Origin of the sequence: Sphingomonas sp. SORGH_AS_0438, from assembly GCF_031453475.1 — a bacterium.
In the GTDB taxonomy this organism is placed as follows: Bacteria; Pseudomonadota; Alphaproteobacteria; order Sphingomonadales; family Sphingomonadaceae; genus Sphingomonas.
Map to the genome: position 1 here is coordinate 2,110,764 of NZ_JAVIZS010000001.1, position 224,538 is coordinate 2,335,301.

The window sequence follows — 224,538 nt, forward strand, 5'->3', positions numbered from 1 at the left end:
TGAAGGCGCGGTAATCGCCGATCACGCGCAACCGGACATTCTCGCGCGCCAGCTCGGCCAGGTCGGAGCGGATGAAGAGGCGCAACAGCCCCATCAGGTCGCCCACTTCCTGTGCCGGCCGCCGCCAATTCTCCGAGGAGAAGGCATAGAGCGTCAGCGCCTCGATCCCCATGGCGCGGGCGGCGCGGGTGACGCGGCGCACCGCCTCCACCCCCGCCTTGTGTCCGGCCAGGCGCGGCAGGTGGCGCTGCTTGGCCCAGCGGCCATTGCCGTCCATGATGATGGCGACATGGCGCGGCACCGCCCCGCCCTGCGGCACGACGGCGAGCGCGGGCGCGGTGCTCATGCCCCCGCCCCCGCCGCCATCGGGCCGCGACCGGAAAGACGCCCGGAGAGACGCGTCGCCGCGATCACTTGCCCAGGATTTCCTTCTCCTTCGACGACGACACCGAATCGATGTCGGCGATCGTCGCGTCGGTGATCTTCTGCAGCTCGGTCTCGTGGCGCTTGCGCTCGTCCTCGCCGAACACGTTCTTCTTCTCGTCGGCCTTCAGGCTGTCCATGCCGTCGCGGCGCACGTTGCGCGCGGCGATCCGGGCCTTTTCCGCATATTGGCTGGCCAGCTTGGCCAGTTCCTTGCGGCGCTCCTCGGTCAGGTCGGGGATGGGCAGGCGCAGCGTCTGGCCGTCGTTGATCGGATTGAGGCCCAGGCCGGCCGAGCGGATCGCCTTTTCGACGGGGCTGACGTTCGACTTGTCCCAGACCTGCACCGACAGCATCCGCGGCTCGGGCGCGGACACCGTCGCGACCTGGCTCAGCGGCATGTGGCTGCCATAAACCTCAACCGTCACCGGATCGAGCAGGGTGGTCGAGGCGCGGCCGGTGCGCAGGCCGCCCAGATCGTGGCGCAGCGATTCTACGGCGCCGGTCATGCGGCGCTGGATATCGGCCTTGTCATAGGCAGCCATCACTTGTTCTCCTGGGTCTGTACGGTCGTCGAAATGCCATTCCCCGACAGCACGGCAGCGAAATTGCCATGTTCGCGGATGTTGAAGACGACGATGGGGATGTTGTTGTCGCGGCACAATGCCACGGCGGACGCGTCCATGACCTTCAGGTCGTCGGACAGCACCCGGTTGAAGCTGACGGTGTCGTAGCGGGTCGCGGTCGGCACCTTCTTCGGATCGGCGTCATAGACGCCGTCGACGCTGGTGCCCTTGAACAGCGCGTCGCACTTCATCTCGGCGGCGCGCAGCGCGGCGCCCGAGTCGGTGGTGAAGAAGGGCGAGCCGACGCCGGCGGCGAAGATCACCACGCGGCCCTTTTCCAGATGGCGCTCGGCGCGGCGGCGGATGAACGGCTCGCAGACGCTGGCCATCGGGATCGCCGACTGGACGCGGGTGTCGACGCCGATCTGCTCCAGCGCGTTCTGCACGGCCAGTGCGTTCATCACAGTCGCCAGCATGCCCATATAGTCGGCGGTCGCCCGCTCGATGCCCTTGGCGGCGGCGGACAGGCCACGGAAGATGTTGCCGCCGCCGACGACGATGCAGAGTTCATAGCCCTGGGCGCGGACGTCGGCGATCTCCTGCGCGACGCGGGCGGTGACGACGGGATCGATGGCCAGGCCACCTTCGCCCATCAGGACCTCGCCCGAGAGTTTCAGCAGGATACGGTTGTAGCGCGGTGCGGTCATGCGTCTCGATTTGTCGGGGGTGGAAGCGGCGCGGACCTTAGGCGCGCACCGCTGGCGGGGCAACCGCTTCGCGATGCTCGCGTGCGGGAGGTAATGGGGAGAATCGGTGCAGGAGGAAGCGCGCCTCTTCTTCCCACCTGTTCCCCGGCGAAGGCCGGGGCCCAGTTGGGAAGGTTCTGCAATTTAGCGCTGCCCGTCTTCACCATCGTCCCCCAACTGGGCCCCGGCCTTCGCCGGGGAACAGGAGGTAGGAGGGGGAACACCAAGAATCTCCCTTAGCAGCCCCCCGCGACCATCTTTCGTCGCGCCACCGCCCGAACCGCGATCGCCGCGCCCCACAAGCAAAGGGCGGAGGTGGCTCGAAAGCCACCCCCGCCCCTGGGTTCAGCCGTTCCGCCCGGACAGGCGGACGCGAGCCGTTACGCCGCCGGCTTGGCCTGCGGCACACCCGAAGCTGCCGCAACTTCGGCGGCGAAGTCGGACGCTTCCTTCTCGATGCCCTCGCCCAGCTGGAAGCGGACATAGTCCTTCAGCACGATGGTCGCGCCGGCATCCTTGCCCGCCTTGGCCACCACGTCGCTGATCTTGGTCTTGCCGTCCATCACGAACAGCTGGCTGACCAGCGCATGCTCCTTGCGGTACTTGGCGATGCCACCCTCGACCATCTTCGCGATGATGTCGGCGGGCTTGCCCGACTCGGCGGCCTTCTCGGTCGCGATCGCGCGCTCGCGCTCGATCTCAGCCTCGTCCAGGTCCGCTTCGTTCAGCGCCTTGGGGAAAGCGGCCGCGATGTGCATCGCCAGCTGCTTGCCGAGCGACTGCAGCACCTCGTCCGACGCCTCGGACTCGAGCGCGACGAGCACGCCGATCTTGCCCATGCCCGGCGCCTGCGCATTGTGCACATAGGACACGACCGCGCCCTTGCTCACTTCCAGGCGCTTCGAGCGACGCAGCGACTGGTTCTCGCCGATCGTCGCGACGTTGTTGGTCAGCGTCTCCTCGACGGTCTTGCCCGACGGCATCGCCTGGCCCTTCAGCGCCTCGATGTCGTCGCCGCTGTTGAGCGCGATCTCGGTCACTTCACGGACGAACTGCTGGAACTGGTCGTTCTTGGCGACGAAATCCGTCTCCGAGTTGACCTCGACCGCCGCGCCGCGCGTGCCCGACGTCGCGACGCCGACCAGGCCCTCGGCTGCAGTGCGGCTCGACTTCTTGGCGGCGGCCGCCAGGCCCTTGGTGCGCAGCCAGTCCATCGCCGCGTCCATGTCGCCGCCGGTCTCGTTCAGCGCCTTCTTGCAGTCCATCATGCCCGCGCCGCTCTTCTCGCGCAGATCCTTGACCATCGCTGCCGTGATATCGGCCATGTTATCGATCCTCTTGTCCGAATGTGAGTGCGGGCGGGGCGGAGCGTTCCGCCCTGCCCCGCCCGCTAGAAGCCGTACGTGACGATTATGCGTCGATCTGGCGCTCGGCCTCGACCGCCTGATCGGCATTCGCGTCGCCGACGATCGGGTCGGTGCTCAGCGCCGCTTCCGACGGCGGCTCGGCCATCGCGCCCATGTCGACGCCGCGGCGCTGCTGCTGCTCCTGGCCGCCACGGGTCGCGGCGATCGCGATCGCCTCGCAATACAGGCGGATGGCGCGGCTGGCGTCGTCGTTCGCCGGCACCGGGAAAGCGATGCCGTCCGGCGACACGTTCGAGTCGAGGATGGCCACGACCGGGATGCCGAGCGTGTTGGCTTCCTTGATCGCCAGCTCTTCCTTGTTGGCGTCGATCACGAACATCACGTCCGGGATGCCGCCCATGTCGCGGATGCCGCCGAGCGACAGCTCCAGCTTGTCGCGCTCACGGGTGAGCTGCAGCACTTCCTTCTTGGTGAGGCCGGCGGTGTTGCCCGACAGCTGCTCTTCCAGCGCCTTCATGCGCTTGATCGAGTTGGAGATCGTCTTCCAGTTGGTGAGCATGCCGCCCAGCCAGCGGTGGTTGACGAAATGCTGGCCGGCGCGACGCGCGGCGTCGGCGACGGGCTCCTGCGCCTGGCGCTTGGTGCCGACGAACAGCACCTTGCCGCCCTGCGCCACGGTCTGCGACACGAATTCGAGCGCGCGCGCGAAGAGCGGCACGGTCTGCGACAGGTCGAGGATGTGGACGCCGTTGCGGTCGCCGAAGATGTAGGGCTTCATCTTCGGGTTCCAGCGGTGGGTCTGGTGGCCGAAGTGCGCGCCGGTCTCGATGAGCTGCTGCATGGTGACGACAGGAGCCGCCATAATGAATATCCTTCCGGTTGTTCCTCTGGGAAGCGGATGACGCGAGGGCTCGAAGCCATGCGCACCGGTGTATGATGCTTCCCATGCGGGGTTGAGGCGCGCCGCTTAGTCGAACATCGTCCGAAACGCAACCATCCGTGCCGCCGCCATGCCACGGGCCGCGATGATCTGCCTTTGTTCCGGAGACTTGACATGCGGAACGAAGGTGGAACATAACCGCTTCATCAGGGGAACGGGATTCGCCACACCGCATCAGCGGGGCGCATTATCCGATCGCGGCAACCTAGGTGTATGCACATCCAGGAACCGCCCTCTGGCTGATAGGTTAGCATCGATCGATGGTCGACTGATGCGATACGGGAGGCGGACATGGTGGCAGTGATGAGCATGGTGGTGTTCGCGGGCGCATTCGCCCTGTCCGCGTCGGTGATCGCGCTGGCGATCGGGCCGCAATGGCGGCGGATCGTGCGTCTTGCTGTGGGCCGGGCCGACCAGGGCTATGCGCCCCTGCACCAGCTTGCGCTGGCGGAGCGGCGCATCGCCGTCAGGCGCTGGGCGTCGAACCCGGTCCCCGCGCCCCTGCGCCGGCTGCACGAAGCCGCTTGACCCGCTCGTAGCTGATCATGCTGAACGGGATCAGGATCAGGTAGAGCGACGCGATCAGGCTGAGCGTCGGCCAAGGCAGGGTGATCAACGCGGCACCCAGCAGCACCACCAGTGCCAGCGCCTCGAACCGGATGTTCCGGCGGAGGCGCAGCGACTTCCAGGAGAAGGTCGCGATGCTCGACACCATCAGCAGCGCCACGAAGATCGCCCAGGGCGCGACGAAATAGGGCGAGGACAGGAACGGTACGTCCACCCAGAGTGACAGCATCAGCGGCAGCAGGGCCAGTCCCGCCCCCGCCGGTGCGGGTACGCCGGTCAGGAAGCCGGCCGACTTGTGCGGCTGCTCCTTCTCGTCGATCAGCGCATTGAAGCGGGCGAGGCGCAACGCGCAGAACACCGCCAGCACCAAAGCGGCCATCCAGCCGAAGCGCGGATAGGCGGACAATGACCAAAGATAGAGGATCAGCGCAGGCGCCACGCCGAAGCTGATCGCATCGGACAGGGAATCGAGCTCCGCGCCGAACCGGCTTTCGCCATGCAACAGGCGGGCGATCCGGCCATCGATACCGTCGAGCACGCCCGCGACCATGATCATCGCGACGGCGCGTTCGAAGTCGTGGCCGATCGCGAACCGCACTCCCGACAGGCCCGAACAGAGCGCGAGCGCGGTGACGGCATTGGGCGCGACCGCGCGCAACGGGATGCCGCCATGCGGGCGGCGAAAACGTCCCGTCCGGCGTGGCACGATCGGATCGCCCGGCTCGAGGGATGCGGGATCGCTCACCGGCGGCCGCTCACTGCGCGATGCCCTGCACCGGCACGCCGCCGACCCGGCCGATGATCGTCTCGCCCGCGACCGACCGCTGGCCCAGTGCGACCTGGGGCGCGCAATCGTCGGGCAGGAACACGTCGACGCGGCTGCCGAAGCGGATCAGGCCGATCCGCTGGCCCGCCGCGACCATGTCGCCGGGCTTGGTGAAGGCGACGATGCGGCGCGCGACCAGGCCGGCGATCTGGGTGAAGCCGATCTTGCGACCGTCGCGTCCCTCGACCACGAAATGCTGGCGCTCATTCTCGTCCGACGCCTTGTCGAGATCGGCGTTGAAGAACTTGCCGGAGATATAGACGACCTGGCGGATGGTGCCGGCGATCGGCGTGCGATTGATGTGCACGTCGAACACCGACATGAAGATCGACACGCGCACCATCGGCGCCTCGCCCAGCTCGCCGACCAGCTCGCGCGGCACGGGCACGCGCTGGATCATCGTCACCAGTCCGTCGGCGGGGGCGACGATCAGGCCCTCGCCCTGCGGCGTGGTGCGGATCGGATCGCGGAAGAAGGTGGCGACCCAGGCGGTGACGCCCAGCATCGGCCAGAACAGCACCTTGCTGATGATCGTCAGCAACAGGGTGATCCCGAGCGCGATGGCGGTGTATTTCCGGCCTTCGGGATGGACGGACGGGAAGCGCCACTTGACGGTGGTCGTCACGACCGGCGGTTTTTCGAGGGATGGCATCGGCTTCTCCTACCCCTGTGGCATCGAAGTGACAATGCGGAACGCCCCTGCCTCCCTGCCCGGCGGGTCGGGGCGACGCGGCGGACGGGCATTGCGGTCGCCCGGCACACATCCTAGACGCCTGCCCATCCACTTTCCCAAGGAAGCGATAATGGCCAAAATCAAGGTGAACACGCCGGTCGTGGAGATCGACGGCGACGAGATGACCCGGATCATCTGGGAATGGATCCGCGAGCGGCTGATCAAGCCCTATCTCGACATCGAGCTGGCCTATTTCGACCTGAGCATCGAGAATCGCGACGCCACCGACGACAAGGTGACGGTCGACGCCGCCGAGGCGACCAAGAAGTACGGCGTCGCCGTCAAGTGCGCGACGATCACGCCGGACGAGGCGCGCGTCGAGGAGTTCGGCCTGAAGAAGATGTGGCGGTCGCCCAACGGCACGATCCGTAACATCCTGGGCGGCGTGGTCTTCCGCGAGCCGATCGTGATCAAGAACGTCCCCCGCCTTATCCCGGGCTGGACGCACCCGATCGTCGTCGGCCGCCACGCCTTCGGCGACCAGTATAAGGCGACCGACTTCAAGGTGCCCGGCAAGGGCAAGCTGACCATGAAGTGGATCGGCGAGGACGGCCAGGAGATCGAGCATGAGGTGTTCGACTTCCCGGCGTCGGGCGTCGCGATGGGCATGTACAATCTCGACGAGTCGATCCGCGACTTCGCCCGCGCCTCGATGCACTATGGCCTGAACCTGAAGTGGCCGGTGTACCTGTCGACCAAGAACACGATCCTCAAGGCCTATGACGGCCGTTTCAAGGACCTGTTCGCCGAGGTGTTCGAGGCCGAGTTCAAGGACAAGTTCCAGGAAGCCGGCATCGTCTACGAGCATCGCCTGATCGACGACATGGTCGCCTCCGCGCTCAAGTGGAACGGCGAGTTCGTCTGGGCGTGCAAGAACTATGACGGCGACGTGCAGTCGGACCAGGTGGCGCAGGGCTTCGGCTCGCTGGGCCTGATGACCTCGGTGCTGCTGACCCCGGACGGCAAGACCGTGGAAGCGGAAGCGGCGCACGGCACCGTCACCCGCCACTATCGCCAGCACCAGCAGGGCAAGGCGACCTCGACCAACCCGATCGCGTCGATCTTCGCCTGGACCGGCGGCCTCAAGTATCGCGGCAAGTTCGACAACACCCCCGAGGTGACGAAGTTCGCCGAGACGCTGGAGCGCGTCTGCATCGAGACGGTCGAGAACGGCCACATGACCAAGGATCTCGCGATCCTGATCGGTCCCGACCAGCCCTGGATGACGACCGAGCAGTTCTTCGAGCAGGTCCGCGCCAATCTCGAAGCCAAGATGGCGAACGCCTGATCGTTCCTGTCGGCACCCTCCTTCAGGAGGGTGCCGAAATGGGACCGCGTTCCGGATTGGGACACCATCCGCAAGCCAGAATACTATCTTGGATCAAGCACCGAAATTATGAATGGCTCAGTGCCGGGCCATGAAGAGCCGGCATCATGGGGACATTCATCATGCGACATATTCTGCCCGCTTTTGCGGCGGCAGCGATCTTTGCCGCTGCGCCTGCCACGGCCGCCACTCCGATCACCACCGGCACGGTCAGCTCCGCCCTGCTGTTCTCGCCGACGGTCACCCTCGGCGATACGTCGACTTTCGCCTCGGCAAACGGACAGTCGTTCCAGATCACCGCCACCGGGGGTTTCGCCGGCGCGCAGATGCAGCCCGGCTGGCTCAAGGGCATGATCGCCTTCAGCCGCACGGTCGGCACATCGATCGATCAGACGCTGACCGACCTGTTCGTCTTCGCCGACGCGGTCGAGAGCCGGAACACCTTCAACTTCTCCGCCTATCGCGTTCGAACGACCGCCTTCTCGGACATTCCGGGCGTTTCGACCGCCGGATCGCTGGTCCTGTCCGGCTTCACCCGGAATGTGGGACGCCAGTTGGCCGATACGGCGTCGGAATTGACGATCAGCTTCAACTCGACCGGCGGCTCGTCCTATTCGAGCAGCGCATCGCTGGCGACGGTCTCCGCCGTGCCCGAGCCGGCGACGTGGGCGATGATGCTGATCGGCATGAGCTTGGTGGCCGGCGCGGTACGCTACCGCCGCCGCTCGATCGTCATCCGCCTCGCCTGAGCCAGTCCGCTCGGCGAGACATACCATGAAGGAGGACCGGGGCTGGTGGAGCGATCCGCCGGCCCTTTTCCTTGCCCCGAGCCCATGATTCCGCGTCGATGGAAGAGGAATAGTGCGGCGAACGCGACTCCAAACCCGGAAGCCCCGGAGCATCTTCGGGTCCCGGCGTCACCAACGTAATGACAGTGCAGCTGCAAACTCCACAGGCCGCCGCGCGCGCCCATGACTGACCTCAATCATGTCTTGGGAAGCACGGGCATCCCCTGCCCTAGCCAGTGCCACGCCCATGCGGACCTGAGGCGATTCACTATAACGCAGCGATGTAGGGGATCACCGAAACCGGCGGTCAGGACGGATATGGTGGAGCCGAGGGGGATCGAACCCCTGACCTTCGCAATGCCATTGCGACGCTCTCCCAGCTGAGCTACGGCCCCATTCCGTCCGGGAGGCAGCCCATTAGCCGGCGACCCGAAGCTTGGCAAGTAGAAGAACGCACGCTTGCCGGGGGAATTTCACGTCCTACGGTCGATCGGCTTATGGGGGTGGAAGACACCGTTTTCCCGCCCTGAGCCGGGTCGATTGTCGCCCGAAACCGAACGACGACAGGGCGCAAAAGCTGATCGCTTCGGCACCCGACATGATATTAATTGTGTGGAGGCATGGCCGCTTGGGCCATCAGGACGGACATGGTGGAGCCGAGGGGGATCGAACCCCTGACCTTCGCAATGCCATTGCGACGCTCTCCCAGCTGAGCTACGGCCCCATTCCGTCCGGGAGGCAGCCCACTAGCCGCCCCACCGAAGCTTGGCAAGCGGTGTTTCCACCGCCTGCCAAATTTCTTCGATCAGTGTTCGTCCTCGTCGCTCGACGTCTCGACCCCCAGGTCGTCGTCGCCGCCGAGATCGACTTCATCGTCCGCCGAGGGCTCTTCGTCCTCGCCGGTGATGTCCTCCAGATCCTCGTCATCGCCTTCCAGGTCGGCGTCTGGCTTCTGCGTGTCGGACTTCTGCGCCTCGAAGGGCAGCGGCTGCTTCGACTTGAGGATCGGTTCCGGCTCCCAGGCATAGCCGCAGCTGATGCAGGTGACGGGATCGTCCTTTTCGAGGTCGTAGAAACGCGTCGCGCATTTCGGGCACGTACGCTTCGTGCCCCATTCCGGCTTGATCATGCCGTGTCCTTAGCCTTTCGGAATTGGGAATACCCCAGGGATGCTATCCCAGCGAGATGGCCCGCGCCTTGCCATAGCGCAAGACGGCTGTCAAAGCGCCTGCCCCATGAGCCACCTTCCGCCCCAATCCAAGACGCTGGGGTCGCGCGGCCCCCTGCGCGGCACGATCACCGTTCCTGGCGACAAGTCGATCAGCCACCGCTCGCTCATGCTCTCCGCGCTCGCGGTGGGCGAAAGCCGGGTCGAGGGGCTGCTGGAGGGTGAGGACGTGCTCGCCACCGCCGCCGCGATGCGGGCGATGGGCGCGGAGATCGAGCGCGGCGCCGACGGCATCTGGCGCATCCACGGCGTCGGCGTCGGTGGCTTGCGCCAGCCGGATGCGGCGCTGGACATGGGCAATTCGGGCACTTCGACCCGGCTGCTGATGGGCCTGGTCGCGTCCCATGCGATCACCGCGACCTTCACCGGCGACGCCAGCCTGTCGGGCCGGCCGATGGGCCGGGTGATCGAGCCGCTATCAGCGATGGGCGCGGAGATCACCGCCTCGCCCGGCGGGCGGCTGCCGCTGATGCTGCGCGGTATCTGCCCGGCGGTGCCGATCACCTATACGCTGCCGGTCGCTTCGGCGCAGGTGAAGTCGGCGATCCTGCTCGCCGGCCTCAACACGCCCGGCATCACCACCGTGGTCGAGCCGATCGCGACGCGCGACCATTCGGAGCGGATGCTCGCCGGCTTCGGCGCGGACCTGACCGTCGAGCCGAGCCTTGAGGGCCGGGTGATCCGGATCCGGGGGGAGGCCGAGCTGCGCCCGCAACAGATCGTCGTGCCCGGCGACCCCTCCTCCGCCGCCTTCTGGCTGGTCGCCGCGTCGGTGGTGCCGGGGTCGGACATCGTGGTGGCGAATGTCGGCCTGAACCCGACGCGTACCGGAGTAATCGCGGCGCTGCGCCTGATGGGCGCGGACATCAGCGAAGAGAATTCCCGCATCGTCGGTGGCGAGCCGGTCGCCGACCTGCGCGTCCGCCACGCGACCTTGCGCGCGATCGAGGTGCCGACCGAACTGACGCCAAGCATGATCGACGAATATCCCGTGCTGTTCGTCGCCGCCGCCTTTGCCGAGGGACGCACCGTCGCCCGCGGCGCGCACGAGCTGCGCGTCAAGGAAAGCGACCGGATCGCGGCGATGCGCGCCGCGCTGGAGCTGTGCGGCGTGACTTGCCAGGAATATGAGGACGGCCTGGCGATCACCGGCACCGGCGGCGAGCCGATCCCCGGCGGCGCGACCATCGCCTCGCTGCTCGACCACCGGATCGCGATGAGCCTGTCGGTGGCCGCGCTCCACGCCCGCCGTCCGATCACGATCGACGACGCCGCGCCGGTCGCGACCAGCTATCCCAGCTTCTATGCGTCGCTCGACCATCTGGCGACGGATGCCGCGGAGCAGGCGGCATGATCATCGCGGTCGACGGCCCCGCCGCCAGCGGCAAGGGCACGATCGCCCGCGCGCTCGCGCGGCATTATGGCCTGCCCCATCTCGATACCGGCCTGCTCTACCGCGCCGTCGCGATGACGGTGCAGCGGCTGGAACTGGACGGTTCGAAGGAAGCGGACGCGGTCGCCGCCTGTGATTTCGACGATTCGCTGCTCGCCGATCCGGGCCTGCGCAGCGACGCAATCGGGCAGCTCGCCTCGGTCGTGTCGGCGCATCCGCTGGTCCGCGCCTCGCTATTCCAGCGGCAGCGGCGCTTCGCCAATCAGCCCGGCGGCGCGGTGCTGGACGGGCGCGACATCGGCACGGTGATCGCGCCGGAGGCGGACGCCAAGCTGTTCATCAAGGCGACGCCGCAGATCCGGGCGCGGCGGCGCCATGCCGAACTCCATGCGCATGGCGCGACGATCAGCTTCGACAAGGTGCTGGCGGACATCCGCGCCCGCGACGCGCGCGACAGCGGGCGCTCCACCGCCCCGCTGGTCCAGGCACCCGACTCGGCGCTGCTCGATACCAGCTTCCTGACGATCGAGGAATCGGTGCGCCGCGCCATCGGACTTGTCGAGGCGCGTCGCGCCGGCTGAACGATGAACGGGCATTAACCATCGCCCGTGTCAAAGTAGGATTTCGTTAACCATAAGCATCGATTGAAGGAAATCAGCGACTTAGCGAAAGTGCTCTCACAGAAAATCGAGTGGGAGCAACAACATGCGCAATTTCCTCTACACGGTCGCAACTGCCGCCATCTTCGCCGCCGCTCCGGCCTATGCGACGAACTTCTCGGTCGGCATGACCAATGGCGGCAAGTCCGGCAGCAGCACCGACGCCCGTATCTATAGCGCGACGAGCAACGGCCAGACGCTGAACGTCAAGGTCACCGGCTGGACCGATTTCGGCTTCTTCGGCGTCGGCCGCAGCGCGGTCGGCAGCTATGGCACCGACGGCCTGGGCATCACCAATGCGATCGAAAGCGGCGCGAACGGCTCGCACCAGGCGGACAGCTATCTCGGCACCGACTTCTTCATCCTGCAGTTCGACCAGGCGGTGAAGCTGACCTCGGCGGTGTTCAACACCTTCGACCTCTACGGCTCGGCCCCGGACAACAACGCCCTGATCCGCTGGGGCAACACCTCCACGGCGTGGAACGGCAGCCTGTCGGCCGACAGCCTGTCCAAGGCGTTCACCGGCAGCGCGATCTCCTATGGCAACGGCTCCGACGGCAGCCGCAGCCTGGCGCTGGGCAGCACCGCGATCGGCAATATCTGGATGATCAGCGCCACGGCGGCCGATGCGCCCAAGATCTACGACGCCTTCAAGCTCGCCGGCGTCAATGCCAGCACCGTCGCCGCGGTGCCGGAGCCCGCGACCTGGGCGATGATGCTGGTCGGCTTCGCGATGGTCGGCGCCGCTGCCCGCTATCGCCGCCGCAGCACCACCACCGTCTACGCCTGATCCCGCCCCGTCCGGCGCGTGCGTCCCTTTGGCGCGCCGGACCGGGTGGGCCGAGGGGCGGCGATTGCTTTTTCGCCGCCCCTCTCCTATAGAGAACAGGTTCGACGGGCAGGTGCCCGCGAAGATCGGCGCGACGGGCTCTGTCCTCTCGCGCCCTTTTCGCATCATCGGTCCGACGGATGCCGTGCCGGCATGGGGCCGTCGCGGCGTTTTGGCCAAGACCAGCGGATCCAACCGCTTGGCCGGAAACGAACCCCGAGGAAGACATTTTCTAATGGCAACCCAGATTCAGCCCAGCCGCGATGATTTCGCGGCGATGCTCGATGACATGTTCGGCGGCGCCGACAGCTTCGAGGGTCGCGTGGTGCACGGCACCGTCACCGCGATCGAAAACGACATGGCCGTCATCGACGTCGGCCTGAAGTCGGAGGGCCGCGTGCCGCTCCGCGAATTCGCCCCCGCCCCCGGCCAGAAGGCCGAGCTGAAGGTCGGCGACGAAGTCGAGGTCTATGTCGACCGCGTCGAGAACATGCACGGCGAAGCGATGCTGTCGCGCGACCGCGCCCGTCGCGAAGCCGCATGGGACAAGCTCGAGCTCGAATTCTCCAAGTCGGCCCGCGTCGAGGGCACGATCTTCGGTCGCGTCAAGGGCGGCTTCACGGTCGACCTGTCGGGCGCCGTGGCGTTCCTGCCGGGTTCGCAGGTCGATATCCGTCCGGTGCGTGACGTCACGCCGCTGATGGACATCCCGCAGCCGTTCCAGATCCTGAAGATGGACCGCAAGCGCGGCAACATCGTCGTGTCGCGTCGCGCCGTGCTGGAAGAGACCCGCGCCGAGCAGCGTTCGGGCCTGATCCAGAGCCTGGCCGAGGGCCAGGTGATCGACGGCGTCGTCAAGAACATCACCGATTACGGTGCGTTCGTCGACCTGGGCGGCATCGACGGCCTGCTGCACGTCACCGACCTGTCGTACAAGCGCGTCAATCATCCCTCGGAGATGATCGCGATCGGCGACACCGTGAAGGTGCAGATCATCCGCATCAACAAGGACACGCAGCGCATCAGCCTCGGCATGAAGCAGCTCGAGTCGGATCCGTGGGACGGCGCATCGGCCAAGTATCCGGTCGGCGCGAAGCTCTCGGGCCGCGTCACGAACATCACCGAATATGGTGCGTTCGTCGAGCTGGAGCCGGGCATCGAGGGCCTGGTCCACGTCTCCGAAATGTCCTGGACCAAGAAGAACGTCCACCCGGGCAAGATCGTCTCGACCTCGCAGGAAGTCGATGTGGTGGTGCTCGAAGTCGACAGCGACAAGCGTCGTATCTCGCTGGGCCTGAAGCAGGCGCAGGCCAATCCGTGGGAGGCGTTCGCCGCAGCCCATCCGATCGGCTCGACCGTCGAGGGCGAAGTCAAGAACGCGACCGAGTTCGGCCTGTTCATCGGCCTGGACAATGATGTCGACGGCATGGTCCACATGTCGGACATCGCCTGGGGCGTGTCGGGCGAGGATGCGCTGGCGCTGCATCGCAAGGGCGAGACCGTCCAGGCGATCGTGCTCGACATCGACGCCGAGAAGGAGCGCATCAGCCTCGGCATGAAGCAGCTCGAGCGTGGCGGCCCGTCGGTCGGCGCGGCCACCGGCGGCAGCAACCTGGGCAAGAACCAGGTCGTCACCGTCACCATCCTCGAAGTGCGCGATGCGGGCCTCGAAGTGCAGCAGGGCGACGACGGCGTGACCGGCTTCATCAAGCGCACCGATCTCGGCCGCGACCGTGACGAGCAGCGTCCGGAGCGGTTCCAGGTCGGCCAGAAGCTCGACGCGATGGTCACCGGCTTCGATCGTTCGAAGAAGCCGACCTTCTCGGTGAAGGCGATGCAGATCGCCGAGGAGAAGCAGGCCGTGGCGCAGTACGGCTCGTCGGACTCGGGTGCGTCGCTCGGCGACATCCTGGGCGCCGCGCTGAAGGCCCAGAGCGAAAAGAAGTAAGTCGACTGGAAAGGGCCGGAGCATCGCTCCGGCCCTTTTTGGTACAGCCCATTCACTTTTTCCCAACTTTCCTCGCGCCTTGGCGTCAAAATAGGCTTTCCTCCGCAAATTTAACCTGTATTAGAAACTAATCATCACCGTCGGGGGATAGAATGATTAGGTCCGAACTCGTACAGAAGATCGCTGAGGAAAATCCGACGCTTAGCCCCAAGGAAGTTGAAGCCATCGTCGCCACCTTCTTTGGCGAGATCACCGAGCGTCTCGCGGCCGGCGGCCGTGTCGAGATCCGCGGCTTCGGCGCCTTCTCCACCCGCGCTCGCGACGCCCGCACCGGCCGCAATCCGCGCACTGGCGAGACGGTCGATGTCGAAGCCAAGCGCGTTCCCTATTTCAAGCCCGGCAAGGAAATGCGCGCCAAGCTCAACGTCTGATCGACGCGCGGTCCCGCATCATCCTCGGCCTGCCATCATCGGGCCTGCCCGTGCCCGGCGCGGGTACATGGGGTTGACGGCGGGGCCCGCTTCGGGCTTCACGCGGAGTGGTGGGCGGACGTGGCGAAATCGGTAGACGCAGCCGACTTAAAATCGGCTTCCTTCGGAGTGCGGGTTCGAGTCCCGCCGTCCGCACCACCGCCCTTCTCGCCCTGACCGTGGCCCTGTTGCTGCCCGCCGGCTGCCAGCGCCGACCCGATCGCGGGGCGGTCGTGGTCAGCGCCATCGGCGGACCGCCGCGCTATGCCACCGGCTTTTCGGCGCGCGCCGACCTGCCCTCGCGGCTGTTGCTCGACTCGACCGCGCAAGGGCTGGTGCGCTTCGATGCCGTCGGGCAGATCGAACCGGGGCTGGCCGAGCGCTGGACGGTCATCGACAATGGCGGCAGCTATATCTTCCGCCTGCGCGAAGCGCGCTGGGCGGACGGCGCGCCCGTCACCGCCGAACAGGTCGTGCGCCTGCTCGAACGTCGGCTCGCCCCACGCGCGCGCAACCCGCTCGCCCCCTTCCTGACCGCGATCGACGAGATCGTGGTGATGACGCCGCAGGTCATCGAGGTCCGGCTGAAACGCCCGCGCCCCGACCTGCTCAAGCTGTTCGCCCAGCCGGAAATGGCGTTGCTGCGGCTCGACCCGCCCGCCGGCAGCGGTCCGTTCCGGATCGCCGAGCGCAGCGTCTCGCCGCTGCTGCGCCCCGCCTTCGATCCCGGCATCGCCGATCCCGACGACCAGCAGGAACATAAGCCGGAAGAGGATGTGCGGCTGATCGGGGAGCGGGCCTCATCCGCGATCCTCCGCTTCGCCCGCGGCAAATCCGATCTGGTCAGCGGTGGCCGTATCGCCGACTGGCCGTTGCTCGCGCTGGCGGAACTGCCACGGGGGGCATTGCGACTCGACCCGGCGGCAGGGCTGTTCGGCCTCGCCATCGCCAATCGCAACGGCTTCCTGGCCGATCCCGCCAATCGCGCCGCGCTGTCGGCCGCGATCGATCGCGGCGCCCTGGTGGCGGCGATCGCGCCGGGCTGGGACGCCACCGACCGATTGCTGCCCGACACGCTCGACTCGGCCGCGCCGCCGCAAATCCCCGACTGGTCGCTGCTGACCATCGACCAGCGCCGCGATCTCGCGCGCGCTCGGGTCGCGACCTGGACCGGCGGCCCGATCGCGCTGACCATCGCCCTGCCCGCCGGCCCCGGCGGCACCTTGCTGTTCGGGCAGATCGCCGCCGACCTGCGTCGGATCGGCATCGAAGCCAGCCGGGCCGCGCCGGACGCCGCCGCTGACCTGCGGCTGATCGACCGGGTCGCCCCCTATGACAGCGCGCGCTGGTATCTTGCCAATGCCTGCGCGCCGTGCAGCGACGAAGCGACCGCCCTGCTGGAGGCGGGCCGCGACGCGCCGACCCTCCGCCTGCGCTCGCAACGCATCGCCGAGGCGGATGCGGCGCTCAATCGCGACACCGCCTTCATCCCGCTCGCCCGCCCGTTACGCTGGTCGCTGGTCGCGACCCGGCTGGCGGCGTGGCAGGCCAATGCCCGCGCCTGGCATCCGTTGAATCGCCTGCGCGCCGACCCCAACTAAGATTCATGAACACGACCCGGATCGACCCGACGATCTTCGACACCCTGCCGCTCGGTCGCGACCCCGTCTCGGTGCGTCGGCGGATCGAGGCGATGGAGAAGCTGCTGGAGCGGAGCTTCACCCTACCCGGCACCAACCGCCCCGTGGGTCTCGACTTCATCGTCGGCCTGGTGCCGGTGGTCGGCGATGCGATCACCGCCTTGATGGGCAGCTGGATCGTCTGGGAAGCGCGCAATCTCGGCCTGTCGCGGTGGCAGCTGGCGCGGATGATGGGCAATGTCGGCTTCGATGCCGCGCTCGGCCTGATCCCCTTCGTCGGCGATGCGGCGGACTTCTTCTTCCGCTCCAACACGCGCAACCTGCGCATCATCCGCCGCCATCTCGATCGCCATCATCCCGGCGCGAGCGTGGTCGAAGGTTGAGGGCGCGGGGCGGCGATAGCTGCCCTACCCCAGCGCAAAGCATCGCTCGATTGTCGCGGCGGCGGGGAACCGCCATCTGAAGAACATGGCAACTCTGCTCGATCCCCATAATCGCGGCCGCGTGATCCTGGTCGGTGCCGGTCCCGGCGATCCCGGCCTGCTCACCGTCCGCGCCGTCGAGGCGCTGAAAGCGGCGGATGTCGTCGTCCATGACGGGTTGATCGACCCGCGCGTGCTCGACATCGCGCCCGCCGCCGCACAGCGCATCTCGGTCGCCAAGCGGCGCGCGCACCACACGCTGCCGCAGGAGGCGATTAACGCGCTGATCGTCGCGCATGTCCGCACCGGCAGCTTGGTCGTGCGGCTGAAGGGCGGCGACCCGTTCATCTTCGGACGCGGCGGCGAGGAAGTGGAGGCGGTGCGCGCCGCCGGCCTGCCGGTCGAGGTCATCCCCGGCGTCTCGGCCGCGCTCGGCTGCGCGGCGGAGGCAATGCTGCCACTGACCCACCGCGACCATAGTTCGGCGGTCAGCTTCGTCGCGGGCCAGTGCAAGGGCCTGTCCGATCAGGATTGGTCGGGCCTCGCCGGGCAAGGCCGGACGCTCGTCATCTATATGGGCGTGGCGACGGCCTCCGCGATCGCCGACAAGCTGATGACCGACGGCGTCGCGCCCGACATGCCGGTCGCGGTGCTGGAGCGCGGCACCCAGCCGGGCCACCGCGCGATCCGCACCCTGCTGGCCGATCTCGGTGCGATGGTGGAGCGCGAGCGGGTCGGCAGCCCGGCGATCATCGTCGTCGGCGAGGTCGTCCTGCTGTCCGATGCCGAGGACAAGCTGGCCCGTTGGGCGCGTATCGCCGAGGAGAGCACGACATGAAATTGCTGACCGGCAACGACCTCGCCAGCGGGGACGTGACGTGGTGGACCGGCAGCGGCTGGTCGCGCCATATCGAGGAGGCGGTGGATGTCGGCGCGGAGGGCGAGGCGATCGCCCGTGCCGAGGAAGGCGCGCGCCGCGTCAACGTCCCCTATGTGATCGACGCGACCGCGACCGCGACCGGGGACGGCCCCCGCCCCGCCCATATCAAGGATCGGATCCGCGCGCTCGGTCCCACCGTCCGCCCCGACCTGACCCTCAAGCCCGCCGACCCCCAGGCCGGCCATTGGGTGATCTGACATGTATCGTTACGACCAATATGACCAGGCGATCGTCGATGCGCGCGTCGACGAGTTCCGCGACCAGGTCCGCCGCCGGCTGGCGGGGCAGTTGACCGAGGACCAGTTCAAGCCGCTCCGGCTGATGAACGGCCTCTATCTCCAGCTCCACGCCTATATGCTGCGGGTCGCCATCCCCTATGGCACGCTCGATTCGCGCCAGTTGCGGACGCTCGCCGGCATCGGGCGCGAGTTCGACCGGGGCTATGGCCATTTCACGACGCGCCAGAACCTCCAGTTCAACTGGATCAAGCTGGAGGACACGCCGACCATCCTCGAACGGCTGGCCAAGGTCGAGATGCATGCCATCCAGACCAGCGGCAACTGCATCCGCAACATCTCGTCCGACCAGTTCGCGGGCGCGGCGGCGGACGAAGTGACCGATCCCCGCCCCTGGGCGGAGCTGCTGCGGCAATGGTCGACCTTCCACCCCGAGTTCAGCTATCTGCCGCGCAAGTTCAAGATCGCGGTGATCGCGGCGGACGAGGATCGCGCGGCGATGCGGCTGCACGATATCGGCATCCAGCTCATTGAGCGGGACGGCGAAGTCGGCGCGCGCATCTATGCCGGCGGCGGCATGGGCCGCACGCCGATGATCGCGCCGCTGATCCGCGACTTCGTCCCCGTCGACGATCTGATGAGCTATCTGGAAGCGGCGCTGCGCGTCTATAACCGCTATGGCCGGCGCGATAACATCTACAAGGCGCGGATCAAAATCCTGGTCCATGAGATCGGCGCTGACGAGTATCGCCGCCAGGTCGAGGAGGAGTTCGTCGCGGTCAAGCAGCTCGGCATCGACCCGCCGCGCGCCGAGCTGGAGCGGATCCAGGCGATGTTCGCCGCCCCCGCCTTTTCCGCCGATGCGCCCGACGCGATCGACCGCAGCGATCCGGACTTCGCGGTCTGGCTGGACCAGAATGTCGCCGCCCACAAGCAGCCGGGCCATGCCATCGTCACGATCAGCCTGAAGCCGATCGGCGGCATTCCCGGCGATGCTTCGGCCGACCAGATGGACCTAGTCGCCGATCTAGCCGAGCGCTACAGCTTCGACGAATTGCGCGTCACCCATGCGCAGAACCTCGTCCTGCCGCATGTCCGCAAGGCCGACCTGCCCACGATCTGGGCGGCGCTGCGCGACGCCGGGCTGGCGGAGGCCAATCTCGATCTGGTCACCGACATCATCGCCTGCCCGGGGCTGGACTATTGCAGCCTCGCCAATGCCCGCTCGATCCCGCTGGCGCAGAAGCTGGCGGTGCGGCTCGCCCCGCGCCAGCATGATCTGGGCGAGCTGAAGGTGAAGATCTCGGGCTGCATCAACGCCTGCGGCCATCACCATGCCGGCCATATCGGCATCTTGGGCGTCGATAAGAAAGGCGTGGAGAATTACCAGCTCTCCTTCGGCGGATCGGGTGCGGAGGACGTCTCGCTCGGCAAGATCACCGGCCCCGGCTTCGACGAGGACGGGGTGGTCGATGCGGTCGACCGCGCCACCCGCACCTATGTCGAGCTGCGACAGGAGGGCGAGCGGTTCCTCGACACCTATCGACGCGTCGGGATGCAGCCGTTCAAGGAGGCGATCTATGGGTGATCTGGACCGCGCGTCGATCGGCGGCGAGCCGCTGCTCCGCTTCCGCGACGACGAGCCGCATGACGAGCCGGCGGTGACGCTCGACTCGTTCCTGGCCGAACAGACCAATGCGACGGCGGTGCGGCTGGAGGCGGGCGAGGATGCGCGCGCGTTGCTGCCGCATCTCGACCGGCTGGCGCTGATCGAGGTGAGCTTCCCGACCTTTCGCGACGGGCGCGGCTATTCGGCCGGGCGTATCCTGCGCGAGGCGGGCTATGTGGGCGAGCTACGTGCGGCCGGCGACGTGCTGGTCGACCAGTTGCCGCTGATGCGGCGCTGCGGCTTCGACAGTTTCGCGCCCGAAAAGGAGATCGACGGCGCGACGCTGCGCGCCAGCCTGGACCGCTATGCCGATCGCTATCAGGCGGCCGCCGACCCGGTGGTGCCGGTCTGGAGGAAGCGCCATGGGTGAGGCCGCGCGCGATCTCGACCTGATCGATGTCCGTCCCGCCTTCACGGTCGAGGATGCGGCGGCGATGGAGGCGCGCTTCGCCGGCGTCGCCGCCCCCGTCATGCTACGTGAGCTGATCACGGGCGAGCTGGCGGGCCGGATCGCGTCCGTCTCGTCCTTCGGCGCCGAGTCGGCGGTGCTGCTGCACATGGTCGCCGATATCGACCCGGACGTGCCGGTGATCTTCACCAACACGCAGAAGATGTTCGGCGAGACGCTGGCGTATCGCGACGAACTGTCCGAGCGGCTGGGCCTGACCGACCTGCGCGTGTTCCGGCCCGATCCGCGCCTGTTGCGGTTGAAGGACGACAAGGGCCTGCGCTGGTCCTACGACCCGGACGGCTGCTGCGAGATCCGCAAGGTGGAGCCGCTGCGCCGCGCGCTCGCGCCCTTCTCGGCCTGGATTTCCGGGCGCAAGGGCTTCCAGGCAGGCACGCGCAAGGCCCTGCCCCGCTTCGAGGTCGAGGACGGGCGGCTCAAGATCAACCCGCTGGCCGACTGGCCCAAGGCCGATCTGGAGGCCTATTTCGCCGAGTATGAGCTGCCGCGCCATCCATTGGAGTCGCAAGGCTATCTGTCGATCGGCTGTGCGCCCTGCACCTCGCGCGTACAGCCCGGCGAGGACCCGCGCGCCGGACGCTGGCGGGGCTGGGACAAGGTGGAATGCGGCATCCACCAGGCGGCGACACCCGGCGACGACCCGATTTTCTGATCGCTTCCGCGGAGCCCCACTGAACCGTCACTCCTTCCGCCCGTTGCCGACTCGACAACAGGAGACGGTATGATGACGGATCGGGATTTCTCACGCAGGGACATGATGGCGGGCACTGCGGTCGGGCTGGCGGCGGCGGGTATCGCCGCGCCCGCGGCGGCGCAGCGCACCAAATCGGCGGCGGGGGCGGCATTGCCCGATCCGCGCACCCGCTATCCGCGCCCGCCCTTCGACACGGCGATGCAGCCCTTTCCGGGTCTGGCCGGCAAGATGACGCCGCGTCCCGATCATGGCGAAACCAGCTATGTCGGATCGGGCCGGCTGACCGGACGACGCGCGCTGGTGACGGGCGGCGATTCGGGCATCGGCCGCGCCGCCGCCATCGCCTTCGCGCGGGAAGGCGCGGACGTGGCGATCAGCTATCTGCCCGCCGAGGAAGCCGACGCGCGCGAGGTGGTCGCGCTGATCCGGCAGGCGGGACGCAAGGCGCTGGCCCTGCCCGGCGACATTCAGGACGAGCGCTGGTGCAATCGCATGGTTGCGCAGACGGTGCGTGAATTGGGCGGGCTCGACCTGCTGGTCAACAATGCCGGCCGCCAGCAACAGCGCCAGGCGCTGGCCGACCTGTCGTCGGAGGATTTCGACGCGACGATGAAGACCAATATCTACGCGATGTTCTGGATCACCAAGGCGGCGCTGCCGCATATGCCGGCCGGCGCGTCGATCATTCAGACGACTTCCGAACAGGCTTATGACCCGTCCGCCAATCTGGTCGACTATGCGATGACCAAGGCGGCGATGATGAATTTCACCAAGTCGCTCGCCAAGCAGCTCGGCCCCAAGGGCATCCGCGTCAACGGCGTGGCCCCGGGACCGATCTGGACGCCGCTCCAGGCCGCGGGCGGCGCGACGGCGGAGAAGCTGCGCGAATTCGGCGGCGACACCTCGCTAGGCCGGCCGGGCCAGCCGGTCGAGCTGGGGTCGATCTTCGTCCAGCTCGCCGCCAACGACGCCACTTTCTCGACCGGTCAGGTCTATGGCGCCGCCGGCGGGACCGGTCAGCCCTAAGCCCTTACCACTCCACGCCGATCTTGCCGAAATGGCCGGCGCTTTGCTCATAGGCGAAGGCGTCGGCCAATCGGTCCAGCGGGAAGCGGCGGTCGATCACCGGGCGGATGTCGTTCGCCTCGATCGCGCGGACGAAATCCTGCTGCATCCGCCCGCTGCCGACGATCAGGCCTTGCAACCGCGCCTGCTTGGCCATCAATGCGGCGGTCGGTACCTCGCCGCTCGCCCCGGTCAGCACGCCGATCAGCGAGATATGCCCGCCGACGCGCACCGCCCCGATCGACTGGGCCAGCGTGCCCGGCCCACCGACCTCGACGACATGGTCGACGCCCAGCCCGCCGGTCCAGTCGGCGATCGCCCGGCCCCATTCCGGCGTCTCGCGATAGTTGAGTGTGAAGTCCGCGCCCAGGTCACGGGCCCGATCCAGCTTCTCGCCCGAGGAAGAGGTGATCGCCACCGTCGCGCCCATCGCCTTGGCGATCTGGAGCGCCCAGATCGACACGCCGCCGGTGCCGAGCAGCAGCACCGTGTCGCCCGCCTTCAGCCCGCCATCGCCGACCAGCGCGCGCCATGCCGTCAGCCCGGCGGTGGTGATCGTCGCCGATTCCACGGCGTCCAGATGCTTGGGCGCATGGGTGAAGGCGGTGGCGGCGCGGACCGCGACTTCCTGTGCGAAGCCGTCGATCCCGTCGCCCGGCGTGCCGGCGAAGTCGCCGACCTGCGCGGTGCCATCCTGCCACTGCGGGAAGAAGCACGAGACGACTTGGTCGCCGGGCGCGAATTCGCTCACCCCCTCGCCCACGGCGTCGACGACGCCGGCACCGTCCGCCAGCGGCACCCGGCCCTGCTCCGGGTCCGGCGCACCCATCCGCCCGGTCACGACGCCCAGGTCATGATAGTTGAGCGAGCTGCCATGCAGCGCCACGCGGATCTCGCCCGGTCCCGGCGCCCCCGGATCGGGCCGGTCCTCCATCCGCAGTCGATCCAGCCCGGCGGGCGCGCGTACGATCATCGTCTTCATCGTCAACTCCTTGCTTCGGTCCGACAACGAGCGCGCTCCGCAAACTCTCCCTCATCCTGCGCAGGTCGGTATCGATGGGCCGATACGCATGACTTTACAGTGCGGCGGCGCAGCATCATGACGGATCGTTCATCGGGCGCGCCGCCCGCGCGATGGACGAACCAGTTGGCGCGGACGGAGAATGACGACATGCCGAGTGGATTGGCCGCCTTGCTGGACGATGTGGCGGGGATCACCCGCCTCGCCGCCGCCTCGCTCGACGATGTCGGGGCCGCCGCCAGCCGCGCCGGCACCAAGGCGGTCGGCGTGGTGATCGACGATACCGCCGTCACCCCGCGTTACGTCACCGGCCTGTCGCCCGCCCGCGAACTGCCGATCATCGGCAAGATCGCGCTGGGCTCGCTCCGCAACAAGCTGTTGATCCTCCTGCCGCTGGCGCTGGTGCTGAGCGCCTTCGCCCCCTGGGCGCTGACGCCGCTGCTGATGATCGGCGGCGCCTATCTCTGCTTCGAGGGGGTGGAGAAGCTGGTCGAGGCCTTTGGCGGCCATCACGCGACCGAAGAGGCGGCGGAGGGCGCGACCACGCCGGAGGCCCTGGAGAAGCAGAAGGTCAGCGGCGCGGTGCGCACCGACTTCATCCTGTCGGCGGAGATCATGGCGATCGCGCTCGCGGAAGTGTCGGGCAGCGGCATCGTCGCCCAGGCGGTGGCGCTGGCGATCGTCGCGGTCGCGATCACGGTCGGCGTCTATGGCGTGGTCGGGCTGATCGTGAAGCTGGACGATATCGGCCTGCATCTCGCCGGCAAGGATTCGGCCACCGTCCAGGCGATCGGGCGCGGCATGGTGAAGGCGATGCCGGTCATCATGTCGGCGCTGGCCGCGATCGGCACGGCGGCGATGATCTGGGTCGGTGGCGGCATCCTGGTGCATGGCATGGCCGGGTTGGGCTTCGCCGCGCCGGAGCATGTCGTGCATCATGCCGCCGAGACGGTGGCGGGCGCGGTACCGGCGTTGCACGGCGTGCTGGCCTGGATCGTCACCGCCATCGGCTCGGCGATCGTCGGGCTGGTCGCGGGCGGGCTGATCGTCGCGCCGCTCCACCTGGTGAAGCGCAAGCCGCATTGAGCGGCAGGCTCCTTCCTGTTCCCCGGCGAAGGCCGGGGCCCAGTTGGGAAGGTCGAAGTAACGGAGCGCCGTCCGTCGTCACCATCGTCCCCCAGCTGGGCCCCGGCCTTTGCCGGGGAACAGGAGGAAAATGGCAGAGGCCCCAAACGCAAAATGCCCGCCGCCGAGCCGCTGTCGCGGGCCGGAAGGCGGGCATTTGGAAGACCGGGACGATGGTGGGCGCGACAGGGATTGAACCTGTGACCCCACCCGTGTGAAGGGTGTGCTCTACCGCTGAGCTACGCGCCCATCGTCCGGGAGGCAGCCCTTTAGGCGGTGGTTTTCCGCCTGTCCAGCCACCTTCCGCAAAAAAATCAGTTCACCGAGTCCTTCAGGATCTTGCCGGCCTTGAACTTGGGCTGGCTGGAGGCCTTGATCGTCATCGGCTCGCCGGTGCGCGGGTTGCGGCCGGTCGACGCCTTGCGCTTCGACACGGAAAACGTCCCGAAACCGACCAGACGAACCTCGTCACCCTTGCGCAGGCTGGCGGAAATGGCGTCGAACACCGCCTCCACCGCCTTGGTCGCATCCACCTTGCCGAGCCCCGACGTGTCCGCGACCGTCGCGATCAGCTCCTGCTTGTTCATTGATAAACCCCCAAAATATCGTCACACCGCGCGCCGGAATCGATCCGCGCGGCAAGAAGTCCCAATAAGAGCGAGCATTTAGCCCGAGTCAACCGCCACGCGACGAGGCGACGCGCGGCGGTCTAGCCGTCAGTGATGCAATTCGCCACCCGCCGGCGTGATCGGCGCGGGCGGAAGCGCCGCCAGATCATCGGTCTCGGTCCAGTCGATCGCCTCCAGCGGCTCGGTCAGCGCCAGGCGCAGCACCTCGTCGACATGCTGGACCGGCACGATCGTCAGGCCGTCCTTGATGTTCTGCGGAATGTCGGCGAGATCCTTCTCATTCTCGTGCGGGATCAGCACCGTGGTGATGCCGCCGCGCATCGCGGCCAGCAGCTTCTCCTTCAACCCGCCGATCGGCAGCACCCGACCGCGCAGCGTCACCTCGCCGGTCATCGCCACTTCGCGCCGCACCGGCACGCCGGTCAGCGTCGACACGATCGAGGTGACGATGCCGATGCCCGCCGACGGCCCGTCCTTGGGCACCGCGCCCTCGGGCAGATGGATATGGATATCCTTGCGGTGGAACAGGCTGGGCTTGATGCCATAGGAGGGCGAGCGCGCCTGGACGAAGCTGAAGGCGGCCTGCACCGATTCCTTCATCACATCACCCAGCTTGCCGGTCGTCTTCACCTGCCCCTTGCCCGGCACCGTCACCGATTCGATGGTCAGCAGCTCGCCGCCCACCTCGGTCCAGGCCAGACCGGTCACCGCACCGATCTGGTGCTCGGTCTCGCTCAGGCCGTGGCGGAACTTCTGCACGCCAGCGAAGTCGGACAGATTATCGGGCGTGATCGTCACGCTTTCCGCCTTGCCCTCCAGGATCTGGCGCAGCGCCTTGCGGCACAGCTTGGCGATCTCGCGCTCCAGCGTGCGCACCCCCGCCTCGCGCGTGTAGCGCTGGATCAGCGCGCGCAGGCCGGTCTGGGTCAGCGTGAACTCGCCATCCTTCAGGCCATGCGCCTCGATCTGCTTGGCGACGAGATGCCGCTCGGCGATCTCGACCTTCTCATCCTCGGTATAGCCCTCCAGCCGGATGATCTCCATCCGGTCCAGCAGAGGCTGCGGCAGGTTGAGCGTGTTGGCGGTGCAGACGAACATCACGTCCGACAGATCGACATCGATCTCCAGATAATGGTCGTTGAACTTGCCGTTCTGCTCCGGGTCCAGCACCTCGAGCAGCGCCGAGGCCGGGTCGCCCCGGAAATCCTGGCCCAGCTTGTCGATCTCGTCGAGCAGGAACAGTGGGTTGGACGTGCCGGCCTTTTTCAGGTTGGTCACGATCTTGCCCGGCATCGAGCCGATATAGGTGCGGCGATGGCCGCGGATCTCGGCCTCGTCGCGCACGCCGCCCAGCGACTGGCGGATGAACTCGCGCCCCGTCGCCTTGGCGATCGACTTGCCCAGCGAGGTCTTGCCGACGCCCGGCGGGCCGACCAGGCACAGGATCGGCCCCTTCAGCTTGTTGGTGCGCGCCTGCACGCCGAGATATTCGACGATCCGGTCCTTCACCTTCTCCAGCGCGTAGTGATCCTCGTTCAGGATCGCCTCGGCGGCCGGGATGTCCTTCTTGACCTTGGACTTCTTGCCCCAGGGCAGGCCGAGCAGCACGTCCAGATAGTTGCGCACGACGGTCGCCTCGGCGCTCATCGGCGCCATGGTCTTGAGCTTCTTCAGCTCGGCGGTCGCCTTGGTGCGTGCCTCCTTGGACAGTTTCAGCGTCGCGATCTTCTGGGTCAGCTCGGCGAGCTCGTCGCCATCGCCTTCCTCATCGCCATTGCCTAGTTCGCGCTGGATCGCCTTCAGCTGCTCGTTGAGATAATATTCGCGCTGCGACTTCTCCATCTGGCGCTTGACGCGGGTCTTGATCTTCTTCTCGACCTGCAGGACGCCGAGCTCGCCCTCCATCAGCGCGAAGGCCATTTCCAGCCGCTTGGCAGGATCGGTCTCGACCAGCAACGCCTGCTTGTCGGCGACCTTGACCTGGATATTGGCGGCGACCGCATCGGCCAGCCGCGCGGCATCCTCCAGCTCGCCCAGTTGCACCGCGGTCTCCGCCGGCAGCTTCTTGTTGAGCTTCGAATAATTCTCGAACTGCGACACGACCGAGCGCATCAGCGCCTCGATCTCGACGCCCTCGCCCGCCTCGTCCTCGACCAGGTCGACGGTGGCGGCGAGATGATCGGCGGCCGGGGCCAGCTCGCCCAGCCGGGCGCGCTGCTTGCCCTCGACCAGCACGCGGACGGTGCCGTCGGGCAGCTTGAGCAGCTGCAAGACGGTGGCGGTGACGCCGATCTCGTACAGATCCTCGCGCGAGGGATCGTCCTCGGCAGGGTCGAGCTGGGCGACGAGGAAGATCTCCTTGTCGCCGGCCATCGCCGTCTCCAGCGCCGCGACCGATTTCTCGCGACCCACGAACAGCGGCACGATCATGGCCGGAAATACGACGATGTCGCGCAGGGGAAGTACCGGCAGGGTATGATTCACAAGCTACTCCGCGCGCCGTTCGATCGGCGCTTTTGTCCTATATGGGCGGTGATGCCCCATCCATCAATCACCTGCACGGCCAGCCGGTCGCCCCGGGGATCGCCACCATGCTTCGGCATAGGCAAAGCCATCACCATCCTATAGCCGTGGAACGGTCCGGGTGGTCGCCCGTCCCTCTTGTTCGGTCTCGTCATGTTCGTATCGCTGCTCGCCCCCATCGCCCTTCTGGCCGCTTCCGCACCGCTCGACACCGCTCCCCCGGCCAAGGGCACCCCGCCCGTCACCGCACAGACAAAGCGCTCGGGCGGCGTGCGCCCGCCCGAGCAACTGGCGATGCGCTTCGACAGTGCCGATCTAGCATTCGAGCTGTTGCCCGACCGTTACCGGCTGGAGGGGGTGGCCACGCTGGGCTTCACCGCTACCGCGCCGCTCGACCGGCTGGTGATCGATCTCGACCGCAACCTGCCGGTCCGTGCGATCGCGATCGACGACGTCGACCTGCCCGCCACCGCCTGGTCCAACCCGGAGGGGCAGCTGGTCGTCCGACTGCCCCGGCCGCTCGCCGCCGGACAGTCGGTCCGGGCGCGAATCACCTATGGCGGCACGCCGCATGTCGCGGTCCGCGCGCCCTGGGACGACGGCGTCGTCTGGTCGAAGACCAAGGACGGCCGGACCTGGTTCGGCACCACGGCGGAGGGCTATGGCTGCGACCTGTTCTGGCCCTGCCTCGACTTCCCCAAGGGCGAGCCGGCGGTGGTGACGCTGCACATCACCGTGCCCAAGGGGTTGAAGGCCCCGTCCAACGGCGTGCTGCTCGGCGTCGATACGCTGCCCGATGGCCGCAGCCGCTGGAACTGGCGGATCGCGCATCCCAACACCTATGGCATCGCCCTCAATGTCGGGCCCTATGAAGAGATCAGCGGCACCTATAAGAGCCGGTTCGGCAACCGCATCCCGATGTTCTACTGGTATCTGCCGGGGGAGAAGGCGCAGGCCGAGAAGCTGTTCGCGGAGTTCGCGCCGACGCTCGACTTTTTCGAGAGCGTGATCGGCCCCTATCCCTTTGGCGACGAAAAGGTCGGCGTGGTCGAGACGCCCTATAAGGGCATGGAGCACCAGACGATCAACGCCTATGGCAACGATTATGCCAAGGCGATCGAGGGGTTCGACTGGCTGTTCCAGCATGAGTTCAGCCATGAATGGTTCGGCAACCAGCTGACCGCCGCCAATTGGGACGATTACTGGCTGCACGAGGGCTATGGCAGCTATATGCAGCCCGCCTATGGCCGCTGGCGCGAGGGCGAGGCGCGCTATGCCGCAATGATGCAGGGCCAGCGCGGCGGCATCGCCAACCAGGTGCCGATCGTGCGCGGCCGCGTCATCACCGAGGAGGAGGTATATGAGGCCGAGGATGGCGGCCCCGGCCTCGACATCTACAACAAGGGCTCGTGGATGCTCCACACGCTGCGTGGCCTGATCGGGGACGCGGCCTTCTGGGACGTGACCCGACTCGCCGTCTATGGCCGCACCGATCCGAAGCCGGGCAACTTCCAGCCGCGCTTCGGCTCCACGGCGGAATATGAGCGCTTCGTCCGTCAGGTGACCGGCCAGGATTATGGCTGGTTCTTCGACGTCTATCTGCGCCGCGCCGCCCTGCCGGAGCTGGTGACCGAACGCTCGGGCGACCGCATGACGCTGCGGTGGAAGGTGCCGGGCAACGGCCCCTTCCCCTTGCCGGTCGAGGTGCAGGTCGGCGACCGCATCACCAGAGTCGCGATGGCCGGCGGCCGGGGCGAACTCGCGGTGCCCGCCGATGCGCATGTGGTGATCGATCCCTTCGCCCGCGTGTTGATGCGTTCGACAGCGGTCGAGGAGTTGCAGGCATGGCGAAGCGGCAGGACGAAATGACCGGGACGGCGCGCCCCGTCGCTCGCGTGGCGGAGATGGCGGCGATCTTCATGATCGGCGACGGGATGCTCGGCCTGCTCCAGCCGCGTCGCCACGTCGCGTTATGGCGATCGGACGTGCCCGCGCTCGATGCCCTGGTCCGCCCCTTTGCCGGGCGGGCCGGGCGGCGGCGTCTCTATGGCATGGCGCAACTGGTGGCGGGGGTCGTACTCGCCAGTCGGCTGACGGAAGGTCTGGGTGCCGATTCGCCAGAATAAATCTGGTTACCTTTGCGACTAGATTGCCATTGCTTGGATAAGCGCCGCAAATAACGAAGCGTAATCGCATTCGATATGGATGAATTTCGCGGCAAGAATTTTAGCGAAAAATAACGGGAGAGAGCTGCCATTGCAGGCGCTCATCTCCCGACCATCACCGGCCGCTGCCGGTTCGACCGGCGGCTCCACTCCATAACCCGTTTTATAATTGACGACGCAGTGATTGGTGACGTGCTTGTACACAAGCCGGAGACAAAAAAAAGGCCGGGACAAGCCCGGCCGAAAAGTTTTTAGGAGAGGATGCCTGAAAGGCACGGCTCTTGTGCATCGCAGCACGGTGTTAAGCAATTGCTCGTTCGACCATTAAGGATGCAGAAAAGACAATCGCAAACCGGTTCCGTTGCAGCATCATCTATTTTCCACCCGATCCCAGGATCATGGCACCACGGTGACGAACAGATAGGCGGCGAAGATCACCAGGTGGACGACGCCCTGCAACACCGTGGTCTTGCCATTGCCCAGCGATAGAGTGGCGACGAACAGCGATACGGCGAGCAGGGTCATGCTCTTCCCGCTGATCCCCAGCGCCAGTGGCAGGCCGAGCACCAGCGACACGATGGCCACCGCGGGAATCGTCAGTCCGATCGTCGCCAGCGCCGATCCCAGCGCCAGGTTGAGGCTGGTCTGCAGGCGGTTGCGCTTGGCCGCGCGATAGGCCGCCAGGCTTTCGGGCGCGAGCACCAGCGCGGCGATGATGACGCCGACCAGCGCCAGCGGCAGACCCGCCCCCAGGATCGCCGCCTCGACGGTCGGCGACAGTGCCTTGGCGAGCAGCACCACGACGACCAGCGCGACCAGCAGCACGCCGAACGCGCTCCACGCGGCGGCATCGGTCGGCGGCTCGGCATGGGCATCATGCGGCAGGCTCTCGCCCGAGGGCAGGAAATAGTCGCGATGCCGCACCGTCTGCACCATCACGAACGTGCCGTAGAGGATCAGCGACACCACCGCCACGAACAGGAGTTGCGACGGCGCATAGGTCGGGCCCGAGGTGGTATCGGTATAATTGGGCAGGACCAGCGACAGCACCGCCATCGCCGCCAGCACGCACAGGGCCGCGCTCACCCCGCGCAAGGTGAAACGCTGCTCGCCATGCCGGATGCCGCCCGCCAGCAGGCAGAGGCCGACGATAAAGTTGAGGATGATCATGATCGCCGCGAACACCGTATCGCGCGCCAGCGAGGAGGCGTCGCCCGCATCGGACAGCATCAGGCTGACGATCAGCGAGACCTCGATCACCGTCACCGCGATCGCCAGGACCAGCGTCCCGAAGGGCTCGCCGACCCGGTGCGCCACCACTTCGGCATGGTGGACGGCGGCGAGCACGCTGCCGATCAGGATGACGATCGCCGCCACCGTGCCGATCGTGCCGAGCTTCGCGAGCGACGTAACGATCGCCGCCACTCCGAGCAGCGGGAACACCAATGTCCACCAGGGCAGGGTCAGTCTGTGCAACAGGGCCCGCTTGGCCCCCTGTGGTACGATCACCTCTTCCGCCATGCCGCCTCCCTTTTGCGTTCACCGAACCAATGCCCCGGCGACGCGAAAAGGTTCCGGTCAGGCGATCACGCCGCCGCCATCGCGCTGTGCCAGCACACGGCCCATCGACTCGAACAGCGCATCCATCGCCACCGGCTTGAAGATCACGTCGTCCGCCCCCGCCGCCAGGCAGCGTTCGCGCAGGTCGACCGCCGCGTCGGCGGTCACCACGATGATCGGGACCGCAGCCTTGGCATCGCCGCGCGCGCGGATGTGGCGGATCGCGGTGATGCCATCCATGCCCGGCATCCGCAGGTCGATCAGCACGATGGTGAAGTCATGCCGGTCGATCTCGACCAGCCCCTGCTCGGCATCCTCCGCCTCGCTCATGCTGGCGCCGGCCACGTCCAGCATGTCGCGAACGACACGGCGGTTCATGCGATCGTCCTCGATGAAGAGCACGTCCATCGCTATGCCGATCCCATCCTGTGCCCCTGCCAGCGCCTGATCATGGGCCAGCGTCTACGCGTCATACCGCCTGCGTTACAAGCAGATCGTCCTGCGATGCGGTGAACAGAGCCTGGACCAGCGCGGCGCCCGTCACCGGCTTGCTCACGACCTGGCGCACGCCGCTGGCGGACAGGCGCATCACGCCCGGGGCATCCGCCGCCGGCCACAACAATGTCACCGCCGCGCCACATCCTTCGGCCGCCGCGACCAGACGCGCGAGCGCGGCATCCGGCTCGGCTTCGCCCCGCAGCGGTGCTTCGTCCACCAGCACGCGTCGACATGGCCCCTCTCTCAGCGACTCGATCGCTTCCTGAAAACTCCCGACAAAGACTAGGCGTTCCTCATGCGGCGCGAACAGCGTCCGCCACATGCTGCGGGCGATCGGATTGTAATCGATGACCAGCAGGCCCGCCCCCTGGGCACCGGTGCCGCACGTCACCCGCTGCTGCGCGTCCACCGGCACGACCAGCGGCAACGTCACGGTGAAGGTCGACCCCTCCCCCTCGACGCTGTCGACCGCGACATCGCCGCCCATCGCCCGCGCCAGGTTGCGACAGATGGACAGGCCCAGGCCCGTGCCGCCGAACCGCCGCGTCGTACTCGCATCCGCCTGGCGGAAGGCCTCGAAGATCGCGTTCTGCTGATCCGGGGCGATGCCGATGCCCGTATCCCGCACCGCGATCGCATAGTTGCTGTCATCGTCGACGCGGGTGACGGACAGCGACACCTGCCCCGCGCTGGTGAACTTCAGTGCATTGGCGACCAGGTTGAATACAATCTGGCGGACCCGTGCGGCATCGCCGACGACGCAATCGGGGCAGTCGGCCAGCGCCGTCTCGAACCGCAGCCCCCGCGCCTCCGCCTGCGCCCGCCACATGGTCGCGGCGTCGCGGATCGTCGCGGCCAGATCGAACGGCGCTTCCTCGATGGTCAGGTGGCCGGTCTCGATCTTCGCCACGTCCAGGATATCGTCGACCAGCGCCTTCATCGTCACGCCCGCGCCGTGCACCACGGTCAGCCGGTCGCGAATGGCCGCGTCCAGCCGCGCATCGGCCAGCATCACCTGGGTCATGCCCAATATGCCGTTCAGCGGCGTGCGAATTTCATGGCTGGTGGTCGCCAGGAACTCGGTCTTCGCGGCCAGCGCCTTGCCCAGCGCTTCATTGGTGACCGCCAGGTCTTCGTTCGCGGCGCGGACCTGATTGCGACTGCGGCGGACGGTGAACAGGCTGATCGCCAGCATGAGGATGACGATCGCGGTCGCCGCCGCCGCGCCCAGGAACACCAGCCGCTCGGTCCGCGCACGCGCCTGTTCGAAGGCGATGCCGCGCCGCAACTCCTCGGCCTTCAGCTTGGCGATTCGCAGTTCCTGATTGGCGAAGTCGAACCGCGCCGCCATCAACGCGGTGTTGGTCTGGGTGGCGAGCTTGGTCGCCTCGTCGTCCAGCCGCTTCAGCGCGATTAGGTGCGGCAGTGCCTTGTCCGGCTCGCCCAGCATCGCGAAGGTGCGATAGGCGGTCTGATGCGCCTCGCGATAAGGCAGGGTCGTGGTGTCCGGATCGACCCCCGCGAAGCTTGCCTCGATCAGCCGGCCAGCCTCGTCCGTCCGTCGTTCCTGCAACGCCGCTTGCGCAGCGATGGCCTGGATTTGCGGCCGCCAATGTTGCGCTTCACCCTTGCGTGTCAGGAGAAGGGCCCGTCGCAGCGCCCAATCCGCCTCGCCGACCCGTCCGGCCTTCAGGCGGTTGCGCGCCAGATTGCCCAGCACCTGGGCCTGAAGCAGCGGACTGTTGCGGCTGCGCGCGAGACCATAGGCGCGTTGAAAGTCCGCCTCCGCATCGGCGAAGCGGCCGAGATCCTGATAGACGGTGCCGCGATTGTTGAACACCGCGAGCAACAGTCGTGGGTCGCCGCGATACACGTCCTCCGCTTGGCTGAAATAGCGTAGTGCCGTCTCATTGTCGCGCGCGTCATTGTAAAGGCCCGCCATGCCGACCAGCGCCATCGCCTGGCTGCGCGCATCACCCGTTCCCTGGAAGATGCGAAACGCCTGTTGAAACGCGCGCAGCGCCGCTGCCGCCCGGCCCTGAACGCCCTGATAGGCCGCATTGGTCAGCAGGACTTCGCCCATCACCTGCGATCGGGGATCGTAGCGCCGGGCCGCCGCCTCGGCACGGGATAGCAGCGCCGCCGCCTCGCCCAAGCGGTTCAGCCGTAGACAGGCATCCCCCTGCAATCGCCACGCCTGCGCCAGTTCCAGGTCGCGCTGGCGCGCATCGTCGCGGGCCTCGGCATGGTCCTCGGCCTGGCGAGCCGACGTCAATGCAATGGTCGGATCGGTGACCATCGCGGTACGGGCCATCGCTACCGACCGATCGAATGCCTCATCTACCGGCGACGCGCCCCGGCTCGCGGTCGACCATCCGGTAGCGGACAGGATCAGCGCGACGACGATCGCCGCCTGCGGGATCATCGGCGCGACCAGGCGTTCCGCAGGCTCTGCACGCTGGGCGGCACCGGCACCTCGAACCCGCCACGCTGCTCCTCCAGATAGGCGAGCAGCGCGTCGAGCGGAACCGGCCGGCTGATCAGGAAGCCCTGCACCATGTCGCACCCCATCACCGACAGCAGCGCGAGTGCGGCATGGGTTTCCACGCCCTCGGCAACCACTTCCATCTCCAGCGCATGGGCAAGGTCGATGGTCGAGCGGACGATCAGCGGGTCGCGGTTCGAACTGGTGAGCTGGGTGACGAACAGCTTGTCGATCTTCAGCTCGCGCGCCGGCAGCTGCTTGAGATAGGCCAGCGACGACAGGCCGGCGCCATAATCGTCGATCGCGATGGTGATGCCGATGCCTGCAAAGATCTGGAGATGTGCGATCGCGCATTGCGGGTCGCGAATCACCGAAGTTTCGGTGACCTCGAACCCCAGCCGTGCGCCGCTGCCCTGGATCAGGGCGCAGGCCTCGCGGACGAAGGCGGTGTCGGTCAGCAGCACGCCGGCGATGTTGATGAAGATCGGGCAGTCGACGCCGCGCGACGCCATCAGCCGCTGATCCTCGATCACCTGGCGGATGGTCCACAAGGTCAGGTCGACGATATCGCGCGACTGTTCCGCCAATGGAATGAAGTCGCCGGGCGACACCTGCCCGCGAGTCGGATGATTCCAGCGGACCAGCGCCTCGACGCTGGAGATGCGCTGCTGGCGGACATGCAGCTTCGGCTGATAGTGCAGCGCCATCTCGCCCCGCCGGATCGCGACGGGCAGGTCATGCGCCAGCGCCATGCGATCGTGCGCGACGTCGCCGCATGCCACGTCGCAGATCACCGGCTGCCGCTCCGACCGTGCCTCGATCAGCGCGGTTTCGGCCTCCTCGATCAGCCGCACATCGTCTGCCTCACCGACAGGGGCGGCCGATGCGCCGATATGCACGTCGACCGCGACCACACCGATGTCGATGGGCAAGGGACGGGCGAACAGCCGTTCGATCGCCCCGATTCGCTCGTCTAGGGCGGCGCGGTGGTCACCCACGAAGATCAGCTCGATCAGGTCGCGCCCGGTGGCCGTGATCGCCGCTGCGGGCCCCAGCGCGGCTATCCGCCGAACCAGCAGATCGGCCAGCGAATCGGCGACTGCGAGGCCGAGGTGCCGGCGCAACAGGCCATAATTCGCCACCGACACCAGAACCACGAACCGCCATCCTCCCCGCATTGTGCGGGAAGGCGATGCCGCTTCGTCGGGGCGCGGCGGCCGGGCCCGTTGGCTGTTCGTCATCGGATGCTGATCCATCGTTCCGCCGAATAAACGAAAATCGATAAATATACTGTTAAGCTACAGGTCCAATGGGGTTTCTCCGTTGCGAACTGGTAAACGTGGTGTTAATAATTCCCTGCCTCCAACGAGGGGCCTAGAGGGAGAAAAACCATGCTGAAGTTCATCCTGGCGCTGATCTATGGCGATCACATCCGCCCGATCTGAAGCCATACCCGTTGCTCGATAGGCGCAGCCGCCAGCGGCGCGCGCCCGGACGACGGACCGGGAAAACGGACCCCACGCCCAGCGGCGTCGGGTCCGTTTTTTCGTTGGAGCCCATGACCATCACCTCGCCCGCCCGGCCATCGACCAACCGGGCGGGACGCATCGATCAATAATCCCTGGAGTAGCGGACGCTCGCCGACGAACCGCCGAACGAACCGGCCGAGGTCAGCACGCTGAGCGAGCGAGTCAGCGCGATGTCCAGCTGCGTGGCGGTGAAGCCGCGCGCGTCGGTGATGATCTCCACATAGATATTGTTGGTCAGGTATTTGCCCGCAGCCAGGCTGGTGCCCCGCCCGCTCGCCTCGTCGCCGCCGAGGACGCGGAGGCGATCGAACCCGGTCGCCGAGCGCAGCTTGCCGAGCGGATTGAGCCCGCCCCCACCCGATCCGCGCAGGCTGTTGAGCGCGGAGGCGAGCTGGATCGCCTCCACCGCCGACAGATTCTCCGGATTGGTGCCGAACAGCAGCCGGCTCAGCACCTCGTCCTGCGGCAGGGCCGGCGTCGAGGTGAAGCTGATCTGCGGCCGCTGGCCGGTACCCGTCACGTTCAGCACGGCGGTGACGCCGTTGGTGGTGGTGGTCGCCTGGATGTTGATGTCCGGATCGATCAGCGCGCCGCCCTGGAACCGGATCTGGCCCCGGTTCACCTCGAACCGCTTGCCCGCGAAGCTGTAGGTGCCGCGGATCAGGTCGAGCCCACCGGTGATGACCGGCGCGGCCGAGGTGCCGCCGATCCGCAGGTCCATCTCCCATTCCGACTCGAGCCCCATGCCCGACACGAACAGCTGATTGTCCGCGCGGACCCGCAGGTCGAGCTTGAACAGCCCGACCGGGGCCGGGGTCGGCCGATCGGTCGGCCGTGCGGCGCGGATTTCGCTCTTGCGGCGGACCCCGGTCAGCTCCGGCACTTCGGCCGCGCCCTGGCGGATGATCTGGTAGCGGGCATTGGGGATGGTCAGCTCGCCCTGGATCAGCCCGCCCTGCGGCCCGTTGGTCAGCCGGATCGTGCCGCTGCTGGTCGCGGCCAGCGCATCGCTGTTCGCCAGCCGTGCATTGTTCAGCGTCGCGCGCAGGTCGATCGGGAAGCCGGCGGCGGCGGCCAGGCCGATCGAGCCCTGCGCCTGCACCGTGCCGTCGCCGGCGCGCGCGTTCAGGCGGCTGATCTCCAGCCGATCGTTGTTGAAGCGGCCGGCGATCTGCATGTTGGTCAGCCGCGTGCCATATTGCTCATTGTCATAGGTCAGGTTGTCGGCGCGGATCAGGCCGTTGAGGCTTGGCGCGGAAACCCGTCCGCCGAAATCCGCCGCGACCGCGATCGGCCCGGTGAGCTGCTGGTCGGGCAGCGCCGCGAAGGAGAAGAGCAGCGACGACGGTCCGTTATAGCGGATGCCGCCGCCCAGCGGGGCGCTCAGCAGCCGGGTCGTCCAGCTTCCCGCCCCCGGCGGCAATGGCCGCAGCGAGGCGAGCACGCGACCGACCACGGTCTGGCCATTGCGGATCAGCGCCCGCATATCGCCGCCCTGCGCGTCCAGCGTGCCGGCCAGCACGATGTCGACCGGGTCGGAGACGGTGGCGACGCCGGTGCGGCGGAACTGGCTGATCGTCATCCGCGCGGTCGCATCCGGGAAGGCGGAGCTGGACGCCTGGCGGAAATCCAGGCTGCCGGTCGCCTGGCCGCTCAATCCCAGATTGGCGACAAAGGCATTGAGGATCGACAGGTTGAGCCGGTCGAGCCGGGCTTGGACCTGCGTCGCACCGCCGAACGATCCGGCCAGCCGCAGCGAGCCGCCCGGCTGCCCGTTGGCCGGCGCGAAGTCGATCCGGGTCGGGTCGAGCCGGTACGCACCGCCGCTGGTGCGGATGCGCGCGGGATTGACCGTGCGGAAGTCGATGCCGCTCGCCGCCCCCTTGAGCGCGACCAGATAATCGTCCGGTGCCAGTCGGGCGTTCAGCGCGACGCGGAACGGCACGCCGTTCGATCCGGTCAGCAGCGCCTGCGCGGTGCCGCGTCCCCCGACATAATTCACCTTGGCACGCGCCGCCTGGATGACGGTCGGGCCATAGCGCGTGTCGGCGAGCTGCACATCGGCCACCACCTGCGGCGCCTTGGGGAGCAGCACGATGCTGGCATTGGCGATCGCGCGGCCGATGGTGAAGTCCACCTGCCCCGGGATGCGTGCATTATAGGCCCGCGCCGCGATGTCCGCCCGCTGGTTGCCGCCCTGATCGGCGAGCCGGACATTGCCGGTCACGCCCTGTCCGTTGAAGGCGAGCGCCCCCGCAAAGGGTCCGCGCGGCGTCTGCACGACGCGGCCATTGGCGGCGATGCCGGCAAAGACCACGCGGCGGATGTCGACCGCCAGCTGGTTGCCCGGCCGCACCAGCACATCGGCGGTGAAGGGACCGTAATTGGTGCCGCCGCTCGCGGTCACCGCATAGGCGCCGCCCCGGCCGACCACGCGCGCGTTCAGGTTGACCAGCCCGACGCCGACGCCCGGTCGCGGCGCGCGCAGCACCACCACCGGCGAGTCCGCCGATCCGGTCATCCGCGCCGACAGCGGACCATATTGCGTCGAATAGGCGTCGGCCGAGACCGCAACCGCGCCGGAGGCCGGGTCGAACCGCCCCTGCCCCGACGTGATCCGGAACTGCGGCGCGTTGAGGCGCAGATTGGCGAAGGTCACGATGCCTTCGGGGCTGTAGCCGATGTCCGAGCGGACCACGGCGTTGCCGCCCAGGAAATTGCGGACCCCGTCGTTGAACAGCTGCTTGGTCTGCGCGACCACCCGGCCGGTGATGCCGAAACCGCCATTGGGCCCCGGCACCAGCTTCGCGTCGGTCGACAGGTTGAGGATGCCGATCGATTCGAGCCGATAGTTGTTCACCCGCCCCTTGAGCGCGCCGGTGTAGCGGCCGGTCGCGGTATTGGCGACGATCACGGCGGTCGCGTCGATCGAGTCGGACCGGATGCGCAGATTGTCGGACAGGATGTTGGGCATGGAGATGGCGAGGTCGCCATCGATACGCACATTGTTGGTCAGTCCGCCGACCGCCGCGTTCAGCCCGGTCACCCGGCGGGCGCGGGCATGGACCGGCACCAGGATGCGGTCGCTGTTCACCCGCGCCAGCCCCTCGGCATAGACATTCTCGACCGTCGTCGTGCCGAAGCCCATCGCGGCGGCGCGCAGCTTATAGTCGACCGTCGGCGTCGCGAACGCGCCGTTCAGCACCACGCGCGCGGTCACGTCACGCCCGCGTAGATTGGGAGCGATCGCGCCGGGGGTCAGCAGCTTGGCATCGACGGCGAAATTGCCAAACTGGCTATTGGCGAGATCGATCAGGCCGCCGGCGTCCACCGCTAGCGCGTCGGACTTGAGCGTCAGCCGCGTGTCGGCGCGCCGCTCGTTCAGCGTCGTGTCGATCGCCACATCCAGCTGCGGCGCGGTCAGCCGCTCGACCGGGCCCTCCAGATAGAGGCCGGGCCGGGTGGTGCCGCGCACCTCGATATGGCCGTTCCGCGTGGTCAGGTTCAGATCGGCGAGCTGCCCGCCGCCCAGCGTGGCGAGCGCGCGACCGCGCCAGTTCGCCCAGCTGCCGCGCCCGTCGACATTCACGGTCAGCGGCGCCTTGAGGCTCGCCATGGTCGCGACGACGCCGCCGGTCGGCGCCTGGAGCTTCACGTCCAGGTTTAGCGTGTTCCGGTCGGGGACCGCGTCCAGCGTCAGCGCCAGCCGGTCGCCGCCGGCAACGCCCGGACCGCGTAGCGCGGCGGCGTTCGCCTTCACCTGCGCGCGGCGGTCGGCGATATGGACGGTGCCGTCGAGCGACAGGATATGTGTCTGCCCGGTCACCGCCTTCTGCATAGTGAACCGGCCGATATGCAACCGGTTCACGTCGATATCGAGATCGGGCAGCAGCGGCTGGTTGTCCGGGGTGGGCGGCGTCGGCTTGAGCACGGGGCGGCGCGCCAGCGTGATCTGGTCGGCGCTCAGCAGCTTCACGTCGACATGGTTCTTCGCATAGGCGAAGGGCCGCCAGTCGATGTCGAGGCGCGGGCTGGTCAGGAACACGCCCTTCTGGTCGCTGACGCGCAGGTCGGACAGGGCCATGCGGCCATAGAGCGAACCGTCGATCCGCCCGACCTTGATGTTGAGGCCCGAGGCCGTGCTGTATCCGCCGATCTGGTCGGCGACGAAGCGGCGGCCCGGATCGGTATTGATCCCGAACAGCACGACCAGCACCAGCGCGACCAGACCGAGCAGGGTCAGGCCGATCCCCTTGAGGATACGGAACCCCAGGGAGCGCTTGTGCGGCGCGGACGGAGGGGGCGCGGAGTCCTGCGCCAGCGTGTCGGCCATCAGAATGCCTGCCCGATCGAGATATAGAGCGCGACCTTGCCGTCGCCCGGCCGCGGGTTGAGCGGCGTCGCGACGTCGATGCGCATCGGCCCGAAATTGGTGTAGAAGCGCCCGCCGATGCCCGCGCCGAAGCGCAGGTCGGTAAAGGTCGGCAGCGCATTGGCATAGCTGTTACCGGCATCGACGAACGGCACGATGCCGAAATCGCCGAACCGGTAGCGCGCCTCCAGCGAGAATTCGTTGAGCGACCGGCCACCGACGGGGTTGCCGTCGGGGTCGAGCGGCCCGAGCCGCTGATAGCCATAGCCGCGCACCGATCCGCCGCCGCCGCCATAGTAACGCCGCGACGGGGCCAGGTCGTCACGGTCGATGCCCTGGATCGATCCGGCGCGCGCGCGGCCGGCGATCACCAGGCGGTCGTTTACCGGATAATAGCCGGTCGCCTCCGCCAGCGTCCGCACATAGGGCCGCACCGCGCCACGCACCGAGGTTTCGGGCGAGACGTTCAGCTTCAGGCGGAACCCCTTGGTCGGGTTGAGCAGGCTGTCGGACCGGTCGAACACCACCTGCCCGGGCAGCGCCGCGATGCCGAAGGTGCCGCGCCGCCGCCGGCCGAGGTCGAAATCGTAGACATCCTCGTTGGTGCCGGTCAGCTCGACGCCATACGCATAGGTCAGCGGCTTCTGCCACAAGGGCGTCGAATCATAGCTCCAGCGGATCGCCAGCGTGCCGATATAGGCTTCATAGGCGTCGTAATTCTGGTGGCTGATATTGGCCAGGATCTGGAAGGTCCGGTCGCGCCGCCCGGCATTGGAGCGGCGGAAGGTGGCGTTCAGCCCCTGTTCCTGCGTGCCGAGCACCGCCGAGGTGATCAGCGCCCCCTCGTCCGGCCACATGTTGCGGTTGATCCACCCGCCCTCCAGCCGCGTGCCCTGCCCGGTCGAATAGCCGGCGGTCGCGGTCAGCGAGCGGTTCTTGCCCTTCTCCTGGCGGACCAGCAGGTCGACCTGTTCGGTCCCGTCCGGACCGGGCCGGCCGGTCTGTTTCGGCTCGACCGACACCGAGGAGAAGAGGCCGGTCGCGACCAGGGCATCGCGCAGGTCATCGGTCTTCTGCGCATCATAGAGCTGTCCCGACTTGAAGTGCGGGAACAGGTTGAGGTGATCCAGGCCGAACACCGGATCGCCCGTCGTCACCAACTGGCCGAAGCTCGACCGGGGGCCGGTATCGACCGGCAGCGTATAGGCGCCGGTCGCCTTCGGCCCCTGATCGTCGAGCAGGATGTCGCGCTCGCCGACCTTGACGAAGGGATAGCCCTGGCGCGGCAGTTGCAGGCTGACATTCGCCTCCGCCCCCTGGATCCGCGCCGCCTCGATCGGGTCGCCGATCTTGAGCGGCAGGTTGCGGCGGATCAGGTCGGTCGGCACCACCGGTGCGGCATCGATCGTGACCGACGACAAGGTATAGAGCCGGCCGGGCGACGCGGTGAGGAGCGCGGTGAGCGGCGCGCCGGGCGTGGCCGGCTGCTCGACCGTGGCGATGGCGGTGGCGTCATAATAGCCGAGCGACTTCATCAGCCGCACCGCCAGGCCTTCATCCTCGCGCGCACGCGCCGAGACCTGCGCACCGTTCGCCGCCTTGCCCTTGCCTTCGCGCAAGGCCGAGAGCGACTTGAACTCGTCCTCCAGGTTCAGCGCGTCGAGCCCGCGCACCACCGTCTCGTAGCGGATGTCCGGTGTCTTCTCCCCGGTCGCGGCTACTTCCGTCTGGAGCGGCGTCGAGTCGAAGCTGGCCAGCGGGGTAAGCGGCTGGGCCAGCGCCGGGTCTTCCGGCCCCACCGGCGCCAGCGTGTCGCCGGTCGCAAGCGGGGTGGTGGTCGCGGGCGAGACCGGTGTCTGGGTCGACGGGGTGGCCGGCGCCGCCATGCGGTCCATCGGCTCCAGCGGCGCGTTGATGTCGCCGGACAAAGGCGGCAGTGCCGCGTCGAATTCGGCCTCGGGCACGATCGGGGCATTGCCCTGCGGATCACCCTGATCCGGCGCGACGCTCTGGCCGGGCACCGATTGCGCGTCCGCCGGCTTGGGCGCGTCGGGGCCGCGCGCGGGGGCGGTACCCGGCTGTGACCATTGACCAAAAGCGGGAGACGTGGCGGTCAGCGCGACGGCGAGCCAATAGTGCCGGCGGGTCGAAGCAGTCACGCGATCATCATTCCCCTTTGCGGGACGATCGATTTTGATCTGCCCCCAACATGTCACTCAACGCACTGGATCGGTCAGGGTTTCGTCACGGCCGCGAAATCATCCCGATATGCGGCAATATCATTGTCCCTGTTCAGGAGTGCGCCGCGCAGCCGATCATTCCGGCGACCGGCAGCACCATTACATCGGCCCCGTCCCGCGCGATGGTCAACGTCGCTTCCGGCACGCCGCCGCCATCGGTCAGGTCGGCGCGAGTCGCGAAGGTCAGGTCCAGCGTCGCCATCACCCCGCCCTGCCGATAGACGCCATGCGTCGGCAGTCCGAAGCCGCCCGGGCCGGTGCGGCTTTCCTGGGGCAGGTCGACGACCTTGCCGTCGATCACCAGCCGCAGCGTCGCCGGGTCGGCGGTCGCCATCGTCACCAGCGATCGGTCCTGCAGGCTCCAGAGATAGGCGGCACAGCCCCGCGCGGGCAGCGCCTGTTGCGGCAGCTTGCCGGGCGTGAGGGTGGTGACGGCGGGGGTGGCGGCCTGCATCAGCACGGCCAGCATCGGGACGGCGATCATGCCAGCGCCTCTATCATCATCAGCCACGCGGGATAAGCCGCGATCGCAAGCAAGGTGCCCAGGGGCAATGCATCGTCCGCCGCCATCGGCCGTCCCGCCAGTCGCCGCACCAGCACCACGCCCAGCCCGATCAGCGCCGCGACCAGCAGCACCGCCGGCAGCATCCGCCAGCCGAGCCACAGGCCGATCGCCCCGAACAGCTTGGGGTCGCCGCCGCCCATCCCCTCCCGCTTCCGCCACAGGCGATACCCCGCCGCGATCGCCCAGAGCAGGCCGAAGCCGAGCAACCCGCCGACCAGCCGGTCGGTCGGGGAAGGCGGCAGGTCCGTGACCACGCCCATCAGTCCGGTCGCGGCCAGCAGCACGGTCAGCCGGTTGGGCAACCAGAAGGCACGCCAGTCAAGCGCCGCCAAGGCCAGCAGCAGCCAGCCGAACACCGCCCCTGCGATCGCGGTCGCACCTGGCGCGATCCAGCCGGCCGACAGGCCGATCGCCAGTGCCGCCGCCTCGACCTGCCAGTGGATCGGATCGATCGCCGCGCCACAGCCCCGGCAACGACCGCGCTGCCACGCCGCGCTCAGCAGCGGCACCAGCTCGACCGCGCGTAGCGTTCGCCCGCAGGCATCGCAGGCCGACCGCCCGCTGGCGACCGACCGCTCCTCCGGCCAGCGGACGACCAGCGCGGCGATGAAACTGCCCAGGATCAGCCCCAGCCCGCCCAGCAGCACCGCGCCCAGGCCGGGCGACCAGAGGAGGGGATCAGGGAGCGGCTTTGCGGACCAGATAGCGATAGACCCCGAACAGATGGACGCCGAACGGCACGACGTTCCGCGTAGCCAGCGCCCGATCCTTCGACAAGGCGGCGACGATCACGCCCCCCACCCGTGATCCACCGGCCATGGTCGAGCGACACCGACGCCGCCCATTTCGGCACGGCGCAAGGCTGGCAGCCGGACCGGCGAAGGACTATGTCGGCGATGCAGTATCGCGGGCGAGGCTGGTCGCCATCGGCGGCCGGCATCACCGGATCTGCCAATGATACCCATCAATACATCGTCTTATGGAGAGTAGAATGGCCAGTGCGCCCGCCCCCCTGTCGGCCGCCGACCCGATCGTCATCCTGTCCTATGCCCGCACGCCGATGGGCTCGTTCCAGGGCTGCCTGTCCGGCGCCAGCGCGACCCAGCTCGGCGCGGCGGCGGTGCGCGGGGCGGTCGATCGGGCCGGCGTCGCGGCGGCGGCGGTGGAGCGCATCTATATGGGCTGCGTGCTGTCCGCCGGCCTGGGCCAGGCCCCGGCGCGCCAGGCGGCGATCGGCGCGGGGCTCGGCGCGCATGTCGAGGCGACCACGGTCAACAAGATGTGCGGATCGGGGATGCAGGCGGCGATCATGGGTGCGGAGGCCCTGGCGGCCGGGTCGGTCGACCTGCTGGTCGCCGGCGGCATGGAGAGCATGACCAACGCCCCCTATCTGATGACCAAGCATCGCGGCGGAGCGCGCATCGGCCATGATCGCATCCTCGACCATATGATGCTCGACGGGCTGGAGGATGCCTATGATCCCGGCCGCGCCATGGGAACCTTCGCCGAGGATATCGCCCGGGAATATCAGTTTACGCGCGAGGCGATGGACGACTACGCCATCGCCTCGCTCACCCGCGCGCAACAGGCGCAGGCGAGTGGCGCGTTCGATCGCGAGATCGTGCCCGTCGAGGTCGCCGGCCGCAAGGGCAGCACGACCGTGACGCTGGACGAGCAGCCCGCGCGCGGCGACGTTGCCAAGATCCCGACGCTCAAGGCCGCCTTCGCCAAGGACGGCGCGATCACCGCCGCCAATTCCTCCTCCATCTCGGACGGCGCGGCGGCGCTGGTGATGACGCGCCAGTCGGTCGCCGACCGGCTGGGCCTGACGCCGATCGCACGCATCGTCGCGCTCGGCGCCCATGCGCACGAGCCGGCGCGCTTCAGCACCGCTCCCGTCGACGCGATCCGCAAGACGCTGAACAAGGCCGGCTGGTCGGCCGACTCGGTCGACCTGTTCGAGGTGAACGAAGCCTTTGCGGTAGTCGCGATGATCGCGATGCGCGACCTGGGCCTGTCGCATGACCGGGTGAACGTCCATGGCGGGGCGTGCGCGCTGGGCCATCCGATCGGTGCCTCCGGAGCTCGTGTCCTGGCGACCCTGTTGTCGGCGCTGGAGACGACCGGCGGGCGGCGCGGCGTGGCGAGTCTGTGCATCGGCGGCGGCGAGGCCACGGCGATGGCCGTGGAACGACTATGATCCGGAAAATATCCCGGCTTTTTGCCCCATATTAACCATTCGCCGCATAGAAGGAGCAGATGGGCCGAGCACCGCTTGACGATCCCCCCGACGCGGGTGAACGGCGGTGCGGCAAACGAGGATGTATATGGTGTTCAACGTGTTGGTGATGGCCTATGCCGTCATTGTCAGCTTCGTCCTGTCGACCGCCAGCCGCCGCCGTCGCGAGGCGCGTCCGCTGGGTCGCGCGGTGCAGACCGCCGGGCAACTCGCCTATGGTACGTCGGTCACCTTCGCGTTGCTGTGCACGGGCTGGGCCTGCATGATCTATCTGGGCGCGACGCCCGCCCCCGCTTTGTCCTGATCGTCGCGGGAGGCGGGCCGGTCCCGCCTCAGGGCAGGATTTCCGTCGCCTCCACGCCCCACAGGCTTCCGACCTCGACATAGCCGGCGCGCCCCTTCACGTCGAAGCGGCACCAGCCATGGCCGCAATCGCTGATCCGCCCGACCACGCCGGGCGCGGCGCGCCACGCGATCGCCGCCCGCTCGGCCGGCTGCAGCCGCATCGGCGCAGCCTCCGTTCCCGTGACCACGGCGGTCCGCGTCAGCCGCAGTAGATTGCCCTGCATCCAGCCCTCGGTGCCGTCCTGGTCACGGATGCGCCGCCATTCCTTGAACACGCCCACCACCTGCACCGGCAGGCCGGCACGCTGATACAGCCAGCTCGCCGGATAGGTGCGGGCCGGGCCGGTCCGCATCCGCGCCTGACCCGGCCCGATCGACGCCCAATAGGGCACGCTCCGCTTCTCGGTGGCGGCCGCCGCCGGATCGCTGGCGGACAAGGCGGTGGGCACAATGGCGATGGCGAGCAGCGCGGCGATCGCGATACGCATGACAGAAGTTCCTCTAGGCGAGGCCCCTCCTTTCACGGCGCGCGCTCCGGATCAACCGTCTCGACCGTGCGACGCGATGGATGCGGCCGTTGACGCCGCCGCCCGCCTCCGCCAATCCCATGCCATGGCCGATCCGCATCCCGACACGCGACGTTGCCTCCGCCCCCGGGTGATCGTCACCCGCGAATTGCCGGACCGGATCCAGGCGCGGATGGAGGCGCTGTTCGACACGGTGCCGAGCGTGGACGATGCCAAATGGTCCGCCGAACGACTGCACGCCGCCGTCGCCGAGTGCGACGTGCTGGTGCCGACCGTGACCGACCCGATCGACGCCGCCGTGATCGCCGCCGCCGGACCGCGCCTGCGCCTGATCGCCAATTTCGGTGCGGGGGTGAACCATATCGACCTGGCCGCCGCCCGGGCGCGCGGCATCATGGTCACCAACACCCCCGGCGTGCTGACCGAGGATACCGCCGACTTGACCATGGCGCTGATCGTCTCGGTCCCGCGCCGGCTGGCGGAGGGGGAGAAGCTGGTCCGATCGGGCGAATGGGCCGGATGGAGCCCCAGCGGGATGCTCGGCCATCGGATCGGCGGCAAGACGCTGGGCATCGTCGGCATGGGCCGGATCGGCCAGGCGGTGGCGGCGCGCGCCCGCGCCTTCGGCCTGGCCATCCATTACCACAACCGCCATCGCCTGCCCGCCGTGCTGGAGGCGCAACTGGGCGCGACCTGGCACGCGAATCTGGATGATCTGCTCGCGGTCGCCGACATCGTCACCGTCCACACGCCGCTCAACGCCGACAGCCGCATGCTGATCGATCGCCGGCGGATCGGGCTGATGCGCCCCCATGTGTTCCTGATCAACGCCAGTCGCGGCGGCATCGTCGACGAGGAGGCGCTGGTCAACGCACTGGAACAGGGCCGGCTTGCCGGCGCCGGGCTCGACGTGTGGGAGCATGAGCCGCGCATCGACCCGCGCCTGCTCGCCCTGCCCAATGTGGTGATGACGCCGCATATGGGCTCGGCCACCTATGAAAGCCGCGTGGCGAGCGGCGAGAAGGTGATCCAGAACATCCGCGCCTGGGCAGATGGCCACCGTCCGCCCGACCAGGTGCTGGACGGCTGGCGTTAGTTTCGCAGGCGGAACGCCGGGAACGATGCGGTTTGATCGGGATTAACGCGGCACCCCCGGAAAAAGGAGTGACTTATGAAGACCTTGTTTGCTGGTAGCGCGCTGATCGTCGCGGCCCTGTCGATGTCGGCCTGTTCGACACTGCGTGGTGCCGCGATCGGTGGCGCGGGTGGCGCGGGCGTGGCGGCAGCGACCGGCGGCAGCGTCGAGAAGGGCGCGGCGGTCGGCGGTACGGCCGGCGCGGTGGTCGGCACCGTCGCGGACTAAGGATTGCTGTAGACAGTATGTTCTTCCCCGGCGAAGGCCGGGGCCCAGATGGGAAGGCTTTGGAAACGGGGCGCCAAGCGTCTTCGTGATCGCCCCTCATCCGGGCCCCGGCCTTCGCCAAGAGGGTCTCGGCGCCTAGACTGGACTTAAAGCCGGTCCAGCCAGTTCGCGATCATCCGCCGTCCAGCGGCGACGGCCAGCGGTCCCAGTCGCCCGTGATCCTCCACCAGCCGCTCCGGCGTCAGGCCGGCGCTGGCGACATAGTCCCGCCCCTCCTCCAGCCAGATGTCGAAGCGCGGGTCCTCGCCCATCTCGGCATGGAATTGCAGTGCCAGCACTCGCGGACCGACCGCGAAGGCCTGGTTGCAATAGCCCTCGGTCGAGGCGAGCCGGACCGCGCCCTCCGGCAGCGTGAAGGTGTCGCCATGCCAGTGCAGCACCTCCGTCCCCGCCAGCGCGGCAAGCGGCGAGGCTTCACCGGCGGCGGTCAGGTGCAGGGGCGCGAAGCCGACCTCGCGCGCCGGGCCGGGATAGACCCGCGCACCCAGGGCTGCGGCGATCATCTGGCTGCCCAGGCAGATCCCCAGGGTCGGCAGGCCGGCCGCGATTCGCCGCCCGATCGCCGCCACTTCGGGCTCGATCCAGGGATAGGTATCTGTCTCGTAGACGCCCATCGGGCCGCCCATCACGATCAGCAGGTCGGCCGCGTCCAGCACGCCCCCGGCGAAATCGGCACTGTCCGCCGCCTGCCATTCCAGTCCGTAGCCCGCCGCCTCGATCGGCGCGCGATACCCCGCCGCGCCTTCATAATCGACATGGCGGAGGATCAGTGCGCGCTTGGCCACGATGGGGTCAGTCTCCCGTCAGGATGCGATCCACCAACTGCTTCACGCTCGGTACGAACCCGTTCGAGTAGAAGGGGTCCTTCTTGAAATTATAGGCGGCGTGACCGGCGAACATCAGGTTCTGCTCGGTATCTCCGCCATGGGCGATATCCTGTAGCGTCTTCTGGATGCAGAAGCTGCGCGGATCGGCGAGCCGGCCGGTCGAGTTGGTCTCGGTGTCTGCCCAGCTGGAGAACAGGCATTGCGACAGGCAGCCCATGCAGTCGGCCTGGTCCTTGCGGATTTCCTTGGCCTCCTCGGGGGTCACGAACACCAGCGTGTTGTCCGGCGTCTTCAGCGCCAGGGTGAAGCCATGGCCGAACCATTCGCGCGCGCGCAGCAGGTCGCCCTGCGTCACCCAGAAATTCTTGCCCTTCACGCCCACGTCGAGCTGGAAGACATGGTCGCCCGCTTCCTGCATCGAGAAGGCGATCTGCCGTTCCGACCGCGCCTCCAATGCACGTAGGAAGGGATTGCGGACGGCCGAGGAATAGAACCCGGTCGGCGAGAAGCGATGGAGCAGCACATCGCCCTCCTCGATCGTCATCAGCCGGTGCTTCCAATCGTCGGGGATCGGGCTCTCCCGCGTCAGCAGCGGGCGCGTACCATATTGGAAGGCGATCGCGCCCAGCTCGGGATTGTCGATCCAGTCGTTCCAGTCGCGAAGATACCAGACGCCGCCGGCCATCACGATCGGCGTGCTGTCGGGAATGCCGCCCTCGCGCATCGTGTCGCGCAGCGCCTTGACGCGGGGGTACGGGTCCTCCGGCTTCAACGGGTCCTCGGCATTGGACAGGCCGTTATGGCCGCCGGCCAGCCAGGGGTCCTCATAGACCACCGCCGCCAGCCAGTTCGCCGCCTTGGAATAGGCACGCTTCCACAGCGCGCGGAACGCCCGGCCCGAGGAGACGATCGGCAGATACGACACTTCGTAGGAGGCCGCGATCTCCGACAGCTTGTACGGCATGCCCGCGCCGCAGGTGACGCCCGCCACCATGCCGCGCGTCCGCTCCAGCACGCCGTGCAGCACCCGCTGCGCGCCGCCCATCTCCCACAACACGTTGATGTTGATCGCGCCCTTGCCGCCGGCGATGTCGAAGGCGCGGCGCACCTGCTCGACCGCGCCGTCGATGGCATATTGGATCAATTCCTCGTGCCGGTCGCGCCGGGTCAGCGCGCGATAGATCTGCGGCACGATTTTGCCATCGGGATCATAGCTGTCGGCATTGACGGCCGAGACGGTGCCGATGCCGCCCGCCGCCGCCCAGGCCCCGGCCGAGGCATGGTTGGTCGCGGCGACGCCCTTGCCCCCCTCCACCAGCGGCCAGACTTCACGGCCGTTATAGTTGATGGGAGAGAGGCCTTTGAACACGGGACACATACCTTCCGGGAAATCGTGCCCATCCCTATACCGATTTGTTCCGGCGGTGCGAGGGCAAAGCTGCGCGAAACCTTAATCTGAGAATAGCGTCCGGCGTCAGCCCAGCGCGCCGGGCCGGCCGAGCGCCCCTTCGTACAGCGCCTTGTAGCGGTGGATCATCACCGCCTCGTCATAGTCGGCCAGCGCCTTTCGCCGGTTCGCGGCGCCCACGGACCGCCGCAGGTCGGCATCCTTCATCAGCGCCTGGATCACGTCGCGCAGGCGCACCTCGGTCGGGAATTCGGCGATGAACGGCAGGTTTTCCGGCGCGACCATGCGTCGTACATCGCCCAGCGGCAGGCTGGCGACCGGCAGGCCCGCCGCCATCGCCTCGACCACCGCGATCGGGAACTGCTCCGCCTCGGACGATACCGCCAGCAGGTCGAAGGCGCCGAGCATGTCGTAGCTCCGCTCCAATGAGCCGGGCAGGACCAGCCGGTCGTCGATCCCCATCGCCATCGCGGCACGCTCGATCGCCGCGCGCTCCGGCCCTTCGCCCACGATCACCAGCCGGAACTTGCCCGACAGGCCGCCACAGGCGCGGACCAGCGCCGGGAAGTTCTTGATCGGGGTCAGGCTGCCGATCGCGCCGATCACCACCTCGCCCGCCTTGCGATCCAGGCCGGGGATCGCCCCCTTCTTCGCCGGCTGGCCATAGGCGTGGGTGGCGATGCCGGTGACGATGCGGTGGACGCGCGCGGCCGGCTGCTTCCAGGCACGCAACGCGATCTCCTCCAGCGTCTCCGATGGCACGGCCAGCGCATGGGCGGCGGACAGCGCCGCGCGGCGATAGAGGTTGCGCTCGATCTTCAGCCCCTTGGCCTCGTCGCCGGTAAAGCCGTCCTCGTGATGGACCAGCGGCGGCATGTCCTTGCCGAAGACGCGCCGCGCCATCACCCCGTCGATCGCGCCCCAGTCATAGGTTAGCACCAGGTCGAACCGCCGCATGAACTTGGCGATCGCCTCGTACCGACCGACCGAGGGTCGTCCAGCGAGCGGCGGCGGGTTCTGCGCGATCTCGTATCGGACACCGCTCGCGATCCGCGCCCGCGCGCCGAGCGCCTCCGGATCGGCGGAGACGATGACATGCCGCGCCCGCTCGCCCCAGGCCTGCATCAGCCGCGCCGCGCGCGCCTCCTTGCCGCCGAGGTCGAAGGAGGAATGGAGGTGGAGGATCGACAGAGGTGCGCTCATTCCCCTCGCCTAGCCGATGCGGCGGCCGGTTTGAACCGGTACGATCTTACGCCTTTGCTCGAAAGGAAGCCGCCAACCACCACAATATACACAGTATCTTAACGGCTTCGATAAATCCAAAATGGATAAATCGACGATTCGGAAAGGTCGCTTGCAAATGGCGGCGGAATGTTGCTTTTGCTGCTGTGCACCATATTCAGGATCGTGCCTGTAGCGGTGAAACAAAGGGAATTACCATGAAGATCAAGTCGATCGTCGCAACTGCCTGCATCGCCGCCCTGAGCGCCACCCCGGTTCTCGCCGCACCCGCAAACAGTGCAGCCGGCCTGTCGGTCGCCAAGTCGGTGCGTGCCTCGGCTCCTTCGAAGAAGGGCAACAAGCTTGCGGCACCTGGCGCGATCATCGGCCTGATCGGTGCGGCGGCGATCATCGCGGGCGGCGTCATCATCGCCGTCGACGACAATTCGGACAGCAACTAAGTCCGTTGCTTCCCCCGGTCAGGCGAAGGTCGACCGGGGGATATGGGTGATGCGGCAGGCCAGATCGGCCTCGCCGCTCGCCACGACATACTCCTCCCCCTGCTCCGCGATGCCGGTCGTGAAGACGACATTGTCGAGATAGAGCAGGTCCTTCAGCGGCTCGGTCAGGGCCGGTGCCGGCTCCAGCAGCGGCGCATGTTCGGTCGCGACGGTGACCGACGGATCATAGCGATCCAGGATCGACCAATAGGTGCGATAGACGCCGACCACGCCCGATGGCTCGACTCCGTGCCACAGCGTCAGCCAGCCGCGCTCCGTCAGGATCGGCGGGGTGCCGCCGCCCATGCGCGCGGTCGCCACCGTGGCGGCATGGGGCCGGATGCCCGGCTTGTCATAGGGCTTCCAGTGGAGCGCGTCGGGCGAACTCGCCAGGTTGATCGACGGACCGGCCCGCCATTCGCTGTCCGGCGGATAGGCGAAATACAGGTCGCCGAGCGGCCGGGTCTGCGCCCAGAACTTGCCGCCGACCTTGCCTTCGAAGATCAGCATGTCCTTGTTCTGATGGTCGAGGACGATGCCCTCCAGCACCCAGTCCAGCGCATCGTCGCTGGTATAGAGCGTTGTCGCATGGCGTTCCGGGCTGACCGAGCAGGTGGTCATGTAATAGCGGCCGTCGACGCGGCTGATCCGCGCATCCTCCAGGCCATAGCATTGATAATCGGCGGTGGGCGCGATCGCGCGGTCGTAATGGACGGCGACCACCGAGGTCCCGTCCGGCGACAGCTCGACGGGCAGCAGCCAGGACAGGCTGGTCAGCGCCATCACCTTCCACCCGCCGCCACGCATCATGAACTTGCGGGGATCGGCGGTGTCGACCAGCGCCAGCGGCCAGGCATCGAGCCGATAGCCCTCCGCCGTCCAGCGGATCGCATGGACATGCCCGTCCCGGATCGGCTGGCGCAGCGCCTCCGCCACCCGCACCATCATCAGCAGATTTCCATTCGCCAGCCGGGTCAGCCCCGGGTTGAACGCACCCAGCACATAGGTCTCGGCATCGATCCGCCCCGCCAGCGGCGAGCGGGTGAGATCGACGTCATGCGGCGTGAAGATGATCTGATCGAAGGCCATGGCGTGGAGACGCGTTGCGGCGGGGGCGGTTCCGCCTAGGCCCCGTCGACCCGGGCCAGCAGCCGCTCGATCCCCGCCAGCGCCTCCGGCTCGGTCAGCATCGGCGCATGGCCGACGCTCGGCACCGTCACCAGTTCGGCATCGGGCAGCGCCTCCGCCATCCGCCGCGCCGTGGCGGCGCCCAGCACGTCGGATCGCTCGCCGCGCACCAGCAGCACGGGCACGCCGCCCAGGCCGCCCAGCGCCTGCCACATGTCCGGCCCCGTCTCCGCGCCCGGCACCCGGAACGGCTCGGCGATCTTCAGGTCGTAATCGAGCACGATCCGCCCGGCGGAGGTCACGCGGTACAGCCGCTTGGCCATCGCCAGCCAATCGGACAGGCCCCAATGCGGATAGATGTCGCGCTGCGCCTCCGCCAGCGTCCGCGCGGCGTGCAACCAGGTCGGGCAGCTCGATCCGCGCCCGACATAACCCCGGATGCGCGCGATGCCCGCCGCCTCCAGCTCGGGGCCGATATCGTTCAGCACCGCGCCCGCGATCCGCTCGCGCGCGGGTCCGGTCAAAAGCATCGTCACGATCCCGCCCAGCGACGTGCCGACCGCGACGAACCGCGCGATCCCCCGGTCCGCCAGCAACGCCAGCACGTCCTGCACATAGGTCAGCGGGACATAGCTCATCGCGTCGCGCGCATAGCCGCTCTCGCCGCGGCCGCGAAAATCGACCGCGATCACCCGCCGGCGCCCCGCCATCGCCTCGGCCAGCGCCGCGAAGTCGCGCGCGTTGCGGGTCAGGCCGGGCAGGCAGATCAGCGGCAGCCGGTCCGCATCCCCGGGATAGTCCCGCGCGTGCAGGCGGATGCCGTCATTCGACCACCAGAAGATGTTCTCATACGCCGCCATGTTGCACCCCCGCCGTGGAGCCCCCCATATCGCGTCATGCCCCACAGCCCGCAAGCATATCGCCCCCGCACCGCATTGCTCGACCTCGGCCCCGATTTCTGGGACCCGGTGGCGGCGGCAAACTTCCCGCAGACGATGCTCCGCTACCGCAACGACCGCGCCGCCGCGTCGATCGGCCTTGCCGGGCTGGACGAGGCCGAGTGGCTCGGCCATTTCGGCCGGTTCCAGCCGCTGCCCGACACGCTGCCCCAGCCGCTGGCGCTGCGCTATCACGGCCATCAGTTCCGCAGCTATAATCCCGATATCGGCGACGGGCGCGGCTTCACCTTCGCGCAGATGCTCGACGATCGCGACCGGATGATGGACCTCGGCACCAAGGGGTCGGGCCAGACGCCCTATAGCCGGTTTGGCGACGGCCGGCTGACGCTGAAGGGCGGCGTGCGCGAGCTCCTGGCGACCGAGATGCTGGAGGCGCTGAACGTCCCCACCTCGCGCACCCTGTCGCTGATCGAGACGGGCGAGGCGCTGGACCGGGGCGACGAGCCCTCCCCCACCCGCTCCGCCGTGCTGGTCCGGCTGAGCCACGGCCATATCCGCATCGGCAGCTTCCAACGGCTCGCCTGGTTCCAGGACGAGGCGGCGATGCGGCGGCTGGTCGACTACGTGCTGGTCGAACTGCATGGACAGGCGCCGGGCGATCCGGTGCGGATGCTGGCTAATATCGTCGAGCGTACCGCCGTGCTGGCGGCGCGCTACATGGCGGCGGGGTTCGTCCATGGCGTCCTCAACACCGATAATATCAACGTCACCGGCGAAAGCTTCGACTATGGCCCCTGGCGGTTCGCCCCGACCTGGGACCCCGGCTTCACCGCCGCTTATTTCGACCATCAGGGCCTTTATGCCTTTGGCCGCCAGCCCGAGGCGATCGGCTGGAACGTCGCGCAGCTCGCCGCGACCTTGCGGCTGGTGGCGGAGAGCGATCCGCTGATCGCCGCGCTGGAGGGATTCGCCGGCCATTTCCACCCCGCCCTGGTCGAGGCGATGCTGTGGCGGCTCGGCGTCCGGCCGCGCGGGGCCGAGGAGGATCGCGCGCTGGTCCGCGCGCTGGAGCGGACCCTGCGCACCACCCAGGCTCCCATCGATCGGCTGTTCTTCGACGCCTTTGGTGACCGCCTGCCCGACAGCTACGACAGCGCATGGGACGAGGTGCGCAGCCGCCTGGCCCCTTATGCCCCCCGCAAGGACCGCAACCATGCTTATTGGTCGGGCGAGCCCTGCGCGATGCTGATCGACGAAGTGGAGGCGATCTGGGCGCCGATCGCCGCTGAGGACGACTGGTCGCGGCTGGACGGGAAGGTGGCGGCGATCCGCGCCATGGGCGAGGCGCTGGCCTGATCCGTCCCGAAACGGCACAACGTCCTCCCCCCATCGACCCGCTGGACCTGAACGCGGCACGACTCCATAGAGTGCGGATGGGCGAGCTAGTCAGCCATGAACCTGCCACGGGCGCGGAACTGGCCCGCCTGCCGATCGGCGATGTCGACACGGAGGTCGGAGCTGCCCGCGCGTCCTGGGCCGGCTGGGCGGCGCAGGCACTGTCCTACCGCGTCGAGACGCTGCGCCGTTTCGCCAATGTGGTGCGCCAGCGGCACGAGCCCTTCGCCGACCTGATCGCGCGCGAGACCGGCAAGCCCCTGTGGGAGGCACGGACCGAAGTCGATTCGGTGATCGCAAAGGTCGACATCTCGGTCGCCGCCTACGCCGAGCGCACCGCGCAGCGTCGCATGGAAGGCCAGATGGGCTCGCGCATGGCGATCCGGCACAAGCCGCATGGCGTGCTCGCGGTGCTCGGCCCCTATAATTTCCCGGCGCATCTGCCCAATGGCCATATCGTGCCCGCGCTGCTCGCCGGCAATGCGGTGGTGTTCAAGCCGTCCGAGAAGACACCGGCGACCGGCCGCTTCCTGGTCGAATGCCTCCATGCCGCCGGCGTGCCGGAGGGGTGCGTCCGCCTGCTGGTCGGCGGCCCGGCCGAGGGGCGCGCCCTGTCGGCGCATCCCGGCATCGACGGACTGTTGTTCACCGGATCGGCGCGGACCGGCCTCGCGCTCAACCGCCAGTTCGCCGAGCATCCGGAGAAGATCCTGGCGCTGGAGATGGGTGGCAACAACCCGATCGTCGTCTGGGACACGCCCGACCTGCACAGCGCGGCCGTGCTGGTGATTCAGTCCGCCTTCACCAGCGCCGGGCAGCGCTGCACCGCCGCACGGCGGCTGATCGTCGAGGCGCGGCTGGCCGATGCCCTCCTCGCCATCCTCGACGACATGGTCGGGCGGCTGATCGTCGGTGCGCCGCATGACGATCCCGCCCCTTTCACGGGGCCGGTGATCGACAATGACGCGGCGGACCATCTGTCGGAAAGCTTTCTGGGGCTGGTGATGCGCGGCGGCCGCGCGATCCGCCATCTGGCCCGCCCCGATCCGGACCGCCCCTTCCTGATCCCGGGCCTGATCGACGTGACCGCCATGGCCGACCGGCCCGATGGCGAGCTGTTCGGCCCGATCCTCCAGATCGTGCGCACCGACGATTTCGACGCCGCGCTCGCCGAGGCGAACGCCACCCGCTACGGCCTGTCCGCCAGCCTGATCAGCCAGACACCGGCGCTCTATGACCGGTTCTGGGCGACGATCCGCGCGGGCATCGTCAACTGGAACAAGCCGACCAATGGCGCGGCGTCCAATGCGCCGTTCGGCGGCATCGGCTGGTCGGGCAACCATCGGCCGTCCGCCTATTACGCCGCCGATTACTGCGCCTATCCGGTGGTCAGCAGCGAAGCCGACTCCGCCCGCGCCGCGATCGGCGTGGGGTTGCGGGACGGGTAGAGCCCGATGACATGACCGCGACCTGAAAACGTCATTGCGAGCGTAGCGAAGCAATCCACAGCCGCGCGCGTGACGCCCTGGATTGCGTCGCTACGCTCGCAATGACGGCTTGGGTCAACCCGATGTCATCCTGCGCCAGGCTGCCCCTCGCCCCGCTCTCCTGTTCCCCGGCGAAGGCCGGGGCCCAGTCGGGGGACGATCATGACGACGCGCAACGCCAGATACCCAAAGCCTTCCCGACTGGGCCCCGGCCTTCGCCGGGGAACAGGAAGGGGAATGGCTTGGCGTTACCGCCGCCCGCGCCAGATCCTGACCGAGGCGTTGGGCGACAGCCCACCCTGATGCGCAGGGCAACGCTGGTAGCGGAAGCCCTTGTCGAGACACAGCCACACTTCGTCCAGCCAGCCCTGCCGGTCCGCCGTCACGCGCATCATGTCCGGGGTCAGCCCCGGATTGGCGCGCGCCATCGCCTGGGCGAACTGCCCGGCGGTCAGGGGGGCGCGCGACAGCGCCTCCATGTCGGGATAGCGCAGCTTGCGATAGAGCGCGGCGGAGCGGTTGAAATAGCTCTTCGGCGTCTCGCCCGCCATGCAGGTGCCGTGCTTCGACCATTCATGCTGCATCAGCTGCGCCGATGGCGTGGTGCAGAGATGGGCGCGGATCACCGGGCGCGGCAGCAAGGGGGTCGCCCGGCAATATTGCGGCCAGTCCTTGCCGATGCCGTCCGGCCACAATCCGTGCAGCGTGAAGCCGAAGCGATTGCCGCTGCCGCATTGCAGCCGGGCGCTCGCCTCGTCGCCATTCTCGCGGCAATAGCGGGGTGCCCAGGTGATCGCGAGGGTATAGCCGCCAATCGGCAGCACGCGGCGCGGCTGGCTGTCGCTTGGCAGGTCGGGATGCGGGCGCGGCACGGCATTGGGGATCGCGCAGCTATAGGCCTGGGCCTGCACCGCCGCCGGCACGACCATCAGGGCCGCCGCCGCCATCCATCCGAACCGCACGATCACAACTCCTTCTCCGTCACCACCGCATCCTCTTCCCAATCATCATGCGGCCACGCGAAGAACGCGCGCGCGGTCGGCCGGAACAACAATACCGCGCCGATCACCGTCAGAACCACCTGCACGACATTGACCACGCCGAGCGGCCCCAGTGCCACCTGCCCCGTCCCGATCTGGTAGAGGAGCGAGATCGCGCCCAGCCCGGTCAGCGCGATCAGCAGGCCGCGTGCGATCCGGCTGCCGCGCCGGGTGGTGAACAGGATCAGCAGCAGGAACGCGCCGACCGTGAAGGCCGTCACGCCGCCCGCCAGCCCGGCGCCATAGGCATCGACCAGCGGCCGCCACACCATCAGCGAACTGACGAGCAGCAGCGCGGTGCCGCCCAGATAGAATTGCTCGGCCGTGACGATGGATTTCGGGCGCACGCTTTTCCCCTTGCACAAGCATCCGGCTTCTACCGCCGATCATGCCGGCTGAGAACCGTTCGTTTCGCGAGCATAACGCTGTCGATCGGGGGACGATCCGGGAAGACCGGGTCGCCCCCTCCCCACATTCCTTCCTATTCCCCGGCGAAGGCCGGGAAAAAGCAGTAGCGGACGACGTCAGACCGCCGCGAAATCCAGTCCGATATCGGCCGCCGGCGCCGACTGGGTCAGGCGGCCGACACTGACATAGGTCACGCCGCTCGTGGCGATCGCGCGGATCGTGTCGAGCCGGACCCCGCCTGACGCCTCGGTCGGCACCCGCCCGTCGACCAGGGCGACCGCCTCGGCCAGCATCCGCGGCCCCATATTGTCGAGCAGCAGATGCGTCGCCCCTGCCGCCAGCGCCGGCTCGATCTGGTCCAGCCGGTCGACCTCGACGATGATGCGCTCGATCCCCGCCGCTACCGCGCGCGCCACCGCCGGGCCGACGCCGCCCGCGACCGCGACGTGATTGTCCTTGATCATCGCCGCGTCCCACAGGCCCATGCGATGGTTGTGCGCGCCGCCCATCCGCGTCGCATATTTCTCCAGCAGGCGGAGGCCCGGGATCGTCTTGCGCGTGTCGAGCAACGTGGCCCCCGTCCCCGCGACCGCATCGACATAGGCCGCGGTCAGCGTCGCGATGCCGGACAGATGCTGCACCGTGTTGAGCGCCGACCGTTCGGCGGTCAGCATCGCGCGCGCCGCGCCGGACAAGCGCATCAGCTCGGCCCCCGCCGCCACCCGCGCCCCGTCCTCGACCAGCCGCTCGATCACCACATCCGGGTCGAGCGTGCGGAAGAACGCCTCGGCAATCTCCAGCCCGGCGACGGTGATCGCCTCGCGGCTGTCCATCACGCCGGTGAAGCGCGCCTCGGCCGGGATCACCGCCTGGCTGGTGATGTCACCGCCCGGCCCCAGATCCTCCGCCAGCGTGGCGGCGACGAAGGCGGCGCAGTCGAAACCGTCCGGCAGCATCAGTCGCCCGTCACCGCTGCGGCGGGCTTGGCGGGGCCGAGATCGCCCTGCCCCACGGTGGCGCTGGCCATTTCCAGCATCGCGTCCAGGCTCTTCTTGGCGCGCAGCCGCAGGTCCTCGTCGATCTCGATGCGCGGGGTCAGGTCGCGCAGCGCCAGATAGAGCTTCTCCATCGTGTTCAGCGCCATATAGGGGCAGATATTGCAGTTGCAGTTGCCGTCCGCGCCGGGCGCGCCGATGAAGCGCTTCTCCGGCATCGCCTTTTCCATCTGGTGGATGATGTGCGGCTCGGTCGCGACGATCAGCGTGTCGCCGGGCATGGCTTGCGCATATTCCAGGATGCCGCGGGTCGAGCCGACATAATCGGCATGGTCCAGGATCACCGCCGGACATTCCGGATGCGCGGCGACCGGCGCGCCGGGATGCTGCGCCTTGAGCTTGAGCAGCTCGGTTTCCGAGAACGCCTCGTGCACGATGCACACGCCCGGCCACAACAGCAGTTCGCGGCCCGTCTTGCGCGCCAGATAGCCGCCCAGATTGCGGTCGGGACCGAAGATGATCTTCTGCTCCGGCGGGATCTTCGCCAGGATCGCCTCTGCGGAGGAGGAGGTGACGATCACGTCGGACAGCCCCTTCACCTCGGCCGAGCAGTTGATATAGGTCAGCGCGATATGATCGGGATGCGCGGCGCGGAACGCGGCGAACTGTTCCGGCGGGCAGCTATCCTCCAGCGAGCAGCCGGCCGCCATGTCGGGCAGCACCACGATCTTGTCGGGCGACAGGATCTTCGCCGTCTCCGCCATGAAGCGCACGCCGCAAAAGGCGATCACATCGGCATCGGTCGCCTGCGCCTTGCGGCTGAGGTCCAGGCTGTCGCCGACGAAATCGGCAATGTCCTGCAAGGCCGGTTCCTGATAATAATGGGCCAGGATCACGGCGTTGCGCTCCTTGCGCAGCCGATCGATCTCGGCGCACAGGTCCATGCCCGTCAGGCTGCCGCCCATCCCAATCCTAGCATCCATGCCATTCGGTCCCGTTATGATCCGCCCGCCATGGCGGCCCCGCGCGCCGGGATCAAGCAGGATCGGCTTATCGCCGGTTGGCCAGCACCTCGTCGATCGAGCGCGACACGTCCCAGCGCTCGTCATTGGCGACAGGCTCGTCGGCGAAGCGCACGACCACCTTGGCGTCGACCCCCACCGCGCGCAGCGGCATGGTGAAGCTGCGCTCGACCGCGCGGCGCGACGCGTCGCGGGCCAGCGCCATCGCGGTCGGCTCGCGCGCCTGGCGCAGCAGTTCGGCCTGGCCGGCGCGGCGGTTGGCGGCATCGAGCTGCGCCTCGGCATTGGTGAAGGTCGACAGCACCCCGCCCGAGCCATATTCGCGGGTGGCGTTCAGATCGACCTGCGGCCCGTCCACCTCGACCGGTGGCAGGCGCACCGACAGCGTGTGCGTCTCCGGGTTCCAGGCGACGTCGCGCTGGGTCAGCTTGGCGAGATCGACCTCGTAGCGGACGGTGCCCGGCATGATCAGCGTCTTCTGCGTCTGGAAGCCGAGCTGCGACTGGGTGGAGGTGACGACCGCGACATAGCGCGCGGCGAAGGCGGACAGGCGGTTCTGCTCGCGCAGCCCTTGCAGGCTGGCGGAGGCGACGGTGACCGGATCGGGGGTCAGCCGCTCGGTGACATAGCGCTGCACGCCCCACAGCGCGATCAGCACCGCCAGCACCAGCAGCACCAGCACGCCCGCCGTCTTGGCCAGGAAGGCGCCGATGCCGCCGCCCCGCGCGGGTGCGACGGCAGCGCCCGTGGTCCGTTCCGCCTCTACGCCGCGATCCGCCATCCTGCTCCTTCCTCGGCCACCAGGCCCCGCTTCCTCAGATCATGGAGATGCGCCAGCACCGACCGTTCCGCCGCCGGCACCAGGCGCGGGTCGAGCCCCGCATAGAGGCGCGCGACCAGGTCGGGCACCGCCGAGACGCCCTCGCCCAGCCGGCGCAGGATCTGCCCCTCGCGCTGGCGGCGATGGCCCAGCATCCCGCGCACCAGCCGCGCCGGATTGTCCACCGCCTCGCCATGCCCCGGATAGAAGACGCGGTCGTCGCGCCCCATCAGCTTTTCCAGGCTGGCCATGTAATCGCCCATGTCGCCATCGGGCGGCGACACGACGCTGGTCGCCCATCCCATCACATGGTCGCCGGAAAAGAGCGCCTTCGTCTCCGGCAGGGCGAAGCAGAGATGGTTGGAGGTATGGCCGGGCGTCGCCAGCGCGGTCAGCGTCCAGCCCTGCCCCGCCACCGACTCCGCCTCCGCCAGCACGCGGTCGGGTGCATAGTCGCGGTCGAAGGCGGCGTCGGACCGGCCGCCCTCGTAATCGGGCGCAAAGGGTGCGGCGCCGACGATCGGCGCGCCCGTCGCGCGGGCGAGCGGTCGGGTGGCGGGGCTATGGTCGCGGTGATGATGCGTGACCAGGATCGCGCGTACCGGTCGGCCGTCGATCGCGCGGATCAGCGCGGCGATGTGCGCGGGATCGTCCGGCCCCGGATCGATCACCGCCAGATCGGTCTCGCCGACCAGATAGGATTGGGTGCCCGTATAGGTATAGGCCGAGGCATTGGGCGCGAGCAGTCGCGTGACCAGCGGCTCCAGCGCCATCGGAATCCCGGTCGGTAGCTCGGCCATCGCTCGCGAAATGGCCCGACACGGCGCGGCGCGCAAGGGCGAAAACCCTTGCGCGCGCCTGCGGACCCCGCCCGCGATGGCGGGAGCCGATGGATCAATCCTTCCCGATTTCCGCCATTTGCTGGCGAAGATCGGCCATCGATTCATCGATTCCGGCCAGCGCCTCGCGCTGTCCCTCGGCAGGGATCGATGCGTTACTGGCGAGCGCGGCACGGGCCGTCTCCAGGCCGGACAGCGCCGCCGTCATCGACTCGCGCTGAATTCGGACCTGGTCCGCCTCGGTCAATTGTCCGGCCCGCGCCGCCGCCTGGATGCGGTCGGTACAGATCACGGTCGAGCGATGGCCGTTGCTGGTGCGGCTGACGACATAGGCTTTGGCGCCCGTGTCCGGGCCGCAGCTGCCCGAGCGGATATCGACCATCGCCCGCATCTCGGCCGCCGTCGGCATTCCGGCGAGCGGGCGCGGCGGAACCGGCGGGGTGGGCAGCGTGACGCCCATCGCCGAGGCGGCACCCGGCGCGGCCGGAGCGGCTGGCGCGACCGGGGCCTGGAGTGCGCGCGGCGCAACCGGCGGCACGGGCGGCACGGGCGCGGGATGATCGGCCAGATAGGCTTCCGCCGCCGAGCCTTCATAGGTGGTGGTCTTGCCGTTCTTCACCACGACGACTCGGGTCGTCCTGCCACTGCGCGCATCGGGGATGGCGGACGTCTTCGCCATGGGCGGCATGGCGGGCATGGCCGGCATGGAGGACATCGCCCCGCCCGTCGCCTCGCCCATCCGGGCGGCAATGGCGGCGGTGGCGCTGGTGCCCGAGGCGGTGCCGATCAGCCCCGCCGTCACCACGCCCAGCACTGCGGCGGCCCCGGTCATCAGCCGCGTGCGCGACGGCTTGGCAATCGTCAGCATCTTCAGTCTCCCTTTCAGATCGGTGATGGTGTGGAGGTGGCAGGCGGCCGACACCGCGCCACCATGCGCCGCCTTGACGATGGCGCAGGCATAAATGTGGCGATCGGCACGGCTGCGGCCGGCCAGCACGCGGGCGTCGTTGGCCAGTTCCTGGTCGGCGCGGAAGGCGCGAAAGGCGCGCCATGCCAGCGGGTTGAACCAATGGAGCGCGAGCACCGCCAGCGCCGCCCAGTTGGCGACCAGATCACCGCGCTGGTGATGGCCCAGCTCGTGCGCCAGGGCGAGCGACCGCTCGTCCGCGTCATAGCGTTCGTCGAAGTCGCGCGGGAAGGCGACGAAGCGGCGCTTGATCCCGAAGGCGAGCGGCCCGGTGGCATGATGGCTCTCGACCACCGCCACGCCGTCGATCCGGTCGAGCAGCCGCGCGTCGCGCAGCAATCGCCGGCAGAAGCGCCGGTGCGACAGGCAATGATGGACGAAGAAGGCGAGCGCCCCCGCCAGCCACAGCCCTGCGCCGATCGCCAGCCAGTCGATGCCGCTCCAATCGACCCCCGTCGCCGCGACCGGCGCGGCGACGGTGGCCATCGCCGGTGCCTCGGCGACGGGAGCGGTGCCCGGCAGGATCAGCACCGTCACTGCATCGCTGGCGCGCGAGATCGGCATGGCCGCCTGCTCGCGCCACGATGCCGGCATCGGCGGCAGCACCAGCCGGAGCGCCGGCAGCGCCCACAGGCCATAGGCGATCTGCGGCCCGAAGATGCGCCGCACCGGTCCCCGCACCAGCAGCACCAGCGCCATCAGCAGCGCCGACGCCAGCACGGCCTCCGCCCCCCAGGCGGTGAGGGCCGCGGTCATGCCTTTAGATCCTTCAGCAGGGCCTCGATCTCGGCGATGTCGCGCTGGGTCAGCTCGTCCCGTTCGGCCAGATGCGCGACCAGCGGGGTCAGCCGGCCGCCGAACAGCCGGTCGATCAGCCGCCGCGATTCGCCGCTGACATAGTCGTCACGCTGGACCAGCGGGCGATAGAGATAGCGGCGGCCATCCTCCTCATGCGCGATCGCCGCCTTGGCGAGCAGCCGGCCGAGCAATGTCTTGACGGTATTGGCGCTCCAGCCGCGCGCCGGGTCGACCCGTTCGGCGACATCCTGCGCCGTCAGCGGCGCCTCCTCCCACAGAACCTCCATCACGGCATGTTCCGCATCGCTGATCCGCTCGGCCACGACTCGCCTCCTTTGTGATTACAGCTGTAGTCACATCGATTACGAGTGTAGTCAATACCCGTCCGGGGGGATCGTTTTCACCAGGATGCAACCTTGCCGGCGCACGATCCTTGACGCCGTGCAGTAGAGAGGACGCCCATGACCGACACCCGCACCGAAACCGACTCGATCGGCGCGATCGAAGTTCCCGCCACCGCCTATTGGGGCGCGCAGACCGAACGCAGCCTGGAGAATTTCCCCTTCGGCGCGCGCGAGCAGATGCCGATCGGCATCGTCCATGCGCTCGCCATCGTGAAGCGGGCGGCGGCGCGGGTGAACCGCGACCATGGGCTGGACGATGACAAGGCCGATGCGATCGACGCGGCCGCCGCCGAGGTGATCGACGGCCGGCTGGACAACCAGTTCCCGCTGGTCATCTGGCAGACCGGCAGCGGCACCCAGTCGAACATGAACGTCAACGAGGTGATCGCCGGCCGCGCCAACGAGATGCTGACCGGCGCGCGCGGCGGCAAGGTGCCGGTCCATCCCAATGACGACGTCAATCGTGGCCAGTCCTCGAACGACAGCTTCCCGACCGCGCTGCATGTCGCGGCCGCCCTGGCGGTGACACGCACGCTGCTCCCCGCGCTCGACCATCTCCATGCGGCGCTCGATGCCAAGGCGAAGGCGTGGGAAGACATCGTCAAGATCGGCCGCACGCATTTGCAGGATGCGACGCCGCTGACGCTGGGCCAGGAATTCTCCGGCTATGCCGCACAGCTCGCCAGCGCGCGGGCGCGGATCGAGGGGACGCTGGCCCGCAACATCCTGCCGCTGGCGCAAGGCGGCACGGCGGTCGGCACCGGGCTCAACGCACCGGCCGGCTTCGCCGAGGCGGTGGCGGCGGAGATCGCCGCGCTGACCGGTCTGGAATTCGTCACCGCCGCCAACAAGTTCGAGGCGCTGGCCGCCAATGACGGGCTGGTCGACCTGCACGGCACGCTCAACGTGCTGGCGGTGGCGCTGACCAAGATCGCCAACGACATCCGCCTGCTCGGCTCCGGCCCGCGCTCCGGCCTGGGCGAACTCGACCTGCCGGCGAACGAGCCGGGCAGCTCGATCATGCCCGGCAAGGTCAATCCGACCCAGAACGAGATGCTGACGATGGTCGCGGCCCAGGTGATGGGCAACAATGTCGCGGTCACGGTGGGCGGCCTCCAGGGTCATCTGGAGCTCAATGTCTTCAAGCCGCTGATCGGCGCGAACGTGCTGCGCTCGATCGACCTGCTCGCCACCGGCATGACCAGCTTCGCCGACCGGACGGTGGCCGGCATGACCGCCAATCGCGCTCGCATCGCCGAACTGGTCGACCGGTCACTGATGCTGGTCACCGCACTGGCGCCCGAGATCGGCTACGACAATGCCGCCAAGATCGCCAAGCACGCCCATGCGGAAGGGTTGACGCTGAAGGAGGCGGGACTGGCACTGGGCCTGGTCGATGCCGAGACGTTCGACCGCGTGGTGCGGCCCGAGGCGATGATCGGCCGCTAAGGGAACTCCCGGGGCGGTCCGACGCTTATCCTGGTATACGAGGAGATGCTTTCGTGAGTGCAACCACCATCGGCGCCCTGGTCGGCGGCGTGATCGATTCGATGAACGGCGACGACGATGCCAGCTGGGACGGCGCGCTGAAGGGCGCGATCATCGCCAATGTGCTGAAGGTCGCGGTGCCCATGGCGATCACCTACGCGGTCGGCTGGGCAGTGTTGCGGGGAGCCGGCGAACTCGTGGACGTCGTGAAGGGAGAGAAGCAATGATCGGCAAGATTATCGGTGCGCTGGTGGGACGCGAAATGGATCGTCGCGATGGCCGCGGCGGGTTGAAGGGTGCCGCCATGGGCGCGCTGGTTGGTGGCGGCCTGCGTCGCATGGGTCCGCTCGGGATGCTGCTGGGCGGCGGCTATGTCGCGAAAAAGGCCTATGACCGCCGTCGCGCCTCGCGGATGGAGCCGCGCGGCTTCTAAGGCGATTTCCACCCGGATTTCGGGCGGTCGACCGGACGACGGTCGGCCGCCTTTCGGCGTATCGGCTTGACGGCCCCGCCCCGGCTTGGCCAAAGGCGGGCATGGCGCACTATCCCCCGACCGACGCCCATGGCCTGAAGCGCCGTGGGATGCTCTTCGTCCTGTCCTCCCCCTCCGGCGCCGGCAAGTCGACGATCGCGCGCAAGCTGCTGGCGGACGAGCCCGAACTCGCCCTGTCCGTGTCGGCGACGACCCGGCCGGTGCGCCCCGGCGAGATCGACGGCAAGGATTACCACTTCGTCGACCTGGAGGAATTCCGCCGCATGGTCGCGGACGACGAATTCCTGGAATGGGCGCATGTCTTCGGCAATCGCTACGGCACGCCGCGCGCGCAGGTCGAGGCGATGCTCGCCGCCGGCAAGGACGTGCTGTTCGACATCGACTGGCAGGGCGCGCAGCAGCTCTTCCAGATCGCGGGCGGCGACGTGGTGCGCGTGTTCATCTTCCCGCCCTCGATGGAGGAGTTGCGCGACCGTCTGGAACGCCGCGCCACCGACTCGGTCGAGGTGATCGACGCCCGCATGGCGCGCGCCGCCAACGAGGTCAGCCACTGGGACGGCTATGACTATGTGCTGGTCAATGACGATGTCGAGGAGTGTTTCCGCGGCGTGAAGACGATCCTGGCGGCGGAACGCCTCAAGCGTTCGCGCCAGACCGGGCTGATCGGCTTCATCCGCCGACTGACGCGCTAGGCCCTTCCGTTCCCCTGCCGAGGCGGGGGAACGCAGTGCGGTTCGGCAACCCACGGACGGAAAACGACAAACCGTTCATCCCGCGACAAGCCCGACTTTGCTGCGGCGCACCAAAGCTTGCTGTCTTTTCCGGGCCGTGCCAGCAACAGCGGCGCCATGAAACTTCCATCCTTCAGCGTCCAGGTCTTCCTGGGCATGGCCGTCGGGCTGGTGCTGGGCGTCTGGGCGCGCGCGCTCGGTGCCGAGAGCGGGCTGGCCGAGGGGCTGCGGATCATCGGCGAGATCTTCGTGCAGTTGCTCCGCGCGCTGGTCGTGCCGCTGGTCTTCACCGCCATCGTCGCGTCGATCGCCGCGCTGCGCGACCTGGGCAATGCCGCGCGCCTCGTCGCCAGTACCCTGATCTGGTTCGCCATCACCGCATTGATCGCGGTCAGCATCGGGCTGGTGCTCGCCACCGTCATCGCGCCCGGTGCCCATGCCGGGGTCGATGCGGCGGCGGCGGTGCGGCCTGCCACGACCGGCTCCTGGCTCGACTTCCTGCGCGGGCTGGTGCCGGCGAACATCCTGGGCCTCGCCGCCTCGACCAGGCTGGCGGACGGGGTGGCGACCACCAGCCTGTCGTTCAACATCCTCCAGATCATCGTCGTCGCCATCGCGATCGGCATCGCCGCCGTCCGCGTCGGCGCGCAGGGCGAGGCGTTCCTGGCGTTCAACGCCGCCGCGCTCGCCATCTTCCGCCGCGTGCTGCGCTGGATCGTGCGGCTGACCCCGATCGGCACCGCCGGGCTGCTCGGCCATGCGGTAGTGCAGTATGGCTGGCAGTCGCTGTCCGCGCTCGGCGCCTTCGCGGGCGCGGTCTATATCGGTCTCGCGCTGGTGCTGCTGGTCGTCTATCCGCTGCTGTTGCGCGCCAACGGCCTGTCGGTCGGGCGCTTCTTCGCCGCCGCCTGGCCCGCGATCCAGCTCGGCTTCGTCTCGCGCTCCTCGATCGCCACCCTGCCCGTCACCGAGGCGGCGGTGGAGCGGATCGGTGTGCCGCGCGAATATGCCGCCTTCGCCGTCCCCTTCGCCGCGACCACCAAGATGGACGGCTGCGCCGCCGTCTATCCGGCGGTGGCGGCGCTGTTCGTCGCGCAATATTACGGCATCCCGCTCCACGCCGCCGATTATCTGCTGGTCGTGCTGGTGTCGGTGATCGGATCGGCGGCCACCGCCGGGTTGACCGGCGCGCTGGTGATGCTGACGCTGACGCTGACCACGCTCGGCCTGCCGCTGGAGGGCGCGGGGCTGTTGCTGGCGATCGACCCGATCCTCGACATGGGCCGCACCGCCGTCAACGTCGCCGGTCAGGCGCTGGTCCCGACGATCGTCGCGCGGCGGCAGGGACTGATCCGCGACATCGCTGCCGGTCGGGACGATGCGGCGGGCGATCCGACGCTGTCGGCGGCCGCATGACCGCCGATCCCGGCTTCGTCCAGCGATTGCGCGCGGCGAGCGGCCCGGCCCATGACCGGGTCGACGCCGCTTACGGCGCGTTCCGCCTGGACGATCGCGACGATTATGCCGCCTTCCTCACCGCCCATGCCCGCGCGCTGCCGGCGGTGGAGGCGGCCCTCGTCGCGCATCCCGACCTGCCCTCCTGGCGCGAGCGGACCAGCCTACTCGGTGGCGATCTCGCCGATCTGGGCCGGACGATGCCGACGCCCCTGCCCTTCACGCCGGACGGCGATGCGGCGGCCTGGGGCGCGCTCTATGTGACGGAGGGCTCGCGGCTGGGCGGCACCCTGCTGGCGCGCTCCGTGGCGGCGGGATGGCCGAGCCGCTATCTGGGGGCCCGCCACCTGCCCGGTGAATGGCGCGCGCTGCTTGCCGCGATCGAGAACAGGGCGGCGGACGCCTCGCCGGAATGGCAGGCGGCGGCAGTGGCCGGCGCGATGGCCTGTTTCGTGCTCTACGAACGCGCGGCCTGATCGATCAGGCCGCGATCGGCGCGGTCATCACCACGCGCAGGCCGGGCGCATTGTCCTCCATTTCCAGCTCGCCGCCCAGCTGCTGGACCATCGCCAGCATCATCCGGCTGCCGAACCCAGTGCCGCCCACCGTCTGCTTGCCATTCCCCTCGTCCGCGACGATTAGCCGCAGGCGGCTATGGTGCCGGTCCAGGGCGATGGCGATCGGCCCCATCGCGCCGGGATAGGCATATTTGGTCGCGTTGATGACCAGCTCGGTCAGGATCAGGCCGATCTTCACCGCCCGGTCGGTCGGGATCAGCACCGGCGCGAGGTCAAGCGTCATCTGCCGCGCCCAGGCCTCACCCAGCGTCGCCTTCATGTCGGCGGTCAATTCGCTGAGATAGCGGGACAGGTCGATCGTCTCGATCTGGTCGTCGCGGTAGAGCCGGCGATGCACCTGCGCCACCGCCGACAGCCGCGCCTGCGCTTCGCCCAGCTGGTCGGCCACCGCGCCGGGGCCGGCGGCGCGCGCCTGCATCGACAGGAAGGCGGCGACCAGTTGCAGGCTGTTCTGGATGCGGTGGTCGACCTCCTTCATCAACAGGTCCTTCTGCTGGAGCAGCACGTCCTTCGCCGCGACCGTCCGGTTCAGCTCGCCGTTCAGGTCGCGCAGGCGACGACCACGATCGGCATCCAGGAGCGTGCGGCCCAGGCGACGCGCCGACTCGATCTCTTCCAGCGTCCAATGCCGCGACCGACCGCGCACCTCTTCGCGCCACGTCTCGAACGAAGCGCGCGGCGTCAGCGTCTCGCCATGCGTCAGCGCGACCGACTTGTGCGGATTGCCCGCCCATTCGATCTCCTCGGGCTGCTCGGCGCGGAACCAGAGCAGCATCCCCGGCCCCTCCGGCTGCGGCAGGGCGAGCAGCCCGCTCGCCTCGGCAAAGTGCGTCGCGGCCGGCGGATAGGCGGCGCTGAGCATGTGCGAGGAGAAGGGCTCGCCCCCCTGCTGCCGCAGCCAGTCGACCAGATCGCGGAGGAATGCGTCGGGCGGGCATCGCCCCTCCCGCACCACCACGGTCCGGCCATCGACGAAAGCCAGGCCATCGCCGCCCAGCAGTTCGCGCAATTCGCGGCACGTCTGCGACACCGCCTCGGCCAGGCTGGGCGCGGTCGACAAACGGGGGGCGATGGCGTCTTCCACCCCGCGCAGGCCCAGCCGCTCGCGATAGGTTTCGGCCTCTTCCTTCGCGCGGATCTGGCGCGACAGGCTGCCCGCCAGCACGGTCGCCCCGGCGCGGATGTCGGCGGGCAGGCTGTGCGGCGTGCGATGGTGGCAGGCGATCAGCCCCCAGAGCAGCCCGCCCTTGACGATCGAGATGGAGGCGGAGGCCTGCACCCCCATGTTGCGCAGGTAGCGGAGGTGGATGGGCGACACGCTGCGCACCGCCACGTCGCTCAGGTCGCTGTCCTGCCACAGGGCCGGGCGGATCGGCGCGGCCTCGTAATCCACGTCCGGGATCACCCGGGCGCGATTGCGCACATAGAGTGCACGCGCCTGACGCGGAATGTCGGAGGCGGGGAAATGATGATGCAGGAAGGGCGACAGCGCCGGATCGCGATCCTCCGCCACCACGCGACCCGCATCATCGTCCAGGAAGCGATAGACCATCACCCGATCGAAGCCGGTCAGCGCGCGAAAGGCGGTGGCGGCGCGAGCGCAGAGCGCGTTGAGATCGCCGGCCCGCTCGAAGCCGATCGCGAAATTCTCCAGCAGCGCCAGCATCTCGCCCGAGCTGAGCGGCGCGTCGGCGGCGCGTTCCAGCTCGACCAGCAGCCGGTCGCCGGCGCGGTGCAGCGCCACGTCGTAGCGGTGACCGTCCAGCCCCGTCACCGGCGTGCCGGGCAGGCTGCTCGAACCGACCGGCATGGGATCGAACCGGCCCTGCACATCCTGCCCGAGCAGGTCGACCACCGACCGCCCCAGCCAGTCGGCGGCCAGCACAGACTCGATCGGTCCCGCCCCGGCGACGACGAGGTCGCTCGCGATCTCCGCTACCAGCAACAGACCATGCGGCTGGATCGAGCCGGGAATGTGAATCGGTTCCCGGTCACAGGCGGACAAATCCGCACCGGGGTCCGTCGAAAGGAGATGGGAAGCCATGCCAATCCTGATACTAGACCCCAAGGCTTGTACGCATTGCCCTGAAAACGCAAATGCTTTGGGCGTTTACCTAATTTCGCTCAAGACGGTCGCGGGGAACATGCGCCGGACCTGAACCGTATGCTCGGGACAGTCGAACGAGCACGGACCCCTTATGGCCCTTTCCCCCCGGCTATATGGCCGCGTCGCCGCCCGAGCGCACCACTCCCCCGCCGCCGCCGTGCTGCGCAAGATCGAACCCTTTTTCGCGATCGGCCAGGTTTCCGGCGGCCCCTTGCTGATCGCGTCGATCGTCGCGATGGTGATCGTCAATTCATCGCTCGGGGCCGATTATATCCGGCTCTGGGATCGACCGGTGCGGGTCAGCTATGGCGCCTGGGCGGTGGCACGACCGGCGGCGGAGTGGATCAACGACGCGCTGATGCCGCTCTTCTTCCTGATCATCGGTACCGAGGTGAAGCGCGAGTTCGTCAAGGGATCGCTGTCGTCGCTGCGCACCGCCATCTTCCCGGTGGCCGGCGCGATCGGCGGGCTGGTCGTGCCGGTCGCCTTCTATCTCGTGTTCAATCTCGGCACCGACACGCAGCATGGCTGGGGCATCGTCGCGGCGATGGACACCGCGTTCAGCCTGGCGATCGTGGCGATGTTCACCACCCGCCTGCCCACCGCCGTGCGGGGGGTGCTGCTCGCCTTCGCCGCGATCGACGACGTGTTCGGGCTGCTGGTCATCGCGCTCGCCTATACCGCCGAAATCCACTGGCCGTTCCTGCTGCTCGCCGGCTTCGGCTATTTGGGCATCGTCGGACTGTTGCGACTGCGCTGGGTGGCGCCCATCCCCTATGTGCTGCTGGGGCTGGTGGTGTGGATCGGGGTGTTCGGATCGGGCATCCACCCGACCATAGCCGGGGTCGCGGTGGGGCTGTTGCTGCCGACCAGCTCGCGCCTGTCGCCGCGCCGCTTCGCCGAGCGGGTGCAGAGGCCGGTCGACCAGCTGCGGCGTGCCCAGGCGGCGGCCGAGCAGGCTCCCGATGCCGAGGCGGCGGAGGGGCATAACGAACGGGCCGAGCAGCGGCTGGGCTATATCCACGAAATGGCGGCGGCGACCGACGAGGCGGCGGAGCGGCTGGTCCGCATCCTGACTCCCTGGGTGTCCTATATCGTGCTGCCGCTGTTCGCCCTGTCCAATGTCCGCATCCATTTCTCCGCCCAACTGATCGGAGGCGCCCTGCATTCGCCGCTGGTGCTGGGGGTCTTGGTCGGGCTGGCGCTGGGCAAGCCGATCGGCTTCGTGGCGGCGACCTGGGCGGCGACGCGCACCGGACAGGCCGCATTGCCGGAGGGCGTGACCTGGCGGATGGTGCTGGGGATCGGCGCGCTGGCGGGGATCGGCTTCACCATCTCGCTGTTCATCGCCGACCTGGCCTTTGCCGATGCCGAGCATACCGAGCTGGCCTCGCTCGGCATCCTCGCCGCCTCGCTGCTGTCGGGCGTGTTCGGCTATCTCACCCTGTGGCGGGCCGCTTCGCCGCATCCGGCGTCCAGCGCAGGCGATAGGTGACGCGGAAGCCGTCATGGTCGGAGAGCTGCGGCAGGCCGTCCGCCCCGTCGAACATCGCCTCCACCCGCACCGGGCGGACCGCGACCAGGGTCCCGTCATGGAACAGCTGGAGATCCTCGGTATCCAGCCAGGGGGCGTCGCCGTCCCACGACATGCGCACGTCGCACAGCGTCCGGTTCGCCTCGCAATATTGATGCACCAGCGTGAAGTGGCGCGACGTGCTGCGGAAGCGGTCGAACCGCTCGGTCGAGCCGCGCATGTTGAAGTCGCCGCCCAGGATTGCCGGCACCCCGGCTTGCGCCGAGGCGTCGATGAAGCGGGCCAGCTGCCCGACCTGCAACCGGTGCGCCTCGCCGTTGCGCTTGGCCGGCACGCGCGACGCGCCCTGGGAGTTCAGGTGTGTGTCGAACAGGTCGATCGGCTGGGGCACGCCGGGTATCGCGATCCGGGCATGGACCATGCCCTTGTTGCTGAGGCAGTCCAGCCCCGCGCAGCGATGCTTGCCGAACGGCTCCGCATCATGCGCGACGATCGGATAGCGGCTGAGGATCGCCAGTCCCGATCCGACCAGGTGCATGCCCGTCTCGCCCTTCTTCCAGCGGAAGGGGCCGGTCATGGCGGGTGTGCCGGCCATGCGCTTGCCCTGGGTGCGCGACGGGCCGACGACCATGTTGGGATAGCCCATCGCCTGGACCGCGCGCACGGCGGCGGCGCTGAACATCTCCTGGATCAGCACCACATCGGGGGCCCGTCCCTCGCGCCGCAGCCGTGCCAGCGTCTCGCCGATCTGCGCCAGCGAGGCGCCGCGGCCCCGCCGCGCCGGCCAGCCCAGCCCCTCGATATTGAAGGTCAGCACGTCCAGCTGCACCTCCGCCGTCGTTGCGACGGCGGAACGGATCGGCTGGGGCACCGGCGCGTTCTGCGCGTCGGCGATCCTGGGCGGGGGCAGATGGGTGCATCCGGCGGCGGTGGACAGTACGGCGAACAGGGCCAGGCGGGATGGAAACGAACGATAGGACACGGAGGTCATCGCTACCCGACCCATGGCCGCAAACAAAGGGTTGAGCCTTGCGAAAATCGCTAACCGGACATATTGTCCGGTTAAGACGGACATCATCGCGCCCCGCTGGACCGGGCGCACGACAATCGAGGCGAATAGATGGCGGACTCGCAGCATGAGAGCGACGATCGGCAGCCGGACGACAACACCACGACGACCGACCAGGACGGCAAGCCCAAGCGCAAGCTGAGCGGTCGCGCCAAGCTGATCCTGTTGCTGGTCGCGCTGGCCGTGGTGATCCTGGGGGCACTGTGGTTCGTGCGCTACCAGACGCATGGCAAGTATCAGGAGGAGACGAACGACGCGCGCATCCAGGCGGATGCGGTGACGATCGCCCCGCGCGTGACCGGCTATGTCGAGGAGTTGCTGGTCGGCGACAACCAGGACGTGAAGCAGGGCCAGCCGCTGGTCCGCATCAACCCGCGCGATTACCGCGCGCAGGTGGCGCAGGCCGATGCGCAGATCGCGGTCGCCGCCGCACAGGCGGACAGCGCGCGCGCGCAGATCCGCGAACAATATGCGACGATCGAGCAGACCGCCGCGCAACTGGCGGCGGCGCGGACCAAGGCCGCCTATGACGCCAGCGAGATCGCACGCTATGCCCCGCTGGCGGCAAGCGGTGCCGAGACCCGCGAGCGGCTGGCGCAACTCCGCACCACCGCCGCGCAATCCGCCGCCGACGTGCGCGCCCGCGAAGCCGCGCTCGCCCTCCAGCAGCGCCGGGTCGCCTCGATCGAATCCCAGGTCCGCCAGGCGCGCGCGCAGGGCCAGGCCGCCGAGGCGCAGCGCAGCGCCGCCGATGTCGACCTGACCGCGACGATGCTCCGCGCGCCGATCGCCGGCCGAGTGGGCGACAAGACCGTCACAGTCGGCCAGTTCGTCAGCGCCGGCACGCGGCTCATGTCGCTGGTGCCGCTCGACAAGCTCTATGTCGTGGCGAACTTCAAGGAGACGCAGCTCGCCCTGATGCGGGTCGGCCAGCCGGCGACGATCAAGGTCGATGCGCTGGACGGCACCGAACTGGTCGGCCGGGTCGAGAGCCTGTCGCCGGGGACGGGCGCGCAATTCTCGCTGCTCCCGCCGCAGAATGCGACCGGCAACTTCACCAAGATCACCCAGCGCGTGCCGGTGCGGATCGCGCTGGACGCGACGCCGGCGGTGCGGGCGCTGCTCGTCCCCGGCCTGTCGGTGACGGTGACGGTCGACACGATCGGCGCCAAGGGCGACCTGAAGCGGATCCGCGACCAGCAGGACCAGCTCGACCAGCGGGCGCACTGACATGGCGACCGCTGCCCCTGCCCGCCCGGCGCGCGCCCCGGCCGCCGCACGCGTGCCGGAACGCGCGGACGCCAGCGCCTGGCTGGCGGTCGCGGCGGGGACGATCGGCGCGCTGATGGCGACGCTGGACATTTCGATCGTCAACTCGTCGCTGCCGACCATCCAGGGCGAGATCGGCGCCAGCGGGACCGAGGGCACCTGGATCGCCACCGCCTATCTGGTGGCGGAGATCGTCATCATCCCGATGTCGGCCTGGCTGACCCGGCTGCTCGGCCTGCGCACCTTCCTGCTCGTCGCGGCGGGGCTGTTCACCGGCTTCTCGGTGCTGTGCGGCCTGTCGACGACGCTGACGATGATGATCATCGGCCGGGTCGGCCAGGGCTTCACCGGCGGCGCGATGATCCCGACCGCGCAGACGATCATCGCGCAGCGCCTGCCCCGGTCGCAACAGCCGGTCGGCATCGCGCTGTTCGGCATGACCGCGATCCTGGGGCCGGTGATCGGCCCGCTGATCGGCGGCTGGCTGACCGAGAATGTCAGCTGGCACTACGCCTTCTTCCTCAACGTGCCGGTCTGTGCGCTGCTCGTGATCCTGCTGCTCGTCGGCCTGCCGCACGAACGCTCGCGGCTCAACCTGATCGGCGAGGCGGACTGGCTGGGCATCCTCGGCCTGGCGCTCGGCCTGGGCGGCCTGACCGTCTTCCTGGAGGAGGGGCAGCGCGAGCAATGGTTCTCGTCCGAGCTGATCCGCTACATGGCGCTGGTGACGCTGTTCGGCTTCGCGCTGCTGTTCGTCGGGCAGGTGCGGGCGCGGCGGCCGATCATCAAGCTGTCGCTGCTGCTCGACCGCCAGTTCGGCGCGGTGGCGATGATGGGCGTGGTGCTGGGCATCGTGCTCTACGGCACCTCCTATGCCATCCCCCAGTTCCTGGCGACGGTGGCCGATTACAACGCGCTGCAATCGGGCAAGATCGTGCTGCTGTCGGGTATCCCCAGCCTGATCATGATCGCGATGACGCCGTACCTGCTGCGCCATATCGATATCCGCATCGCGGTCGGCTTCGGCCTGACGATCATGGGCGTCTCGGCGCTGCTCGACACGACGCTGACCCTGGTGTCGGACGGATCGAGCTTCGTCGACTCGCAATTGCTGCGCGGCGTCGGCCAGATCCTGGGCATGTTGTTCCTCAGCCAGGCGGCGATCCGCTCGGTTCCGCCGGCGGATGCGGGCGACGCGTCCGGCCTGTTCAACGCGATGCGCAACCTGGGCGGCAGCTTCGCGCTCGCCGGCATCGCGATCATCCAGGACACGCGCATGTACTTCCATTCGCGCCGGATCGAGGAGACGCTGAACGCCAATGCCGTGTCGGTGCAGGACTATGTCGGCGGGATCTCGCGCCAGTTCGGCGGCCCCTCGACCGCGCTGCGCGTGATCGGCCAGCAGGTCCAGGCGCAGGCGCTGGTCATGACCTATAACGACATCTTCTGGATCATGGGCATGGGCACCTTCGCCGTGCTGCCCCTGGTCCTGTTCCTCCGCCCCCTGCCCAAGGACGCCGCACCCGCGGCGACGCACTGATGAAGATTTTGCCGCTCCTGCCGCTTGTCGGCCTGCTCGCCGCCTGCACCGTCGGGCCCGATTATGCCGGGCCGCCCGCCACCGCGTCCGACGCCGCCGCGCGCGGCCGCTTCGTCCGCGCGAGCGACCCCGTCTTCACGCCGACGCCGGGCCTGGCGCGCTGGTGGGAGACGCTGAACGACCCGACGCTGACCGCGCTGGTCGACGATGCGCTGGTGCATAACCCCAGCATCGACCAGGCGCAGGCCCGCATCCGCGAAGCGATGGCGCGGATCACGCAGCAGCGCAGCGGGCAATTGCCCGGCGTCAGCGCCAACGGCACGTACATCCATGCCGAGGTGCCCGGCATCGACCTGGGCGGCAGTGGCAATAGCGGCGGCGGCAGTCAGGGCGATGGCGGCGGCTCGACCTCGCTGCAATTCTACAATCTCGGCCTCAATGTCGGCTGGGAAGCGGACATCTTCGGCGGCGGGCGGCGCGGGATCGAGCAGACCCGCCGCACCGCCGAGGCGCGCTTCGCCGACCTCGCCGACGCGCAGGTCAGCCTGTCGGCGCAGGTCGCGCAGGCCTATGTCTCGCTGCGCGACGTGCAGCAGCGAATCCGCCTGAACCAGCAATCGACCGCGCTCCAGCAGCGCCAGCTCGCCCTCACCCGCCAGCGTTTCGACGCCGGCACCGCCTCGACGCTGGATGTCGAGCGGCTCCAGACCGCGCTGGAAACCAGTGAGGCGCAGGCCGTGCCACTGGGCGCGCAACGCGACGAATATCTTGGCCAGATCGCGATCCTGACCGGTCGCACCCCCGGTGCGCTCGACGCCACGCTGTCGACCGTCGTGCCTGTGCCGCTGCCGCCCGCGCAGGTGCCGGTCGGCGATCCGGCCCTGCTGATCGCCAGCCGTCCCGACATCCGCTCCGCCGAGCGCCAGCTCGCCGCCGCCACCGCCGGCATCGGCGTCAGCAAGGCGCGCGAGCTGCCCGCCGTCCGGTTCCTGGGCTTGCTCGGACTGGGCGGCACCTCGCCGGGCGACATCTTCGACCTGGGCAAGCTGACCGCGCTTGGCGCGCCGACGCTCAGCTGGTCGTTCCTCGACTTCGGCAAGGCGCGCGCCGCCACCCGCGTCTCGGAGGCGCAGCGCGACCAGGCGGAGGCCGGCTATCGCCAGACCGTGCTGCAAGCATTGCAGGAGGCGGAGACGTCGCTGTCGCGCTTCGGCAATCTGCGCGCGCAGCTCGGCAACCTCGCCCGGGCCGAAGCATCGGCGGCCCGCGCCGCCACGCTCAACGACCAGCGCGTCCGCGCCGGCACCAGCGCGACGATCGACCAGCTCGACATCGAGCGCCAGCGCCTGTCAGCCGCGATCGCGGTGGCGCAGGCCAAGGCGCAACTGACCAACAGCTATATCGCCGTGCAGAAGAGCCTCGGCTTGGGCTGGACCCCGCCGCGTCCGGATGGGGACGGGGCGGCGCGCTAAGGTCGAGGCTCTTGTCCTCGTCTACGCCACCGAACGCGGCAACAGGCCATGGCGGAACAGCGCCAGCACCTCCACCAGCACCGCCTGCTTCTCCTCGCGCGACTGGTGCTTGAGCAGCAGGTTGCTGATCATGCGGATGACCAGCACCACCTGCCGCGTACCGATCGAGCGGTCGAGCCGCCCCTCGTCATGCGCCCGCTCGACGATCGGGCGCAGCATGGTTGCCATGCGTTCGGCCAGCATCTCGAACTGGCGACGGCTGTCGGGGTCGAGCGGCAGGTCGAGCGCCAGCCGGTTGAACAACGCCGTCGTCGGCGCGCCGTCCAGCGCCATGGTGGCGATGGTGTCGTCCAGCGACCCGGCCGGATCGAGCCGCTCGCCGATCCGCCGCAATTCGCGCTCGAACACCGCCAGCACCAGCGCCATGCGATCCTTGAAGTTGCGGTAGAGCGTGCCCCGTCCCACCCCGGCCGCCGCCGCGACATCCTCCAGCGCGACGCCATAGCCGGACTGGTGGAAACAGATCACCGCGGCATCCAGCAGCGCGTCGCGACGCGCCTGGGCGTCGCGCCTCATGACCGGTATTCGGAACGGACCATGTTCCGCTTCTACATTGGCACTCATCGCGTTCAAACCACTCAACTTTTCATGCCGCGACCGGAACGGCGATCACTCCCCGTCGACCAGTTTCATCAATCGCCGCTCGACCGGCGCCAGCACCGGTCCCAGTTCATGCCCGCGCTTCAGCACCGCGCCCGCCTCGCCGATCAGCGCCCACATGCCCTGGCGGTTCCGCAAGGCGGGTCGCTTCTCGATCCGGATTTCCGGCCGCTCGGCGGTACGGCGGAAGGCGGAGAAGACCGCCGCGTCCCGGCCCAGTTCCAGCGCATAGTCGCGCCAATGCCCCGCCGCGACCATCCGGCCATACAGGTCCAGGATGCGCGTCAATTCGGCCCGTTCGAAGCCGACCTGCCCCGCGCCGTTCAGCGGAAAGGGAACGACCCCCATCAGGCCCGGTCGCGCTCGCCCTCGCCCTGCTGGTCGGCGAGCAGGGCATCGAGCCGGCGGCGGAGCTGTTCCACCTCGCAGCGGAGCAGTTCGGTGCGCTGCGTTACCGGATCGAAATTTTCCGAACAGGGCGTGCCATAGGGGACGAAGCGCGGCGTCTGCTGTCCGCCCTCGACCATCGTCGGGCGTGCCGGGATGCCCACCATCACCGCGCCCTCGGGCACGTCGCGCGTCACCACCGCATTGGCGCCGACGCGCGAGCGCGGACCCAGCGTGATCGGGCCCAGCACCTGCGCGCCCGATCCGATGATCGCGCCGTTCATCACCGTCGGGTGGCGCTTGCCGGCGACGCCATTGTCGGGGCTGGTGCCGCCCAGCGTCACGCATTGATAGATGGTCACGTCGTCGCCGATCTCCGCGGTCTCGCCGATGACGACAAATCCGTGGTCGATGAAGAAGTTGCGGCCGATCTTCGCGCCGGGATGGATGTCGATCGCGGTCCAGGCGCGGGTCCAGTGGTTGACGATCCGCGCCAGCAGGAAGAAGCGCGCCTTGTACAGACGATGCGCGATGCGATGTCCGGCCAGCGCCCAGACGCCCGGATAGGTCAGGATTTCCAGCCGGCTATGGGGCGCAGGATCGCGCGCCCGAATCGAATCGATATAGGATGCCAGTCGATTTGGCATAACAATCCCCTTGTCGCCGTGGCCGGCGCGTCAACCCCGGTCGAACGCATGATCTAGGCTTTGGGCCGCATGATTACCAGCAGGCCCACCGCGCCGGGATCGGTGGCCTAAAGTCTATCTACCTTGTGGATATTCGCGCGGCGCGGCAGGTTGAGCCCGCGAAAGGATCTTCATGCCCGACCTAGCGACGTTCGATTTTGCCCAGATCTGGCCCTTCATCCTGATCGGATTCGCCGCGCAGGTCGTCGACGGGGCGCTCGGCATGGCGTTCGGCGTAATCTCCAATACGGCGCTCCTATGGATCGGCGTGCCGCCCGCCGCCGCCTCGGCCGGCGTGCATACGGTGGAAACCTTCACCACCGCCGTCTCCGGGATCAGCCATGTCCTGCATCGCAACGTCAACTGGCGGCTGTTCCTGCGGCTGATGATCCCCGGCGTGATCGGCGGCGTGCTGGGGGCCTATGTCCTCTCCAACATCTCGGCGGCCACCGCCAAGCCGTTCATCCTCGCCTATCTGTCGGGGATCGGCGTCTATCTCCTCTACCGCGCTCTGCGCCACCCGCCCCAGCCCAAGGAGCCGAAGATCGTCGAGCCGCTGGGCCTGGCCGGCGGCTTCCTGGACGCGGCCGGCGGTGGCGGCTGGGGGCCGGTGGTGACCTCCAACCTGCTGGTCCAGGGCGCGATGCCGCGCACCACGATCGGCACGGTCAACACCGCCGAATTCTTCCTGACCGCGACTATCTCCGCCACCTTCATCGCGCAGCTCGGCTGGGCGGCGGTGACGGTGGCGACGCTGGGGCTGCTGATCGGCGGCGTCGCGGCCGCGCCGTTCGGCGCGATGCTGGCCAAGAAAGTGCCCGCGCGCACGCTGCTGATCCTGGTCGGCGTGATATTGATCGTCACCAGCCTGTTCGGACTGTGGCGCGCGCTCGCCGGGTGAGATAGGCGGACATCATGGCCGCGACTTATCTGCCGACGCTCAAGCAGCTCCAATATCTGGTGGCATTGCACGACCATGGTCATTTCGGACGGGCGGCCGACGCCTGTTTCGTCACGCAATCGACCTTGTCCGCGGGCTTGCGCGATCTCGAATCGCTGATCGGCGTCACCCTGGTCGAACGGACCCGCCGCGTCGTCCGCTTCACCCCGATGGGCGAGCGATTCGTCGAGAAGGCGCGCCGCGTGCTGCGCGAGGCGGAGGAGCTGGGCGACCTGGCCCGCGCCGCCGGCCGGCCGCTGACCGGCGAGATGCGGATGAGCGTGATCCCGACCATCGCGCCCTTCATCCTGCCGCGCATGTTGCCGCGCCTGCGCCAGGATTATCCCGACCTGAAGCTGTTCCTGCGCGAGGAGCCGAGCGCGGCGGCGTGCGACGGCCTGCACAATGGCCGCACCGACTGCGTGCTACTCGCCCTGCCCTATGCGTGCGGCGAGGTGGCGAGCGCGCCGCTGTTCGACGACCGGCTGTTCGTCGCCTTCCAGCAATCGGGCAGCGAGCCGCCGCCCGCCGTCTATCCGGCGGCCGATATCGACGAGACGCGCCTGTTGATGCTGGAGGACGGGCATTGCCTGAAGGATCATGCGCTCGCCGCATGCAACCGCCCGGAACTGCGAGCCGAGGCGACGATGATGGGCACTTCGCTCCACACGGTCGTGCAGATGGTCGATCACGGCCTGGGGCTGACGATCCTGCCGGAAATGGCGATCCAGGCGGGCATATTGGAGCATACCAGCATCGTCGCGCGGCCGCTCGCCGCCGAACATGCGGTCCGGCGGATCGCGCTGGTCTGGCGACGCGCCTCGCCGCGCGAACCCGATTTCCGCCTGATGGCCGACGTGCTGGCGGCGACCTTCTGATGCGGCTCGCTCCACTGGCCCTTACGCTGGCGCTGGCCGGCTGCGTCGCCCCGACCGCGTCGCCGGTCGCCCCGCCGGTCACGACGGCCGCCCCCGAGCGGCGATCCCTGGCGCAGGAGATCGCGGCCACGCCGACCCTGCTCCACTTCGCGGCCGGCGTCCGCGCCAGCGGCACCCCCCGCCTCGCCGCCGCGCAACCCGTGACGGTGATCGCGATGACCGACGATGCCTATGGCCGGCTCGCGCCCGAGGTGCCGGAATCGCTGCTCGCCCCCGACAATCACGCCATGCTAGTGCGGCTGGTCGATTATCACCTGGTCGAGGGCGCGATCGACCGGGCCGAACTGCGTCGTCGCGTGACGGCCGGTGGCGGCACCGCCGAACTCGCGACCCTCGCGGGCGAGCCGATGGTCGTGACGCTGACCGGCGACGTGCCGACCCTCACCAATGCCGATGGCGACCATGCCTTCGTCACCGACGAGATCGTGCGCCCGAACGGCGTGCTGCTACTCACCAACGGCTTTCTCGCGCCCCGAATGCCCTGATCCGCACGCTCCATCCCGGCCAGGGCGCGGGTCGTCGCAAGGGGAACCCATTGGCGGCTCGGGCGATGATAGGATATATTTTCCACAGCGCCGGAGAGAAGAATGCGATATCCGACCTTGCTTGCACTGACCGTCGCCACGGCGTTCGCGCTGCCGGCCCAAGCGCAGCAGGCGGCCCCCGCCCAGCCGAACACCGCCCCTGCCACGACCGCCCCAGCCGCCACCGCGCCGGGCCAGACGGCCCCCGCAACGCCCGCGGCCCAGGCCGCGCCCGCCGCGACCACCACGATCGCCGCCGCGCTGCCGACGCTCCCCAACCATAGCGCGCTGCTCCGCCTGGTCCGGGCCGCGAAGCTGGAGGCGTTGCTGTCCGGTCCCGGCCCGTACACGCTGCTCGCGCCGACCGACGAGGCGTTCGGCCGCCTGCCGCCGGGCACGATGGACGCCTTTCTGGCGCCCGCCAATGTCGCCAGCCTGACGACGATCCTGAAGAACCACATCATCAACGGTGCGATGACGTCGGACCAGATCAAGGCGGCGATCACCGCCGGCGGCGGTCGCGCGACGCTGACCACCCTGTCGGGCCAGCCGATCGTCGCGACGCTGGAGAATGGCAACATCCTGCTGACCGATGCGGTCAACAACAAGAGCTATATCGACACGCCCGACCTGCGCGAGACGAATGGCGTCATCCATGTGACCAACGGCATCAGCCTGCCCAAACTGGGCTGATCGATCGCGCCGCGCCGGTTTCGACCGGCGCGGCGGCCTTCTACGCGGTCGACCAGCGCGCGGCGGCCGCTTCGTCGCCGTGTCGCGCCTCGACCCAGGTGGCGACGCCGCCGCGCACCTCCCGCTTCCAGAAGGGCGCATCGGTCTTCAGCCGGTCGATCAGATAGGCGCAGGCCTCCAGCGCCGCCGCGCGGTGCGCCGCCGCCGCCGCCACGAACACGATCCGCTCGCCCGCCCGCATCGGGCCGACCCGGTGGACGATGGTCGCCGCGTGCAGCGCCCAGCGTGTCGTCGCCTGCTCGGCGAGCGAGCGCAGCGCCGCTTCGGTCGCGCCGGGATAATGTTCCAGTTCGAGCGTATCGACGCCGTCATCGGTGCGGACCAGCCCGGTGAAGGTCGCGACCGCCCCCGCCCCGCCATCGTCCGGGCCGGCTTCCGCCAGCGCCATCTCTGCGGCGATGTCGATCGGCGCGGGATCGACCAGGATACGGATCATCCGCCCGTCACCGGCGGGAAGATCGCCACCTCGCGCGCGCCGGCCAGGCTGGCGTCGAGCGGCACGAACTGCTGGTCCACCGCCGCGCGCAGCCGCGCCCGGTCGGCGAAGGCGGCACGATGCGCCTCGCTGTCCGCCGCCAGCCAGTCGAGCAGGTCGGCGACCGTGGCGACATGATCCGGGGGCGTCACCCGCTCCTGGCTCCGGCCGACCGTCTCGCGCACCCAGGCGAAATAGAGCAGGTCCATCAATCCATATGCCTCAAGCCGACGCGCAGATAATCCCAGCCGGTGATCGCGGTCAGCACCGCCGCGCCCCACAGGCTGACGAGGCCGACGCCATGGATCCACGCCGCCGACGGGATCGCCCCGCCCAGGATCAGCGCACCGAGCGCGACCAGTTGCAGCGTCGTCTTCCACTTGGCGAGCTTGGACACCGGCATCGAGACGTGCAGCGGCGCCAGGAATTCGCGCAGGCCCGACACCGCGATCTCGCGCAGCAGGATGACCAGCGCCGCGATGATGTGCAGCCCGGCGATGTCGTGCGTGCCGACCAGCATCAGGATCACCGCCGCGACCATGATCTTGTCGGCGATCGGATCGAGGAAGATGCCCAGCCGCGACACCGCCCCGTTGGCGCGGGCCAGATAGCCGTCGAAATAATCGGTGATGCCCATCAGGCAGTAGAGCGCGAACGCGATGGCATAGCCCAGCGTCCATTGCGGCCACCACAGCAGCCCGACGAGCAGCGGCACCGCGACGATTCGCGACAGGGTCAACAGATTGGGCAAACTCAACACCGGCCCTCCCTATCGCGCGGCGACGCGATCGGAAACCGGAAAGCGGCGGCCGACGCGCCACCGGGTTCGGGGTTAAAGGATTGGCGCAACGCGATCCGCTCGGCTAGACCCGCGCGACCAGCAACGGCCGGGACGCTTCGTCGACATGATCAATGCCATGGGGTTGCTGAAGCAGCGCCGCTTCCTCCCCCTGTTCACGACTCAGTTCCTCGGTGCCTTCAACGATAATCTGTTCAAGACGTCGATGGTGCTGTTCGCCACCTATGCGGTGTTCAACGATCCCGGCAAGGAAGCGAATTTCAACGCGCTGGCGACCGGTATCGCCATCCTGCCCTTCTTTCTGCTTTCCGCCCTGGCGGGCCAGCTCGCCGACAGCCATGACAAGGCGCGGATCATCCGTATCGTGAAGACCGCCGAGATCGGCATCATGGCGATCGGCGCCGGCGGCCTGATGCTCGCCAAGGCGGGCTATACGCAGACCGGCATCGGGCTGATGCTGTTCGCGGTGCTGTTGCTCGGCACGCATTCCACCTTTTTCGGGCCGATCAAATACGCGATCCTGCCCCAGCATCTGCCGGCGGGCGACGTGCTGGGCGGCACCGGGCTGGTCGAGGCGGGCACCTATATCGCCGTGCTGCTCGGCACCGTGGTCGCCGGCTGGATTTCGATCGACGGGGCGGCGGCGATGGTGCTGTGCCTGTCCGCACTGGGCTGGCTGGTCGGGCGACAGGTGCCGCCGGCACCGCGCGTCGGGCCGCCGCTGGTGATCAACTACAATCCCTTCACCTCCTCGTGGCGGCTGATCACCGCGACGCTGCACATCCCGCGCCTGTTCCTGGCAATCTGCGCGATCAGCTTTTTCTGGACGATCGGCGCGGTGCTGATCATCATCTTCCCGCCGCTGGTGAAGAATGTGCTGACCGCCGACGAGCGGGTGGCGAGCGCGGCGATCGCGATCTTCTCGGTCGGCGTGGCGATCGGCTCGGTCGTCATCAACACCATGCTGAAGGGGCGGATCTCCGCCCGCTATTCGCCCGCCTCGGTGGTGGCGATGGGCGTGTTCGTGGTGCTGTTCTCGCTGGCGGTGCGCCACTGGTCGGCGGCACCGGCGGGCCATTATTACAGCCTGTCCGAATTCGTCGCCCAGCCGGGGGCGATCCCGGTCATGCTGGTGCTGCTCGCCATCGCGGTGACCGGCGGCATGTTCGTGGTGCCGCTCTACGCCTTCCTCACCACCACGGTGGAAAAGGACCAGACCGCGCGTACGGTGGCGGCCAACAACGTCGTCAATGCCGGCGCGATGACGCTGGGCTCGATCGCGGTGCTCGGCATCACGGCGATGGGCGTGACGCCGCAGAACATGCTGTTCCTGGTCGCCGGCATGTGCCTGGTCTCCGCCTGGCTGGCGCAGAAGCTGCACCGCGCCTGCGACTGATCGAGCGGGCGCTGGTCGCCCGCCGCCGCGTCAGAAGATGAAGCTGTAGAAACAGGTGAAGAAGGCGACGAAGCTGAGCACGAACAGCTTCCAGTCGCGATCCTGATCGTCGACCTCGGGCATCGCCGCCGGCGGCGGCGGCAGCGTCCGGCGGAAGGGATGACGAGCCGATTCGGCTGTGAGGACGAGGCGTCGTTTCATGGCCAAGTGTTAACGCCTTGTTTACGTTTTCGCCCAGTCCCAAACATGCTTAACAAATGGCCGCCCCATATCGGGACGTTCGGACGAACCCGTGAAAATCCGGGCACCGGCCGTCCGGCCGCCCGACATCCCTCTATAAAACCCGTAGATAAGGTTTCAGGCGACCGGCCATAGCGTCCGGGGCAACCCCGTACGATGCCCGCCGTGCGCAGGAGTCGGCGGCGAATGATGTCCCATGCGCGACGCCAGCGACCCGCGGCCAATCCGGGAGGATCGTGACGAGCGTCCTTGCGCCTTCATTCAAAGGATCACCGATGACCCGATTTGCCCGGCTGTCCCTGGCCGCCGTACCGTTCCTCGCCCTCGCCGCCCCGTCCCAGGCGGCGGTGACGCTCACCACCACGCTTGGCAGCACCGCCAGCTTCGCGGCCCCCGCCGGCCTCGCCGTCACCTTCGACACGGAACTGCCCGATGGCGTCAGCCTGATGCTGACCGGCGCCGGCATCCTGTCCGGCAACAGCGCCAATGGCGCCACCCCCGGCTTCAGCGACGGCAGCGCCTATCTGTCGGTCCGCAAGGACGGCGTCGCCACCCTGATGTCAAATGTCGGCGTCTCCTCGGTGAGCTTCTTCATCGGTTCGATCGACAGCTACAACATGGTCGATCTGCTCAGCACCACCGGCACCCTGCTCGCCAGCTATAGCGGCAGCAACTTCACGACCAGCGCCAATGGCAACACGCAGCAGGCGAACACCAATCGCCGCGTCACGGTCAAGGTCGATCCCAGCGATCCGCTGATCGGCGGCATCCGCTTCAAGAGCGCCGGCAACTCGCTGGAAGTCGACAATATCGTGTTCAGCGTGCCGGAGCCGTCGGTCTGGATGCTGATGCTGCTCGGCTTCGCGATGGTCGCGGGCGCGACCCGCTATCGCCGCCGCTCGACCCAGGTCGTCTTCGGCTGAACCAGACCCTTGGGGCCGCCTGTCCGGGCGGCCCCATGTTCTTGCTACGTTCCGAAAAGCCGGGCATGATCCGGCCATGGCCAAGACCCGTCCGGTACGCGGTGCGACTCACAACCGCGAGAGCGACCGCTTCAACCTGCCGGTCCGCGCGATCGACGGGGACTGGCGCGATGCGCAGGCGCTGGTCGACGATCCGCCGCCGCCATTGCGCACCAGCGTGACGGTCGAGCGCCCCCGCACGATCATCAGCCGCAACGCCTCCCCCGACCTGCCCTTCGACCGGTCGATCAATCCCTATCGCGGCTGCGAACATGGCTGCATCTATTGCTTCGCCCGCCCCAGCCATGCCTTTCACGACCTGTCGCCCGGCCTGGATTTCGAAAGCCGGCTGTTCGCCAAGCCCGATGCCGCCGCGCTGCTGCGCGCCGAGCTGGCGAAACCGGGTTACGTCCCCAGGCCGATGGCGCTCGGCACCAACACCGATCCCTATCAGCCGATCGAGCGCGACTGGCGGATCACGCGCGCCGTGCTGGAGGTGCTGGCGGAGACCGATCATCCGGTGACGATCACCACCAAGTCGGACCGGGTGGTCCGCGACATCGACCTGCTCGCGCCGATGGCGGCGAAGGGACTGGCGGCGGTATGCCTGTCGATCACCTCGCTCGATCCCCGCCTGGCGGCGACGCTGGAGCCGCGCGCGCCGCATCCCGAACGGCGACTGGCGGCGGTGCGACGATTGGCGGAGGCGGGCATTCCCGTCTATGTCTCGATCGCGCCCGTGATCCCGGCCATCACCGATCATGAGGTCGAGGCGCTGATCGCCCGCGCGGCCGAGGCGGGGGCGGCGCACGCCTTCTTCCTGGCCGTCCGCCTGCCGCACGAGGTCGCGCCGCTGTTCCGCGCCTGGCTGGACGAACATTTTCCCGACCGAGCGGGCAAGGTGATGGCGATCATCCGCTCATTGCGCGATGGCCGCGACAATGATCCGAATTTCCACAGCCGGATGAAGGGCAGCGGCCCCTGGGCGGAGCTGCTCCGCACCCGCTTCCACATCGCCTGCCGCAAGCATGGCCTGAACCGCGAGCGGGTCGGGCTGCGCAGCGACCTGTTCCGTCCGCCGGCCGGCCCGCAGGGCGAGTTGTTCGGCTGATCGGGAGCGCGCGCGGTCACCGCGCGTTGACCGCTCAGTGCAGCCCAAGGAGTGGATCATGACCGACGAACAGCCGAACGCCGGCAGCGACAAGGAACAGAAGACGCCGGTCGAAGCACCGGAAGAGGAATCGGGTGCGGGCTACGGCAACAATGCCGGCGCGCAGGGCGAACAGAAGGACTGACGCCTGGCGGCAGGCGGTGCCTTGGTCTTTTCGGCCGGCACCGCCTGATGCCGGACCCAGTCGAGCGGCGCGAGCGGGATCATGCGCGCAGCCGCTCCTGCTGCGGCTCGCGGCGGGTGACGCCGATGCTGTCGACGATCAGCTCATATTGCGCCGGGGAAAAGCCGGCGGCGAGGAACTCGCGCACCGCGTGCGACGGCACGGTATAGCCATGGTGCCAGCTCAACACGGCGATCCGGCGCAAAGCCTCCAGCCGCGGATCGGCTAGGCGCGGGTTCGGCCTGTCGCCGAACACGGCGCCCATCGCCATGGCGATCCGGCCCGGCGTGCGGAGCGACGACATGCGATCCTTGCGGGCGATCGCGACCACCGACCATTCGAGCGCGCTGAGGCTGGCCGAAGCGGAACGCGGCGCGACCGGGATCGCGGCAACGGGTTCGGCGAGGCCGGCGGCACCGACTTCGGAAAAAGCGAGATAGGCCATGTTCGTCTCCCTGGTTTGGGCCTGGGCATGACGGGGCCTTCCCCCCTGGCGCCCGGCCATGGCTGTCATTTGGTTCGAGGCGACAGGACACATGGACGCGACGCCGATGGCGTCCATCCACGGACCTGCCGTGAAAATTCTGGAGGAACCGGGCCCTGACGGGCGGCCGGTACGCTTACTCCCGGTCGGTGGATCACCCTGCTTACTGGGAGCCGCCTTCCGTACCGCATGGTATATAAGCGTGATTCGGAAGCGTCAACGACTTTGTGTACCGAACGGTATTTTAGCGTTCCGGACCATCAAATCATTCAAGGGCAGTCACTTGCTCGGCCAGCATTGCAGGCTGATCGTGATCACCCGGTCCAGCTCGTCGCGCGTCGCGCCCGACCCGGCCTGCACCGCCATCCCCTGCAGCACGGCGTAGAGATATTGGGTGAGGCCGGCGATATCGGCATCCGCGGGCAGGTCGCCCTCGCGCTTGGCGCGCTCTAGCCGATCGACCAGCGCGGCCTGGGAGGAGGCCCGCCTAGCGATAACATCGGTCTTGATCGACTCGGCCTCGCTGCCGCACGCGGTCATGTGGATGACGCCCATGCAGCCCTTGGGATCGCATTGGCTGGTCTGCATCTCGACCGCGCCGCGCAGCAGATGCTCGACTACGCCCCGCGCGCTGGGTTGGTCCAGCGCGGTGCGCATATAGTCCAGCTTCTCGGCCTCGTAGAGGTCCAAGGCTTTGTGGAACAAGGCTTCCTTGTTGCCGAACGCGGCATAGAGGCTGGGCTTGGTGATGCCCATCGCCTCGGTCAGCTCGGTGAGCGAGGCGCCTTCATAGCCCTTGCTCCAGAAGACGCGCAATGCGGCGGCGAGCGCCCGTTCCGTGCAGAACTCGCGCGGCCGGCCCTTGGGCACGGTGCAGACGGCTTTTTCCATAACGAACGGTATATAAAATTTTTTGCCGCCGAAGCAAGGTGCAGGGGTCAGCCGGCGGGATCGACCAGCAAGGCGCGGCGGCCGAACAACCGCTGCCAACGGCCATGGCGACTGGCCTCGGCGGCCACCTCCGCGACGGCGGCGGACAGGTTCGGGCGGTGCCGCAGGACGATGCGCTGCCAGGCGGTGGAGGGCAGCATCACCAGCACCGGTCCCGCCGCATGACCGGGAAGACAGACATAGCCGTCTTCCGTCCAACCCTGCCGAAGATGAAGGGTCAGGCCGTCCAGACCGGGCCGCTTCGGCGGCGGCTCGGACGGTGTATCGAACAGCAGGGACGCAATGCTGGCCATCAGCGCCAATAATGAGCGGCTTAGAATGACGTTCCTGTCATCTTCGCAGCAAATGGCTGATACGGATCAGAATCTGAAGGAGCGTCCCGTAAAGGGACAGATCGGGTAATCAACCTTCCCCCTCATCGACATCGGCCTCCTGTTCGGCATCGGCATGGTCTTCGACCAGCGCCTCGTCTTCCGCCAGTGCCGCCGCATCGTCCACCGACAGGCCGAAGCGGATGGCGACGTCCGGCGCATAACGGACCAGATCGCCACGCAGCCGCAACAGACTCAAATCCTTGGCCTTCCCCTCCAGCATCACGTCGAAGTCCAGCCCCTCGGCCATGCGCATGAAGGTGGCGAACTCGAACGGGTTGGTGAAGTCGGCATGCCCGGTCCATACCGGCGGGCGAAGCACGGTGCGGACACGGGCATTAGGCTTGACCGGGGCCTTGAGCAGCGCCTTGCCGCCGACCTTCTTCCCCGCCTTGACGGCTTCGCGCTCCTTTGGGGAGATGGCCTGCTTCACCTCGCGCATTTCGGTGCGGGGCGAGGAGAAGTGGATCTTCGGCCGCACCCCTGCCGGCCAGCTCGCCAGAAAGCGCGCCAGCGTGTCGCGCAGGTCGAGCCGCTCGGGGTTGAGGCACCAGAAATGCTGATAGTCGAAGATGCAGCGCACCCCCGTCCGCTCCTGGATCCACAACACATCGGCGGCGGAGAAGCGCAGATCGTCATTCTCCAGCACCAGCCGGGCGCGGACATGATCCGGGCATTGCTCCCATCCCTTGATCCATCGGGCGCGGCTTGCCTCGCGATCGTCATAGACGCCGCCGACATGGGTGACGACCACCGCCTCCGCGTCCAGCCCCATCCGGTCGAGCATCTCGGACTGGCTGGCGAGATCGCGGATGCTCCGCGTCGTCAGCCCGGCATCGGGCGCGTTGAGCAGGATATATTGCGAGGGGTGGAAGGACAGCCGGATATCGAGCGCGCGGGCCTTGGCGCCGAACGCCCGCAATTCCGCATCGCTTTCCGCGACCATGTCATGGAATTGCGGCATGTCGGGATGGGTGGCGTAGGGCGCGATGTCCGAGGACAGGCGGTACATGTCGAGCCGCTCCGCCGCGAGATAGTCGAGCACCGGGTCGAGCAGTTCGAGCGAGCATTTCAGATGCGGGCTCTTCTGCCAGCGCCGCGTATCCTGCGTCTTCAGCTCGGGGCGGCCCATCACCTTGACCGGAAAGCCGAGGCGCAAGGGGCGGTTGGGATCGGTCATCGCGGCTCCGGCGCAGGGGACAGGATTGGGCGGAACGCGGCAATGCGGATGCGGGTCCGGTACGGGTCGCGCCTTCGCGCGAGCCCGCTTCGCACGTCCCCGCACAGGCCTTGGCGACAGGGATGCCGAAGCGATCGTGTCGCCATCGCCTTGGTTGAAGATCATGGTTGAGATCTGGTAATAATTCTTACCGCCCAAACCCTTCATCACAGCCGCACCGATTAACCAACCACCGTTCCACCCCGGCACTTCGTTAACTCTAGGCGATCGTTGAAGCATGGTCGCGATACGCGCAATTACGGTTCCAACAGCGCGGCACTGCGCAAACGGGGACCAACATCATGACGACGATCCGCAACTTCTTCGCCGCCGCCGCCCTGACCGCCGCCGTTGCTGCCGCACCCGCCACGGCGACGACCACCGTCACCGGTGCGATCCGCTTCGGCGCGAACAGCGCTAATTACTTCGACAAAAGCCAGGGCTATGTGCCCGCCGGCTATGCCAATGCGACGTCCAGCGCGGTGGAGGCCAGCTATGGCAACGGCTTCGGCTTCCAGGATGCGGCCAACACCAACACGGCCACCTTCTTCAACAACGCGCTGACCATCAAGGACGTGTCGTCGCAGATGGGCGCGTCCAGCTTCGTGATGAGCTTCACCGCCGATACCGCCGGCTTCTTCGACCATGCGGTCATCTCCTACGACACGTTCGGCGGCTCGCTGTCGCTGGTCGGCAACACGCTGACCTATTCCGCGCCGGCGACCGGCCTGGCCGGCACGCGGATGGTGACGATCATGTTCCAGGGCATCTCGGCGGTGCCGGAGGCGGGCACCTGGGCGCTGATGCTGACCGGCTTCGGTGCGATCGCGGTGGCGATGCGCCGGCAACGCCGCTCGGCGGCCCCTTCGGTCCGCGTCGCCTTCGCCTGATCCCCTTCCCCCCACCTCCGGGATGATGCGCGCCGCCGGTCCGACCAGGGCCGGCGGCTTTGTTCGTCCGCTCCGCTATTTGTCCAACCAATAGCTTGGCCCGTGCCGCGCCACCGGATATGGATGGCGGGAGACCGGCGCTCCGCAGGCGAGCGTGTCCGCAGGAGAGAGATATGAAGAGACTGGCCCTTGCCGCATGTGCCGCCGCGATGATGACCGCCCCCGCCGCCTATGCCGCCGAAGCCAAGCGGTCGAGCTTCGGCGCGATGCCGGATGGTCGCGACGTGCCGGCGGTGACGCTGACCAACGGCAAGGGCGTGTCCGCGCGCGTCATCGCCTATGGCGCGGCGCTCCAGTCGCTGCTGATGCCCGACCGCAAGGGCCAGGTGGCCGATGTCCAGCTCGGCCATGCCACGGTCGCCGAATATATCGCCAATCCCAACTTCTTCGGCGCCAGCGTCGGCCGCTTCGCCAACCGGATCGCCGCCGGCCGCTACACGCTGGACGGCAAGAGCTATAGCGCGCCGCTGAACGACGGTCCCAACACGCTGCATGGCGGACCGCAGGGTTTCGACAAGGCGGTCTGGGCCGTCACCTCGGTCAAGAGCGGGCCGACCGCCTCGGTGACGATGCGCCATGTCAGCCGCGACGGGGAAATGGGCTATCCCGGTATGCTGACCGTCGACGCCACCTATTCGCTCGACGAGCAGAACAACCTGACGATCGAATATCGCGCCACGACCGACAAGCCGACGATCGTCAACATCACCAACCACGCCTATTGGAACCTGGCCGGCGAGGGATCGGCGGGCGGTGCGATGGGCCATGTGCTGACCATCCCGGCCGACACCTTCCTGCCGACCGACAAGACCGCGATCCCGACCGGCATGTTCCAGCCGGTAGCGGGCACCCCCTTCGACTTCCGCACGCCGCATGCCGTGGCGGATCGGGTGCGCGACGCCAGCAGCCCGCAGATCGTGTTCGGCAAGGGATATGACCATAATTGGGTGGTCGGCCGCGCCGTCACCCCCGACCAGCATCTGATGGCGCGGGTCAGCGACCCGGTGTCGGGCCGCGGGTTCGAGCTGTGGTCGAACCAGCCGGGTCTGCAATTCTATTCCGGCAACTTCCTGACCGGCACCATCCCCGGGAAGTCGGGGCGTCTCTATCGCCAGGGCGACGCCGTGGTGTTCGAGCCGCAGATCTTCCCGGACACGCCGAACCGCCCGGACTTCGGCTCGGCGCGGCTGGCCCCGGGCCAGACCTATCGCAACGTCATGACCTATCGCCTGACCACCGGCGGCTGATCCACCGCCGGGCAAGGGGACGCGGCGGTCAGGTACCGCCGCGTTCCCCCTGCCCTCCGGCAGACGCTGCCGGGCCGCCGTCGATCAGCGTCAGCACATCCTGGATCAGCCGGCGCATCGCCGCTCGCGCCGCCGCCGCATCGCCCGTCGCGATCGCCTCCGCCACCGCCTCGTGATCGGCGATATTGGCGGTGCGCCCCTTGATCCGGTTGGTGAAGCGGATCGAGGTGCGCAGGGCGGTCGCGACCACGTCGCGGAACTGCGCGTAGAACGGGTTTTTCGACGCGCGCAGGATCGCGACATGGAAGGCGATATCGGCGTCGAGCGGATCGTCCTCCCCCGCCTCCGCCGCGCGCATCCGCTCCAGCCCGGCGGCGATGTCGCGAAGGTCGCCGGGCCCGGCGAAACCCGCCGCCAGCGCCGCCGCCTCCGGCTCGATCGCGACGCGCAGCTGGTTGAAATGGACCAGCAGCTCGATCGAGAATTTGCGTTCGAGCAGCCAGCGCAGCACGTCGGTGTCGAACAGATTCCAGTTGCCCGATGGCTGGATCACCGTCCCCTGGCGCGGCCGGGCGCTCAGCAGCCCCTTGGCGGTCAGCATCTTCACCGCCTCGCGCGTCACCGAACGGCTGACGCCGTGCTGGCGCGCCAGTTCCGCCTCGGTCGGGAAGCTGCGCTGTTCATAATGACCCGTGACGATCGCCCGGCCCAGATTGTCGAGCATTCCATAGGTCAGGTTGCGGCCGAGCGGCGCCCGGTCCAGCAAAGGAAGATCGGTCGTCAGCGTTGCCATGGCCCCTGTCGCTCCCCTGCGATGCCTGTTCTGGTCTCTGCGTACACATATTGACGGGGCGTCAGAAGCGTTCGTCGTATAAAAGAACCAGCCGGTTTGGAGCTATCCCCTTGCCCGGCCGGGCGAACGTCATAGTCCGCCGGCGTCAGCCCTGCTGTCGCTGCGCGTGACGCGCGGCCACCAGCGTGTCGAGGAAGTTGCGCAATTCGCGGCGGCGACAGGCCATGTCGGCGAACTCCCCGTCCACTCCCAGATGCCAGCGGAGCGCCGGCGAGTCGGGATCGTCCTGCAACGCCGCCAGCAAATCCGCGTGCCGCTCCACCGCCGCCTCGTCCAGGGCCAGCCCCTGCTCGACCAGGTCGTCCGCCTGGCCCCGCAATGCGCTGGCGATCTCCTCGGGGGACAGTTCGGGATGATATTGCACGCCCCAGAAGAGGCCGCCGTCATGCCGGATCTCCGCCGCCTGCACCGCGCTGACGCCGTTGCTGGCGAGCAGCAACGCGCCCTCGGGCAGCGACTCGACCTCGTCGCCATGGATGGCGGGCGCGTCCCAACAGGCGGGGCGGCCGGCGAGCAGCGGATGGTCGCGCCCGGCCATGGTCGACGCGATGCGGCGGGCGATGCCCGCCTCCAGCCGTTCGGGAATGGGCCGCACCGTTCCGCCCGCCGCCGCAACCGCGACCTGCAAGCCCGCGCACGATCCGAAGGACGGCACGCCCGAGGCGAAGACCGCGCGCATGAACGCGATCTGCCGCCGCACCGGCGGACTGTCCTCATAGACATGGAGCGGCGAGCCGGTGAGGAAGACGCCGTCATAGGCGGCGATCTGCTCGGGCGTATAGACGGGCGAATCCTCGTCGGCGGGGGCGATCCGTTCGGCGACGATGCCCGGCACCATCTGTTCGAGCGTCGCGATATAGCTCTCGCCGGAACTGCGTCCCGCGCGTTCGCGGCGGTCCGCGCGATGTTCGGGGGTTTCGCTTTCGGCGACCAGGACGGTGTACAAGGCGCGGCGCTTTCATCAGGGCGGAGACGGGGCATAACGACGCGGGGGCCCTGCCCTATCCACCGGGTTTGACCTCGATCATGGCGAATGCGTGGGCGGTGATGGGCGGCGGCGGCCCGATGTGGCACATGGCGTCGGACCGTGCCGCAATGTCAGGAGCTTCGATGACCCAGCCCTCGATCGCCACCGGCCTGATCGGCTTCGGTCTGGCGGGCAGCGCGTTCCACGCACCGCTGATCGCGGCGACGCCGGGGCTGCGGCTCGCCGGCATCGCCAGTTCCCAGGGAGCGGCGGTCGCCGCCGCCTGGCCGGACGTGCCGGTCTTCGCCGATCCCGCCGCGCTGATCGCCGATCCGTCGATCGAACTGGTCGTGATCGCGACGCCCAATGCCAGCCATGCCCCGCTCGCCCGTGCGGCGCTGGCGGCGGGCAGGCATGTGGTGATCGACAAGCCCTTCGTCGCCGATCCCGAGGATGGCCCCGCCCTGATCGCGGCGGCGGGGGCCGCCGGGGCGCGTGCTCAGCGTCTTCCATAATCGCCGCTGGGACAGCGACTTCCGCACGGTGCGGTCGCTGGTCGAGAGCGGCGCGCTGGGCACGGTGATGCGCTGCGAGATGTACTGGGACCGCTTCCGCCCCGCGATCAAGCCGGGCTGGCGGGAGGATCCCGGCATGGCCAGCGGCCTGCTCGCCGACCTGGGGCCGCATCTGGTCGACCAGGCGCTGGTGCTGTTCGGCCTGCCGGAGCGAGTCGGCGCGGACGTGATCGCCCAGCGACCCGAGGCGCGGGTCGACGATGCCTTCACGGTGACGCTCCATTATGGCGTGCGGCGGGTGACGCTCGCCGCCTCGACGCTGACGCTGGCCCCTCGCCCCCGTTTCGCGCTCCACGGCACCGCCGGGCATTTCGCCATCCACGGCATCGACCCGCAGGAGGCGGTGCTGCGCGCGGGCGGGCGGATCGACGATCCCGCCTTCGGCATGCAGGAGGCCGGGCTGGACGGCGTGCTGACGCTGGCGGACGGCCGGCGCCGGACGGTGCCGAGCGAGCGCGGCGACTGGCGGCTCTATTATGCGGGCATGGTCGCCGCGATCCGCGACGGTGCGCCGCCCCCGGTGACGCCCGAGGACGCGCTCGCCGGCCTGCGCCTCATCGACGCCGCCCGGACCAGCGCGCGCGAGGGGCGGACGATCGCGCTCTGACGCCGCTCAGCCGTTCGGCGGCGCGCTCGGCAGGAGCTGGAGCTGCTGCGGCACCGTGCCGACATCGATCTCCTCCTGAGCGAAGCGTTGCAGCACCGCGAGCAGCACGGCGCTGCGCGCGCCATAGGCGGCACGCGGGCCGGCGGTATGGGCGAAGCAGTTGAACAGGATGCGGCCGTCCGCGATGCTGTCGACGAACGCCTTGGGCGCGGGATCGTCGAGCACGGTCGGGTCGGCGGCGAAGGCGTCGAGCACGATCGCCTGCACCCGCGACGGGTCGATATTGAGCGGCACCGAGAACTGGATCTGCACGCGGCCGAGCGGATTGTTCAGCGTCTTGTTCAGCACCGGCTTGGTGATGAGCTCGGAATTGGGCACGATCAGCGTCGAGTGATCGGCCAGCTCGATCTCGGTCGACCGCACGCTGATCCGCTTCACATCACCTTCGTCGGTGCCGATCCGCACCAGGTCGCCGATCTTCACCGGCCGCTCCGCCAGCAGGATGAGGCCGGACACGAAATTCTGCGTGATCGCCTGCAGGCCGAAGCCGATGCCGACCGACAGGGCGGACAGCAGCAGCGCGATCCGCTCCATGCCGATGCCCAGCGACGCCAGCCCCCACAGCACCGCCAGGATGATCGCGAGATAGCGCGCGACCATCGCGAAGGAGTTGCGCGCACTCAGGTCCAGCTCGGTGGTCGGCAGATAGCGCTCGTTCAGCCAGCGCATGAACAGCCGCGCCAGCGTCAGCCCGACGCACAGCACGATCACGGCGCGAATGATCGCCCAGGGCGAGATGCTGACATCGCCGATGGTGATGCCGTTGGCGACGGTCGCGAACCGGTCGAAGGTCGATCCCACGTCGGACCCGAACGGGGTCAGCAGCATCACCACCGCGACGATCGCCAGCCCCAGCCGCAGCGCGCCCGACAGCAATACGCCGAACTGGTCGATCGCGCTCGCCCGGATGCCGATGCCGCGCGCCAGCATCTGGCCGGTGCGGCTGGTCGATGCGAAGACGGTGGTCACGACATCATCGATGAAGACCAGCAACAGGTAGAAGGTGGCGGCGACGATCGCGAGCCATTCGATCGCGATCCGGGTCAGGAACAGGCTGAAATTGGTATAGCCGATCAGCAGCGCGGCAGTGCCGACCAGCGTCACCAGCCAGGCGATTAACGTCACGCCGCCGACCCAGGCGCGCCCCGCCCCCGCCCCGGCCGACGCCTCGACCGCCGGGTTCTGCGCGGCGGCGGCATCGGCGGCTTCGTCGGCATGGGCGCGCAGCCGGCCCAGCGTCAGCAGGACGCCGCCGATCACGACCAGCCGGATCGTCGCCAGTCCCGCATTCGCCGCCGCATCGAGCGCGCCGCCGATATGCAGCACCTCGTTGACGGCGGGCAGCAATATGTCGAGCGCGGTCAGGATCGCCAGCACCCAGGCCCAGGGCAGCAGCGCCACCGCCACCCGGTCGCCGATCGGCAGCAACCGCCACGATCCCTGGCTGCGCATCAGCAGCGCCGCCGCCAGCGCGCCGACGAAATTGCCCATGCCGACTGCGAAGACGAAGGTCGACAACACCGGCTCGGCCGTCGCCCCCGCCAGCCCCGACCAGCGCAGGCCCTGCACCAGCATCACCGCCGCCAGCGTCGGCAGCAGTGTGCCCGTCGCCACGCGCCACATGGCATAGCTCGACCGTCGCACCCGGTGGCCGGGCGCGGAGCCGATCGCATAGCGGCGCCCCGCATCGCGCAGTGCGATCCGCGCCGGCCAGGCCAGCGCGATCGCCACGACCAGTCCCAGTACCGCCAGCCAGACATGGCCGCCCCGCGCGCCGGCGACGATGTCGCGCATCACCCGCCCGGCATAGCGGGTCGCCTGCTCCATATCGTGGGGCAGCGCGGTGGCGATGCCGGCCCAGAAGGCCGGGGTCAGGGGCGAGGCATTGCGCGTCGCCCAGCTCCGCCCCAGTTCGGCGGCCTGGGCGGCGTTGATGCTGTCGGTCAGCTGCTGCGCCTCGACCGACAGCAGATTGCCGCGCTTGATCGCCGAATCGATCGTCGCCCGCCGCTGCGCCAGCAGCTTGCGCTGCGCGACGATATCGGGCGCGTCGACGATGCCGGCCGTGGTCGGGCCGACCTCGGCGATCTTGGCGTCGACCAGCGCCATCTGCGCCTGCAACGTCGCGCCGGTATCCGCCGCCACGGTGCGTGCCGCCGCCAGCCGGTCGATCAGCTCGCTGCGTTCCTCGCGGCCATGCGCATCGTCCGCCGCCGCCTCCACCGCGCGGACATCGGCGGAGGCCTCGGCCAGCTTCGTCACCGCCGCGCCGACCGGATCGTCCGCCTGCGCCGTCGCGGTGCCGGTGGCGAGGAGGGACAGCAGCACCGCCACGAGCAGTAGAAACAGCGGCAACGGGCGACGGCGGGGAACGGAAGACAGGGACAGGCAGGACACGACAGACTCCGCATCGACGGGCGATGTCGGGCGGCCTTACGCCTTTGCCGCACCGGGAGCGAGCCTCCACCCCGCCACGCCGACCGCCCCTTCCGCCGGCACGACAGGCTTGACGATCAGTCCCGCCTTGTCTAGCGGCCTAACCAGCATCAAGAGTCGGATCACGTCCGGCACCAACCTGCGCCCGCGCAAGGTGGTACCCCTGGAAACAGAGGGATGTGGCCGATCCGGCAATTAGCGGGTTTTTAGCCACATCGTCGTTCCTCCGATGCCGGATGCCGTCAACAACTACGGAATCGGCCTGTGACGAGCTATCAACCGCAACAATTCGCCAGCGACAATTATGCCGGGGCCTGTCCGGAAGCATGGGACGCGATGCTTGCCGCCAATGGCGGCTCCGCCACCGCCTATGGCGACGATGGCTGGACGCAACAGGCCGCCGACTGTTTCCGCACGCTGTTCGACAAGGATTGCGAGGTCTTCTTCGTCTTCAACGGCACCGCCGCCAATTCGCTGGCGCTCGCCTCGCTCTGCCAATCCTATCACAGCGTCATCTGTTCATCGTCGGCGCATGTCGAAACCGACGAATGCGGCGCGCCCGAATTCTTCTCCAACGGCTCCAAGCTGCTGCTCGCCCCCTCGCCCGACGGCAAGCTGACGCCCCAGGCGATCCGCGAGCTGGCGACCACCCGTTCCGACATCCATTTCCCCAAGCCGCGCGTGGTGACGATCACCCAGCCGACCGAGACGGGGCAGGTCTACAGCGTCGAGGAAGTGACGGCGATCGCCGCGCTGTGCCGCGAACTGGGCCTCAGGTTGCACATGGACGGCGCGCGCTTCGCCCAGGCCTGCGCCACCCTGGGCTGCACCCCGGCGGAGATGACCTGGCAGGCCGGGGTCGACGTGCTGTGCTTTGGCGGGACCAAGAACGGCATGGCGGTCGGCGAGGCGGTGATCTTCTTCGACCGGGCGCTGGCCGAGGATTTCGGCTATCGCTGCAAACAGGCGGGCCAGCTCGCCTCCAAGATGCGCTTCCTCTCGGCGCCCTGGGTCGCCCTGCTCGAAAGCGGCGCATGGCTGCGCAACGCCCAGCATGGCAATGCCTGCGCGCAGCGGCTCGCGGCCAGAGTGGCGAACCTGCCCGAAGTACGGCTGCTGTTCCCGGTGCAGGCGAACGGTGTGTTCCTCACTGCCCCGCCCGCCGTGCTTGACGAACTGCGCCGGCGCGGCTGGCGTTTCTACACCTTCATCGGTGGCGGCGCGCGCTTCATGTTCGCCTGGGATGCGCAGGTCGAGCGGGTCGACGAACTCGCCGCCGACCTGCACGAGGCCTGTCGCCTCTGCCGGCGAGAATCGGTCGAGCCGGTCCCCACCTGGTCGTGACTTGATTCTTGGCGGGCGGATCGGCACCGGTCCACCCGCCATCCGCGCCTGAGTGGGCGGTGGCCGGGCGACGGCCTCCCCAGTCGAAGGTCGACATGGCGAGCGCTTTCGGCGGACGCATGACCACGCACATCGCTCTAACGGGCTATGTTTCGGGATGAACTGATAAGGGTGCCGCGACGCGACATGGCAACGGTCGGGATAATCCCGGCCGGGCCTTCAGTCTGTGCGAAGCCGGTGCCGAAGCCTGCCGTTCACGACAGGAAAAATGGCGGAGAGGGTGGGATTCGAACTTCCTCGCGAGAGCGACTATTACCCACTTTTTTACCCACGATTTTTCGAGATGCATTTGTGAGACGGTCGTGCCGCCCGGCGCACTTTTGCCGGGCGGCCTTCATCCTGAAGTACCCCTATTGGTTAGCCTGATGCCGTGTTGGACCAGGTTTGCACCGCCAGTCTCGCGAGTTCCGCTTGGCGGTCCTTGATCTCAGCCGCACCCCAGCGTGAATAATCCGCAACCGTACGAGTCACATAGTAGCCAGAGTTCAAGTAGGCTTCGCGGCGCTTAGAGAATGGTTTGCCCGCCAGAACCTTGTTCTGGCTCGGTTTTATAAGCACCATGTTACCCAACATTTTATGTACCGCTTCTGCTTCCTCTTCATTTACGTCCCAGACGCCTGGCGCATAGAGTGGCAACACATAGTCCAATGCGATCTGATCAGCTTCATCGCTGCTTACATAACCAGGCTGAGGATCTTCTTTAGTAAATTTGTCAATTGAACGAAGATAGTACTTTGCCAGATGAGGTCGAGAAACACGTGCATTGGAAAATGCCGTTTCAAACTCTGCGTCGGTTGGAACGTACCTTTCCATTGCACTCTTCAGTTGTCGCGCTGTCGTTATATTACCCGTGCCAATTTCATGAGCTCGGCGCGAGTACTGTTCGTCTAGCATCCCTCCGCGACCAACCGAACACCAGAAATCTTACAGACCAACTTACGAACATCTTGAAGGCCTTTTCTGCCTCCCTAGGCTCAAAATGCAGTGCCACAGCGAATAGCAGGGGTCTTATCTGCTCAACTTTAAGCTGATTGGCTATCGTATCTACCGCGCCTCGCGTGGCAGTACGATGGTCAGACCAGAACGGGTGCTGCGAAGACCAGAGAGCAACGTACGCATCGACAGATCTACTTGCCTCTTCCAAGAATGAAAGCGCCTTGGTCTCTCCAACGATGTCACTCTTGATTTTACGCGCAAGCTCGCGCTCTTTTGTAGGCCCATTTTTAACAACCCAGAAATGGCGCAAAAACGTGACAAGTCGATCATCCTCTTCATCACCTAAGGCTTCGATAGAGGTGGTTATATAATTCCAAAAATCCTGAGCTTCTTTCAGCCGATTACCTGACCTACTAAAGAAATAATTCTTCAATATGTCAGCAGCACCCGCTTTAAGGCCTCGGTCATTGAGCGTTTCAAACATTCTAAATGCGCCAACCTCATCCGGGGCAGTAACAACGACGACAGACGCATTATTCTTTATGAAATTAACCCACCTATTTAGGTGATCGGATCGGCTATCGATCTTTATGTTTTTTAGTTCGTCGTTTATAAATTGCTCACAAATCACCGAAGCTTGTAGCAGACGGCGGTTTGATGCTCTCATTGCCTTTACTGGACGCATACCCCTGCGCTCTTCAGCATTCGCCAATATGTAATTAACAAAGAACGCATTATCTTCAACGTTAAGCTCTAACCGCGGCACGCGTTCTTCACTCTCCAAGTCGATATCACGTAGAAAGCTTTTTTCAATCGATTCAGCCCTCCCCAATCGTTTCAATTCAGCCTGCTTGTCTCGAATACGCGCCAGTAAAACACTGGTCGTGGCAAGCCGCTGCTGGCCGTCAACGATTGATGGCACTTCAGAGCCTCGTTGGATTAGGACAATGGTTCCGAGGAAGTAGTCCTCTTCGTCACTCAAAATTGCCTCATTCAGGTCTAGCAGCAGGTTCTCGACCTGAGGCTCACCCCATTTATACGAGCGCTGATTGGCAGGTACAGCAAGCGAACCGCGACGGAGCAGTTCTCCGATACCATAGCTATCGAAATTGAATTTTCCCGCTGCCATTCTTAGACCCTCTTCATCGAAAGAAAGGGAACCGGCTGCGACGCCTCCTCTAACTCTCGGACGGCAGACTGCCGCAAGCAGGTCCGCATCCATACTGAAAGCGTCATGCCTGCGATCTCCGCACACTGTTCAAAGGCATCCTTCTCAGCAGGCGACGCCCGCAATTCGATTCTCATGGTCTTCATGATAGTCCTCCACCATCCCTAGTACGGCATATATCCGTACAAACAAGGCTAATAAGCACAAAATTACGTACGGTGTACGTACAAATACTGTTGACGGCTTTGGTGAACGGCGAATATACGGTCAGCACGGCCGCAGATAAGGCAAGTGCCGGCGAAGGGATGTGGAGCATGTAACAGCGAGCGGCAACCGCGAGGAACGAAACCTCGCTAGAGACGGGAAAAGGCCGACCAGATGGCCGGCCTTCCGTAGTGCAACCGAGCGCTAAGCGCTGCGATCCTCACCGCTGTAGGAAGCCGAGGATAAGCACGCCTAGCGCCAAACCTCAAGGATAAACCGCATGGTTTATGTCTCTGGGTATTCGCGCATTCGATACGGTCGTGTCGAGCGTGTGCGAGCCCATTTCCGCCGACGCTAAAACGGCGTCTTAAGCCGTCCTTTTCAGGACACCTTTCAACACCTGGGGCCGCCTTCAAGCGGCCCCTTTTTTTTCGCGCTGTTAGCTGCGGCGAGAAGCTGACTAAAAACCGCTTGGTCGAACCGTCCGTTCGAATTCTACCCGAGAAGCCGAACGGCGCGTCACATGGCGAATCACCCTCGTCGCTAGGGGTAAAATTACCCACCGCAAAAAGCTTACCCACGGTTTTACCCACCGGACGCCTTTGGCTGCCGAGATGGACGCAGACGATTACCAGATAAGAACGCTAATATTCGCAACGACTAAACTTGCGATCTGCTTGGTTCGATTATCAAAACCAAGCCTCTAAGCCATTGAAATCATTGGCTTTATTTAAGTGGCGGAGAGGGTGGGATTCGAACCCACGGTACCCGTGAGGGCACGCCGCATTTCGAGTGCGGTACATTCGACCACTCTGCCACCTCTCCGCGGTGCCGGCGCCCTCCGAAGGAAGGAACCGTCTGGTCAGGCGGGGGCCTCTAGCGAAAGCGATCGGGGCTGGCAAGCGCCAGAATGCTTGTTGGCGACGCTTTCTCGCATTACCTTGACGACCATGCATCATACAGATCGTCTCCCCGCCTCCGCCGACCTGCCGGCCGCGCCCGCGATCGCCCATGCGCGCTTCGCGATCGGCGATGTCGTGCGCCATCGCATGTTCGATTTCCGGGGCGTGGTGTTCGATGTCGATCCGGTCTTCTCCAACACCGACGAATGGTATGATTCGATTCCCGAGGGAATCCGCCCCGACCGGGACCAGCCCTTCTACCATCTGCTCGCCGAGAATATGGAGCAGAGCTATGTCGCCTATGTCAGCCAGCAGAACCTGATGGCGGACGACAGCGACGAGCCGGTCGACCATCCCGCGATCGCCGGCCTGTTCAACGGCTATGCCGATGGCCGCTACCGCCTGCGCCGCGAGCATCGCCACTGAGGCGGGAAGCCCGCGTCAAAGAGTCACTTTCGGGTGAATCTTGGTTGACAATCCCGGGGCCTTTGCCTAGCTGGCCCCTCTTCCTCGTCGGACATTGGTCCGGGCGAGGCTACGCATTTGGAAAGTGATGAGGGCCATGTTCGCAGTCGTGCGCACGGGCGGCAAGCAGTATCGCGTCGCCGCCGGAGACAAGATCGTCGTCGAGAAGATCGATGGCGAGGCCGGTTCGTCCGTGACGCTGGGCGATGTGCTTCTCGCCGGTGAAGGATCGGATCTGAAGTCGGTGGACGGTCTGACCGTCGCCGCGGAAATCGTGGCGCAGGCGAAGGCCGAGAAGGTCATCGTCTTCAAGAAGCGCCGCCGCCACAATTATCGCCGTCGCAACGGTCACCGTCAGAACCACACGATCCTCAAGATCGTGTCGGTCGGCTAAGCGACGCGCACAGGAGTAGATCGCAATGGCACATAAGAAAGCAGGCGGTTCGTCGCGCAACGGTCGCGATTCGGCCGGCCGTCGTCTTGGCGTGAAGAAGTTCGGCGGCCAGGAGTGCATCGCCGGCAACATCCTCGTGCGTCAGCGCGGGACCAAGTTCTATCCGGGTGCGAATGTCGGTATCGGCAAGGACCATACCCTGTTCGCGCTCGTCGATGGTCGCGTGGCGTTTGCCAAGGGCAAACTCGGCCGCAGCTTCTGCTCGGTCGAGATTATGGCCGAGGCGGCTGAATAACATCGGGTGACCAGCCGGGTCGCCCACCAGGGTGACCCGAGTTCCGGCACTGGAACCGAACAACAAGGGAGGCGGGTCACCCCGGCCTCCCTTTTTTCGTGCTCCCTCCACCGCCTTGTCTCCGTCCCGTCATTCCGGCGTGGCAGGGGCGCGGGCGACGCGACAGGGAGAAACGGATATGTTCGCGCGAACGGAGAGATTGACGCTCAGGCCCGCCTGGCCGGAAGATGCCGGCGCATTGGCGGCGGCGATCGGGCAGCAAATGGTGTCCCGGATGCTGAGCCGGGTGCCGCATCCCTATGGCGAATCGGACGCCGCCGCCTGGATCGCGCAACCGCGCGGGGCGGAAGAGCCGCGCTTCGTCATCCTGGCGCATGACGGGCCGCAGCCGGTGCTGATCGGCGGAATCGCCATCTCGCCCGAAATGGACGGCCCGAATCTCGGCTACTGGCTGGCGCCGGACGCCTGGGGGCGCGGCTATGCGACCGAGGCGGGGCGGGCGGTGATCGCGATGGCCCGGCACGCGCTGCCGCTCCAGCGGCTGAACGCCTGGCACTTCGCCGACAATCCCGCATCGGGCAAGGTGCTGCGAAAGCTGGGCTTCCGCCCGACCGGCGAAACGATGTCGCGTCGCTCCGCCGCCCGCGCCGCCCCTGCCCCGTCGATCGGCTATGCGCTCGATCTCGCGGAGGAGGAGCGAGCGCCGCTGCCGATCGCGGCATGAGCCTGTCCGTGCCGCGCCCCCGCGCTGGTTTTTCCGGCGCGGGGCTGTAAGTCGGGCGCATGTCTGAACCGGACCGGCCCCAAAGCGGATCACGCACCTGGACTGTCGCTCGCTATCGCGCGTTGCTCCGCGCCCGTGGCCCGCGCTCCGTCCGATTCCGGACGCGACTCGCCATCCTGATGGGCGCGGTGGCGATCGGTCTCGCCGCCACGCTGTTCGCGCTCGCCGCCGATGCGGCCGCCGAGCAGTTCACCGACTATGCCAAACGCTATCCCTATGCGCCGCTGGTCACCACGCCGCTGATCTTCGCGGCGCTGGTCTGGGTGACCCGTCGCTATGTCCCGCTCGCGCGGGGGTCCGGCATCCCGCAGGTCATCGCCGCACAGGCGAATCCCGAACAGGCGACTCGGTCGCTGGTGTCGATCCGCACCGTCCTGGGCAAGGCGCTGCTGACGCTGGCCGCCGTGATGGGCGGTGCCTCGGTCGGGCGCGAGGGGCCGACCGTCCAGATCGCCGCCGCCGTGATGGGGCTCAGCCACCGGCTGCTGCGCGTGCCCCTGCGCGGCGCGGTGCTGATCGCGGGCGGCGCGGCGGGCGTGGCGGCCGCGTTCAACACGCCGCTCGCCGGGCTGCTCTTCGCGATCGAGGAACTCGCCTCCGCCTATGAGCAGCGGGTGACCCTGTTGGTGATCGCCGCCATCGTCATCGCCGGCATGGTCGCCCAGTCGCTCCAAGGCGACTATATCTATTTCGGGCTGATCGGCGCGCATATGCCGCTCGCCACCGCGTTGCTGATCGCGCCGATCGCCGGCATCTTCGGCGCGGACTGGCCGGCGGCCTGTTCGCGCGACTGACGCTGATGCTGGCGACCGGCCGCAACCGCCTGACCGACTGGTCGAAGGCGCAGCCGATCGCTTTCGCCGCCGCCTGCGGGCTGGTGGTCGGCGGGATCGGCTGCGCGACGGGGCTGACCTGGGGCACCGGCTATGGCGCGGCACGGGCGATGATCGTGGGGGTCAATGCGCCCTTGTGGTTCGGTCCGGCCAAGTTCCTGGCGACGCTGGCGACCGCGGTCGCCGGCCTGCCCGGCGGCATCTTCGCGCCGTCGCTGGCCGTGGGTGCGGGCATCGGCAATCTGTTGCGCTGGCTGTTCCCCGGCTCCCCCTCCTCGGCGATCGTGATCCTGGGGATGGTCGGCTATTTCGCCGGGGTGGTGCGCGCGCCGCTGACCGCCGTCATCATCCTGTCGGAGACGACGGTCAGCCGGGGCCTGATGCTGCCGATGTTCGCCACCGCCTTCATCGCCGACAGCGCCAGCGCATTCGTCTGCCGCGAAAAACTCTATCACGGCCTGAGCAAGAGCTTCGCGATCCGCTAAGCCCCGGCCCTCAGGCGGTGGCGGTGCGCAGCTTCGCCCGCGCCTCGGGCAGCAGCGCATCCGCATAGTCGCTCTCGGCCAGCGCGATCAGCCGGCGATCGTCATGCTGCCAGGGGTGGAAGCCGGGCAGGAAATAGCTGAACCACACGCCCGCCACCTTGCGCGCCATGCCGGGCCGGCCGAACGCATACCAGGCCAGCTTGGCCCAGATGCGCGGACCGCTCATCCCGTCCTGGCGGAGCAGTTCCAGCATCCCCTTGCGCCGGCCTTGGAAGAACTTCCAGGTGGTGATCAGCATAACCACCGCCTTGACCTTCCAGCGTTTTCCCCGCGACCAATCGCGCGTCGCATGAAGCCAGGTGTCATAGGCGACGCCCTTATGCTCGATCTCCTCGGCCGCATGCCAGCGCCACAGGCCCGCCGCCTGCGGCTCGCCGCCCGCCAAATGACTGGGATTGGCGATTAGTTCATGCGCCAGCATCGCGGTGAAATGCTCCAGTGCCATGGTCGCCGCCAGATTGGCGATCGGCGGCCGCCCCTTGGTCAGCGCCAGCGCCTCGTCGACATGCCGTTCCAGCAGCGTCACGTCATAGCCCTGGTTCACGACATGGCGGTTGAAGGCGACATGCTCGCGGCTGTGGATCACCTCCTGCTTGACGAAGGCGTTGATCTCCGCCGCCAATTTCGGCGGCGCGCCGTCGCGGAACGCCTTCACGCTCTCGCAGAAATAGGCCTCGCCCTTGGGAAAGGTGACCGACAGCGCATTGTAGAAGGCGGTGGCGATCGGATCGTCGTTCAACCAATAGCGCCCCAGTCGCTGTCCGCGCCCGAAGCGCACGTCGCGTGGGGTGATGGTGAGGTCGGCGGGGGTGCTTGCTTTGCCCACATTATCCTCCGATGGAACGCTCCGGCGAGCCCAAGGCCCGCCACTACTGACACGCATGTAAATAAGGCTTGCCGTCCCCCCATGTCAATCCGCCGCCGCCTGAGTCCCGACGAGTCGCGCCTGGCGGCGCTGGAGGCGGCGCGCGCCTTGCTGATCGAGGACGGGCCGCAGGGCGTGACGTTGAAGGCGGTGGCGTCGCGGATCGGCCGCACCCATGCCAATCTGCTCCACCATTTCGGCTCGGCGGCAGGATTGCAGCAGGCGCTGTCCGCCTGGATGACGGTGGAGATCGTCGCCACGATCAAGGCGGCGATTCGCGCCGCGCAGGCGGAGCGGGACGGGCCGGGCGAGATCGTGCGGCTGGTGTTCGACGCGTTCGACGCGGGCGGCGCCGGAGCGCTGGCGAGCTGGATGATCCTGTCGGGCGACCGGGCGGCGTTGGCCCCGCTCCTCACCGCCGTGCACGACCTGGTCGAGGAGCTGCGCGGCGACGATTCGCTGGCGGCGCGGCCGATCCCGGAAGAGACGCTGCACCTGGTGCTGCTCGCGCTCGGCGACGCGCTGCTCGGTGCGCCGATGGCGGCGGCGCTGGGCCTGCCGCGCGATGCCGCCCGGCGGCTGGCGGAGCGGGCGATCGTGGCCGGCGATCCGGCCCATGCCGGACCCGTATAGCGCGGGGTGACGGCCGCCGCGCTTCGCGGTAGAGCGCGGCCATGCATTTTCTAGATCAGGCCAAGATTTTCTGTCGCTCCGGTTCGGGTGGTCCCGGCGCCGTCAGCTTCCGGCGCGAGAAGTTCATCGAATATGGCGGCCCGGACGGCGGCAATGGCGGCAAGGGCGGCGACGTGATCTTCGAGGCGGTGGCCGGCCTCAACACGCTGATCGACTTCCGCTACACCCAGCATTTCCGTGCCCCCCGTGGCTCGGGTGGCTCGGGCAGCAACCGCACGGGCGGCGGCGGCGACGATCTGGTAATCAAGGTGCCGGTCGGCACCCAGGTTCTGTCCGAGGACAAGGAGGAGGTGCTGCTCGACTTCACCCGGGTCGGCCAGCGCGAGGTGTTCCTGCGCGGTGGCGACGGCGGGCGCGGCAACGCCACCTACAAGACCTCGACCAATCGCGCGCCGCGTCAGCACGGCACCGGCTGGCCCTCGGAAGAGGCCTGGGTGTGGCTGCGGTTGAAGCTGCTGGCGGATGCCGGGCTGGTCGGCCTGCCCAATGCCGGCAAGTCGACCTTCATCAACGCCGTCACCAACGCGCAGGCCAAGGTCGGCGCCTATGCCTTCACCACCACCCGGCCGCAGCTGGGCGTGGTGCGGCACCACCAGCGCGAGTTCGTGGTGGCGGACATCCCCGGCCTGATTGAGGGCGCGGCGGACGGGGCCGGCATCGGCGACCGCTTCCTGGGCCATATCGAGCGGTGCCGCGTGCTGCTCCACCTGATCGACGCGAATGATGCCGATGTGGCGGAAAGCTACCGGATCGTGCGCGGCGAGCTGGAAGCCTATGGCGCGGGGCTGGACGAGAAGCCGGTGGTGGTCGCGCTTAACAAGATCGACACGCTGGACGACGAGCTGATCGCCGCCCTGTCCGCCGAACTGGAAGAGGCCAGCGGCGCGCAGGTCATCCCGATCTCCGGCGCGGCGGGCACCGGCCTGGACTGGGTGCTCGACCAGTTGCTGGACGCGATCGGCCCCGGCGCGGGCGCGGCGGTCGAGGACGATGGCGAGGAAGACCCGGTCGAGTGGTCACCGCTTTGATCCGGTGAGTTCCTCCCCTAGCCGGGGAGGAACCGTGACGGGCGCACCGACCGTCGGACGGCACGGTCGCGATCGGGAGTCATTGGCGGGGCGGGATCGTCGCGCTAAGGCCGCGGCCATGTCGCTGTTCGATCCGTCCGTCTGTCCGCGCCTGATCGTCAAGGTCGGGTCCGCCCTGCTGATCGGCCCCGATGGCAGCGTGCGCCGGCCCTGGCTGGCGCAGCTGGTCGCCGACATCGCCGAGCGAATCCATGCCGGGCAGCAGGTCGCCGTCGTCTCCTCCGGCGCGATCGCGCTCGGCGCGCGGCGGCTGGCGCTGCCCAAGGGCGGCCGTGCCTGTCTGGAGGATGCGCAGGCCGCCGCCGCCGTCGGCCAGATCGCGCTGGCCAGCCTGTGGGCGGAAATGTTGGCGGGCGAAGGACTGACCGCCGCGCAGATGCTGGTGACGCTCGACGATCTGGAGGATCGCCGCCGCTATCTGAACGCCTCGGCGACGCTCGCCCGGCTGCTCGGGCTGGGCGTGGTGCCGGTGCTGAACGAGAATGACAGCGTGGCGACCGCCGAGATCCGCTTCGGTGACAATGACCGGCTCGCCGCGCGCGTGGCGCAGGCGGCGGGCGCGCAGGGCGTGCTGCTGCTGTCGGATATCGACGGTCTCTACGATCGCAACCCGGCACTGCCCGGCGCGGTGCACATCCCGCGCGTCGAGCGGATCGATGCCGGGATCGAGGCGATGGCCGATACCGGCTCCGCTTCCGGCATGGGATCGGGCGGCATGGTGTCGAAGATCGCGGCGGCGCGAATCGCGGCGGCGGCGGGATGCCATCTCGCCATCGCCAGCGGCCGTGCCGACCGCCCCCTGGCGACCGAAGCGCGGCACACGCTGTTCGTCGCGGAGAAGAGCGCCGGCGCGCGCAAGGCATGGCTGGCGGGCGGCCTGACCGCGCGCGGCACGCTCCATGTCGATGCCGGCGCGGCGCGCGCGCTAGGTGGCGGCGCCAGCCTGCTCGCCGCCGGGGTGACGGCGGTCGAGGGGCAATTCGGGCGCGGCGACCTGGTGGCGATCACCGGGCCGGACGGCCGGCCGCTGGCGCGCGGGCTGGCGGAATATGATTCGGTCGACGCGCTGCGCCTGATCGGCCGGCGCAGCGACGAACAGGCCGCGATCCTGGGCTATGCACCGCGATCGGCGCTGGTCCACCGCGACCATCTGGCGCTGCTGTGACCGCCCCCCTCACCCTGGCGATCACGGGCGGGACCGGCTTTGTCGGCGGCGCGCTGATCCGGCACGCGCTGGCGGCGGGGCATCGGGTCCGCGCGCTTGCCCGGCGGCCGCAGCCGGCGCAGGCCGGGCTGGCATGGATCGCGGGCGATCTCGCCGATCCGCGCGCGCTGGCGCCCCTCTGCGACGGCGCCGATGCGGTGATCCACGTCGCCGGGGTCGTCAACGCGCCCGACCGCGCCGGCTTCGTCGCCGGCAATATCGAGGGCACGCGCGCGATGCTGGCGGCGGCGGGCGACGGACAGCGTTTCGTCCAGGTCTCCTCCCTCGCCGCGCGCGAGCCGGCCCTGTCCGTCTATGGATGGTCCAAGGCGGAGGCCGAGCATCTGGTCGAGAAATCCGCCATGAACTGGGCGATCGTCCGCCCGCCCGCCATCTACGGCCCCGGCGACCTCGACCAGCTCGATCTGTTCAAGCTGGCGCGCAAGGGCCTGGCGCTGTTGCCGCCGCCCGGCCGGCTGTCGCTGATCGCGGTCGACGATCTCGCCCGGCTGCTGCTGGCGCTGGCGACGGATCGCACCGCCGGCATGGTCTATGAGGCCGATGACGGCACCGCCGGCCTGACCTCGGCCGATTATGCGCGGGCGATCGGCACGGCGGTCGGCCAGCGGGTGCTGCCGCTCCACCTGCCGCGCGGGCTGCTGTCGCTCGCCGCGACGCTCGATCGCCGGTTTCGGGGGGCTCGCGCGAAGCTCACCCATGACCGCGTCGCCTATCTCTGCCATCCCGACTGGACGATCGATCCCGCGCGCCGCCCACCGCCCGCCTTGTGGACCCCGGCCGTCCCCATGCCGCAGGGTCTGGCCGATACGGTGCGATGGTATCGCGCCAACGCCCTGCTATAGCCGCAACGACGCCGCATTTGCCGGCCAAGGACACGCACATGACCGATCGCCAGACCATTTTCGACACCGTCGCCGCCCAGATCGAGCCCTTCAACAAGAAGGGCGTCGCGCTGACCGACGCGACCAGCTTCCAGTCCGACCTGGAATGGGACAGCCTGACCGTGATGGATTTCGTCGCCGCCATCGAGGACGAGTTCGACATCATCATCACGATGAACATGCAGGCGGAAATCGAGACTGTCGGCCAGCTGGTCGACGCCGTCGCCAAGCTGAAGGACGCGCAGTGACCGAGACCGGCCTCCAGACCGAGACGCTGCCGCTCGACCCCGCGCCGGTCGCGCCCGAACGCGACCTGATGTCGAAGTTCGACGGACTGATCGCGGAGCGGCGCGCGCTGCTCGACAGCGGCGTCACCGACCCCTTCGCGATCGTGATGGAAGAGGTGCGCTCGCCGACCGAGGCCGTGATCAAGGGGCGCGAGACGATCCTGCTCGGCACCTACAATTATATGGGCATGACGTTCGACCCGGACGTGATCGCCGCCGGCAAGCAGGCGCTCGACCGGTTCGGGTCGGGCACCAATGGCAGCCGGATGCTCAACGGCACCTTCCACGACCATATCGAGGTCGAGCAGGCGCTGCGCGACTTCTACGGCATGACCGGCGCGATCGTCTTCTCGACCGGATACATGGCGAATTTGGGCATCATCTCGACCCTGGCGGCCAAGGGCGAATATGTCATCCTCGACGCCGACAGCCACGCGTCCATCTATGACGGCTGCGCGCAGGGCAATGCCGAGATCGTCCGCTTCCGCCACAACAGCGTCGAGGATCTCGACAAGCGACTCGGCCGCCTGCCCAAGGAGCCGGGCAAGCTGGTGGTGCTGGAGGGCGTCTATTCGATGCTCGGCGACATCGCACCGTTGAAGGAGATGGTCGCGGTCGCGCGCAAGCATGGCGCGATGGTGCTGGTCGACGAAGCGCATTCGATGGGCTTTTTCGGCCCCAACGGGCGCGGCGTGTACGAGGCGCAGGGGCTGGATGTCGACTTCGTCGTCGGCACCTTCTCCAAGTCGGTCGGCACGGTCGGCGGCTTCGTCGTCTCCAACCATCCGAAGTTCGAAGCGGTGCGCCTGGCCTGCCGGCCGTACATCTTCACCGCCAGCCTGCCGCCCTCGGTGGTCGCGACTGCCGCCGCGTCGATCCGCAAGCTGATGACCGCGCACGACAAGCGCGAATCGCTGTGGCGCAACGCGCGCGCGCTCCATGGCGGCCTGACCGAAATGGGCTTTCGCCTGGGCACCGCGACCTGCGACAGCGCGATCGTCGCGGTGATCCTGGACGATCAGGTACAGGCGGTGACGATGTGGCAGGCGCTGCTGGAGGGCGGCCTCTACGTCAACATGGCCCGCCCGCCCGCGACGCCGGCCGGCACCTTCCTGCTGCGCTGCTCGATCTGCGCCGAACACACGCCCGAGCAGATCGACCGGGTGTTGGCCATGTTCCGCCAGGCCGGACAGGCCGTGGGCGTGATCGGCTGACCTACCCTTCCCTGTGGGGAGGGAATGCGGTAGCACCATTGTCGTGGAGCGGAATAGCGACACCAGGGCGCCGGGGGGCGCCGCTTTATGGCGTGGGATCGCGCTGGCAGCGATGGGGCTGCTGGCCGTGGGGGTTCTGGTTGCCCTGATCGTCACGCTGCGCGGCGCCAATCGCGAACGCGACCATGCATTGCAGATGCAGTCGCACAGCTATGACGTGATGATCCTCGCCCGCTCGCTGGCGGGGACCATCGCCCGGTCGGAAGCGTCGCTCGGCCGCTTCGTCATCTCCGGCGACAAGCAGCTCGGCCTGCTCTATTTCGACGAATGGACGCTGGCCGGATCGCAGATCGACCGGCTCGACAGGATCACCGACGAACAGACCGATCCGATGATCGCACGGCTCCGCGCCGCCTATGACCTGCGCGGTCGCGAATTGTCGCTGATCGCCGCCTACACCAATTACGGTCGCAACACCCAGGCGTTCGCGCTCTACTATCAGGCGCGCAAGGCACCGGCGCTCATCCGGATCAATACCGAGCTGGACCGCATCATCACGCGCGAGCGGCAGTTGCTCGACCAGCGCGCGGGCGTCGCCACCGCCTCGGTCGAACGGTCCAGCCGGATCGCGGGGGTGCTGGCGGTGTTCGGCGTGCTGCTGCTCGGCGGCATCCTCGCGCTCGGCTGGTTCACGCTCCACACCCTGACCGAAGGGCTGCTGGCGCGCGCCGAAGCGGAGAGCGAACGCCAGCGCGCCGCCGAACTGACCGAGGCGGTGGAGGCGGCTACCGCCGAGCTGCGCATCCAGGAAGCGACCTTGCGCCAGGTCCAGAAGATGGAGGCGGTCGGTCAGTTGACCGGCGGGATCGCGCACGACTTCAACAATATGCTGGCGGTGGTGCTGGGCGGGATCGAACTGGCCAGGCGGGCGGACGATCCGGCGACGGTCCGTCGCCATCTCGATACCGCGGGCGAAGGCGCGGACCGCGCCGCGGCCCTGACCCGCCGCCTGCTCGCCTTCAGTCGCGAGGAGGCGCTGAAGCCCGAAGCGATCGGACCGGGCTCGCTGATCGCGGGCATGACCGACCTGCTCGACCGCACCTTGGGCGACGGCATCACGCTGACGACGCACCCGGGCGACCGCGACTGGCATGTCTTCGCCGACCGGGTGCAGTTGGAGAATGTCGTCCTCAACCTCGCGGTCAATGCGCGCGACGCAATGGCGGGTCGGGGCACGATCGCGATCCTGACCGGGGCGGTCACATTGGCGGGGGGCGCGATCGGGCAATGCCCGTCGGGCGATTACGTGACGCTGGCGGTGCGCGACGACGGCTGCGGCATGACGCCCGAAGTGGCGGAGCGGGTGTTCGAACCCTTCTTCACCACCAAGGAGGCCGGCAAGGGCACCGGCCTGGGGCTCAGCCAGATCTTCGCCTTCACGCGCCAGCATGGCGGCGAAATCCATATCGACACCGCGCCCGACCGGGGTACGACGGTGACGCTCTACCTGCCGCGCCACCACGCCGCCGCCCCCGCCCTCGCGCTCGCCGCCCCGTCCGATGTCCCGGCCGAGGGTCCGACCGGGCTGTCCGTGCTGGTCGTGGAGGACGATCCCCGCGTCCTCGCCTCGACGATCGCGACGCTGGAGGAGATCGGCCATCACCCGATCGGCTGCGGCGATCCCCTCGCCGCGCCGGCGCTGCTGGACGCGCGGGACGACATCGCGCTGCTGATCTCCGACGTGCTGATGCCGCGCTGCACCGGTCCGGAGATGGTGGCGGGCCTGCGCGACCGCTTCCCCGACCTGCCGGTGCTGTTCGTCACCGGCTATGCGGGCGAGGCACAGGCGGCCGAGTTCGGCGAGCATCGCCTGTTGCGCAAGCCCTTCACGCTGGCCGCGCTGGAACGCGCCATCGCCGACACGATGCGCGACCGCGCCGATCTCGGACCCGAGCGCATCGCGGCGGAGTAAATCCGAACCCGTGCGGGTTCGCGCGCCCCGGCGCTCCATGACCCCTGCACGACCCCCTTTCCGGCCCGAATCGGGCGCGCACGACCGCCCGCCGCCGAACCCAAGACGATTTTCCACCTGACGCCGGACGATTAGCCGCTTATATCGCGGACCATCTTGGCCCGGCTGTTCCCCTCCGCATGAAGTCGATCGACCGCTACATGGTGCGCCTCATCGCGTTGCCGCTGCTCGCCACATTGGTGATCTCGGCGATGCTGCTGGTGCTCGACCGGATGCTCCGCCTGTTCGACTTCGTCGCGACGCAGGGCGGACCGATCAGCGTGGTGTGGCGGATGCTCGCCAATCTGCTGCCCGAATATCTGGGCCTGGGCATTCCGATCGGGCTGATGCTCGGCATCCTGCTCGCCTTCCGCCGGCTGGCGACGTCGAGCGAGCTGGACGTGATGCGCGGCGTCGGCATGAGCTATCTGCGGCTGCTGCGCGTGCCCTTCTATTATGCGATCGTGCTGGCGGCGCTCAACATCGCGATCGTCGGCTTCGTCCAGCCCAAGGCGCGCTATTATTACGAGCAGTTGCGCTTCGAACTGCGCACCGGCGCGCTGGGCGCGTCGATCAAGGTCGGCGAGTTCACCAATCTCGGCTCGCGCATGACGCTGCGGATCGAGGAGAGCCGCGACAAGGGCCGCGACCTGCGCGGCATCTTCGTCCATACCCAGACGCAGAAGGGCGACTGGATCGCGGTGACCGCGCAGAGCGGCCGCTTCCTGGCGACGGACGATCCCAACGTCATCATCTTCCGCCTGACCAACGGCACGCTGGTCCACAACCGGCCGGATTTCACCGCGCCGCGCGTGCTGACATTCTCGGCCCACGACCTGCCGATCAACCTGCCGAAGTTCGAGAATTTCCGCCAGCGCGGCGGTCGCAACCTGGAATTCACCCTGCCCGAACTGGCCAAGCTGGGTCATAACGACCATGCCAGCGAGCAGCAGCGCGATTCCAGCCGGGCCGAATTTCACTTCCGCATGGCGGAGGTCGCGTCGATGTTCCTGCTGCCGTTCCTGGCGGTGGCGCTGGGCGTGCCGCCGAAGCGATCGTCCTCGGCGCTGGGCGTCTTCCTGTCGATCGTGATGATCGTCACCTACCACAAGGTCAACGAATACGCGATGAGCGTGGGCGAGCGCGGCGTGATCGATCCGATCCTCGCCTTGTGGGTCCCCTTCGCGATCTTCGCCGGCCTGGTGTTCTGGATGTTCTATGTGACCGCTTACGTCCCCGGCGGACAGCCGATCGCCGCCTTGGAGCGCGTCTTCGCCAAGACCGCCAAGGCGATCGCGCGCCGCCTGCCCGGCCGCCGCCGCGAGGCGAGCGGCGCATGATCCTGCGCGGCCTCTTCCCCTCGCGCACCGTCGCCATCTACATGGCGCGGCTGTTCCTGGTGCGGACCTTCGCGATCCTGTTCGCGCTGGTGCTGGTGCTCCAGGCGCTAGACCTGCTGAGCGAATCGGGCGACATCCTGGCGGTGCCCGGCAACGGGCAGGCGCAGGTCTGGACCTATGTCTCGCTGCGCACGCCGCAGATCATCGCGCGCTTCCTGCCCTTCTCGGTCCTGCTCGGCACGATCCTGACGTTCATCACGATGAACCAGAATAGCGAGATCATCGCGCTCAAGGCGTCGGGCCTGTCGGCGCACCAGGTGCTGGCGCCGCTGATGGTCGCCAGCCTGGGCGTGGCCGGCGTCTCCTTCGCCTTCAACGAGCGGGTGGTGGCGCGCGCCACCGCGACGCTGACCCAGTGGCAGCGGGTCAATTACGGCCCCATGCCAATCGATCGTGGCGACCGGTCCAATGTCTGGGTCCGTGACGGCGACGATCTGGTCCAGGTCGGGCAGATCCGCGGCAAGATGAACGCGGCGGTGCTGGGCGACATCACGCTCTACGATCGCGCCGGCGGCAGCCTGCGCGCGATCCTGCGCGCCCAGCATGGCCGGCACGATCCGGCGGGCGGCTGGCGCATCTGGCCCGTCACCCGCTTCGACGTGGCGAGCGGCAAGCTGACGCGGATCGCCTCGATGCGGGTCGGCCATGACGTGCGGTCGGACCAGCTGACGCTGTCGACCATCGACCCGGACGGCCTGACCTTCGGCGCGCTGCGCACCGCGATCGAGGATCTGTCCGACGCGGGCCGCCCGACCAAGGCGCTGGAGGGCGCATTGTGGCACAAGCTGTCGGGGCCGCTGTCGTCGGTGCTGATGCCGCTGCTGGGCGCGGTCGCCGCCTTCGGCATCGCGCGGTCGGGCAAGCTGTTCGTCCGCGCGGTGATCGGCATGGCGCTGGGCTTCGCCTATTTCGTGGCGGACAATTTCGCGCTGGCGATGGGCAATCTGGGTGCCTACCCGCCCTTCCTCGCGGCCTGGGCCCCGTTCCTCCTGTTCCTGCTGATCGGCGAGGCCGTTCTGGTCCGCACGGAAGAGTAAACGGGGCAGTCGCGGCGGATCAGCTTGCCGGCAGCGAGACCGGCGTGCCTTCCTTCTCGCAGATGAAGCGCAGCATCTCAGCGCGGAGCGGCTTGCCCGTCGTGGCGCGAAGCGGGCCGTCCTCGGCATTGTTCGCCTCAGCCCGGCCGCGCGTGTCGCCGACGCCCAGCACATGGAACAGGCCCCGCTGGCAATCGGCCGCGACCCGCGCATAGCTGATCTTGTCGCCCAGTTCGTGGCGGATGATCGCCACCACCTCGCCATTGGCGGCGGCGCGGTGGCGGAGCAGGTAGTAGGCGGTCCGGGTGTCCGACGGCGTGGGGATGCGGACGCCCTGCAAGGGATAGCCCGGCCGCGCGTCGCGGATGTCGTCCGGCGACGGCGTGCGCAGCGACACGCCGCTCGGCGAGGCCGCATTGTCGCCGACGCCGCCCTGCCCGTCCAGCGCATTGGCCATGCTGGCATTGTCGGTGCCCTGCACGCCGGCGGAACAGGCCGCCGTCATCATGGCCAGCGCCGCCAGCAGCGACGCGCCTCCCAAATTCCTCACGCAACAGTCTCCCGGTTGTTGACGCCGGTCAACGTAGGAGAAATGCCGCCGATCCGGAACCTTGGCCGGCGCGCAAATTTTCCGGCCTCAGCCGAAGGCGGCGGCGGCCTCGATAATCGGCACGAATTTGGCGGCGGTCAGGCTCGCGCCGCCGACCAGCGCGCCGTCGACATCGTCGCAGGCCAGAATCGTCGCCGCATTGCTGCCGACCACCGAGCCGCCATAGAGGATGCGGATGCCGGCGGCGGCATCGCCGACCATCATGCGCAGCTTGGCGCGGGCGATGGCGTGGATCGCGGCGATCTCGTCCAGCGTCGGGGTGCGGCCGGTGCCGATCGCCCAGCGGGGTTCATAAGCGAGCGTGAACCAGTCGCCATGCGCATTGTCGGGCACCGACTTCTCGATCTGCGCCTGCACGACCCGCTCGGCACGGCCGGCATCGCGTTCCGCCTCGGTCTCGCCGCAGCACAGGATGACGTTGAGGCCGTGGCGATGCGCCGCCGCCGCCTTGGCCCAGGCGTCGTGGCTGGTCTCGTGCTGATCGGCGCGGCGCTCGGAATGGCCCGACAGGGTGAAGCGCGCGCCCGCCTCGCGCGCCATCGCCGCCGAGACGCAGCCGGTATGCGCGCCCGAATCGGCTTCGTGCACGTCCTCCGCGCCGATCGCCAGGTCGGGCACGCGCTGCGCCGCGGGATGGATCAGCGTGAAGGGCACGGCGACCGCGACATCGACCTGCGGCGCGGCCCGCGCGGCGGCGGCGATGCCGTCCAGCTCCGCCAGATCGGCCAGTGAGCCGTTCATCTTCCAATTACCCGCCACCAGCTTGCGCCGCATCGTCTCTGTCTCCCGCCAAGGCTTGCCTCAGGTAAAGCGGCGATAGCGTGCCTGCCGATGCGCACAAGCTTGAAGCGTGCGGGTAAACCGGTAAAGCGACGCGCTAGTGTTTCTGGGGTGTCTATGCTCGGCTTCTTCCGCCGCCTGATCAATTCGAAGGTCGGCATCATCGTCACCTTCATCACGCTCGGCATCATCGCGCTCGCCTTTGCGGCGGGCGATGTGTCGAACATCCGCAATGTCGGGCTGGGCGCCTTGTCCGGCAACGATGTCGCGACGATCGGCAAGACGAAGATCACCGTCGACGAGCTGCGCCAGCGTGCGCAGCAGGAAATCGACCAGGCGCGCCAGCAGCAGCCGGGCATCGACGCCAAGCAATATCTGGCGGCCGGCGGCCTGGAGGCCGCGGTGCAGCAGCTGATCACCACCGTCGGCCTGGCGGAGTTCGGGCGCGAGAACGGCATGGTCGTCAGCAAGCGGCTGGTCGACGGCCAGATCGCCAGCATCCCGGCGCTCCAGGGCCCGAACGGCAAGTTCGACGAGACGCTCTATCGCCGCATCCTGGCCGAGCGCCGGCTGACCGATGCGCAGATACGCCAGGATATCGCCCGCGACGTGCTGGTCCGTCAGTTGACCGCCCCGACGATCGGCGCGACCACGGTCGGGCAGCAGCTCGCCCTTCCCTATGCCTCGCTGCTGCTGGAGAAGCGCGCGGGCGAGGTCGGCATCGTGCCGGTGTCCGCCCTGCCCCAGGGCCCCGCGCCGACCGCGCAGGAGATTCAGAGCTTCTATGGCCGCAATCTGGCCCGCTATCGCGTGCCCGAGCGCCGCACCATCCGCTATGCGGTGGTGACGCCCGCGCAGCTCGCCGCGCAGAGCATTCCGACCGAGGCGGAGATCGCCCAGGCCTATCAGAAGAACCGCGCGGACTATCAGGCGACCGAGAAGCGCGTCGTCACCCAGGTGACGCTGGCCGACCAGGCGAGCGCCGATGCGCTGGCCACCAAGGTGCGCGGCGGCACGTCGATCGCCGACGCGGCCCGCGCGGTCGGGCTGGAGGCATCGACGCTGCCCGCGCTCGACAAGGCCGGCCTCGCGGCACAGGCCTCGCCCGCGCTGGCGGACGCCGCCTTCGCCGCGGCCAAGGGTGCGGTGGTCGGCCCGGTCAGGGGCGCAATCGGCTTCGTCGTCGCGCGTGTCGACTCGATCGATCAGGTCGCCGGCCGTTCGCTGGATCAGGTCCGCGCGCAGCTCACCGCCGATCTCGCCAAGCAGAAGACACAAGCCGCGCTGGCGGCGCTGCACGACAAGCTGGACGATGCCCTGTCGGGCGGCGCGACCTTCGACGAGGTGATCGCCGACGCGAAGTTGTCGCCCAAGACCAGCCCGGCACTGGCGCAGGGCGCGGTCGACCCGCTCAACCCGGCGGCCAAGCCCGATCCGGCGCTGGTGCCGCTGATCGCGGCCGGCTTCGCGGCGGACGATGGCGATGCGCCGCAGCTGGTCCAGACCGGCACCGACGGCAGCTTCGCGGTCGTCGCGTTGGGCCAGACCCAGCCGGCCGCGCCGCGTCCGCTGGCCGATGTCCGCAACCAGGTCGTCGCCGACCTGATCGCCGATCGCCGCCGCCAGTCGGCGCGGACGATCGCCAATGCTGTGCTCGCCAAGGTCAAGGGCGGCATGTCGCTGGCCCAGGCGCTGCGGGCATCGGGCGCGTCGCTGCCCGCACCGCAGCCGGTCAATGCCTCGCGCGCGGACGTGCTCCAGGCGCAGGGCCGCAATCCGGCGCTGGCGCTACTCTTCTCGGTGCCGCAGGGTCAGGCGCGCCTGCTAGAGGCGCCGGGTGATGCGGGCTGGCTGATCGTCAAGACCGACCGGATCGAGCGTGGCAATGCGGCCGGAAACGCCGCCGCGATCGCCGCCGCGCGGGGCGGGCTCAGCCGCTCGATGGGCGGCGAATATGCCGAGCAGTTCGCCCGGGCTGCCCGCGCCGCGATCGGCACGAAGGTCGACCAGCGCGCCATCGCCCGTGTCCGTGCCGATCTGGCTGGCGATACGCCGGCCGGCGCGCAGTAAGGCGAAACCATGATCGACGCCGACCGGATCGCGGAAGCCCAGGACCTGCTCGCCCAGGGCCGTCCCGCCCTGCTGTGGAGCCGACAGGTGGCGGATACGGAGACGCCGGTCGCCGCCGCGCTCAAACTCATCGAGCCGGGTCGCGGCGACTTCCTGCTCGAATCGGTCGAAGGCGGCGCGACCCGGGGACGGCACAGCCTGATCGGCCTGGCGCCCGACCTCGTCTTCCGTGCGCATGGCGAGCGGGCCGAGATCAACCGGCAATGGGCGACCGACCGCGAGTCCTGGACGCCCTGCACCGCGCCCAGCCTCGACGCACTGCGCGACCTCGTCGGCCAGTGCCGGGCGGACGTGCCGGCCGAACTGCCGCGCGCGCTGGCCTGTCTGGTCGGCTATTTCGGCTATGAGACGGTCGGGCTGGTCGAACGCCTGCCGCAACCCTCCGCCGATCCGCTCGGCCTGCCCGACATGATCTTCGTGCGGCCGACCGTTTTGCTGGTGTTCGACCGGCTGGCCGACACGCTGTTCCTGGTCGCGCCCGCCTGGCCCGACCCGGCGCGCGATCCGGCGGCGATCGTGGCGGCGGCAGCGGAGCGGATCGACGCGGTGGCGGCGCGACTGGCGATGGCGGTCCTGCCCGCACCGACGCGCGTGGAGGCGGAACAGCCCGACTATACGCCCGCCCTCGCGCCCGAAGCCTATGCCGCGATGGTCGAGCGGGCGAAGGACTACATCACCGCCGGCGACATCTTCCAGGTGGTGCTGGCGCAGCGTTTCACCGCCCCCTTCCCCCTGCCGCCGTTCGAGCTGTACCGCTCGCTGCGCCGGATCAATCCGTCACCCTTCCTCTATCATCTCGACCTGCCGGGCTTCGCGCTGATCGGGTCGAGCCCCGAGATCCTGGTCCGGGTGCGCGACGGCGAGGTGACGATCCGCCCCATCGCCGGCACGCGGCCCCGCGGCCGCACCGCGCGCGAGGATGAGGAGAACCGCACCGCGCTGCTCGCCGATCCCAAGGAGCGGGCCGAGCATCTGATGCTGCTCGATCTCGGCCGCAACGATGCCGGCCGCGCCGCCGCCCCCGGCAGCGTGCGGGTGACCGACAGCTATACGGTCGAATTCTACAGCCATGTCATGCACATCGTATCGAACGTGACGGCGCGGCTGTCGCCCGACCGCGATGCGCTGGATGCGATGTTCGCCGGCTTCCCGGCGGGCACGGTCAGCGGCGCGCCCAAGGTGCGGGCCTGCCAGATCATCGCCGAACTGGAGCCGGAACGGCGCGGCGCCTATGCCGGCGGCGTCGGCTATTTCTCGCCGGACGGGTCGCTCGACTCGTGCATCGTGCTGCGCACCGCCGTGGTGAAGGACGGGCAGATCCATGCCCAGGCCGGGGCCGGCATCGTCGCCGACTCGACCGCCGCCTATGAGCAGCGCGAGTGCGAAGCCAAGGCCGGCGCCATCCTGAGCGCCGCCCGCGACGCGGTGACACGGGCGGGCACAGCCGGCTTCGGGCAATAGGGCGAACTCAGCTCAGGATCGACACTCGTCCTCTTCTCTCATCCCGGCAAAGGCCGGAATCCAGTTGGGGGACGTTGGTACGCTACAAAGATCGCTTCGGAACTGGACCCCGGCCTCCGCCGGGGTAGTCTCTGGTTAGAGTTAGCCCCCTCCCGACCCTCGCCTCTTCGCGCGAACCCGACCCCCCCTCAGTCCAAGTTCGGCCGCAGCCAGCGCGTCGCCTGCGCCACGTCGACGCCGCGGCGCTCAGCATAATCCGCGACCTGATCCTCGCCGATCCGCGCCACGCCGAAATATTCCGCCTGCGCATGGCCGAAATAAAAGCCCGACACCGCCGCCGTGGGCAGCATCGCGAAGCTGTCGGTCAGGGTGATCCCGACCCGATCTTCGGCCCCCAGCAGGTCGAACAATGTCCGCTTCAGGCTGTGCTCGGGACAAGCGGGATAGCCGGGCGCGGGGCGGATGCCGCGATATTGTTCGCGGATCAGCGCCTCGTTGGTCAGCTGTTCGTCGGGCGCATAGCCCCAGAGCGTGGTGCGGACATGCGCGTGCAGCCGCTCCGCGAACACCTCCGCCAGACGATCCGCCAGCGCCTTCAACAGGATGTCGTTATAATCGTCATGGTTCGCCTTGAACCCGGCGAGATGCGCGTCGATGCCATGGATGCCGACTGCGAAGCCGCCCAGCCAGTCGCCCGCCGGATCGATGAAGTCGGCCAGGCACATATTGGCCCGCCCCTCGCGCTTGGCGATCTGCTGGCGCAGGAAGGGCAGCCGCACCTCGCCCGCGTCCAGCGTCAGCACGACGTCGTCGCCCTCGCGCCGGCACGGCCACAGCGCCGCCATGCCGCGCGCGGTCAGCCATTTCTCGCCGACGATCCGGTCGAGCATCGCCAGCGCGTCCTGGTAGAGGCCGCGCGCGCTCTCCCCCACCACCGCATCGTCGAGGATGGCGGGGAAGTTGCCCGCCAGCTCCCAGGCGCGGAAGAAGGGCGTCCAGTCGATATAGTCGCGCAGGTCGCTCAGGTCCCAGGCATCGAACACATGCAGGCCCGGCTGCCGGGGCTCGGACGCCTTGAGCAGCATGTCGGCGGCGAAGCCGCGCGCCCGCGCGTCCGCCAGCGGCAGGAGCGCATTGCCGGACTTGCCCTCGCGCGCCTTGCGCACCGCCGCATAATCGGCGGCGACTCCCTCGACATAGGCGTCGCGCCCGGTGTCGCTGACCAGGGTCGTCGCCACGCCCACCGCGCGCGACGCGTCGAGCACGTGGACGACGGGTCCGGCATAGGCCGGCGCGATGCGCAGCGCGGTATGGACCTTGGACGTGGTCGCGCCGCCGATCAGCAGCGGCATGGTCATGCCGGCGCGCTGCATCTCCTCGCCCACCGTCACCATCTCGTCGAGCGAGGGGGTGATCAGGCCCGACAGGCCGATCATGTCGGCGTCATTCTCGTTCGCCGCCGCGAGGATCTTCGACCAGGGCACCATCACGCCCAGGTCGACCACCTCGAAGCCGTTGCACTGGAGGACGACGCCGACGATGTTCTTGCCGATATCATGGACGTCGCCCTTGACGGTCGCCAGCACGATCCGGCCCTTGCCCTTGGCGCCCGGCTCCTTGGCCGCCTCGATGAAGGGCAGCAGATGCGCCACCGCCTTCTTCATGACTCGGGCCGACTTCACCACTTGGGGCAGGAACATCTTGCCCGAGCCGAACAGGTCGCCGACCACGTTCATGCCGTCCATCAGCGGCCCCTCGATCACCTCGATGGGCCGGGCGAAGGCTTGGCGGCATTCCTCGGTATCGTCGACGACATGCGCATCGATACCCTTGACCAGCGCATATTCCAGCCGCTTGGTCACCGGCAGGCTGCGCCACTCGGCCGCCTGCTTCTCCGCCACCGCGTCGGTGCCGCGATAGCGCTCGGCCAGCGCGACCAGCCGGTCGCCCGCCTCCGGATCGCGGTTGAGGACGACATCCTCGCAGGCCGTGCGCAGCTCGGGATCGATCGTGTCGTACACGTCGAGCTGCCCGGCATTGACGATCGCCATGTCCATGCCGGCGGGGATGGCGTGGTAGAGGAAGACCGAGTGCATCGCGCGGCGCACCGGCTCGTTGCCGCGGAAGCTGAAAGACAGGTTCGACAGGCCGCCCGAGATATGGACGTGCGGGCAGCGCGCCTTGATCTCCCGGCACGCCTCGATGAAGTCGACGCCGTAATTGTTGTGATCCTCGATCCCCGTCGCCACCGCGAAGACGTTGGGATCGAAGATGATATCCTCGGGCGGGAAGCCGATGCCCATCAGCAGGTCATAGGCGCGCGCGCAAATCTCGACCTTGCGGTCCTTGGTGTCGGCCTGTCCGACCTCGTCGAACGCCATGACGACCACCGCCGCGCCGTACGCCATGCAGCGGCGGGCATAATGGAGGAACGCCTCCTCGCCTTCCTTCATGCTGATCGAATTGACGATCGGCTTGCCGGACACGCATTTCAGCCCCGCCTCGATCACGCTCCACTTGGAGCTGTCGATCATGATCGGCACGCGCGCGATGTCCGGCTCGGCGGCGATCAGCTTGAGGAAGGTGGTCATGGCGAATTCGGCGTCGAGCAGCCCTTCGTCCATGTTGACGTCGACCACCTGCGCGCCGTTCTCGACCTGGCTGCGCGCGACCTCGACCGCGCGAGTATAGTCGCCGGCCATGATCATCTTCTTGAACGCCGCCGATCCGGTGACGTTGGTGCGCTCGCCGATGTTGACGAACTGGGCGGAGGACGTGGTCTGGGTCATGGTTCTTCTTCATTCCTCCCCTGAACAGGGAAGGTGGCACGCGTCAGCGTGACGCAGGGGGGTCGCGCTATCGGGCAGGAGCGGCCGTCACGCCGCCATGGTGAACGGCTCCAGCCCCGCCAGCCGCGTCCGCACCGGCGGCGTCGGGATGGCACGCGGGGCCAGGCTCTTCACCTGATCGGCGATCGCCTTGATGTGCGCGGGCGTAGAACCGCAGCAGCCGCCCAGCACATTGACCTGTCCCGCGACCGCCCATTCGCCGACCAGACCGGCGGTGGTCGCCGGCGCCTCGTCATAGGCGCCCAGTTCGTTGGGCAGGCCGGCATTGGGATAGATCATGATCAGCGTGTCGCAGATCTCGCTCAGCGTCTTCACATGCGGGCGGAGCTGCTCCGCCCCGAACGAGCAGTTGAGCCCGATCGTCACCGGCTTCGCATGACGGACGGCATGCCAGAAGGCCTCGACCGTATGGCCCGACAGGTTGCGCCCCGACAGGTCGGTCAGCGTCATCGACAGCATCAGCGGCAGGTCGCGGCCCAGATCCTCGGCGGCGTCGAGCGTCGCCATGATCCCGGCCTTGGCGTTCAGCGTGTCGAACACCGTCTCGATCAGGATGAAGTCCGCACCGCCCTCGACCAGGGCGTCGATCTGCTCGCGATAGACGCCCTTCAGATAGTCGAAGTCGATCTCGCGATAGCCGGGATCGTTGACGTCCGGCGACAGCGACAATGTCTTGTTGGTCGGGCCGATCGCGCCCGCCACGAAACGGGGGCGGCCGTCGCGCGCCTCGAACTCGTCGGCGACGCGGCGGGCCATGCGCGCGCTCTCGACATTGATCGCGCGCACCAGATGCTCCGCGCCGTAATCGGCCTGGCTGATCCGATTGGCGGAGAAGGTGTTGGTCTCGGCGATGTCCGCCCCCGCCTCGAAATAGGCGCGGTGGATCGACTCCGGCACCTTGGGCAGGGTCAGCGCCAGAATGTCGTTATTGCCCTTCTGGTCGTGCGACAGGCCGAGATCGCCGGCATAGTCCGCCTCGGACAATTTCCAATTCTGGATCTCGGTGCCGAACGCGCCGTCGGTCACCAGGATGCGCTTGGCCGCCTCGGCCATCAGTCGTTCGCGGGGGCTGGTCATGGCTGGCGATCCTTCAGGCGGCGGCCTGGCCGACCTGCCCCTTGGCGCGGACGCCGAGCAGGTGGCAGATGGCGAAGGCGAGTTCGGCGCGGTTGAGCGTGTAGAAATGGAGGTGCTTGACGCCGCCCGCATAGAGCCGGCGTGACAGTTCCGCCGCCACCGTCGCGGCGACCAGCTGGCGCGCGGCGGGATGGTCGTCCAGCCCCTCGAACAGCCGCGCCATCCAGGGCGGCACGGCGGTGCCGCACATCGCGCTCATCCGCTGGACGCTGGCGAAGTTGGACACGGGCATGATGCCGGGCACGATCTCCGCCCGGATCCCCGCCGCCGCCACCTTGTCGCGGTAGCGGAAGAAGGTTTCCGGCTCGAAGAAGAACTGCGTGATCGCGCGGTTCGCCCCGGCGTCCAGCTTGGCGCGCAGATTGTCGAGATCGGCGGCATCGCTGGCCGAGTCCGGATGGTTCTCAGGGTAAGCGGCGACCGAAATCTCGAACGGGTGCAGCTTGCGAAGGCCGGCGACCAGCGCGGCGGCATTCTCGAACCCGCCGGGATGGCTGACGAAGCGGCTGCCCGCCTGGGGCGGATCGCCGCGCAGGGCGACGATATGGCGCACGCCCGCCGCCCAATATTCCTCGGCCACCTCGATGATCTGCTCGCGCGTCGCCTCGACACAGGTCAGGTGCGCGGCGGCGGCCAGGCTGGTCTCGCGCTGGATGCGCGCCACCGTGGCATGGGTCCGCTCGCGCGTCGTGCCGCCCGCGCCATAGGTGACGGAGACGAAGCGCGGCCCCAGCGGCTCCAGCGTGCGGATCGAATCCCACAGCTGCGTCTCCATCTTCTCCGACTTGGGCGGGAAGAATTCGAAGCTGACGTCCAGATCGCCGCCGACATCCGCGTAAAGGGGGGATTCGAGCGCGCAGCGCGCCTCCGCCAATTGGTCCACCGAGATCGTCATGCCGCCCTCACCTCGTGCAATGCGGGCGCGGACTTGCGCGCCAGCCATAATTTCACCGTCAGCGTGCCGCCGACCAGCATCTCGACCCGCGCCATCATCAGGTCCGCCGCCTCCGCCCAGCCGGCGACCTGGTCGTCGTCGAAGCCCAGGCGGACATGCGCGCCCTGGCTGCGCAGTTCCTCGCGGTCATGCGGCGCGAAATCGACGATCAGCAGCCGCCCGCCCGGCGCGAGGACGCGCCCCGCCTCGCGGATCGCCGCGCCGGGCTGCTGCGCATAATGGAGCACATGGTGCAATATAGCGACGTCGGCCGCGCCATCGGCCATGGGCAGCGCATAAAGATCGGCCTGGCGCAGTTCCGTGTTGGCGGCCCCCGCCAGCTTGGCGCGCGCCAGCCGCAGCATCTCCGAGGAGCGGTCGATGCCGAGCGCGGTGCGCGCACGCGCGCCGAACAGCTCCAGCATCCGCCCGGTGCCGGTGCCGATATCGATCAGCGTGTCGATCGGCTGGTCGCCCAGCACCTGGGCCATCGCCGCCTCGATCTCGCTCTCGGCGACATGGAGCGAGCGGATCGCATCCCATTCGTCGGCATGGCTCTCGAACCAGGCCGCCGCAGAGGCGGCGCGATCGGCGCGGACCGCCGCCAGCCGGGCGGCATCGGCGACCGTCCAGTGATCCGCCGCGCCCCCGCTCCACCGGTCGAGCGCGTCGATCACCGGCTGCACCACCGCCGCCGCGCCGAGTGCGACGAACACCCAGCTGCCCTCCTTGCGACGCTCCGCCAGACCCGCATCGACCATGATCTTCACATGACGCGACACGCGCGGCTGGCTCTGCCCCAGCACCTGCGCCAGTTCGCCGACGGACAGCTCCATCCGGCGCAGCAGCGCCAGGATGCGCAACCGCGTCAGGTCGCCAAGCGCGCCGAAGATGGGAAGCGGATCGATCATTGCCATCAACATATAAAGATATCTTTATATGCGGTCAATCGAAGGATCGGAACGGACCCAACTCCTTTCACCCGCGTTACAATCCGCCGATGTTTCCGACGAAAGGGAGAGTGTTCATGAAGAAGCTGATCGTACCCGCCATTGCCGCCATTGCCCTTGCCGCGTGCAGCCAGAATGCGCAGGACCAGACCGCACAGGCCGGCGACGCCATCGCCAACGATGTCGATACCTCGACCCGCAACGCCGCCGAGAATGTCGATGCGTCCACGGATCGCGCGCTGAATTCGGCCGAGCGGTCGATGGACAATGCGGGTGCCAAGGCCGATCGCAGCCTGGACCGCGCCGGCGACTCGATCGAGAATGGCGCCGACCGCGCCGGCCGGGCGATCGACCGTGCGGCGGACCGCGCCGCCGATGCCACCGGCAACACGCTGGTCAAGGCCGGCGAAGCACTGCGCGACAAGTGATCCGGCGGCGGCCGGCGGCGCACCGGGCGATGATCGCCGCGCCGCTGCTCGCCTGCCTCACGCCCGGTTGTTCGGCACGGACCGACCAGCCGGGCGCACTATCGGCTGACCGATCGGCGCAACTGAACGACGCCGCCGCGATGCTCGCCGATGACAGCGTCACGCTTAATGCCGTGACCCATAACCGACAGGACCAGCCATGACCGATCCGGCCCCCGCCCCCCTCCGCCGCCTGGGGTCGACCGACCTGAAGATCGCGCCCCTGGTGCTGGGCGGCAATGTTTTCGGCTGGACCGCCGATCGCGATGCCAGTTTCGCCGTGCTCGACGCCTTCGTCGCCGGCGGCGGCACAATGATCGACACCGCCGATGCCTATTCCGCCTGGGTCGACGGCCATCGCGGCGGCGAATCCGAGACGATCATCGGCGAGTGGCTGCAACGCTCCGGCAAGCGGGATTCGGTGCTGATCGCGACCAAGGTTGGGATGCTGCCGGTGGACGGCCAGGGCCTGTTCCCCGCCAATATCATTGCGGCCTGCGATGCCTCGCTCCGCCGGCTCGGCACCGATCGGATCGACCTCTATTACGCGCATCGCGACGACGAAGCGGTGCCGCAGGACGCGGCGCTGGAGGCGTTCGGACGGCTGGCGGAGGCGGGCAAGATCCGCGTGCTCGGCGCCTCCAATTTCTCCGCAGCCCGGCTGAAGTCCGCCAACGAACTGGCGCTGCCGGCGGGGCTGCCGCGCTATCATGTACTGCAACCCGAATATAATCTGGTCAGCCGCCACAAGTTCGAGGGCGAGTTGCAGGATTATGCGGTCACCGAGAATATCGGCGTCCTGCCCTATTACGGCCTCGCCTCCGGCTTCCTGACCGGCAAGTATCGGACTCCCGAGGATTTCGGCCAGAGCCAGCGCGGCGACCGGATGGGCGAGATGCTGGGCCAGCATGGTGCCATGCTCGACGCGATGGATGAGGTCGCGGCCGAGACCGGCGCGACCCTGGCGCAGATCGCGCTCGCCTGGCTGATCGCGCAACCCGGCGTCACCGCCCCCATCGCCAGCGCGACCAAGGTGGCGCAAGCGGAAGAACTGCTCGGCGCGATGACGCTGAACCTGTCCAAGGACCAGATGGACCGGCTGACTGTCGCCGGCGCATGAGCGATATCCTGTCGCGGGTTCGCGACAATATCGTCCTCTACGGCGCGCTCGCCGCCAATCTGGGGATCGGCATCGCCAAGTTCGTCGCGGCCGGGATCACCGGCTCCTCCTCGATGTTGACCGAGGGGGTGCATAGCTGTGTCGACAGTCTCAATCAGGTGCTGCTGCTCTATGGCCAGCAGCGCTCGCGGCGGGCACCCGACGCGGCGCACCCCTTCGGCTATGGGCGCGAACTCTATTTCTGGGCGTTCGTCGTCGCCATCCTGATCTTCGCGGTCGGCGCGGGCGTGTCCATCTATGAGGGCTGGCTCCATATCCAGGAGCCGGAGAAACTGACCGATCCGACGGTCAACTATGTCGTGATCGCCATCGCCTTCGCGCTGGAGGGCACGTCCTGGACGCTGGCGATGCGCGAATTCGCTGCCGCCAAGGGCGAGATCGGCTGGTGGCAGGCAGTGCGCGAGTCGAAGGACCCGACGACGTTCATCGTCCTGTTCGAGGATTCGGCCGCGCTCGCCGGACTGCTGGTCGCGGGGCTCGGCGTCTGGGCCAGCCATGCCTTTGATGATCCACGCATCGACGGCATCGCCTCGATCGTGATCGGCGGCATCTTGGCGGCGGTGGCGGTGCTGCTGGCGCGCGAGGCCAAGGGGCTGCTGATCGGCGAGCGGGCCGACCCGGCGACGATCGCCCGCATCCGCCAGATGGTCGCGGCACATCCCGGCATCAGCGCGGTCAACCATGTCCGCACCGTGCATACCGCGCCCGAAGTGGTCTTCGTGGCGATCAGCGCCGATTTCGACGACGCCCTGACCATGGGTGAGGCCGAGCCGCTGATCGAACGCATCGAGGCGGAATTGCGCGAGACTTTCCCGTCCCTTAAGTCCATCTACATCCGACCGGAGCGGCATGAGGACGCTCCGGCCGCCTTCAACCAGCCCCTATCGTCCGGAAGGTAGCCCGCGCCATGCCGACCCTGCGACGCCTGTTCCTGACCCTGTTGCTGGCGATCGGCTTGGGACAACCGGCCCAGGCGGCGATCACCATGACCTTCTGGAGTCATGAGCTCGGCAACGAATTCCCGCATGCCTTCTTCGCGCTGCGCGGCGTGCCCGATGCGGGCGGTGCGCCGGTCGACGTGAATTACGGCTTCACGGCCAAGTCGCTCACCCCCGCCATCCTGTTCGGCACGGTGCAGGGCCGGCTCGACCTCGCCACGCCCAGCTACATGCGGCGCAGCGACGTGCAGTTCAGCCTGGTGCTGACCGATGCGCAATATGCGGCCGTGCTGGCGCTGGTGCGGGAATGGGGCGAGACGGGCGACACTCGCTATAATCTCAACCGCCGCAACTGCGTGCACTTCGTGCAGGAGGCGGCACGACGGGCGGGACTGTCCGGGACCGACCAACCCGCGCTGATGAAGAAGCCCCGCTCCTATCTGCGTGCGGTCGCCGCCGCCAATCCGGGGCGGGTCGTGGTCCTCAACGTGGATGGCCGCGACTGGCTGGACACCCTGCCCGCGCTGCCCGGCGGCTCCGTCGCGGCGCGATAGCGCCTAGAGAAGCTGCACCAGCATCAGCAGCAGACCCAATGCCGAAACCAGCCACGCTAGGCTGCGGACATATTTCACGCCGCCCAGATAGAGCGGGATATAGGCGATGCGCGCCCCGAACCAGATCCAGGCGCCAAGCTGGCTCCAGCTTCCGCTCCGCCCGGTCAGCGTGATCGCCAGCGCCAGGGCGATGAAGGCGGGCCAGGTTTCCTGGAAATTCGACAAGGCCCGTTGCGCACGGCCGGCGAGCGGCCCCAGCGGCTTGGCGTCGCCGTCGCGCGGCCCCGCATTCCAGTCCAGCCCCCGATCGCGCGTCGCGGTCTGGCCCTGGAGCATGAGGTGGACGAACAACAGGATCACGGACCAGCCGAGCAGCTGGATTTCGACAGGCAGGGGGATCATGCGCGTACCTCGTTCAACCGCCACGGCAACGTGCGGACGGGATCGGGGTTGCGATGGTGAGAATGTCGGGATGACGCAGGATCGGGGCGGGTGGTGGAGCTGAGGGGAATCGAACCCCTGACCTCTGCAGTGCGATTGCAGCGCTCTCCCATCTGAGCTACAGCCCCGCACCCGTCCGGATCGGCCCGGCATCGTGCCGGGAGCGCCGCCTTTAGCGGGCGTTTCCAGGCGATGCAACAGCCGCCTTCGCCGAAAATCGATCCTTCCCCAAAATATTGGCGACGGCCCCGCCCGCGGGGGTCGGGCGACGAGCCGCCCGAACAATGCGGCGAGCTTTCATGAAAGCTTGGACATTGAGGAACATCAATTCGGACGGCCCGTTTCCTTGCCCGGACCCGTGATCGCGTAGCAAACGCGACCGGCCCGCAGGATGATGGAGACCCATGATGGTATATGAGCGTTACCCGCGAGGCTATCAGTCGGACTCGGATTACGGCCGCGATTATGGAAGCGGACGCGAGTACACCTATTCCAGCGCGCGCGACTATGCCGCCGCCGGCCGCCTTGGCCAGAACGACCAGCGCGATGACCGCTATGGCCGCAACGACGGCCGGAACGACGATGGCCGGACGGGCTATGGCGCACGCGGCTACGGCGAGCAGGGCAGCGGCCGCCGCGACGATTATGGCCAGCGCAGCGGCTATGGCTATTCGCAGACCGGCCGCGACTCGCATTATCGCGAAGGCGAGCGTGGGGCCTTCGGCCTGCGCAACGACGACGATCGCGGCAATTACGGCGCGCGTGACCGTGTCGGCGCCAATTATGGCGGCAATTACGGTGCGCGCGACCAAGGCAGCTATCGCGACATGAATCGCGGGGACAACCGGCAGGATCGCGGCGGCTCGTCCGAATATCACGGCTCCTATACGCATGACGGCCATCGCTTCCTCGATGTCGGCTCGCACGCCCATGACGATGACGATTATTATCGGGATCGCTCGGCGTCGCGCGGCGGTCGCGACCAGCGCTATGGCCGCGAGCAGGGCCGGGATCGGGATCGCAGCCAAGGTCAATATGGTCGCCAGCCCCAGGGCTATGACTATGAGGATCGCGGCTTCCTGGCTCGTGCCGGGGACGAGGTCCGCTCCTGGTTCGGCGATGACGAGGCGGAGCGCCGCCGCGAGGCCGATGCCCGCTATGACGAGCGCGCCTATGGCGGCGACGAGCGCTATGGCCAGCGCAACAATGACGACGATTACCACAGCTGGCGCTCGAACCAGATGCGGTCGTTCGATCGCGACTATGCGGAATATCGGCAGGAGAACCAGTCGAAGTTCCACAATGAGTTCGCCTCGTGGCGCACCAATCGCCAGACCCAGCGCGACTCGCTGGAGAAGGTGAAGGAGCATCAGGAGGTGGTCGGCAGCGACGGCAGCCATGTCGGCACCGTCGACAAGGTGCGCGGCGACCGCATCATCCTGACCAAGAACGACAGCGATGCCGGCGGCCGTCACCACTCGATCCCGTCGAGCTGGCTGAAGAGCGTAGACGACAAGGTCACGCTGTCCAAGACCGCCGACGAAGCCAAGAAGGCGTGGCGCGACGAGGAGAACAACCAGGCCATGTTCGGCCGGAACGACTCCGCACAGCGCGACGACCGCTATGGCTCGACCCAGAGCCGCGGCAACCAAGCGTCGGGCACTTATGGCGCGACCAGCCAGTCCGCCACCGGTGCTTCGGCATCGTCCGCGACCGGCACCAGCCCGTCGGGCACCTCGGCCACGACCGCCGGCTCGTCGCTGTCGTCGGGTACGACCGGCGGTGATTCGACGACCGCCGGCAGCCTGAACAAGGGCGGCACGACCAGCTACTAAGTCGCTCATCAGGACGGACGCTACGGCATCCGTCTCCATGCCCGGGCGCGGCCCTCCGCGCCCGGGTTTTTATTTGCGCGGGACCGAAGCCCGCGTCATCCTTTGAAAAAACATTAGGAGAATTGCCGATGCCTCGCGCCTGGACCCTCGTCACCCGTCCGCAAGGAACGCCCCGGCACAGCGACTTCGCACTGGTCGACCTGCCCTCCGCTCCCTTGGAGGAGGGACAGGTCCGCGTCGCCAATCGCTGGCTGTCGGTCGATCCCTATATGCGGGGGCGGATGAACGACGTGAAAAGCTACGTCCCGCCCTTCAAGCTCGACGCGCCCATGGAAGGCGGTGCCGTCGGCGAGGTCGTCGAGAGCCGCGCCGAGGGGATCGCGCCGGGCCAGCTGGTGCTCCACATGCTCGGCTGGCGCGACGAGGCGGTCGGTCCGGCCGCCGCCTTCACGCCGCTACCCGATCTGGGCGCGCCGCCCCAGGCGTTCCTGGGCCAGCTCGGCATGCCGGGGATGACCGCCTATTTCGGCCTGCTCGCCGTCGCGGAGGCCAAGGCGGGCGACACGGTGTTCGTCTCGGCGGCGGCCGGCGCCGTCGGCTCGACCGTGGTGCAGGTCGCCAAGGCCAAGGGGATGACCGTGATCGGCTCGGCCGGCGGCGCGGAGAAGGTCGAATGGGTCCGCTCGCTCGGCGCGGATGCGGTGATCGATTATAAGTCCGGATCGATCGTCAAGGCACTGGGCGAGGCCGCGCCGGAGGGGATCGACGTCTATTTCGACAATGTCGGCGGCGATCATCTCGACGCGGCGCTGGCCCATGCGCGGCCGCGCGCGCGCTTCGCGATCTGCGGCATGATCGACGTCTACAACGACGCCAAGCCGACCCAGCTCAAATATTTGGCCCGGCTGATCGGCAACCGGGTGACGATGCGCGGCTTCATCGTCAGCGACCATATGGGCCGCGCCGCCGAGTTCCACCGGGACATGGGCGCGATGCTGGCGGATGGAAAGCTGCGCAGCGAGGAGACCGTGCATGACGGGCTGGAGGCGATGCCCGGTGCCTTTCTCGGCCTGTTCAGCGGCGGCAACCGGGGCAAGATGCTGGTCCGGCTGTAATGCGTCACGGCCCCGCCCCTCACCGGGCGGGGCCGTCATCCATCAGATATTGCCCTTGAACGTATCGCACTGGGCCGGATCGCCCGTTTCCAGCCCGCGCTTCAGCCAGGTCATCCGCTGCGCCGAGGTGCCATGGGTGAAGCTGTCGGGCACCACCCGCCCGCTCGACTCCTTCTGCAGCGTATCGTCGCCGATCGCCTGCGCGGCGGTCATGCCCTCCTCGACATCCCCCGGCTCCAGCCGGTCGCGATTGGCGGCGGCCCAGACGCCAGCATAGCAATCCGCCTGCAGTTCCAGCCGAACCGAGGCTGCATTGCCCTCGCGCTCCGAGGACGAGCGCTGGACGCGCTGCACCTGTTCGGACGTGCCGAGCAGGTTCTGGATATGATGGCCGAATTCATGCGCGATCACATAATCCTGCGCGAAATCGCCCTTGGCGCCGAAGCGGTTGGCCAGTTCGTTGAAGAAGCTGGTATCCAGATAGATGCCCTGGTCGGTCGGGCAGTAGAACGGCCCCATCGCCGCCTGCGCCGCGCCGCAGCCCGAGCGACCGTTGCCGCCGTAGAAGACCAGGCGCGGCGCCTGGAAGCGCTGGCCCGACTGCGCGAAGATCGTCGCCCAGGTCTTCTGCGCGGAGCTGAAGGCGTTGCACGCGGCGCGGCTGTCGGCATTGGTGGTGCAGGCATTCTGCGCGGCGGTGCCGCCCTCCCCGCGCGACTCGCTCTGGCTGACCCGGGGCTGGGGCGAGCCGCCGCCGCCGCCGATCAGCGAGCCGAGATTGCCCAGGCCGCCGAACACCGCGAGCAGGATCAGCACGACGACGATCCCACCACAGCCGAACCGGCTGCCGATCAGCGGCAACAGGCCGAAGATCAGTCCGCCGCCGCCACCGCCGCCGCCAAAGCCGCCGCCCTGACCGCGCTGGTCTTCGACATTGATATTGGGATCGAAATCGTCGAGCCGCATGGCCATCCCCCATTTTTCGTTGCGCCCCTGAAATGCTCGAAGGTGGCTCCGGGGTCCATCCTCGGTTGATCCCGGGCACGTCCGGCCGCACAAGGCGCGGCGAAGGAGAATCGGCATGTTCCTGACCGGCAAGACGGCGATCGTGACGGGGTCCACCTCGGGCATCGGCCTGGCCTATGCGCGCGCGCTGGCGGCGGAGGGCGCATCGGTCGTCCTCAATGGCTTTGGCGAGGCCGGGGCGATCGAGGCGATCCGCGTCGAACTGGAGGCGACCAGCGGGGCGACGGCGCTCTACGATCCCGCCGACATGCGCGAGCCCGAGCAGATCGCGGCGCTGGTCGCGCGGGCGGTGGCGGAGACGGGCGGCTGCGACATCGTCGTCAGCAATGCCGGCATCCAGCATGTCGCCCCGGTCGACCAGTTCCCGATCGACAAATGGGACGCGATCTTGGCGATCAACCTGTCCAGCGTCTTCCACATGATGCGCGCGGCGATCCCGCACATGAAGGCCAAGGGCTGGGGCCGGATCATCTCCACCGCCTCGGCGCATTCGCTGGTCGCCAGCCCCAACAAGGCCGCCTATGTCGCCGCCAAGCACGGGCTGGCGGGCCTGACCAAGACGGTGGCGCTGGAGGTGGCGCAATGCGGCATCACCGTGAACTGCGTTTCGCCCGGCTATGTCTGGACGCCGCTGGTCGAGAACCAGATCCCCGACACCATGAAGGCGCGCGGCATGACCCGCGAGCAGGTGATGAACGACGTGCTGCTCGCCGCCCAGCCGACCAAGGAGTTCGTTACGCCCGAACAGGTGGCGGCATTCGGCCTGTTCCTGTGCCGGGACGAAGCGGCGGCGATCACCGGAGCCAATCTAACGATGGACGGCGGCTGGACCGCCGCCTGAGCCTTTAGCGCGGGGCGCGCGGACTGCGGCGAAGAGGATCGCTTCGCAAGAGGCACCACGCCACGCCCTGGAGTCCTATGACGTGGCCTCGACATGGGACCGTCATTGCGAGCGCAGCGAAGCAATCCATAGCCGCACGTGTTACGCCCTGGATTGCTTCGCTGCGCTCGCAATGACGGATTGGGTCAGTCCGATGTCATCCTGCTCCAGCGCGCTTCGTCCCGGCCATGGTTCGACTACGGAAGCATCAGCGCAATTTTCGAAGCCGTCCTGGTCGGCCAGAGGCTTTCGCTACGCCCACCGGACCATCCTCGCATAGGTCGGGATGGTCCGGTGGTTCTGCGAAACGGCCACGCCCCTGCCGAACGACCGGAAGACATCACCCCAGCAACGGCATCCAGAGCGGCTGGCCCGCCACGCTCGATGATCCCCGCAGCCGCTCCAGCGCCTGGGCGACGCTGCGCTCCGGCCCTTCATGCGTGACGATCGCGACCAGCGCCCGGCCATCGGCGGCGACGCCGCGCTGGATCAGGCTCTCGATCGAGACGCCCGCATCGCGCATCGCCGCCGCGATCTCCGCCAGCACGCCGACCCGGTCCTCGACCATGAAGCGCAGATAGGCCCGGCCGCGCCGCTCGCCGCTATCGGCCACCGACGCCGCGCTGAGCGATCCCGCCGGCATCGCGAAGGCCGGGCCGAACTCGCCGCGCGCAATGTCGATCAGGTCGGCGACCACCGCGCTGGCGGTCGGCCCCTCGCCCGCGCCGGCGCCCTGGAACAGCAGGCGCCCGACGAAATTGCCCTCCGCCACCACGGCGTTGGTCGATCCGGTGACATGCGCCAGCGGATGGTCGAGCGGCACCAGATGCGGATGGACGCGCTGGAACAGGCCGTGCGGCCCCGCCTCCGCCACGCCGACCAGCCGCACCCGGTGGCCGAGCGCCGCCGCCTCGGCGATGTCCGCGCCCAGCACCTGGCGGATGCCCTGCACCGCCACGTGGCCGAACGCCGGCTGCGTCCCGAAGGCCAGGCTGGCGAGGATCGACAACTTGTGCGCGGCATCGATGCCGTCGATGTCGAAGGTCGGGTCGCTTTCCGCATAGCCCAGCGCCTGCGCCTCGCTCAGCACCTCGGCGAAGTCGCGGCCCTCGGCCTCCATCTTGGACAGGATGAAATTGCAGGTGCCGTTGAGGATGCCGTAGACGCGGCCGATCTCGTTCGCCGCCGCCCCCTCGCGCAGCCCCTTGATGACGGGAATGCCGCCGGCCACCGCCGCCTCGAACTTCAGCGCGGCGGCCCCGCGTTCGGCGGTCTCCGCCAGTTCCAGCCCGTGATGGGCGAGCAGCGCCTTGTTCGCGGTGACCAGATGCCGCCCCGCCGCCAGCGTCGCGCGCGCCAGAGTCAGCGCCGGACCGTCCGACCCGCCGACCAGCTCGACCACCACGTCGACATCCGCCAGCGTGGCGAGCGAGGAACTGTCGTCGACCCAGGCGAAGCGCGACAGGTCGATGCCCCGGTCGCGGGTGCGATCGCGGGCGGAGACGGCGACGATCTCGATCGGCCGGCCGGCGCGGCGCGCGATCAGATCGCGATTGGCGTCGAGCAGCTTGACCACGCCGCCGCCCACCGTGCCCAGCCCCGCCAATGCTACCCGCAATGCTTCCGCCATCGTCCGCCCCTTCGTCTGTCCGGCTCAAATTCGAGCAGCCCGCCTAGCGAAATCCGCCCGCCGCGTCAGCCCCGCCCGCGGATACATTATCGCGGGCGGCGGCGAGGAATGCTTGCCGCGCGCCCCCCCGCTGCGGCATGTTGCCCGCCATGGCCACTTCCCTCCCGCCCGCAGCCGGGCGTCCGGTCGCGGAACTCACCGTCCGCGGCATCCTGCTCGGCGGCGTCATCACGCTGCTGTTCACCGCCGCCAACGTCTATCTCGGCCTGAAGGTCGGGCTGACCTTCGCCACCTCCATCCCCGCCGCCGTCATCTCGATGGCGGTGCTGCGCTATCTGCCGGGCGCGACGATCCTGGAGAACAACATCGTCCAGACCGTCGCTTCGGCGGCGGGGACGCTGGCGGCGATCATCTTCGTGCTGCCCGGCCTGGTGATGATCGGCTGGTGGCAGGGCTTTCCCTATCTGACGACGGCGCTGATCACCGGCACGGGCGGCATATTGGGGGTGATGTTCTCGGTCCCGCTGCGTCGCGCGCTGGTGCTCGACACCCCCCTTCCCTATCCCGAGGGCCGCGCCGCCGCCGAAGTGCTGAAGGTCGGCGCCGGCAGTCGCGAGGGCGCGGCGGAAAGCGCCAAGGGCCTGTGGGTCATCATCTGGACCGCCCTCACCTCGGCCGGCTTCGCCATCCTGACCCAGACCAAGCTGGCGGTGGCGGAAGCGGCCCTGTGGTTCCGCGCCGGCACCGGCGCGACCGGCATCGCCGGCGGCCTGTCCTTCGCGCTGATCGGCGCGGGCCATCTGGTCGGCCTGTCGGTCGGCATCGCGATGCTGGCGGGGATCGTGCTCGGCTGGTGGATCGTGCTGCCGATCCTGACCGCCGCCACGCCGATGCCCGCCGCCAGCGTCGCCGAATGGGCGGGCACGGTGTTCCGCAACGACGTGCGCTTCTTCGGCGCGGGCGTGATCGGCATCGCGGCGATCTGGACGCTGCTGCGCATCATCGGTCCGGTCATCGCCGGCATCCGGTCCGCCATCGCCGCCTCCCGGGCCAAGCGCGGCGGCGCGGTGCTGGACCTGACCGAGCGCGACCTGCCGATCGGCCTGGTCGCGCTGATCGCGCTGGCGACGTTGTTGCCGATCGCCGGCCTGCTCTGGTCGGTGATCGCGGGCGGGCCGCTGGCGGGGTCGGAGGTCGTGCTGATCGGCGGCGCGCTGCTGTTCGTGCTGGTCATCGGCCTGGTGATCGCGGCGGTGTGCGGTTACATGGCCGGCCTGATCGGCGCGTCCAATTCGCCGGTGTCGGGGATCGGCATCCTCTCTGTGCTCGCCGCCAGCCTGATGCTGGTCGGGCTGTTCGGCCGGGGCCAGCCGCCCGAGACGACGCAGGCGCTGGTCGCCTATGCGCTGATCGTCACCGGCATCGTATTCGGCGTGGCGACCATCTCCAACGACAATCTCCAGGACCTGAAGACCGGGCAGCTGGTCGGCGCGACGCCGTGGAAGCAGCAGGTGGCGCTGATGTTCGGCGTCGTCTTCGGCTCGATCGTGGTGCCGCCGGTGCTCAACCTGCTGGGGTCGACGCTGGGCTTTGTCGGCGCGCCGGGGGCCGGGCCCAATGCGCTGGCGGCCCCGCAGGCGGCGCTGATCTCGGCGCTGGCCAAGGGGGTGCTGGGCGGCAATCTCAACTGGGCGATGATCGGCTGGGGCGCGGTCGCGGGCGCGGTGGTGATCGCGCTCGACGAGGGGCTGGGCCGGGCGGGCAAGCTGCGCCTGCCGCCGCTGGGCGTCGGGCTCGGCGTCTATCTGCCCATGTCGGTGACGCTGCCCGTGGTGCTGGGGGCGGTGATCGGCGCGGTCTATGACCGCTGGGCCAAGCGCCAGGCCGATCCGGAAGCGGCGGAGCGGATGGGCGTGCTGGCGGCGACCGGCATGATCGTCGGCGAGAGCCTGTGGGGCGTCGCCTTTGCCGGGCTGGTCTATGCCACCAACAGCGATGCGCCGATCGCCCTGGTCGGCGATGCGTTCGAGCCGATCGCGCTCGGCGGCGGCACGATCCTGTTCCTGGCGCTGATCGCCCTGCTCTATCGCTACACGCGAGGCGTGGCGCGATAGGCGGGCAGCGCCAGCTTCCACCGGATCGCGGCGGCGCGCAGGCCGAAGCCCAGCAGCGCCGCCACCGCCGCCGCCGCGCCGGTCCCCAAACCCAGCATCTGCAGCGTGACGAAGCTGGTCGAGGACAGGGCGGCGGCGGTGACATAGAGTTCGGGCCGCATCAGGATCGACGGCTCGCCCGCCAGCACGTCGCGGATGATGCCGCCGACACAGGCGCTGACCACGCCCATCACCATCGCCGGCACCGGCGGCACGCCATGCCCCAGCGCCTTGGCCGCGCCATAGACGGCATAGGCCGCCAGCCCGACCGCATCCAGCCAGGCCAGCGCCGATCCCGACCACCAGCGCCCCGGCGTCACCCAGATCGCGATGGCGAGGCCGATGCAGAGCCCCGCGACATGCGGGTCGCGCACCCAGAAGACCGGCGCGCCGATCAGCAGGTCGCGGACCGTGCCACCGCCCACCCCGGTGATGAGCGCGAAGAAGGCAAGCGTGACCAGGGTCTGCCCCCGCCCCGCCGCCGCCAGCGCGCCCGAGGCGGCGAACACCGCCAGCCCCGCCATGTCGAGCCACCGCGCCGCCGCCGGCAAAACGAGGGCGGCATCGGGCAAGGGAACGGGCGGGATCATAGAAGCCTTGTAGGATGGTTCGCGCGGCGGCGCGCCTGATTCGGCGGCGGATACATGGCCTCTGCCATCCCTCCTCGTTCCCCGGCGAAGGCCGGGGCCCAGTTGGGAAGGCCGATGCAACGAAGCGCCGCGCGTCATCATTGCCGTCCCCCAACTGGACCCCGGCCTTCGCCGGGGAACAAGTGGGTGCGCGGGTTGCCCCGGCCTCCGGCCATCGCTACCTCGCGCAGCATGACCAGCCTGGCCGAGCTTCGCGACGAATATGAATTCCTCGATGCCGACGATCGCTATCGCCTGCTGATCGATCTCGGCCGCGCGCTGGAGCCGATGCCGGATGCGCTGAAGACCGATGCGACCCTGGTGCGGGGCTGTTCCGCCTCGGTCTGGGTCTATCCGACGCGGGCGGAGGACGGCGCGCTGCACTTCCTGGCGGACAGCAATGCCGCGATCACCAAGGGGATCATCGCGCTGGTCCTCCAGACCGTGCAGGACCGCGTGCCCGCCGCGATCGTCGAGACCGACATCGCCGATGAACTCGCCCCCTTCGATCTCAAGAACCAGCTCAGTTCCAACCGGACCCAGGGCATCCCCAACATGATCGCGCTGATCCGGGAGACGGCGGCGCGGCTGGCCTGACGCCCGCGCCGGTCAGCGTTCCGGGCGCGACAATCGTTGAAGGACGGCGTCGATCGGCTCGCCCGCCGGCACCACCAGCCATTCGCCCGGTCGCGCGGAATCGACCACCGCCACCGCCCGCTTGGGGCAGAGTTTCAGGCATTTGGTCTCGATCACGCCGCGCTCCGCCTTGCGGCCCTTGCCCCAGATCGACCGGAACAGCTTGGCGAGCGGCGTCCGCCCCTTCGGCCCGAAGCCGCCATCCACCTTGCGCGAGCATTTGCCGCAGACCAGCACCACGCCCTGCCAGTCCGCCTTGGCCCGCCGGATCATGCCGCGCGACGTTCCTCGGCGGCGCGCAGCACTTCATAGGCGGCCTGCACCGTCTGGAACCGGACCGCCGCATTGGGATCGTTCGGCCGCACGTCCGGGTGATTCTCCTTGGCCAGCCGCCGCCACGCGCCGCGCACCGCCTCGAAATCGGCGTCCTCGTCCAGCCCCAGCGCTTCCAGCGCGCGGCGTTCGTCACGCGAGCGGGTGCCGTCGCCCGGCCCCGACCAGGCATAATGACGCGAGCGTTCGTAACCTGCGGCGCCCCTCGCCTCGTTGCGCTCGCGCTCGGCGGCCTCCTCGGCGGACAGGCCCTGAAAATAGTCCCAGCCGCGATTATATTCGGCGGCATGGTCCTGGCAGAAATACCAGCGATCCGGGTTGTTCGGCGACTTGGGCGCGGGGCAGTCACCCGGCTTGTCACAGCCGTGACGGTCGCACAGCCGCACCGGCTTCGCCTCGCGGCTGGAGCCGTAGCTCCGCCAGCGGGGAAAGCCCCAGTCATTGGATCGGGTCGGGCGGTGCGCCATGGCCCGATGACATAGGCGGCCTACGTCGCCGCGCAACCGCCTTCGTCGCGAAAGTCCGCAACCCCGCGTTGCGTCCGACCTAAGGCCATGGCATCTATAGATGACATAAGCGTCATCATAACGTCATGTCCGACGCGGTCCGCGATCGGAGGACGTGGATCTAGGAGCCAAGGTGTCCCCGTCCAAATCCCTGCTGGCGACGGCGCGAAGCGACATCCCCGCCTCCATCGTGGTGGCGCTGGTCGCGCTGCCGCTGTGCCTGGGCGTGGCGCTCGCCTCGGGCGCGCCGCTCTTCTCCGGGCTGATCGCGGGCATCGTCGGCGGCATCGTCGTCGGCGGCCTGTCCAGGTCGTCGCTGTCGGTGGCGGGCCCCGCGGCGGGCCTGACCGTGATCGTGCTCGCCGCGATCGAGCGGCTGCCGAGCTTCCAGGTCTTCACGCTGGCGGTGGTGCTGGCCGGCGTGCTGCAGCTCGCCTTCTCCTTCACCCGCGCCGGCATATTGGCGGAGTTCGTCCCCTCCTCGGTCATCACCGGGATGCTGGCTGCGATCGGCCTGATCCTGATCCTGAAGCAGATACCGCACGCGGTCGGCTATGACGGCGATTTCGAGGGGTCGTTCGAATTCGCCACCGCCGGCGGCAACACCTTTGTCGATTTGTGGAACAGCCTGAGCCGCGGGCTGACGGCCGGTGCGGTGCTGATCGGCGGGATCAGCCTGGCGTTCCTGTTCTGGTGGGACCATGCCAAGCCCAAGCACGGCCCGCTGCGTTTCCTGCCTGGCCCGCTGGTCGTGGTGATGATCGGCGTGCTCGGCAATCTGCTGCTCGGCCTGATCCATCCCGAATGGCAGCTCGGCCCCAAGCATCTGGTGCAGGTGCCGATCGCCGACAGCGCCTCCGCCTTTGTCGGCCTGTTCACCCTGCCCGATTTCTCCGCCATCGCCAGCCCGGCGGTGTGGACCACGGCGGCGACGCTGGCGATCGTCGCCAGCCTGGAATCGCTGCTCAGCGTCAAGGCGGTGGACGAGATCGATCCCAAGCGCCGCACCACCGACAAGAATTGGGAATTGATGGCGCAGGGCGGCGGCAACATCGTCTCCGGCCTGATCGGCGGCCTGCCGGTCACCTCGGTGATCGTCCGCTCCTCCGCCAATGTGGATGCGGGCGCGGACAGCAAGCTGTCGACCATCCTGCACGGCACCTGGCTGCTGGTGTCGGTGGCGCTGATCCCGGCGGTGCTGAACCTGATCCCGCTGTCGGCGCTGGCCGCCGTGCTGATCGCCACCGGTTACAAGCTGGCCAAGCCCAAGCTGTTCCTAGAGCGGTACAAGCAGGGCTGGAGCCAGTTCGTGCCGCTGGTCGTCACCGTCGTCGCGATCCTGTTCACCGACCTGCTGATCGGCATCCTGATCGGGCTGGCGGTCGGCTTTGTCTTCGTGATCGCGCGCAATTTCCGCACCGCGATCACCTACGCCTGCGACGGCAGCGACTGCCTGGTCCGGGCGCGGCGCAACCTCTATTTCATCCACAAATACGAGTTGCAGAAGAAGCTGGAGCTGGTGCCGCCCGACAGCGACCTGCTGATCGACCTGTCGTCGACCAGCTATGTCGACCTGGACAATGTCGACATCATCAACGCCTTCATCAAGAACGCCGCCTATCGCGGCATCCGGGTGGTGGTGCGCGGCGACATCGCCGAGCGGACGCTGCCGCTGATCAACGCCCCCGCCGCCGAGGTTCGTTTCGCATGAAAGTCACCAAGCAGATCCTGCTCGCCAACCAGGCCTGGGCGAAGGAGCTGACCGACGAGAATCCGGACTTCTTCACGCGCCAGACGGCGGGGCAGAAGCCGCAATTCCTGTGGATCGGCTGTTCCGACAGCCGCGTCAGCCCGGAGCAGAAGACCCAGTCGTTGCCCGGTCGCATGTTCATCCACCGCAACATCGCCAATCTGGTCCATGACGACGATCTGAACCTGCTGTCGGTGATCCAATATGCGGTCGACGTGCTGGAGGTGCCCAATATCGTCATCTGCGGCCATCATGGCTGCGGCGGCATCCGCGCGACGCTGGAGGGCGGGGTCAGCGGCCCGGTCGACCGCTGGCTGGAGAATGCGCGCGACGTGTGCCGCGCCCATGCCGACGAACTGGACCATCTGCCCGCCGACCAGCGGCTCGACCGGCTGGTCGAGATGAACGTGCGCGACCAGCTGCTCCATCTGGCGCGCATCGACACGGTGGCCAACGCCTTCGCGCAGGGCCGCGACCTGACGCTGCACGGCTGGGTCTATGACATTCGCGACGGCCGGCTGAAGCCGCTGATGGAGATCGATCGCCACACCGATCTCGGCCGGGTCGGCCGGCCGGAGACGGTGCTGATCGATTCCTGAGCCGGCGGACGGGCGGTTATTTGTCCGGGATCTGGAAGATGATCCGCTGGACATTGCCGCCGCAGCCCAGGCCGCCATCGGGTCGATAGGTCTTGGCGAAACGCGCCTTGCCCATGAAGCTGCTCGCCGCCTGTGAGAAGATGAAGGGCGGATAGCTGAGCAGGGTGCGCGGTTCGGAGGTGCGGCCATCCGCGCCGATGTCATATTGCACCTGGGTCCAGCCTTCGAAGCCCCAAGCCTGCGCCTCTTGCGGAAAGGCTTCCGCCCCCGGCATGGACATCATGCGGGGCCGCGCATCGAGCACGGCGCATTGCTGCGCATCCAGGCCGGTCATGGCGAAGGCGGAGCGGGCAGCGTCGGGCTTGCCGGCTTCGATCTGCAACGAGGCCAGACGCACCAGCCCGCCCACTTTCAATGCGTCGTCCTTGGCCAGGGCGGCGTCGTCGACGATCTGACGCAGGATGACCTCGCGATCCCCGTTCGCGCTGGCCCGCTTCGAATCGATATGGTCGACCAGCGCCAGCCGCAGCGCCGCGCGCGCCTGCGGATCATCCGCATAGAATGGCTTGCTCAACAAGGGCGTGACGGCGCGCTGGAACTGGTCCTTGCGATCATCGGCGGACCGATAGGCCGCGGCCGGCAGTTCCAGGGCCAGTCGCGGCAGCGGCGGCACCGCATTTGCCTCCGCGATGGCGAGGCCGCGCTCGTACAGCGTCGATCGCTCCTCGCGCGGAACGACGCGGTTGTTGGCGAGCGTGACCAGCGCCGCCAGCACCGCGAGCGACTTCGGCGCGCGGGCATCGGCGGCCGCCAGCGCCGCCCGTTGCGCCGGCAATGCCAGGGCATCGCTGCCGTCCGTGACCAGCGTGACGGGCGCGCCCTTGTCGGTCAGCCATGCGGCCAGCGCCTGGTCGAAGCTGTCGCTGATCGCCGGGCGGGGAAAGGCGGTCGAGCAGCGCATCTCGACCCGCGCATTATATCGGAAGAAGGCCGGAAGGGCGGCGACATCCTCGACCGGCCATGACCAGTCGCGCACCGCCTGGGCGAAGGCCAGCGCGACCTTCCCGCCGCCGCTCGAATAGACGGGGGTCACGGACCGGGTCGAGCCATCCTCGGCAATGCTGAATTCCACCACGGCCATGTCGTCGGGCTTCAACCCCGCTTCACCCCCGCAATCCGGGGCGGCGAGTTGCTGCGCGATGTTGAACCGGCCCTTGGGCAGGCGACCGGCCCCGGTCATCGCCATGTAGCGGCGCGCCTCGTCGCGATTGCCGGTCAGCAACAGCGTGATCGCGGCGTCCGAGCGGGCGCCGACATCCCCGATCGACGTCCGCTCCGTCAGGCCGCCCATGGCGCTGACCGCCCGGATCGCGCTCGCCTTGGCGGCAGGCAGGTCGTTGCTGTTCATCTGCAATTCGGCGCGGCGCTGCTCGATCAGCCCGCGCGCGTCCGAGGCCAGCTTGGTCTGTGCCGCCAGGGCATCGATCCGCCCCATCGTCGCACGGGCGGCGGCCGGATCGAGGAAGGTCTGCACATGGACCAACGACAGTTGCGCGCCCAGCTTGTCGCCGGGCGCGGTCGCCGCCGCCTCGGCTGCGGCATAGGCCCCGGCCGCCCCGGCATAATCGAGCGTCTCCGCCGCGATCGCCCCCAGTTCGAGTTGCGCCATCACCCGGTCCTCGGCCAGGCTGGCATCGCTTGTCGGCAGGCCGGCCAGCCCCGCGCGCAGAGCCGCGATCGCTTCGTCGTAACGATGCAGCCGGAACAGGGTGCTGCCCTTGCGGACCTGGACGATCGCATGGCTGCGGCTGCCGGCCTTGGTACGCGTTTCCAGCGCCTGCCAGGCGGCGAGCGCGGCGGCGCGGCTTTCGGACTTTTCCGACAGCGCGGTCGCGGCTTCGAAATCCTGCTGCACGGTGCGGGCCGGCTGTTGCGCCACGACGAAAGCAGGGACGGCCGCCGCCCCGATCGCCAGCGCCGCCGTGCCGATCCCGATGCCGCTCTTCATCACCCGTCCCCCCCTTGTCGAAGCACCTTGGTGCCGCGACGGGGAGAAAATAGCCAGAGGATCTGTAAGCCGGGTTCTGTCCCCCTGCACAAGGCAGGATGGGCGACCATTCCTCTAGGACGATGCTTGCGCATCGCCTCCAGCAACCAACCCGGACGACGGGCGGAAACACGCCCATGCGCCGTCCCTATTCGGTCTTGCTCCCGGTGGGGTTTACCATGCCGCTTCCGTTACCGGTCGCGCGGTGCGCTCTTACCGCACCCTTTCACCCTGACGTCGCCGAAGCGGTCGCCGTCTGCTCTCTGTGGCACTGTCCCTGGGGTCGCCCCCGCCGGGCGTTACCCGGCACCGCTGTTTCATGGAGCCCGGACTTTCCTCGCCCCCAATCGCTTGGGGCCGCGGTCGCCCGATCCTCTGGCTGCGGCCTCCTTAGTCGTCGCCTTGCGGTTTGGGAAGCAGCAGCGCGAGCAGGATCATGCGGCATTCCGCATCAATCTCGCCATCGATCATCTCGGGGCGGAAGCGGCGCTGGAACGCCATGATCGCCGCCATCCGGTCCGACACGTCATAGCCGAACCGCTCCAGCGCCAGGCAGAAGCCGGCCTCGCTCCATTTCGGGTCGAGCAGGTTCTTGGTTGGACGCGGCAGGGCCAGCCGCAGCCGCGCCAGGCTGTGCCAGGGGAAGAGCTCGCCCGGATCGCGCTTGCGAGCGGGGGCGATATCCGAATGGCCGACGATGTTGCCGCGCGTGATGCCGTGCCGGTCCTTCACCGCCATCACCAGCCGGATCACCGCCGCGACCTGTTCGTCCGGGAACGGCCGATAGCCCCAGTCATGGCCGGGATTGACGATCTCGATGCCGATGCTGGCGGAATTCACGTCCTCGATGCTGCGCCAGTGCGACTTGCCCGCGTGCCACGCGCGCTTGTCCTCGTCGACCATGCGCATGATGGTGCCGTCCTCGGCGACCAGATAATGGCACGACACCTTCGCCGCCGGATCGCGCAACCGCGCGATCGCGCTGTCGGCGTCCTGCATCCCCGTATAGTGGAGCACGATCATCGACACGGGGAGCGTTCGCTCGTCCCAATTGGGCGAGGGCGTATCGATGATCGTCATGACCGACCGTTGGCCCGAAACTGTTTCGACGGCAAGACGGCATGATCATGCCGCGACCAGCTTCTCCTCGCCATCGACCCGGCGATAGAAGCCGCGGAACCGCCGGCACGGCTCGAACGCGTCGCTATGGCCGATCACCGTCTCGCCCGCGCCCAGCACCAGCGTGCCGCCGGGCCGAAGCGCCTGGGCCAATGTCTCGAAGACCCGCGCCTTGGTGACGGGCGACAGATAGATCAGCACGTTGCGGCACAGGATCAGGTCGAACCGGCCCGGCGGCGCACGGTCCGCGACCAGGTTCTGGCGGCGGAACTGAACCATCCGCACCAGCTCGGGCCGCGCGTGCCAGTCGCCGCCCTCGCCCTCGAACCAGCGCATCATCCGCCGGATCGGCAGGCCGCGCTGGATCTCGAACTGGGTGAAACGCGCGGCGCGGGCGCGCGCCAGCGCCTGTTCCGACACGTCGGTGGCGACGATCTCCGGCATGGAGGCGCCGCTGTCCGCCTGTCGCTCGGCGAAGAGCATCGCCAGCGACAAGGGCTCCTGCCCGGTCGCACAGCCCGCGCTCCATAGCCGGACGCGGTGGCCGGCCCCCTCATGCGCGGCGACCACCTCGCCCAGCTGGTCGAAGACCGCCGAATCGCGGAAGAAGGAACTCTCGCTATTGACCAGCGCATCGACGATGCGGTCGCCGATCCCCGGATCGCGACCGTTGAGCAGCAGCGCGACGAGCTGGTCGAGCGTATCGAGCGATCGTTCGCGGAGCAGCGGGATCAGCGCGGTATCCAGCCGCCAGCTGCGATAGCTGGCCAGTTGCTGTCCGGTCCGCGCCTCCAGCAGCGCGCCCAGCACCGCCGCCGCGTTGCTGGAAATGGGCGGGGTGGTCGCGCTCGCCATCACCGCGCCTCGCTGCCGACCAGCAGCGTGCGGATCGCCGCCGGGGTCAGCACCGCATCGGCGCAATCGGCCGCGACGACCGCGCCCGGCATCCCCCAAACGACCGAACTCGCCTGATCCTGTACGATCACCCGTCCTCCTGCCGCGCGGACATGGCCCGCCCCCTCCGCGCCATCGCGGCCCATGCCGCTGAGCACGATCGCCAGCAGCCGCTCCCCATAGATCGCCGCCAGCGAGGCCAGCATCGGATCGACCGAGGGCAGGCAGCCGCTGACCGCCGGCGCGGTCGACAGCTTCACGGCCGCACCCCGGTCTCCCCCCCGTTCCCCCAGGGCGACGCAGCGGAGATGCGCATCGCCGGGTGCGACGATCAGCCGGCCGGGGCGGATCCGCATCCGGTCCTCCGCCACGTCGCAGGGGCGGCCGGAAATCGTCGCGAGCTGCGCCGCGAAATAAGGCATGAAGGCGGCCGGCAGATGCTGGGTCACCAGCACCGGCGCGCGGAAGGTCGCGGGCAAGCGACCCAACAGCTGGCCCAGCGCATGGATGCCGCCGGTCGAGGCGCCGATCGCGACCAGATCGAACGAGCGGTCCGCCGCGACCGTCGCGGGCAGGCTGGGCGGCGGCGCGACCGACTTTCGCGACGGCGACGCGGCGGGCTCCATGACGATGCCGGTGCCGGCCGGCGACCGGTCGATCAGCCGGTCCAGCCGGTCGAGCAGGGTGCGACCGAAGGCGCTGGTCAGCGCCGCCGTATCCGGCTTCACCAGCGTATCCGCCGCCCCCATCGCCAGCGCCTGCACGGTCGCCGCCGCGCCGTCGCCGACCGAGGAGGAAACGACGACGATCCGCGCGCCCCGCCCGGCCGCGATCAACTGGGGCAAGGCGGTCAGCCCGTCCACGCCGGGCATGTTGACGTCGAGCAGCAGGATGTCGACCCGGGTCCGGCCCAGGAAATCCAGCGCCGCCGCCACCGATCCGACCGCGCCGGCCACCATGAACCGGTCGCTCGCATCGATCAGCCGCGACAGCACCGCCCGCGCGACGACCGAATCGTCGACGATCAGGACGCGCGGCGGCAAATCCGGTGGGTCGTCAAAGGCGGGGGACGGGGACAGGATGACCTCGATTCCAGAGGATACTTCCGGAGCGGACCAGGGTCGCGTCAGGCCAGCCCGACGATCTGCAGCTTGCTTTCCAGCGTCTCGCGATCGAACGGCTTCATGACATATTCGTCTGCCCCCGCCTCGATCGCCGCGCGGATATAGGCCATGCCGTTCTCCGTGGTGCAGAACACCACCTTGGGCCGGCGCGGCAGGTCGGAGTCGCGCAACGCGCGCAGGAAATCCATGCCGCTCATCACCGGCATGTTCCAGTCGAGCAGCACCACATCGGGCACGGCGGCGCGACACGCCTCCAGCGCCTCGCGGCCGTCACAGGCCTCGCGCACCTCGAAGGCCAGCGTCTCCAGGATATGGCGGGCGACCTTGCGGATCACCTTGGAGTCATCGACCACCAGACACGTCTTCATCCGTTCACCTTCCGTAACGCGGCACAATGTTTCTAGATGGCAAGGAGTAAGCATCGGCTTAATCCCCCTCGCCTTTCGATCAGGCGGCGGCGCGATCCGCCGCCGGAACCAGCACCTTGAGGTCGATCACCAGCAGCGGCTCGCCGTCGCGCTCGACGATGCCGGCGGCGGCGGCATCCCAGCCGTTCTCCAGCGCCAGCCCGGCCGACAGCGGATGCCGCTCGAACGGCGCGATGTCCTCCAGCGCATCGACCAGAAAGGCATAGTGATGGCCGTCGATCTGCGCGATCACCGCCCGCCGGGGCGTCGCGGTCGGCGACAGGCCCAAAGTCACCCGGGTGTCGATCACCGTCACGACGCGGCTGCGCAAGGCCGCCAGCCCGCGTACCGCCCCCGGCGCGCGTGGCACCGCGACGATCCCGCCGATATCGACCACCGAATCGACGTCGCCGGCATCGATCGCGACCCAGCGGTCGGCGACATAGGCCAGCAAAAACAGCTTCCGGTTCATGCCACCGCCCTCCCGGCGCGTTCGGCGACCGCCGCGATCAGGGCCGCACGGTCATAGCGATAGACAGTCGCGGCGGTGTCGCCGCTGCCGCTGCCGGCCGGGCCGAGCGGACGCCGGCTGAGCCGCACCAGCCGCTCGACATCGGCATCCGCATCGGCCGCAAGCTCCTCCATCGCCAGCGTCACCGCCACCGACTCGTCGCCCCCCGGTGCGGTCGTGCAGCGATAGCCCGCCGCCTCCAGCACCGGCCGCAGGAAGGTGTCCATCCATCCCGTCCCATCGCATCGCAAATGGCAGAGCGGGCGGCTGGCGGGGGCCCGCACCTCGCCCGCGAACAGCGCGTGCGGATCGAGCAGTTCGACCTGCTCGCCCTCGATCACCACCACCCCGGCGATACCAGTCCGTTCGCGCGCCGGGGCCATGGCCGCAGGCAGGCGGACGATCTCCTGCGCCTCCGCCACGGCATAGAACAGCTCGACATGGCCGTCGGTCAGGCGCAGCAGCGTGACCTCGCCCGCGACCGGCACGTCGCCCATCGCGACCAGCGGGATCACCCGCTCGTCCAGCGCCAGGTGCAGCCGGCCACCGCTCCAGCGGATCGCCTCCGCCGCGACCGATTCGACCCGGTCGACCACCGCCAGCGCGATCGCCCGGCGGCGGCCGTCGAGATCGTCGAACCACAGGGCCGGGATGCCGGGGGCTTCGGCCGCCCCTGCTTCCGCCACCGCGTCGGCGGCAAGGCCGAAGCGCAGGCCGGCGACCGTGGCGATGCCGCTGCAATCGAGCAGCAGCAGCGGCAATCCGCTGTCGGGCAGGGTCTGCCCGGCATAGATGCCGCTGGCCATCACCGCCGGCGCGGCCGGCTTCACCACCAGTTCCTCGCTGTCGAGCACCGCGTCGATCCCCAGGGCATAATCGCCGTCGCGGGTGGAGACGATCACCAGCGCGCGGGTCGCCTCGTCCGCGATCCCCATCACCGCGCCCAGGCCGACCATCGGCAGCCGCCGGCCACGCACCGTCGCCACCTGGCGGCCGCCCAGCGTATCGATCCGCACCGCGCCGCCGGTCAGCGACACGATCTCCTCGATCGCCTGGCGCGGCACCGCGAAGCGCTGGTCGCCGACACCGACGACGATGGTCGGGATGATCGACAGGGTCAGCGGCACCTGGAGCGTCAGGGTCAGCCCGCGCCCGCGCTGGTTGCGCAGTTCGACGCGACCGCCGAACTGCTCGATATTGGCGCGCACCACGTCCATGCCGACCCCGCGCCCGGACAGGTCGGTCACCGTATCGCGGCTCGACAGGCCGGCATGGAAGATCAGCCGGGCGCGCTGCGCCTCGTCCATCCGCGCGACCTCGGATTCGGTGTGGAGGCCGGCGGCGACCGCCTTGGCGGCGACCCGGTCGGTGTCGATGCCGCGCCCGTCATCGGCGATCTCGATCAGGATCCGGTTGCCCGACTGGCGGGCGCACAGGACCAGCCGCCCCGCCTCCGCCTTGCCGGCGGCGCGGCGCTCGGCGGGCGATTCAATGCCATGGTCGACCGCGTTGCGGATGATATGGACCAGCGGATCGCGCAGCAGTTCGATCATCTCGCGGTCCAGCTCGACATCCGCGCCCTCGATGGTCAACGCGACATTCTTGCCCAGCGTCGCCGCGCTGTCGCGCACCATGCGGGGGACGGCGGCGAACAGCGTCTCGACCCGCTGCATCCGGGTGCGGGTGACGGTGTCGCGCATGTCCGCGACGCTGGCGGACAGCCGTTCGAGCGCCCCCTCGATCCGGGGGTCGGGCGCGGTGTCGCGCAGGCGGCGGGCCAGTTCGTTGCGCGCCAGCACCATGTCCGACATGCCGATCATCATCCGGTCGAGCAGGTCGACGCCCAGCCGCACGCTGCGGATCACGGTGCGCGACGGCCCGGTGCCGGATATGGGCGCGGCGGGTGCGGCATCCTCCGCCAGCGCGGCGATCAGCAAGTCGTCGGTGCTGTCGTCGAGCGGCGCCCCCGCCACGATCGCCTCGTTCAGCTCACCGATCCGGTCGACGATCGCCAGAACGGCGCTGACCAGGGCGGTATCGGGCTGGCGCAGGCCATCGCGCGCCGCCGCCAGCACATCCTCCGCCGCATGGGCCAGCCGACCCAGACGCGGCAGGTCGAGAAAGCCGCAGCTGCCCTTCACCGTGTGCACGAAGCGGAAGATCGCATCCAGCCGGGCGCGATCGGTCGGATCGGCTTCCCACGCGACCAGCTCGCCCGAGATCGCTTCCAGCGTCTCGCGCGTCTCGGCGGTGAAATCCTGCAACAGCTCGTCCATGGGCCTCCGGGCGTTCCACCACCCTCATGGCCCGAAAGACGTTAAGACCGCCTTTACCCGGCGACCATCACCGCCCCGAAAATCATCACATTCGGCGCGGGCTCGGAGATCATCACCGATCCGTCCGAGCCGCCCGACCCCGCGACCAGCTCGTGGATCATATAGGCCGCCGCCGTGCGCGACACGAGCGCGCTCGCCGCCAGCCCGCCGGTCAGCATGGCGCGCAGTTCGGGATCGAGGATGATCCGCTGCCCCTCGATCCGCACGACGATCTCGATCCGGCCGCCGGCCGCCTCCGCGCCGATGTCCAGCTGTCCGCCGCGCACCAGCGCCTCATTGGCGATCATCGCCAGGTTGAGCAGCACCTTGACCGCCGCCTTGGGCAGTGCCTCCGCCTCGACCATCCAGCCGAGCTGGGTACGGCGCGCGTCGCTCAACAGCCCCTCGATCGCGATGCGCGCCTCGCGCGGGTCGAGCATGTCGCCGAAACCGCCCGCCGCGCCGAACGCCAGGCGGAAGAATTTCAGCTTGTTGGCGGAGGTGCGGGCGCTTTCGGCCAGCAGCTCCATGCAACGCTCGCGCATCGCCGGGTCGGTCTCGTCCGCCATCAGCTCCAGCCCGTTGTTGAGCGCGCCGACGGGCGACAACAGGTCATGGCACAGGCGCGAGCAGAGCAGGCTGGCGAAATCGACGGGGCTGATGGTCACGCGCGGGTTCCTGTGGACGACATGTCCCCTACCCTGTGGCCCGCCCGGCCGCGCCGTGCAAGCGAAGCGGCACGAACCGGCCGTGCAGCGCGCCATTCTCCACCGCGCTCCAGCCGGTCACTCGCCCGCCCGCCGCGATCAGCCAGATGCTGCCGTCCGCCACGGCATCGGCGGCGTCGCGGGGCGAGGGTTCGGCCAGGCCGCTGGGATGCGAGTGATAATGGCCGATCACCGCCGGGCCGCCGCGCCGCGCCGCCCGATGCGCGGCGAGCAGGGCGGCCGGATCGATCTCGAACCGCATGGCCGGGTCGGCGGCGACGTTGCGACAGGACCGCGCCTCCAGAACCCGGTCGCCCGTGCCGAGCAGCAGGCCGCAGACCTCCCGATCCGGAGAGGCCATCGCCTCCGCCGTGATCCGCTCCAGGATCATGCTTGAAATCCGCAACGCCATCGCCATCTAGGCTAGCTCATGGACCGGGGGGTTTCCATCATCCACGCGACCATCACGCCCACGGCGGATGGCTGGCGTCTCGACCGTGCACTGGCCGATGCCGTGCCGACGCTGTCGCGCGAGCGGCTGAAGGTGCTGATCGCCTCCGGCGCGGTCAGCCAGGGCGAGGTGCTGGCGCGCGACCCCGCCAAGCGCGCGGCGGCGGGCGCGACCTTCGCGGTCGCGGTGCCCGTGCCGGCCGCGGCGCATAACGAGGCGCAGGATATTCCGCTCGTCATCGCCTATGAGGACGAGCATCTAATCGTCGTCGACAAGCCGGCCGGGCTGGTCGTGCACCCGGCGGCGGGCAATCTCGACGGCACGCTCGTGAACGCGCTGCTCCATCATTGCCGGGGCTCGCTGTCGGGCATTGGCGGGGTGGCGCGGCCGGGCATCGTCCACCGGATCGACAAGGATACCAGCGGGCTGATGGTGGCCGCCAAGACCGACCGTGCGCATGAGGGGCTGGCCAAGCAGTTCGCCGCGCATTCGATCGACCGGCGCTACAAGGCGATCACCGGCGGCGTGCCGCGCCCGGCGGCGGGAACGGTCGACGCGCCGCTGGCGCGCAGTCCGCAGAACCGCAAGAAGATCGCGATCGTCGCCGGCGGCAAGCGTGCCGTCACCCATTTCACGACCATCCAGCCGCTGCGCGATTCGGCTTTGGTCGAATGCCGGCTGGAGACGGGGCGGACGCACCAAGTGCGCGTCCATATGGCGTCGATCGGCCATGCGCTGCTCGGCGATCCCGTCTATGGCCGTCCCAAGGGGTGGACGCGGACGGTGACGGAGTCGCTGGATTTCAAGCGGCAGGCGCTGCATGCGGCGCTGATCGGCTTCATCCATCCGATCAGCGGGGTCAAAATGGCGTTCGAAAGTGCGATGCCGCCCGATATGCAGGAACTGTTCAGTCATCTTCACGTATAAATAGCAGGTGTATGCCGCGCTGCGGCGAGCACCTCTTCAGGAAAGGGAATTGATCATGGCGAAAGGCTCGAACGTCCCGGCGACGATTCCTGCTCTGGGCGGCGAGCAGAGCCTGAACCGGTATCTGTCCGAAATCCGCAAGTTTCCGCTCCTCCAGCCGGAGGAGGAATATATGCTGGCCAAGCGGTTCCAGGAGCATGGTGATACCGATGCGGCCGCGCGGCTGGTCACCAGCCACCTGCGCCTCGTCGCCAAGATCGCGATGGGCTATCGCGGCTATGGCCTGCCGACCTCGGAGCTGATCTCCGAGGGCAATATCGGCCTGATGCAGGGCGTGAAGAAGTTCGAGCCCGATCGCGGCTTCCGCCTGGCCACCTATGCGATGTGGTGGATCCGCGCCTCAATACAGGAATATATCCTGCGTTCGTGGAGCCTGGTGAAGATGGGCACCACCGCCGCGCAAAAGAAGCTGTTCTTCAACCTGCGCCGCATGAAGTCCAAGCTCGACGCGTTCGAGGACGGCGACCTGCGCCCCGAGGACGTGACCAAGATCGCCACCGACCTGGGCGTGACCGAGACTGAGGTCGTGTCGATGAACCGTCGCATGGCGATGGGCGGCGACACCTCGCTCAACGTGCCGATGCGCGAGGATGGCGAGGGCCAGTGGCAGGATTGGCTGGCGGACGATGCGCCGCTGCAGGACAGCATCGTCGCCGAGCAGCAGGAAAAGGATGTCCGCCACGACATGCTGGTGTCGGCGATGGACGACCTGAACGACCGCGAGAAGCATATCCTGACCGAACGTCGCCTGACCGATGATCCCAAGACGCTGGAGGAGCTGAGCCAGGTCTATGGCGTCAGCCGCGAACGCGTCCGCCAGATCGAGGTCCGCGCCTTCGAGAAGCTGCAAAAGGCGATGATGCGGATCGCCGGCGAGAAGCGGCTGCTCGCGGCGGCCTGACATGGTCGGCACCGTCGTCATCGGCGGCGGTGCGGCCGGGATCGCCGCGACCCGGCATCTGCACGATGCGGGCCATGACGTGCTGCTGGTCGAGGCGAGCGATCGCCTCGGCGGCCGGGCGCACAGCCATGCCATCCCCCTTGCGGGTGGCGGCGTGGCCATGGTCGATCTTGGCTGCGGCTGGCTGCACAGCGCGGGGCGCAATCCCTGGACGCGGATCGCCGAGCGTGCCGGCTTCGCCATCGACCGGTCCTCACCCAATTGGGACACGCAATGGCGCGACCTGGGCTTTCCGCCCGAGGCGCAACAGGCGTTCGGCACAGCCTGGCAGCGTTGGGAAGACGCCGCCCATGCCGCGCTGGATGGACCCGACCGGCCCCTGTCCGACTTCGTCGCGGCCGACGATCCGTGGCGACCGCATCTCGACGCGATCTCCGGCTATGTGAACGGCGCGCCGCTCGCCCGCGTATCGCTGCACGATTGGGCGGCTTATGAGGATGCGGCGACCGACGACAATTGGACGCTGCCCGATGGCTATGGCACGCTGGTCGCCGGTCACGCCGAGAGCCTGCCGGTGCGATGGTCGACGCCAGTCCACCGTATCGATCATCGGGGCCGGTGCCTGCGGCTCGACACGCCGGACGGCACGATCGAGGCGGACCGGGTGATCGTCGCGGTACCAACCACCGTGTTGGCCAGCGGCGCCCTCAGCTTCAACCCGGCGCTTCCCGCCAAGCAGGCAGCGGCCGATGCCCTGCCGCTCGGGCTGGCGGACAAGGTCTTCCTCACCGTCGACCGGCCGATCTGGCCGGCCGGCGCGCATCTGACCGGCGATCCGCACCGCGCCTGCACCGCCAGCCACCGGCTCTCCCCGTTCGGCCATCCGATCGTCGAAAGCTTCTTCGGTGGCGATTGCGCGGAAGCCTTGGCGACGGAGGCGGACGCCACCGCCTTCGCGATCGACGAACTGGTCGCCCTGCTCGGCAGCGACTGGCGACGACGCCTGCACCCCGCCATCGCCACGCACTGGCGGCACGAACCGCATATCGGCGGCAGCTACAGCCATGCCCGGATCGGCCATCGGAACGCGCGGGCAATCCTGGCCGAACCGGTGGACGACCGGCTGTTCTTCGCGGGCGAGGCCTGCTCCCCACAGGATTTCTCCACCGCGCACGGCGCCTATCAGACTGGCATCGCGGCCGCCGAAACGGTGATCGCCCACGCCGGTCGCTGACCCGCCCCCTTGATGCCGGGCAGCGGCGCGATAAGGATCGCGGCCATGCTCTGGTTCTTCCGCTGGCTGCTCAAGGCGGCCCTGGTCTTCATGCTCGGTTCGGTGCTGTGGGTGCTGGCTTATCGCCTCGTGCCGCCGCCCTTCACCTTCACGATGCTGGGCGACGTGATCGGCGGGCGCAGCGTCACCAAGGACTGGATGCCGCTGTCGGAGATGGACCCGAACATGGCGCGCGCCGCCATCGCCGGCGAGGATTCGCGCTTCTGCTCGCATTCCGGCTTCGACTTCCGCGCGATCGGCGCGGCGGCGATGCGCAATGCGGAGGGCGGCCGCATCCGGGGCGGATCGACGATCAGCCAGCAGACCGCGAAGAACGCCTTCCTGTTCCAGGGCGGCGGCTATCTGCGCAAGGCGGTGGAGGCCTGGTTCACCTTCCTGATCGAGCATCTCTGGGGCAAGCGCCGGATCATGGAGGTCTATCTCAACATCGCCGAGACGGGGATCGGCACCTATGGCGCCAATGCCGGGGCGATGCGCTATTTCGGTCATGACGCATCGCACCTGACCCCGCTGGAGGCCGCGCGCATCGCCGCCGTCCTGCCCCTGCCCAAGAAGCGCGCCGCCATCGATCCACGTGGCTTCGTCCGCCGGCATGGCAATGTGCTGGCGCGATATGTGGGCGTGGTACGGCGGGGCGGCTTGGATCGCTGCCTGTCGTAGAAGTGATGCGAAGGATGTGCAGGGGTTCGGGTCTGCCGTCCCTGTCATCGGGGTTCGGACAGAACCTCATGCAGCGCATCACCACAGGCTTGCGGCACGACACCGGACACGCTCCGCGCGTTCATCCGATGCCGGGAAGCGGGGCGGACCGAAGCCCGCCCCATATGCTTACTTGCCCTCGACCGCGTCGCCGACCTTGTCGGCCGCGCCGCCGACGCTCTTGGCGGCGGAGCTGATCGCGGCGTCCTTGCGGTTCTCGGACCCCTGGCGGCCGAACAGGTAGATGCCACCGATCACCACCGCGATCAGCAACACGATCGCGATCAGCGCGGTGCCGCCGCCGCCACTGCGGCGCTCGATGATCGTGGTCGTCGGACGGGTGTCGGTCGTGGTGTAGCGTTCCTCGGCCATGGCGGCTCTCCTCTCCTGTCAGGATCGGAAAAACGCCATGGATCAACATCTTGTTCCAGTCCCGAAACGGGTCAGAACGGCAGCTTGAACCCCGGCGGCAGCGGCAGGCCGTTGGTCATCTTCGACATCTCCGCACCCGATACCGCGTCCGCCTTGCCACGCGCATCGTTGAAGGCTGCCGTCAGCAGATCCTCCAGCATCCCCTTTTCGGAGACCTGCATCAGCGAATCGTCGATCGCGATGCCGATGATCCGGCCCTTGGCGGACGCCTTCACCTTGACCAGACCCCCGCCCGACACACCCTCGACCTCGATCGTGTCGAGGCTGGCCTGCGCCTTTTGCAGCTCGTTCTGGACGTTCTGCGCCATCGCCAGAATGTCGTCGAGATTGTTCACATGCTACTCCTTTGGCTATTCCACACCAGTTCGGCGTCGGGGAAGGCCGCCATCGCCGCCTGGACCAGTTCGGTCTTCAGCATGGCCTGACGTCGCGCCTCGTCCGCCGCCGCATCGGCTTCGTTCAGCGTCGGCTCGCCCGGCGCATCCTCCAGCGTGATCTTCCAGACCTGGCGCGTCATCGCCTTCAGCGCGGCGGCCAAATCCGACAGCGTGTCGGCCGAGATGGGGCGCGAGCCGCTGAACACAAGTTCCGGCGGTGCATAGCGCACCAGCCGCGCGCCCTGTCGCAGCCGTGCGACCAGCGCGAGCTGGTTGGCGGCGTCCAGCGCCTCGACCATCGCCGGGAAATCGGCCGGGATGAGCGAGACGGGTGCGGCCGGCGCAGCGGCCGGTGCCGGGGCCGGCGCGGCCGCCGCCGGTGCGGCCAGCACCCCGCCCTCGGCGATCTTGCGCGCCAATTCGCCGGGATCGGGCAATTGCGAGGCATGGATGACGCGCAGCAGCGCCATCTCCGCCGCCTCGATCGGCAGCGCCGCCTGCGCCACCTCGTCATGCCCCTTCAACGTCAACTGCCAGAGCCGGTGCAGCACGGGGAAGGAGAGCCTGGTCGCCCAGTCGCGCCGCGCCTCGCGCTCCTCCAGCGCCTGGGCCGGATCGTCCGCGCCGCCGACCTTGGTCAGGGTGACGCCGTGCACCATCTCCATCAGCGCGCGCAGCACCGACACCGGATCGACGCCGTGATCATATTGCCGGCGCAGGCTGGCGAGCGCCTCGACCGCATTGCCGGCGAGCAGCAGGCCGAACAGGTCGCGCACCGCGCCGCGATCCGACAGGCCGAGCATCTGGCGTACCGCCTCGGCCGAGACGCCGCCGCCCTCCAGCCCGGCATGGGCGATCGCCTGATCCAGGATCGACAGGCCGTCGCGCGCCGACCCCTCCGCCGCGCGCGCGACCAGCGCCAGCGCTTCTGCCTCCGCCGTCACGCCCTCGGCCTCGCAGACCTTGGCGAAATGCTCCGCCAGCTTCTCCGCCGGGATGCGCCGCAGGTCGAAGCGCTGGCAGCGCGACAGCACCGTGATCGGCACCTTGTTGACCTCGGTCGTCGCGAACAGGAACTTCACATGGGCGGGCGGTTCCTCCAGCGTCTTCAGAAGCGCGTTGAACGCGTTCTTCGACAGCATATGGACTTCGTCGATGATGTAGATCTTGAAGCGCGCCGCCACCGCCGCATAGCGCGACGCCTCGATGATCTCGCGCACATCGTCGACGCCGGTATGCGAGGCGGCGTCCATCTCGATCACGTCGATATGCCGCCCCTCCGCGATCGCGCGGCATGGCTCGCACACCCCGCACGGATCGATCGTCGGGCCGCCCTGCCCGTCCGGGCCAACGCAGTTCAGCGCCTTGGCGATCAGCCGCGCGGTGGAGGTCTTGCCCACCCCGCGCACACCGGTCATCAGAAAGGCATGGGCCAGCCGGTCGCGCTTGATCGCATTGCCCAGGGTCTGAACCATCGCGTCCTGCCCGATCAGCTGCGAGAAGGTCTGCGGCCGATATTTGCGGGCCAGCACCCGATACGCCTCGGGCGCCGGGGCCGCCGCGGCGGCGGGCGCAGGCATCGGCAGGTCGAAGGGCGGCGGCGCGTCCATGTCGAGAGTGTCAGCCACGGTGGGCACCCATGGCGAAGGCGGATCGAAGCGGAAGCATTGCCCCCAACATAGGCCGCCCGCGCGCCCGCGTCAGGGGGTAATCGGCACGCGTGGTGTTTGATCTTGAGAGGCGATGGCCGGAAGAATGCGCTGCGGCCAAGGGGACCGTTGCACAACCCTCAGGACCATGATGACGAAGGCAAGCGGGATGACCGGCCCCGGCCGTCCCTACACTTCCATGCTCCCTGCGCTGCTGCGCGACCCCTATGCCTCGATCACCGGCGCGCCCGCGACCGGGCTCGCGCCTCCGGCATCCAGCGCCGTGGCGAGGCGGACATGGGCTTCCTCCGGCGAGCGGCCGAGCAGGGGATCGAAGCCGATCCAGCCGATCCCCTCGACATAGGCCTCCGCCCAGCCATGCGGGCTGGCGACCGGCGCGTCACCATGCTGGCAATAGCCGGAGACATAGCGCGCCGGCCGCCCCAGACTGCGCGCGGCGACCAGGAAGATATGGACCATCTCGACCGGATCGACTGTCCCGCTGGCGAAGGCCTCGCCCAGCGTGCGCGACGGGTCGCCGGCCGATACGATGGCGAATCGGTCGTGCAGCGCCGTGTTGATGGCGTGGAGCGCGCCGAGCGGCTTCAGCTCCGCCCCGGTTTCCTGCGCGAAGGCGGCGATGGCGGGATCGACGGGCGTCGCCTCGGTCGCGCGCAGGAACAGCGCGGGCGGCAGTTGCTCGGCCACGCCGCGCAGCACGCCATGCGCATTGCTGGTCAGCACCTCGCCCGTCACCTCGATCGCCAGCGTGTCGAGCGGCGTATCGACATAGAGCATCGTCACCGCATTGCCGAAGCCGTCGCGCCCCGGCCGCATCCGGGCGTCGCGATCGACATCGATCCGCCAGCGCACCACCGTCTGGTCGTCGCTGGTCGGCGGCGTAAGGCGCAGGGCCTGGACCAGGCCGGCCTGCGCACCCGCGAGGCGATAGACCGCCCGATGCTCGATCGTCATCCGCATGTCTTTACGATGCCCCTGTTCGAACCATCGGCCCTACCCCTGGGCCGATGGCCATGTCCCTGATCACATGAACTTGAACTGCCGGCCGATCGCGCCGTGCAGCAGCGCATTCTCTTCAATGAAATTCTGTAGATATTGGTGCAGCCCGGCCGCGATCACCTCACCCGACCGGGTCTTGACCATGCGCGAGGCGCGCAGCCGCGCCATCCGGTCCGCCTCGCCGTGCAGGCCGGTGCGCCGCGCCAGCATCCCCAGCACGTCCACCGTCTCCTCGACCGACGCGGCGAGACTGCGCGGCAGTTCGGCGCGCGCGATCAGCAGGTCGATGACGTTCGCCGGGGCAAGCCCGTCCGAATAGAGCCAGCGATAGGCGGTCACCGCCGACACGGTCTGGAGGATCGTGGTCCACTGGTCGCGATCGACCACGCCGCCGATCCGCTCGCCCGCCGGCAGCAGGATGTGGTACTTCACGTCGAGCAGCCGCGCGGTGTTGTCGGCGCGCTCCACCGCCTGGCCCAGGCGGATGAACCAGGTGGTCTGGTTGCGAAGCATCCGGTGCACCGCACCCTCGAACCCGCGCGTCTCGTGCTTCACCGCATCGGTCAGCGCCAGCACGGCGGTGGGGTCGTCGGCCGAGGGCTTGGCCGCGAAGGTCAGCCAGGCCTGGTTGATCGCGGTCCAGGCCTCGCGCGTCAGCGCGGTGCGCACCGCACGGGCGTTGAGCCGCGCCATCTCGACGCAGCGGACGATCGAGCCGGGATGGCTGGTCTCCACGGTCAGGAACCTGGCGACCTCGCGCCGGCGCAACTCGCGGCCGCCGGTCGCGAAGGCCTGGGTCGTGTCGGTCACCGCCAGCGCCGAGGCCCAGGCCGCCTGCCCCGCCGGGCGCGCCGACAGCACGTCGAGCCGCACCGTCGCCTCGACCAGCCGGGCGATGAAGTCGGCCCGCTCGAAATAACGCCCCAGCCAGTAGAGCGAGGATGCGGTCCGGCTCAGCATGCCGCGCCGCCCAGCGTCTGGACCTGGGTCATGGTGCCCAGGCTCTGGCTTTGGCTCTGGCTGCGTTCGTCCGGTGCCTCCATCAGCACGAAACTGTCCTTGGTGCCGCCGCCCTGGCTGGAATTGACGACCAGCGATCCCTCGCGCAGCGCCACGCGGGTCAGGCCACCCGGCACCACCTGCACGCCGCGCGATCCGGTGAGGAGGAAGGGACGGAAATCGACATGGCGCGGGGCCAGGCCGCGATCCGCCATGGTCGGCACGGTCGACAGGGCCAGGGTCGGCTGCGCGATATAGCGATGCGGCTCGGCGATCAGCGCGGCGCGGAACTGCTCGATCTCGGCCGTGCTGGCGGTCGGGCCGACCAGCATCCCATAGCCGCCCGACCCGTCGACCAGCTTGACCACCAGTTCCGGCAGATGGTCGAGCACATAGCGAAGCGCCTGCGGCTCGCGGCAGCGCCAGGTCTCGACATTGGGCAGCTTCGCCTCGCCGCCCGAATAATAGCGGACGATCTCCGGCATGTAGCTGTAGATCGCCTTGTCGTCGGCGATGCCGTTGCCCGGTGCGTTGATGATCGCAACATTGCCGGCGGCATAGGCGGCGATCAGGCCGGGCACGCCCAGTCGCGAATCGGGGCGGAACACCAGCGGATCGAGGAAATCGTCGTCGACCCGGCGATAGATCACATCGACCTTCACCCGGCCCGCGATCGTCCGCATCCAGACGATATCATCGTCCACCACCAGATCGGCCGCCTCGACCAGCTCGATCCCCATCGAATCGGCCAGGAAGCTGTGCTCGTAATAGGCCGAGTTGTAATGGCCCGGCGTCAGCACGACGCAGGTCGGCGCGGACACCCCCTCGGGCGCCACCGACTTCATCGTCTCCAGCAGCCGGTCGGGATAGCTGTCGACCGCCGCGACGCGGAAGTTGCGGAACAGCTCGGGGCAGAGGCGCAGCATCGCCTCCCGATTCTCCAGCATGTAGCTGACGCCCGACGGCGTGCGGGCATTATCCTCCAGCACGTAGAATTCGTCCGGGCCGGTGCGCACCAGATCGATGCCGCAGATATGCGCCCAGACGCCGTGCGGCGGCCGCATCCCCGCGATCTCCGGCCGGAATTGCGGATTGCCGAAGATCAGATCCTCCGGCAGCACCCCGTCCTTCAGGATGCGCCGCTCGCCATAAATGTCCTCGAGAAAGGCGTTGATCGCCTCCACCCGCTGCACCAGCCCCTCGGACAGGCGCGCCCATTCGCCGGGCAGGAAGACGCGCGGCACGATGTCGAACGGGATGATCCGCTCGCTCGCCTCGCTCTCGCCATAGACGGCGAAGGTGATCCCCAATTGGCGAAAGGCCGCCTCCGCCGCAGCCTGGCGGCGACGCAATTCGCTTTCGGGCGTGGTCTGGAGCCAGCGTCCCAGCGCCGCCAGTTCGGCGCGCGCCGCGCCGTCGCTCCCCATGATCTCGTCGAATGCCACTGTCCCCATCGCGACGATCATCATTCTCCCTGACGGCCCGGTCGAGGCGACCGGCCGGCAAACGATGCTGCGGCAGTTCGCCGCGTCGCACAAGAGGGGGAAGGGACGGTTTCGGTCTTAACGTGCGTCCATGGCGATTTAGATTGTCACGTCCCCTCGGACAGCGCGGTCAGCGTGCCGGTGGTCAGCACCTGTGGCAACACGCGCGGTTCCTTGGCGCCGGGGGCGTACCAGAGGTAGAGCGGCACGCCGGCGCGGTTGTGCGCCTCGATGAAGCGGCCGAGCGCCGGGTCGCCATCCGTCCAGTCGCCGACCATCACCGCGACCTTGCCCCGGCGGAAGGAGTCGGCGACGGCGGCGGTCTCGATCGCGGTCTTCTCATTGACCTTGCAGGTCAGGCACCAGTCGGCGGTGAAATAGGCGAAGACCGGCTTGCCTTCCGCGCGCAGGGTGGCAAGCCGCGCCTCGCTGAACGGCTCCGCGCCGGCAAGGCTCGCCTCCGCGCTGGCGGCGGCGGGGCGGACGGTCATCACGCCCGCGACCGCCAGCAGCAGCGCGACCAGCCCCGGCGCCCAGACGCGTTCGCGGCCGATGCTCTGGAGCCGGCCGGTCCACCACAGGCCGAGCGCCGCCAGCAGCAGCGCGGCGAGGCCCAGGGTCATGCCGTCGACGCCCGCCTGCCGCCCCAGAATCCAGGCGAGGCCGAGCGCGGTCAGCAGCATCGGCACCGACAGGATGCGCCGCAGCCGCGCCATCCACGGCCCCGGCTTGGGCAGTCGCCGCCGCAAGGCCGGCACGAAGCCGATGAGCAGGAACGGCAGCGCGATCCCCAGCCCCAGCCCGGCGAAGATCAGCAGCGCTGCGAAGGTCGGCAGCACCAGCGCCGCGCCCAGCGCCGCGCCCATGAACGGCCCGGTACACGGCGTCGCAACGAAGGCCGCGAGCGCGCCGGTGGCGAAGGCGCCGGTCGCGCCGCTCTCCCCCGCGAAGCGCGGCGTCGGCAGTTCGAACAGCCCGGCCAGGTTGAGCGCGATGCCCCCCACCAGCAGCAGCAGCACGCCGATGACGCGCGGGTCCTGCAACTGGAACGCCCAGCCCGCCGTCGAACCCGCAGCGCGGATCGCCAGCAAGCCGCCGCCCAGCGCCAGGCAGACCAGCACCACGCCCGCCGTATAGGCCAGAGCCTCGCCCCGCGCCTCCCGCTCGGTCCCGCCGCCCCGCGCCAGGCTCAGCGCCTTGAGGCTCAGGATCGGGAAGACGCAGGGCATGATGTTGAGGATCAGCCCGCCCAGCACCGCACCCAGGAACGCCAGGATCGCGGTGGCCGCCTGCCCCGCCGTGGCCGCGCCTTGCGAGGTCGTGGAGGCGGCGACGGTGCCGGGCTTGGCGGTCAGCGCCAGCCCCTCGCCCGGCGCGGTCGCCAGCACGCCCGCGATCGGCGCGGTCGGTGCGGTGGCGGCGGCGTCCGTCTCGACGATCAGCCGGTCGCCATCGCGCGTGACCTTTTGGGGGGCGGCCATCGCGATGCTGCCCGCATCGGCGGGGTAGAAATAGGGCTTGTCGATCGGCGCATCGGCCGGGAACGGCACCGACAGGCGCAACTGCTTGCCGACCACCTGATAGGTGGCGGTCGATCCCAGCGGACGCGGCAGCCGCCGCCGCCAGCTGTCGAACCGGGCGCGGTCGGCGGGCGCGATGCTGCCGTCGCCGACCGTCAGGGTGGTGGACAGCGTCTGCCGTTCGGGCACGCAGACCGTGTCGGTGCAGACCAGATAGTCGAGCTTCACCCGGATCGGCAGCGGCGTACCGACCGCCAGCCCCGCCGGCACCTTCAGGTCGACCAGCAGCGCGAAGGGCTGTTCATAGACATAGTTCATCAGCCCGGCGACGGTCAGCCGCTGCGGCACCGGATAGCGGAGCGGCCCCGCCGACGCGCCCTTGGGCAGGGTCCATTCGGCCAGCGTCTCGATCCCGGCATCGCCCGGATTCTTCCAATAGCCGTGCCAGCCGGCCTGCGGCTTGGCGGCGAGCGCCAGCGTCACCGTACCGCCGGCGCGCGGGGTCGCGCTTTCGGCGGCGATCGTCATCGCCAGATGCGTCTCCCCCGGGGCCTGCGCCAGCGCAGGAAGAGCGACGAAGAACGCCAGAACCGTCATCATCCGGCAAAACCAGGCTGTCATGGGGCCGTCTTGTCTCCTGTGGGTCAGCGTTCCATAGCGAAGCCTGCCCCCCGCACCAAGGATCGTCGATGAAGTCGCCTGTCATGCTCGCCGCCGCCCTGCTCCTCGCCTCCGCCGCGCCCGTGCTGGCGCAGACCCAGGCGACCGCGACCGCACCGGCGTCCCCCCGGCCCGCGCCGAAGCTGATCGTCGCCATCTCGGTCGACCAGTTTTCCGCCGACCTGTTCGCGCAATATCGCAACCACTTCACCGGCGGCATGGCGCGGCTGCTGAACGGCGCGGTGTTTCCGTCCGGCTATCAGAGCCATGCGGCGACCGAGACCTGCCCCGGCCATTCGACGATCCTGACCGGCTATCGCCCCGCGCATACCGGCATCATCGCCAATAACTGGATCGACCAGTCGGTCGGGCTGGAGGACAAGGTGGTCTATTGCGCGGAGGACACGTCGGTCCCCGGCTCGACCCACACCAAATACACCGTCACCGACCGCACGCTGAAGGTGCCGACGCTCGGCGAGCGGATGAAGGCGGCCAACCCCGCCTCGCGAGTCGTGTCGGTCGCGGGCAAGGACCGGGCGGCGGTGATGATGGGCGGCCACAAGGTCGACGAGCTGTGGTGGTGGGACGGCAAGACCTACAGCTCCTTCGCCGGCCGCGCGGTGCCGCCGGTCGTGCAGCGGACCCGCGACACGGTAGCGGCGCTGATCGCCCGGCCGCAGACCGCGCTGCCCCTGCCCAATTGGTGCAAGCCGCTGGACCGGGCGATCACGGTCAACAACGTCACGCTCGGCCAGGGCCGGTTCGAACGCGAGGCGGGCGACGCCACCGCCTTCCGCGCCTCGCCCGCCGCCGATGCGGCCGTCCTGGCGATGGCCGCCGGGCTGGTGCAGGACATGAAGCTGGGCAAGGGCCCCGCCCCCGACCTGATCGCGATCGGCCTGTCCGCGACCGACTATATCGGCCATTCGCGCGGCACCCAGGGCACCGAGATGTGCATCCAGATGGACCAGCTCGACCAGGCGCTGGCCGGCTTCTTCGAGGTGCTGGACCAGAGCGGCGTGGATTATGAGGTGATGCTGACCGCCGACCACGGCGCGCACGACATGACCGAGCGGCAGGTCGAACGCGCCATGCCGATGGAAACGCATGTCTCGCCCGAACTCCAGGCCAAGACGGTCGGCGCGGCGATCGCGCAGCAGATGAAGCTGGAGGGGCCGGTGCTGCTCGGTGCGGAAAGCGACATCTATGTCGACCGCAACCTGCCCCAGCCGGTCCGCGCCCGTGTGCTGGCGGAGGCGAAGCGCCGCTACAGCGCGATGCCGCAGGTCGCCGCCGCGCTGACCCGCGACGAGATCGCCGCCACTCCCTGGCCGACCACCCCGCCCGAGACCTGGACGCTGGCGGAGCGGGCGCGATCCTCCTTCGACCCGGAACGGTCGGGCGACCTGCTGATCCTGCTCAAGCCGCGCGTCACCACGATCGAGAAGCCGGGCCCCGGCTATGTCGAGACGCATGGCAGCCCCTGGGATTATGACCGCCGCGTGCCGATCCTGTTCTGGCGCAAGGGGATGACGCCGTTCGAACAGCCCTTGTCGGTGGAGACGGTCGACATCGTGCCGACGCTGGGCGCGACGATCGGCTTGAAGACGCCGGGGGTGGATGGCCGCTGCCTGGACCTCGATCCGGGTCCGGCAGACACCTGCGCCAAGTAAGGCGTGCCTCTGTTCCCCGGCGAAGGCCGGGGTCCAGTTGGGGGACGCTTCCTTACGAAGGCCTTCCCACCTGGGCCCCGGCCTTCGCCGGGGAACAGAAGGGAAAGCAGATGGGCAGCCGTTACTCCGCCGCCTGCTTCAGCTCGGCGAATTCCTCCGCCTGGAGGAAGCGCTCGGCGTCCAGCGCGGCCATGCAGCCGGTGCCCGCCGCCGTCACCGCCTGGCGATAGACCTTGTCCGCCACGTCGCCACAGGCGAACACACCGGCCACGCTGGTGCGGGTCGAACCCGTCTCGACCGCGATATAGCCGTCATCGTCCAGCGCCAGATGGCCGCGGAACAGCTCGGTGGCGGGATGGTGGCCGATCGCGACGAAGCCGCCCTCGACATCCAGCCGGCTATGCTCGCCCGTCACCGTGTCCTCCAGGTCGAGCGCGACCAGCCCGGCGGTGCCGCCGCCGTCGACGAAGGTGCGGACCTCCTTGTTCCACAGCACCGTGATGTTGGGATGCGCGAACAGACGCTCCTGCAGGATACGCTCGGCCCGCAGCGAATCGCGGCGGTGGATCAGCGTCACGTCGTCGCTGTGGTTGGTCAGATACAGCGCCTCCTCGACCGCGGTGTTGCCGCCGCCGATCACCGCCACCTTCTTGCCGCGATAGAAGAAGCCGTCGCAGGTCGCGCAGGCCGACACGCCCTTGCCCTTCATCGCCTCTTCCGAATCGAGGCCGAGCCACTTGGCCTGCGCACCGGTGGCGATCACCAGCACCTCGCCCTCATAGACGTCGCCGCCATCGCCGATCAGCCGGAACGGGCGGCGCGACAGGTCGACCGAGACGATCGTGTCCCACATCAGCGTGGTGCCGACATGCTCGGCCTGTTTCTGCATCTGCTCCATCAGCCAGGGGCCCTGGATGACGTCGGCGAAGCCCGGATAATTCTCGACTTCCGTGGTGGTGGTCAGCTGGCCGCCCGGCTGGATGCCCTGGACCACGATCGGCTTCATCCCCGCCCGCGCGCCATAGATGGCGGCGGACAGGCCCGCCGGGCCGGAGCCGAGGATGAGCATACGGGTGGAATGAGTCGCCATGATACCGATCGTCCTAGAGGTGTTTGCGTCCATGTAGGCGCTTGGACACCAAAAATGAACCGGATGACGGAAACGTCACGGCACTCCCATGCCCTCCGATCGTTGGCAGGTCAGGCGGAGGATTATCATGCACGACGAACACCCGATGGACGACCAGCACGCCCACGATCAGCACGGGCGCGAAGAGGGCGAGCGCGACTCGATGAGCGGCCAGGATATCGTCATCAAGCCGTACACCGCTCCCGCCGGTGGCTGGGGATCGATGCGCGGCATGGTCGAGGTCCTGCCGGGCGAGCGGCCGGGTATCGACGTGCTCGACACATTGCGCCGCCAGAACAAGCCCGAGGGCTTCATGTGCGTGTCCTGCGCCTGGGGCAAACCCGCCAAGCCGCATATCGCCGAATTCTGCGAGAACGGCGCCAAGGCCACCGCCTGGGAGCTGACCAAGCACCGCGCCACCCCCGCCCTGTTCCAGCAGCATACCGTGTCGGAAATGGCCGAATGGCCGGATTACGACCTGGAGAAGACCGGGCGGCTGACCCACCCGATGCGCTACGACCGCGCGACCGACAAATATGTCGCCGCCAGCTGGGACGAGGCGTTCGCCGCGATCGGCGCCAAGCTGAAGGCCTGCGACCCCAAGAAGGTCGTGCTTTACTCCTCGGGCCGGGCCTCGCTCGAAACCTCGTTCATGTATTCGCTGTTCGCGCGGATGTGGGGGCAGCAGAACCTGCCCGATTCGTCGAACATGTGCCACGAGACCACTTCGGTCGGGCTGAAGGCGGCGATCGGATCGCCGGTCGCGACGATCCAGATGGAGGATTACGACAAGTGCGACGCGATCTTCTGCTTCGGGCAGAATGTCGGCACCAACGCTCCCCGGATGCTTCACACGCTCAAATCCTGCCGCGACCGGGGCGTCGAGATCGTTACCTTCAATCCGCTGCGGGAGCGCGGCTGGGAGCGGTTCGCCGATCCGCAGAGCCCGCTCGACATGATCGCGGGGCAGGAAACCAAGATCTCGACCCAATATCATCAACTCCATGCCGGCGGCGACATCGCGGCCATCGTCGGCATGTGCAAATTGGTGATCGAGGCGGACGACCATGCCATCGCCCATGGCGGCACGCGCGTGGTCGACCATCATTTCGTCGAACAGCATACCGTGCGGTTCGAGGCGTTCGCCGACTATTGCCGTCGGGCCGACTGGGACGAACTGACCCATGCCAGCGGCCTGACGCGCGGTGCGATCGAGGCGGCGGCGCGCGTCTATATGCGCGCCGAGCGGGTCATCGCCGTCTATGGCATGGGCATCACCCAGCATCGCTATGGCATGGACAGCCTGTTCGTGCTCACCAACTTCCTGATGCTGCGCGGCAATATTGGTCGCGAGGGCGCAGGACCGGGACCGGTGCGCGGGCATAGCAACGTGCAGGGCCAGCGTACCGTCGGCATCACCGAGAAGACCGAGCTCGCCCCCGTCGAGCGGCTGAAGACATTGTTCCAGTTCGATCCCCCGACCGAAAAGGGCTGGGACACGGTGGAAAGCTGCCGCGCGATCATTTCGGGCGAGTGTCAGGGCTTCGTCCAGCTCGGCGGCAATTTCCTGCGCGCCACGCCCGAACATGCCAAGATGAAAGAGGCCTGGGCCAAGCTGCCGATCACCGTCCATATCGCCACCAAGCTCAACAAGAGCCAGCTCGTGCCGGGCCAGGAAAGCTGGATCCTCCCCTGCCTGGGCCGCTCGGAACAGGATATGCAGGCGACTGGCCGGCAGGCGGTGTCGATGGAGGATTCGTTCAGCCACATCTATGGCTCGGTCGGCAAAGTGAAGCCGGCGTCCGAAACGCTGTTGTCCGAACCGGCGATCGTCGCCGGCATCGCCAAGGCGGTGCTGCCGCCCAACCCCAATGTCCCCTGGGACGCCTGGGTCGGCGATTATGGCCTGGTCCGGACCGCGATCGAGAATTGCTATCCGGACAAGTTCGCCAATTTCAACGAGCGTTTGTTCGAACCCGGCGGCTTCTGGAAGGGCAACCCCGCATCGCATCGGAAATGGGAGACGGAAAGCGGCAAGGCGGAATTCAATGTGCCGCGCGCGCTCAACGCCTCCGGCTTCGCGGACAAGGACGGGCGGTTCCGGCTGATCACGCTGCGCTCCAACGACCAGTTCAACACCACCATCTATGGCTATGACGACCGTTTCCGCGGCATCCGGGGCACGCGCATGGTGGTGATGATGAACCGCGACGACATGGCCCGGCTGGGATTGAAGGAAGGCGACAAGGTGGCGCTGGAGAGCGATGCCGAGGACGGCGTCGACCGCACGGTCGAGGGTCTGCGCGTCGTCGAATACAACATCCCAGCGGGCAATCTGGGCGGCTATTATCCCGAGCTCAACTATCTGATCCCGCTGGAGCATCATGCGCTGGAAAGCCATGTGCCGGCGGGCAAGTCGGTACCGGTACGCGTGCGGGCATGAGCCGGGTGCTGGGCGCGGTCCTGGCGGGGGGGCAATCCTCCCGCTTCGGGTCGGACAAGGCGGCAGCGACGCTGGACGGCCGCGACCTGCTGCATCACGCCGCCGACCGGCTGCGCCCGCATGTCGATTCGATCGTGGTGGTGGGCGAGCGGATGGGCGGCCTGCCCGACCTGCCGCGCGCAGGCCTTGGACCGCTGGGCGGGATTGCGGCGGCGCTCGATTATGGCTGCACGCATGGCTATCGCTGCGTGCTGACGATCGGTTGCGACATGCCGGTGGTGCCCGACGGGCTGATCGAGGCGCTGCTGCGCCGTGCCCCGGCCTATTGCAGCGAGGCGCCGATCCTGGGCCACTGGCCGGCGGCGCTTGGCGCGCAGTTGCTGGGGCATATCGAAACCGCGCCGGATCGCTCGGTCCGACGCTGGGCGCGGAGCATCGGCGCGCTGCCGATCGTGCCCGATGCGCCGATCCCCAACGTCAACACGCCGGATGACCTGGAGGCGCTGGCGGGACGGCGCTACGCCTCGGCGTAAGTCCCTTCATTCCTCCCCCGCCGGGGAAGGAATCGCGTTGGAAATGCCCATGACCACCAAGACCCGCCCCATCCGCATCGTCCGGCCCGACCACATCGCCCCCGGCGAACGCCAGGTCGCGATCGAGGCGCCCGTCGCGATCGAGGTCGACGGACTGGGCTATGCGGTGATGATGATGACGCCGGCGGACCTGACGGCCTTCGCCACCGGCTTCCTGCTGACCGAGCGGCTGGCCGATGAGGCGGCCGATGTGATAGCGGTCGAGCCGTTCGAGGCTGAGGCGGGCTGGATCGTCCGCGTCGCCCTGTCGGAGCGATGCAGCGGCCGTATCCATGACCGTGTACGCCATCGCACCAGCGATACGAGTTGCGGCCTGTGCGGCATCGCCGGACTGGAGCAGCTCCGCCGCCCCGCCCTGCCCGCGCCCCGCCCACAAGTGGCGCCGGAGGCTTTGTTCACGGCGCTGGCGGCCTTGCGCGCGCATCAGCCGCTCAACGCTGCGACCGGCGCGGTCCATGCCGCCGTCGCCTGCGACCGGGAGGGACATATCCTCGCCGCCTTCGAGGATGTCGGCCGTCACAATGCGCTCGACAAGCTGGTCGGCGATTTGGCGATCCGCGGTCGGGCGGTCGACGGCTTCCTGCTCGTCACGTCGCGAATCAGCTTCGAGATGGTCGACAAGGCACTGGTCGCCCGCGCGCCGCTGCTGGTCGGCATCTCCGCACCGACGACGCTGGCGATCGACCATGCCGCCGCGCACGACCTGACGCTGGCCGCGCTGGCGCGCAGCGACAGCCTGCTGATCGCGAACGATCCCTATGAATGTTTTGAGATTTCAGGCGACGCGTGATGCGCGATCCGGCCTGAAGAAAAGGCCACGGTGGTAGCGAAGGAGGGACTTGAACCCCCGACCCCAGGATTATGATTCCCGTGCTCTAACCAGCTGAGCTACTTCGCCATAAGGCGTTGGCTCCACCGTGGAGGCGCGCGTTTAGCAGGCTTGTCGGTGGCGTCAAGCGAACAAATGACGCGACAGCAATTCCCAGGGGCCCCCGCGATACCACCAGGCCGCCAGCCCCGCGACCCCGACCGCACGCGGCTGGAACTCCGCCTGCAAGCGGCCGAGCAACAGCTTCGCGACCTTGGGGTCGACCTTGTTCTGGATGGTGACATGCGGTCGCCAGCCGCCGGCATCCTGCGGCGTCAGCATCCCGGCAAAGGCATCGACCAGATCGGCGCGGATGCCGGTCAGCATCGGGCAGTCGATCCGATAGGCGACGCCCCGGCCCAGCGACATCAGGCCGCCGACCTTGGCATCGGGTGCGCGGACGCCCCGCGTCGCCTGGGTCAGGCGATGCTTCAACTCGGCGGCGCTGGACGGTGGCAAGTGGTGGAAGAGCGTGCAATGTGCCGCCAGCACATTGCGTTCGGGCGGAAAATAGGCGGCGCGCTGCGCGTCGAACCAGCCCTGGTCGGCTCGGCCGAACAGCGCGGTGACGATGATGGGGGCGGGGACGAACGCCCCCTCCCCGCTCAAATCTCCACCTGACTGCCGAGCTCGACCACCCGGTTGGTCGGCAGGCGGAAGAATTCCATCGCCCCTTCGGCGTTGCGCAGCATCCAGGCGAACAGCTTTTCGCGCCACAGCGCCATGCCCGGCCGGTCGGAGGGCAGCAGCGTCTGCCGCGACAGGAAGAAGCTGGTGTCCATCATCCGGAACGCCTTTTCCGGCCCCGCCGCCTGTTTCAGCGCCGCGGGCACGTCCGGCTCCTCCATGAAGCCGAAGCGCAGCACGATCCGGTGGAAGCCCTCGCCCAGCGTCTCCTTCTTCACCCGGTCGGCATCGGGCCAATAGGGCTGGTCGGCGATCTTCACGGTCAGCAGCACGATCCGCTCGTGCAGCACCTTGTTGTGCTTCAGATTGTGGAGCAGCGCGTGCGGCACGCCGTCGGGCGTCGAGGTCATGAACACGGCGGTGCCCGGCACGCGGGTGGCGGAGGCGGCGGCCGAATCGATGAAGACCTTCATCGGCATCGCATCCTCGCGCAGCCGCTCCATCATCAGCTTGCGCCCCTTGGACCAGGTGGTCAGCACGGTGAAGACGATCACGCCGATCAGCAGCGGGAACCAGCCGCCGTCCGGCACCTTGGTCAGGTTGGACGCGAAATACAGGCCGTCGATCGCCAGGAAGATCGTGGTGCCGACGATCACCAGCCAGGTCGGCCATTGCCACACGCGCTTGATCAGCACGGCGACCATGCAGGTGCTGATGAACATCGTGCCGGTGACGGCGATGCCATAGGCCGCCGCGAGGTTGGACGATTCGCGGAAGCCGAAGATCAGCAGCACGACCATGATCATCAGCGTCCAGTTGGCGACCGGGATGTAGATCTGCCCCGCCTCCGACGCGCTGGTATGTTCGATGCGCAGGCGCGGCATCAGGCCGAGCTGCACCGCCTGCTGCACCACCGAGAAGGCGCCGGTGATGACCGCCTGGCTGGCGATGACGGTCGCCATGGTCGCCAGGATCACCAGCGGCAGCCGCCAGCTTTCCGGCGCCATCAGGAAGAACGGATTCTCCGCCGCGCTGGGCGAGGCGAGCAGCAGCGCGCCCTGCCCCAGATAGTTGATCATCAGCGCCGGGAAGACGAGATAGAGCCACGCCACCTCGATCGGGCGGCGGCCGAAATGGCCCATATCGGCATAGAGCGCCTCCGCCCCCGTCACCGCCAGCACCACCGAGCCGAGCGCGAGGAAGGCGAGGCCGCCATCCTCCGCGGCGAAGCGGAACGCCCAGCGCGGGTCGAGCGCCAGCAGCACCTCGGGCCGGGCGAAGATCTGCATCAGGCCGAGCAGCGTCAGCACGACGAAATAGACCAGCATCACCGGGCCGAACAGCTTGCCGACCCGTGCCGTGCCGCTCGACTGGATATAGAACAGGCCGACCAGAATCGCGACCGACACCGGGATGACGAAGGCGTCGAAGCCCTGCTCGACCGTCGCCAGCCCCTCGACCGCCGACATGACCGAGATGGCGGGCGTGATCATGCAGTCGCCGAAGAACAGGGCCGTCGCCAGTACGCCCAGGATCACCAGGCTGGTGCCCCATTTTCGCCCCGCGCCGCTGCGCCGCTGGATGAGAGCGAGCAGCGCCAGGCTGCCGCCCTCGCCATTATTGTCGGCGCGCAGGATGGTCAGGACATATTTGACCGTGACGATCAGGAACAGCGACCAGAAGATCAGGCTGACCACGCCGAAGATATGGAGCTGGTCGACCGTCAGCGGATGATGGCCGACGAACACCTCCTTCATCGCGTAGAGCGGGCTGGTGCCGATATCGCCATAGACGACACCGATCGCGCCCAGCGCCAGCTTGGCGAGGCCCTGTTTGGGATGATGATGGTGGCCGTGGGTCGGCGACACGACGGCGGCGGGGTCGGACGCGATCGCGCTCGGGGTGGCGGTGCTCACCGGCGGTACGATCGATCCGGGAAACGTATCAGGAATTTCATGGCGAAAAACGCACTTTCCAGCGCTGACATCAGACGGCGCGATTAGCATGGCTCCCCCGCACCCGCAACGGGACATGCCCGGCCCGGGCCCGTCCCGCCATTCGACGGCAATCCATGTCACCATTGGGCATGGAAGATTTTATGACGCCGTCACCATGACTTGCGACCGGAACATCGCACGAACGCAGAGGTTGATGCCGGCGAAAGGACCCAGCATGACCGACACCGCCAATCCCAAGAGCGAACCCTTCTCCAACGCCGAGAAGGACCCCAATGACTGGACCACCGGCGACGAGCCGATGACCGGCGCGCAGGCCAGTTATCTGAAGACGCTGAGCGAGGAAGCCGGCGAGGAATTCGACGATTCGCTGACCAAGGCGGATGCCTCCAAGCGGATCGATGCGCTGCAGGAGAAGACCGGACGCGGCAAGTAAGCCGCGGACGCTCCTATCGCCTGCCGGTCGCCGCGATGAGCTGGCGCACCATCGCCAGCCGCTCCGCGACCGCCGGGCGATAATTCGCCTGGGGGTGCGTCCGCTCCAGCGCCCGCGTCCAGCAGCGCTCCGCGCCCGCCAGGTCGCCGCTCCGCACCAGCGCGACGCCCAGGAAGAAATAAGGCCCCGGATGGCGCGGATCGAGCCGGTTCGCCTGGTCGAAGGCCAGTCGCGCGGCGGGTGACACCCGACCCCCATCATGGCGGACCAGCGCATCGCCCAGGGCCGTCCAGAGCTGCACGCTTTTCGGCGCGCCGCGCAGCGCTCCCAGGATCGTCTCCACCTCGTATCGTGACGATCCCACGCGCGCCATGGCATCGGCGGCGGTCAGATACGCCCCCTCCGCCCCGTAGCGCCCGAACATGTCGGTGCGCAGGTCGATGATCGCGGCATCGCTGACCAGCGCCTCGCGATCGGCTTTTACCGGATGGCCGGGCAGCGTCGGCGCGCCCTGCCACGCATAGCCCGCCGCGCCCAGCATCAGCGCGGCGCCGACCAGCGACCAGAGCCGCCGTGGCACATGCAGCAGCGCCAGCGCCACCGCGCTCGCCAGCATCAGCATCAGGAGCATGACCCAGCCCATCATTGCCCCCGGCTGCGGCGGAAGCTGCCGCGCGCGATCCAGCCGCCCAGCGCCAGCAACAGGATCGGCGCGAGCCACAGGGGCCAGGTCGCGGCCTCCAGCGGCGGGTCATAGCTGATATAGCTGCCGTAGCGGTCGATCAGCCATTGCCGGATCGCCGACGGCCGTTCCCCGGCGCGGATGCGGGTGCGGACCAGCGCGCGCATGTCGCCCGCCATGGTCGCGTCGCTATCGGCGATCGACTGGCCCTGGCAGACGACGCAGCGCAACGTCTCCATCAGCGCCTTGGCCTGGGCCTCCTGCGCCGGATCGGGCAGTTGCGTGTCGGCAAGCGGCGCGCGCGTCGCGGTCTGCGCCTGGACGGGGGCGGCCAGCAGCAGCGACAGCGTGACGGTCGAAAGCCGGGTCATCGCGCGGCCTCCACCGCCGCGACGATCTCGGCGACCTGGTCGGCGCGGATGTCGCCGATATATTGGCGACGAATCACGCCTTTGGCATCGACCAGGAACGTCTCCGGCACGCCCGAGGACCCCAAAGCGAGCTGGGTGGCGCTGGCCGGATCGTCGCCGATCCGCTCATAGGGATCGCCGTTGCGGCGCAGAAAGGCCTGCACGTCCGCGCCCGCGTCGCGGATCGCGATCGCCTCGATCGACACGCCCGCGCGCTTCAGCGCCAGCAATTGCGGTGCCTCGGCGATGCAGGGAATGCACCAGCTGGCGAAGACGTTGAGCAGGCGCGGTCGCCCCGTGAAATCGGCTTTGGCCAGGCCCGGCTTGCCCGGCACGATCGGCCGGAGCGCGAATTCGGGCAGGGGCCGGTCGATCAGCGTCGAATGGACGGCCCGGTCGGCCGGCCGGAACAGCCCGATCGCGACGATCAGCAGCAGCAGCAGGAAGCCGGCGAACGGCACCCAAAGCAGCGGCCGCCTCACCAGCCCGGCTCCGCCACGGCGCGGCGGCGCGGCAGCACGCGGCCGACCAGCGACACCAGCCCGCCCAGCGCCACCAGCACGCCGCCGAACCAGATCAGCGTCACGAACGGCTTCCACCACAGCCGGACCTGCCAGCGGCCGGTGCCATCGGGCTGGCCGAGCACCGTATAGAGCTGGCCATCGGCCACGGTCGCGATGGCGCTTTCGCTGGTCGTGGTCGGCGGCGTGGTGAAGGTCCGCGACTGGGGGAAGAGTTCGCGCCGCGCATCGTCGCGGGTGGCGGTCAGCCGCGCCTGCACCGCCGACCAATTGTCCGCCACCACCGGCGACAGGCCATCGAGCGTCACCCGCCACGGGCCGACCCGCGTCGAGTCGCCCGGCCGCAGCGCGATCAGCCGCTCGGCGGTGAAGGCCGCGTCGCAGGCCATGCCGGCCATGCTCACCGCGATGCCGAGATGCGCGATCACCATGCCCCAGGTGAACAGCGGCGTGCGGCGCAGGTTACGGCCCCAGAGCGGCGCGACGCTCGCCACCGCCAGCCCCGCCGCGAGGCTGAGGCCCAGCAGCGGGAATATACCGATCGGCATGGCGAAGACGATCAGGCCGGCAAAGGCGAAGACGGTGGCGGCGATCGGCCAGGTGGCGCGCACCAACAACGCCTGCACCGAGTCGCGCCGCCAGCGGAGCAGCGGCCCCAGCCCCATCAGCGCGACCAGCAGCAGCGCCACCGGCCCCGCGGCCTTGTTGAAGAAGGGCGGCCCGACCGACAGCTGCACGCCGAACCCGGCCGCGACCAAGGGATAGAGCGTGCCGATCAGCACGATTCCCAGGATCACCGACAGCAGCAGGTTGTTGGCGACCAGCCCGCCCTCGCGACTGACCGGCTCGAACAGCCGCCCCTGCCGCACCGTCCCGACCCGCAGGCCGAACAGCAGCAGTGCGCCGCCGATATAGAGCGCCAGCAGCACCAGGATGAAGGCGCCGCGCGTCGGATCGACCGCAAAGGCATGGACGCTGGTGAGGATGCCGGAGCGGACCAGGAAGGTGCCGATCATCGACATGGAGAAGGCAACCACCGCCAGCATCACCGTCCAGGCGCGCAGGCCGTCGCGCGTCGCCAGCACCGTCACCGAATGGAGCAGCGCGGTCGCCGCCAGCCACGGCATCAGCGAGGCATTCTCCACCGGGTCCCAGAACCACCAGCCGCCCCAGCCCAGCTCGTAATAGGCCCAGTAGCTGCCGGCGGTGATGCCGAGCGTCAGGAATATCCACGCGCCCAGCACCCAGGGCCGCATCGCGCGGGCGAAGTCGCGACCGACCTGCCCGGTCAGCAGCGCGCCCACCGCGAAGGAGAAGGCGACCGACAGGCCGACATAACCGGCATAGAGGGTCGGCGGATGGAAGGCGAGGCCGGGGTCCTGGAGCAGCGGGTTGAGTCCCGCCCCATCCGCCGGCGCCGGCTCGGCCCGTGCGAAGGGATTGGAGGCGAAGAGCAAGAAGGCATAGAAGCCGAGCGCGATCACCGCCTGCGCGCCCAGCGTCGCGGTCAGCGTGCGCATGTCGAGCCGGCGCTCGACCAGCGCCACCGCGCCGCCCGCCATTCCCAGGATCGTGACCCAGAGCAGCATCGATCCTTCGTGATTGCCCCAGGCCCCGGCGAATTTATACAGCCACGGCTTGGCCGAATGGCTGTTCTCCACGACCAGCTTCACCGACATGTCGGATTGCAGGAAGAGCAGGATCAGCAGCAGCATCGCGACCAGGGCCAAGGCGCCCTGCACGATCGCGACCGGCCGCACCGCCGCCATCAGTTCTTCCGCATCGTCCCGCGAACGCAGGCCGAGCGCCGCCAGCACCAGTTGCAGGGCGGCGAGCGCGGTGGCGAGCCACAGGGCGGCGAGACCGGCTTCCGCGATCACTGCGCCAGCGTCCTCGTCTCGTGCATCGCCCCGGCGACCTGGGGCGGCATATAGCGTTCGTCATGCTTGGCGAGCAGGTTGGTCGCGACGAAGCCGCCCCCCGGCTGGAACCGCCCCTCCGCCACCACGCCCGATTTCTCGCGGAACAGGTCGGGGACGATGCCGGCATAGGTGACCGGCGTGGTCGCGCGGCCATCGGTAACGGTGAAATGCACGGTCACGCCATCGGCGGCGCGGCGTACCGATCCGGCCGCGACCATGCCGCCCAGCCGCACCGCCCGGTCGAGCGGCGGGGCCTGCCGCGCCACGTCGGACGGCGCGTAGAAGAAGGCCGCCTGATCCTTCAGCGCCGACAGGGCGAGCAGGGCCGCGAGCGCCACCGCCCCCAGCGCCAGCGCGACCAGCAGCATCCGTTGGTTCTTCGCGGTCATCGTTTCTCCGCGTCGCGCATCGCGCGCCAGGCGGCGAAGGCGATGGCGGCCGTGCCGCCCAGGGTGACCCCATAGGCGGCAATGACGAAGGGCCAGGGGTTCATGCGCGCGCCATCCGGCGCATCCGCGATTCCGCCTTGGCGCGGGCGAGCAGCGTCCGCATCCGCATCAGGACGATGGCGGCGAAGATCGCGGTGAAGCCGATCAGCATGAAGGGCAGCGGCCACAGGATCGCGCCGTCGATGCTGGAGCCGGTCAGGCCGATGCTCGGCCCCTGGTGCAGCGTGTTCCACCACACCACCGAATAGCGGATGATCGGCAGCAGCACGGTGCCGGCGATCCCGAACAGCGCCGGGATGCGTCCGTCGCCGCCCCGCTCCGCATCGGCGCGGGCGAGCGCGACATAGCCGCAATAGACGAAGAACAGCAGCAGCATCGAGGTCAGCCGCCCGTCCCATTGCCACCAGGTGCCCCAGGTCGGCCGGCCCCAGATCGATCCGGTGACCAGGCACAAGGCGGCGAAGGCCGCGCCCACCGGCGCGATGGCGCGCGCGGCGATGCCGGCCAGCGGATGCCGCCACACCAGCAGCGCGATCGACGACAGCGCGATACCGCTCCACCCGCCCATGCCCAGCCAGGCGGCGGGGACATGGATGTAGAGGATTCGCACCGTCTCGCCCTGGAGATAGTCGGGCGGCGTCCGCGTCAGCCCCGCCCAGCAGCCGATCGCGACCAGCAGCACGCCGGCCCAGAACAGGATCGGCGTCAGCGGTCTCGCCACCTTCAGGAAGCGCGCGGGGTTGGCGAAGGCGTGGAGCGTGGTCACGACAAAGCCTTCCCTACGCGAGCTTTACCGGTCCGTCACGTCCCGGCATCACCGCTTCCGATAGCGGTCGAACCACGCCAGGATCGCGGCGTTCTTCGCGACCAGTTGCGACGGCCGGTCGGCCAGGCCGCCATGGCTGGCGCTCGGCACGCGGATCAGCACGGTCGGCACCGAGCGGATCTGGAGCGCGGCATAATATTGCTCCGATTCGCCCGGCGGGGTGCGATGGTCCTCCTCGCCCACCACCACGGCGGTCGGCGTCTTGACATTGCCGACCAGGCTGAGCGGCGAGCGCCGCCAATATTGCTCCGGATCCTCCCAGGGCATCTTGCCGAACCAGTAGCGCGCCATGCTGGTATAGCCGTCGGTGGTCAGCACCTCGCTGGTCCAGTTGATCACCGGCTTCTGCGTGACGGCGGCGTTGAACCGGTCGGTCTTGCCGACGATCCAGGCGGTCAACAGGCCGCCGCCCGACCCGCCGGTGACGAACAGGTTGTTGGGATCGACCGGCCCCTTGGCGATGGCGGCATCGACGACGCTCATCAGGTCGTCATAGTCGCTGCTCGGATAATTATGGTGGATCAGATTGGCGAAGCTCTCGCCATAGGAGGTCGAGCCGCGCGGATTGGCATAGACGACGACATAGCCCGCCGCCGCATAGAGCTGATCGTCGGTCGACCAGACCGGCGCATAGCTGGCGAAGGGGCCGCCATGGATCTCCAGGATCAGCGGGTATCGACGCGCCGGGTCGTAATCTGGCGGCGTCATCATCCAGGCGTCGATCGGCAGTCCGCCCGCCGACGAGCTGACCGCCAGCGGTCGCACCTGCGCCAGCGTCTTGCCGGCGAACAGCTCGCGGTTGAGGTCGGTCAGGCGTTTCGGGGCGCCGCCGCCGCGCGTCACCGCGACATCCGCCGGATGCGTCGTGTCGCCCTGGGTGAAGGCGATGGTGCCGTCCCGCGCGACGCTGAAGTCGCCGCCCGAATAGGGCCGGTCCAGCTCGCCCCCGGCCAGGCCGTCCGCCACCGTCGTCACCCGGCCGTCCAGCCCGGCCCGCGCCACTTTGGTGACGCCATGATCGGTATATTGGACATAGATGGAGCGGCCGTCCGCCGCCCATTGCGGGTTGTCGACGCTGCGGTCGAGCCCGGCGGTCAGCACCCGCGCACCCGATCCGTCCGCGTTCATCACCGACAGCTGGCGGTTCTGATAGCCGAGCAGCTTGTCCGCGAAGCCGACATAGGCGATCAGCCGGCCATCGGGCGACGCGACCGGCGCCTCGTCCGGCCCCTGCCGGTCGGTCAGCCGACGCAGGGCGCCAGTCGCGGCATCGACCGCGAAGACGTCGCTGTTCATCGGATCGCGATCCGGGTCCTTGCCGTGATTCCCCGCGATCAGCAGGCTGCGTCCGTCCGCCGTCCAGGCGACGCTGCCGCCATCATCCTCCGGTCCGAAGGTCAGCTGGCGTGCCGCGCCGCCGTCCGCCGAGACGACGAAGACATGGTTGTAGCCGGGGCGCAGATAGCCGCCGCCATCCTCGCGATAATGGACCTGGTCGATGATCTTGATCGGCTCGGCCCAATGCGCGCCCTCCGGCTTGGCGAGCGGCGTGCCGAGCTGGGTCCCGTCCCCCGGCACGAACATGGTGAAGCCGATCATCCGCCCGTCCGGCGACCAGGCGATGTCGGACGGCGATTCGGGCAGCGCGGTGATTGCCGCGCCGGTGCCGCTCGCCAGCCAGCGGACGAAGATCTGTGGCCGGTCGCCCTCCCCCTTGGCGGCATAGGCCAGCCGCTGCCCGTCCGGCGACCAGCGTGGCCGCGAACTGCCCGGCACGCCGAGCGGCGTCTGCCGCCCGGTGGCGACATCGACCAGCCAGACCTGACGGCGGTCGCCATCGGTCATGATGTCGCCGGTTGCGCGGGTATAGGCGATGCGCTTGCCGTCCGGGCTGATCCGCACATCGCTCGCCTGCGACAGGGCGAAGGCGTCGCGCGGTCCGAAATGCCGGTCGGGCCGGGTCGCCTCGGGCGTGGCGGTCTGGGTCTGTTGCGGGGCCGCCAATGCCCCGCTCGACAAGAGGGTGGCGGACAGGAGCAGCAGGAGCGATCGCGGCATCGGGGGCTTTCGGCAGGAATGTACCGCCGCAGCTTACAAACAATCGCCGGCCGCTCAATGGGGGTGGTGACGTCCCCTTCCCGTTCGACGGCGGAGGCCGGGGCCCAGTTGGGAGGGTGGATGTAACAAGGCGCTGCGCGTCGTCACCAGCGTCCCCCGACTGGGCCCCGGCCTTCGCCGGGGAGCGGGGGTGGAAAGCGAACGGCGACCCGCTCAGTCCGCCTTGGGCGCATCCTTCTGCGCGACCTGCGCGGTGGTGATCGGCGGGCCCTTGGCGATCTCGGCGGCGAGCGCCTGTACCTCGGGACAGCCGCCCTTGCACAGCGTCTTCAGCTTGGCGAGGTTGACCCGCGCCTGCGCGATCGCGCCCTTGGCGACCAGCGCGTCGCCCTGCCCCTTCAGCGCCTGGCGGTCGCCCGGCTCCAGCAACAGCGCCTCGCGGTACAGGCGGATCGCCTTGCCGGGCAGGCCGCGCGCCTGCGCCACCTGCGCCAGCACAACGAACGCCTGGCGGTTGCGCGGATCGACCGCCACCGCCGTCTCCAGCGTGTCGGTCGCGGCGTCATATTTACCGGCGGCGCGTTCCGCCTTGCCCTGTTCGAGCAGTTGCAGCGAGCGCGCGTCGATCTGGTCGTCGGGCCGCTGCGCGCCGAGCGACGCGGAGAGGCTGACGGTCGCCAGCGCAGCGGCCAGAGCGACGGACGAGAAGCGCATGATCGTCTCCAGGCGGAACATCAGCCTCGCCCTAGCATGGGGCCACCAGCCGCGCGACGAAAAAGCCGTCGGTGCCGTCGCGCGCGGGATCGAGCCGCACGCCCTGCCCCTGCGGGCGGCCGGCCGCCAGGTCGAGCGGCTCGGCACGCCAGCCGGGATGGTCGGCCAGGAAGGATTCCACCTGCCCCGCCCCCTCGGCATCGAGCAGCGAACAGACGATATAGACCAGCGACCCGCCCGGCCGGACCAGGGCCGCGCCGGTCGCCAGCACCTGCGCCTGGGTGGCGACGAAGCGGGCCAGCCGGGTCGGATCGAGCCGCCAGCGCGCCTCCGGATTGCGCCGCCAAGTGCCGGTGCCCGAACAGGGCGCATCGACCAGCACCCCGTCGGCCGCGCCGATCGCATCGGCTAGCATCTCGCGCTCGCGCCCCGGATTGAGCAGCCGCGCCTCGACGATCGTCACGCCGGCCCGCTCGGCCCGCGGCGGCAATTGCTGGAGCCGGGCGCGATCGGTGTCGCAGGCGAGCAGCAATCCCTGGTTCGCCATGCGTGCGCCTAATGCCAGCGTCTTGCCGCCCGCGCCCGCGCACAGGTCGATGATCCGATCGCCCGGCGCGACCGGCAGCGCAAGGCCGACGATCTGGCTGCCGGCATCCTGCACTTCGATCGTGCCATCGCGATAGGCGTCCAGCGTCTCGACGCGGGTGCCGCTCGGCAGGCGCAGGCCGTGGAGACCGTGCGGCAGCGGCTCGCCCTCGGGCAGTGCCTCGGTCGTGCGGAGTGGATTGATCCGCACGTCGAGCGGCGCGCGGTCGACCAGCGCCGGCAGGGCGTCCTGCGGCAGGCCGGACTCGATCAGCGCCGCCTCCAGCCAGGTCGGGGCCAGGCCCGGCACGGCGCGCGGTTCGTCCGCGCCGATCGGAGCGGGACCATGGGTCGAGCCGTCAAAGGCGGCGGCGACCCCGGCATCCCGGTCGGCGAGCAGCAGCATCGCGGCGCGCCCGCTCGGCGGCACCGGCCCACAGAGCCGGATCGCCGCATAGACATGCTCGCGCACCGCCCGCCGGTCCTTGGACCCGGCATAGCGACGGGTCGCGAAGTAACGCTGGACCAGGGTATCGGCGGCCGCGCCGCCGGTGGTGGCGGCGTCGATCACCTGGTCGACGATCTCGATCGCGGCTTGAACGCGGGCGGCGGGCGTCACCTCAGCGGGTCGGGTAGTTGGGCGCTTCGCGGGTGATCGTCACGTCATGGACGTGGCTTTCCTGCAACCCGGCGCCGGTGATCTGGATGAAGCGCGCCCGCTCGCGCAGGGCGGCGAGCGTCGCCGAGCCAGTATAGCCCATCGACGCCTTGATGCCGCCGACCAGCTGGTGGATCACGTCGCGCGCCGGCCCCTTATAGGCGACCTGCCCCTCGATCCCCTCGGGCACCAGCTTCATCTGGTCCTTGATATCGCCTTGGAAATAGCGGTCCGCCGAGCCTCTACCCATCGCGCCGACCGACCCCATGCCGCGATACGACTTATAGGCGCGCCCCTGGTAGAGGAACGTCTCGCCCGGCGCCTCTTCGGTGCCCGCCAGCAGCGAGCCGACCATGCAGGTCGACGCGCCCGCCGCCAGTGCCTTGGCCAGATCGCCGGAGGTGCGCAGGCCGCCATCGGCGATCACCGGCACGCCCGCCTTGTGGCCCGCCTCGGCGCAGTCCATCACGGCGGTGAGCTGCGGCACGCCGACGCCGGCGACGACGCGGGTGGTGCAGATCGAGCCCGGGCCGATGCCGACCTTGATCCCGTCCGCGCCCGCATCGATCAGCGCGCGCGTCGCCTCGGCGGTGGCGACGTTGCCGGCGACGACCTGGACCGAGTTGGACAGCTTCTTCACCCGCTCGACCGCCGCCGCGACGTCGCGATTATGGCCGTGCGCGGTGTCGATGATGATGCAGTCGCATTCGGCATCGACCAGCGCCTCGGTCCGCGCGAAACCCTTGTCGCCCACCGTGGTCGCGGCGGCGACGCGTAGGCGGCCGGCGGCATCCTTGGTCGCGTCCGGATAGGTCACCGCCTTCTCGATGTCCTTCACGGTGATCAGGCCCACGCAGCGATAGGCATCGTCGACCACCAGCAACTTCTCGATCCGGCGGTGGTGGAGCAGGCGGCGCGCCTCCTCCTGCCCGACATCGGTCGAGACGGTGGCGAGATTCTCGTGCGTCATCAGCTCGGAGACCGGCTGGTGCGGGTTGCCGGCGAAGCGCACGTCGCGATTGGTCAGGATGCCGACCAGCCGGCCGTTCGCCTCGACGACCGGGATGCCGCTGATCCGGTGGCGCGCCATCAGCGCCTGCGCATCGGCCAGCGTCGCGGTCGGCGCGATGGTGATCGGGTTGACGACCATGCCGCTTTCGAACCGCTTGACCTGGCGAACGGCGGCGACTTGCTCCTCGACGGTCAGGTTGCGGTGGAGCACGCCCATGCCGCCCAGCTGCGCCATGACGATCGCCATGTCCGCCTCCGTCACCGTATCCATCGCGGCGGACAGGACCGGGATGTTGAGCGCGATGCCGCGCGTCACCTGGGTGCGGGTGTCGGCCATGCTGGGCAGGACGCTCGATTCCCCCGGCACCAGCAGCACGTCGTCGAAGGTGAGGCCGAGGCGGATGTCCATGGTAGCTGCCGATCCTAGCGGTGGGTGTCAGGTGGCGCGCCATGTAACCTCATGACGCGCGAACCGCTAGGCCCCCTGACGCGCCCCATGCTATGCGGAGCCGAACGAGGGGAAGAACCATGGGTTTGACGATCGCCGCTCTCGCACTGCTGCTGGTGCTGTTCTACCTGTTTTCCAGTATCAAGATCGTCCGCCAGGGCTATCAATACACGATCGAGCATTTCGGCCGCTACACCACCACGGCCGCACCGGGCTTCAATTTCTACCCCGCCTTCTTCTACCGGGTCGGCCGGCGGGTGAACATGATGGAGCAGGTGATCGACATTCCCGGGCAGGAGATCATCACCAAGGACAATGCGATCGTCTCCACCGACGGCGTCGTCTTCTTCCAGGTGCTGGACGCCGCCAAGGCCGCCTATGAAGTGTCGGACCTCTATGTCGCGCTGCTCCAGCTCGCCACCACCAACCTGCGCACGGTGATGGGCGCGATGGACCTGGACGAGACCTTGTCCAAGCGCGACGAGATCAACGCGCGGCTGCTGTCGGTCGTCGACCACGCCACCGTGCCCTGGGGCGTCAAGATCACCCGCGTCGAGATCAAGGACATCCGCCCGCCCGCCGACATCGTCACCGCCATGGGCCGGCAGATGAAGGCGGAACGCGAGAAGCGCGCCAACATCCTGGAGGCCGAGGGCACCCGCGCCTCCGAGATCCTGCGCGCCGAGGGGCAGAAGCAGGCGCGCATCCTGGAGGCGGAGGGCCGGCGCGAATCGGCGTTCCGCGACTCCGAGGCCCGCGAGCGCGCGGCGGAGGCCGAGGCGAAGGCGACGCGCGTCGTGTCCGAAGCGATCGAGGCAGGCGGCGTCCAGGCGATCAACTATTTCGTCGCGCAGAAATATGTCGAGGCGGTCGGCAAGTTCGCGACCAGCCCCAATGCCAAGACCATCCTGTTCCCGGTCGAGGCCACTCAGCTGATCGGCACGCTGGGCGGCATCGGCGCGCTCGCCAAGGAGGCGCTGGCCGATACGCCGAAGGGCAATGTCACCACCCCCGCCCCCACCGCCCCACGGGCCGAGCCGCGCCGGGGACCGTTCGAGCTGCCGCAGGGCTGAGCGCGATGCGGCGCCCTGATGACCCGGGCCAGGGCCCGGCATGACCGGGGGCGACTGGCTCGGCGGGCCGGCCTGGCTGGCGGCGGCGCTGGTGCTGGGGATCGCGGAACTGCTGGTCCCCGGCGTGTTCCTGATCTTCCTGGCGATCGCGGCGGCGATCACCGGACTGGCCAGCTATGTGCTGCCCGATCTGCCGCCGGTCGCGCAGATCGTGGCCTTCGCGCTGTGGAGCGTGGTGACCGTGTTAATCGGCCGGCGCTGGTATCGCGACTATCCGGTCGAGGGCGATGCGCGCCTCAACGACCCGGCGGGCCGGATGATCGGCGCGATCGTGGTCGTGGATACCGAATTGCGCCAGGGTCGTGGCCGGGTGCGGATCGGCGACGGCAGCTGGCCGGCGACCGGTCCGGACCTGCCACAGGGCGCGACGGCGCGTATCGTCGCGGTCGAGGGCGGCCTGGTGACGGTGGAATCGATCGCGGACCCGGCCGCCACCCGTCCCTGACAGCGCGACCCTACCCGCGAAGGGTCGCGAAAGGGTGGTGCCGCCGAGCAGGCGGTCCCCCGCCCTCGTCAGCCATATGGGTCGCTCGAACAGCCAGGCCAGCTTCGCCTGTCTTGCGGCTCGATGCAGCAGCAGCGATCCCGCGATCAGCACGACCGTGCAGGCGATGGGCGTGAGCGGCCCGGCGATGCGCGCGACGGGATCGCGCACGATCATCATCAGCGGCAGGTGAAGGACATAGACAGGCAGCGTGTTCCGCCCCAGCCAGGCCAGCCTCGCCAGACCGGGCAGGCGATCGACCATGACCCGAATGGCGTAGAGCGCCGCAAGGCAGATGGCGAGGCGTTGCGCCCCGCCCAGCCCGTCATGGCCGGACGCAAGTCGCAGCATCTGCGCCGCCACAGTGGCGACCACCGCCGCCGCCGCCAGCTTGGCGAGCAAGGGCCGGGATATGTCCGCCCGCAGCGCCCGCTCGATCTCCGGCCGCCAAGACAGTCCCGCATAGAACATCAGCGCATAGATGGCGGCGTTGTGGAAGCTGTAGGTATTGAGCGGCAACAGGCCGACAAAGCTGACGACGCCCAGGCTTGCGGCCGCAGCCAGCACGATCCAGCGGGGGACCAGGGCGGTGAATGGCACCGACAGGGTGAACAGGCCCAGCACCCATAGGAACCACAGGCTGGTCATCGGCCGCGACAGATTATCCACGTAATTGGGCAGCGACAGGTCGTTGCCGAAGGGCGACACCAGCAGGAGCGGCACCAGCCAGATCATGTAGATCCAGGCGAAATGGACGCAGCGGTCCAGCGTCCTCGCCATGGGTCGGGACAGCAACCCATGCGCCAGATAACCGCTGACCAGCATCAGCACCGGCATCCGGAAGCTATTGAACAGCCGCGACACCGCATCGAACGCGCCATGATGGCCGTTCGCATGGCCCCAAAGCAGCACATGGCCGAAGACCATCGCGACCACCGCCAATCCCCGCGTTCCGTCCAGGGCGGTCAGTCGCTGCTTCATCTCGTCGTTCCCGGAACTGTCGCCTCTATCATATTGATTATAGGCGACGGCCGGGATGCTGGTCGGCGCGAGACCAGATACTTGCGTGCCCCATCTGCCAGGCGCGATCCCTGCCGCGACTGGCCTTGGCGTGATTTACCGCGTGAAAACGGCCGGACGATCGGTATAGACAGTCGCAGGAGAGGATGTCCGTACCCCGACGGAGTTCCAGCCTTGCCCCCTGCCCCCGACCTGCCTCTCGGCCGCCCGCACAGCGTCGCGGAGGACGGCTATGCGCTGGCGATCGGCTGCATCCTGATCGGACTGGGCCTGGTGCTGCTCAAGGGCGCCGGGCTGGTGACCGGCGGCATCGCGGGGGTCGCGCTGCTCCTGTCCTATGTCCTGCCGCTGCCGGCGGGGCTGTTGTTCACCTTGGTCAACCTGCCCTTTTTCGCGCTGGCGCAGCGGGTGTTGGGGACGCGGTTCGCGGTCAAGACGGTGCTCGCCAATCTGGGGATCAGCGCGGTGACGATGCTGGCGCGCGGTTCGGTGACGATCAGCCATGTCCATCCCGCCTTCGCCGCGCTGGTCGGCGGCACGGTGATCGGCATGGGCATCCTTTGCCTGGCGCGCCATCAGGCTGGGGTCGGCGGCACCGGCGTGGTGACGCTGTGGCTGCAACGCAGCCGGGGCTGGAATGCGGGGCGGACGCAGATGGCGCTGGACGTGGTGATCCTGGCCGCCGCCATTCCCGTGGTGCGCGCGCCCCAACTGGCCTGGTCGGCGCTGAGCGCGGTGGCGATCAGCCTGATGCTGATCGCCTGGCACCGGCCGGGCCGCTATATCGGCCACTGACCCGAGGCGAGCGCCCCGGAAGCGATCAGGTGGCGGGGGTGTCCGCCACCACCTGCCAATGCCCCTCTTCCTTGGCGAGCCACAGCTTGCGGTCGCCGCCGTCGCGGCTGACGCGCAGCATCGCCCGGTCGCCCAGGATCAACGGTCCGCGCACCGGCCGGCATTCGCTGCGCGCGGCGATGCGGATACCGGCGGGCGCGGTCTTGATGCCGCCGCCGCCGCGGAACACGCCCGGCCGGAACAGCCGCTCGAACCCCGGCGGCGCATCCGATTCATGCCGGCGCAGCGAGCGGCTGGGCGTCCAGGGCGCGATCACCCGCTCGATACAGGTAGGGCCGGACCGCGCGACATAGGTCAGCGCCGCGCCGACCACCGCCGGCATCTCGCGCCGGGGATTGGGCTCGCATCCGGCGAGCGCCATCGCCGCCAGGGCGAGCGCGGCGACGGAAGCTCCGCGCCGCGCGCGCATCGTCACGCCCCCTTCTGCAAATGCCGGCGACCGAGCAGCTCGGCGATCTGGACCGCGTTGAGCGCGGCCCCCTTGCGGAGATTGTCGCTGACGCACCACAGGTTCAGGCCGTTCTCGATCGTCGGGTCCTCGCGCACCCGGCTGACATAGGTGGCGTCGTCGCCCGCCGCCTCGATCGGCGTAACGTAGCCGCCGTCTTCCTGCTTATCGATCAGCATGATGCCCGGCGACTCGCGCAGGATGGTGCGCGCCTCCTCCGCCGAGATTTCGCGCTCGAACTCGATGTTCAGCGCCTCGGAATGGCCGACGAACACCGGCACGCGGACGCAGGTGGCGGTCACCTTGATCTTGGGATCCAGGATCTTCTTGGTCTCGACCACCATCTTCCACTCTTCCTTGGTCGATCCGTCGTCCAGGAAGCTGTCGATATGCGGGATGACGTTGAAGGCGATCTGCTTGGTGAACTTCTTCGGCTCGGCGGGGTCGCCGACGAAGATGTTGCGGCTCTGCTCGAACAGCTCGTCCATGCCGACCTTGCCCGCGCCCGACACCGATTGATAGGTCGAGACGACGACGCGCGTGATCGTCGCGGCGTCGTGCAGCGGCTTCAGCGCCACGACCATCTGCGCGGTCGAGCAATTGGGGTTGGCGATGATGTTCTTGGCGCGATAGCCGTCGATCGCCTCCGGATTCACCTCGGGCACGATCAGCGGCACGTCCGGGTCCATGCGGTAGAGCGACGAATTGTCGATCACGGTGCAGCCGGCCGCGGCGAATTTCGGCGCATAGACGGCGGTCGCCTCGCTGCCGATCGCGAACAGCGCGATGTCCCAGCCCTCCGGATCGAAATGCTCGATATTCTGAATCTTGAGCATCTTGCCGGTGTCGCCATATTCGATCTGGTCGCCCTGGCTGCGGCTGGAGGCGAGCACCGCGATCTCGTCGAGCGGAAATTCCCGCTCGGCGAGGATGTTGACCATCTCGCGCCCGACATTGCCCGTCGCCCCCGCGACCACGACCCGATAACCCATATGACCCTCCGTATGCAGGGGCGGCCCATAACGGTATTGCGCCGCACCGTACAACGGGTTTCGGGATATTGCGCGATAAAGCGTGGCTTCAGTCGTGCGTCCGTCCCTGCCAGGTGACGTGGCGGACGCCGGGCAGCGCCTGCATCGCATCGGCGACCTGATCCAGTTCGACGGCATCGACGATCGTGCTGGTCAGCGTCGCCACCACATCCGCCGCGCCGCCCGCGCGCGGTTCGATCCGCACCTCGCCGACCGGAAGCTGCGCCGCCTCCAGCCGGGCGACCAGCTCGTCGCCCAGCCCCTGCGCCTGCTGCTCGGTGGTGGTCAGCGTCACCAGATAGGTCGCCTCGACGCTGCGCCCCTCGACGGGGATGCGGTTGATCGCGTCGACCAGCGGGCGGAGCGCGGTATTGGCGAGCAGGACGATGACGGTCAGCAGCACCGCCTCCGCCAGCATGTCGCTGCCGGCGATCGCACCGACCGCCGCCGAGCACCAGAGCGTCGCGGCCGTGTTAAGGCCGCGGACGTTCAGCCCCTCCTTCATGATGACGCCCGCGCCCAGGAAGCCGATGCCGGAGACGACATAGGCGATGATCCGGATCGACTCGACATCGCCGCCCAGCCGCTGGCCCAGGTCGACGAACGCGGCCGCGCCGATCGCGACCAGCGCGTTGGTGCGCAGCCCCGCATTGCGCTGGCGATATTGCCGCTCCGCCCCGATCAGCGTGCCGAGCACGAAGGCGGCGAGATAGCTGACCAGCGTGTCGAGAAAGGGCCAGAGGTGGAAGGTGGTGACGAATCGCATCGCCGCGCCTCTTAGCGCAGCCGTGCGACGAGTGTCTTACGAGACGGTGGTCGAGCCTCCGTCATGCTTCTGCCAAGGCAGGACCCCAGGGCCATGCAGGGCAACGGTCCACGGACGGTTACTGCGCCGTCGCCGGTGCCGGTGCCGGTGCCGGTGCCGGTGCCGGTGCCGCTGGGGTCTCGCCCTCGTCCGATGCCGGCACCGCCGCCGGCTTGTTCTTCACCTCGCGGTCGAGGAAGTTGAGGATCGTCTTCCACAGATGCTCGCTGATCCCCGGCCCGGCGACGCGGTGGGTATAGCCGGGGTAGAACATCATCTCGAACGGCGTCGCGGTACGCTGCATCTCGGCGGCGAAGGCGGTCGAATTGTCCAGGAAGACATTGTCGTCGGCCATGCCGTGGATCAGCAGCAGCGGATCGCGGATCTTGGACGCATCGGCGATCGCCGCCGAGCCGCTATAGCTCGCCGGGTCCTTGGCCGGATCGCCCAGATAGCGCTCGGTATAATGGGTGTCGTAGAGCTGCCAGTCGGTGACCGGCGCGCCCGACACCGCCGCCGCATAGACGCCCGGCGTCTTCTCCAGCATCTTGATCGACATATAGCCGCCATAGGACCAGCCATAGGTGGCGATCTTGGCCGGATCGACGAAGGGCAAGGTCTTCAGATAGTTCGCACCGGCCAACTGGTCCTCGACCTCCACCGTGCCCATGGCGTGGTAGATGTGGTCCTCGAACGCCTTGCCCCGGTTGTACGAGCCGCGATTGTCGATCTGGAAGAAGATCCAGCCCTGGTCGACCAGATATTGCGGCAACGCGCCCTGCCAGCCGCGCGTCACCTGCTGGCCGGTGCCGGGGCCGCCATAATGCTGGAAGAAGACGGGATAGGTCTTGCCCGGCTCCAGCTTGGGCGTGATCATCTCGTAATAGAGCGTGGTGCCGTCCGCCGCCTTGATCGTGCCGAACTTGGTCTCGCGGTGATGCGCCAGATAGGGATAATAGGGGTGGCCCGGCCGGATCGCATTCTCGTTGATCCAGGACAGGCGCTTGCCGGTCGCATCGGCCAGATAGACCTGGGTCGGCTGGCTGGGGCTGGAGCGCGAGACGATGAAGCGGCTGGCCGAGCCGTCCATCGTCGCGCTGTTCCAATAGCCGCGCTCGGTCAGGCGGGTGATCTGGTTGGGCTTGGCGATGTCGACCGCATAGAGTTGCTGCTCCAGCACATCGTCCTTGTTGCCCAGGAAATAGACGCGGCCCTTGTCCTGGTCCACGCCGACCAGGCTGGTCACGACCCAGTCGCCCTTGGTCAGCGGCGTCCACTTGCCGGCGGCGAAGCGGTAGAGCTGGCCATAGCCGGTCTTTTCCGAGCGCCAGATCAGGCTGCCGTCCTTCAGCACCCGGTACGCGTCGGACAGGTTGAGCCAGCTCTTCTCGCCCGACTTCTCGGAGAAGAGGATGGTCGAGCGGCCGGTCGCGGGGTCGACGCGCAGCACGTCCATCCGCTTCTGGTCGCGCGTCTGCCGCTGGACCAGCAGCGCCGATCCGTCGGGCAGCCAGTCGACCCGGGCCAGATAGATGTCCGGGTTGGGGCCCAGGTCGACCTTCACCTGGCCGCTGCCATCGGGCTTCATCACGAACAGTTCGACCACGGCATTGGGCGTGCCCGCCGCCGGATAGCGCTGCTCATAGACCTTGGTGCCCGTCGCGCCGATCGCCGCGCGGGTGAAGACATGGACGGGCGCCTCGTCGAACCGCTCGACCGCGATGCGGCTCTCGTCCGGGCTCCACCAATAGCCGGTGTCGCGGTGCATCTCCTCCTGCGCGACGAACTCCGCCTCGCCGAAATGCACGGTGCCGCCGCCGCCCTTGGTCACCGGCTGAGCGGGACCGCCCGAAAGCGGCTGCGCCCAGAGATTCTGGTCGCGGACATAGGTGACATACTGCCCGCGCGGCGACACCACGGGGTTGAGCGCGCCGCCCGCCCCCTGGGTCAGCTTGCGCGTCTGCCCGTCGAGCGTGGCGAGATAGAGGTCGCCGTCCAGCGGCACCAGGATCGTCTTGCCGTCCGGCGACCAGTCATAATCGACGATCCCCTTGGAGCCGGCGATGCGCGCCCGCTCGCGCTGCATCTTCTCCGCCTCGGTCAGCTCCGCGCCGGTGCCGACGCGCTTCGAATCGACCAGCATCCGCTCTGCGCCGGTGCGCGTGTCGACCGCCCACAGGTCGAAGCGCTCCTTCTCGTCGGGGCGGTTGCGCAGGCTGGTGAGCAGCGTGCCGTCCGGCGACAGGCGGAGCGCGCGCGGCTGGGTGCCCGACAGGTCGGGATTGCCGAACACGCGCGCCAGCGTCAGCCGGCCGTCCGCCGGATCGACGGGAGCTGGCGGGGTGGCCGGTGCCGTGGACGCCTGCGACGTGGCGGGCGGCGTCGCCCCGGTCTGGTCAGCGGCCATGGCCGCCGTCGCGATCGAACATCCTGCCGTACCCAGCGCCAAACCCAACACCCATGCGCGCATCCCGCCCAATCTCCGTACCCGCGCCCGACCCGGGCGACCGGCGCGTTATCGACAGGACGCAGGCCCACGTCCAGCCGGAATCCCGCCATCCGCCGCCGCCCGGATCGGGGTTAATGACAGTTTCACCACGTATTTGAGCGGTTCGGTATCGCCTCCTGTCCGATAGCCTCCGGACCCGGCGGGCCAAATCCGCCGCAAGCAGACGGGAAGAACAGCATTGGAAAGCGTAAAGCTGGCACCACATCACAGTGCCTGGGACCGGATCGGAGGGCTGGTATCGGAGGAGGGCAGCGCACCGCACCCGCATCTCTCCTGCATCTGCTGACGGCAGCGGCGCATCCGCGCGACCTGTCCGACGCGGTCCATGCCCTGTGCGCCGTCCATGGCAGCCATCCGGGCATGATCGACGAGGCGCACCAGCGCTGCGTCCAGCCCGATGCCTGTGACTGGCTGGCGGCGGCGGCGGCCGGCTTCTCCGACGAGCGCGGGCTGATCGCGCAGCTGACCGCCGCGGCCGGTCCCCTGCCCTCCACCCCCGGCCAGGCGGAGAGCGAGGCGGCGCTGGCCGGCGTCCGTCATGCGATCGAGATGCTCGCCCGGTCCGACCGGGGCGGCACCGCGACCGGCGCGGCGGCGGCGCTGGTCGCCGACTGGATGGAAATCCGTCATCTGCTCGCCCACTGCGCCACCGCCTTCGGCATCGCGCTTCCGCCGACGACACTGCCCAGCCTGATCGAGACGCAGGGCGCGGTGACGCATCTGGCCGACTCGCCCTCGGTGGAACGGGCGATGACCTTCGGCGCGCGCCAGCTGCTCGCCCAGCATCGCGGCCTGTGGGACCTGCTGGAGGCGCGGCGCGCGGCGCGCGGCTGACCGCTTGCACGTGGAGGACTGATCCGCCAAGTCTCGGGCCATGCATCGTTTCGAAGGCACCGCCCGCTATGTAGCGACCGACGACCTCCGGGTCGCGGTCAACGCCGCCGTCACCCTGCGCCGGCCGCTGCTGGTCAAGGGAGAGCCCGGCACCGGCAAGACGGTGCTGGCGCAGGAGATCGCGGCGGCGATCGGCGCGCCGCTGATCGAATGGGCGGTGAAGTCCACCACCAAGGCGCAGCAGGGCCTGTACGAATATGACGCGGTGGCGCGGCTGCGCGACGGCCAGCTCGGCGATCCGCGCGTCAACGACATCGGCAACTATATCCGACGCGGCAAATTGTGGGAGGCCTTCACCCATCCCACGCCGCCGGTGCTGCTGATCGACGAGATCGACAAGGCGGATATCGAATTCCCCAACGACCTGCTCCAGGAACTCGATCGCATGGAGTTCCACGTCTACGAGACGAAGGAGACGGTGCGCGCGGTGGAGCGGCCGATCGTCGTCATCACCTCCAACAACGAGAAGGAGCTGCCCGACGCCTTTCTGCGGCGCTGCTTCTTCCATTACATCGCCTTCCCCGACCGCGAGACGATGGAGCGGATCGTCGAGGTGCATTTCCCCGGCATCCAGCGGATGCTGGTGGCCCGCGCGATGGAGATCTTCTACGCGGTGCGCGAGGTGCCGGGCCTGAAGAAGAAGCCGTCGACCAGCGAGCTGCTCGACTGGCTGAAGCTGCTGCTGCACGAGGACATGCCGCTGGAGGTGCTCCAGAACCGCGACCCGACCAAGGCGATCCCGCCGCTGCACGGCGCGCTGTTGAAGAACGAGCAGGACGTGATGCTGTTCGAACGCCTCGCCTTCCTGTCGCGGCGCAAGCCGGGTTGAACCCCGTCTTGTTCATCGGCGAAGGCTGGGGGCAGACGGGAAGGTTCCGGTAAGGGAGCGCTGCGCATTGCCGCCAGCATCACCGGGCCGGCCCCCGATCTTCGCCGGAGAACAATAAGCGAATATCAAGAAGGCGACCGCACCGACCCTGCGCCAATGCGATGAAATGCGCGGGAAAATGCGATTCAAACCTTTCATTAACCGCGAATCGGCATAATTTGCCGCATGCTTCGCGCCGCCACCTCCGCTCTTGCGCTGATGGTCACCGCCCTGTCGGTCGCCGCGCCCGTCCATGCCCGGTCGCTGCTGGATTATGTCGGGCAATGCGTGCCCTTCGCGCGGGCCGCCTCGGGCATCCAGATCTTCGGCGACGCCTGGACCTGGTGGGGCCAGGCCGAGGGGCGCTATGCCCGCGGCCATGTGCCCCGCCCCGGCGCGGTGATCGTCTTCGCGCGCACCAGCCGCCTGCCGCTCGGCCATGTCGCCGTGGTCAGCCGCGTGGTCGAGACGCGCGTGGTGATGCTGACCCACGCCAACTGGTCGCGCCAGAATGGCGAGCGGGGCCATGCCGAGCAGGACGTGACGCTCTACGATGTCAGCCCGGGCAATGACTGGAGCGACGTGAAGGTCTGGTTCCGCGACAATGAGGGGCTGGGCGGCAGCACCTATCCCGTCAACGGCTTCATCTATGGCGGCACCCCGGCGCGCGAGCTGACCGGCGTCGCCCCCGACTATGTCGGCGCGCTGATCGACGCCTATGTTCCCGACACGAAGAGACGCTGAACGATCGAGTGCTTCCTCGCCGGCCGGATGACGGATCGGTCATGTAGGGGACACGGCATGAGAAGACATCCGCGTCTAGGGCCCCGACGATGAGCAAACCGATCTTCTACGACCCCAGCGGCAATCGACGCGCGTGGAGCCTGCGTGGCGTGCTGCTGCTGGTGGCGGTGATCCTGCTGGCGGGCGTGGCCTTTGCGGTGACGATCCTGAACGTGCCGGCGGGCGCCTCGCTGCCCCTGCCGTTCGAGCGGCCCCGCGCCGCGCCGCTGGCGCAGCGGATCGCCGCCTTCCGCCACGGCGTCAGCCACGAGCTGCGCCAGATCGGCTGGCTGCCCAAGCGGGCCAAGGCCGGCACCGGCGGGCGGCCGTTGACGGTCGGGTTCTACGTGCCCTGGGCCGATGCCAGCCGCGTGTCGCTGGAACGCCATATCGGCCAGCTCGACTGGGTGGTGCCGGCGCAGTTCAGCGTCACCGGCCCGAACCACACCATCGTCCGCACCCCCGATCCGCGGTTCGACGCCATCCTGGCCGCCAGCCCGAAGCGGCCGGCGGTGCTACCGATGGTGCAGAACACCGCCGATGGCGATTGGGACGGCGCGGGCGCGGCGGCGCTGCTCCACGATCCCAAGGCGCGGCGCACGCTGATCGACACGATCGGCCAGTCGATCGTGCAGAGCAAGGCGGCGGGCGTCGTGTTCGACTTCGAGAGCCTGCCGGCCGGGTCGTTGAACGACTATCGCACCCTGTTGCGCGAGGCGCGCACCGCCTGGACCCCGCTGGGCAAGCTGGTGACCGCGACCGTGCCGGTCGGCGACCCCGACTGGAACCTGAAGGCGTTCGCGGGCGCGACCGACCGGCTGTTCCTGATGGATTACGACCAGCATTGGCAGGGCGGCCAGCCCGGCCCGATCGCGGCGCAGGGCTGGTTCCTCCGCCAGTTGCGCGACGCGCTGACCCAGGTCGGCCATGACAAGCTGGTGCTGGCGGTCGGCAGCTATGCCTATGACTGGCATGGCGGCCATGCCGATGCGCTCAGCCTGGAAGAGGCCTGGCTGGCGGCGCATGACAATGGCGCGGCCATCGCCTTCGACCCCGCCAGCGGCAACAGCCACTTCGCCTATCAGGACGAGGCCGGCCAGCGTCACGATGTGTGGATGCTCGACGCCGCCAGCGTGTGGAACGAACTGCTCGCCGCCAAGGCCTCGGGCGTCGGCGCGGTCGCCCTGTGGCGGCTGGGCAGCGAGGACCCCGGCGTGTGGAAGGACTTCGCCACCTGGCGCAAAGGCATGCGGCCGGACCTGTCGACCTTCCGCTCGGTCGGCAATGTCGATGTCGAGGGCGATGGCGAGATCCTGCGCATCACCAACACGCCGACCGTCGGCACCCGCCAGGTCGCATTCAAGCCCAACGGCCTGATCGTCGGCGAACAATATCAGACCCTGCCCACCCCCTATGTCGTCCGCCGCACCGGCGCGATCCCCAAGCTGGTCGCGCTGACCTTCGACGACGGCCCCGACCCGACCTGGACGCCGCAGATCCTGGACGTGCTGAAGCGCGAACATGCCCCCGGTACCTTCTTCGTGATCGGCGAGAATGCGCTGGCACATCCGCTGCTGCTCAACCGCCTGGTCGCCGAGGGGCATGAGATCGGCAACCACAGCTATACCCACCCCAACCTCGCCGAGGTCAGCACGCGCGGCACCGCGCTGGAGCTGAACGCGACGCAGCGGCTGATCGAGGCCTATACCGGCCATGCCACCCGCCTGTTCCGCGCGCCCTATTTCGGCGACGCCGAGCCGACCACGCCCGACGAGCTGGACCCCGCGCTGATCGCGCAGGAGCGCGGCTATACGGTGGTCGGCCTGCACGACGATCCCGACGACTGGAAGCGGCCGGGCGTCGACGCGATCGTCCAGCGCGCGATCGACCAGGCGGTGAACCCCAGTGCCGATCGCGGCACCGCCAATGTCATCCTGCTCCATGACGGCGGCGGCGACCGCGCGCAGACGGTCGAGGCGCTGCCCCGGATCATCGACGGGCTGCGCGCGCGCGGCTTCACCTTCGTGCCGGTGTCGCGGCTGATGGGCCTCAGCCATGCGCAGGTGATGCCGCCGGTCAGCGGCAGCGACCTGGCCGCCGTGCGCGTCGATGTCGCCATCTTCGCGCTGCTCGGCGGGGTCGTCTGGCTGCTCAAATGGCTGTTCTTCGTCGCCATCTCGCTCGGCATCGCGCGCGCGATGCTGATGGCGGGGCTGGCCGTGCACAATGCCCGCAAGACCGCCGGGATCGAGCCGCCGCCCTTCACCCCCGACCGGCTGGTGTCGGTGATCATCCCCGCCTGGAACGAGGAGGCGGTGATCGTCCCCTCCGTCACCCGCGTGCTGGCCAGCGAGGGCGCGACCATCGAGGTGATCGTCGCCGATGACGGGTCGAAGGACCGCACCAGCGCGCTGGTCGCCGAGGCGTTCGGCAACGACCCGCGCGTCCGCCTGCTGACCCTAACCAATGGCGGCAAGGCCTCGGCGCTCAACCGCGCGCTGCTCCAGGCGCGGGGCGAGATCATCGTCGCCCTCGACGCGGATACGCAGTTCGAGCCGGACACGATCGCGCGCCTGGTCCGCTGGTTCGCCGATCCCGCGATCGGCGCGGTGGCCGGCAATGCCAAGGTCGGCAACCGCGTGAACCTGGCGACCCGCTGGCAGGCGGTGGAATATGTCACCGCGCAGAATGTCGAGCGCCGGGCGCTGGCGCAGTTCGATGCGATGACGGTGGTGCCGGGCGCGGTCGGCGCATGGCGGCGGCAGGCGATCGATCAGGTCGGCGGCTATCCCGAGGATACGCTGGCCGAGGACCAGGACCTGACCATCGCCATCCAGCGCGCCGGCTGGCGCATCGCCTATGATGTCGATGCGGTCGCCTGGACCGAGGCGCCGGAAAGCTTCAAGGCGCTGGCCAAGCAGCGGTTCCGCTGGGCGTTCGGCACGCTGCAATGCCTGTGGAAGCACGCCGCCATCCTGAAGCAGCGCCAGCCCGCCGGCCTCGCCATGATCGGCCTGCCCCAGGCCTGGCTGTTCCAGATCGTCTTCGCCGCCATCTCGCCGGTGATCGATCTCGCGCTGCTGATCTCGGTCGTCTCGACGATCGTGCGGGTGCAGCAGCATGGCTGGGCGCAGACGCAGAGCGACGTGTTGCAGATGGGCGTCTACTGGCTGGCCTTCACCACGATCGACATCCTTTGCGGCTGGATCGCCTATCGGCTGGAGCCGCGCGAGAAACACTATCCCGCGCATCTGCTGGTCGCGCAGCGCTTCGTCTATCGCCAGCTCATGTATTGGGTGGTGCTGAAGGCGATCGGATCGGCGGTCGGCGGCTTCGGCATCGGCTGGGGCAAGCTGGAGCGCACCGGCCGCGTCGAGGGTGCGGCGGGTTGAGGGCGGCCGGTTGACGAAGGCGGGCGGATTGGCGCAACCGGTGTCGCGATGACCGATGCCAGCCCCCTGCCCGCCGCGACGCTCGCCGCCAGTTGGACCGATGAAGCGGTCCGCCGGATCGAGGCGGACTTCAATCGCTCCGCCGACACGCATCTGATCCGGGTGGAGCTGCCGCGCTTCCCCGGCATCACCCTCTACCTGAAGGACGAGTCGGTCCATCCGACCGGCAGCCTGAAGCATCGCCTGGCACGCTCGCTGATCCTCTATGCGATCTGCAACGGCTGGGTCGGGCCGGACACGGTGCTGATCGAGGCCTCGTCGGGGTCGACCGCCGTGTCGGAGGCCTATTTCGCGCATCTGCTCGGCCTGCGCTTCATCGCGGTGGTGCCGGCCTCCACCTCCTCGGCCAAGCTCGATGCGATCCGCTTCCATGGCGGCGAGATCCATATGGTCGACGGCCCGCGCGAGGCGTACGGTGCGGCGGCGCGGCTCGCCGAGGAAACCGGCGGCCATTACCTCGACCAGTTCACCTATGCCGAGCGCGCGACCGACTGGCGCGGCAACAACAACATCGCCGAGAGCATCTTCGCGCAGATGGCGCGCGAGGATCATCCGGTGCCGGCCTGGATCGTCTGCGGCGCGGGCACCGGCGGCACCTCCGCCACCATCGGCCGCTATATCCGCTATGGCCGCTATCCGACCCGGCTGTGCGTCGCCGATCCGGAGGCGTCGGTCTTCCACCGCCATTATGCCGACCGCACAATCCAGACGCTCGACCAGGGCTGTTGCTCGTGCATCGAGGGGATCGGCCGCCCGCGCGTCGAGGCGTCGTTCATCCTCGGCGTGATCGATCGCATGGTCGCGGTGCCCGACGCCGCCAGCATCGGCGCGATGCGCGCGATCAGCCAGCGGCTCGGCCGGCCCGTTGGCGGGTCGACCGGCACCAACATCCATGCCTGTCTGATGCTGATCGAGGAGATGGCGGCACGCGGCGAACGGGGCGCGGTCGTCACCATCCTGTGCGACAGCGGGCAGCGTTATGCCGACAGTTGCTATGACGACGACTGGCTGGGTGCCCGCGCCGTCCAGTGGCAGGCGGAGGAACGCCGCATCGCGGCGCTGCTGGGACGATGATGCGCCGGCTGCTCGCCCTCGCCGCGCTGGTAGGACTGGCCGCCGCGCCGGTCCGGGCGGAAACCATCCTGTTCGTCGGCAACAGCTTCACCTTCGGCGCGCATTCGCCGGTCCATCATATGGGCGCGCACCGCGTCACCGACCTGAACGGCACCGGTGTCGGCGGCGTGCCCGCGCTGTTCAAGCGATTCACCGAACAGGCCGGCCTCGACTATGACGTGTCGCTGGAGACGGAGGGGGGGCGCAGTCTTGCCTGGCATCTCGCCAATCGCCGCGCGCAGATCGACCGGCGCTGGGACCGGGTGGTGCTCCAGGATTATTCGACGCTCAACCCCCAGCGCCCCGGCGACCCGGCGGAGACGATCGCCTCGGTCGATACGCTCGCCCGGCTGTTCACGGCCCGCAACCCGCGCGTCCGCCTGCTGCTCGACAGCACCTGGTCGCGGCCCGACCTGACCTATCGCTCCGGCAGCCCCTGGTCGGGCCAGGGCATCGCGGCGATGGCGAACAGCGTCCGCGCCGGATACGACCGCGCCGCCCGCTCGGCCGGGTCGGCGGTGCGCGGCGTCGCCCCGGTGGGGCAGGCCTTCACCTGCGCGATCCGCGCCGGCGTCGCCGATGCCGACCCCTATGACGGCATCGCCTATGGCCAGTTGCCGCTCTGGGCGTGGGACCAATATCATGCCAGCGCCTATGGCTATTATCTGGAAGCGCTGGTGCTGTTCGGCGAGATCACCGGCCGCGATCCGCGCGCGCTCGGCCGGGAGGAAGCGGCGGCGATGGAGCTCGGCTTCTCCCCCGAACAGACCGCCGCGTTGCAGGGCATCGCGCACGAGGCGCTGGAGACCAGGGGCGGCTGCGGCCGCTGACGGTGCCGCGGCGCTTGCGCGACCATCGCTTTGCCGCGAAGGGGTGGGCCCATGTCCATCCTCTCCGACCGCTGGATTCGCGAGCACGCGACCAACCATCGCATGATCGAACCCTTCGTGGAGGCGCAGCGCCGCGACGGTTGCATCAGCTATGGCCTGTCCTCCTACGGCTATGACGCGCGCGTCGCCGACGAGTTCAAGATCTTCACCAATGTCGACAGTGCGGTGGTCGACCCCAAGGACTTCGCCGCCAACAGCTTCGTCGATCGCAAGACCGATGTCTGCGTCATCCCGCCGAACAGCTTCGCGCTCGCCCGCACGGTCGAATATTTCCGCGTGCCGCGCGACGTGCTGGTGATCTGCCTGGGCAAGTCGACCTATGCGCGCTGCGGCATCATCGTCAACGTCACGCCGCTGGAGCCGGAATGGGAGGGGCATGTGACGCTGGAATTCTCCAACACCACGCCGCTGCCGGCCAAGATCTACGCCAATGAGGGCGCGTGCCAGTTCCTGTTCCTGAAGGGGAACGAGCCCTGCGAGACCAGCTATGCCGACCGTGCCGGCAAATATATGGGCCAGCGCGGCGTCACCCTGCCCCGGCTGTGACGGGGATCAGCGGACCGCCATGTTGGCCAGCCCGAGATAATCGGCGCTGATCGGCGTGATCCAGCCATAATAGTAATTGAGCTGGAACAGCGCGAACAGGATCGTCGCGACGATCGTCACACGCAGCGCGATGCGACCGACGCGGAATTCATGGGGGGCGCTGTCGGCCTGGCCCGGCACGCGCTCGCCCCCCGCCTCTTCCGTGGTGCGTACCCCGAAGGGCAGCACCAGGAAGACGCTGAAGGCCCAGAACAGGACGTAGATCGCAAGCGCCGACGTCCATTTCACGGGATCAGGCCTCGATCATCAGCACGTCGACGATCGGCTTCTTGCCGGTCCAGCGCGTCGCCACCCGGCGCACCGCCAGCCGCACATCCTCGCGCAGCCGGTCCTTCGCCCGGCGCCCGCCCTTCATCGCCTGCGCGGCGGCATCGACCGCGTCGTCGATGAAGGCGGTACGCTCGTCCTCGACCGGCACGCCCTGCAGGCGCACCTGCGGCGTGCCGACCAGGCGACCGTCACGCGCCACGGCGACCGCGACCGAGATCTGGCCGTTCAGCGCGAGCTTGCGCCGCTCGTTGATCGTCGAGCCGTCCGACGGCAGGATCACGTCGCCGTCCAGCACCAGTCGGCCGATCGGCGCCGTGCCGATCTTCTTCGCCGGGCCGGGCAGCAGCCGCATCACGTCGCCATTGGTCTGGACGACGCTGTTCCGCACCCCCTCCGACAGGCCGAAACGGGCATGTTCCATCAGGTGGCGCATCTCGCCATGGACCGGCACCAGCAGGTCGGGCTTCAGCCAGCCATAGACCTTGGCGAGTTCGGGCCGCCCCGGATGGCCGGAGACATGGACATGCGCCTGGCGCTCCGTCACCATTTCCACGCCCTTGGCGGCGAGCAGGTTCTGGATACGGCCGATCGCGACCTCGTTGCCGGGGATCTGCTTGGACGAGAAGACCACCGTATCGCCCATGTCGAGCTTGATCGTGTGGCTGCCCTCCGCGACGCGCGACAGCGCCGCGCGCGCCTCGCCCTGACCGCCGGTGGCGACGATCAGCACCTTGTTCTTGGGCAGGCGCATCGCCGTCTCGGGATCGACCGTGTCCGGGAAATCCTTGAAGTAGCCGCAGGCACGGCCGACCTTCAGGATCCGGTCGAGCGAGCGGCCGGTAACGCACAGCTTGCGCCCCGTCTCGCGCGCCACCTGGCCCAGCGTCACCAGACGCGCGGCATTGGACGCGAAGGTGGTGACCAGCACCCGCCCCTTGGCGCGCGCGATCGTCTCCGCCAGTCCGCGCCGCACGGTCGATTCCGAACCCGACGCGTCCTTGTTGAACACATTGGTCGAATCGCACACCAGCACGTCGACGCCCTCCTCGCCGATCGCAGCGAGCTGCTCGGCGGTGGCGGGGTTGCCGATGATCGGCGCGGCGTCCAGCTTCCAGTCGCCCGAATGGAAGACGCGGCCGTCCGGCGTGTCGATCAACAGCGCCGATGCTTCGGGGATCGAGTGCGACATGGGCACGAAGGTGAAGCCGAACGGCCCCACATCGACGCGCTTGCCATAGTCGATGATGCGCAGCTTGACGCGGTTCTCGATGCCCTCTTCCTCCAGCTTCCCGCGGATCAGCCCGGCGGTGAAGGCGGTGGCGTAGAGCGGCACGCCGAGATCCTCGGCGAGATAGGGCAAGGCACCGATATGGTCCTCATGCCCGTGAGTCAGCACGATGCCGACCAGATCCTCCTGGCGCTCCTCGATGAACTGGAGGTCGGGCAGGATCACGTCGATGCCGGGATAGGCCGGATCGGCGAAGGTGATGCCGCAGTCCACCATCACCCATTTGCCACGGGTGCCGTACAGATTGACGTTCATGCCGATCTCGCCCGAGCCGCCGAGCGCGCAGAAGAGAAGTTCGTTCTTGGGGGTCAAATGACAACTTTCAGTTGGAAGGATGCGCCGGCAGTTCGCCCGGCGCGGGCGTGGTCCGTTGGATATGGGCCTTATCCCACATCATCGCCAGCCCCTGGATCGTCAGGTCCGGCTCGATGGCGTCGAAGACATTGGTGTGGCGCTCGAACAGCGTGGCGAGGCCACCGGTGGCGATCACCTTGACCGGGCGGCCGACCTCGGCCTTCAGCCGGGCGACCAGTCCCTCGATCATCGCGATATAGCCCCAATAGATGCCGATATGCATCTGGTCGACCGTGTTGCGGCCGATCACAGTGGCGCTGGCCGGCGCCTCGATGGCGATGCGCGGCAATTTGGCGGCGGCGGTGACCAGCGCGTCGAGCGACAGGTTGATGCCGGGCGCGATGATCCCGCCCTTATACGCTCCGCGATAGTCGCTGACGTCGAAGGTGGTGGCGGTGCCGAAGTCGATGACGATCAGGTCGCCGGGATGGAGCGCATGGGCGGCGATCGTGTTGACCGCGCGGTCCGCGCCCAGCGAGCGCGGCTCGTCGACATCGATCTCGATGCCCCAGTCGACCGGCGCCTGTCCGGCGATCAGCGGTTCGCCACCGAAATATTTGCGGGCCAGCACCTGGAGATTGTGGAGCGCGCGCGGAACGACCGTCGAGATGATGACATCGGTCACGTCGGTCCGCGAAAAACCCTCCAGCGCCAGCAACTGGCTGAGCCACACGGCATATTCGTCCGCCGTCCGCCGGGGATCGGTGGCGAGCCGCCAGCGGCCCCGGATGTGCCGCTCCTGACCGTCGCTCTCGACCAGCGCGAAGACGATATTGGTGTTTCCGGCATCGATGGCGAGCAGCATGACGGCCCCTCAGATCAGGAAGATATCGGCGGCGTGGATGACACGGCGCTCGCCGCCCGCCAAGCGCAACAGGAGCGCGCCCTGCGCGTCCAGCCCGTCGAACAGACCGTCGACCATGGTCGCATCGGGGAGCCGCGCGGTGAGCGCCGTACCGATCGGGTGCGCCCGCTCCAGCCAGCGGCGGCGGACCGGCTCGATCCCGTCCGCCCGCCATCGATCCCGCCACCGCGCCATCGTCTCGCCCAGCACTTCTAGAAAGGTGGCCGGATCAACCGGCGCGCCGAGCGCCGCCAGGCTGGTGGTGGGACGATCCGGCAGGTCGGGATGATGCGCCAGATTGACGCCGAACCCGATCACCACCGCATCGCCAATGCGTTCGAGCAGGATGCCGGAGAGCTTCGCGGCCCCCGCCAGCAGGTCGTTGGGCCATTTGAGGGCCAGCGAGGTCGTGGCGGCGGCCTCGACGAACACCCGCACCGCCTCGTCCAGTGCCACGGCCGCGACCAGCGCCAGGCTGGCGGCGGGCGAGTCGGCCGGACGCAGGTAGAGGATGGTGCTGGCGTAGAGATTGCCGGGCGGCGACTGCCAGGGCCGCCCCTGCCGCCCACGTCCCCCCGTCTGGCGTTCGGCGCGGAGCCAGAGCCCCTCGACCGGCGACGCATCCGATCCGCCCGCCGCCAGGGCGAGCAGATCGGCGTTGGTCGATCCCGTCTCCGCGACCGTGCGGATGCCGATCAGAACAGCGCCTGTGCGGCTGCCATCGACCAGGCACCCAGCGCCGGGATCGCCAGATAACCGAGCGGCGACACGACGACCGCCGCCAGTGCGATCAGCCCGCCTTGCAGCGCGCCTTCCTCACCCTTGACGAAGGCCGGGGCCGGATCGTCGAAGTACATCGTCTTGACGATGCGAAGGTAATAATAGGCACCGATCGTCGACGCCGCGATACCGATTGCCGCCAGCGGGAACAGCCCGGCCTGCACCGCGGCCGAGAAGACCGCGAACTTGGCGTAGAAGCCGAACAGCGGCGGGATACCGGCGAGCGAGAACATGAAGATCGCCATCGCCGCCGCCAGCGCCGGCCGCGTGCGCGACATGCCCGACAGGCTGGCGATGCTCTCGACCGGCTGACCATCGGCCCCCCGCATCTGGAGCACGACCAGGAACGAGCCCAAGGTCATCGCGACATAGATGGCCATATAGGTCATCACGCCCGCCACGCCCTCGGCCGTGCCGGCGGCGAGGCCGACCAGCGCGAAGCCGACATTGTTGATCGACGAATAGGCGAGCAGGCGCTTGATGTTGGTCTGGCCGATCGCAGCCACCGCGCCCAGGATGATCGAGGCGAGCGCGGCGAAGATCACGATCTGGCGCCATTCGCCGAGCGCCGGACCCATCGCCTCAATGGCGACGCGCACCACCAGGCCGATCGCCGCGACCTTGGGGGCGGAGGCGAAGAAGGCGGTCACCGGCGTCGGTGCGCCCTCATAGACGTCGGGCGTCCACATGTGGAACGGCACGGCCGAGATCTTGAAGGCCAGGCCGGCGAAGACGAAGACTAGGCCGAACACCATGCCCAGCGACTTGACCGGATTGGCCGCGTCGATCGCATAGGCATCGGCGATGCCCCGGAACAGCGTGGTGCCGGTGAAGCCATAGACCAGGCTGACGCCGTAGAGCAGGATGCCGCTGGCCAGCGCGCCGAGCACGAAATATTTCAGGCCGGCTTCGGCGGACCGCTGGTCGCGCCGCATGAAGCTGGCGAGGACATAGGCCGCGAGGCTCTGCAACTCGAGGCCGACATAGAGGGTCAGCAGGTCGCCCGCCGACACCATCAGGCCCATGCCCGTTGCCGAGAGCAACATCAGCACCGGATATTCCGGCCGCAGATTGTCGCCCGCCGTCCGCTCGAAGAAGCCCGGCGCCATGATGATCGCGACCGCCGTGGCGATATAGATCAGCACCTTGGCGAAGGCCGCAAAGGCATCGGCGTGATAGAGGCCCAGATAGGCGTCGCCGCCATGCCCGGCGGGACCGGTCAGCGCGATGCCCGCGCCGAACAATATCGCGACCGAGGCCCAGGACACCGCGCGCGTCGCACCCGGACCGCCCCAGGCGGAGAACATCATGAGGATGACCGCGCCGACCCCGAGGATCACCTCGGGCAGCGACAGCATCAGATTGGCGGCATAATCCATTAGTGCGCCTCCCCCGGGGCGGCTTCTTCATGCGCTTCGTGCGCCTTCAGGGCGGCGACGGCGGCCGGATTGCCCGGCGTGGGACGGCTGTCGCTCGGCGGTGCGGCGCGGTCGACACGCTGCATCAGGATCGCCACGTCGCTCCGCATCGGCGCGAGGAAGCTTTCCGGATAGACGCCCATCCACAGCACCACGGCGGCGATCGGGGCCATCAGCCACATCTCGCGACCCGACAGGTCCGACATGCCGCGCACCTCGTCCGACTTGATCTCGCCATAGGCGATCCGGCGGTAGAGATAGAGCATGTATGCCGCGCCCAGGATGATGCTGGTCGTGCACAGCAGCGCGAACCAGGTCGAACGCTGATAGGTGCCCATCAGCGCCAGGAACTCGGCGACGAAGCCGCTGGTCCCCGGCAGGCCGATCGATGCCATGGTGAAGAACAGGAACAGCACCGCATATTTCGGCATGTTGATGCTGAGCCCGCCATAGCGCGCGATCTCGCGGGTGTGCAGCCTGTCGTAGATGACGCCGACGCACAGGAACAGCGCGCCCGACACCAGCCCGTGGCTGAGCATCATGATCATCGCGCCCTCGATGCCCTGCTGGTTGAAGGCGAACAGGCCGATGGTCACGATCGCCATGTGCGCGACCGACGAATAGGCGATCAGCTTCTTCATGTCGGACTGCACCAGCGCGACCAGCGAGGTATAGACGACCGCCACCGCCGACAGGGCGAAGATCAGCCAGGTCAGCTGACCCGACGCCTCCGGAAACATCGGCAGCGAGAAGCGCAGGAAGCCGTAGCCGCCCAGCTTCAGCAACACGCCCGCCAGAATGACAGAGCCCGCGGTCGGCGCCTGCACGTGCGCGTCGGGCAGCCAGGTATGGACCGGCCACATCGGCATCTTCACCGCGAAGGAGGCGAAGAAGGCCAGCCATAGCCATGTCTGGACATGCGCCGGGAAATCATAGGCCTGCAGATCGGGGATCGACGAGCTGTGGGCGGTCTGCGCCATGTAGATCATCGCGATCAGCATGAGAAGCGAGCCGAGCAGCGTGTACAGGAAGAACTTATACGACGCGTAGATGCGGTTCGCCCCGCCCCAGATGCCGATGATCAGATACATCGGGATCAAGCCGGCTTCGAAGAACAGATAGAAGAGGAACAGGTCCTGCGCGGCGAAGGTACCGATCATCAGCACCTCGGTCAGCAGGAACGCCGCCATATATTCCGGCACGCGGTTGGTGACCGAGCGCCAGCTCGCACCGATGCAGATCGGCATCAGGAACACGCTGAGCATGATCAGCATCAACGCGAAGCCATCAATGCCCAGGGTCCAGCTGAAGAAGCCGAGGCGCGGCCCCGGCTCGATGAACTGCCATTGCGCACCGCCGATGTCGAAGTTCAGCCAAAGCAGGATGCCCAGCACGAAATCGACCAGCGTGGCGGCGAGCGCCAGCCGGCGCGCGCCCTCCGCGGACAGGAACAGACAGATGACGGCGGCTACCAGCGGCACCGCGAGCATCAGCGAAAGAATGGGAAAGCCCTCCATCACCCGATCAACCCGCAATGACCCAGGTGACCGCGGCGGTGAGCCCGATCAGCATGACGAATGCATAGGAATAGACATATCCTGATTGCAGCTTGCCGGCAGCGCGGCTGCCCATCTGCACGACCCAGGCCGAGCCGTTCGGCCCGAACCGGTCGATCGTCTTCTCGTCGCCGCGATGCCACAAGAAGCGGCCGATCGCGAAGGCGGGGCGGACGAAGAGCAGATGGTACAGCTCGTCGAAATACCATTTGTTGAGCAGGAAGCGGTACAGTACGCCGAACTGGTCGCTGACCGCCGCCGGGAAGCGCGGATTGGCGATATAGGCGTACCAGGCGGTGCCCAGCCCGAGCAGCATCGCGATGGCTGTGGCCAGCTTCACCGGCTCCGGCACGGTGTGGATGGCGTGCATCAGATGCTCGTTGAAGAACAATGCGCCACGCCAGAAGGCCCCACCCGTTTCCGCACCGATGAAGAAGGGCGCGAAGACGAAGCCCGCCGCGATCGCGCCAATCGACAATACGATCAACGGGACAAGCATCGGGAACGGACTTTCATGGGGATGATAGCCCGCCGTGCCGACCTGCAGATCCTGCTGGCGCGGGCCATGCTGCGACGGGGCGTCGCCCGCATCCTCGGCCTGGGCCGGGTTGTGGTGCGCCTCGTCGGCATGGTGCGCGTCATGGCCATGCGCATGATCGTCATGACCATGGCCGTGCGCATCATGCACCGCGTGCTGGATATGCTCCGAATTGACCCAGCGCGGCTTGCCCCAGAAGGTCAGGAACATCAGGCGCCAGGAATAGAAGCTGGTCAGCAGCGCGACGAGCACGCCGACGAACCAGGTCCCCGGCTGCCCGGCTGCCCAGGCCGCCTCGATAATCGCGTCCTTCGAATAGAAGCCCGCGAAACCGATGTCCACGAACGGCAGGCCGACGCCGGTGATGGCGAGCGTGCCCATCATCATGCCCCAGAAGGTCAGCGGGATCTCTTTCCGCAGGCCGCCATAATAGCGCATGTCCTGCTCGTGGTGCATCGCATGGATCACCGAGCCGGCCCCCAGGAACAGCAGCGCCTTGAAGAAGGCGTGTGTGAACAGGTGGAACATCGCCGCGCCATAGGCGCCGATGCCGGCAGCGAAGAACATGTAGCCGAGCTGCGAACAGGTCGAATAGGCGATGACGCGCTTGATGTCGGTCTGAACCAGGCCGCAGGTCGCGGCGAACAGGCAGGTCGCTGCACCGACCCAGCGCACGACCTCGAGCGCGGCGGGCGCGACCTCGAACATCGGCGACAGGCGGCAGACCATGAAGACGCCGGCCGTGACCATGGTCGCGGCGTGGATCAGCGCCGACACCGGGGTCGGGCCTTCCATCGCGTCCGGCAACCAGGTGTGCAGGCCGAGCTGCGCCGACTTGCCCATCGCGCCGACGAACAGCAGCAGGCAGAGCACCGTCATCGTGTCGGCGCGGAAGCCGAGGAAGCCGATGGTGGAACCCGCCATGCTCGGCGCGGCCGCCAGGATCGCCGGGATCGACACGGTGTTGAACACCAGGAAGGTCCCGAAGATGCCGAGCATGAAACCGAGATCGCCGACGCGGTTGACCACAAAGGCCTTGATTGCGGCGGCGTTGGCGGTCGGCTTGCGGAACCAGAAGCCGATCAGCAGATAGGAGGCGAGACCCACCCCTTCCCAGCCGAAGAACATCTGGATCAGGCTGTCCGCCGTCACCAGCATCAGCATGGCGAAGGTGAAGAGGCACAGATAGGCGAAGAAGCGCGGCTGGTCCGGGTCCTCGCTCATATAGCCCCAGCTATAGAGATGGACCAAGGCCGACACGGTGGTGATGACCACCAGCATGACCGCGGTCATGGTGTCGACGCGCAGCGCCCAGTCGACGTTCATGCTGCCGGAATGGATCCAGTCGAGCACCGGCGTCACCGTGGCGGGCGTGTTGCCGCCCAGGAAGCCGATGAAGATCGGCCATGACAGCAGGCACGAGACGAACAGCGCGCCGGTCGTGACCAGCTTCGCCGGCGTCGCGCCGATAGCCTTGTTTCCCAGCCCCGCGATCGCGGCGGCGAGGAGCGGCAGAAAGACGATTGCGAGGATCAACCGTTTACCCCTTCATCCGGTTGACGTCGTCGGTCGCGATGGTGCCGCGGCCACGATAGTAGATCACGAGAATGGCGAGACCGATCGCCGCCTCGCCGGCGGCGACGGTCAGCACGAACATCGAGAAGACCTGCCCGACCAGATCGCCCAGGAAGGACGAGAAGGCGACGAGGTTGATGTTCACCGACAGCAGGATCAGCTCGATCGCCATCAGGATGACAATCAGGTTCTTCCGGTTGAGGAAGATGCCCGCGCAACCCATGGTGAACAGGATCGCCGAGACGACCAGATAATGGATCAGTCCGATCACAGCTCCACCCCCTGGCCCACGGCCGGCTTGACGTTGCGGGTCGCGTCCTGCGGACGGCGCGCGACCTGGCGGCTGATATTCTGCGCCCGCGTGCCGCCCCGCTCGCGATGGGTCAGCACGATCGCGCCGATCATCGCCACCAGCAGGACAAAGCCCGCCGCCTCGAACAGGAACAGGTAGCGCGTGTAGAGCAGCTGCCCCAGCGCCTCGATGTTCGGCAGCGCGCGGTCGACCGGCGCGACGCGGCGCGTCAGGTCGATCTTGCCGGCGTTCCAGGCGAAGGCCGCGATCATGATCTCGGCCGCCAGCGCCGCGCCGAGCGCGAGGCCGATCGCCGCATAGCGCGCGACATCGGTCTTCAGCTGCGCGAAGTCGATGTCCATCATCATGACGACGAACAGGAACAGCACCGCGACCGCGCCGACATAGACGATGACGAGCAGCATCGCGATGAACTCGGCACCGACCAGGACCATCAGCCCCGCCGCGTTGAAGAATGCCAGGATGAGCCACATGACCGAGTGCACCGGATTGCGCGACGAGATCGTCAAGCCGGCGGACACGACCAGAATGGCGGCGAACAGGTAAAAGGCAATGGCCTGGATCACGCGACGGCCCCCTTACCCGCGCTGAGTCGATTGTGCGGGCGCATTAACGATACGGCGCATCGGCGGCAAGGTTCGCCGCGATCGTGCGCTCCCAACGGTCACCATTATCGAGCAGCTTCGCCTTGTCGTAGATCAGCTCCTCGCGCGTCTCGGTCGAGAATTCATAGTTCGGACCCTCGACGATCGCGTCCACGGGGCAGGCCTCCTGGCACAGACCGCAATAGATGCACTTGGTCATGTCGATGTCGTAGCGCGTCGTGCGGCGGCTGCCGTCGTCGCGCGGTTCGGCCTCGATCGTGATCGCCTGCGCCGGGCACACCGCCTCGCAAAGCTTGCACGCGATGCACCGCTCTTCCCCATTGGGATAGCGACGCAGCGCATGTTCGCCCCGGAAGCGCGGGCTTACCGGATTGCGTTCATACGGATAGTTGATCGTCGCCTTGGCCTTGAAGAAATATTTCAGCGTGAGGGCGTGGGCCTTCACGAACTCCCAAAGCGTAAACGCCTTGACGTATTGCGCGACACTCATCGTCAAATCCCAACCCGGTGGTACATGAGCACACCGGACACGAGGAACACCCAGAACAGCGACACCGGCAGGAAGACCTTCCAGCCCAGCCGCATCAGCTGGTCGTAGCGGTAACGGGGTACCGTCGCCTTGATCCAGCTGAACACGAAGAAGAAGAACAGGATCTTGGCGAAGAGCCAGATGATCCCCGGCACCATATAGAGCGGTGCCCAGTCGATCGGCGGCAGCCAGCCCCCCCAGAACAGCGTCGCGTTGAGCGCGCACATCAGGATGACATTGGCATATTCGCCGAGCCAGAAGAGCGCGAAGCTCATCGAGCTATATTCGGTCTGATATCCGGCGACGAGCTCGGACTCCGCTTCCGTCAGGTCGAACGGTGCGCGCTGGGTCTCGGCCAGCGCCGAGATCAGGAACATCACCGCCATCGGAAAGAGCAGCGGATTGAAGCCGTTGCCGTTGACGAAGCCGTACAACCCCTTCTGCGCGGCGACGATGCCGGAGAGGTTGAAGGTGCCCGACCACAGGACGATGGAAATCAGGATGAAGCCGATCGCGACTTCGTAGCTGACCATCTGCGCGGCCGCGCGCAGCGCCGAGTAGAAGGGATATTTCGAGTTGGACGCCCAGCCCGACAGGATGATGCCATAGACGCCGAGCGACGAGGCGGCGAGCACGTAGAGCAGGCCGACATTGATGTCGGCGAGCACCACGCCCGGCGCGAACGGCACCACCGCCCAGACGATCAGCGCGACCGTGAAGGTGATGATCGGTGCCAGCAGGAACAGGCCGCGATTGGCCGCCGTCGGGATGATCGTTTCCTGCAGGAAGACCTTGAGGCCGTCCGCGAAGGACTGGAGCAGGCCGAGCGGGCCGACGACGTTGGGGCCACGACGCAGGGCCATCGCCGCCCAGATCTTGCGATCGGCATAGATGATCATCGCCACGGCCAGCATCAGCGGCAGCGCGATGACCAGGATGCCGATGATCGTCGACACGAACCAGGCCCAGCCATAGGGCAGGCCCACGGTGGTTTCGAAGAACGAGGTCATTCCGCAGCCTCCGCGAAGGTCTCGCCATGGACGAGTTCGGCCGAGCAGCGCTGCATGGTCGGGCTCGCCCGGCAGATCGCGTTAGTCAGGTAGAAATCCTTGATCGGATAGCCGTCGAGCACGCCGCTGGCGCTGCCGTCGAGCGCCGGCACCTGCCAGTCGAACGACACCAGGCCCTCGTCACGCAGCGCCGGCACTTCGCCGAACATCTCTTCGCGCAGGCCCGCCAAGCTGTCGAACGGCAGACGCCGGCCGATCACGTCGGACAGGGCGCGGAAGATCGACCAATCCTCGCGCGCGTCGCCCGGTGCGAACACCGCACGCTCGCCGCGCTGGACCCGGCCTTCCAGATTGACCCAGGTGCCCGACTTCTCGGCATAGGTCGTACCCGGCAGAACCACATCGGCCGCGGCCGCACCGCGATCGCCGTGATGGCCGACATAGACCTTGAACCCGCCGAACTTGGTGAAGTCGACTTCGTCCGCGCCCAGGAAGAAGGTCAGCTCGGCGTCGTGCAGGTCGGCGATGCCGCCCTTCTGCGCATAGCCGAGCATCAGCCCGCCCATCCGGCTCGCCGCCATGTGGACCACGTTGAAGCCGTTCCAGCCGTCCTTCACCAGGCCCAGCGTGTCGACCAGCTTCAGCGCCGCGCCGTGCCCGCCCTTCAGCGCCGCACCGCCGACAATGACCATCGGCTTGCTGGCGTCGGTGAAGGTCTTGACCAGCGCCTCGGGCAAATTGCCGAGGATCGACAGGTCCGCGCCCAGCCACTCGACCTTGTAGGTCAGGTCGGTCTCGGGGCCGATCGCGAAGACCTTCGCGCCCTTCTTGATCGCCTTGCGGATGCGGGTGTTCACCAGCGGCGCTTCCCAGCGCAGGTTGGTGCCGACCAGCAGGATCGCGTCCGCCTCTTCGGCGCCGGCGATCGTGCTGTTGAAATTGACCGCCGCCATCGAGGAGGTGTCATAGGCCATGCCGGTCTGGCGGCCTTCCAGCCGGTCCGAGCCGAGCGTGCGGAGCAGCGCCTTGGCCGCGTACATCGTCTCGCAATCGACCAGGTCGCCGGCCACCGCCGCGACGCTGCCGCCATGCGCGACCGCCGCGATCGCGGCGAACGCCTCATCCCAGGTCGCCGCCACCAGCTTGCCGTCCCGCCGCACGAAGGGACGGTCGAGCCGGCGACGGACCAGGCCGTCAACCACATGGCGCGTCTTGTCCGACGCCCATTCCTCGTTCACGTCCTCGTTGATGCGCGGCACGCAGCGCAACACCTGCCGGCCCCGGCTGTCGAGGCGGATATTGGTGCCGACCGCGTCCATCACGTCGATGGTCAGCGTCCGCCGCAGCTCCCAGGGCCGCGCCTCATAGGCATAGGGCTTGGACGTCAGCGCGCCGACCGGGCAGAGATCGACGACATTGCCGCTCAGCTCGCTCGTCACCGCCTCTTCGAGATAGGAGGTGATCTGCATGTTCTCGCCGCGATAGATCGCGCCGATCTCCTCCACGCCCGCGACCTCTTCGGCGAAGCGGATGCAGCGGGTGCACTGGATGCAGCGGGTCATGATCGTCTTGACGATCGGACCCATATATTTCTCGGTGACCGCGCGCTTGTTCTCCTGGAAGCGCGACTGGCCACGGCCATAGGCGATCGACTGGTCCTGCAGGTCGCACTCGCCGCCCTGATCGCAGATCGGGCAGTCGAGCGGATGGTTGATCAGTAGGAATTCCATGATGCCCTCGCGGGCATTCTTCACCATCGGCGTGGTGGTGAAGACCTCCTGGTTCTCGGCGGCGGGCAGCGCGCACGAGGCCTGGGGCTTGGGCGGCCCCGGCTTCACCTCGACCAGGCACATGCGGCAATTGCCGGCGATCGACAGCCGCTCGTGATAGCAGAAGCGGGGAATTTCCTTCCCTGCCGCTTCGCACGCCTGGAGCACCGTGGCGCCCTGCGGCACCTCGACCTCGATCCCGTCTACTTTCAGCTTGGGCATTATTCGGCAGCTTCCTGCATCGGCGCGAGCGAGCCGCCGCGCTCATGGATGCGGCGTTCCAGCTCGGGCCGGAAATGGCGGATGAGACCCTGGATCGGCCAGGCGGCAGCGTCGCCCAGCGCACAGATCGAATGGCCCTCGACCTGCTTGGTCACCTGCTGGAGCATGTCGATGTCCGACACCTCGGCGTCGCCGGTGCGCAGCCGCTCCATTACGCGCCACATCCAGCCGGTGCCCTCACGGCACGGGGTGCACTGGCCGCAGCTCTCATGCTTGTAGAAATAGGACAGCCGGCTGATCGCGCGGACCACGTCGGTCGACTTGTCCATGACGATGATCGCGGCGGTGCCCAGACCCGATCCGACCGCCTTCAAGCCGTCGAAATCCATCGCACAGTTCATGATCTGGGCGGCCGGCACCAGCGGCACCGAGGAACCGCCCGGGATCACCGCGAGCAGATTGTCCCAGCCGCCGCGAATGCCGCCGCAATGCTTCTCGATCAGTTCGCGGAAGCTGATCGACATCGCTTCCTCGACCACGCAGGGCGTGTTCACATGGCCGCTGATCTGGAACAGCTTGGTGCCGCGGTTATTCTCTGCCCCGAAGCTGGAGAACCATTCCGCGCCGCGTCGCAGGATCGTCGGCGCGACCGCGATCGACTCGACATTGTTGACCGTCGTCGGGCAGCCATAGAGACCCGCCCCCGCCGGGAAGGGCGGCTTGAGGCGCGGCTGGCCCTTCTTGCCCTCCAGGCTTTCGAGCATCGCGGTCTCTTCGCCGCAGATATAGGCGCCGGCGCCACGATGGACGAAGACGTCGAAGTCGTAGCCCGAGCCGCAGGCGTTCTTGCCAACCAGCCCGGCCGCATAGGCCTCGGCCACCGCCGCGAACAGCGTCTCCGCCTCGCGGATATATTCGCCGCGAATGTAGATATAGGCCGCCCGCGCGCGCATCGCGAAGCCCGCGACCAGCGCGCCCTCGATCAGCTTGTGCGGATCGTGGCGAATGATCTCGCGGTCCTTGCACGAACCCGGCTCGGATTCGTCGGCGTTGATGACCAGGAAATTCGGCCGGTCGGGGCGCGGCTCCTTGGGCATAAAAGACCATTTGGTGCCGGTCGGGAAGCCCGCGCCGCCACGGCCGCGCAGGCCGCTGGCCTTGACCACGTCGATGATCTTGTCGTTGCCGAGGTCCAGCAGCGCCTTGGTATTGTCCCAGTCGCCGCGCGCCCGCGCCGCGTCCAACCGCCACGACTGATAGCCGTAGAGGTTGGTGAAGATGCGATCCTTGTCCTGAAGGCTCATGCCTCGACTCCCCGCGCTTCCCCCTGCCGGGCGACGTTCCATTCGCCGCGATAGTCGTGATTCTCGGTCACCATCGCGGTCAGCGAGGTCGGACCGCCCACCGGCTCGACGGTGTGGCGACCGGGCTGTTGCGTGCCCGGCTTCGGCGTCTCGCCGCGCGCCAGCGCCTCAAGGATCGCGGTGGTGCGATCGTAATCGAGATCCTCGTAATTGTCGTCGTTCACCTGGACCATCGGTGCGGACGAGCAATTGCCCATGCACTCGACCTCGGTCAGCGTGAACAGGCCGTCGGGCGTGGTCTTGCCCTTGATCAGCCCCTTGTTCTTGCACGCGGCGAACACATCGTCGCTGCCCGCCAGCATGCACGGCGTCGTGCCGCAGACCTGGACGTGATAGCGGCCGACGGGTGCCAGGTTGAACATGGTGTAGAAGGTCGCGACCTCGTACACGCGCATATACGGCACGCCGATATAGCGCGCGACATATTCGATCACCGGAACCGGCAGCCAACCCTGCGTCTGCGTCTCGGCGCCCACCTGGCGCTGTGCCAGGTCGAGCAGCGGGATCGAGCCGGATTGCTCGCGTCCGGCCGGATAGCGCGCCAGCACCTCCTGCGCCTTGCGGGCATTCTCCTCGGTCCAGGCGAACGCGCCCCAGCGCGCGCGGACCTCGGCTTCGTCGGGGATATGAACGGCGTCAGCCATTATCGGTCACACTCACCAAAAACGATGTCCATCGCGCCCAGGATCGCGGTCGTGTCCGCCAGCATGTGCCCCCGGCTCATGAAGTCGGCCGCCTGGAGGTGCGAGAAGGCGGTCGGCCGGATCTTGCAGCGATACGGCTTGTTGGTGCCGTCCGACACCAGGAACACGCCGAACTCGCCCTTCGGGCTCTCGGTCGCGACATAGACCTCGCCGGCCGGCACGTGATAGCCCTCGGTATAGAGCTTGAAGTGGTGGATCAGCGCCTCCATCGAGCGCTTCATCTCCGACCGCTTGGGCGGCACGACCTTGCGGTCGTCCGAGGCGATCGGCCCTTCCGGCATTTCGGCCAGGCACTGCTTCATGATCCGCGCCGACTGGCGGACCTCCTCCACGCGCACCATGAACCGGTCGTAGCAATCGCCGCGCGTGCCCACCGGCACCTCGAAGTCCATGCGCGCATAGACGTCATAGGGCTGCTGCTTGCGCAGGTCCCAGGGGATGCCCGCGGCCCGGATCATCGGACCCGAAAAGCCCCAGGCGATCGCATCGTCGCGGCTGACCGTGGCGATGTCGACGTTGCGCTGCTTGAAGATGCGGTTGTCGGCGACCAGGCTGATCGCGTCCTCGAACAGGCGCGGCAGGCGCGTGTCGAGCCAGTCGGCGATGTCGGTCAGCAGCTTCAGCGGCACGTCCTGATGGACGCCACCCGGACGCATGTAATTGTGATGCATCCGCGCGCCGCTCGCACGCTCGAAGAAGTTGAGGCAGTCCTCGCGGATCTCGAACAGCCACAGGTTCGGCGTCATCGCGCCCACGTCCATCACGTGCGAACCCAGGTTCAGCATGTGGTTGGAGATGCGGGTCAGCTCGGCGAAGAACACGCGCAGATATTGCGCGCGCAGCGGCACCTCGATGTCGAGCAGCTTCTCGACCGCCAGCACGAAGCTGTGCTCCATGCACATGGGCGAGCAATAGTCGAGCCGATCGAAATAGGGCAGCGCCTGGGCGTAGGTCTTGTACTCGATCAGCTTCTCGGTGCCGCGGTGGAGCAGGCCGATATGCGGGTCGACCCGCTCGATGATCTCGCCGTCCAGCTCCAGCACCAGCCGCAGCACGCCGTGCGCCGCCGGGTGCTGGGGACCGAAGTTGATCGTGTAGTTCTGGATGGTGACATCGCCCTCGGTCGGGTGCGCGGGCGTATGCACGTCCAGCACTTCGTCGACATAGGGATCGATCGTGGTCGTCGCCGGGGCGACCTCCACTCCGGGGATATGGCTCACTGATTCTGTCCTTTGCCCGCGGTCGGGATCACGTCCGGATCCGCCGGCTTGGGGGTCGCATCACTTTCCGCGCTGCCCTTGCCCGTATCGGCGGTGCTCTCCGCCGTGGTCTTGGCATAGGGTTCGCTCGACGCCTTCGGCTCCTGCTTGGCGGAACCGGTTGCATCCGCCTTCTGCACCTGGTCCGCAGTCGCGGGCGTCTGCGCGCCCTTGTCCTGCGGCAGGGCGGCCGGCGGAGTGCTGGCCGCGCCCGGGGCCGGCTTCGCCTTCTCGTCGCCGGGCAGGATGTACTCGGCACCCTCCCACGGGCTGAGGAAGTCGAAGGTGCGGAAGTCCTGCGCGAGCTGCACCGGCTGATACACGACGCGCTTCTCCTCCTCGGAGTAGCGCAGCTCGGTATAGCCGGTCATCGGGAAGTCCTTGCGGAGCGGATGGCCGCGAAAGCCATAGTCCGTCAGGATTCGACGCAGGTCCTTGTTACCCTCGAACAGCACGCCGTATAGGTCATAGACCTCGCGCTCCAGCCAGCCAGCAACCGGCCAGATGCCGGTGACGGACGGGATCGGATGCTCCTCGTCGGTCGCGACATGGACCTGGACACGGTGGTTCCGGGTCATCGACAGCAGGTTGTACACCACGTCGAACCGTTCCGCGCGCTGCGGATAGTCGACGCCGGCGATCTCCATCAGCTGCTGATATTCCAGGCCCGGCGTGTCGCGCAGCGCGATCATCGCCGGGACCAGCGCGTCGCGATGGACGTGCAGCTGCACCTCGCCGACCAGCTCGACCGCATGGACCAGCCCGGCGCCGATCGCACGGGTCGCCACCTCGATCGTGTTGCCGGCGGCGGCATAGGCAGGCGCCGGCGCCCTCATCGCTCGATACTCCCGCTGCGGCGGATCTTCCGCTGCAACTGCATCACGCCATAGAGCAGCGCCTCGGCGGTCGGCGGGCAGCCGGGGACGTAGATGTCCACCGGCACGATGCGATCGCACCCACGCACCACCGAATAGCTGTAATGGTAATAGCCGCCGCCATTGGCGCAGCTGCCCATCGAGATGACGTATTTCGGCTCCGACATCTGGTCATAGACCTTGCGGAGCGCGGGAGCCATCTTGTTGCACAGCGTGCCGGCGACGATCATCACGTCCGACTGGCGCGGCGATGCGCGCGGCGCGGCACCGAACCGTTCCAGATCGTAGCGCGGCATGTTGACGTGGATCATCTCCACGGCGCAGCACGCCAGGCCGAAGGTCATCCACCAGAGCGAGCCGGTGCGCGCCCATTGGAACAACTCCTCGGTCGAGGTGACGAGGAAGCCCTTGTCGGTCAGTTCACCGTTCAGGCTGTCGAAAAATCCGTGATCGGGCGGCACCACGGCCGCGCCGCCGTCCGGGCGAGCCTTGAGTTCGACCGGACCGGAGTGAAGCTCTACTCCCAATCCAACGCTCCCTTCTTCCAGGCATAGGCGAGGCCGAGGGCCAGTTCGCCGATAAAGATCATCATGCCGAACCACGCGGTCCAGCCGATGCTGAACACCGAGACCGCCCAGGGGTAGATGAACGCCGCCTCCAGATCGAAGACGATGAACAGGATCGCGACCAGGTAGAAGCGGACGTCATACTGGCTGCGCGGGTCCTCGAAGGCGGGGAAGCCGCATTCATATTCGGACAGCTTCTGCTCGTCGGGCTTGTGGGCGCCGGTGAGCCGGCCGACCGCCATCGGCAGGAAGACGAACGCGCTCGACAGCGCGAGGGCCACCCCGAGGAAGATGAGGATCGGCAGATATTGCGACAGATCGACCAAAACGGTTCTCGCAAGTGCGAACGGATGAACGAGGGCTTTAGGCGCGCCGGACAGGTCGGGCAAGGTTTCCAACCGCTTGCGAATCACTCTCAACGAGAGACGATCACGCCATCCTGGCGACGCGCCGAAGCGCGAAAGCTAAGTATAGGTACTTGTTACCGATTTCCCAGAGCCGGCGGGTTAACGCAGAGCACCGGCGACGAGCTTATGCAGCTTGCTGTGCAGCGCATCGTTGCAGGCGAGGAACTCGTTCCGCTCCTGCGCCCGGTCCGCGCCGCGATAGTCGGTGACATAGCCGCCGGCTTCCTTGACCAGCAGCAGGCCGGCCGCCGTGTCCCAGGGCTTCAGCCCCGATTCCCAATAGCCGTCGAACCGCCCCGCCGCGACCCAGGCCAGGTCGAGCGCGGCCGAGCCGAGTCGGCGGATGCCGGCGACCTGCGGCGCGACCGCCCCGAAGATGCGCGTCCATTCGACGAAGTCGCCATGGCCCAGGAACGGGATGCCGGTCGCGATCAGCGCCTCCGACAGGTCGCGGCGGGAGGACACGCGCAGCCGCTGATCGGTCAGCCAGGCGCCCCGGCCCTTCTCGGCCCAGAAGCTCTCATCGGTCAGCGGCTGGTAGACCAGGGCCGTGGTGATCTCGCGCTTGCCGTTCGGCATCGGCTCCTCGACCGCGATCGAGATGGCGAAGTGCGGGATGCCGTGGAGGAAGTTGGACGTGCCGTCGAGCGGATCGACGATGAAGCGCGGCTTGTCGGGATCGCCCGCCACCTCGCCACGCTCCTCCATCAGGAAACCCCAGTCGGGCCGGGCGCGCGACAGTTCCTCGAACAGGGTCTGCTCGGCGCGCTGGTCGGCCATCGACACGAAGTCGGCGGGGCCCTTGCGGCTCACCTGGAGCTGCTGGACCTCGTTGAAGTCGCGCCGAAGACGCGGCGCAGCCTTGCGCGCGGCACGCTCGATCACCGTCATCAGGCCGGAATGCGAAGGCATGATATTCTCCATCCTCCCACGGGCGGGAGGAACTGGTCAGGGGGCGGCCGAAGCGACCGGTATCGAGGCGGGGAGCGACGATGCGAACGACGCCGGCCCCTGCCCCATTATAGAGGACGATCAGTCCGCGCGGCGGACGTAGGTCTGCTCGTACACGTCGACGACGATGCGCGTGCCGGCGGCGATGTGCGGCGGCACCATCACGCGCACGCCATTGTCGAGCACGGCCGGCTTGTACGACGAGGAAGCGGTCTGCCCCTTCACCACCGCATCGGCCTCGACGATCGTCGCCTCGATCGTGTCGGGCAGTTGTACCGAGATCGGCTTTTCGTCGTACAGCTCCATCACCACGTCCATGCCGTCCTGCAGGAAGGCCGCGGCGTCGCCCAGAATACCGGCGTCGAGCGTGATCTGCTCGTAATTGTCCTTGTCCATGAAGGTCAGTTGATCGCCGTCCTTGAACAGGAACTGGAAATCCTTGGTGTCGAGGCGGACGCGCTCGACCGTCTCCGCCGAGCGGAAGCGAACGTTGTTCTTGCGCCCGTCGATCAGGTTCTTCATCTCGACCTGCATATAGGCGCCGCCCTTGCCGGGCTGCGTATGCTGGATCTTGACGGCGCGCCAGATGCCGCCGTCATACTCGATGATGTTGCCGGGACGGATGTCCACGCCGCTGATCTTCATGGATTGACCTGCTGAAAAGAGCCGGGGGCGTCGTCGCCCCGATGCCCGGCGATTTAGCGTCCTGCGGTCGATCCGGCAAGCAGGGGGTAGGGATTGACCGACTGTCCCTGCCACCAGCGCTCGCCCGGCGCCATGCGTTGCAGCCCGAAATGGAGATGCGTGTTGCCCACGCCCGCATCGCCGGTGTCGCCGACAAAGCCGATCCGCTGCCCGCGCGCGACCGCCTGCCCCTCGGCCAGGCCGGGCGCATAGCCGGCGAGATGCGCGTAATAATAGATCCAGCGCCTACTGGGCGAGCGGACATAGATGGTCAGGCCACCCAGGTCGCTGGTGAAAAGCTTCTCCACCCGGCCGGGGGCGGCGGCGAGGACGGCCGTACCGCCCGGGGCCATGATGTCGGTGCCCTGGTGCGTCCGGCCCCCCTCCCCGCGCGGATCACCCCAGCTATCCGCGATGCCGGTGCGCGCGACACCGGCCACCGGCACCGCCAGCACGGCGTCCTCGTCGACGATGCTGGCGGACGGCCGAGCGGACGGCAGCGTCGGCCTGCCCGATCCACCGAACCGGGTCATCGAGGCGAACAGCGCCCCCACGATCACCACCAGCGCCAGGATGACCCAGCCGACCCGGCTCATGCGCTATTCCTGGAAGATGGCCGGCGTACCCGGCTTCACCATCAGGGCCAGGCGCGCCACGTTCCAATTGGCCAGGCGCACGCAGCCATGGCTCTCGGTGCGGCCGATCAGCTGCGGCTCGGGCGTGCCATGGATGCCGTAATGCGGCTTGCTGAGGTCCAGCCACACCACGCCGACCGGGCCATTGGGTCCGGGCGGCAGCATCGCCTTCTTGTCGTCCTTGTCCGCGTCCCAGAACAAAGCCGGGTTGAAGTGGAATTTCGGGTTATAGTCCGCGCCCTTGACCGTCCATTTGCCGATCGGCAGCGGGTCGTGGGTCGAGCCGGTCGTCACCTGGAACTGCGCGACCAGCTTGTCGGCCTTGTCATAGACGCGCAGCACCTTGTCCGACTTGTCGACCACCAGCTTCGCCGCCTGCGGCTGTACGGCATCGACATTGAGGCCGTTCAGCGTCGCGATCCAGTCGGGGCGCAACTTGGCATCATAAGCGCGGCTCGACGGCAGCACATTGGGGAAGGTCACGCGGCTGCCCGGCCGCAGCCAGGTCTGCGGACTGTTGAGCGCCACCAGCACCTGCGGCGTGGTGTGGAACATCTCCGCCAGCTTTTCGAGCGGGCTGCGATAATAGAGGCCGGGCAGCTTGGCCTGCTGGTCCTCGCCGTGCGGGATCGGGTTGATGTACGGGCCGGCGAGCACCCGCGCATCGAGCGTCAGCACCTTGGTCGCTTCCGTACCCCAATAGGGGCGGAGCGCCGCCATGGTCGCCGCATCGGGCTCGCCGCTGGTCTTGAGGCCCCGGCTTTCCTGGAACCCCTTGATCGCGGCGGTCAGCGACATGCCCGGCCGCCCGTCGATCACCCCCGGCGAGAAGCCCAGCCGATCGAGCACCACCTGCATCTTCATCAGGCCGGGATCGATCGGCACGGGGGCCGTGGCGGGCGGGGTCTGGGCAATGGCGGCGGGCGCGGCCAGCGCCGCGACCAGACTCAGGGTGATGCGGCGCATGGCTCTCCAATCCGAACGGTTACGTATCCGGATCAAACGAGCGAGGCCCGGCTTGGCTCCGCCCTAGCCTTGTCCGCCAAGCACTTGCGCGAAGGCCCGGACCGCCGCCGCTTCGTCGCCCGACCAGACCGCGCCCGACACCGCCAGGAAATCCGCGCCCGCCGCGACCAGTGGCGCGGCGTTATCTGGCGTGATCCCGCCGATCGCGACGCAAGGTAGTTCGAACAGGGCCGACCACCAGGACAGGACCACCGGCTCGGCCTGATGCTTCACCACCTTGGTGGTGGTCGGGTAGAAGCTGCCGAACGCGACATAGTCCGCGCCGGCATCGCCCGCCTCCATCGCCAGATGGCGGCTGTCGTGACAGGTGACGCCGATCTGCACCGACGGTCCGAGCGCGTCGCGCGCCTCGCGCGGATCGCCATCCTCCTGGCCCAGATGCACCCCGTCCGCGCCCAGCCGCTTGGCGAGGCTGATCGAATCATTGACGATGAAGGCGACCTCGCG

Annotated in this window: 217 protein-coding genes, 7 tRNA genes, 1 other RNA gene, 2 pseudogenes and 1 riboswitch (2 of these 228 running past the window's edge); of the genes and pseudogenes, 97 read left to right on the forward strand and 130 right to left on the reverse strand. The window is 68.2% G+C overall.

From position 1 onward, the window contains the following. The 5 genes from uppS to rpsB form a co-directional block, all read right to left on the reverse strand. Positions 1-346, reverse strand: the start of a protein-coding gene (uppS, locus tag QE452_RS09765) for a polyprenyl diphosphate synthase (protein ID WP_309657981.1). 377 nt of this gene lie to the left of the window's left edge; only the first 346 of its 723 coding nucleotides appear in the window; it begins with the start codon at positions 344-346; its stop codon lies beyond the left edge, outside the window. Between the two features lie 64 nt (positions 347-410). Next, positions 411-968 carry a ribosome recycling factor gene (gene frr / locus QE452_RS09770; protein WP_125993147.1) on the reverse strand — a complete coding sequence of 186 codons (558 nt, stop codon included), beginning with the start codon at positions 966-968 and terminating at the stop codon, positions 411-413. Then, complete coding sequence (gene pyrH, locus QE452_RS09775; RefSeq protein WP_125993148.1) at positions 968-1,696, reverse strand: UMP kinase; 729 nt, start codon at positions 1,694-1,696, stop codon at positions 968-970. The genes frr and pyrH overlap by 1 nt, the downstream gene beginning before the upstream one ends. Before the next feature lie 419 nt (positions 1,697-2,115). After that, positions 2,116-3,060: a translation elongation factor Ts gene (gene tsf / locus QE452_RS09780; RefSeq protein ID WP_125993149.1), complete on the reverse strand. Its 945-nt coding sequence runs from the start codon at positions 3,058-3,060 to the stop codon at positions 2,116-2,118. 85 nt (positions 3,061-3,145) lie between these two features. Then, the gene (gene rpsB, locus QE452_RS09785) at positions 3,146-3,964 is read right to left on the reverse strand and encodes a 30S ribosomal protein S2 (RefSeq protein ID WP_125993150.1); all 819 of its coding nucleotides are present in this window, start codon (positions 3,962-3,964) and stop codon (positions 3,146-3,148) included. A gap of 369 nt (positions 3,965-4,333) precedes the next feature. Here rpsB and QE452_RS09790 point away from each other — a divergent pair, with 369 nt between their 5' ends. Then, complete coding sequence (locus QE452_RS09790) at positions 4,334-4,570, forward strand: hypothetical protein (RefSeq protein WP_309657980.1); 237 nt, start codon at positions 4,334-4,336, stop codon at positions 4,568-4,570. On the opposite strand, the gene pssA is transcribed toward QE452_RS09790, so the two are convergent. Both pssA and QE452_RS09800 read right to left on the reverse strand, forming a co-directional pair. Further along, positions 4,509-5,315, reverse strand: a complete 807-nt coding sequence (gene pssA / locus QE452_RS09795; RefSeq protein ID WP_309658139.1) for a CDP-diacylglycerol--serine O-phosphatidyltransferase — start codon at positions 5,313-5,315, stop codon at positions 4,509-4,511. The genes QE452_RS09790 and pssA overlap by 62 nt on opposite strands. Positions 5,316-5,364: 49 nt before the next feature. Next, on the reverse strand, positions 5,365-6,087 hold the full coding sequence (locus tag QE452_RS09800) for a phosphatidylserine decarboxylase (protein WP_309657979.1): 723 nt from the start codon (positions 6,085-6,087) through the stop codon (positions 5,365-5,367). Between the two features lie 151 nt (positions 6,088-6,238). On the opposite strand from QE452_RS09800, the gene QE452_RS09805 reads away from it, so the two are divergent. Together QE452_RS09805 and QE452_RS09810 are read left to right on the forward strand one after the other, a co-directional pair. After that, a complete protein-coding gene (locus QE452_RS09805; protein ID WP_309729979.1) occupies positions 6,239-7,456 on the forward strand; it encodes an NADP-dependent isocitrate dehydrogenase in 1,218 nt (405 codons plus the stop codon). A 161-nt stretch (positions 7,457-7,617) separates the two neighbouring features. Then, entirely contained in the window at positions 7,618-8,244 is a 627-nt protein-coding gene (locus QE452_RS09810) for a PEPxxWA-CTERM sorting domain-containing protein (RefSeq protein ID WP_309657977.1), read from the forward strand. Between the two features lie 358 nt (positions 8,245-8,602). On the opposite strand, the gene QE452_RS09815 is transcribed toward QE452_RS09810, so the two are convergent. The 3 genes from QE452_RS09815 to QE452_RS09825 form a co-directional block, all read right to left on the reverse strand. Beyond that, positions 8,603-8,678, reverse strand: a tRNA-Ala gene (locus QE452_RS09815). A 253-nt stretch (positions 8,679-8,931) separates the two neighbouring features. Beyond that, a tRNA-Ala gene (locus QE452_RS09820) sits at positions 8,932-9,007 on the reverse strand. A gap of 81 nt (positions 9,008-9,088) precedes the next feature. Continuing rightward, positions 9,089-9,412, reverse strand: a complete 324-nt coding sequence (locus QE452_RS09825; protein WP_125993156.1) for a TIGR02300 family protein — start codon at positions 9,410-9,412, stop codon at positions 9,089-9,091. Between the two features lie 106 nt (positions 9,413-9,518). On the opposite strand from QE452_RS09825, the gene aroA reads away from it, so the two are divergent. The 14 genes from aroA (at position 9,519) to QE452_RS09895 (ending at position 21,906) form a co-directional block, all read left to right on the forward strand. Continuing rightward, on the forward strand, positions 9,519-10,865 hold the full coding sequence (gene aroA / locus QE452_RS09830) for a 3-phosphoshikimate 1-carboxyvinyltransferase (RefSeq protein ID WP_309657976.1): 1,347 nt from the start codon (positions 9,519-9,521) through the stop codon (positions 10,863-10,865). Further along, complete coding sequence (locus tag QE452_RS09835) at positions 10,862-11,485, forward strand: d(CMP) kinase (protein WP_309657975.1); 624 nt, start codon at positions 10,862-10,864, stop codon at positions 11,483-11,485. Before aroA ends, QE452_RS09835 begins: the two co-directional genes overlap by 4 nt. 124 nt (positions 11,486-11,609) lie before the next feature. Continuing rightward, complete coding sequence (locus QE452_RS09840; protein ID WP_309657974.1) at positions 11,610-12,353, forward strand: PEPxxWA-CTERM sorting domain-containing protein; 744 nt, start codon at positions 11,610-11,612, stop codon at positions 12,351-12,353. A 274-nt stretch (positions 12,354-12,627) separates the two neighbouring features. Beyond that, on the forward strand, positions 12,628-14,340 hold the full coding sequence (rpsA, locus tag QE452_RS09845; protein ID WP_125993159.1) for a 30S ribosomal protein S1: 1,713 nt from the start codon (positions 12,628-12,630) through the stop codon (positions 14,338-14,340). Between the two features lie 152 nt (positions 14,341-14,492). Continuing rightward, positions 14,493-14,771: an integration host factor subunit beta gene (ihfB, locus tag QE452_RS09850; RefSeq protein ID WP_309657973.1), complete on the forward strand. Its 279-nt coding sequence runs from the start codon at positions 14,493-14,495 to the stop codon at positions 14,769-14,771. A 114-nt stretch (positions 14,772-14,885) separates the two neighbouring features. Continuing rightward, positions 14,886-14,969: transfer RNA gene (locus tag QE452_RS09855), tRNA-Leu, on the forward strand. A gap of 20 nt (positions 14,970-14,989) precedes the next feature. Next, a complete protein-coding gene (locus tag QE452_RS09860; protein WP_309657972.1) occupies positions 14,990-16,411 on the forward strand; it encodes an ABC transporter substrate-binding protein in 1,422 nt (473 codons plus the stop codon). Between the two features lie 5 nt (positions 16,412-16,416). Next, entirely contained in the window at positions 16,417-16,833 is a 417-nt protein-coding gene (locus tag QE452_RS09865; RefSeq protein ID WP_309657971.1) for a DUF4112 domain-containing protein, read from the forward strand. 85 nt (positions 16,834-16,918) lie between these two features. Then, positions 16,919-17,710, forward strand: coding sequence for a uroporphyrinogen-III C-methyltransferase (gene cobA, locus QE452_RS09870; protein WP_309657970.1), 792 nt, complete (start codon positions 16,919-16,921; stop codon positions 17,708-17,710). After that, positions 17,707-18,009, forward strand: coding sequence for a DUF2849 domain-containing protein (locus tag QE452_RS09875; RefSeq protein ID WP_309657969.1), 303 nt, complete (start codon positions 17,707-17,709; stop codon positions 18,007-18,009). The genes cobA and QE452_RS09875 overlap by 4 nt, the downstream gene beginning before the upstream one ends. 1 nt (position 18,010) lies before the next feature. Further along, the gene (locus QE452_RS09880) at positions 18,011-19,636 is read left to right on the forward strand and encodes a nitrite/sulfite reductase (protein ID WP_309657968.1); all 1,626 of its coding nucleotides are present in this window, start codon (positions 18,011-18,013) and stop codon (positions 19,634-19,636) included. After that, positions 19,629-20,087 (forward strand): DUF934 domain-containing protein, encoded by a 459-nt coding sequence (locus QE452_RS09885; protein WP_309657967.1) that lies wholly within the window; start codon positions 19,629-19,631, stop codon positions 20,085-20,087. The genes QE452_RS09880 and QE452_RS09885 overlap by 8 nt, the downstream gene beginning before the upstream one ends. Next, entirely contained in the window at positions 20,080-20,838 is a 759-nt protein-coding gene (locus QE452_RS09890) for a phosphoadenylyl-sulfate reductase (RefSeq protein ID WP_309657966.1), read from the forward strand. Before QE452_RS09885 ends, QE452_RS09890 begins: the two co-directional genes overlap by 8 nt. A 105-nt stretch (positions 20,839-20,943) precedes the next feature. Beyond that, positions 20,944-21,906, forward strand: coding sequence for an SDR family oxidoreductase (locus QE452_RS09895; RefSeq protein WP_405052755.1), 963 nt, complete (start codon positions 20,944-20,946; stop codon positions 21,904-21,906). Positions 21,907-21,910: 4 nt separating this feature from the next. Here QE452_RS09895 and QE452_RS09900 read toward each other — a convergent pair whose 3' ends face one another. After that, positions 21,911-22,927, reverse strand: a complete 1,017-nt coding sequence (locus tag QE452_RS09900; RefSeq protein WP_309657964.1) for an NAD(P)-dependent alcohol dehydrogenase — start codon at positions 22,925-22,927, stop codon at positions 21,911-21,913. 189 nt (positions 22,928-23,116) lie between these two features. On the opposite strand from QE452_RS09900, the gene QE452_RS09905 reads away from it, so the two are divergent. Next, on the forward strand, positions 23,117-24,052 hold the full coding sequence (locus tag QE452_RS09905) for a DUF808 domain-containing protein (protein ID WP_309658138.1): 936 nt from the start codon (positions 23,117-23,119) through the stop codon (positions 24,050-24,052). 213 nt (positions 24,053-24,265) lie between these two features. Here the strand turns inward: QE452_RS09905 and QE452_RS09910 are convergent. The 3 genes from QE452_RS09910 to lon all read right to left on the reverse strand — a co-directional run bounded on the left by QE452_RS09910 (position 24,266) and on the right by lon (position 27,150). Beyond that, a tRNA-Val gene (locus tag QE452_RS09910) sits at positions 24,266-24,340 on the reverse strand. A 65-nt stretch (positions 24,341-24,405) separates the two neighbouring features. Further along, entirely contained in the window at positions 24,406-24,678 is a 273-nt protein-coding gene (locus tag QE452_RS09915) for an HU family DNA-binding protein (protein WP_125993169.1), read from the reverse strand. 129 nt (positions 24,679-24,807) lie between these two features. Further along, on the reverse strand, positions 24,808-27,150 hold the full coding sequence (lon, locus tag QE452_RS09920; RefSeq protein ID WP_405052795.1) for an endopeptidase La: 2,343 nt from the start codon (positions 27,148-27,150) through the stop codon (positions 24,808-24,810). 246 nt (positions 27,151-27,396) lie between these two features. Between lon and QE452_RS09925 the strand changes: the two genes are divergently transcribed. Both QE452_RS09925 and QE452_RS09930 read left to right on the forward strand, forming a co-directional pair. After that, positions 27,397-29,112, forward strand: a complete 1,716-nt coding sequence (locus QE452_RS09925) for a M1 family metallopeptidase (RefSeq protein ID WP_309657962.1) — start codon at positions 27,397-27,399, stop codon at positions 29,110-29,112. Continuing rightward, positions 29,088-29,369 carry a hypothetical protein gene (locus QE452_RS09930; protein WP_309657961.1) on the forward strand — a complete coding sequence of 94 codons (282 nt, stop codon included), beginning with the start codon at positions 29,088-29,090 and terminating at the stop codon, positions 29,367-29,369. The genes QE452_RS09925 and QE452_RS09930 overlap by 25 nt, the downstream gene beginning before the upstream one ends. Positions 29,370-29,804: 435 nt before the next feature. On the opposite strand, the gene QE452_RS09935 is transcribed toward QE452_RS09930, so the two are convergent. The 9 genes from QE452_RS09935 to QE452_RS09975 all read right to left on the reverse strand — a co-directional run bounded on the left by QE452_RS09935 (position 29,805) and on the right by QE452_RS09975 (position 43,458). Then, entirely contained in the window at positions 29,805-30,929 is a 1,125-nt protein-coding gene (locus QE452_RS09935; protein ID WP_309657960.1) for an ionic transporter y4hA, read from the reverse strand. Between the two features lie 57 nt (positions 30,930-30,986). Beyond that, positions 30,987-31,376, reverse strand: coding sequence for a response regulator (locus tag QE452_RS09940; protein WP_309657959.1), 390 nt, complete (start codon positions 31,374-31,376; stop codon positions 30,987-30,989). Between the two features lie 61 nt (positions 31,377-31,437). Then, on the reverse strand, positions 31,438-33,891 hold the full coding sequence (locus QE452_RS09945; protein WP_309657958.1) for an ATP-binding protein: 2,454 nt from the start codon (positions 33,889-33,891) through the stop codon (positions 31,438-31,440). Beyond that, a complete protein-coding gene (locus tag QE452_RS09950; protein WP_309657957.1) occupies positions 33,888-35,108 on the reverse strand; it encodes an EAL domain-containing protein in 1,221 nt (406 codons plus the stop codon). Before QE452_RS09950 ends, QE452_RS09945 begins: the two co-directional genes overlap by 4 nt. Before the next feature lie 454 nt (positions 35,109-35,562). Further along, positions 35,563-39,813: a translocation/assembly module TamB domain-containing protein gene (locus tag QE452_RS09955; RefSeq protein ID WP_309657956.1), complete on the reverse strand. Its 4,251-nt coding sequence runs from the start codon at positions 39,811-39,813 to the stop codon at positions 35,563-35,565. After that, on the reverse strand, positions 39,813-42,011 hold the full coding sequence (locus tag QE452_RS09960) for a BamA/TamA family outer membrane protein (RefSeq protein WP_405052756.1): 2,199 nt from the start codon (positions 42,009-42,011) through the stop codon (positions 39,813-39,815). Before QE452_RS09960 ends, QE452_RS09955 begins: the two co-directional genes overlap by 1 nt. Before the next feature lie 133 nt (positions 42,012-42,144). Continuing rightward, on the reverse strand, positions 42,145-42,576 hold the full coding sequence (locus tag QE452_RS09965) for a hypothetical protein (protein WP_309657955.1): 432 nt from the start codon (positions 42,574-42,576) through the stop codon (positions 42,145-42,147). Next, positions 42,573-43,304: an A24 family peptidase gene (locus QE452_RS09970; RefSeq protein ID WP_309657954.1), complete on the reverse strand. Its 732-nt coding sequence runs from the start codon at positions 43,302-43,304 to the stop codon at positions 42,573-42,575. Before QE452_RS09970 ends, QE452_RS09965 begins: the two co-directional genes overlap by 4 nt. A gap of 31 nt (positions 43,305-43,335) precedes the next feature. Next, a complete protein-coding gene (locus tag QE452_RS09975; RefSeq protein WP_309729982.1) occupies positions 43,336-43,458 on the reverse strand; it encodes a hypothetical protein in 123 nt (40 codons plus the stop codon). 190 nt (positions 43,459-43,648) lie between these two features. On the opposite strand from QE452_RS09975, the gene QE452_RS09980 reads away from it, so the two are divergent. Then, positions 43,649-44,857, forward strand: coding sequence for an acetyl-CoA C-acyltransferase (locus tag QE452_RS09980; RefSeq protein WP_309657952.1), 1,209 nt, complete (start codon positions 43,649-43,651; stop codon positions 44,855-44,857). A gap of 127 nt (positions 44,858-44,984) precedes the next feature. Beyond that, positions 44,985-45,200, forward strand: coding sequence for a hypothetical protein (locus tag QE452_RS09985; RefSeq protein ID WP_125993179.1), 216 nt, complete (start codon positions 44,985-44,987; stop codon positions 45,198-45,200). A gap of 28 nt (positions 45,201-45,228) precedes the next feature. Here the strand turns inward: QE452_RS09985 and QE452_RS09990 are convergent, their stop codons facing one another. Then, the gene (locus QE452_RS09990; protein ID WP_125993180.1) at positions 45,229-45,729 is read right to left on the reverse strand and encodes an SH3 domain-containing protein; all 501 of its coding nucleotides are present in this window, start codon (positions 45,727-45,729) and stop codon (positions 45,229-45,231) included. A 124-nt stretch (positions 45,730-45,853) separates the two neighbouring features. On the opposite strand from QE452_RS09990, the gene QE452_RS09995 reads away from it, so the two are divergent. After that, the gene (locus tag QE452_RS09995) at positions 45,854-46,864 is read left to right on the forward strand and encodes a D-glycerate dehydrogenase (protein WP_309658136.1); all 1,011 of its coding nucleotides are present in this window, start codon (positions 45,854-45,856) and stop codon (positions 46,862-46,864) included. A gap of 75 nt (positions 46,865-46,939) precedes the next feature. Next, positions 46,940-47,131, forward strand: a complete 192-nt coding sequence (locus QE452_RS10000) for a hypothetical protein (protein ID WP_125993181.1) — start codon at positions 46,940-46,942, stop codon at positions 47,129-47,131. A 146-nt stretch (positions 47,132-47,277) separates the two neighbouring features. On the opposite strand, the gene QE452_RS10005 is transcribed toward QE452_RS10000, so the two are convergent. The 3 genes from QE452_RS10005 to QE452_RS10015 form a co-directional block, all read right to left on the reverse strand. Further along, positions 47,278-47,976 (reverse strand): glutamine amidotransferase, encoded by a 699-nt coding sequence (locus QE452_RS10005; RefSeq protein WP_309657951.1) that lies wholly within the window; start codon positions 47,974-47,976, stop codon positions 47,278-47,280. Positions 47,977-47,983: 7 nt separating this feature from the next. After that, complete coding sequence (locus QE452_RS10010) at positions 47,984-49,387, reverse strand: nitronate monooxygenase family protein (protein ID WP_125993183.1); 1,404 nt, start codon at positions 49,385-49,387, stop codon at positions 47,984-47,986. 105 nt (positions 49,388-49,492) lie between these two features. Continuing rightward, a complete protein-coding gene (locus QE452_RS10015) occupies positions 49,493-50,629 on the reverse strand; it encodes a glycosyltransferase family 4 protein (protein ID WP_309657950.1) in 1,137 nt (378 codons plus the stop codon). A gap of 236 nt (positions 50,630-50,865) precedes the next feature. Between QE452_RS10015 and QE452_RS10020 the strand changes: the two genes are divergently transcribed. Beyond that, entirely contained in the window at positions 50,866-51,108 is a 243-nt protein-coding gene (locus tag QE452_RS10020; RefSeq protein WP_309657949.1) for a hypothetical protein, read from the forward strand. An 18-nt stretch (positions 51,109-51,126) separates the two neighbouring features. On the opposite strand, the gene QE452_RS10025 is transcribed toward QE452_RS10020, so the two are convergent. Continuing rightward, positions 51,127-52,236: a glycosidase gene (locus QE452_RS10025; RefSeq protein WP_309657948.1), complete on the reverse strand. Its 1,110-nt coding sequence runs from the start codon at positions 52,234-52,236 to the stop codon at positions 51,127-51,129. A 35-nt stretch (positions 52,237-52,271) separates the two neighbouring features. Then, the gene (locus tag QE452_RS10030; protein WP_309657947.1) at positions 52,272-53,135 is read right to left on the reverse strand and encodes an alpha/beta hydrolase; all 864 of its coding nucleotides are present in this window, start codon (positions 53,133-53,135) and stop codon (positions 52,272-52,274) included. A 36-nt stretch (positions 53,136-53,171) separates the two neighbouring features. Here QE452_RS10030 and QE452_RS10035 point away from each other — a divergent pair, with 36 nt between their 5' ends. Both QE452_RS10035 and astD read left to right on the forward strand, forming a co-directional pair. Then, positions 53,172-54,530: a protein adenylyltransferase SelO family protein gene (locus QE452_RS10035; protein ID WP_309657946.1), complete on the forward strand. Its 1,359-nt coding sequence runs from the start codon at positions 53,172-53,174 to the stop codon at positions 54,528-54,530. 77 nt (positions 54,531-54,607) lie between these two features. Then, positions 54,608-56,017: a succinylglutamate-semialdehyde dehydrogenase gene (astD, locus tag QE452_RS10040; RefSeq protein WP_309657945.1), complete on the forward strand. Its 1,410-nt coding sequence runs from the start codon at positions 54,608-54,610 to the stop codon at positions 56,015-56,017. A 287-nt stretch (positions 56,018-56,304) separates the two neighbouring features. Here astD and QE452_RS10045 read toward each other — a convergent pair whose 3' ends face one another. The 8 genes from QE452_RS10045 to QE452_RS10080 form a co-directional block, all read right to left on the reverse strand. Continuing rightward, positions 56,305-57,003, reverse strand: coding sequence for a ribonuclease T2 family protein (locus QE452_RS10045; RefSeq protein WP_309730538.1), 699 nt, complete (start codon positions 57,001-57,003; stop codon positions 56,305-56,307). Between the two features lie 17 nt (positions 57,004-57,020). Further along, positions 57,021-57,443, reverse strand: a complete 423-nt coding sequence (locus QE452_RS10050; protein WP_309657944.1) for a hypothetical protein — start codon at positions 57,441-57,443, stop codon at positions 57,021-57,023. Between the two features lie 177 nt (positions 57,444-57,620). Beyond that, positions 57,621-58,460: a carboxylating nicotinate-nucleotide diphosphorylase gene (gene nadC, locus QE452_RS10055; RefSeq protein WP_309657943.1), complete on the reverse strand. Its 840-nt coding sequence runs from the start codon at positions 58,458-58,460 to the stop codon at positions 57,621-57,623. Next, the gene (nadA, locus tag QE452_RS10060; protein WP_309657942.1) at positions 58,460-59,482 is read right to left on the reverse strand and encodes a quinolinate synthase NadA; all 1,023 of its coding nucleotides are present in this window, start codon (positions 59,480-59,482) and stop codon (positions 58,460-58,462) included. Before nadA ends, nadC begins: the two co-directional genes overlap by 1 nt. A gap of 67 nt (positions 59,483-59,549) precedes the next feature. Then, positions 59,550-60,302 carry a DUF4230 domain-containing protein gene (locus tag QE452_RS10065; RefSeq protein ID WP_309657941.1) on the reverse strand — a complete coding sequence of 251 codons (753 nt, stop codon included), beginning with the start codon at positions 60,300-60,302 and terminating at the stop codon, positions 59,550-59,552. Then, positions 60,284-61,141, reverse strand: a complete 858-nt coding sequence (locus QE452_RS10070; protein WP_309657940.1) for an MBL fold metallo-hydrolase — start codon at positions 61,139-61,141, stop codon at positions 60,284-60,286. The genes QE452_RS10065 and QE452_RS10070 overlap by 19 nt, the downstream gene beginning before the upstream one ends. 94 nt (positions 61,142-61,235) lie before the next feature. Continuing rightward, complete coding sequence (locus QE452_RS10075) at positions 61,236-62,903, reverse strand: M56 family metallopeptidase (RefSeq protein ID WP_309657939.1); 1,668 nt, start codon at positions 62,901-62,903, stop codon at positions 61,236-61,238. Further along, on the reverse strand, positions 62,900-63,268 hold the full coding sequence (locus QE452_RS10080; RefSeq protein ID WP_125993196.1) for a BlaI/MecI/CopY family transcriptional regulator: 369 nt from the start codon (positions 63,266-63,268) through the stop codon (positions 62,900-62,902). Before QE452_RS10080 ends, QE452_RS10075 begins: the two co-directional genes overlap by 4 nt. A gap of 138 nt (positions 63,269-63,406) precedes the next feature. Here QE452_RS10080 and fumC point away from each other — a divergent pair, with 138 nt between their 5' ends. The 6 genes from fumC to QE452_RS10110 all read left to right on the forward strand — a co-directional run bounded on the left by fumC (position 63,407) and on the right by QE452_RS10110 (position 67,992). Then, complete coding sequence (gene fumC / locus QE452_RS10085) at positions 63,407-64,798, forward strand: class II fumarate hydratase (protein ID WP_309657938.1); 1,392 nt, start codon at positions 63,407-63,409, stop codon at positions 64,796-64,798. Between the two features lie 53 nt (positions 64,799-64,851). After that, positions 64,852-65,064, forward strand: coding sequence for a hypothetical protein (locus QE452_RS10090; protein WP_309657937.1), 213 nt, complete (start codon positions 64,852-64,854; stop codon positions 65,062-65,064). Next, positions 65,061-65,270, forward strand: coding sequence for a hypothetical protein (locus QE452_RS10095; RefSeq protein WP_125993199.1), 210 nt, complete (start codon positions 65,061-65,063; stop codon positions 65,268-65,270). The genes QE452_RS10090 and QE452_RS10095 overlap by 4 nt, the downstream gene beginning before the upstream one ends. A 101-nt stretch (positions 65,271-65,371) precedes the next feature. Then, entirely contained in the window at positions 65,372-66,022 is a 651-nt protein-coding gene (gene gmk / locus QE452_RS10100; protein WP_309657936.1) for a guanylate kinase, read from the forward strand. 156 nt (positions 66,023-66,178) lie between these two features. After that, the gene (locus QE452_RS10105; RefSeq protein WP_309657935.1) at positions 66,179-67,477 is read left to right on the forward strand and encodes a dicarboxylate/amino acid:cation symporter; all 1,299 of its coding nucleotides are present in this window, start codon (positions 66,179-66,181) and stop codon (positions 67,475-67,477) included. Beyond that, positions 67,474-67,992, forward strand: a complete 519-nt coding sequence (locus QE452_RS10110; protein WP_309657934.1) for a biliverdin-producing heme oxygenase — start codon at positions 67,474-67,476, stop codon at positions 67,990-67,992. Before QE452_RS10105 ends, QE452_RS10110 begins: the two co-directional genes overlap by 4 nt. A gap of 4 nt (positions 67,993-67,996) precedes the next feature. On the opposite strand, the gene QE452_RS10115 is transcribed toward QE452_RS10110, so the two are convergent. Then, the gene (locus QE452_RS10115) at positions 67,997-70,138 is read right to left on the reverse strand and encodes a histidine kinase dimerization/phosphoacceptor domain -containing protein (protein ID WP_309657933.1); all 2,142 of its coding nucleotides are present in this window, start codon (positions 70,136-70,138) and stop codon (positions 67,997-67,999) included. A gap of 154 nt (positions 70,139-70,292) precedes the next feature. On the opposite strand from QE452_RS10115, the gene nhaA reads away from it, so the two are divergent. Beyond that, positions 70,293-71,696, forward strand: coding sequence for a Na+/H+ antiporter NhaA (gene nhaA, locus QE452_RS10120; protein ID WP_309657932.1), 1,404 nt, complete (start codon positions 70,293-70,295; stop codon positions 71,694-71,696). Here nhaA and QE452_RS10125 read toward each other — a convergent pair. Further along, the gene (locus tag QE452_RS10125) at positions 71,641-72,726 is read right to left on the reverse strand and encodes an endonuclease/exonuclease/phosphatase family protein (RefSeq protein WP_309657931.1); all 1,086 of its coding nucleotides are present in this window, start codon (positions 72,724-72,726) and stop codon (positions 71,641-71,643) included. The genes nhaA and QE452_RS10125 overlap by 56 nt on opposite strands. A 129-nt stretch (positions 72,727-72,855) precedes the next feature. Between QE452_RS10125 and QE452_RS10130 the strand changes: the two genes are divergently transcribed. Genes QE452_RS10130 through QE452_RS10140 form a run of 3 tightly spaced genes read left to right on the forward strand, consistent with a single transcriptional unit; the run spans position 72,856 to position 77,085 of the window. Then, positions 72,856-74,034 (forward strand): HlyD family secretion protein, encoded by a 1,179-nt coding sequence (locus QE452_RS10130; RefSeq protein WP_309657930.1) that lies wholly within the window; start codon positions 72,856-72,858, stop codon positions 74,032-74,034. 1 nt (position 74,035) lies between these two features. Then, positions 74,036-75,613 (forward strand): MDR family MFS transporter, encoded by a 1,578-nt coding sequence (locus tag QE452_RS10135; RefSeq protein ID WP_309729986.1) that lies wholly within the window; start codon positions 74,036-74,038, stop codon positions 75,611-75,613. Then, the gene (locus QE452_RS10140) at positions 75,613-77,085 is read left to right on the forward strand and encodes an efflux transporter outer membrane subunit (protein ID WP_309657928.1); all 1,473 of its coding nucleotides are present in this window, start codon (positions 75,613-75,615) and stop codon (positions 77,083-77,085) included. Before QE452_RS10135 ends, QE452_RS10140 begins: the two co-directional genes overlap by 1 nt. A 21-nt stretch (positions 77,086-77,106) precedes the next feature. Here QE452_RS10140 and QE452_RS10145 read toward each other — a convergent pair whose 3' ends face one another. The 3 genes from QE452_RS10145 to epsC all read right to left on the reverse strand — a co-directional run bounded on the left by QE452_RS10145 (position 77,107) and on the right by epsC (position 78,779). After that, positions 77,107-77,661 (reverse strand): helix-turn-helix domain-containing protein, encoded by a 555-nt coding sequence (locus QE452_RS10145; RefSeq protein WP_309729989.1) that lies wholly within the window; start codon positions 77,659-77,661, stop codon positions 77,107-77,109. A gap of 93 nt (positions 77,662-77,754) precedes the next feature. Next, positions 77,755-78,093 (reverse strand): DUF2794 domain-containing protein, encoded by a 339-nt coding sequence (locus tag QE452_RS10150; RefSeq protein WP_125993209.1) that lies wholly within the window; start codon positions 78,091-78,093, stop codon positions 77,755-77,757. After that, entirely contained in the window at positions 78,093-78,779 is a 687-nt protein-coding gene (gene epsC / locus QE452_RS10155) for a serine O-acetyltransferase EpsC (RefSeq protein ID WP_125993210.1), read from the reverse strand. The genes QE452_RS10150 and epsC overlap by 1 nt, the downstream gene beginning before the upstream one ends. Positions 78,780-78,951: 172 nt before the next feature. Here epsC and QE452_RS10160 point away from each other — a divergent pair, with 172 nt between their 5' ends. The 4 genes from QE452_RS10160 (at position 78,952) to QE452_RS10175 (ending at position 81,913) form a co-directional block, all read left to right on the forward strand. After that, a complete protein-coding gene (locus tag QE452_RS10160; RefSeq protein WP_309657926.1) occupies positions 78,952-79,719 on the forward strand; it encodes a sulfite exporter TauE/SafE family protein in 768 nt (255 codons plus the stop codon). 14 nt (positions 79,720-79,733) lie between these two features. Next, entirely contained in the window at positions 79,734-80,636 is a 903-nt protein-coding gene (locus QE452_RS10165; protein ID WP_125993212.1) for a hydrogen peroxide-inducible genes activator, read from the forward strand. Beyond that, a complete protein-coding gene (locus tag QE452_RS10170) occupies positions 80,636-81,181 on the forward strand; it encodes a fasciclin domain-containing protein (RefSeq protein WP_309657925.1) in 546 nt (181 codons plus the stop codon). The genes QE452_RS10165 and QE452_RS10170 overlap by 1 nt, the downstream gene beginning before the upstream one ends. 102 nt (positions 81,182-81,283) lie before the next feature. Further along, on the forward strand, positions 81,284-81,913 hold the full coding sequence (locus tag QE452_RS10175; protein ID WP_309657924.1) for a fasciclin domain-containing protein: 630 nt from the start codon (positions 81,284-81,286) through the stop codon (positions 81,911-81,913). A gap of 40 nt (positions 81,914-81,953) precedes the next feature. On the opposite strand, the gene QE452_RS10180 is transcribed toward QE452_RS10175, so the two are convergent. The 3 genes from QE452_RS10180 to pgsA are packed head-to-tail and all read right to left on the reverse strand — an operon-like array spanning position 81,954 to position 83,208. Continuing rightward, entirely contained in the window at positions 81,954-82,409 is a 456-nt protein-coding gene (locus QE452_RS10180) for a molybdenum cofactor biosynthesis protein MoaE (RefSeq protein ID WP_309657923.1), read from the reverse strand. Continuing rightward, positions 82,406-82,657 carry a molybdopterin converting factor subunit 1 gene (moaD, locus tag QE452_RS10185; protein ID WP_309657922.1) on the reverse strand — a complete coding sequence of 84 codons (252 nt, stop codon included), beginning with the start codon at positions 82,655-82,657 and terminating at the stop codon, positions 82,406-82,408. The genes QE452_RS10180 and moaD overlap by 4 nt, the downstream gene beginning before the upstream one ends. Next, positions 82,657-83,208 (reverse strand): CDP-diacylglycerol--glycerol-3-phosphate 3-phosphatidyltransferase, encoded by a 552-nt coding sequence (gene pgsA, locus QE452_RS10190; RefSeq protein WP_125993217.1) that lies wholly within the window; start codon positions 83,206-83,208, stop codon positions 82,657-82,659. The genes moaD and pgsA overlap by 1 nt, the downstream gene beginning before the upstream one ends. Before the next feature lie 145 nt (positions 83,209-83,353). On the opposite strand from pgsA, the gene QE452_RS10195 reads away from it, so the two are divergent. After that, positions 83,354-84,643, forward strand: coding sequence for an MFS transporter (locus tag QE452_RS10195; protein ID WP_309657921.1), 1,290 nt, complete (start codon positions 83,354-83,356; stop codon positions 84,641-84,643). A 30-nt stretch (positions 84,644-84,673) separates the two neighbouring features. On the opposite strand, the gene QE452_RS10200 is transcribed toward QE452_RS10195, so the two are convergent. After that, positions 84,674-84,844, reverse strand: coding sequence for a hypothetical protein (locus QE452_RS10200; protein ID WP_164523499.1), 171 nt, complete (start codon positions 84,842-84,844; stop codon positions 84,674-84,676). A gap of 314 nt (positions 84,845-85,158) precedes the next feature. Here QE452_RS10200 and QE452_RS10205 point away from each other — a divergent pair, with 314 nt between their 5' ends. The 3 genes from QE452_RS10205 (at position 85,159) to QE452_RS10215 (ending at position 87,140) form a co-directional block, all read left to right on the forward strand. Continuing rightward, positions 85,159-85,806, forward strand: a complete 648-nt coding sequence (locus tag QE452_RS10205; protein ID WP_309657920.1) for a PEPxxWA-CTERM sorting domain-containing protein — start codon at positions 85,159-85,161, stop codon at positions 85,804-85,806. Between the two features lie 76 nt (positions 85,807-85,882). Beyond that, on the forward strand, positions 85,883-86,956 hold the full coding sequence (locus tag QE452_RS10210) for a PA0069 family radical SAM protein (RefSeq protein ID WP_309657919.1): 1,074 nt from the start codon (positions 85,883-85,885) through the stop codon (positions 86,954-86,956). A 58-nt stretch (positions 86,957-87,014) separates the two neighbouring features. Then, a complete protein-coding gene (locus tag QE452_RS10215) occupies positions 87,015-87,140 on the forward strand; it encodes a hypothetical protein (RefSeq protein WP_277600150.1) in 126 nt (41 codons plus the stop codon). A gap of 79 nt (positions 87,141-87,219) precedes the next feature. Here QE452_RS10215 and QE452_RS10220 read toward each other — a convergent pair whose 3' ends face one another. The 4 genes from QE452_RS10220 to uvsE all read right to left on the reverse strand — a co-directional run bounded on the left by QE452_RS10220 (position 87,220) and on the right by uvsE (position 90,165). Next, positions 87,220-87,624 carry a hypothetical protein gene (locus QE452_RS10220; RefSeq protein WP_309657918.1) on the reverse strand — a complete coding sequence of 135 codons (405 nt, stop codon included), beginning with the start codon at positions 87,622-87,624 and terminating at the stop codon, positions 87,220-87,222. Positions 87,625-87,942: 318 nt separating this feature from the next. Beyond that, complete coding sequence (locus tag QE452_RS10225; protein ID WP_309729992.1) at positions 87,943-88,554, reverse strand: TetR/AcrR family transcriptional regulator; 612 nt, start codon at positions 88,552-88,554, stop codon at positions 87,943-87,945. 47 nt (positions 88,555-88,601) lie between these two features. After that, positions 88,602-88,907 carry a hypothetical protein gene (locus QE452_RS10230; protein ID WP_309657916.1) on the reverse strand — a complete coding sequence of 102 codons (306 nt, stop codon included), beginning with the start codon at positions 88,905-88,907 and terminating at the stop codon, positions 88,602-88,604. A 109-nt stretch (positions 88,908-89,016) separates the two neighbouring features. After that, positions 89,017-90,165 (reverse strand): UV DNA damage repair endonuclease UvsE, encoded by a 1,149-nt coding sequence (uvsE, locus tag QE452_RS10235; RefSeq protein ID WP_309657915.1) that lies wholly within the window; start codon positions 90,163-90,165, stop codon positions 89,017-89,019. Between the two features lie 341 nt (positions 90,166-90,506). Between uvsE and QE452_RS10240 the strand changes: the two genes are divergently transcribed. Next, the gene (locus tag QE452_RS10240; RefSeq protein ID WP_309657914.1) at positions 90,507-91,094 is read left to right on the forward strand and encodes a PEPxxWA-CTERM sorting domain-containing protein; all 588 of its coding nucleotides are present in this window, start codon (positions 90,507-90,509) and stop codon (positions 91,092-91,094) included. Between the two features lie 173 nt (positions 91,095-91,267). Further along, entirely contained in the window at positions 91,268-92,401 is a 1,134-nt protein-coding gene (locus tag QE452_RS10245) for an aldose epimerase family protein (RefSeq protein WP_309657913.1), read from the forward strand. Positions 92,402-92,429: 28 nt separating this feature from the next. Here QE452_RS10245 and QE452_RS10250 read toward each other — a convergent pair whose 3' ends face one another. Both QE452_RS10250 and QE452_RS10255 read right to left on the reverse strand, forming a co-directional pair. Further along, positions 92,430-93,194: an FCD domain-containing protein gene (locus QE452_RS10250; protein WP_309657912.1), complete on the reverse strand. Its 765-nt coding sequence runs from the start codon at positions 93,192-93,194 to the stop codon at positions 92,430-92,432. A 145-nt stretch (positions 93,195-93,339) separates the two neighbouring features. Further along, the gene (locus QE452_RS10255; protein ID WP_309657911.1) at positions 93,340-94,200 is read right to left on the reverse strand and encodes a type 1 glutamine amidotransferase; all 861 of its coding nucleotides are present in this window, start codon (positions 94,198-94,200) and stop codon (positions 93,340-93,342) included. Between the two features lie 164 nt (positions 94,201-94,364). Here QE452_RS10255 and QE452_RS10260 point away from each other — a divergent pair, with 164 nt between their 5' ends. Together QE452_RS10260 and QE452_RS10265 are read left to right on the forward strand one after the other, a co-directional pair. Then, positions 94,365-94,736: a Gfo/Idh/MocA family oxidoreductase gene (locus tag QE452_RS10260; RefSeq protein ID WP_309729995.1), complete on the forward strand. Its 372-nt coding sequence runs from the start codon at positions 94,365-94,367 to the stop codon at positions 94,734-94,736. Then, a complete protein-coding gene (locus QE452_RS10265; protein ID WP_309729998.1) occupies positions 94,717-95,403 on the forward strand; it encodes a Gfo/Idh/MocA family oxidoreductase in 687 nt (228 codons plus the stop codon). Before QE452_RS10260 ends, QE452_RS10265 begins: the two co-directional genes overlap by 20 nt. A gap of 6 nt (positions 95,404-95,409) precedes the next feature. Here the strand turns inward: QE452_RS10265 and QE452_RS10270 are convergent, their stop codons facing one another. Beyond that, positions 95,410-97,818 (reverse strand): DUF3772 domain-containing protein, encoded by a 2,409-nt coding sequence (locus tag QE452_RS10270; protein ID WP_309657909.1) that lies wholly within the window; start codon positions 97,816-97,818, stop codon positions 95,410-95,412. A gap of 183 nt (positions 97,819-98,001) precedes the next feature. Further along, positions 98,002-98,108: riboswitch (SAM-I-IV-variant riboswitch) on the forward strand. 55 nt (positions 98,109-98,163) lie between these two features. Between QE452_RS10270 and QE452_RS10275 the strand changes: the two genes are divergently transcribed. After that, positions 98,164-99,243, forward strand: a complete 1,080-nt coding sequence (locus QE452_RS10275; protein WP_309657908.1) for a low specificity L-threonine aldolase — start codon at positions 98,164-98,166, stop codon at positions 99,241-99,243. Positions 99,244-99,660: 417 nt separating this feature from the next. On the opposite strand, the gene QE452_RS10280 is transcribed toward QE452_RS10275, so the two are convergent. The 4 genes from QE452_RS10280 to QE452_RS10290 all read right to left on the reverse strand — a co-directional run bounded on the left by QE452_RS10280 (position 99,661) and on the right by QE452_RS10290 (position 102,436). Beyond that, positions 99,661-100,197, reverse strand: coding sequence for an HNH endonuclease family protein (locus tag QE452_RS10280; RefSeq protein ID WP_309730001.1), 537 nt, complete (start codon positions 100,195-100,197; stop codon positions 99,661-99,663). Beyond that, positions 100,163-101,368: a DUF262 domain-containing protein gene (locus QE452_RS10285; protein ID WP_309730005.1), complete on the reverse strand. Its 1,206-nt coding sequence runs from the start codon at positions 101,366-101,368 to the stop codon at positions 100,163-100,165. The genes QE452_RS10280 and QE452_RS10285 overlap by 35 nt, the downstream gene beginning before the upstream one ends. Before the next feature lie 2 nt (positions 101,369-101,370). Beyond that, positions 101,371-101,553 carry a plasmid mobilization protein gene (locus QE452_RS19085; protein WP_405052757.1) on the reverse strand — a complete coding sequence of 61 codons (183 nt, stop codon included), beginning with the start codon at positions 101,551-101,553 and terminating at the stop codon, positions 101,371-101,373. A 793-nt stretch (positions 101,554-102,346) separates the two neighbouring features. Then, positions 102,347-102,436, reverse strand: a tRNA-Ser gene (locus tag QE452_RS10290). A 125-nt stretch (positions 102,437-102,561) separates the two neighbouring features. Here QE452_RS10290 and hspQ point away from each other — a divergent pair. The 5 genes and pseudogenes from hspQ to QE452_RS10315 all read left to right on the forward strand — a co-directional run bounded on the left by hspQ (position 102,562) and on the right by QE452_RS10315 (position 105,769). Next, positions 102,562-102,939: a heat shock protein HspQ gene (gene hspQ, locus QE452_RS10295; protein WP_309657907.1), complete on the forward strand. Its 378-nt coding sequence runs from the start codon at positions 102,562-102,564 to the stop codon at positions 102,937-102,939. Positions 102,940-103,075: 136 nt separating this feature from the next. Then, positions 103,076-103,372 carry a 50S ribosomal protein L21 gene (rplU, locus tag QE452_RS10300; RefSeq protein WP_125995714.1) on the forward strand — a complete coding sequence of 99 codons (297 nt, stop codon included), beginning with the start codon at positions 103,076-103,078 and terminating at the stop codon, positions 103,370-103,372. 25 nt (positions 103,373-103,397) lie between these two features. Beyond that, a complete protein-coding gene (rpmA, locus tag QE452_RS10305; RefSeq protein WP_125995713.1) occupies positions 103,398-103,667 on the forward strand; it encodes a 50S ribosomal protein L27 in 270 nt (89 codons plus the stop codon). 199 nt (positions 103,668-103,866) lie between these two features. Continuing rightward, entirely contained in the window at positions 103,867-104,391 is a 525-nt protein-coding gene (locus QE452_RS10310) for a GNAT family N-acetyltransferase (RefSeq protein ID WP_309657906.1), read from the forward strand. A gap of 59 nt (positions 104,392-104,450) precedes the next feature. After that, a pseudogene (locus QE452_RS10315) lies at positions 104,451-105,769 on the forward strand (chloride channel protein). A 10-nt stretch (positions 105,770-105,779) separates the two neighbouring features. Here QE452_RS10315 and QE452_RS10320 read toward each other — a convergent pair. Continuing rightward, positions 105,780-106,655: a metal-dependent hydrolase gene (locus QE452_RS10320; protein WP_309657904.1), complete on the reverse strand. Its 876-nt coding sequence runs from the start codon at positions 106,653-106,655 to the stop codon at positions 105,780-105,782. Between the two features lie 81 nt (positions 106,656-106,736). Here QE452_RS10320 and QE452_RS10325 point away from each other — a divergent pair, with 81 nt between their 5' ends. The 9 genes from QE452_RS10325 to lptG all read left to right on the forward strand — a co-directional run bounded on the left by QE452_RS10325 (position 106,737) and on the right by lptG (position 116,530). Continuing rightward, positions 106,737-107,327 (forward strand): TetR family transcriptional regulator, encoded by a 591-nt coding sequence (locus QE452_RS10325; protein WP_309657903.1) that lies wholly within the window; start codon positions 106,737-106,739, stop codon positions 107,325-107,327. A gap of 41 nt (positions 107,328-107,368) precedes the next feature. Continuing rightward, positions 107,369-108,415, forward strand: coding sequence for a GTPase ObgE (obgE, locus tag QE452_RS10330; RefSeq protein ID WP_125995709.1), 1,047 nt, complete (start codon positions 107,369-107,371; stop codon positions 108,413-108,415). Positions 108,416-108,533: 118 nt separating this feature from the next. Next, a complete protein-coding gene (gene proB, locus QE452_RS10335; protein ID WP_309657902.1) occupies positions 108,534-109,640 on the forward strand; it encodes a glutamate 5-kinase in 1,107 nt (368 codons plus the stop codon). Further along, complete coding sequence (locus tag QE452_RS10340) at positions 109,637-110,542, forward strand: NAD-dependent epimerase/dehydratase family protein (protein WP_309657901.1); 906 nt, start codon at positions 109,637-109,639, stop codon at positions 110,540-110,542. Before proB ends, QE452_RS10340 begins: the two co-directional genes overlap by 4 nt. Positions 110,543-110,580: 38 nt before the next feature. Continuing rightward, positions 110,581-110,829, forward strand: a complete 249-nt coding sequence (locus tag QE452_RS10345; protein ID WP_309657900.1) for an acyl carrier protein — start codon at positions 110,581-110,583, stop codon at positions 110,827-110,829. After that, positions 110,826-112,082 carry a serine palmitoyltransferase gene (gene spt / locus QE452_RS10350; protein ID WP_309657899.1) on the forward strand — a complete coding sequence of 419 codons (1,257 nt, stop codon included), beginning with the start codon at positions 110,826-110,828 and terminating at the stop codon, positions 112,080-112,082. The genes QE452_RS10345 and spt overlap by 4 nt, the downstream gene beginning before the upstream one ends. A 112-nt stretch (positions 112,083-112,194) precedes the next feature. After that, positions 112,195-114,054, forward strand: a complete 1,860-nt coding sequence (locus tag QE452_RS10355) for an ATP-binding protein (protein ID WP_405052758.1) — start codon at positions 112,195-112,197, stop codon at positions 114,052-114,054. 179 nt (positions 114,055-114,233) lie between these two features. Next, positions 114,234-115,433: an LPS export ABC transporter permease LptF gene (gene lptF / locus QE452_RS10360; RefSeq protein ID WP_206433218.1), complete on the forward strand. Its 1,200-nt coding sequence runs from the start codon at positions 114,234-114,236 to the stop codon at positions 115,431-115,433. Continuing rightward, positions 115,430-116,530, forward strand: a complete 1,101-nt coding sequence (gene lptG / locus QE452_RS10365) for an LPS export ABC transporter permease LptG (RefSeq protein WP_309657897.1) — start codon at positions 115,430-115,432, stop codon at positions 116,528-116,530. Before lptF ends, lptG begins: the two co-directional genes overlap by 4 nt. A 19-nt stretch (positions 116,531-116,549) precedes the next feature. Here the strand turns inward: lptG and QE452_RS10370 are convergent, their stop codons facing one another. Both QE452_RS10370 and tpiA read right to left on the reverse strand, forming a co-directional pair. Continuing rightward, complete coding sequence (locus QE452_RS10370; protein ID WP_309657896.1) at positions 116,550-117,080, reverse strand: hypothetical protein; 531 nt, start codon at positions 117,078-117,080, stop codon at positions 116,550-116,552. A gap of 87 nt (positions 117,081-117,167) precedes the next feature. After that, on the reverse strand, positions 117,168-117,914 hold the full coding sequence (tpiA, locus tag QE452_RS10375; RefSeq protein WP_125995702.1) for a triose-phosphate isomerase: 747 nt from the start codon (positions 117,912-117,914) through the stop codon (positions 117,168-117,170). Positions 117,915-118,037: 123 nt separating this feature from the next. On the opposite strand from tpiA, the gene QE452_RS10380 reads away from it, so the two are divergent. Next, positions 118,038-119,990 carry a SurA N-terminal domain-containing protein gene (locus QE452_RS10380; protein ID WP_309657895.1) on the forward strand — a complete coding sequence of 651 codons (1,953 nt, stop codon included), beginning with the start codon at positions 118,038-118,040 and terminating at the stop codon, positions 119,988-119,990. Positions 119,991-119,999: 9 nt separating this feature from the next. Further along, positions 120,000-121,511 (forward strand): chorismate-binding protein, encoded by a 1,512-nt coding sequence (locus tag QE452_RS10385; protein ID WP_309657894.1) that lies wholly within the window; start codon positions 120,000-120,002, stop codon positions 121,509-121,511. Positions 121,512-121,699: 188 nt separating this feature from the next. Here QE452_RS10385 and metH read toward each other — a convergent pair whose 3' ends face one another. The 4 genes from metH to QE452_RS10405 form a co-directional block, all read right to left on the reverse strand. Then, a complete protein-coding gene (gene metH, locus QE452_RS10390; protein ID WP_309730008.1) occupies positions 121,700-124,300 on the reverse strand; it encodes a methionine synthase in 2,601 nt (866 codons plus the stop codon). Positions 124,301-124,387: 87 nt separating this feature from the next. Beyond that, positions 124,388-125,437: a homocysteine S-methyltransferase family protein gene (locus QE452_RS10395; RefSeq protein ID WP_125995698.1), complete on the reverse strand. Its 1,050-nt coding sequence runs from the start codon at positions 125,435-125,437 to the stop codon at positions 124,388-124,390. 13 nt (positions 125,438-125,450) lie between these two features. Continuing rightward, entirely contained in the window at positions 125,451-126,392 is a 942-nt protein-coding gene (gene metF, locus QE452_RS10400; protein WP_309657892.1) for a methylenetetrahydrofolate reductase [NAD(P)H], read from the reverse strand. Continuing rightward, positions 126,389-127,342, reverse strand: coding sequence for a metalloregulator ArsR/SmtB family transcription factor (locus QE452_RS10405; RefSeq protein WP_309658134.1), 954 nt, complete (start codon positions 127,340-127,342; stop codon positions 126,389-126,391). The genes metF and QE452_RS10405 overlap by 4 nt, the downstream gene beginning before the upstream one ends. A gap of 116 nt (positions 127,343-127,458) precedes the next feature. On the opposite strand from QE452_RS10405, the gene QE452_RS10410 reads away from it, so the two are divergent. From QE452_RS10410 to QE452_RS10430, 5 genes are read left to right on the forward strand one after another with little or no spacing between them, the layout of a single operon-like run. Further along, positions 127,459-127,809 (forward strand): hypothetical protein, encoded by a 351-nt coding sequence (locus QE452_RS10410; protein ID WP_125995695.1) that lies wholly within the window; start codon positions 127,459-127,461, stop codon positions 127,807-127,809. After that, positions 127,806-128,012, forward strand: a complete 207-nt coding sequence (locus QE452_RS10415) for a hypothetical protein (protein ID WP_309657891.1) — start codon at positions 127,806-127,808, stop codon at positions 128,010-128,012. The genes QE452_RS10410 and QE452_RS10415 overlap by 4 nt, the downstream gene beginning before the upstream one ends. After that, positions 128,009-128,968, forward strand: coding sequence for an aldo/keto reductase (locus tag QE452_RS10420; protein WP_309657890.1), 960 nt, complete (start codon positions 128,009-128,011; stop codon positions 128,966-128,968). The genes QE452_RS10415 and QE452_RS10420 overlap by 4 nt, the downstream gene beginning before the upstream one ends. Further along, a complete protein-coding gene (locus tag QE452_RS10425; protein WP_309657889.1) occupies positions 128,965-129,927 on the forward strand; it encodes a cation diffusion facilitator family transporter in 963 nt (320 codons plus the stop codon). Before QE452_RS10420 ends, QE452_RS10425 begins: the two co-directional genes overlap by 4 nt. An 8-nt stretch (positions 129,928-129,935) precedes the next feature. After that, positions 129,936-130,520 carry a hypothetical protein gene (locus tag QE452_RS10430; RefSeq protein ID WP_309657888.1) on the forward strand — a complete coding sequence of 195 codons (585 nt, stop codon included), beginning with the start codon at positions 129,936-129,938 and terminating at the stop codon, positions 130,518-130,520. Between the two features lie 3 nt (positions 130,521-130,523). Here the strand turns inward: QE452_RS10430 and QE452_RS10435 are convergent, their stop codons facing one another. Both QE452_RS10435 and QE452_RS10440 read right to left on the reverse strand, forming a co-directional pair. Then, complete coding sequence (locus tag QE452_RS10435; protein ID WP_309657887.1) at positions 130,524-130,922, reverse strand: MAPEG family protein; 399 nt, start codon at positions 130,920-130,922, stop codon at positions 130,524-130,526. Positions 130,923-131,013: 91 nt separating this feature from the next. After that, positions 131,014-131,089: transfer RNA gene (locus QE452_RS10440), tRNA-Ala, on the reverse strand. A gap of 279 nt (positions 131,090-131,368) precedes the next feature. On the opposite strand from QE452_RS10440, the gene QE452_RS10445 reads away from it, so the two are divergent. Next, on the forward strand, positions 131,369-132,796 hold the full coding sequence (locus QE452_RS10445) for a DUF2171 domain-containing protein (protein WP_309730011.1): 1,428 nt from the start codon (positions 131,369-131,371) through the stop codon (positions 132,794-132,796). A gap of 128 nt (positions 132,797-132,924) precedes the next feature. After that, a complete protein-coding gene (locus QE452_RS10450) occupies positions 132,925-133,911 on the forward strand; it encodes an NADP-dependent oxidoreductase (RefSeq protein ID WP_309657885.1) in 987 nt (328 codons plus the stop codon). A 42-nt stretch (positions 133,912-133,953) separates the two neighbouring features. On the opposite strand, the gene QE452_RS10455 is transcribed toward QE452_RS10450, so the two are convergent. Then, positions 133,954-134,877, reverse strand: coding sequence for a neutral zinc metallopeptidase (locus tag QE452_RS10455; protein WP_309730541.1), 924 nt, complete (start codon positions 134,875-134,877; stop codon positions 133,954-133,956). Positions 134,878-134,992: 115 nt separating this feature from the next. On the opposite strand from QE452_RS10455, the gene QE452_RS10460 reads away from it, so the two are divergent. After that, a complete protein-coding gene (locus tag QE452_RS10460) occupies positions 134,993-135,778 on the forward strand; it encodes a 3-hydroxybutyrate dehydrogenase (protein ID WP_309657883.1) in 786 nt (261 codons plus the stop codon). A gap of 379 nt (positions 135,779-136,157) precedes the next feature. On the opposite strand, the gene QE452_RS10465 is transcribed toward QE452_RS10460, so the two are convergent. Beyond that, a complete protein-coding gene (locus tag QE452_RS10465) occupies positions 136,158-137,447 on the reverse strand; it encodes a homoserine dehydrogenase (RefSeq protein ID WP_309657882.1) in 1,290 nt (429 codons plus the stop codon). A 149-nt stretch (positions 137,448-137,596) separates the two neighbouring features. Here QE452_RS10465 and QE452_RS10470 point away from each other — a divergent pair, with 149 nt between their 5' ends. Further along, positions 137,597-139,561 (forward strand): OPT family oligopeptide transporter, encoded by a 1,965-nt coding sequence (locus QE452_RS10470; RefSeq protein ID WP_309657881.1) that lies wholly within the window; start codon positions 137,597-137,599, stop codon positions 139,559-139,561. Here the strand turns inward: QE452_RS10470 and QE452_RS10475 are convergent. Beyond that, positions 139,537-140,190, reverse strand: coding sequence for a TRIC cation channel family protein (locus QE452_RS10475; protein ID WP_309657880.1), 654 nt, complete (start codon positions 140,188-140,190; stop codon positions 139,537-139,539). The genes QE452_RS10470 and QE452_RS10475 overlap by 25 nt on opposite strands. Before the next feature lie 231 nt (positions 140,191-140,421). On the opposite strand from QE452_RS10475, the gene QE452_RS10480 reads away from it, so the two are divergent. Beyond that, positions 140,422-140,826 (forward strand): SufE family protein, encoded by a 405-nt coding sequence (locus tag QE452_RS10480; protein ID WP_309658133.1) that lies wholly within the window; start codon positions 140,422-140,424, stop codon positions 140,824-140,826. A 12-nt stretch (positions 140,827-140,838) separates the two neighbouring features. Here QE452_RS10480 and QE452_RS10485 read toward each other — a convergent pair whose 3' ends face one another. Next, a complete protein-coding gene (locus QE452_RS10485; RefSeq protein WP_309730014.1) occupies positions 140,839-141,138 on the reverse strand; it encodes a (2Fe-2S) ferredoxin domain-containing protein in 300 nt (99 codons plus the stop codon). Further along, on the reverse strand, positions 141,135-141,665 hold the full coding sequence (locus tag QE452_RS10490) for a J domain-containing protein (RefSeq protein WP_309657878.1): 531 nt from the start codon (positions 141,663-141,665) through the stop codon (positions 141,135-141,137). The genes QE452_RS10485 and QE452_RS10490 overlap by 4 nt, the downstream gene beginning before the upstream one ends. Positions 141,666-141,837: 172 nt before the next feature. On the opposite strand from QE452_RS10490, the gene QE452_RS10495 reads away from it, so the two are divergent. Both QE452_RS10495 and QE452_RS10500 read left to right on the forward strand, forming a co-directional pair. Continuing rightward, entirely contained in the window at positions 141,838-143,415 is a 1,578-nt protein-coding gene (locus tag QE452_RS10495; RefSeq protein WP_309730017.1) for a SulP family inorganic anion transporter, read from the forward strand. Then, positions 143,412-144,053: a carbonic anhydrase gene (locus QE452_RS10500; RefSeq protein WP_309657876.1), complete on the forward strand. Its 642-nt coding sequence runs from the start codon at positions 143,412-143,414 to the stop codon at positions 144,051-144,053. The genes QE452_RS10495 and QE452_RS10500 overlap by 4 nt, the downstream gene beginning before the upstream one ends. Before the next feature lie 16 nt (positions 144,054-144,069). Here QE452_RS10500 and QE452_RS10505 read toward each other — a convergent pair whose 3' ends face one another. The 10 genes from QE452_RS10505 to QE452_RS10550 all read right to left on the reverse strand — a co-directional run bounded on the left by QE452_RS10505 (position 144,070) and on the right by QE452_RS10550 (position 153,568). Beyond that, on the reverse strand, positions 144,070-146,061 hold the full coding sequence (locus tag QE452_RS10505) for a hypothetical protein (RefSeq protein WP_309657875.1): 1,992 nt from the start codon (positions 146,059-146,061) through the stop codon (positions 144,070-144,072). A 49-nt stretch (positions 146,062-146,110) separates the two neighbouring features. Then, positions 146,111-146,479, reverse strand: an RNA gene (gene rnpB, locus QE452_RS10510) — RNase P RNA component class A. Positions 146,480-146,490: 11 nt separating this feature from the next. After that, entirely contained in the window at positions 146,491-147,180 is a 690-nt protein-coding gene (locus tag QE452_RS10515; protein ID WP_309657874.1) for an N-acetylmuramoyl-L-alanine amidase, read from the reverse strand. Between the two features lie 45 nt (positions 147,181-147,225). Then, positions 147,226-148,074 carry a protein-glutamate O-methyltransferase CheR gene (locus QE452_RS10520; RefSeq protein WP_309657873.1) on the reverse strand — a complete coding sequence of 283 codons (849 nt, stop codon included), beginning with the start codon at positions 148,072-148,074 and terminating at the stop codon, positions 147,226-147,228. Beyond that, positions 148,074-149,156, reverse strand: a complete 1,083-nt coding sequence (locus QE452_RS10525; protein ID WP_309657872.1) for a chemotaxis protein CheB — start codon at positions 149,154-149,156, stop codon at positions 148,074-148,076. Before QE452_RS10525 ends, QE452_RS10520 begins: the two co-directional genes overlap by 1 nt. An 83-nt stretch (positions 149,157-149,239) precedes the next feature. Next, complete coding sequence (locus tag QE452_RS10530) at positions 149,240-149,605, reverse strand: response regulator (protein WP_125995676.1); 366 nt, start codon at positions 149,603-149,605, stop codon at positions 149,240-149,242. A 79-nt stretch (positions 149,606-149,684) separates the two neighbouring features. Continuing rightward, positions 149,685-150,116 (reverse strand): chemotaxis protein CheW, encoded by a 432-nt coding sequence (locus QE452_RS10535; RefSeq protein WP_309657871.1) that lies wholly within the window; start codon positions 150,114-150,116, stop codon positions 149,685-149,687. Further along, complete coding sequence (locus QE452_RS10540; protein ID WP_309657870.1) at positions 150,113-152,431, reverse strand: chemotaxis protein CheW; 2,319 nt, start codon at positions 152,429-152,431, stop codon at positions 150,113-150,115. Before QE452_RS10540 ends, QE452_RS10535 begins: the two co-directional genes overlap by 4 nt. A gap of 53 nt (positions 152,432-152,484) precedes the next feature. After that, positions 152,485-153,138, reverse strand: a complete 654-nt coding sequence (locus QE452_RS10545; RefSeq protein ID WP_309657869.1) for a histidine phosphotransferase family protein — start codon at positions 153,136-153,138, stop codon at positions 152,485-152,487. A gap of 28 nt (positions 153,139-153,166) precedes the next feature. Then, a complete protein-coding gene (locus QE452_RS10550) occupies positions 153,167-153,568 on the reverse strand; it encodes a M67 family metallopeptidase (protein WP_405052760.1) in 402 nt (133 codons plus the stop codon). A gap of 39 nt (positions 153,569-153,607) precedes the next feature. Between QE452_RS10550 and QE452_RS10555 the strand changes: the two genes are divergently transcribed. From QE452_RS10555 to mtgA, 4 genes are read left to right on the forward strand one after another with little or no spacing between them, the layout of a single operon-like run. After that, a complete protein-coding gene (locus tag QE452_RS10555; RefSeq protein ID WP_309657868.1) occupies positions 153,608-154,555 on the forward strand; it encodes an RluA family pseudouridine synthase in 948 nt (315 codons plus the stop codon). A gap of 55 nt (positions 154,556-154,610) precedes the next feature. After that, positions 154,611-155,516, forward strand: a complete 906-nt coding sequence (gene rpoH / locus QE452_RS10560) for an RNA polymerase sigma factor RpoH (protein WP_125995671.1) — start codon at positions 154,611-154,613, stop codon at positions 155,514-155,516. Between the two features lies 1 nt (position 155,517). Next, a complete protein-coding gene (locus QE452_RS10565) occupies positions 155,518-156,750 on the forward strand; it encodes an NAD(P)/FAD-dependent oxidoreductase (RefSeq protein WP_309657867.1) in 1,233 nt (410 codons plus the stop codon). A 45-nt stretch (positions 156,751-156,795) separates the two neighbouring features. Next, on the forward strand, positions 156,796-157,470 hold the full coding sequence (gene mtgA, locus QE452_RS10570; RefSeq protein WP_125995669.1) for a monofunctional biosynthetic peptidoglycan transglycosylase: 675 nt from the start codon (positions 156,796-156,798) through the stop codon (positions 157,468-157,470). Positions 157,471-157,638: 168 nt separating this feature from the next. Here mtgA and QE452_RS10575 read toward each other — a convergent pair whose 3' ends face one another. From QE452_RS10575 to QE452_RS10605, 7 genes are all read right to left on the reverse strand, one after another. Then, positions 157,639-157,881, reverse strand: coding sequence for a hypothetical protein (locus QE452_RS10575; RefSeq protein ID WP_309657866.1), 243 nt, complete (start codon positions 157,879-157,881; stop codon positions 157,639-157,641). Between the two features lie 71 nt (positions 157,882-157,952). Further along, positions 157,953-158,276: a YbaB/EbfC family nucleoid-associated protein gene (locus QE452_RS10580; RefSeq protein ID WP_125995529.1), complete on the reverse strand. Its 324-nt coding sequence runs from the start codon at positions 158,274-158,276 to the stop codon at positions 157,953-157,955. Then, on the reverse strand, positions 158,273-159,898 hold the full coding sequence (locus QE452_RS10585) for a DNA polymerase III subunit gamma/tau (RefSeq protein WP_309658131.1): 1,626 nt from the start codon (positions 159,896-159,898) through the stop codon (positions 158,273-158,275). The genes QE452_RS10580 and QE452_RS10585 overlap by 4 nt, the downstream gene beginning before the upstream one ends. Positions 159,899-160,192: 294 nt before the next feature. Next, the gene (locus tag QE452_RS10590) at positions 160,193-160,942 is read right to left on the reverse strand and encodes a transglutaminase family protein (RefSeq protein ID WP_309657865.1); all 750 of its coding nucleotides are present in this window, start codon (positions 160,940-160,942) and stop codon (positions 160,193-160,195) included. Between the two features lie 69 nt (positions 160,943-161,011). Further along, positions 161,012-161,947, reverse strand: coding sequence for an alpha-E domain-containing protein (locus tag QE452_RS10595; RefSeq protein ID WP_309657864.1), 936 nt, complete (start codon positions 161,945-161,947; stop codon positions 161,012-161,014). Beyond that, on the reverse strand, positions 161,941-163,440 hold the full coding sequence (locus tag QE452_RS10600) for a circularly permuted type 2 ATP-grasp protein (protein ID WP_309657863.1): 1,500 nt from the start codon (positions 163,438-163,440) through the stop codon (positions 161,941-161,943). Before QE452_RS10600 ends, QE452_RS10595 begins: the two co-directional genes overlap by 7 nt. 137 nt (positions 163,441-163,577) lie before the next feature. Next, on the reverse strand, positions 163,578-165,611 hold the full coding sequence (locus QE452_RS10605) for a protein-disulfide reductase DsbD domain-containing protein (RefSeq protein ID WP_309730021.1): 2,034 nt from the start codon (positions 165,609-165,611) through the stop codon (positions 163,578-163,580). A gap of 68 nt (positions 165,612-165,679) precedes the next feature. Between QE452_RS10605 and QE452_RS10610 the strand changes: the two genes are divergently transcribed. After that, positions 165,680-167,323, forward strand: a complete 1,644-nt coding sequence (locus tag QE452_RS10610; protein ID WP_309730024.1) for an alkaline phosphatase family protein — start codon at positions 165,680-165,682, stop codon at positions 167,321-167,323. A 121-nt stretch (positions 167,324-167,444) separates the two neighbouring features. Here the strand turns inward: QE452_RS10610 and trxB are convergent, their stop codons facing one another. After that, positions 167,445-168,413 (reverse strand): thioredoxin-disulfide reductase, encoded by a 969-nt coding sequence (gene trxB / locus QE452_RS10615; RefSeq protein ID WP_309657860.1) that lies wholly within the window; start codon positions 168,411-168,413, stop codon positions 167,445-167,447. 202 nt (positions 168,414-168,615) lie between these two features. Between trxB and QE452_RS10620 the strand changes: the two genes are divergently transcribed. From QE452_RS10620 to fdhD, 3 genes are read left to right on the forward strand one after another with little or no spacing between them, the layout of a single operon-like run. Next, entirely contained in the window at positions 168,616-170,895 is a 2,280-nt protein-coding gene (locus QE452_RS10620; RefSeq protein ID WP_309658130.1) for an FdhF/YdeP family oxidoreductase, read from the forward strand. After that, the gene (locus QE452_RS10625; protein WP_309657859.1) at positions 170,892-171,428 is read left to right on the forward strand and encodes a molybdenum cofactor guanylyltransferase; all 537 of its coding nucleotides are present in this window, start codon (positions 170,892-170,894) and stop codon (positions 171,426-171,428) included. Before QE452_RS10620 ends, QE452_RS10625 begins: the two co-directional genes overlap by 4 nt. A 49-nt stretch (positions 171,429-171,477) precedes the next feature. Continuing rightward, entirely contained in the window at positions 171,478-172,278 is an 801-nt protein-coding gene (gene fdhD, locus QE452_RS10630) for a formate dehydrogenase accessory sulfurtransferase FdhD (RefSeq protein WP_309657858.1), read from the forward strand. 31 nt (positions 172,279-172,309) lie between these two features. Here fdhD and QE452_RS10635 read toward each other — a convergent pair. The 3 genes from QE452_RS10635 to QE452_RS10645 all read right to left on the reverse strand — a co-directional run bounded on the left by QE452_RS10635 (position 172,310) and on the right by QE452_RS10645 (position 174,875). Beyond that, a tRNA-Met gene (locus QE452_RS10635) sits at positions 172,310-172,386 on the reverse strand. A gap of 54 nt (positions 172,387-172,440) precedes the next feature. Then, the gene (locus QE452_RS10640) at positions 172,441-172,965 is read right to left on the reverse strand and encodes a 2'-5' RNA ligase family protein (RefSeq protein ID WP_309657857.1); all 525 of its coding nucleotides are present in this window, start codon (positions 172,963-172,965) and stop codon (positions 172,441-172,443) included. After that, positions 172,962-174,875, reverse strand: coding sequence for a potassium transporter Kup (locus tag QE452_RS10645; protein WP_405052796.1), 1,914 nt, complete (start codon positions 174,873-174,875; stop codon positions 172,962-172,964). Before QE452_RS10645 ends, QE452_RS10640 begins: the two co-directional genes overlap by 4 nt. Before the next feature lie 280 nt (positions 174,876-175,155). Between QE452_RS10645 and QE452_RS10650 the strand changes: the two genes are divergently transcribed. Continuing rightward, on the forward strand, positions 175,156-175,374 hold the full coding sequence (locus QE452_RS10650) for a DUF3072 domain-containing protein (RefSeq protein ID WP_125995502.1): 219 nt from the start codon (positions 175,156-175,158) through the stop codon (positions 175,372-175,374). A gap of 13 nt (positions 175,375-175,387) precedes the next feature. Here the strand turns inward: QE452_RS10650 and QE452_RS10655 are convergent, their stop codons facing one another. The 10 genes from QE452_RS10655 to guaB form a co-directional block, all read right to left on the reverse strand. Then, the gene (locus QE452_RS10655; RefSeq protein WP_309657856.1) at positions 175,388-176,005 is read right to left on the reverse strand and encodes a hypothetical protein; all 618 of its coding nucleotides are present in this window, start codon (positions 176,003-176,005) and stop codon (positions 175,388-175,390) included. 11 nt (positions 176,006-176,016) lie between these two features. Next, on the reverse strand, positions 176,017-176,427 hold the full coding sequence (locus tag QE452_RS10660; protein ID WP_309657855.1) for a cytochrome c-type biogenesis protein: 411 nt from the start codon (positions 176,425-176,427) through the stop codon (positions 176,017-176,019). Further along, the gene (locus QE452_RS10665) at positions 176,424-176,948 is read right to left on the reverse strand and encodes a redoxin family protein (RefSeq protein WP_309657854.1); all 525 of its coding nucleotides are present in this window, start codon (positions 176,946-176,948) and stop codon (positions 176,424-176,426) included. Before QE452_RS10665 ends, QE452_RS10660 begins: the two co-directional genes overlap by 4 nt. Beyond that, on the reverse strand, positions 176,945-178,867 hold the full coding sequence (locus QE452_RS10670) for a heme lyase CcmF/NrfE family subunit (RefSeq protein ID WP_309657853.1): 1,923 nt from the start codon (positions 178,865-178,867) through the stop codon (positions 176,945-176,947). Before QE452_RS10670 ends, QE452_RS10665 begins: the two co-directional genes overlap by 4 nt. Beyond that, on the reverse strand, positions 178,864-179,298 hold the full coding sequence (gene ccmE, locus QE452_RS10675) for a cytochrome c maturation protein CcmE (RefSeq protein ID WP_309657852.1): 435 nt from the start codon (positions 179,296-179,298) through the stop codon (positions 178,864-178,866). Before ccmE ends, QE452_RS10670 begins: the two co-directional genes overlap by 4 nt. A 100-nt stretch (positions 179,299-179,398) precedes the next feature. Then, on the reverse strand, positions 179,399-180,124 hold the full coding sequence (gene ccmC, locus QE452_RS10680; RefSeq protein WP_309657851.1) for a heme ABC transporter permease CcmC: 726 nt from the start codon (positions 180,122-180,124) through the stop codon (positions 179,399-179,401). Between the two features lie 48 nt (positions 180,125-180,172). Continuing rightward, on the reverse strand, positions 180,173-182,242 hold the full coding sequence (locus QE452_RS10685; RefSeq protein ID WP_309657850.1) for a S9 family peptidase: 2,070 nt from the start codon (positions 182,240-182,242) through the stop codon (positions 180,173-180,175). A gap of 213 nt (positions 182,243-182,455) precedes the next feature. Then, positions 182,456-182,977 carry a tetratricopeptide repeat protein gene (locus tag QE452_RS10690; protein WP_309657849.1) on the reverse strand — a complete coding sequence of 174 codons (522 nt, stop codon included), beginning with the start codon at positions 182,975-182,977 and terminating at the stop codon, positions 182,456-182,458. A gap of 10 nt (positions 182,978-182,987) precedes the next feature. Then, on the reverse strand, positions 182,988-184,160 hold the full coding sequence (locus QE452_RS10695; RefSeq protein WP_309657848.1) for an RsmB/NOP family class I SAM-dependent RNA methyltransferase: 1,173 nt from the start codon (positions 184,158-184,160) through the stop codon (positions 182,988-182,990). A gap of 1 nt (position 184,161) precedes the next feature. Beyond that, positions 184,162-185,619, reverse strand: coding sequence for an IMP dehydrogenase (guaB, locus tag QE452_RS10700; protein WP_309657847.1), 1,458 nt, complete (start codon positions 185,617-185,619; stop codon positions 184,162-184,164). Between the two features lie 119 nt (positions 185,620-185,738). Here guaB and QE452_RS10705 point away from each other — a divergent pair, with 119 nt between their 5' ends. Both QE452_RS10705 and QE452_RS10710 read left to right on the forward strand, forming a co-directional pair. After that, positions 185,739-186,731, forward strand: coding sequence for an SPFH domain-containing protein (locus QE452_RS10705; protein ID WP_125995480.1), 993 nt, complete (start codon positions 185,739-185,741; stop codon positions 186,729-186,731). Between the two features lie 40 nt (positions 186,732-186,771). After that, positions 186,772-187,236, forward strand: a complete 465-nt coding sequence (locus QE452_RS10710) for an NfeD family protein (protein ID WP_309657846.1) — start codon at positions 186,772-186,774, stop codon at positions 187,234-187,236. A gap of 135 nt (positions 187,237-187,371) precedes the next feature. Here QE452_RS10710 and QE452_RS10715 read toward each other — a convergent pair. Then, positions 187,372-188,256, reverse strand: a pseudogene (locus QE452_RS10715) (acyltransferase family protein); the annotation flags it as partial. Between the two features lie 213 nt (positions 188,257-188,469). On the opposite strand from QE452_RS10715, the gene QE452_RS10720 reads away from it, so the two are divergent. Beyond that, a complete protein-coding gene (locus tag QE452_RS10720; RefSeq protein ID WP_309657845.1) occupies positions 188,470-189,090 on the forward strand; it encodes a YitT family protein in 621 nt (206 codons plus the stop codon). A 25-nt stretch (positions 189,091-189,115) separates the two neighbouring features. Here QE452_RS10720 and QE452_RS10725 read toward each other — a convergent pair whose 3' ends face one another. The 4 genes from QE452_RS10725 to QE452_RS10740 all read right to left on the reverse strand — a co-directional run bounded on the left by QE452_RS10725 (position 189,116) and on the right by QE452_RS10740 (position 193,904). After that, positions 189,116-189,565, reverse strand: coding sequence for a hypothetical protein (locus tag QE452_RS10725; RefSeq protein WP_309730028.1), 450 nt, complete (start codon positions 189,563-189,565; stop codon positions 189,116-189,118). Next, positions 189,562-190,590 carry an aspartate-semialdehyde dehydrogenase gene (locus QE452_RS10730; RefSeq protein ID WP_309657843.1) on the reverse strand — a complete coding sequence of 343 codons (1,029 nt, stop codon included), beginning with the start codon at positions 190,588-190,590 and terminating at the stop codon, positions 189,562-189,564. Before QE452_RS10730 ends, QE452_RS10725 begins: the two co-directional genes overlap by 4 nt. An 88-nt stretch (positions 190,591-190,678) precedes the next feature. Beyond that, on the reverse strand, positions 190,679-191,395 hold the full coding sequence (locus tag QE452_RS10735; RefSeq protein ID WP_309657842.1) for an MgtC/SapB family protein: 717 nt from the start codon (positions 191,393-191,395) through the stop codon (positions 190,679-190,681). Positions 191,396-191,513: 118 nt separating this feature from the next. Further along, positions 191,514-193,904, reverse strand: a complete 2,391-nt coding sequence (locus QE452_RS10740; RefSeq protein ID WP_309657841.1) for a S9 family peptidase — start codon at positions 193,902-193,904, stop codon at positions 191,514-191,516. A 369-nt stretch (positions 193,905-194,273) separates the two neighbouring features. Here QE452_RS10740 and QE452_RS10745 point away from each other — a divergent pair, with 369 nt between their 5' ends. The 7 genes from QE452_RS10745 (at position 194,274) to dcd (ending at position 202,489) form a co-directional block, all read left to right on the forward strand. Then, positions 194,274-194,777 carry a DUF6975 family protein gene (locus QE452_RS10745; RefSeq protein ID WP_405052797.1) on the forward strand — a complete coding sequence of 168 codons (504 nt, stop codon included), beginning with the start codon at positions 194,274-194,276 and terminating at the stop codon, positions 194,775-194,777. A 40-nt stretch (positions 194,778-194,817) separates the two neighbouring features. After that, entirely contained in the window at positions 194,818-195,666 is an 849-nt protein-coding gene (locus tag QE452_RS10750) for a MoxR family ATPase (protein WP_309657839.1), read from the forward strand. Between the two features lie 225 nt (positions 195,667-195,891). After that, the gene (locus QE452_RS10755; RefSeq protein ID WP_309657838.1) at positions 195,892-196,449 is read left to right on the forward strand and encodes a CHAP domain-containing protein; all 558 of its coding nucleotides are present in this window, start codon (positions 195,892-195,894) and stop codon (positions 196,447-196,449) included. An 89-nt stretch (positions 196,450-196,538) separates the two neighbouring features. After that, positions 196,539-199,880, forward strand: coding sequence for a glycosyltransferase (locus tag QE452_RS10760; RefSeq protein ID WP_309657837.1), 3,342 nt, complete (start codon positions 196,539-196,541; stop codon positions 199,878-199,880). A gap of 48 nt (positions 199,881-199,928) precedes the next feature. After that, on the forward strand, positions 199,929-201,014 hold the full coding sequence (locus QE452_RS10765) for a PLP-dependent cysteine synthase family protein (RefSeq protein ID WP_309730033.1): 1,086 nt from the start codon (positions 199,929-199,931) through the stop codon (positions 201,012-201,014). After that, positions 201,014-201,883: a PEP-CTERM sorting domain-containing protein gene (locus QE452_RS10770; protein WP_309657835.1), complete on the forward strand. Its 870-nt coding sequence runs from the start codon at positions 201,014-201,016 to the stop codon at positions 201,881-201,883. Before QE452_RS10765 ends, QE452_RS10770 begins: the two co-directional genes overlap by 1 nt. 51 nt (positions 201,884-201,934) lie before the next feature. Then, positions 201,935-202,489 (forward strand): dCTP deaminase, encoded by a 555-nt coding sequence (dcd, locus tag QE452_RS10775; protein ID WP_125995456.1) that lies wholly within the window; start codon positions 201,935-201,937, stop codon positions 202,487-202,489. Between the two features lie 6 nt (positions 202,490-202,495). Here the strand turns inward: dcd and QE452_RS10780 are convergent, their stop codons facing one another. The 23 genes from QE452_RS10780 to thiE form a co-directional block, all read right to left on the reverse strand. After that, entirely contained in the window at positions 202,496-202,777 is a 282-nt protein-coding gene (locus tag QE452_RS10780; RefSeq protein ID WP_309657834.1) for a DUF1467 family protein, read from the reverse strand. 4 nt (positions 202,778-202,781) lie between these two features. Next, a complete protein-coding gene (locus QE452_RS10785; RefSeq protein ID WP_309657833.1) occupies positions 202,782-204,419 on the reverse strand; it encodes a ribonuclease J in 1,638 nt (545 codons plus the stop codon). Positions 204,420-204,429: 10 nt separating this feature from the next. Further along, complete coding sequence (locus QE452_RS10790) at positions 204,430-205,266, reverse strand: type III pantothenate kinase (RefSeq protein WP_309657832.1); 837 nt, start codon at positions 205,264-205,266, stop codon at positions 204,430-204,432. A gap of 9 nt (positions 205,267-205,275) precedes the next feature. After that, positions 205,276-206,001, reverse strand: a complete 726-nt coding sequence (locus tag QE452_RS10795) for a biotin--[acetyl-CoA-carboxylase] ligase (protein ID WP_309658128.1) — start codon at positions 205,999-206,001, stop codon at positions 205,276-205,278. Further along, on the reverse strand, positions 206,001-207,464 hold the full coding sequence (gene nuoN / locus QE452_RS10800; RefSeq protein WP_309657831.1) for an NADH-quinone oxidoreductase subunit NuoN: 1,464 nt from the start codon (positions 207,462-207,464) through the stop codon (positions 206,001-206,003). Before nuoN ends, QE452_RS10795 begins: the two co-directional genes overlap by 1 nt. Continuing rightward, entirely contained in the window at positions 207,464-209,020 is a 1,557-nt protein-coding gene (locus QE452_RS10805; RefSeq protein WP_309657830.1) for an NADH-quinone oxidoreductase subunit M, read from the reverse strand. The genes nuoN and QE452_RS10805 overlap by 1 nt, the downstream gene beginning before the upstream one ends. Positions 209,021-209,027: 7 nt before the next feature. After that, complete coding sequence (nuoL, locus tag QE452_RS10810) at positions 209,028-211,133, reverse strand: NADH-quinone oxidoreductase subunit L (RefSeq protein ID WP_309657829.1); 2,106 nt, start codon at positions 211,131-211,133, stop codon at positions 209,028-209,030. A gap of 4 nt (positions 211,134-211,137) precedes the next feature. After that, positions 211,138-211,443 (reverse strand): NADH-quinone oxidoreductase subunit NuoK, encoded by a 306-nt coding sequence (gene nuoK, locus QE452_RS10815; protein WP_125995442.1) that lies wholly within the window; start codon positions 211,441-211,443, stop codon positions 211,138-211,140. Beyond that, on the reverse strand, positions 211,440-212,051 hold the full coding sequence (locus tag QE452_RS10820; RefSeq protein ID WP_309657828.1) for an NADH-quinone oxidoreductase subunit J: 612 nt from the start codon (positions 212,049-212,051) through the stop codon (positions 211,440-211,442). The genes nuoK and QE452_RS10820 overlap by 4 nt, the downstream gene beginning before the upstream one ends. A gap of 43 nt (positions 212,052-212,094) precedes the next feature. Then, complete coding sequence (nuoI, locus tag QE452_RS10825) at positions 212,095-212,580, reverse strand: NADH-quinone oxidoreductase subunit NuoI (RefSeq protein ID WP_125995438.1); 486 nt, start codon at positions 212,578-212,580, stop codon at positions 212,095-212,097. 2 nt (positions 212,581-212,582) lie between these two features. After that, the gene (gene nuoH / locus QE452_RS10830) at positions 212,583-213,629 is read right to left on the reverse strand and encodes an NADH-quinone oxidoreductase subunit NuoH (protein WP_125995436.1); all 1,047 of its coding nucleotides are present in this window, start codon (positions 213,627-213,629) and stop codon (positions 212,583-212,585) included. Further along, a complete protein-coding gene (nuoG, locus tag QE452_RS10835; protein WP_309657827.1) occupies positions 213,626-215,620 on the reverse strand; it encodes an NADH-quinone oxidoreductase subunit NuoG in 1,995 nt (664 codons plus the stop codon). The genes nuoH and nuoG overlap by 4 nt, the downstream gene beginning before the upstream one ends. Then, positions 215,620-216,924, reverse strand: a complete 1,305-nt coding sequence (gene nuoF, locus QE452_RS10840; protein WP_309730037.1) for an NADH-quinone oxidoreductase subunit NuoF — start codon at positions 216,922-216,924, stop codon at positions 215,620-215,622. Before nuoF ends, nuoG begins: the two co-directional genes overlap by 1 nt. Further along, the gene (locus QE452_RS10845) at positions 216,921-217,628 is read right to left on the reverse strand and encodes an NAD(P)H-dependent oxidoreductase subunit E (protein ID WP_309657825.1); all 708 of its coding nucleotides are present in this window, start codon (positions 217,626-217,628) and stop codon (positions 216,921-216,923) included. Before QE452_RS10845 ends, nuoF begins: the two co-directional genes overlap by 4 nt. Then, positions 217,628-218,842: an NADH-quinone oxidoreductase subunit D gene (locus QE452_RS10850; protein ID WP_309658127.1), complete on the reverse strand. Its 1,215-nt coding sequence runs from the start codon at positions 218,840-218,842 to the stop codon at positions 217,628-217,630. The genes QE452_RS10845 and QE452_RS10850 overlap by 1 nt, the downstream gene beginning before the upstream one ends. A 62-nt stretch (positions 218,843-218,904) precedes the next feature. Beyond that, on the reverse strand, positions 218,905-219,783 hold the full coding sequence (locus QE452_RS10855) for an NADH-quinone oxidoreductase subunit C (protein ID WP_309657824.1): 879 nt from the start codon (positions 219,781-219,783) through the stop codon (positions 218,905-218,907). Next, complete coding sequence (locus QE452_RS10860; RefSeq protein WP_125995427.1) at positions 219,780-220,349, reverse strand: NADH-quinone oxidoreductase subunit B family protein; 570 nt, start codon at positions 220,347-220,349, stop codon at positions 219,780-219,782. Before QE452_RS10860 ends, QE452_RS10855 begins: the two co-directional genes overlap by 4 nt. Then, positions 220,340-220,714, reverse strand: coding sequence for an NADH-quinone oxidoreductase subunit A (gene ndhC / locus QE452_RS10865; protein ID WP_125995425.1), 375 nt, complete (start codon positions 220,712-220,714; stop codon positions 220,340-220,342). The genes QE452_RS10860 and ndhC overlap by 10 nt, the downstream gene beginning before the upstream one ends. Positions 220,715-220,894: 180 nt before the next feature. Continuing rightward, complete coding sequence (locus QE452_RS10870; RefSeq protein WP_125995423.1) at positions 220,895-221,707, reverse strand: inositol monophosphatase family protein; 813 nt, start codon at positions 221,705-221,707, stop codon at positions 220,895-220,897. A gap of 120 nt (positions 221,708-221,827) precedes the next feature. Then, positions 221,828-222,391, reverse strand: a complete 564-nt coding sequence (gene efp, locus QE452_RS10875; RefSeq protein WP_125995421.1) for an elongation factor P — start codon at positions 222,389-222,391, stop codon at positions 221,828-221,830. Between the two features lie 53 nt (positions 222,392-222,444). Further along, positions 222,445-223,026: a M23 family metallopeptidase gene (locus QE452_RS10880; protein ID WP_309657823.1), complete on the reverse strand. Its 582-nt coding sequence runs from the start codon at positions 223,024-223,026 to the stop codon at positions 222,445-222,447. A 3-nt stretch (positions 223,027-223,029) separates the two neighbouring features. Beyond that, complete coding sequence (locus QE452_RS10885; protein WP_309657822.1) at positions 223,030-224,031, reverse strand: L,D-transpeptidase family protein; 1,002 nt, start codon at positions 224,029-224,031, stop codon at positions 223,030-223,032. A 63-nt stretch (positions 224,032-224,094) separates the two neighbouring features. After that, on the reverse strand, positions 224,095-224,538 hold the 3' portion of the coding sequence (gene thiE, locus QE452_RS10890; protein WP_309657821.1) for a thiamine phosphate synthase. Its footprint extends 246 nt past the window's final position; the window shows 444 of its 690 coding nt (coding positions 247-690); its start codon lies off the right edge, out of view; the stop codon is at positions 224,095-224,097.

Coding starts and splice junctions, on each gene's coding strand:
- QE452_RS10075 (WP_309657939.1), bottom strand. CDS start 62,903: ATGACCGCGGCCCTCACCGCCTGGGGGGCGGAGGCCGTGCTGGCGTCG.
- QE452_RS10605 (WP_309730021.1), bottom strand. CDS start 165,611: ATGACAGCCTGGTTTTGCCGGATGATGACGGTTCTGGCGTTCTTCGTC.
- efp (WP_125995421.1), bottom strand. CDS start 222,391: ATGAAGATCAGCGGCGTGGACATCCGTCCCGGCAACATCATCGAGTAT.
- QE452_RS10740 (WP_309657841.1), bottom strand. CDS start 193,904: ATGCGCGCATGGGTGTTGGGTTTGGCGCTGGGTACGGCAGGATGTTCG.
- QE452_RS10660 (WP_309657855.1), bottom strand. CDS start 176,427: ATGACCCGGCTTTCGACCGTCACGCTGTCGCTGCTGCTGGCCGCCCCC.
- QE452_RS10730 (WP_309657843.1), bottom strand. CDS start 190,590: ATGGGTTATCGGGTCGTGGTCGCGGGGGCGACGGGCAATGTCGGGCGC.
- QE452_RS10285 (WP_309730005.1), bottom strand. CDS start 101,368: ATGGCAGCGGGAAAATTCAATTTCGATAGCTATGGTATCGGAGAACTG.
- nuoF (WP_309730037.1), bottom strand. CDS start 216,924: ATGAGCCTTCAGGACAAGGATCGCATCTTCACCAACCTCTACGGCTAT.
- guaB (WP_309657847.1), bottom strand. CDS start 185,619: ATGGACATCCGCCTCGGCCTCACCTTCGACGACGTGCTGCTGGTGCCG.
- fumC (WP_309657938.1), top strand. CDS start 63,407: ATGACCGACACCCGCACCGAAACCGACTCGATCGGCGCGATCGAAGTT.
- QE452_RS10260 (WP_309729995.1), top strand. CDS start 94,365: ATGACCCAGCCCTCGATCGCCACCGGCCTGATCGGCTTCGGTCTGGCG.
- QE452_RS10845 (WP_309657825.1), bottom strand. CDS start 217,628: ATGGCTGACGCCGTTCATATCCCCGACGAAGCCGAGGTCCGCGCGCGC.
- QE452_RS10885 (WP_309657822.1), bottom strand. CDS start 224,031: ATGCGCCGCATCACCCTGAGTCTGGTCGCGGCGCTGGCCGCGCCCGCC.
- QE452_RS09995 (WP_309658136.1), top strand. CDS start 45,854: ATGGCCGATCCGCATCCCGACACGCGACGTTGCCTCCGCCCCCGGGTG.
- QE452_RS10175 (WP_309657924.1), top strand. CDS start 81,284: ATGCGATATCCGACCTTGCTTGCACTGACCGTCGCCACGGCGTTCGCG.
- QE452_RS10790 (WP_309657832.1), bottom strand. CDS start 205,266: ATGCTGCTCGCCATCGATGCCGGAAACACCAATATCGTCTTCGCGCTG.
- QE452_RS09835 (WP_309657975.1), top strand. CDS start 10,862: ATGATCATCGCGGTCGACGGCCCCGCCGCCAGCGGCAAGGGCACGATC.
- QE452_RS10450 (WP_309657885.1), top strand. CDS start 132,925: ATGCCTCGCGCCTGGACCCTCGTCACCCGTCCGCAAGGAACGCCCCGG.
- QE452_RS10230 (WP_309657916.1), bottom strand. CDS start 88,907: ATGGCCAGCATTGCGTCCCTGCTGTTCGATACACCGTCCGAGCCGCCG.
- tsf (WP_125993149.1), bottom strand. CDS start 3,060: ATGGCCGATATCACGGCAGCGATGGTCAAGGATCTGCGCGAGAAGAGC.
- QE452_RS10380 (WP_309657895.1), top strand. CDS start 118,038: ATGCTCGGCTTCTTCCGCCGCCTGATCAATTCGAAGGTCGGCATCATC.
- QE452_RS10095 (WP_125993199.1), top strand. CDS start 65,061: ATGATCGGCAAGATTATCGGTGCGCTGGTGGGACGCGAAATGGATCGT.
- lptG (WP_309657897.1), top strand. CDS start 115,430: ATGATCCTGCGCGGCCTCTTCCCCTCGCGCACCGTCGCCATCTACATG.
- mtgA (WP_125995669.1), top strand. CDS start 156,796: ATGCTCTGGTTCTTCCGCTGGCTGCTCAAGGCGGCCCTGGTCTTCATG.
- QE452_RS10480 (WP_309658133.1), top strand. CDS start 140,422: ATGACCAGCCTGGCCGAGCTTCGCGACGAATATGAATTCCTCGATGCC.
- QE452_RS10435 (WP_309657887.1), bottom strand. CDS start 130,922: ATGATCCCCCTGCCTGTCGAAATCCAGCTGCTCGGCTGGTCCGTGATC.
- QE452_RS10870 (WP_125995423.1), bottom strand. CDS start 221,707: ATGCCTTCGCATTCCGGCCTGATGACGGTGATCGAGCGTGCCGCGCGC.
- QE452_RS10490 (WP_309657878.1), bottom strand. CDS start 141,665: ATGGCGCACCGCCCGACCCGATCCAATGACTGGGGCTTTCCCCGCTGG.
- QE452_RS10590 (WP_309657865.1), bottom strand. CDS start 160,942: ATGACGATCGAGCATCGGGCGGTCTATCGCCTCGCGGGTGCGCAGGCC.
- QE452_RS10685 (WP_309657850.1), bottom strand. CDS start 182,242: ATGCCGCGATCGCTCCTGCTGCTCCTGTCCGCCACCCTCTTGTCGAGC.
- QE452_RS10125 (WP_309657931.1), bottom strand. CDS start 72,726: ATGACCTCCGTGTCCTATCGTTCGTTTCCATCCCGCCTGGCCCTGTTC.
- QE452_RS10420 (WP_309657890.1), top strand. CDS start 128,009: ATGACCGATCCGGCCCCCGCCCCCCTCCGCCGCCTGGGGTCGACCGAC.
- QE452_RS10135 (WP_309729986.1), top strand. CDS start 74,036: ATGGCGACCGCTGCCCCTGCCCGCCCGGCGCGCGCCCCGGCCGCCGCA.
- aroA (WP_309657976.1), top strand. CDS start 9,519: ATGAGCCACCTTCCGCCCCAATCCAAGACGCTGGGGTCGCGCGGCCCC.
- ihfB (WP_309657973.1), top strand. CDS start 14,493: ATGATTAGGTCCGAACTCGTACAGAAGATCGCTGAGGAAAATCCGACG.
- gmk (WP_309657936.1), top strand. CDS start 65,372: ATGGCGCACTATCCCCCGACCGACGCCCATGGCCTGAAGCGCCGTGGG.
- QE452_RS09890 (WP_309657966.1), top strand. CDS start 20,080: ATGGGTGAGGCCGCGCGCGATCTCGACCTGATCGATGTCCGTCCCGCC.
- nuoI (WP_125995438.1), bottom strand. CDS start 212,580: ATGAGTGTCGCGCAATACGTCAAGGCGTTTACGCTTTGGGAGTTCGTG.
- QE452_RS09915 (WP_125993169.1), bottom strand. CDS start 24,678: ATGAACAAGCAGGAGCTGATCGCGACGGTCGCGGACACGTCGGGGCTC.
- frr (WP_125993147.1), bottom strand. CDS start 968: ATGGCTGCCTATGACAAGGCCGATATCCAGCGCCGCATGACCGGCGCC.
- nuoN (WP_309657831.1), bottom strand. CDS start 207,464: ATGGATTATGCCGCCAATCTGATGCTGTCGCTGCCCGAGGTGATCCTC.
- QE452_RS10220 (WP_309657918.1), bottom strand. CDS start 87,624: ATGGCCTATCTCGCTTTTTCCGAAGTCGGTGCCGCCGGCCTCGCCGAA.
- QE452_RS10150 (WP_125993209.1), bottom strand. CDS start 78,093: ATGGGGGTCGTTCCCTTTCCGCTGAACGGCGCGGGGCAGGTCGGCTTC.
- QE452_RS10020 (WP_309657949.1), top strand. CDS start 50,866: ATGAAGATCAAGTCGATCGTCGCAACTGCCTGCATCGCCGCCCTGAGC.
- QE452_RS10110 (WP_309657934.1), top strand. CDS start 67,474: ATGACCGCCGATCCCGGCTTCGTCCAGCGATTGCGCGCGGCGAGCGGC.
- QE452_RS10585 (WP_309658131.1), bottom strand. CDS start 159,898: ATGCCTGCGCCCGCCGCCGCGGCGGCCCCGGCGCCCGAGGCGTATCGG.
- QE452_RS09905 (WP_309658138.1), top strand. CDS start 23,117: ATGCCGAGTGGATTGGCCGCCTTGCTGGACGATGTGGCGGGGATCACC.
- QE452_RS10195 (WP_309657921.1), top strand. CDS start 83,354: ATGATCAATGCCATGGGGTTGCTGAAGCAGCGCCGCTTCCTCCCCCTG.
- QE452_RS10215 (WP_277600150.1), top strand. CDS start 87,015: ATGACCGACGAACAGCCGAACGCCGGCAGCGACAAGGAACAGAAGACG.
- fdhD (WP_309657858.1), top strand. CDS start 171,478: ATGACCACCAAGACCCGCCCCATCCGCATCGTCCGGCCCGACCACATC.
- QE452_RS10595 (WP_309657864.1), bottom strand. CDS start 161,947: ATGCTGAGCCGGACCGCATCCTCGCTCTACTGGCTGGGGCGTTATTTC.
- QE452_RS10180 (WP_309657923.1), bottom strand. CDS start 82,409: ATGATCCGTATCCTGGTCGATCCCGCGCCGATCGACATCGCCGCAGAG.
- QE452_RS10535 (WP_309657871.1), bottom strand. CDS start 150,116: ATGAACCGGAAGCTGTTTTTGCTGGCCTATGTCGCCGACCGCTGGGTC.
- QE452_RS10575 (WP_309657866.1), bottom strand. CDS start 157,881: ATGGCCGAGGAACGCTACACCACGACCGACACCCGTCCGACGACCACG.
- QE452_RS09880 (WP_309657968.1), top strand. CDS start 18,011: ATGTATCGTTACGACCAATATGACCAGGCGATCGTCGATGCGCGCGTC.
- QE452_RS10705 (WP_125995480.1), top strand. CDS start 185,739: ATGGGTTTGACGATCGCCGCTCTCGCACTGCTGCTGGTGCTGTTCTAC.
- hspQ (WP_309657907.1), top strand. CDS start 102,562: ATGCATCATACAGATCGTCTCCCCGCCTCCGCCGACCTGCCGGCCGCG.
- QE452_RS09865 (WP_309657971.1), top strand. CDS start 16,417: ATGAACACGACCCGGATCGACCCGACGATCTTCGACACCCTGCCGCTC.
- QE452_RS10750 (WP_309657839.1), top strand. CDS start 194,818: ATGCATCGTTTCGAAGGCACCGCCCGCTATGTAGCGACCGACGACCTC.
- QE452_RS09805 (WP_309729979.1), top strand. CDS start 6,239: ATGGCCAAAATCAAGGTGAACACGCCGGTCGTGGAGATCGACGGCGAC.
- nadA (WP_309657942.1), bottom strand. CDS start 59,482: ATGGATGCTAGGATTGGGATGGGCGGCAGCCTGACGGGCATGGACCTG.
- QE452_RS09965 (WP_309657955.1), bottom strand. CDS start 42,576: ATGATCGCCGTCCCGATGCTGGCCGTGCTGATGCAGGCCGCCACCCCC.
- QE452_RS10530 (WP_125995676.1), bottom strand. CDS start 149,605: ATGAAGACGTGTCTGGTGGTCGATGACTCCAAGGTGATCCGCAAGGTC.
- ccmE (WP_309657852.1), bottom strand. CDS start 179,298: ATGACCGCGAAGAACCAACGGATGCTGCTGGTCGCGCTGGCGCTGGGG.
- QE452_RS10280 (WP_309730001.1), bottom strand. CDS start 100,197: ATGCTAGACGAACAGTACTCGCGCCGAGCTCATGAAATTGGCACGGGT.
- QE452_RS10735 (WP_309657842.1), bottom strand. CDS start 191,395: ATGCGATTCGTCACCACCTTCCACCTCTGGCCCTTTCTCGACACGCTG.
- QE452_RS10515 (WP_309657874.1), bottom strand. CDS start 147,180: ATGACGATCATCGATACGCCCTCGCCCAATTGGGACGAGCGAACGCTC.
- rplU (WP_125995714.1), top strand. CDS start 103,076: ATGTTCGCAGTCGTGCGCACGGGCGGCAAGCAGTATCGCGTCGCCGCC.
- QE452_RS10225 (WP_309729992.1), bottom strand. CDS start 88,554: ATGGAAAAAGCCGTCTGCACCGTGCCCAAGGGCCGGCCGCGCGAGTTC.
- QE452_RS10430 (WP_309657888.1), top strand. CDS start 129,936: ATGCCGACCCTGCGACGCCTGTTCCTGACCCTGTTGCTGGCGATCGGC.
- QE452_RS10240 (WP_309657914.1), top strand. CDS start 90,507: ATGACGACGATCCGCAACTTCTTCGCCGCCGCCGCCCTGACCGCCGCC.
- QE452_RS09885 (WP_309657967.1), top strand. CDS start 19,629: ATGGGTGATCTGGACCGCGCGTCGATCGGCGGCGAGCCGCTGCTCCGC.
- rpsB (WP_125993150.1), bottom strand. CDS start 3,964: ATGGCGGCTCCTGTCGTCACCATGCAGCAGCTCATCGAGACCGGCGCG.
- QE452_RS10015 (WP_309657950.1), bottom strand. CDS start 50,629: ATGAGCGCACCTCTGTCGATCCTCCACCTCCATTCCTCCTTCGACCTC.
- QE452_RS10755 (WP_309657838.1), top strand. CDS start 195,892: ATGCTTCGCGCCGCCACCTCCGCTCTTGCGCTGATGGTCACCGCCCTG.
- QE452_RS10395 (WP_125995698.1), bottom strand. CDS start 125,437: ATGACCAGCCCCCGCGAACGACTGATGGCCGAGGCGGCCAAGCGCATC.
- QE452_RS10210 (WP_309657919.1), top strand. CDS start 85,883: ATGGCCAAGACCCGTCCGGTACGCGGTGCGACTCACAACCGCGAGAGC.
- QE452_RS10505 (WP_309657875.1), bottom strand. CDS start 146,061: ATGAAGAGCGGCATCGGGATCGGCACGGCGGCGCTGGCGATCGGGGCG.
- QE452_RS10445 (WP_309730011.1), top strand. CDS start 131,369: ATGGTATATGAGCGTTACCCGCGAGGCTATCAGTCGGACTCGGATTAC.
- nhaA (WP_309657932.1), top strand. CDS start 70,293: ATGGCCCTTTCCCCCCGGCTATATGGCCGCGTCGCCGCCCGAGCGCAC.
- QE452_RS10405 (WP_309658134.1), bottom strand. CDS start 127,342: ATGATCGATCCGCTTCCCATCTTCGGCGCGCTTGGCGACCTGACGCGG.
- rpmA (WP_125995713.1), top strand. CDS start 103,398: ATGGCACATAAGAAAGCAGGCGGTTCGTCGCGCAACGGTCGCGATTCG.
- QE452_RS09810 (WP_309657977.1), top strand. CDS start 7,618: ATGCGACATATTCTGCCCGCTTTTGCGGCGGCAGCGATCTTTGCCGCT.
- proB (WP_309657902.1), top strand. CDS start 108,534: ATGTCGCTGTTCGATCCGTCCGTCTGTCCGCGCCTGATCGTCAAGGTC.
- QE452_RS10030 (WP_309657947.1), bottom strand. CDS start 53,135: ATGGCGGCGTATGAGAACATCTTCTGGTGGTCGAATGACGGCATCCGC.
- QE452_RS10105 (WP_309657935.1), top strand. CDS start 66,179: ATGAAACTTCCATCCTTCAGCGTCCAGGTCTTCCTGGGCATGGCCGTC.
- QE452_RS10470 (WP_309657881.1), top strand. CDS start 137,597: ATGGCCACTTCCCTCCCGCCCGCAGCCGGGCGTCCGGTCGCGGAACTC.
- metH (WP_309730008.1), bottom strand. CDS start 124,300: ATGACCCAGACCACGTCCTCCGCCCAGTTCGTCAACATCGGCGAGCGC.
- cobA (WP_309657970.1), top strand. CDS start 16,919: ATGGCAACTCTGCTCGATCCCCATAATCGCGGCCGCGTGATCCTGGTC.
- moaD (WP_309657922.1), bottom strand. CDS start 82,657: ATGGACCTGCTCTATTTCGCCTGGGTGCGCGAGACGGTCGGCCGGAGC.
- QE452_RS10520 (WP_309657873.1), bottom strand. CDS start 148,074: ATGGCGAGCGCGACCACCCCGCCCATTTCCAGCAACGCGGCGGCGGTG.
- QE452_RS10170 (WP_309657925.1), top strand. CDS start 80,636: ATGCGGCTCGCTCCACTGGCCCTTACGCTGGCGCTGGCCGGCTGCGTC.
- QE452_RS09990 (WP_125993180.1), bottom strand. CDS start 45,729: ATGCGTATCGCGATCGCCGCGCTGCTCGCCATCGCCATTGTGCCCACC.
- QE452_RS10765 (WP_309730033.1), top strand. CDS start 199,929: ATGACCGATGCCAGCCCCCTGCCCGCCGCGACGCTCGCCGCCAGTTGG.
- QE452_RS09925 (WP_309657962.1), top strand. CDS start 27,397: ATGTTCGTATCGCTGCTCGCCCCCATCGCCCTTCTGGCCGCTTCCGCA.
- QE452_RS10610 (WP_309730024.1), top strand. CDS start 165,680: ATGAAGTCGCCTGTCATGCTCGCCGCCGCCCTGCTCCTCGCCTCCGCC.
- QE452_RS10655 (WP_309657856.1), bottom strand. CDS start 176,005: ATGCTCCTGATGCTGATGCTGGCGAGCGCGGTGGCGCTGGCGCTGCTG.
- QE452_RS10025 (WP_309657948.1), bottom strand. CDS start 52,236: ATGGCCTTCGATCAGATCATCTTCACGCCGCATGACGTCGATCTCACC.
- QE452_RS10620 (WP_309658130.1), top strand. CDS start 168,616: ATGAGCGGCCAGGATATCGTCATCAAGCCGTACACCGCTCCCGCCGGT.
- QE452_RS10760 (WP_309657837.1), top strand. CDS start 196,539: ATGAGCAAACCGATCTTCTACGACCCCAGCGGCAATCGACGCGCGTGG.
- QE452_RS10205 (WP_309657920.1), top strand. CDS start 85,159: ATGACCCGATTTGCCCGGCTGTCCCTGGCCGCCGTACCGTTCCTCGCC.
- QE452_RS10160 (WP_309657926.1), top strand. CDS start 78,952: ATGCCCGACCTAGCGACGTTCGATTTTGCCCAGATCTGGCCCTTCATC.
- QE452_RS10565 (WP_309657867.1), top strand. CDS start 155,518: ATGGTCGGCACCGTCGTCATCGGCGGCGGTGCGGCCGGGATCGCCGCG.
- epsC (WP_125993210.1), bottom strand. CDS start 78,779: ATGCCAAATCGACTGGCATCCTATATCGATTCGATTCGGGCGCGCGAT.
- lptF (WP_206433218.1), top strand. CDS start 114,234: ATGAAGTCGATCGACCGCTACATGGTGCGCCTCATCGCGTTGCCGCTG.
- trxB (WP_309657860.1), bottom strand. CDS start 168,413: ATGGCGACTCATTCCACCCGTATGCTCATCCTCGGCTCCGGCCCGGCG.
- nadC (WP_309657943.1), bottom strand. CDS start 58,460: ATGCTGCCGGACGGTTTCGACTGCGCCGCCTTCGTCGCCGCCACGCTG.
- nuoH (WP_125995436.1), bottom strand. CDS start 213,629: ATGACCTCGTTCTTCGAAACCACCGTGGGCCTGCCCTATGGCTGGGCC.
- QE452_RS09985 (WP_125993179.1), top strand. CDS start 44,985: ATGGTGTTCAACGTGTTGGTGATGGCCTATGCCGTCATTGTCAGCTTC.
- QE452_RS10460 (WP_309657883.1), top strand. CDS start 134,993: ATGTTCCTGACCGGCAAGACGGCGATCGTGACGGGGTCCACCTCGGGC.
- QE452_RS10455 (WP_309730541.1), bottom strand. CDS start 134,877: ATGCGGCTCGACGATTTCGATCCCAATATCAATGTCGAAGACCAGCGC.
- QE452_RS10500 (WP_309657876.1), top strand. CDS start 143,412: ATGAAAGTCACCAAGCAGATCCTGCTCGCCAACCAGGCCTGGGCGAAG.
- QE452_RS09900 (WP_309657964.1), bottom strand. CDS start 22,927: ATGAAGACGATGATCGTACGCGCGCCCGCCGGGCTGGATCGACTGCGG.
- QE452_RS10035 (WP_309657946.1), top strand. CDS start 53,172: ATGCCCCACAGCCCGCAAGCATATCGCCCCCGCACCGCATTGCTCGAC.
- QE452_RS10555 (WP_309657868.1), top strand. CDS start 153,608: ATGGACCGGGGGGTTTCCATCATCCACGCGACCATCACGCCCACGGCG.
- QE452_RS10070 (WP_309657940.1), bottom strand. CDS start 61,141: ATGGCCGAGCTACCGACCGGGATTCCGATGGCGCTGGAGCCGCTGGTC.
- QE452_RS10145 (WP_309729989.1), bottom strand. CDS start 77,661: ATGAGGCGCGACGCCCAGGCGCGTCGCGACGCGCTGCTGGATGCCGCG.
- QE452_RS10475 (WP_309657880.1), bottom strand. CDS start 140,190: ATGATCCCGCCCGTTCCCTTGCCCGATGCCGCCCTCGTTTTGCCGGCG.
- QE452_RS10880 (WP_309657823.1), bottom strand. CDS start 223,026: ATGAGCCGGGTCGGCTGGGTCATCCTGGCGCTGGTGGTGATCGTGGGG.
- QE452_RS10770 (WP_309657835.1), top strand. CDS start 201,014: ATGCGCCGGCTGCTCGCCCTCGCCGCGCTGGTAGGACTGGCCGCCGCG.
- QE452_RS10245 (WP_309657913.1), top strand. CDS start 91,268: ATGAAGAGACTGGCCCTTGCCGCATGTGCCGCCGCGATGATGACCGCC.
- QE452_RS10165 (WP_125993212.1), top strand. CDS start 79,734: ATGGCCGCGACTTATCTGCCGACGCTCAAGCAGCTCCAATATCTGGTG.
- QE452_RS10465 (WP_309657882.1), bottom strand. CDS start 137,447: ATGGCGGAAGCATTGCGGGTAGCATTGGCGGGGCTGGGCACGGTGGGC.
- astD (WP_309657945.1), top strand. CDS start 54,608: ATGGGCGAGCTAGTCAGCCATGAACCTGCCACGGGCGCGGAACTGGCC.
- QE452_RS10045 (WP_309730538.1), bottom strand. CDS start 57,003: ATGGCGGCGGCGGCCCTGATGGTCGTGCCGGCGGCGGTGCAGGCCCAG.
- obgE (WP_125995709.1), top strand. CDS start 107,369: ATGCATTTTCTAGATCAGGCCAAGATTTTCTGTCGCTCCGGTTCGGGT.
- QE452_RS10485 (WP_309730014.1), bottom strand. CDS start 141,138: ATGATCCGGCGGGCCAAGGCGGACTGGCAGGGCGTGGTGCTGGTCTGC.
- QE452_RS09955 (WP_309657956.1), bottom strand. CDS start 39,813: ATGGCCGACACGCTGGCGCAGGACTCCGCGCCCCCTCCGTCCGCGCCG.
- QE452_RS09895 (WP_405052755.1), top strand. CDS start 20,944: ATGGCGGGCACTGCGGTCGGGCTGGCGGCGGCGGGTATCGCCGCGCCC.
- rpsA (WP_125993159.1), top strand. CDS start 12,628: ATGGCAACCCAGATTCAGCCCAGCCGCGATGATTTCGCGGCGATGCTC.
- nuoG (WP_309657827.1), bottom strand. CDS start 215,620: ATGCCCAAGCTGAAAGTAGACGGGATCGAGGTCGAGGTGCCGCAGGGC.
- QE452_RS10540 (WP_309657870.1), bottom strand. CDS start 152,431: ATGGACGAGCTGTTGCAGGATTTCACCGCCGAGACGCGCGAGACGCTG.
- QE452_RS09930 (WP_309657961.1), top strand. CDS start 29,088: ATGGCGAAGCGGCAGGACGAAATGACCGGGACGGCGCGCCCCGTCGCT.
- QE452_RS10600 (WP_309657863.1), bottom strand. CDS start 163,440: ATGGGGACAGTGGCATTCGACGAGATCATGGGGAGCGACGGCGCGGCG.
- QE452_RS10200 (WP_164523499.1), bottom strand. CDS start 84,844: ATGAAACGACGCCTCGTCCTCACAGCCGAATCGGCTCGTCATCCCTTC.
- uvsE (WP_309657915.1), bottom strand. CDS start 90,165: ATGACCGATCCCAACCGCCCCTTGCGCCTCGGCTTTCCGGTCAAGGTG.
- QE452_RS09940 (WP_309657959.1), bottom strand. CDS start 31,376: ATGGACGTGCTCTTCATCGAGGACGATCGCATGAACCGCCGTGTCGTT.
- QE452_RS10325 (WP_309657903.1), top strand. CDS start 106,737: ATGTCAATCCGCCGCCGCCTGAGTCCCGACGAGTCGCGCCTGGCGGCG.
- QE452_RS10345 (WP_309657900.1), top strand. CDS start 110,581: ATGACCGATCGCCAGACCATTTTCGACACCGTCGCCGCCCAGATCGAG.
- pyrH (WP_125993148.1), bottom strand. CDS start 1,696: ATGACCGCACCGCGCTACAACCGTATCCTGCTGAAACTCTCGGGCGAG.
- QE452_RS10710 (WP_309657846.1), top strand. CDS start 186,772: ATGACCGGGGGCGACTGGCTCGGCGGGCCGGCCTGGCTGGCGGCGGCG.
- rpoH (WP_125995671.1), top strand. CDS start 154,611: ATGGCGAAAGGCTCGAACGTCCCGGCGACGATTCCTGCTCTGGGCGGC.
- tpiA (WP_125995702.1), bottom strand. CDS start 117,914: ATGCGGCGCAAGCTGGTGGCGGGTAATTGGAAGATGAACGGCTCACTG.
- QE452_RS09800 (WP_309657979.1), bottom strand. CDS start 6,087: ATGCCATCCCTCGAAAAACCGCCGGTCGTGACGACCACCGTCAAGTGG.
- QE452_RS09875 (WP_309657969.1), top strand. CDS start 17,707: ATGAAATTGCTGACCGGCAACGACCTCGCCAGCGGGGACGTGACGTGG.
- QE452_RS10065 (WP_309657941.1), bottom strand. CDS start 60,302: ATGGCGGATCGCGGCGTAGAGGCGGAACGGACCACGGGCGCTGCCGTC.
- QE452_RS10550 (WP_405052760.1), bottom strand. CDS start 153,568: ATGATCCTGGAGCGGATCACGGCGGAGGCGATGGCCTCTCCGGATCGG.
- QE452_RS10425 (WP_309657889.1), top strand. CDS start 128,965: ATGAGCGATATCCTGTCGCGGGTTCGCGACAATATCGTCCTCTACGGC.
- QE452_RS10690 (WP_309657849.1), bottom strand. CDS start 182,977: ATGTTCCGCCTGGAGACGATCATGCGCTTCTCGTCCGTCGCTCTGGCC.
- QE452_RS09945 (WP_309657958.1), bottom strand. CDS start 33,891: ATGATCCCGCAGGCGGCGATCGTCGTCGCGCTGATCCTGTCCGCTACC.
- QE452_RS10650 (WP_125995502.1), top strand. CDS start 175,156: ATGACCGACACCGCCAATCCCAAGAGCGAACCCTTCTCCAACGCCGAG.
- QE452_RS09840 (WP_309657974.1), top strand. CDS start 11,610: ATGCGCAATTTCCTCTACACGGTCGCAACTGCCGCCATCTTCGCCGCC.
- QE452_RS10250 (WP_309657912.1), bottom strand. CDS start 93,194: ATGGCAACGCTGACGACCGATCTTCCTTTGCTGGACCGGGCGCCGCTC.
- QE452_RS10855 (WP_309657824.1), bottom strand. CDS start 219,783: ATGAGGGCGCCGGCGCCTGCCTATGCCGCCGCCGGCAACACGATCGAG.
- QE452_RS10625 (WP_309657859.1), top strand. CDS start 170,892: ATGAGCCGGGTGCTGGGCGCGGTCCTGGCGGGGGGGCAATCCTCCCGC.
- QE452_RS10385 (WP_309657894.1), top strand. CDS start 120,000: ATGATCGACGCCGACCGGATCGCGGAAGCCCAGGACCTGCTCGCCCAG.
- QE452_RS10130 (WP_309657930.1), top strand. CDS start 72,856: ATGGCGGACTCGCAGCATGAGAGCGACGATCGGCAGCCGGACGACAAC.
- QE452_RS19085 (WP_405052757.1), bottom strand. CDS start 101,553: ATGAAGACCATGAGAATCGAATTGCGGGCGTCGCCTGCTGAGAAGGAT.
- QE452_RS10355 (WP_405052758.1), top strand. CDS start 112,195: ATGGGGCTGCTGGCCGTGGGGGTTCTGGTTGCCCTGATCGTCACGCTG.
- QE452_RS09980 (WP_309657952.1), top strand. CDS start 43,649: ATGGCCAGTGCGCCCGCCCCCCTGTCGGCCGCCGACCCGATCGTCATC.
- QE452_RS10410 (WP_125995695.1), top strand. CDS start 127,459: ATGAAGAAGCTGATCGTACCCGCCATTGCCGCCATTGCCCTTGCCGCG.
- QE452_RS10140 (WP_309657928.1), top strand. CDS start 75,613: ATGAAGATTTTGCCGCTCCTGCCGCTTGTCGGCCTGCTCGCCGCCTGC.
- metF (WP_309657892.1), bottom strand. CDS start 126,392: ATGACGATCTCGGTGGACCAATTGGCGGAGGCGCGCTGCGCGCTCGAA.
- QE452_RS10805 (WP_309657830.1), bottom strand. CDS start 209,020: ATGGAGGGCTTTCCCATTCTTTCGCTGATGCTCGCGGTGCCGCTGGTA.
- dcd (WP_125995456.1), top strand. CDS start 201,935: ATGTCCATCCTCTCCGACCGCTGGATTCGCGAGCACGCGACCAACCAT.
- QE452_RS10115 (WP_309657933.1), bottom strand. CDS start 70,138: ATGGCTTCCCATCTCCTTTCGACGGACCCCGGTGCGGATTTGTCCGCC.
- QE452_RS09790 (WP_309657980.1), top strand. CDS start 4,334: ATGGTGGCAGTGATGAGCATGGTGGTGTTCGCGGGCGCATTCGCCCTG.
- lon (WP_405052795.1), bottom strand. CDS start 27,150: ATGATCGTGCCGCTGTTCGTGGGTCGCGAGAAATCGGTCGCGGCGCTG.
- QE452_RS09825 (WP_125993156.1), bottom strand. CDS start 9,412: ATGATCAAGCCGGAATGGGGCACGAAGCGTACGTGCCCGAAATGCGCG.
- QE452_RS10000 (WP_125993181.1), top strand. CDS start 46,940: ATGAAGACCTTGTTTGCTGGTAGCGCGCTGATCGTCGCGGCCCTGTCG.
- QE452_RS09935 (WP_309657960.1), bottom strand. CDS start 30,929: ATGGCGGAAGAGGTGATCGTACCACAGGGGGCCAAGCGGGCCCTGTTG.